The organism is Bradyrhizobium iriomotense, assembly GCF_030160715.1.
Lineage (GTDB): Bacteria > Pseudomonadota > Alphaproteobacteria > Rhizobiales > Xanthobacteraceae > Bradyrhizobium > Bradyrhizobium iriomotense.
On record NZ_BSOW01000004.1, the window covers coordinates 223,666 to 414,507 of the forward strand.

General features: G+C 64.2%; 179 protein-coding genes, 5 tRNA genes and 4 pseudogenes (1 of these 188 only partly in view). 127 read left to right on the top strand and 61 right to left on the bottom strand.

What is annotated here, in order from left to right; translation table 11 throughout:
* Positions 1–128, top strand: partial view of a hypothetical protein gene (locus QQL28_RS07675; protein ID WP_284262979.1) — the 3' portion only. The gene continues 139 nt to the left of window position 1, outside the view; the window shows 128 of its 267 coding nt (coding positions 140–267); its start codon lies off the left edge, out of view; the stop codon is at positions 126–128.
* Positions 129–203: 75 nt separating this feature from the next.
* Here QQL28_RS07675 and QQL28_RS07680 read toward each other — a convergent pair whose 3' ends face one another.
* A complete protein-coding gene (locus QQL28_RS07680) occupies positions 204–1,451 on the bottom strand; it encodes an O-linked N-acetylglucosamine transferase, SPINDLY family protein (protein ID WP_284262980.1) in 1,248 nt (415 codons plus the stop codon).
* A 177-nt stretch (positions 1,452–1,628) separates the two neighbouring features.
* Positions 1,629–2,213 (bottom strand): annotated as a pseudogene (locus QQL28_RS46095) (tetratricopeptide repeat protein); the annotation flags it as partial.
* A gap of 302 nt (positions 2,214–2,515) precedes the next feature.
* Here QQL28_RS46095 and QQL28_RS07690 point away from each other — a divergent pair.
* From QQL28_RS07690 to QQL28_RS07705, 4 genes and pseudogenes are all read left to right on the top strand, one after another.
* Positions 2,516–2,609 (top strand) — tRNA-Ser (locus QQL28_RS07690).
* A 642-nt stretch (positions 2,610–3,251) separates the two neighbouring features.
* Positions 3,252–4,754, top strand: coding sequence for a porin (locus tag QQL28_RS07695; protein ID WP_284262986.1), 1,503 nt, complete (start codon positions 3,252–3,254; stop codon positions 4,752–4,754).
* Between the two features lie 179 nt (positions 4,755–4,933).
* A pseudogene (locus tag QQL28_RS07700) lies at positions 4,934–5,296 on the top strand (O-linked N-acetylglucosamine transferase family protein); the annotation flags it as partial.
* Entirely contained in the window at positions 5,281–5,598 is a 318-nt protein-coding gene (locus tag QQL28_RS07705) for a DUF3551 domain-containing protein (protein ID WP_284262988.1), read from the top strand. The pseudogene QQL28_RS07700 and the gene QQL28_RS07705, both read left to right, overlap by 16 nt.
* 29 nt (positions 5,599–5,627) lie before the next feature.
* Here the strand turns inward: QQL28_RS07705 and QQL28_RS07710 are convergent, their stop codons facing one another.
* Positions 5,628–8,012: a transglycosylase SLT domain-containing protein gene (locus tag QQL28_RS07710; RefSeq protein WP_284263558.1), complete on the bottom strand. Its 2,385-nt coding sequence runs from the start codon at positions 8,010–8,012 to the stop codon at positions 5,628–5,630.
* Between the two features lie 281 nt (positions 8,013–8,293).
* Between QQL28_RS07710 and dapA the strand changes: the two genes are divergently transcribed.
* From dapA to QQL28_RS07730, 4 genes are all read left to right on the top strand, one after another.
* Complete coding sequence (gene dapA, locus QQL28_RS07715) at positions 8,294–9,184, top strand: 4-hydroxy-tetrahydrodipicolinate synthase (RefSeq protein WP_284262991.1); 891 nt, start codon at positions 8,294–8,296, stop codon at positions 9,182–9,184.
* A 55-nt stretch (positions 9,185–9,239) separates the two neighbouring features.
* The gene (gene mscL / locus QQL28_RS07720; RefSeq protein ID WP_284263561.1) at positions 9,240–9,656 is read left to right on the top strand and encodes a large conductance mechanosensitive channel protein MscL; all 417 of its coding nucleotides are present in this window, start codon (positions 9,240–9,242) and stop codon (positions 9,654–9,656) included.
* A 74-nt stretch (positions 9,657–9,730) separates the two neighbouring features.
* Positions 9,731–10,204 (top strand): SsrA-binding protein SmpB, encoded by a 474-nt coding sequence (gene smpB / locus QQL28_RS07725; RefSeq protein ID WP_284262992.1) that lies wholly within the window; start codon positions 9,731–9,733, stop codon positions 10,202–10,204.
* Between the two features lie 4 nt (positions 10,205–10,208).
* Complete coding sequence (locus QQL28_RS07730; protein WP_284262995.1) at positions 10,209–10,790, top strand: peroxiredoxin; 582 nt, start codon at positions 10,209–10,211, stop codon at positions 10,788–10,790.
* Here the strand turns inward: QQL28_RS07730 and QQL28_RS07735 are convergent.
* Together QQL28_RS07735 and QQL28_RS07740 are read right to left on the bottom strand one after the other, a co-directional pair.
* Positions 10,787–11,461 carry a uracil-DNA glycosylase gene (locus QQL28_RS07735; protein ID WP_284262997.1) on the bottom strand — a complete coding sequence of 225 codons (675 nt, stop codon included), beginning with the start codon at positions 11,459–11,461 and terminating at the stop codon, positions 10,787–10,789. The two genes, QQL28_RS07730 and QQL28_RS07735, sit on opposite strands and share 4 nt — an antisense overlap.
* A complete protein-coding gene (locus QQL28_RS07740; protein WP_284262999.1) occupies positions 11,442–12,086 on the bottom strand; it encodes a LabA-like NYN domain-containing protein in 645 nt (214 codons plus the stop codon). Before QQL28_RS07740 ends, QQL28_RS07735 begins: the two co-directional genes overlap by 20 nt.
* Before the next feature lie 326 nt (positions 12,087–12,412).
* Between QQL28_RS07740 and rpoZ the strand changes: the two genes are divergently transcribed.
* From rpoZ to parC, 11 genes are all read left to right on the top strand, one after another.
* Positions 12,413–12,805 carry a DNA-directed RNA polymerase subunit omega gene (gene rpoZ, locus QQL28_RS07745; RefSeq protein WP_027522935.1) on the top strand — a complete coding sequence of 131 codons (393 nt, stop codon included), beginning with the start codon at positions 12,413–12,415 and terminating at the stop codon, positions 12,803–12,805.
* Positions 12,806–13,017: 212 nt separating this feature from the next.
* The gene (locus tag QQL28_RS07750; protein ID WP_284263015.1) at positions 13,018–15,309 is read left to right on the top strand and encodes a RelA/SpoT family protein; all 2,292 of its coding nucleotides are present in this window, start codon (positions 13,018–13,020) and stop codon (positions 15,307–15,309) included.
* A gap of 176 nt (positions 15,310–15,485) precedes the next feature.
* Positions 15,486–16,238: a pyridoxine 5'-phosphate synthase gene (locus QQL28_RS07755; RefSeq protein WP_284263017.1), complete on the top strand. Its 753-nt coding sequence runs from the start codon at positions 15,486–15,488 to the stop codon at positions 16,236–16,238.
* Positions 16,235–16,654 carry a holo-ACP synthase gene (gene acpS, locus QQL28_RS07760; RefSeq protein ID WP_284263019.1) on the top strand — a complete coding sequence of 140 codons (420 nt, stop codon included), beginning with the start codon at positions 16,235–16,237 and terminating at the stop codon, positions 16,652–16,654. The genes QQL28_RS07755 and acpS overlap by 4 nt, the downstream gene beginning before the upstream one ends.
* 252 nt (positions 16,655–16,906) lie before the next feature.
* On the top strand, positions 16,907–17,668 hold the full coding sequence (gene lepB / locus QQL28_RS07765; protein WP_284263022.1) for a signal peptidase I: 762 nt from the start codon (positions 16,907–16,909) through the stop codon (positions 17,666–17,668).
* The gene (gene rnc, locus QQL28_RS07770; protein ID WP_284263024.1) at positions 17,665–18,480 is read left to right on the top strand and encodes a ribonuclease III; all 816 of its coding nucleotides are present in this window, start codon (positions 17,665–17,667) and stop codon (positions 18,478–18,480) included. The genes lepB and rnc overlap by 4 nt, the downstream gene beginning before the upstream one ends.
* Complete coding sequence (gene era / locus QQL28_RS07775; protein ID WP_284263027.1) at positions 18,470–19,396, top strand: GTPase Era; 927 nt, start codon at positions 18,470–18,472, stop codon at positions 19,394–19,396. The genes rnc and era overlap by 11 nt, the downstream gene beginning before the upstream one ends.
* Positions 19,397–19,418: 22 nt before the next feature.
* Positions 19,419–19,799 (top strand): hypothetical protein, encoded by a 381-nt coding sequence (locus QQL28_RS07780; RefSeq protein WP_284263029.1) that lies wholly within the window; start codon positions 19,419–19,421, stop codon positions 19,797–19,799.
* A 137-nt stretch (positions 19,800–19,936) separates the two neighbouring features.
* On the top strand, positions 19,937–20,686 hold the full coding sequence (recO, locus tag QQL28_RS07785; protein ID WP_284263031.1) for a DNA repair protein RecO: 750 nt from the start codon (positions 19,937–19,939) through the stop codon (positions 20,684–20,686).
* 81 nt (positions 20,687–20,767) lie between these two features.
* Entirely contained in the window at positions 20,768–21,043 is a 276-nt protein-coding gene (locus tag QQL28_RS07790) for a hypothetical protein (RefSeq protein ID WP_284263033.1), read from the top strand.
* A gap of 207 nt (positions 21,044–21,250) precedes the next feature.
* Positions 21,251–23,509 (top strand): DNA topoisomerase IV subunit A, encoded by a 2,259-nt coding sequence (gene parC, locus QQL28_RS07795; RefSeq protein ID WP_284263035.1) that lies wholly within the window; start codon positions 21,251–21,253, stop codon positions 23,507–23,509.
* A 197-nt stretch (positions 23,510–23,706) separates the two neighbouring features.
* On the opposite strand, the gene QQL28_RS07800 is transcribed toward parC, so the two are convergent.
* Positions 23,707–24,516: a hypothetical protein gene (locus QQL28_RS07800; RefSeq protein ID WP_284263042.1), complete on the bottom strand. Its 810-nt coding sequence runs from the start codon at positions 24,514–24,516 to the stop codon at positions 23,707–23,709.
* 247 nt (positions 24,517–24,763) lie between these two features.
* Here QQL28_RS07800 and QQL28_RS07805 point away from each other — a divergent pair, with 247 nt between their 5' ends.
* Positions 24,764–25,189 carry a hypothetical protein gene (locus QQL28_RS07805; protein WP_284263563.1) on the top strand — a complete coding sequence of 142 codons (426 nt, stop codon included), beginning with the start codon at positions 24,764–24,766 and terminating at the stop codon, positions 25,187–25,189.
* Positions 25,190–25,221: 32 nt separating this feature from the next.
* Here the strand turns inward: QQL28_RS07805 and chrA are convergent, their stop codons facing one another.
* The 4 genes from chrA to QQL28_RS07825 form a co-directional block, all read right to left on the bottom strand.
* A complete protein-coding gene (gene chrA, locus QQL28_RS07810) occupies positions 25,222–26,607 on the bottom strand; it encodes a chromate efflux transporter (RefSeq protein ID WP_284263044.1) in 1,386 nt (461 codons plus the stop codon).
* Positions 26,607–27,425, bottom strand: a complete 819-nt coding sequence (locus tag QQL28_RS07815; protein WP_284263046.1) for a chromate resistance protein ChrB domain-containing protein — start codon at positions 27,423–27,425, stop codon at positions 26,607–26,609. The genes chrA and QQL28_RS07815 overlap by 1 nt, the downstream gene beginning before the upstream one ends.
* Positions 27,426–27,565: 140 nt before the next feature.
* Positions 27,566–28,735 (bottom strand): serine hydrolase domain-containing protein, encoded by a 1,170-nt coding sequence (locus QQL28_RS07820; protein WP_284263048.1) that lies wholly within the window; start codon positions 28,733–28,735, stop codon positions 27,566–27,568.
* A gap of 199 nt (positions 28,736–28,934) precedes the next feature.
* Positions 28,935–29,933 carry a helix-turn-helix domain-containing protein gene (locus QQL28_RS07825; protein ID WP_284263050.1) on the bottom strand — a complete coding sequence of 333 codons (999 nt, stop codon included), beginning with the start codon at positions 29,931–29,933 and terminating at the stop codon, positions 28,935–28,937.
* Positions 29,934–30,487: 554 nt separating this feature from the next.
* Here QQL28_RS07825 and dmeF point away from each other — a divergent pair.
* From dmeF to QQL28_RS07855, 6 genes and pseudogenes are all read left to right on the top strand, one after another.
* Positions 30,488–31,450, top strand: coding sequence for a CDF family Co(II)/Ni(II) efflux transporter DmeF (dmeF, locus tag QQL28_RS07830; protein WP_284263061.1), 963 nt, complete (start codon positions 30,488–30,490; stop codon positions 31,448–31,450).
* Positions 31,451–31,783: 333 nt separating this feature from the next.
* Positions 31,784–33,580 carry an adenylate/guanylate cyclase domain-containing protein gene (locus tag QQL28_RS07835; protein ID WP_284263064.1) on the top strand — a complete coding sequence of 599 codons (1,797 nt, stop codon included), beginning with the start codon at positions 31,784–31,786 and terminating at the stop codon, positions 33,578–33,580.
* Between the two features lie 40 nt (positions 33,581–33,620).
* Positions 33,621–34,784, top strand: coding sequence for a phosphatase PAP2 family protein (locus tag QQL28_RS07840; RefSeq protein ID WP_284263066.1), 1,164 nt, complete (start codon positions 33,621–33,623; stop codon positions 34,782–34,784).
* A 39-nt stretch (positions 34,785–34,823) separates the two neighbouring features.
* Complete coding sequence (locus QQL28_RS07845) at positions 34,824–36,848, top strand: S8/S53 family peptidase (protein ID WP_284263068.1); 2,025 nt, start codon at positions 34,824–34,826, stop codon at positions 36,846–36,848.
* Positions 36,849–36,989: 141 nt separating this feature from the next.
* Positions 36,990–37,820 carry an N-acyl homoserine lactonase family protein gene (locus QQL28_RS07850; RefSeq protein ID WP_284263070.1) on the top strand — a complete coding sequence of 277 codons (831 nt, stop codon included), beginning with the start codon at positions 36,990–36,992 and terminating at the stop codon, positions 37,818–37,820.
* A gap of 114 nt (positions 37,821–37,934) precedes the next feature.
* A pseudogene (locus tag QQL28_RS07855) lies at positions 37,935–38,812 on the top strand (DMT family transporter).
* Positions 38,813–38,841: 29 nt separating this feature from the next.
* Here the strand turns inward: QQL28_RS07855 and QQL28_RS07860 are convergent.
* Positions 38,842–39,033 carry a hypothetical protein gene (locus tag QQL28_RS07860; protein WP_284263072.1) on the bottom strand — a complete coding sequence of 64 codons (192 nt, stop codon included), beginning with the start codon at positions 39,031–39,033 and terminating at the stop codon, positions 38,842–38,844.
* A gap of 41 nt (positions 39,034–39,074) precedes the next feature.
* Positions 39,075–40,232 carry an MFS transporter gene (locus tag QQL28_RS07865; RefSeq protein WP_284263566.1) on the bottom strand — a complete coding sequence of 386 codons (1,158 nt, stop codon included), beginning with the start codon at positions 40,230–40,232 and terminating at the stop codon, positions 39,075–39,077.
* A gap of 170 nt (positions 40,233–40,402) precedes the next feature.
* Here QQL28_RS07865 and QQL28_RS07870 point away from each other — a divergent pair, with 170 nt between their 5' ends.
* Positions 40,403–41,662, top strand: coding sequence for an adenylate/guanylate cyclase domain-containing protein (locus QQL28_RS07870; RefSeq protein WP_284263074.1), 1,260 nt, complete (start codon positions 40,403–40,405; stop codon positions 41,660–41,662).
* Between the two features lie 248 nt (positions 41,663–41,910).
* On the opposite strand, the gene QQL28_RS07875 is transcribed toward QQL28_RS07870, so the two are convergent.
* Positions 41,911–43,152, bottom strand: a complete 1,242-nt coding sequence (locus QQL28_RS07875) for an MFS transporter (RefSeq protein WP_284263076.1) — start codon at positions 43,150–43,152, stop codon at positions 41,911–41,913.
* A 166-nt stretch (positions 43,153–43,318) separates the two neighbouring features.
* Between QQL28_RS07875 and QQL28_RS07880 the strand changes: the two genes are divergently transcribed.
* The gene (locus QQL28_RS07880) at positions 43,319–44,671 is read left to right on the top strand and encodes an Nramp family divalent metal transporter (protein WP_284263078.1); all 1,353 of its coding nucleotides are present in this window, start codon (positions 43,319–43,321) and stop codon (positions 44,669–44,671) included.
* A 116-nt stretch (positions 44,672–44,787) separates the two neighbouring features.
* On the opposite strand, the gene QQL28_RS07885 is transcribed toward QQL28_RS07880, so the two are convergent.
* The 3 genes from QQL28_RS07885 to hemB all read right to left on the bottom strand — a co-directional run bounded on the left by QQL28_RS07885 (position 44,788) and on the right by hemB (position 47,410).
* Positions 44,788–45,564, bottom strand: a complete 777-nt coding sequence (locus QQL28_RS07885) for an arginyltransferase (protein ID WP_284263080.1) — start codon at positions 45,562–45,564, stop codon at positions 44,788–44,790.
* A 93-nt stretch (positions 45,565–45,657) separates the two neighbouring features.
* The gene (locus QQL28_RS07890; protein WP_284263082.1) at positions 45,658–46,215 is read right to left on the bottom strand and encodes an RDD family protein; all 558 of its coding nucleotides are present in this window, start codon (positions 46,213–46,215) and stop codon (positions 45,658–45,660) included.
* A 139-nt stretch (positions 46,216–46,354) separates the two neighbouring features.
* Positions 46,355–47,410, bottom strand: a complete 1,056-nt coding sequence (gene hemB, locus QQL28_RS07895) for a porphobilinogen synthase (protein ID WP_284263084.1) — start codon at positions 47,408–47,410, stop codon at positions 46,355–46,357.
* Between the two features lie 233 nt (positions 47,411–47,643).
* Here hemB and QQL28_RS07900 point away from each other — a divergent pair, with 233 nt between their 5' ends.
* The 12 genes from QQL28_RS07900 to QQL28_RS07955 all read left to right on the top strand — a co-directional run bounded on the left by QQL28_RS07900 (position 47,644) and on the right by QQL28_RS07955 (position 58,300).
* Positions 47,644–48,129, top strand: coding sequence for a DUF6163 family protein (locus tag QQL28_RS07900; RefSeq protein ID WP_284263087.1), 486 nt, complete (start codon positions 47,644–47,646; stop codon positions 48,127–48,129).
* Between the two features lie 499 nt (positions 48,130–48,628).
* Positions 48,629–49,147, top strand: coding sequence for a transcriptional regulator LdtR (gene ldtR / locus QQL28_RS07905; RefSeq protein ID WP_027522899.1), 519 nt, complete (start codon positions 48,629–48,631; stop codon positions 49,145–49,147).
* Positions 49,148–49,348: 201 nt separating this feature from the next.
* A complete protein-coding gene (locus QQL28_RS07910) occupies positions 49,349–49,585 on the top strand; it encodes a hypothetical protein (protein ID WP_284263091.1) in 237 nt (78 codons plus the stop codon).
* Positions 49,586–49,622: 37 nt separating this feature from the next.
* Positions 49,623–49,844, top strand: coding sequence for a hypothetical protein (locus tag QQL28_RS07915; RefSeq protein ID WP_254095674.1), 222 nt, complete (start codon positions 49,623–49,625; stop codon positions 49,842–49,844).
* A gap of 310 nt (positions 49,845–50,154) precedes the next feature.
* Entirely contained in the window at positions 50,155–51,453 is a 1,299-nt protein-coding gene (glyA, locus tag QQL28_RS07920) for a serine hydroxymethyltransferase (RefSeq protein ID WP_284263098.1), read from the top strand.
* A 17-nt stretch (positions 51,454–51,470) separates the two neighbouring features.
* Complete coding sequence (nrdR, locus tag QQL28_RS07925; RefSeq protein ID WP_283035759.1) at positions 51,471–51,953, top strand: transcriptional regulator NrdR; 483 nt, start codon at positions 51,471–51,473, stop codon at positions 51,951–51,953.
* Complete coding sequence (gene ribD / locus QQL28_RS07930) at positions 51,950–53,107, top strand: bifunctional diaminohydroxyphosphoribosylaminopyrimidine deaminase/5-amino-6-(5-phosphoribosylamino)uracil reductase RibD (protein WP_284263101.1); 1,158 nt, start codon at positions 51,950–51,952, stop codon at positions 53,105–53,107. Before nrdR ends, ribD begins: the two co-directional genes overlap by 4 nt.
* Positions 53,108–53,716, top strand: coding sequence for a riboflavin synthase (locus QQL28_RS07935; protein ID WP_284263103.1), 609 nt, complete (start codon positions 53,108–53,110; stop codon positions 53,714–53,716).
* Positions 53,717–53,830: 114 nt separating this feature from the next.
* Complete coding sequence (gene ribH, locus QQL28_RS07940; RefSeq protein WP_284263105.1) at positions 53,831–54,322, top strand: 6,7-dimethyl-8-ribityllumazine synthase; 492 nt, start codon at positions 53,831–53,833, stop codon at positions 54,320–54,322.
* Positions 54,323–54,326: 4 nt separating this feature from the next.
* The gene (gene nusB, locus QQL28_RS07945) at positions 54,327–54,821 is read left to right on the top strand and encodes a transcription antitermination factor NusB (protein ID WP_284263106.1); all 495 of its coding nucleotides are present in this window, start codon (positions 54,327–54,329) and stop codon (positions 54,819–54,821) included.
* Positions 54,822–54,963: 142 nt separating this feature from the next.
* Positions 54,964–55,962 carry a thiamine-phosphate kinase gene (gene thiL, locus QQL28_RS07950; protein WP_284263108.1) on the top strand — a complete coding sequence of 333 codons (999 nt, stop codon included), beginning with the start codon at positions 54,964–54,966 and terminating at the stop codon, positions 55,960–55,962.
* Positions 55,963–56,179: 217 nt separating this feature from the next.
* Positions 56,180–58,300, top strand: a complete 2,121-nt coding sequence (locus tag QQL28_RS07955; RefSeq protein ID WP_284263110.1) for a sodium-translocating pyrophosphatase — start codon at positions 56,180–56,182, stop codon at positions 58,298–58,300.
* A 185-nt stretch (positions 58,301–58,485) separates the two neighbouring features.
* Here the strand turns inward: QQL28_RS07955 and QQL28_RS07960 are convergent, their stop codons facing one another.
* Both QQL28_RS07960 and QQL28_RS07965 read right to left on the bottom strand, forming a co-directional pair.
* On the bottom strand, positions 58,486–59,487 hold the full coding sequence (locus QQL28_RS07960; RefSeq protein WP_284263112.1) for a Bug family tripartite tricarboxylate transporter substrate binding protein: 1,002 nt from the start codon (positions 59,485–59,487) through the stop codon (positions 58,486–58,488).
* A gap of 94 nt (positions 59,488–59,581) precedes the next feature.
* On the bottom strand, positions 59,582–60,058 hold the full coding sequence (locus tag QQL28_RS07965) for an outer membrane protein assembly factor BamE (protein WP_284263114.1): 477 nt from the start codon (positions 60,056–60,058) through the stop codon (positions 59,582–59,584).
* 98 nt (positions 60,059–60,156) lie between these two features.
* Between QQL28_RS07965 and QQL28_RS07970 the strand changes: the two genes are divergently transcribed.
* From QQL28_RS07970 to QQL28_RS08000, 7 genes are all read left to right on the top strand, one after another.
* Positions 60,157–60,708, top strand: coding sequence for a ubiquinol-cytochrome C chaperone family protein (locus tag QQL28_RS07970; RefSeq protein ID WP_284263116.1), 552 nt, complete (start codon positions 60,157–60,159; stop codon positions 60,706–60,708).
* Positions 60,705–61,280, top strand: a complete 576-nt coding sequence (locus QQL28_RS07975) for a YceD family protein (protein ID WP_284263117.1) — start codon at positions 60,705–60,707, stop codon at positions 61,278–61,280. The genes QQL28_RS07970 and QQL28_RS07975 overlap by 4 nt, the downstream gene beginning before the upstream one ends.
* Positions 61,281–61,589: 309 nt before the next feature.
* The gene (gene plsX / locus QQL28_RS07980; protein WP_284263119.1) at positions 61,590–62,651 is read left to right on the top strand and encodes a phosphate acyltransferase PlsX; all 1,062 of its coding nucleotides are present in this window, start codon (positions 61,590–61,592) and stop codon (positions 62,649–62,651) included.
* Positions 62,648–63,625: a beta-ketoacyl-ACP synthase III gene (locus tag QQL28_RS07985; RefSeq protein ID WP_284263122.1), complete on the top strand. Its 978-nt coding sequence runs from the start codon at positions 62,648–62,650 to the stop codon at positions 63,623–63,625. Before plsX ends, QQL28_RS07985 begins: the two co-directional genes overlap by 4 nt.
* Before the next feature lie 135 nt (positions 63,626–63,760).
* Entirely contained in the window at positions 63,761–64,102 is a 342-nt protein-coding gene (locus QQL28_RS07990; protein ID WP_254095658.1) for an integration host factor subunit alpha, read from the top strand.
* A gap of 24 nt (positions 64,103–64,126) precedes the next feature.
* A complete protein-coding gene (locus tag QQL28_RS07995; protein ID WP_284263126.1) occupies positions 64,127–64,696 on the top strand; it encodes a MerR family transcriptional regulator in 570 nt (189 codons plus the stop codon).
* 94 nt (positions 64,697–64,790) lie between these two features.
* Positions 64,791–64,868 (top strand) — tRNA-Pro (locus QQL28_RS08000).
* A gap of 269 nt (positions 64,869–65,137) precedes the next feature.
* Here QQL28_RS08000 and QQL28_RS08005 read toward each other — a convergent pair.
* Positions 65,138–65,380 carry a hypothetical protein gene (locus QQL28_RS08005; protein WP_284263128.1) on the bottom strand — a complete coding sequence of 81 codons (243 nt, stop codon included), beginning with the start codon at positions 65,378–65,380 and terminating at the stop codon, positions 65,138–65,140.
* Positions 65,381–65,920: 540 nt separating this feature from the next.
* Positions 65,921–66,025, bottom strand: a pseudogene (locus QQL28_RS46100) (DUF3833 family protein); the annotation flags it as partial.
* Positions 66,026–67,091: 1,066 nt separating this feature from the next.
* Here QQL28_RS46100 and QQL28_RS08010 point away from each other — a divergent pair.
* On the top strand, positions 67,092–68,633 hold the full coding sequence (locus tag QQL28_RS08010; protein ID WP_284263130.1) for a glycoside hydrolase family 17 protein: 1,542 nt from the start codon (positions 67,092–67,094) through the stop codon (positions 68,631–68,633).
* 156 nt (positions 68,634–68,789) lie between these two features.
* Here the strand turns inward: QQL28_RS08010 and QQL28_RS08015 are convergent, their stop codons facing one another.
* On the bottom strand, positions 68,790–69,029 hold the full coding sequence (locus QQL28_RS08015) for a hypothetical protein (protein WP_284263131.1): 240 nt from the start codon (positions 69,027–69,029) through the stop codon (positions 68,790–68,792).
* 330 nt (positions 69,030–69,359) lie between these two features.
* On the opposite strand from QQL28_RS08015, the gene QQL28_RS08020 reads away from it, so the two are divergent.
* From QQL28_RS08020 to QQL28_RS08030, 3 genes are all read left to right on the top strand, one after another.
* Positions 69,360–70,268 carry a dihydrodipicolinate synthase family protein gene (locus QQL28_RS08020; RefSeq protein ID WP_284263134.1) on the top strand — a complete coding sequence of 303 codons (909 nt, stop codon included), beginning with the start codon at positions 69,360–69,362 and terminating at the stop codon, positions 70,266–70,268.
* Between the two features lie 154 nt (positions 70,269–70,422).
* Positions 70,423–71,394 carry an SDR family NAD(P)-dependent oxidoreductase gene (locus QQL28_RS08025; protein WP_284263138.1) on the top strand — a complete coding sequence of 324 codons (972 nt, stop codon included), beginning with the start codon at positions 70,423–70,425 and terminating at the stop codon, positions 71,392–71,394.
* A gap of 484 nt (positions 71,395–71,878) precedes the next feature.
* Positions 71,879–72,988 (top strand): alpha/beta hydrolase family protein, encoded by a 1,110-nt coding sequence (locus QQL28_RS08030; RefSeq protein ID WP_284263139.1) that lies wholly within the window; start codon positions 71,879–71,881, stop codon positions 72,986–72,988.
* Between the two features lie 6 nt (positions 72,989–72,994).
* Here QQL28_RS08030 and QQL28_RS08035 read toward each other — a convergent pair whose 3' ends face one another.
* Positions 72,995–73,501 (bottom strand): MarR family winged helix-turn-helix transcriptional regulator, encoded by a 507-nt coding sequence (locus tag QQL28_RS08035; protein WP_284263140.1) that lies wholly within the window; start codon positions 73,499–73,501, stop codon positions 72,995–72,997.
* Between the two features lie 407 nt (positions 73,502–73,908).
* Here QQL28_RS08035 and QQL28_RS08040 point away from each other — a divergent pair, with 407 nt between their 5' ends.
* Positions 73,909–75,390 (top strand): porin, encoded by a 1,482-nt coding sequence (locus tag QQL28_RS08040; protein ID WP_284263142.1) that lies wholly within the window; start codon positions 73,909–73,911, stop codon positions 75,388–75,390.
* Between the two features lie 306 nt (positions 75,391–75,696).
* On the opposite strand, the gene QQL28_RS08045 is transcribed toward QQL28_RS08040, so the two are convergent.
* The 3 genes from QQL28_RS08045 to QQL28_RS08055 all read right to left on the bottom strand — a co-directional run bounded on the left by QQL28_RS08045 (position 75,697) and on the right by QQL28_RS08055 (position 77,590).
* Entirely contained in the window at positions 75,697–76,179 is a 483-nt protein-coding gene (locus QQL28_RS08045) for a GcrA family cell cycle regulator (protein ID WP_284263144.1), read from the bottom strand.
* Between the two features lie 71 nt (positions 76,180–76,250).
* Positions 76,251–76,448, bottom strand: a complete 198-nt coding sequence (locus tag QQL28_RS08050; protein WP_007603456.1) for a hypothetical protein — start codon at positions 76,446–76,448, stop codon at positions 76,251–76,253.
* 200 nt (positions 76,449–76,648) lie between these two features.
* On the bottom strand, positions 76,649–77,590 hold the full coding sequence (locus tag QQL28_RS08055; protein WP_284263255.1) for an acetamidase/formamidase family protein: 942 nt from the start codon (positions 77,588–77,590) through the stop codon (positions 76,649–76,651).
* A gap of 183 nt (positions 77,591–77,773) precedes the next feature.
* Between QQL28_RS08055 and QQL28_RS08060 the strand changes: the two genes are divergently transcribed.
* The 4 genes from QQL28_RS08060 (at position 77,774) to QQL28_RS08075 (ending at position 81,871) form a co-directional block, all read left to right on the top strand.
* Entirely contained in the window at positions 77,774–78,541 is a 768-nt protein-coding gene (locus QQL28_RS08060) for a YdcF family protein (protein ID WP_284263257.1), read from the top strand.
* A gap of 51 nt (positions 78,542–78,592) precedes the next feature.
* Positions 78,593–79,375, top strand: a complete 783-nt coding sequence (locus tag QQL28_RS08065; protein ID WP_284263259.1) for a DUF169 domain-containing protein — start codon at positions 78,593–78,595, stop codon at positions 79,373–79,375.
* 109 nt (positions 79,376–79,484) lie between these two features.
* Entirely contained in the window at positions 79,485–80,666 is a 1,182-nt protein-coding gene (locus tag QQL28_RS08070; protein ID WP_284263261.1) for a saccharopine dehydrogenase family protein, read from the top strand.
* A gap of 29 nt (positions 80,667–80,695) precedes the next feature.
* Positions 80,696–81,871, top strand: a complete 1,176-nt coding sequence (locus QQL28_RS08075) for a saccharopine dehydrogenase family protein (protein WP_284263263.1) — start codon at positions 80,696–80,698, stop codon at positions 81,869–81,871.
* 139 nt (positions 81,872–82,010) lie between these two features.
* Here the strand turns inward: QQL28_RS08075 and QQL28_RS08080 are convergent, their stop codons facing one another.
* Positions 82,011–83,207 carry an FAD-dependent monooxygenase gene (locus QQL28_RS08080; protein WP_284263265.1) on the bottom strand — a complete coding sequence of 399 codons (1,197 nt, stop codon included), beginning with the start codon at positions 83,205–83,207 and terminating at the stop codon, positions 82,011–82,013.
* A gap of 147 nt (positions 83,208–83,354) precedes the next feature.
* Here QQL28_RS08080 and QQL28_RS08085 point away from each other — a divergent pair, with 147 nt between their 5' ends.
* Positions 83,355–83,825 (top strand): MarR family winged helix-turn-helix transcriptional regulator, encoded by a 471-nt coding sequence (locus tag QQL28_RS08085; protein WP_284263284.1) that lies wholly within the window; start codon positions 83,355–83,357, stop codon positions 83,823–83,825.
* Here the strand turns inward: QQL28_RS08085 and QQL28_RS08090 are convergent.
* The 3 genes from QQL28_RS08090 to QQL28_RS08100 all read right to left on the bottom strand — a co-directional run bounded on the left by QQL28_RS08090 (position 83,800) and on the right by QQL28_RS08100 (position 88,034).
* The gene (locus QQL28_RS08090; RefSeq protein WP_284263286.1) at positions 83,800–85,062 is read right to left on the bottom strand and encodes an O-antigen ligase family protein; all 1,263 of its coding nucleotides are present in this window, start codon (positions 85,060–85,062) and stop codon (positions 83,800–83,802) included. The two genes, QQL28_RS08085 and QQL28_RS08090, sit on opposite strands and share 26 nt — an antisense overlap.
* Before the next feature lie 167 nt (positions 85,063–85,229).
* The gene (locus QQL28_RS08095) at positions 85,230–86,777 is read right to left on the bottom strand and encodes an undecaprenyl-phosphate glucose phosphotransferase (RefSeq protein WP_284263288.1); all 1,548 of its coding nucleotides are present in this window, start codon (positions 86,775–86,777) and stop codon (positions 85,230–85,232) included.
* 123 nt (positions 86,778–86,900) lie between these two features.
* Positions 86,901–88,034 carry a glycosyltransferase family 4 protein gene (locus tag QQL28_RS08100; protein ID WP_284263290.1) on the bottom strand — a complete coding sequence of 378 codons (1,134 nt, stop codon included), beginning with the start codon at positions 88,032–88,034 and terminating at the stop codon, positions 86,901–86,903.
* Between the two features lie 210 nt (positions 88,035–88,244).
* Between QQL28_RS08100 and QQL28_RS08105 the strand changes: the two genes are divergently transcribed.
* Positions 88,245–90,455 carry a GumC family protein gene (locus QQL28_RS08105; protein ID WP_284263293.1) on the top strand — a complete coding sequence of 737 codons (2,211 nt, stop codon included), beginning with the start codon at positions 88,245–88,247 and terminating at the stop codon, positions 90,453–90,455.
* Here the strand turns inward: QQL28_RS08105 and QQL28_RS08110 are convergent.
* Together QQL28_RS08110 and QQL28_RS08115 are read right to left on the bottom strand one after the other, a co-directional pair.
* Entirely contained in the window at positions 90,452–90,892 is a 441-nt protein-coding gene (locus QQL28_RS08110; protein WP_284263295.1) for a hypothetical protein, read from the bottom strand. The genes QQL28_RS08105 and QQL28_RS08110 overlap by 4 nt on opposite strands.
* Before the next feature lie 1,169 nt (positions 90,893–92,061).
* Positions 92,062–93,243 (bottom strand): GNAT family N-acetyltransferase, encoded by a 1,182-nt coding sequence (locus tag QQL28_RS08115; RefSeq protein ID WP_284263297.1) that lies wholly within the window; start codon positions 93,241–93,243, stop codon positions 92,062–92,064.
* Positions 93,244–93,376: 133 nt separating this feature from the next.
* Between QQL28_RS08115 and QQL28_RS08120 the strand changes: the two genes are divergently transcribed.
* The gene (locus QQL28_RS08120) at positions 93,377–94,426 is read left to right on the top strand and encodes a polysaccharide deacetylase family protein (RefSeq protein ID WP_284263299.1); all 1,050 of its coding nucleotides are present in this window, start codon (positions 93,377–93,379) and stop codon (positions 94,424–94,426) included.
* 5 nt (positions 94,427–94,431) lie between these two features.
* Here QQL28_RS08120 and QQL28_RS08125 read toward each other — a convergent pair whose 3' ends face one another.
* Positions 94,432–94,641 carry a DUF2842 domain-containing protein gene (locus QQL28_RS08125; protein WP_284263301.1) on the bottom strand — a complete coding sequence of 70 codons (210 nt, stop codon included), beginning with the start codon at positions 94,639–94,641 and terminating at the stop codon, positions 94,432–94,434.
* Positions 94,642–94,736: 95 nt separating this feature from the next.
* Here QQL28_RS08125 and QQL28_RS08130 point away from each other — a divergent pair, with 95 nt between their 5' ends.
* Positions 94,737–95,819, top strand: a complete 1,083-nt coding sequence (locus QQL28_RS08130; protein ID WP_284263303.1) for a COX15/CtaA family protein — start codon at positions 94,737–94,739, stop codon at positions 95,817–95,819.
* On the opposite strand, the gene QQL28_RS08135 is transcribed toward QQL28_RS08130, so the two are convergent.
* The 4 genes from QQL28_RS08135 to QQL28_RS08150 all read right to left on the bottom strand — a co-directional run bounded on the left by QQL28_RS08135 (position 95,820) and on the right by QQL28_RS08150 (position 99,359).
* A complete protein-coding gene (locus QQL28_RS08135; protein ID WP_284263305.1) occupies positions 95,820–96,215 on the bottom strand; it encodes a hypothetical protein in 396 nt (131 codons plus the stop codon).
* Between the two features lie 171 nt (positions 96,216–96,386).
* Positions 96,387–97,667: an O-acetylhomoserine aminocarboxypropyltransferase gene (locus QQL28_RS08140; RefSeq protein WP_284263307.1), complete on the bottom strand. Its 1,281-nt coding sequence runs from the start codon at positions 97,665–97,667 to the stop codon at positions 96,387–96,389.
* A gap of 152 nt (positions 97,668–97,819) precedes the next feature.
* Positions 97,820–98,404: a CoA-binding protein gene (locus QQL28_RS08145; protein WP_284263309.1), complete on the bottom strand. Its 585-nt coding sequence runs from the start codon at positions 98,402–98,404 to the stop codon at positions 97,820–97,822.
* Between the two features lie 130 nt (positions 98,405–98,534).
* Complete coding sequence (locus QQL28_RS08150) at positions 98,535–99,359, bottom strand: enoyl-CoA hydratase (protein ID WP_284263311.1); 825 nt, start codon at positions 99,357–99,359, stop codon at positions 98,535–98,537.
* A gap of 84 nt (positions 99,360–99,443) precedes the next feature.
* Between QQL28_RS08150 and QQL28_RS08155 the strand changes: the two genes are divergently transcribed.
* The 6 genes from QQL28_RS08155 to QQL28_RS08180 all read left to right on the top strand — a co-directional run bounded on the left by QQL28_RS08155 (position 99,444) and on the right by QQL28_RS08180 (position 103,110).
* Positions 99,444–99,872 carry a PaaI family thioesterase gene (locus QQL28_RS08155; protein ID WP_284263313.1) on the top strand — a complete coding sequence of 143 codons (429 nt, stop codon included), beginning with the start codon at positions 99,444–99,446 and terminating at the stop codon, positions 99,870–99,872.
* Between the two features lie 158 nt (positions 99,873–100,030).
* On the top strand, positions 100,031–100,495 hold the full coding sequence (gene rplM, locus QQL28_RS08160) for a 50S ribosomal protein L13 (RefSeq protein ID WP_284263315.1): 465 nt from the start codon (positions 100,031–100,033) through the stop codon (positions 100,493–100,495).
* A gap of 1 nt (position 100,496) precedes the next feature.
* Positions 100,497–100,973 (top strand): 30S ribosomal protein S9, encoded by a 477-nt coding sequence (gene rpsI, locus QQL28_RS08165; protein ID WP_284263317.1) that lies wholly within the window; start codon positions 100,497–100,499, stop codon positions 100,971–100,973.
* Between the two features lie 227 nt (positions 100,974–101,200).
* A complete protein-coding gene (locus tag QQL28_RS08170) occupies positions 101,201–102,415 on the top strand; it encodes a GGDEF domain-containing protein (protein WP_284263319.1) in 1,215 nt (404 codons plus the stop codon).
* 59 nt (positions 102,416–102,474) lie between these two features.
* Complete coding sequence (locus QQL28_RS08175) at positions 102,475–102,711, top strand: hypothetical protein (protein ID WP_284263321.1); 237 nt, start codon at positions 102,475–102,477, stop codon at positions 102,709–102,711.
* Between the two features lie 99 nt (positions 102,712–102,810).
* Positions 102,811–103,110, top strand: a complete 300-nt coding sequence (locus QQL28_RS08180) for an antibiotic biosynthesis monooxygenase family protein (protein ID WP_027522849.1) — start codon at positions 102,811–102,813, stop codon at positions 103,108–103,110.
* 6 nt (positions 103,111–103,116) lie between these two features.
* On the opposite strand, the gene QQL28_RS08185 is transcribed toward QQL28_RS08180, so the two are convergent.
* The gene (locus QQL28_RS08185; RefSeq protein ID WP_284263325.1) at positions 103,117–104,247 is read right to left on the bottom strand and encodes an AI-2E family transporter; all 1,131 of its coding nucleotides are present in this window, start codon (positions 104,245–104,247) and stop codon (positions 103,117–103,119) included.
* A gap of 300 nt (positions 104,248–104,547) precedes the next feature.
* On the opposite strand from QQL28_RS08185, the gene QQL28_RS08190 reads away from it, so the two are divergent.
* Entirely contained in the window at positions 104,548–105,321 is a 774-nt protein-coding gene (locus tag QQL28_RS08190) for a gamma-glutamyl-gamma-aminobutyrate hydrolase family protein (protein ID WP_284263327.1), read from the top strand.
* Between the two features lie 153 nt (positions 105,322–105,474).
* Here the strand turns inward: QQL28_RS08190 and glnA are convergent, their stop codons facing one another.
* Both glnA and QQL28_RS08200 read right to left on the bottom strand, forming a co-directional pair.
* Positions 105,475–106,884: a type I glutamate--ammonia ligase gene (gene glnA, locus QQL28_RS08195; protein ID WP_284263329.1), complete on the bottom strand. Its 1,410-nt coding sequence runs from the start codon at positions 106,882–106,884 to the stop codon at positions 105,475–105,477.
* A gap of 152 nt (positions 106,885–107,036) precedes the next feature.
* Entirely contained in the window at positions 107,037–107,375 is a 339-nt protein-coding gene (locus QQL28_RS08200) for a P-II family nitrogen regulator (protein ID WP_007603495.1), read from the bottom strand.
* Positions 107,376–107,754: 379 nt separating this feature from the next.
* Between QQL28_RS08200 and QQL28_RS08205 the strand changes: the two genes are divergently transcribed.
* A complete protein-coding gene (locus QQL28_RS08205; protein WP_284263331.1) occupies positions 107,755–109,254 on the top strand; it encodes an NAD(P)H-hydrate dehydratase in 1,500 nt (499 codons plus the stop codon).
* 4 nt (positions 109,255–109,258) lie between these two features.
* Here the strand turns inward: QQL28_RS08205 and QQL28_RS08210 are convergent, their stop codons facing one another.
* Entirely contained in the window at positions 109,259–110,560 is a 1,302-nt protein-coding gene (locus QQL28_RS08210; protein WP_284263333.1) for a multicopper oxidase family protein, read from the bottom strand.
* A 155-nt stretch (positions 110,561–110,715) separates the two neighbouring features.
* Between QQL28_RS08210 and QQL28_RS08215 the strand changes: the two genes are divergently transcribed.
* From QQL28_RS08215 to QQL28_RS08255, 9 genes are all read left to right on the top strand, one after another.
* Positions 110,716–110,800: transfer RNA gene (locus QQL28_RS08215), tRNA-Leu, on the top strand.
* 177 nt (positions 110,801–110,977) lie between these two features.
* Positions 110,978–112,339, top strand: coding sequence for a trigger factor (gene tig, locus QQL28_RS08220; protein ID WP_284263334.1), 1,362 nt, complete (start codon positions 110,978–110,980; stop codon positions 112,337–112,339).
* A gap of 268 nt (positions 112,340–112,607) precedes the next feature.
* A complete protein-coding gene (locus QQL28_RS08225; RefSeq protein ID WP_284263337.1) occupies positions 112,608–113,243 on the top strand; it encodes an ATP-dependent Clp protease proteolytic subunit in 636 nt (211 codons plus the stop codon).
* Positions 113,244–113,253: 10 nt separating this feature from the next.
* Positions 113,254–113,442 carry a hypothetical protein gene (locus tag QQL28_RS08230; RefSeq protein WP_284263339.1) on the top strand — a complete coding sequence of 63 codons (189 nt, stop codon included), beginning with the start codon at positions 113,254–113,256 and terminating at the stop codon, positions 113,440–113,442.
* 248 nt (positions 113,443–113,690) lie between these two features.
* Positions 113,691–114,962: an ATP-dependent Clp protease ATP-binding subunit ClpX gene (clpX, locus tag QQL28_RS08235; RefSeq protein WP_254095610.1), complete on the top strand. Its 1,272-nt coding sequence runs from the start codon at positions 113,691–113,693 to the stop codon at positions 114,960–114,962.
* Between the two features lie 320 nt (positions 114,963–115,282).
* Entirely contained in the window at positions 115,283–117,706 is a 2,424-nt protein-coding gene (lon, locus tag QQL28_RS08240; RefSeq protein WP_284263343.1) for an endopeptidase La, read from the top strand.
* A gap of 58 nt (positions 117,707–117,764) precedes the next feature.
* The gene (locus QQL28_RS08245; RefSeq protein ID WP_284263345.1) at positions 117,765–118,169 is read left to right on the top strand and encodes a GFA family protein; all 405 of its coding nucleotides are present in this window, start codon (positions 117,765–117,767) and stop codon (positions 118,167–118,169) included.
* A 49-nt stretch (positions 118,170–118,218) separates the two neighbouring features.
* A tRNA-Val gene (locus QQL28_RS08250) sits at positions 118,219–118,295 on the top strand.
* Between the two features lie 634 nt (positions 118,296–118,929).
* A complete protein-coding gene (locus QQL28_RS08255) occupies positions 118,930–119,790 on the top strand; it encodes a class I SAM-dependent methyltransferase (RefSeq protein WP_284263347.1) in 861 nt (286 codons plus the stop codon).
* Positions 119,791–119,795: 5 nt separating this feature from the next.
* Here QQL28_RS08255 and QQL28_RS08260 read toward each other — a convergent pair whose 3' ends face one another.
* The 11 genes from QQL28_RS08260 to QQL28_RS08310 all read right to left on the bottom strand — a co-directional run bounded on the left by QQL28_RS08260 (position 119,796) and on the right by QQL28_RS08310 (position 133,209).
* The gene (locus QQL28_RS08260) at positions 119,796–120,794 is read right to left on the bottom strand and encodes a cation diffusion facilitator family transporter (RefSeq protein WP_284263349.1); all 999 of its coding nucleotides are present in this window, start codon (positions 120,792–120,794) and stop codon (positions 119,796–119,798) included.
* 2 nt (positions 120,795–120,796) lie between these two features.
* Positions 120,797–124,012 carry an efflux RND transporter permease subunit gene (locus tag QQL28_RS08265; RefSeq protein ID WP_284263351.1) on the bottom strand — a complete coding sequence of 1,072 codons (3,216 nt, stop codon included), beginning with the start codon at positions 124,010–124,012 and terminating at the stop codon, positions 120,797–120,799.
* Positions 124,005–124,979 (bottom strand): divalent metal ion exporter adaptor subunit IhpB, encoded by a 975-nt coding sequence (gene ihpB, locus QQL28_RS08270; RefSeq protein ID WP_284263353.1) that lies wholly within the window; start codon positions 124,977–124,979, stop codon positions 124,005–124,007. The genes QQL28_RS08265 and ihpB overlap by 8 nt, the downstream gene beginning before the upstream one ends.
* Positions 124,976–126,250, bottom strand: coding sequence for a divalent metal ion exporter subunit IhpA (ihpA, locus tag QQL28_RS08275; RefSeq protein WP_284263355.1), 1,275 nt, complete (start codon positions 126,248–126,250; stop codon positions 124,976–124,978). The genes ihpB and ihpA overlap by 4 nt, the downstream gene beginning before the upstream one ends.
* Before the next feature lie 55 nt (positions 126,251–126,305).
* Positions 126,306–126,734: a hypothetical protein gene (locus QQL28_RS08280; RefSeq protein WP_348522482.1), complete on the bottom strand. Its 429-nt coding sequence runs from the start codon at positions 126,732–126,734 to the stop codon at positions 126,306–126,308.
* 61 nt (positions 126,735–126,795) lie between these two features.
* On the bottom strand, positions 126,796–127,167 hold the full coding sequence (locus QQL28_RS08285) for a hypothetical protein (RefSeq protein WP_284263357.1): 372 nt from the start codon (positions 127,165–127,167) through the stop codon (positions 126,796–126,798).
* 160 nt (positions 127,168–127,327) lie between these two features.
* The gene (locus tag QQL28_RS08290; protein WP_284263360.1) at positions 127,328–130,489 is read right to left on the bottom strand and encodes an efflux RND transporter permease subunit; all 3,162 of its coding nucleotides are present in this window, start codon (positions 130,487–130,489) and stop codon (positions 127,328–127,330) included.
* Complete coding sequence (locus tag QQL28_RS08295; protein ID WP_284263362.1) at positions 130,486–131,922, bottom strand: efflux RND transporter periplasmic adaptor subunit; 1,437 nt, start codon at positions 131,920–131,922, stop codon at positions 130,486–130,488. The genes QQL28_RS08290 and QQL28_RS08295 overlap by 4 nt, the downstream gene beginning before the upstream one ends.
* Positions 131,919–132,326 carry a FixH family protein gene (locus QQL28_RS08300; protein ID WP_284263364.1) on the bottom strand — a complete coding sequence of 136 codons (408 nt, stop codon included), beginning with the start codon at positions 132,324–132,326 and terminating at the stop codon, positions 131,919–131,921. The genes QQL28_RS08295 and QQL28_RS08300 overlap by 4 nt, the downstream gene beginning before the upstream one ends.
* 96 nt (positions 132,327–132,422) lie before the next feature.
* Complete coding sequence (locus tag QQL28_RS08305) at positions 132,423–132,800, bottom strand: hypothetical protein (RefSeq protein ID WP_284263366.1); 378 nt, start codon at positions 132,798–132,800, stop codon at positions 132,423–132,425.
* A 220-nt stretch (positions 132,801–133,020) separates the two neighbouring features.
* A complete protein-coding gene (locus QQL28_RS08310) occupies positions 133,021–133,209 on the bottom strand; it encodes a hypothetical protein (protein ID WP_284263368.1) in 189 nt (62 codons plus the stop codon).
* Between the two features lie 364 nt (positions 133,210–133,573).
* Here QQL28_RS08310 and QQL28_RS08315 point away from each other — a divergent pair, with 364 nt between their 5' ends.
* The gene (locus QQL28_RS08315; RefSeq protein ID WP_284263370.1) at positions 133,574–134,467 is read left to right on the top strand and encodes a hypothetical protein; all 894 of its coding nucleotides are present in this window, start codon (positions 133,574–133,576) and stop codon (positions 134,465–134,467) included.
* Between the two features lie 53 nt (positions 134,468–134,520).
* Here QQL28_RS08315 and pepT read toward each other — a convergent pair whose 3' ends face one another.
* Positions 134,521–135,768, bottom strand: coding sequence for a peptidase T (pepT, locus tag QQL28_RS08320; RefSeq protein ID WP_284263372.1), 1,248 nt, complete (start codon positions 135,766–135,768; stop codon positions 134,521–134,523).
* Positions 135,769–136,102: 334 nt separating this feature from the next.
* On the opposite strand from pepT, the gene QQL28_RS08325 reads away from it, so the two are divergent.
* Positions 136,103–136,179: transfer RNA gene (locus QQL28_RS08325), tRNA-Asp, on the top strand.
* Between the two features lie 100 nt (positions 136,180–136,279).
* Here QQL28_RS08325 and QQL28_RS08330 read toward each other — a convergent pair.
* The 3 genes from QQL28_RS08330 to QQL28_RS08340 all read right to left on the bottom strand — a co-directional run bounded on the left by QQL28_RS08330 (position 136,280) and on the right by QQL28_RS08340 (position 139,151).
* Entirely contained in the window at positions 136,280–136,483 is a 204-nt protein-coding gene (locus QQL28_RS08330) for a hypothetical protein (RefSeq protein WP_284263374.1), read from the bottom strand.
* Between the two features lie 133 nt (positions 136,484–136,616).
* Positions 136,617–137,912, bottom strand: a complete 1,296-nt coding sequence (locus QQL28_RS08335) for a spinster family MFS transporter (RefSeq protein WP_284263376.1) — start codon at positions 137,910–137,912, stop codon at positions 136,617–136,619.
* A gap of 48 nt (positions 137,913–137,960) precedes the next feature.
* Positions 137,961–139,151, bottom strand: a complete 1,191-nt coding sequence (locus QQL28_RS08340; RefSeq protein ID WP_284263381.1) for an aromatic ring-hydroxylating dioxygenase subunit alpha — start codon at positions 139,149–139,151, stop codon at positions 137,961–137,963.
* A gap of 175 nt (positions 139,152–139,326) precedes the next feature.
* Here QQL28_RS08340 and QQL28_RS08345 point away from each other — a divergent pair, with 175 nt between their 5' ends.
* The 26 genes from QQL28_RS08345 to mtnK all read left to right on the top strand — a co-directional run bounded on the left by QQL28_RS08345 (position 139,327) and on the right by mtnK (position 164,504).
* Complete coding sequence (locus QQL28_RS08345) at positions 139,327–139,842, top strand: MarR family winged helix-turn-helix transcriptional regulator (RefSeq protein WP_284263395.1); 516 nt, start codon at positions 139,327–139,329, stop codon at positions 139,840–139,842.
* A 209-nt stretch (positions 139,843–140,051) separates the two neighbouring features.
* On the top strand, positions 140,052–142,325 hold the full coding sequence (locus QQL28_RS08350; protein WP_284263599.1) for a TonB-dependent siderophore receptor: 2,274 nt from the start codon (positions 140,052–140,054) through the stop codon (positions 142,323–142,325).
* A 22-nt stretch (positions 142,326–142,347) separates the two neighbouring features.
* On the top strand, positions 142,348–143,484 hold the full coding sequence (locus tag QQL28_RS08355) for a PepSY-associated TM helix domain-containing protein (RefSeq protein ID WP_284263397.1): 1,137 nt from the start codon (positions 142,348–142,350) through the stop codon (positions 143,482–143,484).
* Positions 143,481–143,690, top strand: coding sequence for a hypothetical protein (locus QQL28_RS08360; protein ID WP_284263400.1), 210 nt, complete (start codon positions 143,481–143,483; stop codon positions 143,688–143,690). The genes QQL28_RS08355 and QQL28_RS08360 overlap by 4 nt, the downstream gene beginning before the upstream one ends.
* A gap of 264 nt (positions 143,691–143,954) precedes the next feature.
* The gene (locus QQL28_RS08365) at positions 143,955–144,320 is read left to right on the top strand and encodes an NADH-quinone oxidoreductase subunit A (protein WP_008136158.1); all 366 of its coding nucleotides are present in this window, start codon (positions 143,955–143,957) and stop codon (positions 144,318–144,320) included.
* The gene (locus QQL28_RS08370) at positions 144,317–144,901 is read left to right on the top strand and encodes a NuoB/complex I 20 kDa subunit family protein (RefSeq protein WP_284263602.1); all 585 of its coding nucleotides are present in this window, start codon (positions 144,317–144,319) and stop codon (positions 144,899–144,901) included. Before QQL28_RS08365 ends, QQL28_RS08370 begins: the two co-directional genes overlap by 4 nt.
* Positions 144,902–144,912: 11 nt before the next feature.
* Entirely contained in the window at positions 144,913–145,524 is a 612-nt protein-coding gene (locus QQL28_RS08375) for an NADH-quinone oxidoreductase subunit C (RefSeq protein WP_284263449.1), read from the top strand.
* Positions 145,525–145,526: 2 nt separating this feature from the next.
* Positions 145,527–146,723 (top strand): NADH-quinone oxidoreductase subunit D, encoded by a 1,197-nt coding sequence (locus QQL28_RS08380; protein WP_284263450.1) that lies wholly within the window; start codon positions 145,527–145,529, stop codon positions 146,721–146,723.
* Complete coding sequence (locus QQL28_RS08385) at positions 146,723–147,685, top strand: FkbM family methyltransferase (protein WP_284263451.1); 963 nt, start codon at positions 146,723–146,725, stop codon at positions 147,683–147,685. The genes QQL28_RS08380 and QQL28_RS08385 overlap by 1 nt, the downstream gene beginning before the upstream one ends.
* A 12-nt stretch (positions 147,686–147,697) precedes the next feature.
* The gene (gene nuoE, locus QQL28_RS08390; protein WP_284263452.1) at positions 147,698–148,309 is read left to right on the top strand and encodes an NADH-quinone oxidoreductase subunit NuoE; all 612 of its coding nucleotides are present in this window, start codon (positions 147,698–147,700) and stop codon (positions 148,307–148,309) included.
* Positions 148,309–148,515 carry a hypothetical protein gene (locus QQL28_RS08395; RefSeq protein ID WP_284263453.1) on the top strand — a complete coding sequence of 69 codons (207 nt, stop codon included), beginning with the start codon at positions 148,309–148,311 and terminating at the stop codon, positions 148,513–148,515. The genes nuoE and QQL28_RS08395 overlap by 1 nt, the downstream gene beginning before the upstream one ends.
* 15 nt (positions 148,516–148,530) lie before the next feature.
* A complete protein-coding gene (nuoF, locus tag QQL28_RS08400) occupies positions 148,531–149,856 on the top strand; it encodes an NADH-quinone oxidoreductase subunit NuoF (RefSeq protein ID WP_284263454.1) in 1,326 nt (441 codons plus the stop codon).
* Between the two features lie 5 nt (positions 149,857–149,861).
* Complete coding sequence (gene nuoG / locus QQL28_RS08405; protein ID WP_284263455.1) at positions 149,862–151,937, top strand: NADH-quinone oxidoreductase subunit NuoG; 2,076 nt, start codon at positions 149,862–149,864, stop codon at positions 151,935–151,937.
* A 10-nt stretch (positions 151,938–151,947) separates the two neighbouring features.
* Positions 151,948–153,015: an NADH-quinone oxidoreductase subunit NuoH gene (gene nuoH, locus QQL28_RS08410; RefSeq protein WP_284263456.1), complete on the top strand. Its 1,068-nt coding sequence runs from the start codon at positions 151,948–151,950 to the stop codon at positions 153,013–153,015.
* 14 nt (positions 153,016–153,029) lie between these two features.
* A complete protein-coding gene (gene nuoI, locus QQL28_RS08415) occupies positions 153,030–153,518 on the top strand; it encodes an NADH-quinone oxidoreductase subunit NuoI (protein WP_026232873.1) in 489 nt (162 codons plus the stop codon).
* A 9-nt stretch (positions 153,519–153,527) separates the two neighbouring features.
* Positions 153,528–154,166 (top strand): NADH-quinone oxidoreductase subunit J, encoded by a 639-nt coding sequence (locus QQL28_RS08420; RefSeq protein ID WP_284263457.1) that lies wholly within the window; start codon positions 153,528–153,530, stop codon positions 154,164–154,166.
* Positions 154,163–154,471 carry an NADH-quinone oxidoreductase subunit NuoK gene (nuoK, locus tag QQL28_RS08425; RefSeq protein ID WP_284263458.1) on the top strand — a complete coding sequence of 103 codons (309 nt, stop codon included), beginning with the start codon at positions 154,163–154,165 and terminating at the stop codon, positions 154,469–154,471. The genes QQL28_RS08420 and nuoK overlap by 4 nt, the downstream gene beginning before the upstream one ends.
* Positions 154,472–154,478: 7 nt before the next feature.
* On the top strand, positions 154,479–156,566 hold the full coding sequence (gene nuoL / locus QQL28_RS08430; protein WP_284263459.1) for an NADH-quinone oxidoreductase subunit L: 2,088 nt from the start codon (positions 154,479–154,481) through the stop codon (positions 156,564–156,566).
* Complete coding sequence (locus QQL28_RS08435) at positions 156,567–158,075, top strand: NADH-quinone oxidoreductase subunit M (RefSeq protein WP_284263460.1); 1,509 nt, start codon at positions 156,567–156,569, stop codon at positions 158,073–158,075. It begins immediately after the preceding gene.
* A gap of 22 nt (positions 158,076–158,097) precedes the next feature.
* Complete coding sequence (nuoN, locus tag QQL28_RS08440) at positions 158,098–159,534, top strand: NADH-quinone oxidoreductase subunit NuoN (protein ID WP_284263462.1); 1,437 nt, start codon at positions 158,098–158,100, stop codon at positions 159,532–159,534.
* Positions 159,535–159,536: 2 nt separating this feature from the next.
* Entirely contained in the window at positions 159,537–160,343 is an 807-nt protein-coding gene (locus QQL28_RS08445; RefSeq protein ID WP_284263463.1) for a biotin--[acetyl-CoA-carboxylase] ligase, read from the top strand.
* On the top strand, positions 160,343–162,013 hold the full coding sequence (locus QQL28_RS08450; protein WP_284263464.1) for a ribonuclease J: 1,671 nt from the start codon (positions 160,343–160,345) through the stop codon (positions 162,011–162,013). The genes QQL28_RS08445 and QQL28_RS08450 overlap by 1 nt, the downstream gene beginning before the upstream one ends.
* A 101-nt stretch (positions 162,014–162,114) precedes the next feature.
* Positions 162,115–162,519 (top strand): methylmalonyl-CoA epimerase, encoded by a 405-nt coding sequence (gene mce, locus QQL28_RS08455; protein ID WP_284263465.1) that lies wholly within the window; start codon positions 162,115–162,117, stop codon positions 162,517–162,519.
* Between the two features lie 9 nt (positions 162,520–162,528).
* Positions 162,529–162,804 (top strand): DUF1467 family protein, encoded by a 276-nt coding sequence (locus QQL28_RS08460; RefSeq protein ID WP_284263467.1) that lies wholly within the window; start codon positions 162,529–162,531, stop codon positions 162,802–162,804.
* A 30-nt stretch (positions 162,805–162,834) separates the two neighbouring features.
* On the top strand, positions 162,835–163,182 hold the full coding sequence (locus QQL28_RS08465; RefSeq protein WP_284263468.1) for a hypothetical protein: 348 nt from the start codon (positions 162,835–162,837) through the stop codon (positions 163,180–163,182).
* A 32-nt stretch (positions 163,183–163,214) separates the two neighbouring features.
* On the top strand, positions 163,215–164,504 hold the full coding sequence (gene mtnK, locus QQL28_RS08470) for an S-methyl-5-thioribose kinase (RefSeq protein WP_284263469.1): 1,290 nt from the start codon (positions 163,215–163,217) through the stop codon (positions 164,502–164,504).
* A 99-nt stretch (positions 164,505–164,603) separates the two neighbouring features.
* Here mtnK and QQL28_RS08475 read toward each other — a convergent pair whose 3' ends face one another.
* Positions 164,604–165,488, bottom strand: coding sequence for a hypothetical protein (locus QQL28_RS08475; RefSeq protein WP_284263470.1), 885 nt, complete (start codon positions 165,486–165,488; stop codon positions 164,604–164,606).
* 297 nt (positions 165,489–165,785) lie between these two features.
* Between QQL28_RS08475 and QQL28_RS08480 the strand changes: the two genes are divergently transcribed.
* The 5 genes from QQL28_RS08480 to QQL28_RS08500 all read left to right on the top strand — a co-directional run bounded on the left by QQL28_RS08480 (position 165,786) and on the right by QQL28_RS08500 (position 171,185).
* Positions 165,786–167,375 carry an ABC transporter substrate-binding protein gene (locus tag QQL28_RS08480; protein ID WP_284263473.1) on the top strand — a complete coding sequence of 530 codons (1,590 nt, stop codon included), beginning with the start codon at positions 165,786–165,788 and terminating at the stop codon, positions 167,373–167,375.
* Between the two features lie 61 nt (positions 167,376–167,436).
* Positions 167,437–168,360, top strand: coding sequence for an ABC transporter permease (locus QQL28_RS08485; RefSeq protein WP_284263475.1), 924 nt, complete (start codon positions 167,437–167,439; stop codon positions 168,358–168,360).
* Positions 168,357–169,178 carry an ABC transporter permease gene (locus QQL28_RS08490; protein WP_284263477.1) on the top strand — a complete coding sequence of 274 codons (822 nt, stop codon included), beginning with the start codon at positions 168,357–168,359 and terminating at the stop codon, positions 169,176–169,178. The genes QQL28_RS08485 and QQL28_RS08490 overlap by 4 nt, the downstream gene beginning before the upstream one ends.
* Positions 169,175–170,155: an ABC transporter ATP-binding protein gene (locus QQL28_RS08495; RefSeq protein ID WP_284263480.1), complete on the top strand. Its 981-nt coding sequence runs from the start codon at positions 169,175–169,177 to the stop codon at positions 170,153–170,155. The genes QQL28_RS08490 and QQL28_RS08495 overlap by 4 nt, the downstream gene beginning before the upstream one ends.
* Positions 170,148–171,185: an ABC transporter ATP-binding protein gene (locus QQL28_RS08500; protein WP_284263482.1), complete on the top strand. Its 1,038-nt coding sequence runs from the start codon at positions 170,148–170,150 to the stop codon at positions 171,183–171,185. The genes QQL28_RS08495 and QQL28_RS08500 overlap by 8 nt, the downstream gene beginning before the upstream one ends.
* 49 nt (positions 171,186–171,234) lie before the next feature.
* On the opposite strand, the gene QQL28_RS08505 is transcribed toward QQL28_RS08500, so the two are convergent.
* Positions 171,235–171,873, bottom strand: a complete 639-nt coding sequence (locus QQL28_RS08505; RefSeq protein ID WP_284263485.1) for a LysR family transcriptional regulator — start codon at positions 171,871–171,873, stop codon at positions 171,235–171,237.
* A gap of 137 nt (positions 171,874–172,010) precedes the next feature.
* Between QQL28_RS08505 and QQL28_RS08510 the strand changes: the two genes are divergently transcribed.
* Positions 172,011–172,712 (top strand): L-2-amino-thiazoline-4-carboxylic acid hydrolase, encoded by a 702-nt coding sequence (locus tag QQL28_RS08510; RefSeq protein WP_284263487.1) that lies wholly within the window; start codon positions 172,011–172,013, stop codon positions 172,710–172,712.
* 75 nt (positions 172,713–172,787) lie between these two features.
* Here QQL28_RS08510 and QQL28_RS08515 read toward each other — a convergent pair whose 3' ends face one another.
* The 4 genes from QQL28_RS08515 to QQL28_RS08530 all read right to left on the bottom strand — a co-directional run bounded on the left by QQL28_RS08515 (position 172,788) and on the right by QQL28_RS08530 (position 176,906).
* The gene (locus QQL28_RS08515) at positions 172,788–173,816 is read right to left on the bottom strand and encodes an ABC transporter permease (protein ID WP_284263489.1); all 1,029 of its coding nucleotides are present in this window, start codon (positions 173,814–173,816) and stop codon (positions 172,788–172,790) included.
* 12 nt (positions 173,817–173,828) lie between these two features.
* The gene (locus tag QQL28_RS08520) at positions 173,829–175,331 is read right to left on the bottom strand and encodes a sugar ABC transporter ATP-binding protein (RefSeq protein WP_284263492.1); all 1,503 of its coding nucleotides are present in this window, start codon (positions 175,329–175,331) and stop codon (positions 173,829–173,831) included.
* 7 nt (positions 175,332–175,338) lie between these two features.
* A complete protein-coding gene (locus QQL28_RS08525; RefSeq protein WP_284263494.1) occupies positions 175,339–176,361 on the bottom strand; it encodes a sugar ABC transporter substrate-binding protein in 1,023 nt (340 codons plus the stop codon).
* 140 nt (positions 176,362–176,501) lie between these two features.
* On the bottom strand, positions 176,502–176,906 hold the full coding sequence (locus QQL28_RS08530; RefSeq protein ID WP_284263496.1) for a globin: 405 nt from the start codon (positions 176,904–176,906) through the stop codon (positions 176,502–176,504).
* Here QQL28_RS08530 and QQL28_RS08535 point away from each other — a divergent pair.
* The 15 genes from QQL28_RS08535 (at position 176,885) to QQL28_RS08605 (ending at position 190,591) form a co-directional block, all read left to right on the top strand.
* Entirely contained in the window at positions 176,885–177,172 is a 288-nt protein-coding gene (locus tag QQL28_RS08535) for a hypothetical protein (RefSeq protein ID WP_284263498.1), read from the top strand. The two genes, QQL28_RS08530 and QQL28_RS08535, sit on opposite strands and share 22 nt — an antisense overlap.
* Before the next feature lie 217 nt (positions 177,173–177,389).
* Positions 177,390–177,764, top strand: a complete 375-nt coding sequence (locus QQL28_RS08540; RefSeq protein WP_284263501.1) for a DUF2946 family protein — start codon at positions 177,390–177,392, stop codon at positions 177,762–177,764.
* Between the two features lie 55 nt (positions 177,765–177,819).
* On the top strand, positions 177,820–178,821 hold the full coding sequence (locus tag QQL28_RS08545) for a hypothetical protein (RefSeq protein ID WP_284263503.1): 1,002 nt from the start codon (positions 177,820–177,822) through the stop codon (positions 178,819–178,821).
* 39 nt (positions 178,822–178,860) lie between these two features.
* Entirely contained in the window at positions 178,861–179,193 is a 333-nt protein-coding gene (locus QQL28_RS08550) for a copper resistance CopC family protein (RefSeq protein WP_284263505.1), read from the top strand.
* 14 nt (positions 179,194–179,207) lie between these two features.
* Positions 179,208–180,140, top strand: a complete 933-nt coding sequence (copD, locus tag QQL28_RS08555) for a copper homeostasis membrane protein CopD (RefSeq protein ID WP_284263507.1) — start codon at positions 179,208–179,210, stop codon at positions 180,138–180,140.
* 90 nt (positions 180,141–180,230) lie between these two features.
* Positions 180,231–180,605, top strand: coding sequence for a DUF2946 family protein (locus tag QQL28_RS08560; protein ID WP_284263509.1), 375 nt, complete (start codon positions 180,231–180,233; stop codon positions 180,603–180,605).
* 85 nt (positions 180,606–180,690) lie between these two features.
* On the top strand, positions 180,691–183,150 hold the full coding sequence (locus tag QQL28_RS08565) for a TonB-dependent receptor (RefSeq protein WP_284263511.1): 2,460 nt from the start codon (positions 180,691–180,693) through the stop codon (positions 183,148–183,150).
* A 40-nt stretch (positions 183,151–183,190) separates the two neighbouring features.
* Complete coding sequence (locus QQL28_RS08570; RefSeq protein ID WP_284263513.1) at positions 183,191–183,724, top strand: copper chaperone PCu(A)C; 534 nt, start codon at positions 183,191–183,193, stop codon at positions 183,722–183,724.
* A complete protein-coding gene (locus QQL28_RS08575; protein WP_284263515.1) occupies positions 183,724–184,167 on the top strand; it encodes a hypothetical protein in 444 nt (147 codons plus the stop codon). Before QQL28_RS08570 ends, QQL28_RS08575 begins: the two co-directional genes overlap by 1 nt.
* Before the next feature lie 18 nt (positions 184,168–184,185).
* Positions 184,186–184,962, top strand: a complete 777-nt coding sequence (locus tag QQL28_RS08580; RefSeq protein WP_284263518.1) for a DJ-1/PfpI family protein — start codon at positions 184,186–184,188, stop codon at positions 184,960–184,962.
* Positions 184,963–184,978: 16 nt separating this feature from the next.
* A complete protein-coding gene (locus QQL28_RS08585; RefSeq protein WP_284263520.1) occupies positions 184,979–185,497 on the top strand; it encodes a YcnI family copper-binding membrane protein in 519 nt (172 codons plus the stop codon).
* Positions 185,497–187,059: a copper resistance CopC/CopD family protein gene (locus QQL28_RS08590; protein ID WP_284263522.1), complete on the top strand. Its 1,563-nt coding sequence runs from the start codon at positions 185,497–185,499 to the stop codon at positions 187,057–187,059. The genes QQL28_RS08585 and QQL28_RS08590 overlap by 1 nt, the downstream gene beginning before the upstream one ends.
* A 151-nt stretch (positions 187,060–187,210) precedes the next feature.
* Positions 187,211–188,530 (top strand): proline--tRNA ligase, encoded by a 1,320-nt coding sequence (gene proS, locus QQL28_RS08595; RefSeq protein WP_284263527.1) that lies wholly within the window; start codon positions 187,211–187,213, stop codon positions 188,528–188,530.
* 74 nt (positions 188,531–188,604) lie between these two features.
* Positions 188,605–189,885 carry a lipoprotein-releasing ABC transporter permease subunit gene (locus QQL28_RS08600; RefSeq protein WP_027523839.1) on the top strand — a complete coding sequence of 427 codons (1,281 nt, stop codon included), beginning with the start codon at positions 188,605–188,607 and terminating at the stop codon, positions 189,883–189,885.
* Positions 189,886–189,889: 4 nt separating this feature from the next.
* Positions 189,890–190,591, top strand: a complete 702-nt coding sequence (locus tag QQL28_RS08605; RefSeq protein WP_431309582.1) for an ABC transporter ATP-binding protein — start codon at positions 189,890–189,892, stop codon at positions 190,589–190,591.
* Positions 190,592–190,842: the final 251 nt, after the last annotated feature.

Consider the following 190,842-nt stretch of genomic DNA (forward strand, 5'->3'; position numbering starts at 1 on the left):
TCAACCTCGCGGCGTTGAAGGGCCGCAAGGATGCGATTTGCCATCGCCAGGAAGTCGCGGCGCAGATGTCGGATGCCGAGATCGCGGCCGCGCAGCGTGAGGCGCGGGCCTGGGTCACCATGCACTGACCGGTTCACTCCGCCGTAGGAAAACGAGCTTTGGCCGATCGGTGCGATCGGTCCGAGGCGACCTCGTGATGAGATTTAGACGGCAAACGAGGCCGGCGCTTCGCCGGCGCAATGCCGGCGCCACATTTCATCGAGGGCCTTTTCGACGTGTCGCGTCATGCCGACAGTATCGAAGAGAGGCCAGGTGGACCGATGCGTCGCCAGCTTGCTCTTGAGGGCGGTTCGAAGCTCGGAATCGTGCGCGATCCGAAGCGCCAAACTCTCATATTCGTCCAGCGATCGCGTCACTAGCTCAGGAAGGCCGACAGCATTCAGGAGGCTGGCTGCAACGCGTCCCGCAAAGGCGGTGCCGAGGCAGGTCAGGACCGGCAAGCCAGCCCAAAGAGCGTCGCTGGCCGTGGTGTGGGCGTTGTAAGGCAGTGTGTCCAGAAACAGATCGGCGAGCTGGTGGCGCGCCAAGTGTTCGTCGGTAGGGACGTGTGGGGCGAACACGATCCTCTCGGCGGCGATGCCGCGTGCGACGGCTTCACGCTTCAGGTTCTCCCTGGCGACCGGGTCCCCATCAAGCAGCCAAAGGACGCTGCCGGCGGTCTTGGTCAGCAGCCTCATCCAGGCATCGAACAGCGGGGGCGTGATCTTGGACGTTCTGTTGAACGCGCAGTAGACGAATGCATCGTCCGCCAGTCCGACGTCGCTCCGGGTCGGACCATTTGGCAGGGGCGGTCGCCTCCCGTCGGTCGCCTGATAGCTGTCGGGGAGATAGATCACCTTCTCGGCGTAGTACTTCTGCTCTCCTTCGGGGATGACGATCCGGTCGGCCATGACGTAGTCGATATATGACGCGCCCATCGTGCCGGGAAAGCCGAGATAGTTGACCTGGATGGGAGCCGCCCGGCGCGCAAGGATTTTCGGCCGCGCAAAGGCGGTGAAGCCTCCCAGATCGACGAGGACCTGGATATCGAGCTGGCGTATCAGCTTGACCACATCCTCGTCGGTGAGATGGCTGACGTCTTCAAAGCGTTCGAACGCTGCCTTCAGGCGGTCGCGCATCTCGCTGCGGTCATCCGGTCCATAGGAGATGGCGCTGACGTCGAAGCGCGCGCGGTCGTGCTCCTCGAAAAGTCCGGCCGTCAAATGCGCGGTGGCGTGACGGCGAAAATCGGCAGACAGGTACGCAACCCGCAGCCGGGAAGCCGGTGACGGCGTTCCGGGGATCGCCGCAGCTCGTTCCGGGGCGACCTCGGCGACATACGTCCTCGCACAGGTCAATTGGTGTGCGGGCGACGACGACGCATGAAAGAAGGTCAAGGGGTCGACGGCCACGCCGGATTCGACAGCCTCGTCCAGGGCGGCCTGTTCAACTTCGAAACTGCGCCAGTCGGCACGCTGCCGCCTGGAACCAACGAGCTTGCTCAACGCGAACGGGAAGGCCTTGTTCAAAGCGACCGTTCTTTCGAGCGCTCCGATTGCCTCGTCGTGTCGACCCATTTGGGTCAGGACTTCAGACAAGACGAAATGGTGTTGTGGATTCGACGGTGCAAGTTCGACGGCACGTTGGTAGCTGTCATGCGCGTCGTCGAGCTGACCGAGCTGGTGAAACGCACTGCCTCGGTTTGCGAACGCTGCGCTCGACGGTGCGATCGCAATCGCGCGATCAAATTCCGCGATGGCGCCATGAAACTCCTTCCGAGCCATCAGGATCGCTCCGCGATTGAGATGCGCATCGGCGAAGTTCGGCGACAGGGTAATCGCTTTCGCAAGCCAACCGAGCGCATCGTCCGTCTTGTTCAATGCGCGCAGCACGTTGGCATAGTTGAAAAGAACTTCGGGATTGCCGGGATCGACGCGGGCGGCCTTCTTGAGCAATGGCTCGGCGTCCGCGAAATTGCCGCGCTCGGCGTGCAACAGCCCCAGCATGTGGAGTGCGACTGGATGCGTCCTGCTTCCCCTCAGGATGGTTGTGTAGGCCCGTTCCGCATCCGACCGATTGCCCGCACGGTGCGCCGCGATTGCCTGGTCCAGTATAGCCGACGGATGGAGTGAGGAGGGGGCCGAAGCTCCCTTGTTGCGGCTTTGCTGCGACATGTGATTGGGTTTCTCGACCCCGATGACGGGTCTGTGCTTTGGCGAAAAGGTGCAAAAACTCTAGTCGCCTTTGCTGGAGAGAACAACGGCCGCGCCTCTCGCGCGTAAGGCACGAAACTATCGCGCTCGTGCCGAGATTTTGCGTGCGACAAAATTGACGCCGGCCAACTGACGCGATGGCGATCCGCTGTGCGGCCGTGACGACGGCCGGCCGGCGCTCCGCTTTCATGTGCAAAGAAACCCGCTAGCCTCAATTCTGCCGCTTGCGGCTCGCCGCGGGGTCGGGCATACCCGGCAAAGCCGGAGACGTGGCCGAGTGGCTGAAGGCGGCGGTTTGCTAAACCGTTATAGGCTTGTAAAGGCCTATCGAGGGTTCGAATCCCTCCGTCTCCGCCAGCTGTGAAGTCCGGCGCGCCGCTTCCAATCCCCGCACAATATAGAGTCCAGACGAGTTCGGCCTGCGGCAGTTCGCCCGTCGCGGGAAATAGACTCTGTCCTTGGCGGGACGGGCGATCGGCGTCGCGTTCGCGAAAGCCGGTGCGCCCTGTGGTCGAACGACGCGGTGACGAGATCACCGGCATCGTTTCCGAGTCGCTTGCCGATTCTTCGATTCGAGCGCGCCGCAAGGACGTCACAGCGAGCGAGCGCTCCCCGCCGCCTCAAGGCGCGAACTTGGGCAGCATTCGGAACCGCTTCGAAAAAGAATATGGAAAACAAATACTTACAGACACGCCGCGATCACATCTGCGTGCTATTTGTGCAACACCCGTTGGAAAACACGCTTTCTAGGGCCGGTTCGGAGCGTTCTTTTGTTGTGTGTGCAAGGACGTTCGGTAATTGTGACCGGGCGACGGAGGGGGGCATCCCGAGGTCGTCCCGTTTTAGGTGGTTCGCTTAAGTCCCTCGCGTTCATGCGGGTGTGTCCGAAGGCGCGAAGCGACTAAGCGGTGAGTTAGAGGGACAAGGGAACCAACCTTAGGGTGTCATCACCCAGCGGATCCGGAACCTTCCCTATAGAGCAAAACTTGGAGGTTTAACATGAAGTTGGTTAAGAGCCTTTTGCTCGGTTCAGCGGCGGGTCTGATCGCCGTTGGCGGAGCGCAGGCAGCCGATCTCCCCGTAAAGGCCAAGGCGGTCGAATACGTGAAGATCTGCTCCCTGTACGGTGCCGGATTCTACTACATGCCGGGCACTGACACCTGTATCAAGTTCGGCGGCTACGTTCGCGCCGACGCCTGGGTCAATGGCGGCGACTACGGTTTCCGGCAAGGCGTGAACCAGGGTTCGAACAACCGTCTGACCAACTACTGGGGCAGCCGCGCCCGTATGGATCTCACGATCGATACCCGCACGGCGACCGAGTATGGCGTGGTTCGCACCTACGCCGATATGGTCTTCACCTGGGATACGACCTCGGTCACCGGCAGCAGCCCGTCGCTGTTCTCGACCGGTTCGGCCTCGCTCGGCCTCTACCATGCGTTCATCCAGTTCGCTGGCTTCACCTTCGGCCGCACGGTCTCGATCTTCGACGCTCCGTGGCAGAGCTATCCGGCTGGCGGTCCCGATACGCTGCCCGGCGGTTCCAACCACGTCACCGGTGTGAACCAGGTCGCTTATACGGCTGATTTCGGTCAGGGCATCACCGCTTCGGTGGCGTTGCAGGATGAAACGACGTCGGCAGGTGGCGAGTCGAACCTCTTTAACACCACATTTGGCGCGGGGACGCCTGCTGCTATTATTACTGCTTTCGGCAATGGGTTCACGACTGGCGCCTACGGTGTCAACGATTGGGGTGGAACGCGCGTTCCCGATCTCGTCGGTGCGATCCGCGTCGACCAGGCCTGGGGTCTGGCCCAGTTGTCGGTTGTTGGACATAACATGCACCCTGGCTACTATGGCACCACGGAAGTCACCGGCCATCCGGGTGACAAGTGGGGCTGGGCGGTTCAGGGTTCGTTGTCGATCAAGAACATCCCGACCGGACCTGGCGACTCGATCAACTTGCAGGCCGTCTACACGGATGGCGCGACTCGCTACAACTTCCAGAGCTTGTTCCCGCAGACCTTCTTCATGTACGGCGGTAGTAGCATTGCTTACCAGAGCATCGGTATCGCCGCTCTTGCTGACGGCGTCTTCGGTCTCGGTACCGGCATCGATACCGTCAAGACCTGGGGCTTCCGTGGCGGCTATACCCACAACTGGAACCCGAACTGGGCGAGCGCCATCTATGGTGGCTACGGCGCAGCGCAGTACGGCAATACGGGCAAGTCGCTGATTTGCGGCAACTTCGTCGCCGCGTTCGGTACCACTGCGACCTGCAACCCTGACTTCAACTTCGGTGTGATCGGTGTCAACACCGTGTGGACCCCGGTCAAGAACCTGGCGTTCACGGCGGACCTGAGCTGGTCGCATCTGGACCAGAAGTACTCGGGCACGATTGCGCTCCCGGCCTTTGCTGCAACCGCCAAGCCGGCAGCTGTGTACGAGCTGAAGGACCAGAACTCGCTGGCCCTGCTCCTCCGCGCTCAGCGTAACTTCTGATATCGTCCGTCTAACGACGGATGTAACAGGATCCCCGGCGGGAAACCGCCGGGGATTTTGCTTTTTGGTCGCTACACGCTCCGGCCGGTCGAACGGAGGCTGAAGTGTTGGTCGTTAGCTCGAGCCGCGACGACCTGTATGGGCTCATATGCAGGTGCTGAGGGAATGCCTACAAGCTTAATCCAGCGACATTTCAGAGCTGGATTCGTATTCTGAAGAAAGTCGAGGGATCTGTTCTCTGGCTCTCTGCTGCCAATGAGGTCGCACAAAACAATTTGAGACGAGAGGCCGAAGCGAGCGGTGTTGACCCCAAACGTCTGGTCTTTGCGACGCGCGTCGCTTCGACGGCCGATCATCTGGCGAGACGCCGGCCGGAAGGTCTTTTCCTCGACGCGCTGCGCTACAACGACAACGCGCACACCACCGCAAGGAACCCACGTGGGTTTTTCTTTGCGCTCGTGGCGGCGTATATTGTGTCAAAAGAGCCGGCTCTTTCCCATCGAGAGCGGCACTGGAGTCTCCGAACATGTACAGCAGTTTGACAATTCGAACCAAAGCGATGGTTGGTGCGCTCGCTGCGGCGACCGTCGCTGGCGCCGCGATCATGGCTTCTGCGCCGGCGTTGGCTCAGCGCTACGACCCTCGTTATCCCGTCTGCCTCCAGAAATGGGAGTGGGGTGGCAGCAGCACCATGTACTGCAATTATCCGTCCTGGGAGGCCTGCAAGGCGTCTGCGGCGGGATTGTCGGCCATGTGCATGACCAACCCCTACTGGTCCGAGCCGATGACAACGGGCGCTGTCCGCGCTCCCGCCGGCAGGCCGGCTGCAACCAGGATGTGGTGACGGTCGAAGTCGACCGTAACGCCGAGCGACTATTCCACGCTGCCGGCTGAGCCCCGGCGCAGGTCGGCATCGATTTGCAGCCGCGTGCCGCCGCCAAAGCGCGCACGATAGACTTGCAGGTTCTCCATGATGCGCTGCACGTAGTTGCGCGTTTCGGAGAACGGGATCAGCTCGACCCAGTCCACCGCGTCGATCTTGGATTCGCGCGGATCGCCGTAGCGGTCGACCCATTTCTTCACGCTGCCGCGGCCGGCGTTGTAGGCGGCGAAGGTCATGATGTAGGAGCCGCGGTAGTCCTCGAGCAGGCCGCCGAGCTCGGCTGCGCCGAGCGTGGCGTTGTAGACCGAATCGTTCTTCAGCCGTGACAGGTCGTAGGTCGCGCCGTGCCGCTTGCAGACGTAGCGCGCAGCGTCCGGCGTCACCTGCATCAGCCCGTAGGCCTGCGCCGGCGACACCACCGCCGGATTGAACGCGCTTTCCTGCCGCGCGATCGCGTAGACGATGCTGCGCTCGACCTCGGGCCCGATCTGGGTGAATTGCGGGATGCCGTTGACCGGATAGGCGTAGAAGTCGAAGGGCAGCCCGCGGTTGAGCGCGGCCTTGCCGACCAGCAGCATGCCGCGGGCATCGCTGTAGCGCTGGGTCAGCTCGCCGAGGCCGGCAAGCGCCTCGGGATCGCCGTTCTCGCCCATGTCGGCCAGCATCGGGATCGCGATATCGCGCTCGTCGAGCTCGTAGAGCAGTTGCGCGGCGCGCACGATCTCCAGCCGCTCGGCGCCGCGGCCGCGCGGCGCGCTGTTGAGCTCGATCTGCGGCAGGCCGAGCTTTGCCCGCGCAAGCTGGCCATAGTAGCTCGTCGACTGCTCGGCCGCGCGTGCAAAGGCGTTGCGCGCTTCCTGCTGGCGGCCCATGGCTTCCGCCGCGCGGCCCTGCCAATAGCCGGCGCGCGCCAGCGTGGTCGGGTTGACGCTGCCGACGCCAATGCGGGCAAAGTGCTGCGCGGCGGCCGCGGGATCATTGAGGAAGCGCAGCGCGATCCAGCCCGCGGTGAATTCCTGCTCGGTCTTGTAGATGTCGCGCGAGGGCAGGGCCGCGTCGCGCGCGATCAGATAGGCGCTTCGGAATTCCTCGGTGTCGATCATCTTGCGCGAGATCAGGCGCCGCTCGATCCACCATTCGTCGAGATTGTAGAGCCGGTTCGGATCCTTCGGCGCCGACAGCATCAGTTGCGCGGCTTCCGCGAACTTCTCCTCGCGGCGCAGGAGCTGGATCTTGCTGAAGATGAAGCCGGGATCGCCGTGCAGTTCATGCGGCACGGCTTCGAGCAAGGCGCGCGTGTTCGGCGCCTTCTTGTAGGAGGCGATGCGCGCCTTGGCGAGCGCCACGTAGCCGGCGCCGAGCCGCTTGGCGGCGCGCAGCGCGGCCTCGTGCTCGCTGCCGTAGAGCAGCGTGTCCATCCGCGCCTTCTGGTCGCCCGGCGTGAGCAGCGCGCCGAACTGGTCGAGCGCGTTGTTCTCAGTCTCCTCCGACATCGGGTCGCTGCGCCAGGCTTCGCGCACGAGCCGCTCGGCGTTGGCGCGATCGCCGCGCGCCAGCATCGCCCTGGCGAGCGAGAAGCGGCCCTTGGCGGAGACCGGGGATTCGTTCTCGAACCACGACCAGGCGACCTGGTCCTCGCGCCGGTCGTCCCAGATCGCGGCTTCGAGGCGGCGGCGCAGGAAGGTTTGCGACGGCCAGCTCGGATTGGCGCTGATGAAGGCGCGGTAGCGTTCCACGCTTGCGCCATTGTCGTCGCTGCGCAGGATGATCCATTCCGCTAGCTTTCGTGCGACGGGATCGGAAATCGAATCCGCGTAACTGGTGGCGTCGCCCGGCTTCCGCTTGCGCACGAGCTCGATGACGTTCTCCAGCGTGTCCTTATCGGCTTGCGACGTCGACGAGGTCGCAGCAACTGCGGCCGGCGTGACCGGCTTGCGCGGTGCAGCGTGCTGGCGTGTCGCAGGCGCCAGCACTGGCGTTGCGACCGGTCTGGCGGAGGCGGGGGCCGAGGCGGACGGTCTGACGGTGGCCGTCACGGCCGGTGCAGCCTGGGGAGGCGACGCGTTGGCGGCCGGTCGTGATTTTGGAGTGGCGGCCGCAGCTGCGGGTTTCGGCTTGTCCTTCGCGGCATCTTTGGCGGCAGGTTTTTTCGCAGCGTCCTTAGTGGAGGCGGGAGCAGCTGCCTTGCTGGTGCTCTTGGCTGCTTCTTTGCCTGCTTCCTTGGCCGATCCTTTGACAGCTCCCTTCGCCGCGTCTTTAGCGGATTGCTTGGTGGCTGATTTGGCGGCTGGCTTTGCGGTTCCGTTCGCAGTGTCCTCGGTCGTCGTCTCGTTGGACTTGGCCAAGGCGACGCAGCCGATCGACAGGCCGGCCATCAGGCACGCGGCCAGACCGACAAATCGCCATGCGGCACGCGGAAAGGAGGTCACGGCGGTTCGTCGCCCCGAATCAGTCAAATGGCTCAAGACCTAGCTGTATTTGATTGAATATGCGGACAAAATACCAACAGCTGCTTACCGCGGCCGTGTTTGGACCATCACCGCGGCAAAATCGCGGCCTAAACGGTGCGTCACCTTGGACCGGGCCTTTTACCGGCCCGTTAGACCCGATATGAAAGAGGCCTGTTTTCAGGCCAGCACGCGTACGGAGGAAGCCCATGGCAGCGAAGACGAAGTTCCGGGGGTCGTTTACCGCGTTGGTCACGCCGTTCAAGAACGGCTCGCTGGACGAGGGCGCGTTCCGCTCGCTGGTCAACTGGCAGATCGCCGAGGGCACCCACGGCCTGGTTCCGGTCGGCACCACCGGCGAGAGCCCGACGCTCAGCCACGACGAGCACAAGAAGGTCGTCGAATGGTGCATCCAGGAGGCCAAGGGGCGGGTGCCCGTGATCGCCGGCGCCGGCTCCAACTCCACCAAAGAAGCCGTCGAGCTCGCCCGGCACGCCGAGAAGGCGGGCGCCAATGCCGTGCTGGTGGTGACGCCCTACTACAACAAGCCGACCCAGGAAGGGCTCTACCAGCACTTCAAGGCGATCAACGATGCGATTGGAATTCCGATCATTATCTACAACATCCCGCCGCGCTCGGTGATCGACATGTCGGTCGACACGATGAAGCGGCTGTGGGATTTGAAGAACATCGCGGGCGTCAAGGACGCCACCGCCAGTATGGTGCGGGTCTCGCAGCAGCGCGCCGCGATGGGCGAGGATTTCAACCAGCTCTCGGGCGAGGATGCGACCGTGCTCGGCTATATGGCGCATGGCGGCCATGGCTGCATCTCGGTGACCTCCAACGTCGCGCCACGCCTGTGCTCGGAATTCCACACCGCCTGGCAGAAGGGCGACCACGCAACCGCCTTAAAGTTGCACGACAAGTTGATGCCGCTGCACAACAATCTCTTCATCGAGAGCAATCCGGCGCCGATCAAATATGCGCTGTCCCTGCTCGGGAAGCTGGACGAGACGCTGCGGCTGCCGATGGTGCCGGTGTCCGAGCCGACCCGCGTCGCGGTACGCAGCGCCATGGTCCATGCGGGCCTGATCAACTGACGTCAACATCCGGGGGGATTGGTTCATGAGCAAGGTCGAGGAAAAGGGCATGCAGATGCTCAAGGAGTTCCGCGAGTTTGCCATGAAGGGCAATGTCGTGGACCTCGCGGTCGGCGTCATCATCGGCGCGGCCTTTGGCGCCATCGTCAATTCGCTGGTCGGCGACGTGATCATGCCGATGATCGGCGCGGCCACCGGCGGGCTCGACTTCTCCAACTACTTCACCCCGTTGTCGAGCAAGGTCACCGCCACCAATTTGGCTGATGCGAAAAAGCAGGGTGCCGTCTTGGCTTGGGGCAGCTTCCTCACGCTGACGATCAACTTCATCATCGTTGCCTTCGTGCTGTTCCTGGTGATCCGTGCGATGAACACCTTGAAGCGCAAGGAGGAAGCGGCGCCTGCCGCTCCGCCGAAGCCTTCAGCCGAGGTTGAGCTGCTGACCGAGATCCGCGATCTTCTCAAGAAGTCTTGACGCGCGCGCCTCATCCAAACTGTTAGCGTGCGCGCGCATCCTGCTCAGGTTTTTCTGCCAGGTTTTTTACTACGATGGCCGACAAGAACGAACGCCCCATCAAGGTCGTGGCGGAAAATCGCAAGGCGCGCTTCAACTATGCGATCGAGGACACGGTCGAGGCCGGCATTGCGCTGACCGGCACTGAGGTCAAGTCGATCCGTAGCGGCAAGAGCACGATTGCCGAATCCTACGCGGATTCGAAGAACGGCGAGATCTGGCTGATCAACGCCACCATTCCCGAATATCTCCAGGGCAATCGCTTCAACCACGAGCCCAAAAGGCCGCGAAAGCTGCTCCTCCACCGCAGGCAGATCAACAAGCTCATCGGCGCGGTAGATCGCGAAGGCATGACGCTGATCCCGCTCAAGCTTTACTTCAACGAGCGCGGTCGCGCGAAGCTTCAGCTCGCGATCGCCAAGGGCAAGAAGCTGCACGACAAGCGCGAGTCCGAGAAGAAGCGCGACTGGGGCCGGGAGAAGGGCCGGCTGATGCGGGCGAGGGGATGAGGCGATGAACCAGAGAAACCTGCTCGAGGTCGACTGGAGCAAGATCCCGGCGCCGATAGACGACGGCGGCGCGGCGCATCTGAAGGGCATGACGATCCCGCCGGTCAGCCTGCGCGCGACCGACGATACGTCAGTGACGCTGTCGGCGCTCCGCGGCCGCATCGTGGTGTTCGGCTATCCGCGCACCGGTGAGCCGGGCAAGATCGCGCTGGTCGACGACTGGGACATGATCCCCGGCGCGCGCGGCTGCACGCCGCAGACCTGTGCGTTCCGCGATCTCTTTGCCGAGCTGAAGGCGGCGGGCACGTCCCACGTGTTCGGGCTCTCGACCCAGAGCAACGACTACCAGACCGAAATGGCCTCGCGGCTGCATCTGCCGTTCCCGGTGCTGTCGGACGAGAAGCTCGAGCTGACCCGCGCGCTCAACCTGCCGACGATGGAGGTTGTCGGGCTGACGCTGATCAAGCGGCTTGCGCTGATCATCGACGACGCGAAGATCACGCACGTTTTCTATCCGGTGTTTCCGCCAGATCGGAATGCAGGCGACGTGCTGGACTGGCTGAAGGCCAATCCGGTCAAGCTCTAATCGAGGTCGGCCTTCACCTTCGCGAACACGCCGCGGAACATGTCAGGCGTGAGCACGCCGGTGTTCGTGTTGTAGCGGGAGCAGTGATAGCTGTCGTAAAGCTTGAACGCGCTCGCCTGGTGCACCGCGCCGTGACCGAACGGCGCCTGCGCGCCCTTCAGGCCCAGCGGCTTGAGCACGGTATCGTGCGCAATCCGTCCCAGCGCGACGATGGCGCGCAAGTTCGGCATCGTCTCGAGGTTCGCGGCGAGGAAGCGGCGGCAGGTGTTGATCTCTGCCGGCAACGGCTTGTTCTGCGGCGGCACGCAATGCACCGCATTGGCGATCCGGCAGTCGACCAGCTTCAGGCCGTCATCGGGCCGTGCCTGATAGGTCCCCTTGGCAAAACCGTACTCGATCAGCGTTGCGTAGAGCAGGTCGCCGGCATAGTCGCCCGTGAACGGGCGACCCGTGCGGTTGGCGCCCTGCATCCCCGGTGCGAGACCGACGATCAGCAGTCGCGCCTTGACGTCGCCGAAGGGCGCAACCGGCGCGTTGTGCCAGGACGGCTCACGCGTCCGGTTCGCCTCGCGAAAGGTGACCAGACGCGGACAGAGCGGGCAGTCACGGTCGGGTACGACGGTGGGGGCCTGGCGGCTTGACCGGGCCGCTTCACTCGTCGAAGTCGTCATCGCCCCTCGGCGCCATCGTGGTCGCGCGCTGGAGGAATTGCGGGGCGTGATGACGTGCTTCGCGGTCGCCACGCTCGCGTGGAGCCGGGCGTTCGGACGGGTCGCGGCCCAGCTTGGACTGGAGCTCGACGAGGTCGGTGAAGACGTCGGCCTGGCGGCGCAGCTCGTCTGCGATCATCGGCGGCTGGCTGGCGATGGTGGAGATGACGGTGACGCGCACGCCGCGGCGCTGCACGGCCTCGACCAGAGAGCGGAAATCGCCGTCACCGGAGAACAGCACCATCTGGTCGATGTGCTCGGCGAGCTCCATGGCGTCCACCGCGAGCTCGATATCCATGTTGCCCTTGACCTTGCGGCGGCCGCTGGCGTCGATGAATTCTTTCGTCGCCTTGGTGACGACGGTGTAGCCGTTGTAGTCGAGCCAGTCGATCAGCGGACGTATCGAGGAGTATTCCTGATCCTCGATGATGGCGGTGTAGTAGAACGCCCGCAGCAGTGTCCCGCGGCTCTGAAATTCCTTCAGCAGGCGCTTGTAATCGATATCGAAACCCAGCGTTTTTGCCGTCGCGTACAGATTGGCCCCGTCGATGAAGAGCGCGATCTTGTTGGTCGGAGAAAGTGACATTCAGTTGCTCGCGTAGTGTTCGTGTTCAATCGTTTATTGTTGGCGCGACGGCAGCAATCCGCGCAGATCAAGAGGCTGCCAAAACCCGTCGAAACAGTAAATCCGGAGAAGTCGGGGCAAACCAAGGTATAGTTATGGCGGTCGGCCCGTCCGGCGCCGCCCTCCTTGGCGACCCGGGAAACGCCGATTCTAACCCCAATTTGGGGTTATCAGAGGCGTTTGGCGAGGCCAAATCACAAAATGATCTTGCGAAACCGTCCCGGCCTCTATAACTAGCGCGCATCATCCACATGTTTTGACACACCCAAGAGCGGAGCGACAGTCCAATGGCTCGCGTCACCGTAGAAGATTGCATCGACAAGGTCGATAACCGGTTTGACCTCGTCCTGCTGGCCGCCCACCGCGCCCGCATGATTTCGTCCGGTTCACAACTAACGGTTGACCGGGATAACGACAAGAACCCTGTTGTCTCTTTGCGCGAAATTGCCGACCAGACCATCTCGCCGGAGGATCTGCGCGAGGAGCTGGTCCACTCCCTCCAGAAATTCGTCGAGGTGGACGAGCCTGAGCCCGATACCGTGCCTTTGATCGGTTCCGCTGGCGCCAGCGTCGATGCCGACGATACCGAGGTTGCTGTCGAACGCATGACGGAAGAGGAGCTCCTGAAGGGCCTCGAGGGCCTTGCGCCGCCGGAGGAGCAGCCCGAGGAGGACGAGTAATCGTCCCGGCGCCGCGCCGACGAAATTTTGATTTCATCAAAGGCCCGAACCCGCGTTCGGGCCTTTGCTTTTGTTGACCTTTTCGTGGTTACCATAGCATCGCGCGAAGTGCTTGCGAGAGCTTGTTTCCGATTATGTCGGACGCGCGCGAGATCGGCGTTAAGATATGTATACAACGGGCCCTCCGCTGGTCCGTTTGAAGGCAGGAAGGCATGGTGTATCGGCGTCGCAGATTTACGCAGATGGAGGCAGCGACCGATTCGGTCGCCGTAGCCCCGACTGCGCCGACAGCGGCGCGGCCCGCGAAGCCGCGGGCGCGGATGATGCGGCAGTATGACCTCGTCGAGCGCGTCAGGTCCTATAACCCGAACACCAACGAAGACCTGCTGAACCGCGCCTACGTCTACGCGATGAAGGCGCACGGTTCGCAGACCCGCGCCTCGGGAGATCCGTACTTCTCTCACCCACTCGAAGTGGCGGCGATCCTTACCGACCTGAAGCTCGACGACGCCACCATCGTCGCGGCGCTGCTGCACGATACGATCGAGGACACCGAGGCAACGCGCGCCGAGATCGACCAGATCTTCGGCTCCGAGATCGGCGCGCTGGTCGAGGGCCTGACCAAGCTGAAGCGGCTGGAGCTGGTGTCGCGCGAGGCCAAGCAGGCCGAGAACCTGCGCAAGCTCCTGCTGGCGATCGCCGACGACGTTCGCGTCCTGCTGGTCAAGCTCGCCGACCGCCTGCACAACATGCGCACGCTGGAATTCGTGCCGCCGGCATCGCGGCGCCGGATCGCCGAGGAAACGCTCGACATCTACGCGCCGCTCGCGGGCCGCATGGGTATGCAGGAGATGCGTGAGGAGCTGGAGGACCTGTCCTTCCGCACGCTCGATCCAGAAGCCTACAACGTGGTGATGCAGCGGCTCGATGCACTGGCCGAGCGCAACCGCAATTTGATCGGTGAGATCGAGGCTCAGCTCTCCAACAATCTGCGCCACAGGGGCCTTGGCGCGCGGGTCTACGGTCGCCGCAAGAAGCCGTTTTCGATCTGGACCAAGATGGAGCGCAAGTCGGTCGGCTTCGAGCAATTGTCCGACATCTTCGGCTTCCGCGTCGTGGTGAACGACGTCCAGGCCTGCTACCGCGCGCTCGGTATCGTCCACACCACCTGGCCGGTCGTGCCCGGCCGCTTCAAGGACTACATCTCGACGCCCAAGCAGAACGATTATCGTTCGATCCACACGACGGTCATCGGCCCCGGCAACCAGCGCGTCGAGCTCCAGATCCGCACCGAGGAGATGGACCAGATCGCCGAGCGCGGCATCGCCGCGCACGTCTTCTACAAGGAGGATGCCGGCTCGCCGACCGAATTCCTGAAGCGCGAGTCCAACGCCTTTGCCTGGCTGCGTCACACCGTCGGCATCCTGTCCGAGAGCGCCAACCCCGAGGAATTCCTCGAGCACACCAAGCTCGAATTGTTCCACGACCAGGTGTTCTGCTTCACCCCGAAGGGCAAGCTGATCGCGTTGCCGCGCCATGCCAACGTGATCGACTTCGCCTATGCCGTTCACACCGACGTCGGCAACAGCGCGGTCGGCTGCAAGATCAACGGCAAGTTCGCGCCGCTGTCCTCGGAGCTTCAGAACGGCGACGAGGTCGAGGTGCTGACCTCGGAGGCGCAATCGGCGCCGCCGTCGGCCTGGGAATCGCTTGCCGTCACCGGCAAGGCGCGCGCGGCGATCCGGCGCGCCACCCGCACCGCGGTGCGCGACCAGTATGCTGGCCTCGGCCGGCGTATCGTCGAGCGCCTGTTCGAGCGTGCCAAGATCGACTACGCCGACGACAAGCTGAAGGGCGCGCTGCCGCGCCTTGCCCGCTCCTCGATCGAGGACGTGATGGCGGCGGTCGGCCGCGGCGAGATCAAGGCCTCCGACGTCGCGCGGGCCATGTATCCCGACTACAAGGAAGAGCGGGTCGGGCGCTACGCCAAGAAGGGGCTGGCCGCCAAGCTCAAGGAGACCGTGGTGCCAGGGACGACGCCACGTCCCCCGGCTGCGATCCCGATCCGCGGCATCAATTCCGACCTGCCGGTGAAGTTCGCGCCGAACGGCGGGGCCGTGCCCGGCGACCGCATCGTCGGCATCGTCACCCCGGGCGAGGGCATCACCATCTATCCGATCCAGGCGTCGGCCCTGAAGGATTTCGAGGAGGAGCCGGAGCGCTGGCTCGACGTGCGCTGGGACATCGAGGACACCACGCCGCAGCGCTTCCCGGCCCGTATCAAGGTCGAGAACGTCAACGAGCCCGGCGCGCTCGCACAGATCGCGACCGTGATCGCCGAGCACGACGGCAATATCGACAATATCAGCATGCAGCGCCGCTCGCCGGACTTCACCGAGACGACCATCGATCTCGAGGTCTATGACCTGAAGCACCTGAGCGCGATCATAGCCCAGTTGCGCGCGAAGGCGGTCGTCGCCCGCGTCGAACGTGTTAATGGATGAAGCTCGTCGTTGCCGGGCTTGCCGTCTACGCGTAAAGCTTCGCCGGCCCGATACTGAAGGCCCGGCGAAGACCTCGCGGAGCCGGGACCCGGCAACCCATCTCCTCGAAGAGGATGGATGCGCGGGTCAAGCCCGCGCCTGACGAGCTGAGTAATGTCACCTTTGTGAGTCTTGCTATGCCCGTTCCTCCGCTTCGCCTCGGCGTCAATGTCGACCATGTCGCGACCCTGCGTAACGCGCGCGGCGGCCGCAATCCCGATCCGGTGCGCGCTGCTTTGCTGGCGATCGAGGCCGGCGCCGACGGCATCACCGCACATTTGCGCGAAGACCGCCGGCATATCCGCGACGAGGACATGGCACGGCTGAAGGCGGAAATCTCCAAGCCTCTGAACTTCGAGATGGCGGCGACCGACGACATGTTGCGCATCTCGCTCGCCACCAGGCCGCATGCGGTGTGCCTGGTGCCGGAGCGCCGCCAGGAGGTGACGACCGAAGGCGGGCTCGATGTGGTCGGACAGCACAATGCGCTCGCGCCTTTCATCGCGCGGCTGAACGACGCCAACATCCGCGTGTCGCTGTTCATCGCCGCCGACCCCGCGCAGATCGAGATGGCGGCGCGGCTGCGCGCGCCGGTGATCGAGATCCACACCGGAGGGTGGTGCGACGCCGTGGTCGACGGGCACACCGACAAGGCCGAGGCCGAATGGCAGCGCATCGTGGCCGGCGCCAGGCTGGCGCGCGCCGCGGGCCTCGAGGTCCATGCCGGTCACGGGCTCGATTATGTGACGGCGGAGAAGATCTCGGCGCTGCCCGAGATCGTCGAGCTGAACATCGGCTATTACATGATGGGCGAGGCGCTGTTCGTCGGCCTTGCCGAAACGGTGCGCAGCATGCGCGCCGCAATGGACCGCGGCCGGAGCAAGGCATGATCATTGGCATCGGCTCCGACCTGATCGACATCACCCGCGTCGCCAATGTGATCGAGCGCCATGGCGAACGCTTCCTCGACCGCATCTTCACCGAGGCCGAGCGCGCCAAGGCGGAGCGCCGCGCCAAGAACGAGAAGATGGTGGTCGCGACCTATGCCAAACGGTTCGCCGCCAAGGAGGCCTGCTCCAAGGCGCTCGGGACCGGCATCCGGAGCGGCGTCTGGTGGCGCGACATGGGGGTGGTCAACCTGCCCGGGGGGCGGCCGACCATGCAATTGACCGGCGGGGCGCTGGCCCGGCTGAAGGCGCTGACGCCGGAGGGCTTCGAGGCGCGGATCGACCTTTCGATCACCGACGACTGGCCGCTCGCCCAGGCCTTCGTCATCATTTCCGCCATACCGCTGGCGAAACCTTGATCTGCCAGCCCTGAAATTAAAATAATATAACAAATTCAATATCTTATATATTGTTGATGCGACCCTTCATTGCGTGGTTGGCGACAACCGTCTAAAAGTTCGCCGGCGCAATGTCAGCCCGGGGCGAATTCAGCTTTACGCCGGAATTCGCCCTCACTATCAGAATCAGGACAATCTCCTTACGCCGCAAAGCGACGGGGCTATGCGCGGGAACGGGCGTTCCGTGACCGCGGGACCGGAATTGGGAAAGCAATGAGCGTGACTTCAGGAACCAAATCTGAGAGCGGCGTCGGCGAAACCGTCCGGGTCGTCATCCACGCTCTCCTGATCGCGCTGGTGATCCGCACCTTCCTGTTCCAGCCGTTCAACATTCCCTCCGGCTCGATGAAGGCGACGCTGCTGGTCGGCGACTACCTGTTCGTGTCGAAATATTCCTACGGCTATAGCCATTACTCGATCCCGTTCTCGCCGCCGCTGTTCTCGGGACGCGTCTTCGGCTCGGACCCGAACCGCGGCGACATCGTCGTGTTCCGCCTGCCGAAGGACGACACCACCGACTACATCAAGCGCGTGATAGGGCTGCCCGGCGACCGCGTCCAGATGAGGGAGGGGCTGCTCTACATCAACGACGTGCCGGTGCAGCGCGAACGCTTGAGCGACTTCGTCGGCGAAGACCCCTGCGGCTCGTCGGACGCCACCGCGCGGGTGAAGCGCTGGAAGGAGACGCTGCCGAACGGCGTCACCTATGAGACGCTCGATTGCGTCGACAACGGCTTCTACGATAACACCAACGTCTACACGGTGCCGGCCGGCCATTTCTTCATGATGGGCGACAACCGTGACAATTCGACCGACAGCCGCGTGCAGTCGGCGGTGGGCTACGTGCCGCAGGAGAACCTGATCGGCCGTGCCCAGATGATCTTCTTCTCCATCGCCGAAGGCGAGCACGCCTGGATGTTCTGGCGTTGGCCCTGGGCGGTGCGCTGGAACCGAATGTTCAAAATCGTCCGATGAAAGACGAAGCCAAGGACATCGCAATTCAACCGATCGAGGCCGCTGCGAGCCCTGACGCCGAAGCTGCTCCCAAAGCTCCTGCAAAGAAGAAGCGGGCGAGGAGCGGCAAGGCCAAGGGCGCGAATGCGGCGCTCGAGGCGCGCATCGGGCACAATTTTGCCGATCCGAACCTGCTGATCCAGGCGATCACGCACGTGTCCGCGCTCAAGTCGGGACGCAAGCGCGGCGACAGCTACCAGCGGCTTGAATTTCTGGGCGACCACGTGCTCGGGCTCGTCGTCTCCGACATGCTCTATCACGCCTTTCCGAGTGCGGATGAAGGCGAGCTGTCCAAGCGTCTCGCCGAGCTCGTGCGCAAGGAGAGCTGCGCCGACGTTGCGAAGTTGCTGGGCCTCGTCGAGGACATCAAGCTCGGCAGCGTCGGTCCCGCCGCGGACGCGCGGCTGCGCAAGTCCGTGCTCGGCGACATCTGCGAAGCCGTGATCGGAGCCATCTATCTCGACGGCGGGCATGCGGCCGCGGCCGAGTTCGTCAAGCGCAACTGGACCGAGCGCATGCACAAGCCCCGGCGGCCGCTGCGCGACCCCAAGACCGTGCTCCAGGAATGGGCGCAGGGGAAGGGCTTGCCGACGCCGGTCTATCGCGAGGTCGAGCGCACCGGGCCGCATCACGATCCGCAGTTCCGCGTCGCCGTGGATCTGCCGGGGCTGGCATCGGCGGAAGGCATCGGCGGCAGCAAGCGCGCGGCGGAGAAGGTCGCGGCCTCCGTCATGATCGAACGCGAAGGCGTTGGCGGTGGCAATGACGGCTGAAACAAGCGGCGAGGCGCCCGCCGCCACACGCTGCGGCTTCGTGGCGCTGATCGGCGCCCCCAATGTCGGCAAGTCGACCCTGGTCAATGCGCTGGTCGGCGCCAAGGTCACGATCGTCTCGCGCAAGGTGCAGACGACGCGGGCGCTGATCCGCGGCATCGTCATCGAGGACAATGCGCAAATAATTCTGGTCGATACGCCCGGCATCTTCTCGCCGAAGCGGCGGCTCGATCGGGCCATGGTGTCGACCGCCTGGAGCGGCGCGCATGACGCCGATCTGGTCTGCGTGCTGCTCGATGCCAAGGCCGGCCTGGACGAGGAGGCCGAGGCGATCCTCGCCAAGGCCGCGAGCGTCAAGCACGAGAAGATCCTGGTCATCAACAAGGTCGACCTGGTCCAGCGCGAGAAGCTGCTTGCGCTGGCGCAGGCGGCAAACGAGCGCATGGCGTTCGCGAAGACCTTCATGATCGCGGCGATCTCGGGCGACGGAGTCGACGACATCCGCACGACGCTCGCCGAGATGGTGCCGCCGGGTCCGTTCCTCTATCCCGAGGACCAGATGTCGGATGCGCCGATGCGGCAGTTAGCTGCCGAGATCACGCGCGAAAAGATCTATCAGAAGCTGCACCAGGAATTGCCCTACCAATCCACGGTCGAAACGGACAAATGGGAGGAGCGCAAGGACAATTCGGTGCGCATCGAGCAGACGATCTTCGTCGAGCGCGAGAGCCAGCGCAAGATCGTGCTCGGCAAGAGCGGCGCCACCATCAAGTCGATCGGCGCGGAATCGCGCAAAGAGCTCATCGACATTCTCGGCGTGCCCGTGCATCTCTTCCTGTTCGTGAAGGTGCGCGAGAACTGGGGCGACGATCCCGACCGCTATCGGGAAATGGGCCTGGAATTCCCCAAAGAATGAACAAGAAGAAGATGGGTTGGTGATGAGCGTGCCCCGCAACGTCCTGCGCTTCGAAGTGCTGCTCTACGCATCGCTGATGCTGGATGCGCTGTCGGTTGCGTTCCAGGACCGCACGCCGAACCCCGACATGACGGACCAGATGATCACGACGGCGACGCTGATCGCCGGTGGGATGATCCTGCTGCTGGTCTATTTCGTCTGGCTGGCGGCGCAAAAGCGCAAGAACTGGCCGCGCTGGGTGCTGGGGGCGGCGCTCGTGCTGTCGGTGATCTCGCTTGCGCAGATCATCGGCGAGAAGGGCGTCGAGCTCGACAGCGGCATAGAGATCGTGTCATGCGTGCTGACGACGATCGGCTTGTATTTCTCCTTCACCGGCGACGCGCAGGGCTGGTTCAACGCGTGAACCTAGTCCGTCATTCCGGGGCGGCTCGTAGAGCCGAACCCGTAATCTCGAGATTCCGGGTTCGATGCTTCGCATCGCCCCGGAATGACCAGGAGAGAGCGCTGCGCTACTGAACGGAATCCGCTAAACTCTATCCCATGGAATGGACCGATGACGGCATCGTGCTGGGGGTACGGCGGCATGGCGAGACGAGCGCCATCGTCGAGCTCCTGACACGCGCGCGCGGGCGGCATCTCGGGCTCGTCCGCGGCGGCGCCAGTTCGCGGCTGCGGCCGCTGCTCCAGCCCGGCAACAGCGTGCGCGCGGTGTGGCGGGCGCGGCTGGACGAGCATCTCGGCACCTATGCGATCGAAGGCCTGCGGTTGCGGGCTGCGGGGCTGCTTGCGTCCTCGCACGGCGTCTATGGCGTGACGCATCTGGCCTCGCTGGCGCGGCTGTTGCCCGAGCGCGATCCACATGAGGAGATCTTTGCACAACTCGAGCACGCGCTCGATGACTTCGACGACATCGGCGGGGCCGCCGTGCACATCATCCATTTCGAGCTCGCGATGCTCGCCGAGCTCGGCTTCGGCCTCGCGCTGGAGAATTGCGCGGTGACCGGCGAGACCACGGATCTGATCTACGTTTCGCCGAAATCCGGCGGCGCGGTGTCGCGCTCCGCCGGCGAGCCATGGCGCGACCGGCTGTTGCGCCTGCCGCCATTCCTGCGTCATGGCGAAGCCGCGAGCGAGCTCACGGACCAGGACCTCCAGGATGGCTTTCGGCTCACCGGCCTGTTCCTGCTCCGCCACGTGCTGGAGCCGCGCGGGCAGGGCCATTCGGACGCAAGAAGCGGCTTCCTCAATGCGTTGACGCGGCAGCAGGCGAGGGCAATCGCCTCACCATGAGCGCATTGCGGCTCTGCATTGCCGCGCGGAACCAAATCAGATTAACTGGGTTGGCCGGGTTGGTTCCACCGGGGACGTCAGATGATCAAAGGTTTCGTGGTATCCGCCGCGCTGCTCGCGCTGGCGCCGGACGCAATGGCCGCTGAGCCGCAGCCAGGCCTGTTTCGCCGTGCTTCCTGCACGGTCGTGCGGTACTATGTTGCGAAATATTCGGCGGCCGCGGCAGAGACATGGGCCAGGTCCCACGGTGCGACCGATGCGGAAATCGAGACTGCGCGCCGCTGTCTGGCCAATGCGCCGACGCAGGCGAAGACCCCGCAAACCGCCCCCGTGACCGCGGGCTGGGCGGGGCAGTAGCAGTCGCCGCGGTGACGACGTAAAGGCCATCCAGCCCGAACCCTGAATCAGTCAGCCGCGATTTGCTGGCGCCAAGCGGCGCGCAGCGGGCGGGAGCCGGTCCGAATCGGCCCGTAAATCCTTTTTTCTGTGAGGAGGTTAGCCCGCCGAATCGCGCATCTTGATTCGCGGCTTGCCCGATTCAGCGTCTCGGTTTAACGCCTCCCCATGGGAAAACGACAGGTACCGCCGGAAGAGCCGGCTGAAATCCACGAGGTGCCGCTGCGCGATGCGCTCGAAGAGCGCTATCTCGCCTACGCGCTCTCCACCATCATGCACCGTGCGCTGCCGGATGCGCGCGACGGTCTGAAGCCGGTGCACCGGCGCATCCTCTATGGCATGCGCTTGCTCCGGCTCGACCCCGGCACGGCCTTCAAGAAATCGGCCAAGATCGTCGGCGACGTGATGGGCTCGTTCCATCCGCATGGCGACCAGGCGATCTATGACGCCATGGTGCGTCTCGCGCAGGATTTCTCCTCGCGCTATCCGCTGGTCGACGGCCAGGGCAATTTCGGCAATATCGACGGCGATAACCCCGCCGCCTACCGCTACACCGAAGCGCGCATGACCGACGTCGCGCGGCTTCTGCTCGACGGCATCGACGAGGACGGCGTCGAATTCCGCGCCAATTATGACGGCCAGTCCAAGGAGCCGGTTGTTCTGCCCGGCGGCTTCCCGAACCTGCTTGCCAACGGCGCGCAAGGCATCGCGGTCGGCATGGCGACCTCGATCCCGCCGCACAATGCGGCCGAGCTTTGCGATGCGGCCCTGCATCTGATCGAGAAGCCCGACGCGAAATCCAAGTCGCTCCTGAAATGGGTGAAGGGCCCGGACTTCCCGACCGGCGGCATCATCGTCGATTCCAAGCAGGCGATCGCTGAAGCCTACACCACCGGACGCGGCTCCTTCCGTGTCCGCGCCAGGTGGCAGCAGGAGGAGGGCGCACGCGGCACCTGGGTCGTCGTCGTCACCGAGATCCCCTTCCTGGTGCAGAAGTCGCGCCTGATCGAGAAGATCGCCGAGCTTCAGGACCAGAAGAAGCTGCCGCTGGTCGGCGACATCAGGGACGAGTCGGCCGAAGACGTCCGCATCGTGATCGAGCCGAAGTCGAAGAACGTCGATCCCGCGCTGATGATGGAATCGCTGTTCCGGCTGACCGAGCTCGAAAACAAGATTCCGCTGAACCTCAACGTGCTGATCAAGGGCCGCATCCCGAAGGTGGTGGGGCTCGCGGAGTGCTTGCGCGAATGGCTCGACCATCTGCGCGACGTCCTGATCCGCCGCCACAATTACCGCAAGGCGCAGATCGAGCACCGGCTGGAGGTCCTCGGCGGCTTCCTGATCGCCTATCTGAACATCGACAAGGTGATCAAGATCATCCGCACCGAGGATGAGCCGAAGCCCGCCTTGATGAAGGAGTTCAAGCTCACCGAGGTGCAGGCGGAAGCCATCCTCAACATGCGCCTGCGCAGCTTGCGCAAGCTCGAGGAAATGGAGATCCGCACCGAGGACAAGAACCTCCGCGCCGAGCTCAAGGGCATCAACGCGGTGCTCGCCTCCGAAGCCGAGCAGTGGAAGAAGGTCGGCGAGCAGGTCGGCAAGGTCCGCGACATGTTCGGACCCAAGACCCCGCTCGGCAAGCGCCGCACCACCTTTGCGGACGCGCCCGAGCACGACCTCGCCGCGATCGAGGAAGCCTTCGTCGAGCGCGAGCCGGTCACGGTCGTCGTCTCCGACAAGGGCTGGATCCGCACCATGAAGGGCCATGTCGAGGATTTGTCGGGGCTTGCTTTCAAGCAGGACGACAAGCTCGGCTTTGCCTTCTTCGCCGAGACGACCTCAAAACTCCTGCTGTTCGCCACCAACGGCAAGTTCTATTCGCTGGATGTTGCAAAACTGCCGGGCGGCCGCGGTCACGGCGAGCCGATCCGCCTGTTCATCGACCTCGAGCAGGAGGCCGCACCCGTCGCGCTGTTCGTCAACAAGGGCGGTCGCAAATTCCTGGTCGCCAGCCACGAAGGCCAGGCCTTCGTCGTCAACGAGGACGATTGCGTCGGCACCACCAAGAAGGGCAAGCAGGTCCTCAACGTCGAGATGCCGAACGAGGCGCGCGCGATCACGGAAGTGCTCGGCGACACCGTCGCGGTCATCGGCGAGAACCGCAAGATGCTGATCTTCCCGCTCGACCAGGTGCCGGAGATGGCCCGCGGCCGCGGCGTGCGACTTCAGAAATACAAGGACGGCGGCCTGTCCGACGTCGCGGTGTTCGACGCCAAGGCGGGCCTGACCTGGAAGGACTCCGCCGGCCGCGAGTTCAGCGCGACCATGAAGGAGCTCGCCGAGTGGCAGGGCACCCGCGCCGACGCCGGCCGCCTGCCGCCGAAGGGTTTTCCGAAGTCGAACAAGTTCGGGCGGGTGATCGGGTAAGGGGCGCGCGAACGTCTCCACGGCGTCATTGCGAGCGCAGCGAAGCAATCCAGGGTCTTTCCGCGGAGGGATTCTGGATTGCTTCGCTGCGCTCGCAATGACGGAGGGACGGCGGCAGCGCTGTCCCACATCTTGTTTCGGAACAGTGACGCTGTTTCTCGGGTCACGACCGTCGGCTACGATCGACGTAGACGCCACTAACCGCCGGCGAACACCTTCCATCCGCTGAGCTGCGACTGTCGCAGGCTCTTCGTCTCGTCATCGAGTTCGGACGAGCGCTTGGCCGCCGCCGTCATGGCCGTCGCCGCGCGATTATAGGCGTCAGCCGTGGATTGAAATGGAAACACGAACTGGCCGTTCGCGACCGTGTAGATTCCGAACTCGCGGGCCAGAAGTGCCACGCATTTTGCGTAGGCGCTGTAGTAGTCCGCCCGCGAGGCGAGCGCCTTGGAGGTGAGGGCGGTCCATGCCGCGTGCTGCTCGTCGATCATCGCCATGAAGCCGGCGAGCCGGTCATCCCCGACGCCTAGGGATCGGGCGTCGTTCTCCACCTGGTCACGCGTGGTCTTGATCAGCGCGGCGTAACGGGACGCCAGGCCCGTTGCATTGCTTTCCGCGGTCTTGAGATCGCGGCGCAGTACGTCGAGGTCACTGCGGCTGGACGCGCCGAGATCGCCGAGATTCGGCAGCGGTTTCGGCTCGACCTCGCTGAGCAGCTTTCGGGTGGCGGCATCGATGTCCATCGCGTCCCTGTTTGCGAGCGCGAGCAGCTTGAGCTGCTTGTTGGAAGGGTGCAGCTTGATGACCTGATCGAGCTGGTCGGGATCGCTCACGTCGCGCAACGCGGTGCGGGTCTCCTCGGCGGCAACGACGCCCTGAAGCTTCGACAGATCGCCGGCGTAATACATCGCGCCGAAGCACACGGTCAGAAGGAGGGACAAGATCACGAGAACGACGACCGGTCGTCGTCGACGCTGCCTGGCTTTCTGATCCGAAATCGATTCCACGGCGCCGATTCCCCCAACGAACCCATTCTACCGCTTTTCACCGCGGCGGAGGAGTCCGGGGCGAGAGGCCGGCAGAGCGCATCAGCGGAACTTGCATTGTCGAATGGTTGGCTTGCGATGCCCGGTGGAGGTCGGTGGAAGCTGAGTGCACCCAACCAAAGCCCAATGGTGCCGGTGACACGTCGAGGCCGATACTGCGTTGCCGGAAAGCCCTTGCCCGGCACAGGAAAGAGGGGGTGTTCGGATGATGCCAGACAACGTCGCCCTGTTCGCTGCGATCATCCTGCTGCTTCCGATGTTTTATCTGCTGCTGGCCGCGCCGGCCTTTCTGCTGGTGAAGCTGGACGTCCGCCCCGTCGCCTTGCTGCTCCGCGCCATGTTCAACGGCTATTTCCTGACATTGGCCGTTGCCGGTGCCGTGGGGACAATTGCCGTTGCCGTGGAGGGCCGCGCGGTCCTGGCCATGGGCATCGGCCTGATCACGGCGTTCGCGGTCTCTTCGCGCCGCTGGTTCCTTCGGCGGATGGACGCGCAGATCAGTGACCAGGATCCCGGCGACGCCGATTCCGCGCGCCGGCTCCGGCGGCTGCATTGGGGTGGCATGCTGGGCAATGCGATCCAGCTTGCCGTCGTCGTGGCCTGCATTCCCTATATCGCCATCGCGCCGACGTGATCGTTGGCCAAAGGGCTCGCGAGGCGTGATGTTTAGATCATCCCCACCATCCGCAGCGCCACGCCCGCCGCGCATGATCCCGCGAGCACCGTCAGCATCCCGAGCTTGAAGCGGAAGATCGCGGTTGCGGCCGCGATCGAGAGCACGAGCGCGGCGAGATCGACACTTGAGAGCACTGGCATGTCGAAGGACAGCGGAAATGCGTGCACCGGAACGGTCTCGCGGAACAGCGTGTGCAGCGCGAACCAGATCGAGAGGTTGAGGATCACGCCGACAACGGCCGCGGTGATCGCGCTGAGCGCGCCGGCGAGGCCCTTGTTGCCGCGCAGAAGCTCGACATAGGGGGCACCCAGGAAGATCCAGAGGAAGCAGGGCGTGAAGGTCACCCAGGTCGCGAGCAGGCCGCCGAGTGTGCCGGCGAGCATTGGCGACATCCCGCCCGGATCACGAAAGGCGGCCATGAAGCCCACGAATTGCAGCACCATGATGAGGGGGCCGGGCGTGGTCTCGGCCATGCCGAGGCCGTCCAGCATCTCGCGCGCGCTGAGCCAGTGGTAATGTTCCACCGCCTGCTGGGCGACATAGGCGAGCACCGCATAGGCGCCGCCGAAGGTGACCAGCGCCATCTTGGAGAAGAACAGCGCGATCTGGCTGAACACGTTGACTTCTCCGAAGGCCGTGAGCAGAGCGATCACAGGGACGAGCCAGAGCGCGAGCCACAGTGTGCCGACGCGGATCGCGCGCGCGGCGTTGGGGCGAACATGATCGGGCACGGCTTCGCCGAGCATGCTATCGATCGCGGCATTGCTGTTGCCGCCGCCATGTCCGCCGCCGGCGAATTCCGGACGGCCGCTTCTTGCGCCGACATATCCGATCACGCCGGCGGCGATGATGATGATCGGGAAGGGGACGGCGAAGAAAAAGATCGCGACGAAGGCTGCGGCCGCAATCGCGATCATGATGCGGTTCTTCAGCGCGCGCTTGCCGACGCGCACCACGGCCTCGACGACGATGGCGAGCACGGCGGCCTTCAGGCCGAAGAACAGCGCCTCGACAAAGCTGACATTGCCGAAGGCCGCATAGATGTAGCTCAGGCCCATGATGGCGATGATGCCGGGCAGGATGAACAGCCCGCCCGCCATCAGCCCGCCGGCCGTCCGATGCATCAGCCAGCCGATATAGGTCGCAAGCTGCTGCGCCTCCGGTCCGGGCAGCAGCATGCAGTAATTCAGCGCATGCAGGAAACGGCCCTCGGAGATCCAGTTCTTCTCCTCGACCAGGATGCGATGCATCACCGCGATCTGGCCGGCCGGGCCGCCGAAGCTCAAGCAGGCGACCCGGAGCCAGACGCGAAAGGCTTCGTTGAAGCTGATGCCGTGACCGGCATCAGCTCCTGCTTGGACATTGCGGGTATCCATCACGCCTTCACTTTGTTGGTCGGCCAGTTGTGGGTTTCAGCGGTGGCGTCGCGGCACCAGCGGTAGAAGGCGTCATAGAGCAGCATGCCGGCCTCGAGCTGCGCGAGGTCGTCATCATACATTCGCGACAGGCCGAGCGAGGCCGCGAGCAGGCCCGGGGCCTCCGGCGCGAGATCGGGCCGCGCGGTGTCGGCGCCGCGCACCAGGGTGGCGAGCCGCTGCAAGGGCGGCGTCGAGATGCCGAACTCCTCGACCATGACGTCGAAGGTGCAGAGCGGTCCGCGGTGGCTCCAGAACACGTTCTCGATGTCGAAGGGCGCGGCATTGAAGCGTTCGCCGACGCCGACGACTTCGGACGGCGCGACATACAGGAACACCGCATTGGGATCGACGAAGCGGCGGATCAGCCATGGGCAGGCGATGCGATCGACCTTCGGCCGTGCCCGCGTCACCCAGACGGTACGGCCCCTGGCATCCCGCTTCGGCAGCTTGCTGGTCTCGACAAGCGGCAGCTTGGCCGCCTTCCAGCCCTCGAAACCGCCTTCCAGCGTTTCGGCCTGCACGCCGAGCTGCCGCAGCCAGGCTGCCGTACCCTGCGCGAGCTTTTCGCCGCGCAGGCAGGAGACGATGGCGGAGCGGCCAACGAAGTCGCCGCCCCAATCCGGAACCTTGTCGTGGCTGAGCTTGATGGAGCCGGGGATCAGCCGCCGGTCGGCGGCAAAGTCCTCGTCGGTGCGAACGTCGATCAGGGCAGGGGCATTCGCCGTGCCGATCAGTCGCGCCAGCTTGTCGGAAGATATCGTCGTGAAAGAAGACATGATGCGTCCTCGTGAAAAACGAACGGGACGCGATGCTTGGGCGTGTCGCCTCGTGGGGAGATCGCTCAAATCCCCATGCGGGATATTACAGCGAAACTGCGCCGGCATGTCAATCGCGGACCGGCGCCCGCGCTTCCGGTTCAGGCCGGAGGCGAAATCCCCCGCAAGACATCCCTGAAAACGCCGTACTGCAGTTGGAACGCTTGCGGGCTGTAGTCATAGTAGTATCCCGCATTCACCATGACGACGAGATCGAGCTCCGGGACGATGCGCATCGCCTGGCCGCCTCGACCGAGCGCACCAATCCAGGTGACTTCACGCCCGTTGAGCCGGGAGCGGCCGAGCCACCACAAATATCCATAGGATCGACTGTCCGTGGCCTTGATCTTAGGTGTCGTCGAGGTCTCGATCCATGCCTTCGAAACGATCTGGCGGCCGTTCCAGCGACCGCCTGCGAGGACCATCTGGCCGAATTTTGCCATATCGCGCGGTCGCAGGCGCAATCCTCCTCCGGCGTCGGTATCTCCCCTGTAGCGATTCCACTCCACACGCGTGATGCCCAGAGGCTCGAACAAGGTCTCGCGCGCAAATTCGTCGAGGGGACGCCCGGTCGCCTTGCGGATGATGGCCGAGACGAGCGCGAGCGCGCCGGTGTTGTAGAAGAACTCCTGTCCCGCCGGGGCAGTCACCGAAAGGCCGAGGACGTAACGACACTGATCCGACGCCATGTGCATGCGCGACTCGTCGTTGTCGTCGTCTCCAGTGGCCGGAGTCGCCTCCACCCACTTCAGACCCATCGACATGGTGAGCGCGTGCACCAGCTGAATGCGGTCCTTCTCGGGGGAACGCAAGTCTGACAACTCGGGGAAGAAGCTGAAGATCGGTTCGTTGACGCTGCGTATCAGCCCCCGATCGATCGCGATCCCGACTGCGAGTGACGCGACGCTCTTTGAAACCGATTTCAAGTCATGGAGCGTATCGGCATCAAAGGTGACGTTCTCCACCCGGCGGCCAAAGATGCGGCCGGGAACATCGTCGGCCCCCGTGAAGTACCGCTCGAACACCAGTCTGCCACCGCGGACGACCAGCACCGAATGGATGTTGGCACCGCTTGCCGCGAGCCGATCGGCCATCCCACACAGAGCATTGCGGTCGATGAGCTTGTCCTCGCCACCGGCGCTGACGGGCCAGCCATCGTCTCGCGCGACCGGAACACCGCGGCCGTCGGGCGGGTCCGCGTACACCGGCAACCCGGTGAGCGGTGACAGCGCAGCTCCTCCGAGAAGTGAAATAAACCGGCGCCGTCTCATTTGCTCCTCCCAAGCGCCGGGTCATCGGATGGCGCCGGTCCTGCAAGCGACCGCAGCAGGACGAGCGCGGACGATAGTTCCATCAAGCGCGTTGGCCGGTATCCTGCCATTCATCTGGTCTCCGCCTGCGCGAAAGTGCGCAATCGCCTCTCTTATCCATCGGAGACCGCGCTCTGGCTCGCCCAATTCCGGGATTCGGCTAGCCGATTTTTCGATCAGCCTGGTCGGATCGCGACAGATCAGCCGGCGGGGCGCCACGCGCCTTCCGCCGGTACTCGGTCGGCGTCATGCCGGTATCGGCCTTGAAGGCGCGATTGAACGGGCCGAGCGACCGGAAGCCGGCATCCATCGCGATCGTCAGCACGGGCACGTCGTGCTGGCTCGGGTCAGACAGCGCTGTCTTCACATCCTTGAGCCGGTATTGGTTGATGAACGCGTTGAAGTTTCGATATCCCAGGCCTTCATTGATCGCGCGCCGCAGCTGCTCTTCCGGAACCGTGAGCCGGGACGCCAGCGCGCCGATCGTCAGCCGCTCTTGCCGGAAGATGCACTCCTCCGTCATCAACTGCTCGAGACGCCTCAGCAACGAGGGGGCGATGGTCTGCAGCGCGGTCTTCGGCTCTGCGGCGGGCGGGGCGTCGGCTCTGCTCTGCGGAAGCACAGCTGCCGCAGGACCGGTTGGCGCAACCTGTAGCAGGCTCCAAGCCGTCAGGACCGCGAGCACGCATAGCCCGGCGGCCCTGAACGTGTCGATCGCGGCCGGTGCGAGGGCAAGCCGGCCGAGACCAGAGCTGTAGATCGCATCGATCGAGATGAAGAGCACGGCGCCGAGCATGACCGCGACGCGCAGCCGCCGCCTGCCCATGACCAGGTCGCCACGCCACGTCGCCATTGTCTGGGCGGCGGCGAGCACGGCCAGCCCGAGCGACGCAAGTTGCACCATTGTGTCGGCGACCGGCCCCAACCTTGACCATGTGGCGCCGCCATAGGCGCTCACCATCTCACCCGCGACGAGCAGGGCCCACAGTGCCGCATGGCGACCGCGCAGAATGAAATCATCGTCAAAGATGACCCTTGCCCACAGCCAGAACACGGCAGGGCTGCCGGCGGCCAGCGCCAGTATGGGGGCGCGCCAAAAAGCTCCGGCCGGTTCGAATCCCGGCACCCAGTTGACGGCAGATGCGGCCGCGCCGAGCATGAGGGCCGCGCCCAACGGCCCACTCCTGGTCTGGCGCCGGTCGCGCCAGCTCAGGCCTGCAAGCAGCAAAAACAATCCGCATGCCGCTCCGTGGGCGCCAAGCTCGAAAGCCGAGAGAGACATGCGTTCACGCCGCGGCGGTCGGCAGGATAGCCATGACAAGGCCCTCATCATCCGCGTACCGGGGTGGCGACGCGGGACGCCGATGCCAATTACGACAGCGGCGTGCGGGCGTCAAAGCAGTGCGGCCGATCACTTTCCGCCTGGTGGCGTTTGCGCCAATATCTGCGCGAGTCGACGAGCCTTCGTCCCCACGCGCTCCGATGATGGCATATTGCAGGTGATTTGCCCGACGTGTCAAATGATTTCGTAAAATCCGTAGAGCGTCGCGCCGGAGTCATCGACTCCTTTGCATGGGGTTGTTTTTCAAATTTTGTCGTGCGTCATGGAAAGTCGGGCTCCCAAGATGGTCCAGTAGCATCGTCGAATTGGAAAGTTCGGGCGCTCGGGCCTATATTTGGGGCGACTGGATTCCGTTTCCGGAGCTCTATCCGATGCATTCACATTCCATCGAGCAATGGACGCACGAGCATGCGTTCCTCGGCGACAGGCATGACGAGAACGAACGGCGCACCTGGTTCGTGGTGGCACTGACGCTCATCATGATGGTCGGCGAGATCGTCGCCGGCTCGCTGTTCGGCTCGATGGCGCTGCTCGCCGACGGCTGGCACATGGGAACCCATGCGGCAGCGCTCGGAATCGCGGCGTTTGCCTATCGCTTCGCGCGTCAGCACCTTGGCAATGCGCATTTCACTTTCGGCACCGGCAAGTTCGGCGATCTCGCCGCCTTTTCCAGCGCGATCATTTTGGGTCTGATCGCGGTCCAGATCGCCTATGAGAGTGTGTTGCGGCTGATCTCGCCGGTGCCGATCGTCTATGGCGAGGCGATCGCGGTCGCTGTGCTCGGCCTCTGCGTCAATCTCGTCAGCGCCTGGCTGCTGCGCGACAGCCATGACCATCACCATCACGGCCATGATCATGGCCACGGGCATGCGCATGACGACGATCACGACCATGATCATCACCACCACCATCACGACAACAATCTCCGCGCCGCCTACATTCATGTCATGGCGGACGCAGCGACCTCGCTGCTGGCGATCGGCGCGCTCGTCGTCGCCATGTATTCGGGATGGGTGTGGGCCGATCCGGCCGTCGGCCTGATCGGCAGCGTGGTGATCGCGAGCTGGGCGTTCGGCCTGATCAAGGCCTCGGGTGCGGTGCTGCTCGACGTGCGCGCCGACGAGAAGCTGGAAAGGGTCATCCGCGCCCGTATGGAGGTGGGCGAGGACCGCGTCACCGACCTGCATCTCTGGCAGGTCGGCCCCGGCCACCGCGCCGTGCTGGTCTCGCTCGTCTCCGACAAGCCGAAGCAGCCGGCCGTCTACAAGAAACGGCTCGCGGGCTTGAAGGGGCTCAGCCACGTCACGGTCGAAGTCGAGACCTGCCCGCATTAAGCAGGCGGTCTGGGGCCGGGTGGTTTCGCTCGTCGCGTGAAGATGATGCCAATGCTGCCATTGGTTGCAAGCCATCCGGTCCGCGACCAGCTGACGCATATTTTCCCAATCGTGATCTGCTTCATACCGCGGTGCTCACCTGCGCACTATTGGTGTCGGGGTGCGCTCGATGAACTCCACCTTCCAATCCGTCGGTGCTCGTTGATCGAGCGGGAGAGCGGGTTGGCTTGAGGGGAAACCCCGAGAGGCTATCCACTGGAAGCCCGGGCAAAGGCGCGATCGGGCTTCGGAGAGACAATCATGGGCCTCGTGCAACATGATGCAGTTGTCCTCTTGATCGATCTCGTGGAGTCGGTACGGCTCATGCGCGAGCACGAGGCCTCTGCCGTGCGTCGATGGGCCGACTTTGTCCGTATCGCTACCGAACAGATCCTGCCGCGCTATGGTGGCATCTTTGTCAAAAGCCTCGGCGATGGCCTGATGGCCCGTTTCGAGACGGTGCCGGACGCCGTGCATGGCGCAGCCGAGATGCATCGGACGATCGCGGCCCTGAACGAGGGCATGCCGGAGGATCAGCACTTCCAGCTTCGCGCGGGCATCAACGCCTCCACCGCCTGGAGCGACGGGATCGACATCTATGGCAGTGGCATCAATCTCGCGGCCCGGCTCGCGACCCTCGCAGGCCCCGGTGAAACCATCGCCAGTGCGGCCGCGCATGAGCAACTGGCGGCGGCCCTGGCAAGCCTTGCAAATCCGGGCGAGACCGTCGGCAGCGCGGCGGCACGCGACGAACTTACGCACGGGGTGGATGCAATCTGCGAAGATTTGGGCGAATGTATCCTCAAGCACTTCGACAAGCCGGTCCGGGCCTACCGTGTCGGTCCGGCAAGTCCGCACCCGAGCCTCACGGCTCGGCGGGATTATGGCACGCCCATGGAACCGACGATTGCGGTCATTCCCTTTGTTGCGCGAAACAACGCGCCGGAGCATCTCGACGTTGGGAATCTGTTCGCAGACAGCGTGATCTGGCGGCTATCGCGATCGCCGAATCTGAAGGTGATCTCGCGTCTGTCCACGAACGTGTTCCGCGGCCGGGTGAGCGACGTTGCGGAAGTGTCGGCGCATCTCGGAGCCACCTACATCCTCAGCGGCAGCTACGTGGTCGATGCGGGCCGGATCCTCGTGACGGCGGAGCTGTCGGCTGCGCGCACCAACCAGGTCGTCTGGACGGATCGCTTGAACGGCACCATCGGCGACCTGCTGCAGCCGGAGAGCGATCTGGCCCACCGTATCGCCGCGGCAGTCCATCTGTCGGTGTTCGACGCCGAGGTCGAGCATATCCTGACCCAGCCGCTGCCCACGCTCGAGAGCTATTCGCTGCTGCTCGGGAGCATCAGGCTGATGCACCGTTCGAACAAGGAGGAATTTCTCCAGACCCGCAAGGTGCTGGACGAACTTATCAATCGGCACGCGCGGATTGCAGCGCCGCGCGCCTGGCTCGCAAACTGGTATATCCTGCGCGTGACGCGAGGCTGGTCCGAGGATCGTAAGCGCGAGGCCGCCGAGGCGTTGAGCGCCACCCACGCAGCGCTCGATCGCGATCCGTCGGATGCGTTGGCGCTCGCGACCGAGGGCTTCGTTTACTGCCACCTGTTGAAAGACCTCGACACGGCGCGCAAGCGCTGCGAACAGGCCGTCGAGGCCAATCCCAGCCACGCGCTGGGCTGGCTCTATCGCGGCGTCGTCAACGCGTTCAAGGGTGAGGGGTCTGCAGCCGTTGACGCGACGCGGCGCGCCATGGAGCTCTCTCCGCTCGATCCACAGCGCTACTATTTCGAATCCCTCGGCGCAACGGCACAGCTCTCGGCGCACCAATATGCGGAAGCGGAAAAGCTTGCGCGCTCGTCCCTTTCTCTCAATCGCATGCATCCGTCCACCTGGCGGGTGCTGACGATTGCCCTTGTCTCGCAGAACCGAATGGACGAAGCGCGCGCGGCGTTGAGCAGGATGCGCCAGCTAGAGCCGAAGCTGACGGTTGAGAAATACGCCGCCCGCATTCCGAATGCGCATTTCGAGACGGGCCGGCAGTGGGCGCGCTGCCTGGAAATGGCAGGTTTACCGACGGGCTAAAACTCGATCCGAGGCTGACTTACTCACAAGGAGGCAGGCTATGGCTCAACTTGGCGGAGCGGGAGGAGCAGGAGGGGCGGGCGGCGCCGGCGGTGCCGGAGGAGCGGGCGGTGCCGGGGGCGCGGGAGGGGCGGGCGGGGCCGGTGGAGCCGGCGGCGCGCTACTCGGGACGCTCGGCGATGTCTGGGCCAATCCCGTCATGGTGGACGCACTCATCCACGCTCGCGAAGGGATAAGCCGCCCCGAATTCAGTTGGTACGAGCCGCCATTGCCGCCCATCGACAACACGGCGCAGTTGGAGCGCTGGGAACCGTGGGTTCGTGCCTACATCGCAGTCGGCGAGCTTCTACAGGGGATCAGCTTTGTTCCAACGGTGCCGGGGCCCGGCGGTAGCCCTGGATTCCAGGTTTTGACCTCCGGGTCCTTGATTGCAGAAATCCAACAGCCTGCGCCGGCAACTTTCGAGCAACAGATTCCCCTGGTTCTCAGTTGGGCGGAGCTGCGCAACGAACGCGCGACCGAAATCATGGCGCAGATTGATCCCCAGTATGCGTTCTGGTCCTCGATCGTCTATCTGCACCCCGATCGGACCAGGCGCACACTCGAACTTATCAACATCGTGCTGCAGCTCTGCGTGTACGTGGAAATGCGCTTCAAACATGCCCTCGGCTGCTGGCGTCCGGTCGAATACAACGCGCAAGTGCAGCCGATGCTCACGACACCCGGCCACGGCACGTTCCCGATGGGACACGCGACGCAGTGCTACGCGGTGGCCTATGTGCTCAAGGCGCTGCTGAACCTCAATGCGGTGGATGGCGCGGGACACGCGAAATACCCGACGGTGACCGAGCAGCTTGACCGTCAGGCCGCGCGCATCTCCACCAATCGCGTCATTGCCGGCCTCCATTTCCCCGTCGACGGCATGGCGGGTCGGATGTTGGGTACCGCTCTCGGAGAATACTTTGTCGCCTGCTGCACCGGAGCTCAGCTATTGGCGGCGCGGACATTCAACGCGGCCTCCGGCATCGACCTGTATGCGACGAAGGACTTCAACCCATTCAGCGCGGAGCAGGATCTCGATTCCAACGCCAGCCTATTCTATTCGCGGGCGGCAAATCCGACGCACGTGACGCTATCGCCAATCATGGCGGCGTTGTGGGGCAAGGCGCTCGATGAGTGGACGTCGGTCCACAAATTCCCTTAGGCGAAGCATCGTCGCAAAACCCGAAGCGGAGAACATCCGATGATGGCCGAAAGCGACCAATACCCGAAATGCTTCGGTCCGTACCTCCGGTACGCGATCTCGACGGACTTTAGGAATTTCGAAGAGTTCGATGCGCAGTTCAAGCTGTTCTTCCTCGTGGAATTCCACGAGCCACCTGAGCCGGATCGATTTCTGCGCGCAATGAATCAGCACGAGAAGGTCGTCGACCTCGGCCCTTCCGACGATACACGGTATGCGACGATGCTTGCCACCCCGTTGGCGTTGACGGGTTACCAGCTGCGCATCTGGGACGAATTCGTATCCAGGGTTGAACTGTCGCTTCCGTTGAAGCCGACGGAGGAATTGAAGTTCGAACGGAGGATCATCGATTCTCGCTCGAACGGCAACGATCCGGCGGGGAAGCTGCTGATTGGCGTCCTCGACGATGGCTGCCCGTTCGCCGCGGCGCAATTCCTGCAAAACGTGCCAGGCGGTGGCTTGCGCACACGGGTGCGCGCCATATGGGACCAGAACACCGGCCGGCAGCCGATCAATGTGAAGGATGGAAATGGGCTGCCTTGCGTGCTCGGGCAGACGCTGAGCGATCTTACATACGGTCTCGAGTTCCGGCGCGTTTCCCATTTGCCCGGCACGCCCGGCCGGCTCATGGGGCTTAACGAGTGGATCGATTTGCATTTGACCCCTCAGGGCGGCATCGATGAGGACGGCTGTTATGCTGGCGCCGGTTTTCCCGGTCTTGCTCATGAGGCGTCGCATGGAGCGCATGTGATGGACGTGGTCGCGGGCCGGCTCCCGCCTTCCTCTCGTACCGGTCCGCCGAGCGATCGGCGCGATCCACCCAGCTGGAAAGCGAATACCGACCCGGCCAGCGCAACGGACGTGGTGTTCGTCCAGTTCTCCGAAGCCTGCATTCGCGACGCGACCGGCGTGTGGCTCAAATCGTATGTTTACGACGCCATCCTGTACATCCTGTCGCATGCCGATCAGCACAACACCGATCACGTGGTGATCAATCTGAGCTACGGGCCGACCACGGGACCGCATGATGGCCTCTCCGATCTGGAACCGCTGCTGACGACGTTCGTCAAGAAATACGATGGCATCGCGAACAAGCCCAAGCTCGATATCGTCCTGGCCGCAGGCAATTCCTATTTGAGCGAGGGACACGTCCGCTTTCACAGACATCGCGACCAGCCTGATTCCATCGAATGGACGTGGCGCCTTCCTCCCGACAACACCACCCTGTGCTTTGCCGAGATATGGGTAAAGAGAGCCTATGCCGGCATCATCGACGTCACTCTGATATCGCCAAGCGGCGTTCGGTACATACCGACCGCACCCGTCACTCCGCCGCCAAATCCTCTACCCCCGGCCGGAGTGGACCTCTCAATCCCATGGGGCATCGATGATACGATGTGGCAGCTCCACGTCGAACCGACCGTCGCGACGGCTGGGGTCGTGGCCGAACATGGCGACTGGACAATCCAGCTTGCAAATGTCCCCGAACACGTGACGGTTCACGCCTATGTGGCGCGCACGGATCCGAATATGAACGTCCACTCGGGCGCCAGGCGCTCGTTTTTCGTCGATGCCGAATGGGAGAAGAGTCGTGCGGCAGAGGCCAACTGCAGGTATGTTGATGGGAAGTTCGACAAGCATGGATCGCTGATCCGTCGCCATGGCACCCTCAACGGCATTGCCACTGCGAAGGACGACGGCGTGCATGTTGCGGGTGGTTATATTCTCTCCAATGAGCGCAAGTCGTCCTATTCCTCGGCAGGCCGTGCACGCCCGGGTCCGCTGAAGCGCCGCATCGGGCCGGATTACCTCCTGCCTTGCGACGACTCTTGTGCCCTGAGCGGGGTGCTCGCCGGGGGCAACAGGAGCGGCACCGTATTTCGTCTGATCGGCACCAGTGCGGCCGCGCCGCAACTCGCGCGGCATATCGTCAATGCGGCGGCCGGGTCGCCATTCCCGGCCCCGCATGTCCCGGTGTACCCGCCCGACGAAGAGCGCGGCCTCGGCAATCTCGATCCGCCATAACGCGGACGACGTTGCCTTGCGATCTGGTGCGGCCACCCAAGAGAAGCCAGTCAAAGTTGCATCCCGGCTGAAACTGCTGCTGGACTTTTCCGCACCGGTCGGGGTTGGATTCCGGTCGATCACCGGATGGAAGGAACAACAATGACACGTTCGATCAAACTCGTGCTCGCCGCCGTGGCGCTCGTCCTGTCCGCCCATGCAGCACCGGCCCAGTCGGAAAAGTCCGGTGTCGAACGGCTTTACATCCTCAATTGCGGCGAGGGCGCCACCAGCGACGTGTCGCGCTGGACGCCGGGCATGAACGAGGGCAAGCCGATGGACTTCGTCGATAGCTGCTATCTGATCAAGCACAGTCAGGGCTGGTTCCTCTGGGACACCGGTGTCCCGGATGCGGTTGCATCGATGCCCAATGGCCTCGTTCCCTCCGACCCGAAGGCGACGGTCTGGCGCCGGCCGAAGACGCTCGTCGCGCAACTCGACCAGCTCGGCCTCAAGCCCGATGACATCAAATGGATGGCGGTGTCACACACGCATCCCGACCACACCGGCAATGTCGAGTTGTTTCCGCAGGCCGTCCTTCATGTCCAGAAGGCTGAATATGAATGGCCCGGTCCCAACAACGAGCCGCGCTTCAAGCCGTCGCATCCCGTCGTGCTGCTGTCCGGCGACAAGGACGTGTTCGGCGACGGCAGCCTGACCATTCTCTCGACGCCGGGCCATACCCCGGGCCACCAATCGCTGCTGGTGAAACTGCCGAAAACCGGCGCGGTCGTGCTGTCCGGTGATGCCGTGCACTTCAAAAGCAACTGGGACAATCGCGTAGTGCCCGGCATGAACGTCAGCAAGGACCAGACGCTTGCCTCGATGCAGAAGATCGCCGACGTGCTTGCGAAGGAGAAAGGCCAGCTTTGGATCAACCACGACAAGGCGCAGCGCGACAGCCTGAAGATGGCGCCGGAGTCTTACGACTGAGGTCGTCGGAGTTCCCCAGCCACGCCGGCTCATCAGTGCGGGATGCTGCCACGATGCTGTCAGTAGGGCGGTGCTAAGGCACACCAAGGATAGCTTCGCGACAGGAGGCTGGCTTTGGGAGAATGGGCGGGCGTTGCGATTGCGCTTCTGTCCAGCAGCATCGGCGGCACTGCGGCGGCGATCACGCGCTACCTCGTGAGTGGCGCCGATCCGATTTTGCTGGCTATCCTGCGCTGGGGAATTGGGTTCGCCTGCCTGCTGCCGGTTGCGCTGTGGCTCGGCGTGCGATGGCCGTCGCGGCGAGACCTGCCGGCCGTGCTGCTTCTCGGCCTCAGCTTCTTCGGCCTGTTCTTCATCCTGTACAATATCGCGATCGGCTACACGACCGCGGCGCGGGCGAGCCTCGCGCTTGCGACACTGCCGCTTCACACCATGGTGGTCGGCGCGCTCCTCGGCGTCGAGCGCCTGACGGTGCGCAAGGCGCTCGGCGTCGGGGTTGCCGTGCTTGGCGTCGTGGCCGCGCTCGCGACGGGCCTGGCGCAAAGTCCGCCCGGAGCCTGGCGCGGCGAGCTGATCATGACCGCGGCCGTATTCTGCATGGCCTTCTACAACGTATGGTCCCGCCCGCTGATGCAGCGCTCGAGCGCGCTCGGCTTCCTGACGGTCGGGATGGGGGCAGGGGCCATCGCGCTGGTGCTCGTTGGCCTTGTGCGCGGCAGCTTCGCTGCGCTCGATCACTTCACGACCGCGCAATGGATCGCAGGCATCTATCTCGGTATCGGCGGCGGAGCAGTCGCTTTCATTCTCTGGGTCAGGGCGCTTGCGCTGGCCACGCCGACGCGTGTCGCCAACACGATGACGGTCAACCCGATCGCCGCGGCCGCGCTTGCGGCGCTCCTGATCGGCGAGCCGATCACGCCCAATCTTCTGATTGGCCTCGTGGCGGTGTTTGCCGGCACTGGATCGCGACCGGTGAGGCCAAGGCGAACTGACAAGCCCGCCCTGATCAGCTCCTTGCTGATCAGTTCCTTGGCGCCGTCACGGGCGGCGGTCCGCCCTCCAGCGCCTTCTTCGGCTTCAGCGAGCCCGCGTAGAACGACAGCAGGAACACCAGCACGACCGCGGCGAGATAGACGCCATAGGCCTGTGGCGGTGTGGTCGCCCATCGCGCGAGACTCTTGAATGTGCCAGATCGGTCGGTGTCGTCGGTCATGCCTTGCTTTTGCGCGAAACGGGCGGCGAAGGGAAGGGGCCTCAAGAAGGCCGGCGCTCGGGGTGGACCAGGAACAGCGCCGCGAGCGCGCTGAAGCTCAGCGCCGAGGACACGATCAGGACCTTGGCTCCCATAACGTCGATCAAAAGGCCGAAGGCGAGCGGAGCAACGGCTTGCGCCATCCGCGCCGGTGCGCCGATGATGCCGAGCCGGTAGCCGTAATTCTTCGGCCCGAAGATTGCGAGCGGCAGCGTTCCGCGCGCGATGGTCAGAACGCCGTTGCCCGAGCCGTGGAGAAGCGCAAAGGCGCTTGCCCCGGCAGCACCGAAGATCGCTACGACGACCGCCCCGATCGGGTGAGTGATGCAGGCAAGCCGCGTCGACCACAGCGGATGAAAGCGGCTCAGAAAGCTCGCCTCGAGAACCCGCGCGCCGACCTGCGCCGGCCCGATCAGGGCGCCCGCGGCAATCGCCTCCACGGGCGTCGCGCCGGTGGCTTCAAGGATACGCGGGAAGTGCACCGCCATCGCCCCGGTGACCGTCCAGGCCGCGGCGAAGATGAACGCCAGAAGGATCATGGTGCGGTCGAGCGGGATATGTGGCTTGACGGCCGTCGTCGCCGCCTCCTTGCCGCCCTTCACCTTCGGCATCATCAGGAGGTTGAGCGGCAGGCCGATCAGGATGTGGGCGGCGGCCCAGGCAAAGCAAGTGTCGCGCCATCCGATATGCGAAAGCCCCCAGGCCGTCAGCGGCCAGCCGACGGTCGAGGCAAATCCCGCCATCAGCGTGATGCCGGTGATCGAGCGGCGCGCCTCGGTGCCGTAGATGCGCCCGAGCGCGGCGAAGGCAGCGTCATAGAGTCCGAGCGCCATGCCGACGCCGAGCACGAGCCAGGCGATCGCCATCACCGGGACAGAGGTGGAGAAGCCGAGCAGCACAAGGCCGCCAGCAATCGTCAGATTCGAGGCCGAGAGCACCTGCCGTCCGCCGACGAGATCGATCTGCCGCCCGATGCGCGGGCCGAGCATGGCCGAGATCACCAGCGAGGCGGAGAAGGCGCCAAAGATCCAGTTGGAGGAGACGCCGAGATCGCGCCCGATCGGATCGGCGAGGATCGCCGGGAGATAATAGCTCGAAGCCCAGGCCAGCGTCTGTGTGGTGCCGAGCGCCAGAATGATCGGAAGCTGTCGCTGGCTCATGTCCTCGCGTTTCTGGTCTTCGCCGGCATCGGAAACATCGATTGGCTTTTGCATCCCCGGCGCGGGCGGCGTCAACATCGCCCACGGCATATTCGGTCTGCGGCGTGCGGGATGCTGCGCGCAACCAGGTTCGCCTTTCGTCCGTCATGAAGGTGCGGCTATAATGGCCTATGGAATTGACCCCCCGCCTCGCGCTGATCAATTGGCTCACCGTCCAGGGGCTCACCGGACTGCCCGAGATCGAGATGCTCCGCGGCTTCTGCGAACGCTGCCGCGCCGAGGGGATCGAGCTGTCGCGCGGGCTCGTCGTCATCGACACGCTGCACCCGATGTATGAGGGGCGCGCCTTCCGCTGGAGCGACGTGCCGTCCAATGAGAGGGACGTCATCGAGTACGGCTCGACGGCGGAGGGCGATCCGGCCAAGAACTGGCGTCGCTCGGTGTTCTACCATCTGCTCGAGCACGGCGAAGACGAGATGCTGATCGATCTCGCGGACGTCACCTCGCTCGATTTCTCCCAGATCGGCGAGCTCGCGGAAAAAGGCCACCGACATTTCCTCGCCTTCGTGCATCGCTTCGGCGAGACCGGCGCGCTGGGCCAGATGGACTGCCTCTATTCCTACTGGACGACGCGGCGGCCCGAGGGCTTTGCCGAGAGCGAGCTTTCAGCGCTGCGCGATCTCGTGCCGGTGCTGGGGCTCACGATCAAATCCGCCCAGCAGGTCGATATCGTGCGGACGCTCGGGCGCGTCTATCTCGGCCGCGATGCCTCCGAGCAGGTGCTGCGCGGGCGCATCTCGCGCGGCGTCACCGAGCGCATCAACGCCGTGCTCTGGTATTCGGACTTGCGCGGCTCGACCGGGATCAGCGAGAGCATCGGGCCCGACGAGATCATTCCGTTCCTCAACGACTACGCGCAGGCCGTGATCGATGCGATCCACGACGCCGGCGGCGACGTGCTGAAGCTGATCGGCGACGGCGTGCTCGCGATGTTCACCGGCGAGGACATGGCGGCGGCGCGCCGCGCGGCGCTGCGTGCCGAGCATCTTTTCCGCAAGAACATCGTAGTGCTGAATGCGAAGCGGGCCGCCGACGGCCGCCCGACCACCTCGGCCTATATCGGGCTGCATGTCGGCGAGGTCTTCTATGGCAATATCGGCAGCGAGGACCGGCTCGATTTCACGGTGGTCGGCCCGACAGTGAACGAGGTCAGCCGCATCGCCTCGATGAGCCGCTCGGTCGATCGCGAGCTGCTCGCGTCGGCCGAGTTTTACGCGGGGCTCGATGCGGCTGGCCGCCGCTATCTCGTCTCGACCGGCCGCTATGCGCTGCGCGGCATCGGCCGCGCGCAGGATCTCTATACGCTCGATCCGGACATCGATACGAACGAGCCGGTAACGGGCAGCTACGAGCGGTATCTGGCGGGTTAGCCCCGCTGCTTTCTGAACGGCATTGCGAGGAGCCACCCGGTCCCGCCTTCGGCGGGCCGGATGACAGGCTCCGCCACGAAGCAATCCAGACTGTCGCCGTGGGTGCAGCCTGGATTGCTTCGCTTCGCTCGCAATGACGAGGTGACGCTAAAGCGCGATGAGATTGGGATGAATCGTCATCGCGCTTTAGGTTGTTGTTTGAGTATGGTCTTTTCGGAAAACCGCTTCGCACTTTTCCGGATCATGCTCTAGCAGCGTACCGCTGCCGAGTCCCCAACCATCTCCGGCTGCCGGTCCAGCGCCACCGCAGGCGAGAGCCAGATCACCAGTGCCTGCACCGCGAAGATCGTGGCTGCGAGATAGAGGCACGCTTCCGCACTATAGAAGCCGCCGACGATCGCGCCGAGCGCCGAGCCGAGCGGGCGTGCGCCGTAGCTCATGATGTTGATGGCGGACACGCGGCCGAGCAGGCGCGGCGGCGTCACCGATTGACGCAGCGTCGTGGTCGAGATCACCCAGAGGATCGGGCCGACGCCGAGCAGGAAGAAGCTCAGGCCTGCGAGCCACGCCGCAGGCGCCAGCACCGTGAGTGCCATCACGAGGGCTGCAACGAACCCGGTCACCGGTCCAAGTCCGACCACGGTGCCGAAGGCGAAGCGCCGCATCACCCGCGTCGCGACCAACGCGCCGATCACCATGCCGACGCCGTACATCGCGAGCACCACGCCGACGCCTGCCGCGGACAGGCCGAGATGGCGCACCGCATAGGGCACGAACACCGCAAGCTGGAGGAACCAACCCGTGTTGAAGATGAACTGGGTGACGAACACCGGCCGCAGCAGCGGGTGATGGAAGACGAAGGCTGCGCCCTCGCGGATTTCCTGGAGCGGGTTCCGTCGCGGCACAGGTGTGCGCGCAGGCTCGTAGAGGCCGGCGAGCAGGACGACAGCGATCGCCGAAAGCGCGGCGGCGAATCCGAAGGCGGGGCTCGCCCCAAACCAGCCGACCAGTGTGCCGCCAAGCGCAGGGCCGGAGGCAAAGGCGATGGTGCGGGCGAGCTCGATCCGTGCGTTCGCAGCGGGCAAGGCGTCCGCCTGCACCAGCGAGGGCACCAGCGCAGGCGCCGTCACGCTGTAGACGACTGTGCCGCAGACCGCGGCAAAGCCCAGCGCGGCGAGTAGCGGCAGGTTGAGCGCGCCGAGCGCGATGAGGAGCACGATGGCCGCAAGCGCCGCGGCCCGCAGCGCCTCGGCACCGGCCATCAGCGCGCGCCGCGAGATGCGGTCTGCGAGCAGGCCGGCCGGAATCGCGAACAGCACGAATGGCAGGGTGAGGGCGGTCTGGAGCAGGCCGGTCTCGCCTTCGGCGACGCCCAGCGTCAGCACCGCGACGATGGGGGCGGCGGCGAGCGCGATCTGTTCCGCCGATTGCGCTGCGAGATTGGACCAGGCGAGCCGGTTGAACGTGTCCGGGAGAGGCGTCGTTGACATCGGTCATTCCCTGAATGTCGATCTGGAGGGCCAGTATTCGCCCCGAAGGGCCGCCAAACCCACCCGCTTCCTGACAAAGCGGGTTGCGGGCCTCCCGGGAACCATGCGGCTAGATGCAGTTGCAAATGAGTTGCAATAAGAGCCGAGTTCGGTATTCTCCCTGCCCATGGATGCCCGATCACCCGATTTGACCCCTGATGCAGCCGGCTGGCGCACTGACGCGCCCGCCAACAAGAGCCTGGCCGAGGTGAACGGCACGATCGCGATCCCCGCGGCTGCGGCGTGGTGGCGCCGGCTGCTCGCCTTTGTCGGTCCCGGCTATCTCGTCTCGGTCGGCTACATGGATCCCGGCAACTGGGCGACCGACCTCGCTGGCGGGTCGAAGTTCGGCTACACGCTGCTCTCGGTAATCCTGCTTTCGAACCTGATGGCGATCTTGCTCCAGTCGCTCGCAGCAAGACTCGGCATCGTCGCCGATCGCGACCTCGCGCAGGCCTGCCGCGCGACCTACTCGCCGGCGGTGAACTTGCTTTTGTGGCTGGCCTGCGAGGCCGCGATCATCGCCTGCGATCTCGCCGAGGTCATCGGCACTGCGATCGCGCTAAAACTGCTGTTCGGCATTCCCCTGATCGGCGGCGCGCTGATCGCTGCACTCGATGCCTTCCTGCTGCTGCTCCTGATGAACCGCGGCTTCCGCTTCCTGGAAGCCTTCGTCATCGCGTTGCTTGTCGTGATCGCGGTCTGCTTCGCGATTCAGATCGCAGCGGCGGCGCCGCCGGTCGCGGAGGTGATCCGCGGATTTGCGCCGCGGACGGAGATCTTCACCAATCCCGAGATGCTCTACATCGCGATCGGCATCATCGGTGCTACCGTGATGCCGCATAATCTCTACCTGCACTCCTCGATCGTGCAGACCCGCGCCTATGAGCGGACCGACGAAGGCCGGCGCGAGGCGATCACATGGGCGACGACGGACTCGACCATCGCCCTGATGCTGGCGCTGTTCATCAACGCCGCGATCCTCGTCGTTGCCGCTGCGACCTTCCACAAAAGTGGCCATGCCGACGTCGCCGAGATTGGCCAGGCCTTCGAGCTGCTGTCGCCGCTGCTTGGACTTGGCATTGCCTCGACGCTGTTCGCTGTGGCGCTGCTCGCCTCGGGCCTCAACTCCACGGTGACGGCAACGCTCGCTGGCCAGATCGTGATGGAGGGCTTTCTCGACCTGCGCCTGCCGAGCTGGGCACGCCGCCTGCTCACGCGCGGCATCGCCATCATTCCCGTGATCATCGTCACCGCGATCTATGGCGAGCGCGGCACGGCGGATTTGCTGGTGTTCAGCCAGGTCGTGCTGTCCATGCAGCTTCCCTTCGCGGTCATTCCGCTGGTCCGCTTCGTCTCCGACCGACGCAAGATGGGCAAGTTCGCGATTTCCCGCGGCGTCGCCGCGACCGCCTGGATCGTCGCCGGCGTCATCGTGATTTTGAACGTGAAGTTGTTGTTCGACACGATTTTTGGGTGACGTGCCCAAACCTTCGCTGTCGTTGCCCGGCTTGACCGGGCAACCCAGTACGCCGCGGCGGTAATAGATCTCGCTGTTTCTGGATGCCCCGCTTTCGCGGGGCATGACGGGCAGTTTCAATCCTGCGGCTCTGACGCCGTGTCGCCCTGTGCGTCGATGCGCAGCCATCCGGAAGGTGCGAGGCGCTGTTGCGGCAGGAAGCGCGCTTTGTAGTCCATCTTCTTGGAGCCCTCGATCCAGTAGCCGAGATAGACGTAGGGCAGGCCCTGGCGCCGGGCGCGGGCAATGTGGTCGAGGATCATGAAGGTTCCGAGCGACCGGCCGACCTGGCTCGGCTCGAAGAAGGAATAGACCATCGACAGACCGTCGCTGAGCACGTCGGTCAGCGCCACCGCGAGCAACTCCTCGCCGCGGCCGGTGATGCCGCTGTCGGGACCGCGCTTGCGGTACTCGATGATGCGGGTTTCGACATGGCTGTCCTCGACCATCATGGCGTAGTCGAGCACGGTCATGTCGGCCATGCCGCCATGGCGGTGGCGGGCGTCGAGATAGCCGCGGAACACCGAATACTGCTCGGAGGTGGGCACCGCGCTGCGCTGCTCGCCGATGACGTCGGCGTTGCGTGCCATCACCTTGCGGAAGTTGCGGGACGGGCGGAACTCATTGGCGACGACCCGGACCGAGACACAGGCCCGGCACTGGTCGCAGGCGGGCCGATAGGCGATCGACTGGCTGCGGCGGAAGCCGCCATGGGTCAGGAGATCGTTGAGGTCGCCGGCGCGGTCCCCCACAAGGTGTGTAAACACCTTGCGCTCATGCCGACCCGGAAGATACGGGCAGGGCGAGGGCGCCGTGAGGTAAAATTGGGGGGTGTCGCGCGAGTGCTGGGTCAAGGGACGTCGTGGGCCTCCGAACTGAGTATCAGCATCGCGCTACGGAGGCCCATGGTCAATCGGTCAGCTCACAAGGTGGTTTAAAGAGGCGCTCTAGTAGGTCCTGGCTGTGTGCGGCACGGGATAGCGGACCGAGTTGTTGATGACGATTGTTCCCAGCACGATGTCGTGCAACAGGCGCCGGCGACCGTTGAACAAGCCGACCAAGACTACGAACGGCGTCAGGAACGACATCGACACCCAGAACAGCACCGCGTGCATGGCGCCGAGCACGAAATAGCCGGGAGCCCCGTACCAGGTGCGCAACTCCAGATCCATCACCCGCATGCCGATTGTCGCGGAATGCGGGCCGCCGATGCAGGCGCCGTAATAGACCACGGCCCAGATCACCGAGGCCGGCCAGGCGAGCCAGAACAGCGCCCAGCCGAGGCCGAGCGTGACCACGCCGAACACGGCGATGAAGATGTAGCCGAGGATCACCGGGACAGAGATCACGATGAGGTCGATCAGGAAGGCGAACACCCGCCGGGTCGAGACGCCGCGGAACAACTCCGGCTGGAGGTAGGGATCATAGGCATGCGGCGGAACCCCGCCATCATTGCGCCAGGGACCCGAGTTGGGGCCTGAATTGCCCGAGTCCGAATACGACATGGTCCGTCCTCCCGATCGGAAACTCCCGTGGCAGCACATGGGATCAGGCCCTCCCCGTGCCAAGGGCGCGGGGATTAACAAGCGGAAATATTCCGGCGATTCGGGGGCGGTGGGACGAGGGAGCGCGTCCTATTGCTGCTTACTGCGCCCTGATCTTCTCCGCCGCCTTCGGCGCAAAGTACGTCAGGACACCGTCGGCGCCGGCGCGCTTGAACGCCAAAAGGCTTTCCATCATCGCGCGCTCGCCGTCGAGCCAGCCGTTGCCGGCGGCCGCCGCGATCATCGCGTATTCGCCGGAGACCTGGTAGGCAAAGGTCGGCATCGCAAAAGTGTCCTTCACCCGTCGCACGACGTCGAGATAGGGCATGCCGGGCTTCACCATCACCATGTCGGCTCCCTCGGCGATATCGAGCTCGACTTCGCGCAGCGCCTCGTCGGTGTTGGCGCTGTCCATCTGATAGGTGCGCTTGTCGCCCGTCAGCGTCTTGGCCGAGCCGATGGCGTCGCGGAACGGGCCGTAGAAGGCGGAGGCGTATTTCGCCGCATAAGCCATGATCTGCACGTCGAGGAGACCGGCATGGTCGAGCCCCTCGCGGATCGCACCGACGCGGCCGTCCATCATGTCGGAGGGCGCGATGATGTCGCAGCCGGCTTCTGCCTGCACCAGCGCCTGGCGCACGAGCACGGCGACCGTCTCGTCGTTCAGGATCCTGCCGTCGGCGATCAGGCCGTCATGGCCATGGCTGGTGAAGGGATCGAGCGCGACGTCGCAGAGGATGCCGATGTCAGGGAATTCCTTCTTGATCGCGCGCACGGCCTGGCAGACGAGGTTGTCCGGATTGGTCGCTTCCGAGCCGTGCTCGTCACGCAGCGACGGCTCGGTGTAGGGAAACAGCGCGAGGCAGGGGATGGTCAGCTTCATCGCGCGCTCCGCCTCACGCACCGCCTGGTCGACGCTGAGCCGCTCGACGCCCGGCATCGAGCTGATAGCCTCGCGCTTGTTGCTGCCGTCGATCAGGAACAGCGGCCAGATCAGGTCGTCCGTGGTGAGCACGTTCTCGCGCACCAGGCGCCGCGCCCATTCCGCCTTGCGGTTGCGGCGCGGTCGAACGGTCAGATCCAGGGCAGGGGCTGCGCTCGCGTTTCCGCGCGCCACCTCGCGCAATTCGATCGGACGTCCGTACTTGATCGCCATCGTAGGTATCTCCAGCGCGATGATGAGTCATCGCGCTTACTTGTTGTTTGAGCATGATCTTTTCGGAAAACCGCTGCACACTTTGCGCTAACGCGGCCCTTCGGGTCCGGATCATGCAGGAATAGAACTATTCTTATACCAGCTCGCATGGTTCCCGTCACCGCGGCTTGACCTTCCGCAAGCCGGTACCACACCGATTGATTTTGCCGGGCGAAGCGGCCAGAAGGGGAGCCATGTCCGAGATCTCAACCCGCGATGCCGCCCGCGACGGCGCCAGGGACAACGCCAGAGACAGCGCCATGTCGGTGGCCGCGCTGTCGTCCGAGCGGCCCGAGTCCGACGAGAACGTCTGGACGCGGCGGCTCGTGCTGTTCCTGCGCGTGATGGCGCTGCTCTCGATCCTGAAGGGCCTCTATCACTGGGCGCAGGTGACGGGCTTCGTCGGCGGCGAGGATGATGCGTTCGAGAACCAGTCGATGGCCTGGCAGGCTGCAACCGTCTACTTCGCCGTGATCGAGCTCGTCGCCGCCGTCGGCCTGTGGCTCGCCACACCCTGGGGCGCGGTCGTATGGCTGACGACGGTGGTGTCGATGGCGGTGATCGAATTGATGTTCCCCGGCATCTATGGCGGCAGCCTCGTCGTGGTCGCGGCCGAAGCCTTGATGCTCGCCGCCTATCTCGCGCTCGCCTGGATGGCCGCGCGCGAGCGCCCGCCATAGCGATGGTCTCCGTGGCCCCGACGCAGCGCAGCGCGAAAGCGTTGCGCTGCTGAGCCGGGGCCTATTCTTTCCACGACTTTCTCGCTGGACGTTTGGATCCCGGCTCTGCAGTGCGTCACTTCGTGCCGCACTGCGTCCGGGACACGAGAGCGCTGTTCGTGGTTGATCATTGGTTGCCTACAATTTGCGGCAAGTTTTCGCGGATTCCGTGTGATCCGCCACAGCTGTTACGCTCCCGTTTCGAAACAGGGCAGGGCTGTTCTGGAATGCGACAAGGTGTGCGCACGGAGGGTGAACAGGACCTTGCCACCGTCAACAGAGGGTTGCGAAAAGTCCTTGCCGCACAGGCTTAATCCGCGATTCACTGTCTTAAATTCATGATCTCTTTATTCTCTTATTTAAGCTGATCTTCAAACGCCTCCCCTTAAGTTGCGGCTATCAGGCGGGACAAAAGTTTCGTCGAATAAGTGTCGACAAAAACGACAACAGGGGAAGTGTCATGATGAAAGCCGTCGCAACCGCGGCAGATACCGCGGAGCGCGTCGCCGGCCAGCAGGGCTCGGTGCAGTCGCTCTATCTGGAAGCTTTGACTCTTGTTGAGCGGCTGCATCGCCGCCTGCTCGACGTCATCAAGGATGAGTTCGATCGTCGCGGCCGCGCCGACATCAACTCGGTGCAGGCGCTGCTGCTCTACAACATCGGCGACAAGGAGCTGACCGCGGGCGAGTTGCGCACGCGCGGCTACTATCTCGGCTCCAACGTCTCCTACAATTTGAAGAAGCTCGTCGAGCTCGGCTTCCTCGATCATCAGCGCTCGCGCGTTGATCGTCGCTCGGTGCGCATCCGCCTGACCCCGCAGGGCCAGGAAGTTCGCCGCATCGTCGACGCGCTCTACCAGAAGCACGTCAAGACGGTCGAGCAGGTCGGCGGCATCTCGGGCGAGGAGTTCTCTACGCTCAACAAGTCGCTGCATCGCCTCGAGCGGTTCTGGACCGATCAGATCCTGTATCGGCTCTGATTTCTTTCGAAGGGACCAAGGCCAAGCCGGCCCTAAACAAGACCGGCGCGCCTCCCGGACGTGCTTAAACTTCCCCAATCGCGCCGGCCCGGCTTTGCCCGGACCGGCGCGTTTTGTGTTTTTGCATCTGCGAAAAAAGCTGCGCCTTTGCGGAACCAGCCGCCGGTTCGCGGCTTATCTCCTTCGGATCGGAGGCGTGCGATGCTGGTCGAGCGCGGACTACAGACGATGAACGTGGAGATCGTGAGCGAGGCCTATGCCATCGCCGCGAATTATCTGCGTCGCGCCGGCGCGCTTCCCGATACGCTCGTCACCGATGAGCGGCTGCTGAAGATCATCGTGCAGCTGTTCCAGCATGGCGAATTCAACAAGATCAGGCTCGCCAACAAGGCGATCGCCAAATTCGAGGCGGCCTTCGAGGCCGACGCGTTTGCCTGACAGCATTCCCCGAAATTCAGATCAAGCAGAGGATGCCATGGAAGCCGCGATCGACCGCATCATGCAGACCTATGACCTCTTGGCGAACCGCACCGCTGCGGCGAGCGAGGAGGCGAGGGCCAAGGTGACGAACTACCTCAATACGCTGGTTGAGGCGGGCGAGAAGGACACGCATCGGTTGACGGTCTGCGGCCTCACCTATCTGCGTCAGCTCGACGGCAGCATCGACCCGGTGAAGGCGGGTTATACGGGGCTGTAGGGGCAGGGGCGGCCAAGTCCACCCCCGCGGGGCCGGGGAATCGGCCGCCCGCGGGTCGGGGAGCCCCGTGGTCGGGCGTGATGACGGCATCCGTTGTCGATTGGGGAGCGCCGCGGCGCGAGCAGCCTCGTACGGCCCCAGGGCCTCCAAATCCCCGCGATCCCCACCATATCTGGCATAATTGTCGCCCCGGACCCGCAAATGCTTGGCCGGCGAGGGCCGATGTGGTAGATCGCGCGTGCTTCCAACCGCCAAACAAGACCGACCGTAGCCCGCCAAAAAAGGCTGCGGCGGTGGAGATATTCGCAAGATGACTTCCGCCAAAAGCGCCTCCGCGCCCGATTCGTTTTTTACGGCCTCCGTTGAGCAGGCCGATCCGGAAATCGCCGCCGCCATCAAGGGCGAGCTCGGCCGTCAGCGCCATGAGATCGAGCTGATCGCCTCGGAGAACATCGTCAGCCGGGCCGTGCTGGAAGCGCAGGGTTCGGTGATGACCAACAAATATGCGGAAGGTTACCCAGGCGCGCGGTACTATGGCGGTTGCGAATGGGTTGACGTTGCCGAGAACCTCGCGATCGATCGCGCCAAGCGTCTCTTCGGCGCCAACTTCGCCAACGTGCAGCCGAATTCCGGCAGCCAGATGAACCAGGCCGTGTTCCTGGCGCTGATGCAGCCCGGCGACACTTTCATGGGCCTCGACCTCGCCGCTGGCGGCCATCTCACGCACGGCTCGCCCGTCAACATGAGCGGCAAATGGTTCAAGGCCGCGCACTACACGGTGCGGCGCGAGGACCAGATCATCGATATGGACGCGGTGGCCAAGCAGGCCGAGCAGGTGAAGCCGAAGCTGATCATCGCCGGCGGCTCCGCCTATTCGCGCGCTTGGGACTTCAAGCGCTTCCGCGAGATCGCCGACAGCGTCGGTGCCTATCTGCTGGTCGACATGGCGCATTTCGCCGGCCTCGTCGCCGGTGGCGTGCATGCCTCGCCGGTGCCCCATGCGCACGTCACCACCACCACGACCCACAAGTCGCTGCGCGGTCCGCGCGGTGGCCTGATCCTGTGGAATGACGAGACGCTGACCAAGAAGCTCAACTCGGCGATCTTCCCGGGCCTCCAGGGCGGTCCGCTGATGCATGTGATTGCGGCGAAGGCGGTCGCCTTCGGCGAGGCGCTGCGGCCGGACTTCAAGGTCTACGCGAAAAACATCGTCGAGAATGCCAAGGCGCTGGCCGAGACTCTGAAGAGCCACGGCTTCGACATCGTCTCCGGCGGCACCGACAACCATCTGATGCTGGTTGACCTCAGGCCGAAGGGCCTGAAGGGTAACGCCTCGGAGAAGGCGCTGGTCCGTGCGGCCATTACCTGCAACAAGAACGGCATTCCCTTCGACCCCGAGACGCCGTTCGTCACCTCGGGCCTGCGTCTCGGCACGCCGGCGGCGACCACCCGCGGCTTCGGCGTCGCCGAGTTCAAGCAGGTCGGCGGCATGATCGCTGAAGTCCTGAACGCGATCGCGCAGTCCTCCGACGGCAAGGCGCCGCTGGTGGAAGCCGCGATCAAGGAACGGGTCAAGGCGCTCACCGATCGCTTCCCGATCTACCAGTAAGGCCGGATAACAAGCGGATGCGCTGTCCAAACTGCAATAGTCTCGATACGCAGGTTAAGGACTCGCGTCCGACCGAGGACTCGTCCGTGATCCGCAGGCGGCGCATCTGCGTCGCCTGCAATTTCCGCTTCACCACCTTCGAGCGCGTGCAGCTGCGCGAGCTCACCGTGATCAAGCGCAACGGCCGCCGCGTGCCGTTCGACCGCGACAAGCTGATGCGCTCGGTGCAGATCTCCTTGCGCAAGCGGCCGGTCGAGCCCGAGCGGGTGGAGAAGATGGTCTCTGCCATCGTGCGCGAGCTCGAGACGTCAGGCGAAGCCGAGATCTCCTCGGAGGTGATCGGCGAGACGGTGATGGAGCATCTGCGCACGCTCGACGACGTCGCCTATGTGCGCTTCGCCTCCGTCTACCGCAATTTCCGCGAGGCCAAGGATTTTGCCGACGTGCTCGGCGAGCTCTCCGGTGAGGAGGAAGCGCGGCTCGCCGCGATACGCAAATGATCTTCCGCATTCTGGAGGATCAGCTCGCGCAGAAGGCGCAAAAGGAAAAAGAATCCAGGGACGCTGATCGCCGCTTCATGCAGCTTGCGTTGGCGCTTGGTCGGCGCGGGCAGGGGCGTACCTGGCCGAACCCCGCCGTCGGTGCGGTCATCGTCAAGGACGGTGTGATCGTCGGGCGCGGCTGGACGCAGCCGGGAGGCAGACCGCATGCCGAGCCGGAGGCGCTGCGGCGCGCGGGCGAGGCGGCCCGCGGCGCGACGCTCTACGTCACGCTCGAACCCTGCTCGCATTTCGGCAAGTCGCCGCCTTGCGCGGACGCCGTGATCGCGGCCGGCATCAAGCGCGTGGTGGCGGCGATCGAGGATCCCAATCCGGAGGTCGCAGGACAAGGCCACGCGCGTGTGCGCGCCGCCGGCATCACCGTCGATGTGGGGCTCTGTGCTGCGGAAGCGGCCTACGACCATGCCGGCCATTTCCGCCGCATCCGTGACAAGCGCCCGCAGGTGATCCTGAAGCTCGCGGTCTCGCCCGACGACAAGATTGGCGCAGCCGGCGGCAAGCCGGTCGCGATCACGGGGGAGGCCGCGCGCAACCGCGTGCACCTGCTGCGTGCGCAGAGCGATGCCATCCTGGTCGGCATCGGCACGGTGCTTGCGGACGATCCGCGTCTGACCTGCCGCCTGCCGGGCATGGAGGAGCGTTCTCCCGCGCGCATCGTGCTCGACCGGAATTTGCGCATTCCGGCGTCGAGCCAGCTCGTCCATTCCGCACGCGAGACGGCACTGTGGGTGATCGGCTCGGAGCTGGCAGAAGCCGCCGCAGCCACGCGGTTGGGTGCGGCCGGTGCCCAGGTCATGCGCATGCCGCCGGGCAGCACGCCGGGGCTCGATCTTCCTGCGGTGCTGCACGCGCTGGCCGAGCTGGGCATCACGCGGCTGATGGTCGAGGGCGGCAGCCACGTGGCCTCGTCCTTCGCCGCGGCCGATCTGGTGGATGAAATTTGGCTGTTCCGCGGGACGGAAGCCATCGGCGCCGGCGGCGTCGATGCGCTCGATGCATTGCCCCTGTCGAAAATCACGCAGTCGGCCGCCTTCAGGGTTCATGCTAGCGAAACATTCGACAGGGATACTCTCACCATCTACGAGCGCGCTTAAATGTTCACCGGCATTGTCACTGATATCGGCGAGATCGTCAGCCTGACGCCGACGGCGCAGGGCCAGTTGCATCGCTTGCGCATCGCCTGCCGCTATGATCGTGCGACCATCGCCGATGGCGCCTCGATCGCCTGCAACGGCGTCTGCCTGACGGTGGTGGCTTCCGGCGTCGAAGGCGGCAAGACCTGGTTCGACGTCGACGCCGCGGCCGAGACGCTGGCGCTGACGACGGCCAAGCACTGGAAGGTGGGCACCAAGCTCAACCTCGAGCGCGCGCTGAAGATCGGCGACGAGCTCGGCGGCCATATCGTCGCAGGTCACGCCGACGGGATTGCGACCCTCGTCAGTCGCGAGGACCTGCCCGACATGGCGCGGTTCGAGCTCAAGACCACGCGGGAGCTCGCGCGCTTCATCGCGACCAAGGGCTCGATCACGCTGGACGGCGTGTCCCTGACCATCAATACGGTCAGGGACGTGACCTTTTCCGTCCTGATCATTCCGCACACCCTCAGCGTCACAACCATCGGTGCCTGGCGCGCCGGGGACGAGGTCAATATCGAGGTCGACCTGATGGCCCGCTATGCGGCGCGGCTGACCGAAATGAAGTAGCGGCAAGCAAAAGATCGTCATGCGCGGGCTTGACCCGCGCATCCATCCTCTTAAGAGGAGGCATGATCCGATGGATTGCCGGGTCAAGCCCGGCAACGACAGAGTAGGTGTTAAATGGCAGACGCGCGGCGCGCACCCCTGAAGGACCAGACCGACATTTCCGGCGCGCGTGCGCTGATTGTCGAAGCGCGCTTCTATGACGACCTCCAGGATGCGCTTTTGGAAGGCGCGGTCGCCGAGTTGAAGGCGGCCGGCCTCACCCATGACGTGATCACGGTTCCCGGAGCGCTGGAAATCCCCGCAGCCGTGGCCATCGCGGTCGATGCTGCCGCGAGCAACGGGAAGCCCTATGACGCCGTGATTGCGCTCGGCTGCGTGATCCGCGGCGACACCATCCACTTCGAAATCGTCTCGCAGGAATCCTCGCGCGCGCTGATGGATCTTGCCGTGGCGCGCAAGCTGCCGCTCGGCAATGGCATCCTCACCGTCAACACCGAGGAACAGGCCTGGGCGCGGGCGCGCGCCAGCGAGCTCAACAAGGGCGGCGATGCCGCGCGCGCGGCGCTTGCCATGCTGCGCATCAAGCGCCGCCTGGCGCGGACCTAAGGCCATGGCGGACACCAGCAAAAAACAGCCGGGCGGCGTGGAGAAGAAAGCGAACCGGCGCGGTGCCGCGCGGCTCGCGGCCGTGCAGGCGCTCTACCAGATGGACATTGCGGGCGCTGGGATCAACGACATCTTCGCCGAGTTCGAGAGCCATTGGCTCGGCAACGAGGTCGAAGGCGATAAGTATCTGCCGGCGGAAGCTGCCTTCTTTCGCGACGTCGTCTCGGGCGTCGTGCGCGACCAGAAGAAGCTCGATCCGCTGATCGACGAGGCGCTGTCGAAGGGCTGGCCTCTGAAGCGCATCGAGGCGATCCTGCGCGCCGTGCTGCGGGCAGGGGCCTATGAATTGGAACATCGCAAGGACGTGCCGGGCCGCGTTGTGGTCTCCGAATATGTCGACGTTGCCAACGCCTTCGTCGATCGCGAGGAGACCGGCATGGTCAACGCGGTGCTCGACCAGATCGGCCGCCACTTTCGCGGCGACGAGTTCGGGCGGTAGGAGTTACACATTCCGCTGTCATCACCCGCGAAAGCGGGTGATCCAGTACGCCGCGGCAGCGGTACTTGATATCAGGCGTCTCGGCGTACTGGATCGCCCGGTCAAGCCGGGCGATGACGCCGGTGGTCGGGGCTGAACATCGATGGCGAACCCGCAACATCCCTCCGGCGAAGACTCCCTCATCGCGCGCTATTTCAAGCCGCTGGCGACTGACCCCGGTGCGTTCGGGCTCGTCGATGATGCCGCCATCCTGAAATCTTCGGGCGAGGACATCGTCGTCACCACGGACGCCGTGGTCGAAGGCGTGCATTATCTTGCGGACGATCCGCCCGACACCATCGCCCGCAAGGCGCTGCGGGTGAACCTGTCCGACCTTGCGGCCAAGGGCGCGACGCCTGCGGGCTTCGTGCTGACGCTGGCGCTGCGCACCAAGGACGATGGCTGGCTGAAGCCATTCGCCGATGCGCTGGGCGAGGACGCCAGGAGCTTCGCGTGCCCGCTGCTCGGCGGGGACACGGTCTCCACGCCAGGACCGCAGATGATCTCGATCACCGCCTTCGGCCGCGTGCAGTCGGGGCGCATGGTCGGCCGCACCGGTGCCATGGCCGGCGACCGCATCATCGTGACAGGCACGATTGGCGATGCCGCACTCGGCCTCGACGTGCTCAAGGGCGGCGCTGCCGCGAAGGCGCTGGCGTCCGATCCGGCCGCGCGGGATATCCTGGTCGCACGCTACCGCATCCCGCAGCCCCGCAATGTGCTGGCGCAGGCCGTGCGCGACTATGCGAGCGCTGCGATGGATGTCTCCGACGGGCTTGCCGGCGACCTCGCCAAGCTCTGCGCAGCCTCAGGCGTGTCAGCCACGATCGATACGGTCAGCGTACCGCTGTCGGCGCCGACCGCCGGTCTCGTTGCGCGCGGCGCCGTCGGGATCGAGGCGCTGCTGTCCGGTGGCGATGACTATGAGCTTTTGTGCACTCTTCCCGAAGCGCGCTGCGCCGACCTGATTGCGGCCGGGCGGGCGGCAGGCGTGGCCGTGACCGCCATCGGAACGATAGTGCCGGGAAATGAGGCGCCGCGCTTCCTGGATGGCGCGGGCGGGGAACTGGTCCTCAAGCGGCTGTCCTACAGCCACTTCTAGGAATTTCCGCGAAACGGGTGGCTTCGATCTAAATACCTGCCGAGATCGACGATTTTCGCGCCTCCGGCGTTGCACGGGCATGGCGATTTTGGCAAGGTCCCCGGCCATCGGGGCTGCTCCTTTTTGGGGAGGCGCGGTCCCGCTTTAAGGCGCCACTCCGTCACAACGGGAAAAAATCGGCGCTGGGGGTACATCAAGGATCTGAGGCAAAATTCACATGACAGCATTATGGTTGATAGTGCTCTGCGGAGTGCTCTCTATCGTCTACGCGATCTGGGCGACGTCTTCGGTGTTGGGTGCGGATGCGGGGTCGCCGCGCATGCAGGAAATCGCCGGAGCGGTCCGCGAAGGCGCGCAGGCCTACCTGCGACGCCAGTACACGACGATCGGCATCGTCGGCATCGTCATCTTCCTGCTGCTTGCCTATTTCCTGGGTATCTATGTCGCCGTCGGCTTTGCCATCGGCGCCATCCTGTCGGGGGCGGCCGGCTTCATCGGCATGAACGTCTCGGTCCGCGCCAATGTGCGCACCGCCCAGGCCGCGACGACGTCGCTTGCCGGCGGTCTCGAGCTCGCCTTCAAGGCGGGTGCCATCACCGGCCTTCTTGTGGCGGGCCTCGCGCTCCTCGGCGTGACGCTCTATTTCGGCTTCCTGACCTACTCGCTGAAGCTTGCGCCTGACAGCCGCACCGTGGTCGACGCCATGGTGGCGCTCGGCTTCGGCGCCTCGCTGATCTCGATCTTCGCCCGTCTGGGCGGCGGCATCTTCACCAAGGGTGCGGACGTCGGCGGCGACCTCGTCGGCAAGGTCGAGGCCGGCATCCCCGAGGACGATCCGCGCAACCCGGCGACGATCGCCGACAACGTCGGCGACAACGTCGGCGACTGCGCCGGCATGGCGGCCGACCTGTTCGAGACCTATGCGGTGACCGCGGTCGCCACCATGGTTTTGGCGGCGATCTTCTTCGCCAAGACGCCGATCCTCGCCAGCATGATGACGCTGCCGCTCGCGATCGGCGGCATCTGCATCATCACCTCGATCATCGGCACCTTCTTCGTGAAGCTCGGGCCGAGCCAGTCGATCATGGGCGCACTCTACAAGGGCCTGATCGCAACCGGCGTCCTGTCGCTGATCGGCATCGCCGGCGTGATCTACTACCTGATCGGCTTCGGCAAGCTCGACGGCGTCGACTACACCGGCATGGCGCTGTTCGAATGCGGCGTGGTCGGCCTGATCGTCACCGCGCTGATCATCTGGATCACCGAGTACTACACCGGCACCGACTATCGTCCGGTGAAGTCGATCGCCCAGGCGTCGGTGACCGGCCACGGCACCAACGTGATCCAGGGCCTCGCGGTCTCGATGGAAGCGACCGCGCTGCCCGCGATCGTCATCATCGCCGGCATCCTCGTCACCTACAGCCTTGCCGGCCTGTTCGGCATCGCGATCGCGACCGCGACCATGCTGGCGCTCGCCGGCATGGTCGTCGCGCTCGACGCCTTCGGCCCGGTGACCGACAACGCCGGCGGCATCGCCGAGATGGCGGGTCTGCCCAAGGAGGTGCGCAAGTCGACCGACGCGCTCGACGCGGTCGGCAACACGACCAAGGCGGTGACCAAGGGCTACGCGATCGGCTCCGCCGGTCTCGGCGCGCTGGTGCTGTTCGCGGCCTACAACCAGGACCTCAAGTTCTTCGTTGCGGACTCCGCGCACCACACCTACTTCGCCGGCGTCAATCCGGACTTCTCGCTCAACAATCCGTACGTGGTGGTCGGCCTGCTGTTCGGCGGCCTGCTGCCGTATCTGTTCGGCGCGATGGGCATGACCGCGGTCGGCCGTGCGGCCGGCGCGATCGTGGAAGAGGTGCGGCGTCAGTTCCGCGAGAAGCCGGGCATCATGCAGGGTACCGACAAGCCGGACTACGGCAAGGCGGTCGACCTGCTGACCAAGGCGGCGATCAAGGAGATGATCATCCCCTCGCTGCTGCCGGTGCTGTCGCCGATCGTCGTCTACTTCGTGATCTATGCGATCTCGGGCGGCGGCGCGGCCGGCAAGTCGGCGGCGTTCTCGGCCGTCGGCGCCATGCTGCTCGGCGTGATCGTGACGGGCCTGTTCGTCGCGATCTCGATGACCTCGGGCGGCGGTGCCTGGGACAACGCCAAGAAGTACATCGAGGACGGCCATTTTGGCGGCAAGGGCTCCGACGCCCACAAGTCCGCCGTGACCGGCGACACCGTCGGCGATCCCTACAAGGATACGGCGGGCCCCGCGGTCAACCCGATGATCAAGATCACCAACATCGTGGCGCTCTTGCTGCTGGCGATCCTCGCGCACTGAGCGGCGAGCACATCTCGAGACAAAACCCCGCGGCGCGCGCCGCGGGGTTTTTGTTTGGTGGGCCAGGGACCTCTCACCACGTCATTGCGAGCGAAGCGAAGCAATCCAGAGTCTTTCCGCGGAGACGGTCTGGATTGCTTCGCTTCGCTCGCAATGACGGTGGTGGTTAGCGCTCGGCTCGATCCCTACTGCACGTCCATCTGCAGCCCTTCCTTCTGGATGATGCTGGCGAATTTCTTCGTCTCGGCGTCCACGAAGGCGGAGAACTGCTCTGGCGTGCCGTAGTCGGCGCGGGCGCCCATGGCGGCAATGTTCTTCTTGATATCGTCGCGCTCCAGCATCGCCTTGACCTGAAGGTTCAGTGCCTCGAGCACCGCTGCGGGCACGTTCTTCGGCAGGAACACGCCGAACCAGGACGACACGTCGAAATTGGCAAGCTCCGGCGCGCTCTCGCGCATGGTCGGAAGGTTGGGCGCGAGCTCGCTGCGCTCCGGCGTGGTGACACAGAGCCCGTTGAGCGTGCCGTTCTGCACCTGAGGCAGGCTCGGATAGAGGTTGTCGAACAGGATCTGGATGTCGCCGGCGAGCGCCGCCTGGAGCGCGGGGCCGGCGCCGCGGAACGGGATGTGCGTCATCTTCAGCCCGGTGAGCTGGAGAAACCAGGCGCCGGTGAGGTGAGGGCTCTGGCCGACGCCGGAGGAGGCGTAGCTGAACTTGTCCGGATTGGCCTTGAGGAAGGCGATCAGCTCCGGGATCGACTTGATGCCGCTCTTCGGATGCGCCGAGACGATGTTCGGGATCCGGATCATGTTGGAGACAGTCTGAAGCTGGTCGGCCTTGTAGCTGAGGTTCTTGAAGATGCTGTAGGCGATCGCGTTGGGGCCGGGATTGCCGATGAGGATGGTGTGGCCATCCGCCTTGGCGCGCACGGCTTCCGCGGTGCCGATGGTGCCGCCGCCGCCCGAGCGGTTCTCCACGACCGCCGACTGGCCCCAGGCGGCTTGCAGATGCGCCGCGAGCAGCCGTCCCATGACGTCGGTCGAGCCGCCGGCGGCTGCCGGCACGATGATGCGGATGTTCTCGGTGGGCTTCCAGCCCGCCAGGCTCGTGCGCGGCAGGATCGCCGCGGTCGACAGGGCTGCCGCGCCGGTCAGCAAGCGCCGGCGGGAAAACGATGTCCTGGTCACGAATCCACTCCCTGCCTCTTGTTTTGCAGGGAGCGTAGGGAACGCGGCGCACTACCGCAAGCAGCGCGGAGCGGCACGACGCCGCAGCGTGACCTCAGTTGAAGCTGAGCAGCTTGAACAGCGGCGTGAGGTAGTTGAGCTCCTGACCCGATGTCGGCGTGGTGCGGCTGACGAAGTCGAAGATCTTGCCGTCCTGCAAGCCGTAATTGGCAAGCCGGCGCACGCGCCGGTTCTTGTCGAAGTAGATCGCGATCACGCGCTGGTCGACCACGCTCTGGTTCATGAAGGCGACCGGGCGCTGCGAGCGCTGAGAGATGTAGTAGAACACCTCGCCGTCGAGCGTTGCGACGGTGGAGGGAGTGCCCATCACGATCAGGACCTGATCCTGGCTCGCGCCGAGCGGAATCTGCTCGAGTGCACCGGGCGGCAGGATGTAGCCCTTCTGGAACTGCTCGCCGGTGCAGGCGGCAAGGGCGATGCTGACGAGTGCGGCAGCGGCGACGGCGCGCCAGCGCGTGTAATGGCCGCGCGCCTTGGCTCCGCGGTGGCTGGTCTGGTTCGAATTGGTCATTCTCGGAACTATCCCGTCCCCTTGCGTCGCGCGAGGCGCTGAAGTACCGGGCAGACGCGGCGCGCGCAACCCGTGCGCGCTCGCTTGCGGAACCCACAATGCTCTGGCCGTTCAAACACTTCAGGAAACCCCGGCTAGCCCCGCGCGGCACCATTGAGACCATCTATGGCATGATCGTGACGCAGGCGCGAGAACCCATGTTTTACCGGAACTTGGCCGTCCCGGACACGGTTAACGGCCGATTCGACCTGCTACTTCTGCATTTGTGGCTTCTCCTGCGCCGGCTGCGGGCGGCTTCCGACGGCACCGAGCTGTCCCAGGCGCTGTTCGACCGCTTCTGCGAGGACATGGACGACAATCTGCGGGAGATGGGTATCGGGGATCAGACCGTCCCCAAGCGGATGCGGTCCTTTGGAGAGGCCTTTTATGGCCGGGCCCGGGCCTACGACCAGGCCATGGACGAGGGCGGCGAGGCGCTGGCATCGGCGATCTCCAAGAATATCTTGAATGGGACGGGCAACGCGCAGGCGGAGCGGCTTGCGGCCTATGCCAGGGCCACGGAAGCTGATCTCGCCCGTACCGACCAGGGCGCGCTGCTGCGCGGTTCATTTGCGTTTCCATCGCCGCCAGGGGAGCATGTGGCGCCATGAGCAGACTCAATGCCGGACCCGAGAACGATCCATGGCGCGTGCCTGTGATCGCGGCGCAGATCCCGGACACCGGCCTGCATCGCCAGATCGAGGCATCGAGCCGCGAGCGCGAGGCCATCGCCGAGGTCGCGGGTGTTCGCGAGGTCCTCTCCGCCCAGGCCTCTTTCGACGTGTCTCCGAAGAGCGGCGGCCGGGTGCACGTCACCGGCCACGTCCGGGCACGGATCGGCCAGACCTGCGTGGTGACGCTCGACCCGATCGAGAGCGAGATCGACGAGGAGATCGACCTGATGTTCGCCCCCGAAGCCGAGGCGCGGCGCCTCGCCGACCTCATCGAGGAGGGGCAGGATAGCGACGACACGGAGGCTGCCCCCGAACCGCCGGAGGCGATCATTGCCGGCGTCATCGACCTCGGCCGGCTGGCGACGGAGGCCCTGTTTCTGGGCATCGACCCCTATCCGCGAAAGCCGGGGGCAGTATTCGAGGCGCAGGTGACCGCCCCCGATCCCGAGGATCACCCCTTTGCCGCGCTGAAGGAGGCCCTTCTTCAGGACAAGCCCAAGCGCAAATGAAGGCAAATAACGGTGCATTGCGGGCGGGCTCGCTTTGCGATGCGCATGAATGATTTGCCTCGTCAGGTTGAAGGATTGCTTCATCGAGTTGATTTCATGATGTTTTTCTCGCTGGGACGGGCCCAATCCGTGATCGCCCGGGATGTAAAAGGCTGGGGTCAAGAGGTTGTTTCGACGCGGGGAAACGCTATTGTCGCGGCCCGGTCCGGGTGCGGCGTGGTGCTTGGCCGATCGCTATTGATGATGGCGAACCCACTACGCGGCCCCGCTAGTTTTTAGACCGCACGAGACGAGGTTTCCGGGACGTTCATGCCAAGCAAGGTTCGAATCGCGCTTGACGCCATGGGAGGCGATGTCGGCGCGCCCGTCGTCATTCCTGGCGCGGCCATCTCGCTTGCCCGGCATCGCGATACGGAATTCCTCCTCGTCGGCGACCGCGCCAAGATCGAGCCCGAGCTGGACAAGCATCCGGCGCTGAAGGCGGCCTCCAGGGTCATCCACACCGACGTTGCCGTCAGCATGGAGGACAAGCCGAGCCAGGCGCTGCGGCGCGGCCGCAAGACCTCCTCGATGTGGCTCGCGATCGACGCCGTGAAGAAAGGCGAGGCCGATGTCGCAGTCTCCGCCGGCAACACCGGCGCGCTGATGGCGATGTCGCGCTTCCACCTGCGCACGCTGCCGGGCATCGACCGCCCAGCCATTGCCGGGATGTGGCCGACCAAGCGCGGCGATTCAGTCGTGCTCGACCTCGGCGCCACCATCGGCGGCGATGCGCACCATCTGGTGTCGCTCGCAGTCATGGGCGCAGCGATGGCAAGCGTCTTGTTCAACAAGCCGCGCCCCACGGTCGGCCTGCTCAACATTGGGACCGAGGAGATCAAGGGCCACGAGGAGATCCGCGAGGCCGGCGAAACGCTGCGCGCGATGAACCTGCCGCAGCTCGACTATCTCGGCTTCGTCGAGGGCGACGGCATCGGCAAGGGTCTCGCCGACGTGATCGTGACCGAGGGTTTCAGCGGTAACATCGCGCTCAAGGCCGCTGAGGGAACCGCACGACAGATGGCGGAATTGCTCCGTAACGAGATGCAGCGGAGCTGGATGTCCAAGCTCGGCTACCTCTTCGCGCGCAACGCCTTCCAGGCCCTGCGTGACAAGATGGACCCCAACAAGTCCAACGGCGGCGTGTTCCTCGGATTGAACGGGGTCGTGGTCAAGAGCCATGGCGGAATCAGCGCCGAAGGCTTTGCCTATGCGATCGAGGTTGGCTATGAGATGGTGCATTACGATCTCCTCACCAAGATCAATCAGATGCTCAACCGCGACGGTGGCGCGCTGACTTCAGTGCCGACCGCGCAGGAGGCTGTTTCGTGACTCAAATTCGATCGGTCGTGCTCGGCTGCGGCTCCTATCTGCCGGAGCGGGTTGTGACCAATGCCGAGTTGGCGGCCCGCATCGACACATCGGACGAGTGGATCGTGCAACGCACGGGCATTCGCGAGCGCCACATCGCTGATGACGACGAGTTCACCTCGCACCTTGCGATCAAGGCGGCGCGCGCGGCGCTCGCGCATGCCCGGCTGGATCCGCAGGCGATCGATCTGATCGTGCTCGCGACCTCGACGCCCGACAACACGTTTCCGGCGACCGCAGTCGCTGTTCAGCACGGGCTCGGCATCAACCATGGCGCGGCGTTCGACCTGCAGGCGGTCTGCTCCGGCTTCGTGTTCGCGCTCGCCACTGCCGACAACTTCCTGCGCACGGGCGCCTACAAGCGCGCGCTGGTGATCGGCGCGGAAACCTTCTCGCGCATCCTCGACTGGAACGACCGCGGCACCTGCGTGCTGTTCGGCGACGGCGCCGGCGCCATCGTGCTGGAGGCGCAGACGCAACCGGGCAAGACCTCCGACAGCGGCGTGCTGACCACGCATCTGCGTTCGGACGGCCGACACAAGGCCAAGCTGTTCGTCGATGGCGGTCCCAGTTCGACCAGAACGGTCGGCCACCTGCGCATGGAAGGCAAGGAGGTGTTCAAGCACGCGGTCGGCATGATCACCGACGTGATCGTCGATGCCTTCAACGCCACCGGCATCACCGCCGAGGACATCAACTGGTTCATCCCGCACCAGGCCAACAAGCGAATCATCGATGCGTCCGCCCACAAGCTGCATATTGCGCCGCAGAAGGTGGTGCTGACCGTCGACAAGCACGGCAACACCTCGGCAGCCTCGATTCCGCTGGCGCTGTCGGTCGCTGTGAAGGACGGTCGGGTGAAGAAGGGCGACCTGCTGCTGCTCGAAGCGATGGGGGGCGGCTTCACCTGGGGTTCCGCACTCGTCCGCTGGTAGTGGAGCGCGATCTATAAAATTTTGCCGACATTACGGGCCATTTTGCCGGCTCAAGCGCCGCTGAGCGGGTTGACCGTCGTCTCGTAACCTCATAATTTTAGACGACAATTGTTCGCCGTGATGTGGGGCAGGGCGATGACCGAGACTAGTAAAACCGTAACGCGTGTCGATCTCTGCGAAGCCGTCTACCAAAAGGTCGGCCTGTCGCGGACGGAATCGTCTGCCTTTGTGGAACTCGTGTTGAAGGAGATCACCGATTGCCTCGAGCGGGGCGAGACGGTGAAACTGTCCTCGTTCGGCTCCTTCATGGTGCGTAAGAAGGGCCAGCGTATCGGCCGCAATCCGAAGACCGGTACCGAAGTGCCGATCTCGCCGCGCCGGGTGATGGTGTTCAAGCCGTCCGCCATCCTGAAGCAGCGGATCAACTCGCAACACAAGGCCAATGGCGACGGCAGCAAGACTCAAGCCGAGGCGTAATCGCCTCCGATAAGGAGCCGGCATTTGGACAAGGCGCCGGATGCGTTCCGCACCATCAGCGAAGTAGCGCAGGACTTGGACATCCCGCAGCACGTCCTGCGGTTCTGGGAGACCCGCTTCTCCCAGATCAAGCCGATGAAGCGCAGCGGCGGCCGCCGCTACTACCGCCCCGACGACGTCGACCTGCTCAAGGGTATCCGCCGGCTGCTCTACGGCGAGGGCTATACCATCCGCGGCGTGCAGCGGATCCTGAAAGAACACGGCATCAAGTCGGTCCAGGGGCTCGCCGATTCGTCGGCCGCGGTCTCGTTCGGTGCGATCGAGGACGCGATCGGGCAGAGCCTGATGGAGACCGAGGAGGAACAAGAGGTCCGCGGCGTCGACACCGACGACGACGATTACCAGGGCGAGGAGGAGGAAGGCATCGACTTCCGCTTCGCCGAGATCGACGACGAGGAGGTCCTCACCACCTTCCGCAAGGGCCCGAGCGAGCGGGCCGGCCCGAATCCGGCCGACCGGGAACGGCTGGAGCGGGCGCTCCAGGACCTCGTCGCCTGCCGCGAGCTGCTCGACGAGGCGCTCAAGGCCGGTTGAGCAGGCCCGTTCTCCGATTTGATAGAGATGTTCCCGGTGTGCGGGCGGTCACCGCCTTGCGCAAAGCCCTGATCCTAGCTATGGGAACGGCATTCGGAGCGTGGCGCAGCCCGGTTAGCGCACTAGTCTGGGAGACTAGGGGTCGGAGGTTCAAATCCTCTCGCTCCGACCAAAATTCAGCAATTATTTCAAGGTCGTTTTCGGGCGGTCAGTTGCCAACGGACCGCCCGTTGGCATTCGCCTGCCAAATCCGTTCCGCGGGCGGCCTGCCGGAAAGGCCCGGTTGCTCTCCAGAGCACCACAAGACGACGTTCGGCCGAGGCTTCCGTGACCGGACAACAAAATATGGAAAACAACCCCATGCAAAGGAGCCAGTGATGGCTGCACTTTGTCTGGATCACGGTCTTGCCTGGGGCGAGCCGCGGCCGACGTTTGGATGGCTTACTTTTTCATCGCCATGCAGGGACCATGCTGGCGGGCCGAGCCGCTACCGGACATCGCGCCCGCTGCGTTCATGTTGCTCCCGCCTGTGACTTTTCTGGCTTTGCCCGGGCCGCACTCGACGTACACCACCTGTCCCGCTCCCAATTGTCCGGCGGGCGGTTCGGTCTTCATCACGATTTGCGCGGAAGCAAGTTGTGCGGAAAAGGCCAATACGGTCGTCGTAGCAAGCAACGTCTTCATTGATACCCCCAAAAGGAAACAACGAGAGCATACCTTCCGGGGCACAACCCACAAGTGGCGCCTTGCCAAAACATCCAGTTCAACCTTCTGGGTCCGTGCAGCACGCAAGAGCGCTTTCCGAAGCTACACCGGCGCCTGACGGTGAAGCGTAGAGTCGGTCAGCGCGACCACAAGAGCTCAAATGCAGCATGCAGGAGGAGCAAGGAAACTGGGGCGTTGCTCGATCGCAGGCCGGGGCAACTTGGCGGTGATCCCGTCCGTTGACATCTTCATCATGAATTGCAGGATTGCCGCGTTTCCAACCTGCACGATTTTCCAGGGAAGTCTCATGCGTTCTTGCCGCTGTCCTCGCGACTATCACGTCCAGCCCCGTATGGGGTTTCAACTCTGTCTGTGGCTTCGGCTCTCGGGCTGCATATCGTGATTTTGGCATTCGGTTTGGTCGGCGCAATTCCAGCCGCGGTGTGTTCATGGCTGTCGAATGAACACAAAGGAGCAGTAAATGCGTGAGGGTATGCGCGAGCCTGCGCCGAAGCGTTGGAGCTTCCGATAGGTGACGTGCCTCGTCGCGAACGGGATGCCCGCTCGCCCGGCGCTACCCCGCACGATGCAAGCTCGCTCATCGATCGCACAGAACCAATCGTCGATCGTTCGGGAAGAAACAGCGATCGCCATAGGAAAGCCCATTCGGAAAGCGTCTCACGCAACCAAGTCGCTTTCACCGACGAGGTTCCTGATCAACGCGGAAACAGGCTCGGTTCGGTGCGCTCGACTATCCGCAGCACGCCCTTGCAGGCCGGACATTCATACGATCGAATTTCGTACCGGGCGGCGGCCGGTTCGCTTCCGATGAATGTGCGCGGCTGGTCGCACGTGGTGCAACGTGGCCCTTCGAAGGATCGATTGCGGTTCATTGCAGAACCCAAATCGCAGCGTCAGGAAAGGAAAAAGGGCCGCCCGCAATATACCGGGCGGCCACCGAGTCCAATATCAAGCGGCTGATCTCAGCCCCGGTGCAAGGACTGTAGTCTCGACGCGAGCCTCCAAACGGTTCGGTATCCGACATTTCGAGTTGGAACAGAGTGCGAGTTGCATCTTAGCCACACCATGTCTGTATCAGAGGCTCGTGTTCGGCGTTTCCTGAAGCAATGCCGCCGTACAACAACTGGTTTTGGCCAGGTTTGAGGATCTCTGATCCCGTGCGTTTCCCAGAGGGGTCGCTAAAGCGCGATGAGATCAGGATGAATCGTCATCGCGCTTTAGGTTGTTGTTTGCGCATGATCTTTTCGGAAAACCGCTTCACACTTTTCCGGATCATGCTTTAGTTGCGCTGAGACGAACGCAGGTCCATTGAGAATTGTCGCAACCGCGGTCTGCAGGATCTACCCGCGGAGCAACACTCGCGAAGAGATGTCTCTGCCAAGAACTGCGATCAAGCGCTGGTCGCTGAGTGTCACAAGGGACAAGATGCGACTCCACTCGCCCTGCGGTAGCCTTAAGGCGATCGTCGGAGGTGACTCACCTCTTGCGGCACGGACGATCTAGCGGCACCTTTCACAGGTCAAGTACGTCCGGCAGGCGATGACTTCTTGTTGTTGCCGGGGCAAGGCAGCACACCGGTTGATCGACGATCGCTACCTTGGAGGACTGAACTATTTCGCCTCGCACGCCTCTGGCACTTCTCGCCATATCCCTGGGTGCGATCGCCGCGGTGTGGTGGTGGCTGGCCATACCGATCGACTTGGCGCGCGCGCCAATCGATCCGAATGCCAAACTGCAATGCATATCCTACGCGCCTTTCCGCAACAACCAAACGTCGGAGTCGCCGACACCCGTGCCGCGGGACCAGATCGCGGAAGATCTCGCTCAGCTTGCCAAAATAACCAACTGTATCCGTACCTATGCGACTGATCTTGGTCTCGATCAGATCCCCGAACTTGCGTCCGAGGTGGGGCTGAAAGTCATTCAGGGGATTTGGCTCAGTAAGGACCGGCAGAAGAACGCGACGCAGATATCCACCGGCATACGCCTCGCCCAGCAATATCCGCAAACCATCGCCGCACTCGTGGTCGGCAACGAGGTTCTGTTGCACCGAGAAATGACGGCTTCCGATCTCGCCGCACTCATCCGCTCGGTCAAGGTGCAGGTGCCCGTCCCCGTCACCTATTCCGACGTCTGGGAGTACTGGCTGCGCTATCGGGAACTTCATGATGCCGTCGATTTCGTCACTGTTCATATCCTGCCATATTGGGAGAATGTCCCTATCCCGGCGAAAAATGCCGCTGCTCACGTTGACGCCGTCCGAAAGCAGGTGGCGTCGGCATTTCCGGGCAAGGAAATCCTGATCGGAGAAACGGGTTGGCCGAGTGAGGGGCGGATGCGCGAGTCGGCGCTACCGTCGCGCACCAATCAGGCCCGGGTGATCTCGGAGATCCTCGATCTTGCCCAGCGCGAGAATTTCCGCGTCAACCTGTTCGAGGCCTATGATGAATTGTGGAAGCATGAGTTCGAGGGCACGGTCGGCGGATCTTGGGGCCTCTTCGACTCCGTGCGGCGCACGCTGAAATATCCGCCCGGCATCCCCGTCAGCAATTTTCCGCTCTGGAAGCTGCAAATGAGCAGCGGAATGGCGCTGGCGATCCTGGTATTCGGCGCCGCATGGCTGACCTTGCGCCGCAAGCCCCGGCAGCCCCGGTTCGTCTCATGGTGCGCGGTCGGGATATCGGCAACCACCGCCGGAATCCTGTTTGGGGTGGCCGTCCAAAAGATGTTCCATGAAAGTTACGGAGCGGGTAGCTGGCTTCTGTGGGGCACACTTCTGCTGGCGGCAACTGCTTCGCCGGTGTTCGGCGCCAACGCCCTGATGTTGGGGCGCGCGCCACCCACATTTCTGGAATTGCTGGGTCCGAACGACTACCGTACCCCATCGGTGCTGGCGATCATGCACGGATTGGTCTTGATCGTAACCATCGTGATCGGCACGGAGACCGCGCTCGGCTTTGTGTTCGACCCGCGCGAAAAGGATTTTCCTTTTGCGGCTCTCACCATGGCGGCGGTTCCTTTTGTCGCTGTGACGCTGCTCAACCGCCCCAAGAGCGGAATCCGCCCCATGGCGGAATCGATATTTGCCGGCGTTTTTTTTGTGGCAGCCGTCTATACGGCGCTTAGCGAAGGGCCGGACAATTGGCAGTCGCTGTGGACTTGTGCTGCTTATATTCTGCTTGCGGTTACGCTGTGGCGGGCGCGCGCTTGAGAAAACCTGGCAGGCCACTTCCGTTTTGGTCAAAATGCGACTGAGACCAAGGGGCGGAGGCTCAATTCCTCTCGCTCCGACCATTTTCGCGACGCTTAGCAAGAGGTCGGCCGAAGCCGGTCCTCCGGGCGTTTCCTCCCGTTGCAGGGTTGGGCCTTAGGCGTGGCCCTTGATTTCGTAGTGACCCGGCACGCACTTGTAGCGTTCGACGCGCCAGTTGACGTGATAGATCGGGTGTTCGCCCATCCATTTTGCGAGCTCGGCCTGTGCGCCGACTGCACACTGCATGAGCGAGATTTCTGGCGTCATGTTGCTGTCGGTGACGATTTCCTCGACGCAACTGCCCGAAGCTGTTGCGCCAAGCCGACAGAGCACGGCCACGACCGTAATAAACATGCATTTCACCTCTTTGGTTGTTACTCGCCACGAGGAGATGCAAGTGGAATGCCACGCCGTGTGTCGATCGCGACACGATGGCTTGAGGAATCACCCCAGCTTTCACCCCATTTGACGATTCGGATTGTAAAAAAATTCCCCTCAATCCGAAGCCGGGCAAATACGGGGAACCGGCCGCCGGGACGAATAGAGGCCATGAGCGAATAAGGGGGCTGCGTCCCGGCCGCATCGCTTCCCACCGCGACGTCAACCGCTAGGCTGTGGCATCGCGCGGATACTCGCCGAGAGAGCGGGGCCGCCATCGGGAAGCAGGAAACGCGAGGGCCGCAGATGAAGGTACGTCCGACCGGCGTGATACCGCCGATGACCACGCCATTCCAAGAGAACGGCGAGATCGACTATCAGCTCGTTGCGCCGCAGGTCGAATGGATGATCGCCGCCGGCGCGCATGGCGTTGCAGCCGGCGGCTCGACCGGCGAAGGGCATACGCTCGATCACGAGGAGTATCGCGACCTCGTGGCGGCGACCGTTGAAGCGGTGAAGGGCCGCATTCCCGTAATCGCCGGCATCATCGTGGACTCCACGCGCGATGCGATCCGCCGCGGCAAGCTCGTGCGCGACATGAATGTCGCGGCGCTCCAGGTCACGCCGGTGCATTATCTGTTCAAGCCGGACGACGAGGCGATGGTCGCGCATTTCCGCGCCATGGCTGATGAGACTGGCATGCCGATCATCATCTACAACGTCGTGCCGTGGTCGTATCTCTCGCCGGCGCTGCTCACGCGCATCATGACCGAGGTGCCGCTGGTGGTCGGCGTCAAGCAGAGCGCCGGCGATTTAAAGCTGTTCGCGGACCTCATGATGATGGCGCCGGACAAGCTGATCTACAGCGCCGTCGACGCGCTGATGTATCCGTCCTACACGCTCGGCGCCCATGGCTCGATCGCGGCGATCCTGACCGCGGCCCCGCATGGCTCGGTCGAGCTGTGGAATGCGGTGAAGGCCGGCGACCATCCGCGCGCGCTCGAGCTGCACAAGAAGCTGCTGACGCTGTGGAATGCGGTCATCGCCGACAATCTGCCGGCCTGCACGCGCTACGCGCAGACGCTTCAGGGCCTGCCGAAGACCTGGCCGCGCGCGCCGATGCCGGAGGCTTCGCCCGCGCAGCAGGCCGCGATCCGCAAGGCGCTCGATGGGCTGGGCGTGTTGCACGGACGGCATTTTCAGGCGGCGGAATAGTTCGTCCGCCGCAATAATTCGTCGTCGTTACGCAGTGCGGCCTGCTTTACCGCAGGCGCGGCGCTGCTACACTTTGCGGCGGGCCCGTGCATTGCCCGTGAAGGCCAACAAGACCAACAAACAGACCAATAACAAGGGGAGGGGCTAAAATCCCATGAAGGATTTTTCCGGTAGGATCGCCGTCATCACCGGCGGGGGAACGGGGATGGGGCGCGAGCTCGCGCGCCAGCTCGTCGCCGAGGGCTGCAATGTCGCGATGTGCGACGTCTCGGAAGCCGCGATGGCGGAGACCAGGCGGCTCTGCGAGGTCGAGAAGCTGCCGCAGGGCCTGCGCGTCACCACCCACGTCGCCGACGTCGCGATCGAGGATCACCTCAAGCGGTTTCGCGACGAGCTCGCCGAGCAGCAGAAGACGGACAGGATCCATCTGCTGTTCAACAATGCCGGTATCGGCGGCGGTGGCAGCCTGTTCACCAACACGCGCGAGCAATGGGAGCGCACCTTCAACATCTGCTGGGGCGGCGTCTATCTCGGCGTGCGCACCTTCCTGCCGATGCTGGTTGCGGCCGACGAGGCGCACATCATCAACACCGCGAGCGTCAACGGTTTCTGGGCCTCGATCGGCATGGGGCACGCGCACACCGCCTACAGCTCGGCGAAGTTCGCGGTGAAGGGCTTTACCGAGGCGCTGATCAACGATCTCCGCCTGCACGCGCCGCACGTCAAATGCTCGGTCGTGATGCCCGGTCATATCGGCACCTCGATCGTCTCCAACTCGCGCAAGGTGCAGAGCGGCGACGGCTCCGAGCGCCTCAATGCCGACGAGGTCGTGCTGACCCGCAAGCGCATGGTCGCGGCTGGCGTGCCGGATGCTGACAAGATGTCGGACGAGGATATCCAGGCCGCCTTCGCCGAGCGCGCCCGCAGCTTTCGCGAGGACGCGCCGACGACTGCCGCGCAGGCCGCGAGGATCATCCTGGACGGCGTCAAGGCCGAGAGGTGGCGCATCCTGGTCGGCGAGGACGCCTTGCGCCTCGATCAGCGCGTGCGCGCGACGCCGGAAGAGGCCTATGAGCGCGCCTTCTACGAGAGCTTTGCCCAGGAGGTCGGCTGGCGGCTGGGGTGAGGTGAGGGGGTATCACGCACTCGACGAAGCCGTGGCATCGTTGTGGGCGCATTGTGTATCCGCGTTGCAGCTGTCATGCCCGGCTTGACCGGGGCTCCAGTACGCCGCGGCTTCTCCGTATCATTCGCCGCCTCTGGAATACTGGATCGCCCGGTCGAGGCCGGGCGGTGACAGCGAATGCTTGGGATCAGTGTGCCCCGATCTCGTCGGCGCGTCGTAAGATCGTGTGAAGCGTATCCGGAGTTGCGCGCGCACTGAGGCGATGATCCCGGATTGCGCTTCTGCGAATCGCAGAAATTCGGGGCGACGGTCGCGATAGCGAAGCGACGGAGTGTCACCCACGCAATATCACGCGCTCATTCAAGCGATCTTGATCGCCGGGCGTGCCATTGCGGCGCCGTTTCGGCCGCCGGTAGCTTGGTAGCAGGATCAAAATAAGTTATTCAGTCAATTGTTGAAGATAGCAAATGAAGCCTCGTCTCGCATGATCCCCGCCTGCCTTCCCGACGATTGGGCTTTCTGGCCGGAGCGGGAAGACCTGTCCGCCGAATTCATGCGATTGCTCGCGGCCGCCCAGGAAGGCGGGGCGACGATCGCCGAATGCCTCTTGATCGCGCGACGGATCAGGCGCGGCGACGAGCTATCCTGGCACCGCGAATGGCTGGCGCTTGCGCAGACCAATCGCGAGCGCGGCGACGCGGCGTTCGCCGGCGGCCATATCGCCACCGCCCAGCGCAACTGGCTTCGCGCCATCAGCTATTACAATGCCGCAGCACTTCCGCTCGATGCTACGGATGCGCGGCGCACCGACGCGGTTTTGGCGATGCAGGGCTGTGCGCGCAGCTTCCTCAAGGTGCGCAGTCCCGCAGGCGAGGTCGTCACGCTGCCGTGGCTGAACGGTCATTCGCTCCAGGGCTACTTCGTGCCGGCGCGATCGACGGGCCGGCCGGCGGCAACTGTGGTCTGCATCGGCGAACCCGGGCATCGCAAGGAGGAATTCCTGATCAAGCTCGCGCCATTTGCGCGCGAGCGGGGCCTGTCGATGCTGGCGATCGATCTCTTGGGCGAGCGCAGCGACGATGGCCTCGACGGGATCCTGCGCCGGCGCGATCTCGAGACGTCGATCACCGCGATCATGGACTATCTGTCGTCGCGCGCCGACGTCGATTCTGGTCGCGTCGCCATCCTCGCGGACGGCTGGGGCTCCTCGTTCGTGGCCCGCGCCATCGTGCACGAGCCGCGGCTCGCGGCGGCGGTGTGTGACGGCGGGCTGTGGGATCTGCACGAGCGTGCCTTCCTCGCCAACCGCGTCATGCAGCACGATGCCAGTCTCGTCCCGGGACCCGAGGCCACGCTGATCGCCCGTGACATCGATTGTCCGGTGCTGATCACGCTCGGTGATGACGGCTGGCTGAAGCCGGACCGCGCCCGGCAGATGGTGCAGCAGGTGCGCTCCGCTCGGCCGGACGTGACGCTTCGGGTGTTCACTGCCGAGGAGACCGCTGCGGCGCAGTCGCATGCCGACAACCCGAGCCTTGCCAACGAGTACATCTTCGACTGGCTGGCGTCGCGGCTCGGTGCGCTGCCGGCGTAAGGAGTTTCAGAGATCTAGCGCGACCCGTATGCAGGCCTTTTCGAGGCGGTTCTTGAGGGTGGCGAGCTTCTCGGTGAACGCGGTCAGCTCGTCCTGGTCGAACTCCTCGAACACGTATTCCCGGATCGCCTTGTACTGCTCGGCGAGGCTCGCGAGGTGCTTCTGCGTCTTGTCGGTGAGCGACAGCCGGACCACCCGCGCGTCGGTCGGCGAGGGCTTGCGGCGCAACAGGCCCTTCTTCTCCAAGAGCTTCGACTGGGTCGTGATGAAGGACGGATCGACGTGGAGCAGCTTGGACACCACGTTGACGGGGACGCCGTCGTCCTTGTCGAGGTCGGAGATCGCCATCAGGATCATCCATTGCGGACCGGAGATGCCAAGCGTGCGGGCCCAGACCTGGCGCAGCTCCTCGAGATAGTTGTTGATCGAGGAGATCTCCCACGTGAAGCACTTGATGATGTCCAGATGTCCGACGGCGCGATGACGCGCTCCGTCCTTCCTCGTCGCGGACACGGTTTCCCTCCTCGGTCTGATTCTTGTCACCGACGCCATGGTCCGCCCATTGTTGACGCAAGTCTGCCCTGACGCAAGTGCAGAGCAAGGTAATTATATCACCCATATTACACAGATGACCTGGTCAATCTTTACGGGGCCGCGCTCAGTGTTGCGCCCGGGTCACAGCAGCGGCACTATTATATAGCTGATCTAATAAACTATTTTGATTAGCGAAGTTGCGCATGCATATTCGTCCCCGACGGTTCAGGGGATTCCTCGGCCGTCCCGTTGCAGGTGGTTCGCTCAGGTTGCCCGCGCGAAGGCGCGCGCGTCCAAAGGCGTGAAGCGGCTGAGCGGTTTTCAACGGCGGGGATCGGGGGGCTGATGGCCCACCTCGCCATGATTGAGCAACTTGGAGGTTGAATATGAAATTGGTGAAGAGCCTCTTGCTCGGCTCTGCGGCGGGTCTGATCGCCGTGGGCGGAGCACAGGCGGCCGATCTTCCCGTAAAGGCCAAGGCGGTCGAATACGTGAAGATCTGCTCGCTCTACGGTGCCGGCTTCTACTACATGCCGGGCACTGACACCTGCATCAAGTTCGGTGGTTATCTGCGTGCCGACACTACGGTCGGTGCAGGCGACTATTCGTTCCAGGCAGGCGCGAACCAGGGTTCGAACAACCGTCTGACCAACTACTGGTTCAGCCGCGCTCGTATGGACTTCACCGTCGATACGCGCACTGCGACCGAGTACGGCGTGGTTCGCACCTACGCGGATATGGTGTTCACCTGGACGTCTAACGCAGTCACCGGCAGCAACCCGTCGGCGCAAGGGGCCTCGGACGGTTCCGCCTCGCTCGGCCTCTACCATGCATTCATCCAGTTCGCCGGCTTCACCTTCGGCCGTACGGTCTCGATCTTCGACGCTCCGTGGCAGAGCTATCCGGCGGGTGGTCCCGACCACATTCCGGGCGGCAGCAACAACGTGAACGGCATCAACCAGGTTGCCTATACGGCTGACTTCGGCCAGGGCATCACCGGTTCGGTGGCGTTGCAGGACATGACGACGGCGACAAACGGCCAGTCGAATCTCTGGAACGTGTCGTCGGGTACCGCCGCTCAGTTCGTGACGGGCGTCTACGGTGCCAACGATTGGGGTGGCACGCGTTCTCCCGACATCGTCGGTGCGATCCGCGTCGACCAGGCCTGGGGTCTGGCCCAGATCTCGGTTGCCGCGCATGACATCCATTCCGCTTACTACGGCGCGACCGAGGTGACCGGTCACCCTGGCGACAAGTGGGGCTGGGCTGTTCAGGGTGCGTTGACGATCAAGAACATCCCGACCGGGCCTGGCGACAGCATCAACCTGCAGGCCGTCTACACGGATGGTGCAAGCCGCTACAACTTCCAGAGCCTGTTCCCGCAGAGCTTCTTCATGTTCAGCGGCAGCGGCACCGGCGCGTATCAGAGCACCGGCTTCGCCGGCATTGCTGACGGCGTTTTCGGCACCGGTACTGGCATCGACACCGTCAAGACCTGGGGCTTCCGCGGCGGCTATACCCACAACTGGAGCCCGAACTGGGCGAGCGCCATCTACGGTGGCTATGCTCAGCTGAAGTACGGCGATACGGGCAAGGCCCTGATCTGCACGAACTTCGCTGCGATCGCAGTGGCCGGTTCGACCTGTAACCCGGACTTCAACTTCGCGGTTATCGGTGTGAACACCGTGTGGACCCCGGTCAAGAACCTGGCGTTCACTGCGGATGTGAACTGGACCCATCTGGACCAGAAGTATTCGGGTGCCATCGTGAGCCCGGGCATTGCGGCCGCTGCCAAGCCGGCAGCCGTGTATGAGCTGAAGGACCAGAACTCGGTGAGCGCGCTCTTCCGCGCTCAGCGTAACTTCTAAGATCCGGTCTGTTGGCCTGACAGAGCCCCCGGCGGGAGACCGCCGGGGGCTTTTTCTTGGTCGTTTTTCTTGCTGGTTTTTTCAGCTGCTGGTCTTCGCAAATGAGGCCTTTGGCAAAAGAAACGAAGACGAGCCATGCGATTCATTCGCCCTGATATTTATTTACTTACCTGATTTACTCAGCTATGTTCCGACCCAGCCGAAAGGTTAAACCGACGGCTGTTGAACGAACGGTTCCTGGCTTGATGCTAGGCCTCCAGAACCTCCGGCAGTGCCCTGCCGGAGGTTTTTGGTTTGCACCCTTCGTCAGCCGCGCACGAGGCGCGCGCGCCCGTTCGGCCTGTAGGCGAGGCGCGCGTGGCCCGTGCAATAGGACTGGCCGTCGGGCGAGGCGTTGCCGCAGAAGCAGAAATCGTCCGCGCCCGGTGTCGAGATCGGCCAGCGGCAGCGGTTCTCTGACAATTCGAGCAGCGAGCAGCGGTTGGTCTCGTCGATCGGCGCGTGCGCGAGCGGCGTTTCGGCCTCGTCATAGATCGCGTCGAGCATTTCATATTGCAGCCTGCGAAGGGTCCTCAGGGCGCGCGCGGTGCTCTTATCCACGCTCCGCTCTTCCCGCTTCGGGCCGCGGGTCAGATTGAGGCGGCTGAGCTTGCCGATGACGGCGTTGCGGCTGACGCCGATATCGGCGGCGATCTCGCGGCAGGACAGGCCGGCGTGAAAATGGCTTTTCAAAAGTTCGATGCGCTCGTTGGTCCAGGTCGCAGCGGAAGTCGGTGAAGTAGCAGGCATGTTGTGACGGTCCCAGGTTCTAAAATCGACCACGCCGTCCGAAGCCTTCCGCTTTGCGTGTTCCTTAGGCCTCACGTCCTGCCATTGTCGCGAATCGACAAAAGTCCGTCCTTGATGGCCAGACGGATGCCTTCCTCGATCAATGTCCGCGCGACGCCGGGAACGCTGGTGCCGTGGGTGCCCTGTCTCACCAGTTTTTCGAGATACGTGATGGTCGAGAGCGCCAAGGTTACGGGAATGCGGTCAGTCTCGGCTTTTTCGGTGGCCATGACGCAAACGCTAGCCTCTTACTCGGGTACATAAAAGTAACGATAAAGACTCTATTTAGGTTTGGTCGTAGGAGTCAAATCCGGATCAGGCCGGTGCTTCAGGCCTTTGGAATCACTAGTAAATTTGGCGCACGGCGGCGCGCCGCGCGGCTTTCGCCGGCGACAGAGGTCGGGCTACGAGAGAGGAAAGGCGACGTGCGCTAGCCGTGCACGAGCGATTTCTCGATCATGCAATGGATGCCTTTTGAGCCGTTGACGGTCTGCGTCACCCGCAGATCCGCAGCCAGGCTGCACAGCGTGTAGGCGTCCTCGCGCGAGAGGTTTCGCTTCTCGCCCAGGAGCGTGATCATGTCGCGCAGCGCGCGTACCACGCATTGGTCGAGGTCCGGGTCCATCGCCATGGTCATGTAGTGCGAGGCCGTCTCCGCGCGCGGGTAGGCGAGCTTCATGTCCTTGCGCAGCGTCAGGCGGAAGCGGCCTTGCAGCGCGGTCTCGATCGCGGTGACGCAGACCTCGCCGTCGCCCTGCACGCCATGGCCGTCGCCGCAGGAGAACAGCGCGCCCGGCACGAACACCGGCAGATAGAGCGTGGCGCCCGCACCGAGCTCCTTGTTGTCGAGATTGCCGCCCATCGCGCGCGGGATCAGCGAGGAGATGCGGCCCCAGGCGGGCGGCGGCGCGACGCCCATCACGCCGAAGAACGGCTTGAGCGGCAGGTCGAGGCCCCAGGGCATGCGGCCGACCATCCGCGTCAGATCGAGCGGGATGTTGAGGATGCGCGTCTCGTGGAAATCGTCGGGCAGGGTGCCCGAGAGCGGCTTGATCAGATTCCAGCCCCAATCCTGCCGCGGCGTGACGTCGAGGATATGGACCTCGAGCACGTCGCCGGGCTCGGCGCCGTTCACGGCGATCGGGCCGGTGAGAATGTGGCCGGGCAGCATGCGCTCGGACTTCGCATGAACCTCGAACAGCTCCGGCGGAATATGAAACTGCTTGCGATCGGGCACAACGTCCGGCCCGCCGCTGATGGTGTCGACCGTCACCTCGTCGCCGCTCTCGATGGCAAGGACCGGCTTCAGCTTCGCCTCGAAGAAGCCCCAATGGCAGGTTTCGGGGCTGGATTGCAGGTGGTGATGGGTCATGGGTCAGGTCCAGTCTTTTTCATTCGTTTTCATCGGGACGCGGGCTTGACCCGGCAATCCATCCTCTTTCAAGAAGATTTCTGAAGATGGATCGGGCCGTCAAGGTCCGCGCATCGATAGGCTCGATGGTCCCAAAGCGAGGCTCCCCTGTTATTCGTCCTGTCCAAGACGCTCGGCGTCGCGTTGCTGCCGATCAACTTCCTGGTCGAGCTCGGCATTCTTTCGCTCATTCTGATGGCGACGCGCTTTGCGCGGGCCGGCCGCAGGCTTGCGGTCGCCGTGCTGGTCATCCTGTCGCTGGTGGCGTTTTCTCCGTTGGGCAAGCTCCTGCTGTATCCGCTGGAATCGCGCTTCCCGCAGTGGGATGCCTCGCGCGGTGCGCCCGACGGCATCATCGTGCTCGGCGGCTCCGTCGACCCTGACCTGTCGGCGGCGCATCATACGGCTGTCGTCGCTCATGCGGCCGACCGCATGCTGGCGCCAGCCGCCCTCGCACGGCGCTACCCGAATGCCCGCATCGTCTTCACCGGTGGCACCGCCAATTTGATCTCCACCGATGCCAAGGAGGCCGACTACGCGGCGCCGATCCTGGAGAATCTTGGCATCGCCAAGGAGCGTCTGATCGTGGAGCGCGACTCGCGCAACACCTATGAGAACGCGATCTTCACCAAGCAGCTGGTCGCGCCGAAGCCGGGCGAGCGCTGGCTGCTGGTGACATCGGCATACCACATGCCGCGCTCGATGGGGATCTTCCGCAAGGCCGGGTTCGACGTCGAGGCCTATCCCGTGGACTTTCGGATGGGCGGCCGCGAGGACCTCTTCATCTTCACCAATATGGGCACCGACGGGCTCGTCCGAACCGACCTCGCTATGCGCGAATGGATCGGGCTTCTCGCCTACCGTCTGATGGGCCGCACCGGCGAGTTGCTTCCCGGGCCGGCCAGGGACTAGAACGGACGACAAGAGCGCGGCGCAGGATCGCCGCGCTCCCGGGAGGACGTCATGCAGCAAGACAGCGCTGAGCCGATTGATCTCGCCGGCATCGTGGCCGACCTCAACACCCTGCTGCGGCTGAAGACGACAGTGATCGGCATGAAGCTGTTTGCGCGCGTTGCGGACATGGAGGCGATTCCGAAGATCCGGCGGCCGAGCGCCGTTCACACCACCGACCAGATCGTCAGCATGGCCTCGCGGCTCGGCTGGACCGTCGGCATCACCGCCGACGATCTCGTAGGCAACCAATGCCGCGCGGTGATCGGGCTGGCGCCGCAGGATGAGAAATGGCTTGCGGGCGAGAGCTATGTCGGCGTGTGGCATGGCACGGCCGAGGACGCGCGCAAGCGCCAGGAGGCGCTCGACGTAGTGCCGTTCGGACAATACCAGGCGCTTGCGGTGAGCCCGCTCGTGAGCGGCCGGCTCGATCCGCCCGACATCTGTCTCGTCTACGCGACGCCGGGGCAGATGATCATCCTGATCAACGGGCTGCAATATACCGGCTACAAGAAGTTCGAATGGGGCGTGGTCGGCGAGACCGCCTGCGCGGATTCCTGGGGGCGGGCGCTGAAAACCGGCGAGCCCAGCCTGTCCTTGCCATGCTATGCCGAACGGCGCTATGGCGGCGTGCCGGACGAGGAGATGCTGATGGCGCTGAGCCCGGCGCATCTCGCCAAGGCGATCACGGGCATGAAGGCGCTGGCGAAAAACGGCCTGCGTTATCCGATCCCGCCCTATGGAATTCAAAGCGACGTCCGTGCCGGCATGGGCGTGAGTTACGGAAAGAAGTAGACGTCGTCATTGCGAGGAGTGAAGCGACGAAGCAATCCAGGAAGTCGCCTGGTCAAGATCTGGATTGCTTCGCTTCGCTCGCAATGACGGCTCAAATTGAGGACGCACTATGAGTTCATCGCCGAAATTCGACATCGTCGTCTATGGCGCGACCGGTTTCACCGGCCAGCTCGTCGCCGAATATCTGGCCGCGCATTACAAGGACGACAAGGCGCTGAAATGGGCGATGGCTGGCCGCAGCCTCGACAAGCTGAAATCCGTGCGCGATGCGATTGGCGCGCCCAGTGACACGCCGCTGATCGTCGCGGATGCCTCTGATCCGGCCTCGCTGAAGGCGATGGTCGAAGAGACCAAGATCGTGATCACCACCGTCGGTCCGTATCAGCTCTATGGCGGCGACCTGCTCGCGGCCTGCGTCGCCTCCGGCACCGACTATATCGATCTCTGCGGCGAGCCGGTGTGGATGCGGCAGATGATCGACAAGCACGAGGCCGCCGCGAAGGCGAGCGGCGCGCGTATCGTATTCTCCTGCGGATTCGATTCCGTGCCGTTCGAGTTAGGGGCGTTCTTCGTGCAGGAGGAAGCCAAGCGCGTGTTTGGCGAGCCCGCCGCGCGCGTGAAGGGCCGCGTGCGCGCCATGCGCGGCACGCTCTCCGGCGGCACCGCGGCGAGCGCCAAGGCGACCTTCGATGCGGTCGCCAAGGACATGAGCCTCGTCGCGATCCTGAACGATCCGTTCGCACTGACGCCTGGATTCACCGGCCCGAAGCAGCCGAAGGGCAACCGTCCGGCCTATGAGGAGGATCTGCAATCCTGGGCGGCGCCGTTCATGATGGCGCTGATCAACACGCGCAACGTCCATCGCTCCAACATGCTGATGGGTTTTCCGTTCGGACAGGACTTCGTCTACGACGAGATGGTCCTGACCGGTGCCGGCGAGAAGGGCGAGGCCAACGCCAAACTCGTGGTGGCCGCGAACACGGAGAAGACCGGCCCCAACGCGCCGAAGCCGGGCGAGGGACCCTCGAAGGAGGAACGCGAGAACGGCCTCTTCAATCTGCTCTATGTTGCGATCGCGCCCGACGGCCGCCAGGTCCGCGCCGGCGTCACCGGCGACCGCGATCCCGGCTACGGCTCGACCTCCAAGATGATCTCCGAATGCGCGATCTGCCTGTTGCGCGACACGCCTGATGTTGCGGGCGGCTTCTGGACCCCGGGCGCAGCGATGCAGCATAAGCTGATCAAACGGCTCGAGGCGCACGCGGGGCTGACGTTCAGGGTGGAGAGCTAAGCTCGAGGCCGTTGCAGGAAACCCTATCAGTGTCGTCGAAGTTCGACATCGTCGTCTACGGCGCAACCGGATACACCGGGCAGCTCGTCGCCGAGTACATCGCCGCGCAATACGCGGGCGACAGCACGCTAACATGGGCGATGGCCGGGCGAAACAGGGACAAGCTCGCGTCGGTTCGCGACGCGATCGGCGCACCCGGCGAGACACCGCTCATCGTTGCCGATGCGTCCGAGCCTGGGTCGTTGCGCGCGATGGTCGACCAAGCCAAGCTGGTGATCACCACCGTCGGTCCTTACCAGCTCTACGGCTCTGATCTGCTCGCCGCCTGCGTCGACACGGGCACCGACTATATGGACCTCTGCGGCGAGCCGATCTGGCTGAAGCAGATGATCGACAGGCACGAGGCGCAGGCCAAATCGAATGGCGCGCGCATCATGGTCTCCTGCGGTTTCGACTCGGTGCCGTTCGAGCTCGGTGCGTTCTTCGTACAGGAGCAAGCCAGGCGCGCGTTCGGCGCGCCGGCGCCGCGCGTCAAGGGCCGCGTCCGCGATATCAGTTGGAAGTTCTCCGGCGGTACCTCGGCGAGCGCGAGGATCACCTTCGAGGCAGTTGCGCAGGATCTCAGCCTGGTCTCGATCCTCAAAAATCCCTTTGCATTCACGCCCGGCTTTGAAGGTCCGAAACAGCCGCGCGGCAACAAGCCCGTCTTCGAGGAGGACCTACAATCCTGGGCCGCGCCATTTGCGATGGCAACTCTCAACACCCGCAACGTCCATCGTTCCAACATGCTGATGGGCTTTCCGTATGGCAGGGACTTCGTCTACGACGAGATGGTGCTGACGGGCGCGGGCGAGGAAGGGCAGGCCAACGCGAAGCGCGTGATGGTTGCAAACAGCGAAAAGACCGGCCCCGAAGCTCTCAAGCCCGGTGAGGGCCCGTCAAAGGAAGAGCGCGGCAACGGTCATTACGATCTGCTCTATGTTGCGATCGCCCCTGACGGTCGTCAGATCCGCGCCGCCATCGAGGGCGATCTCGATCCCGGCTACGCATCGACTGCGAAGATCATCTCCGAATGCGCGATCTGCCTGTTGCGCGACACGCCTGATGTTGCGGGCGGCTTCTGGACCCCGGGCGCAGCGATGCAGCATAAGCTGATCAAACGGCTCGAGGCGCACGCGGGGCTGACGTTCAGGGTGGAATCGTAGGCGAGGTACGTGCCCCAATCACGTTGTCATCGCCCGGCTCCGACCGGGCGATCCAGTATTCCAGAGACAGTGGTGATTGAGCCGAGAGGCTGCGGCGTACTGGATGCCCCGCTTTCGCGGGACATGACAGTGTTCCTCGTTACGCCGCCCGCGCATCATACGCGTACATGAAATCCATCCCCTTCGAGCTCAGCGGCAGCAGCCATTTCAACATCTGATCGCGGATGAAGGCGCCGGTGGCCGAGAATTCGCGCTTGCTGTTGCCGTTGCGGCGGGCAATCGCGACGATCTTTTCCGCGCGGGGGCGGCGCTCGGCCTCGAAATTCTGGAAGGTCGCGCTGAGCTCCTGGCCCTCCGCCATCAGCCGTCCGAGGCGAAGTGCGTCTTCCAGCGCGAGCGAGGCACCCTGGCCGGCATGCGGGCTCGTGGCATGCGCGGCATCCCCGATCAGCAGCGAGCGCTTGCGCGACCAGGTCGGTAGGGTCGAGACATCGAGCGTATCGGTGACCACGATGTTCTCCGCCGCCTCGATGATCGCGGGGATCGGATCGTGCCAGCCGCGGTGGAAGTCGCGCAGATGCTGCTTGAGCGTCGCCTGATCCTGAGCGCGGAACATCGCCGCGTCCATGCCGTGGGCGGGCTGCGTGCTCCACCACATCACGCCGTCATCGGCATCGGAGCTGCAAAGGCCGTAGCCGAAGAAGCCGCTCTGGCCGAACGTGGTCTCGACGCGCTGGCCGATCGCACGGCCGGCAAGCACGGTGCGCGGCACGAAGCCGCCGAAGCCGATCAGGCCGGTGTTGAATGGTTTTGGCCCGTCCGGCACGACCTGCCGGCGCGCCACCGAATGCACGCCGTCGGCGCCGATCAGGAAGTCGCCTTCCGCAGTGGTGCCGTCGGCGAAATAGGCGATGATCGGCTGGTCGCCGCGGTCCTCGATCTTGATCAGGCGCTTCTCGAAATAGAGCGAGACGCAGGAGCACCAGGCCTTGTCGATGAGGATCTCGTTCAGTGTCGCGCGGCAGATATTCACCGCGGGCTGGCCGAAGCGCCGCTCCATGTCGCGGTTGATCGAGCCGAGCTTCTGGCCGCCCTGCGAATAGAAATCAAAGGAGTCCGCGATCGAGCCGCGGCCGATCACCTCGCGCGCGAGCCCGAGCTCGTCCATCACCTGCATGCCGTTCGGCGCGATCTGCAGGCCGCCGCCGATCCCCTTGGAATAGGGCCAGGCCTCGAAGATCTGCGCTTCGATGCCGGCGCGGCGGAGCAGAATTCCGGCGACGGGCCCGGCGATGCCGGCTCCGATGATGAGGGCCTTGCGGGGACGTATCGACATGGCTTGCTCCTGGGGACGCTGCGGTGCTAGTAGAAATCACGGCCACTAATTATCTTAGTGGCTAAGATATATATTTGCTAAGATATGGGGTCGGCCTTGTCAAGAGGGAAAGCGCGCGCAGGCTTGGTGCAGGAGCTTGAGGAGGCGATGCGCCGATCGTCGGCGCAGGGCGTGCTGTACGGTCAGGCCGTTGCGAACGTTGCCGGAATTTCCGGTTCCGACCTCGAATGCATGGACTTCCTGAATCTGGAGGGCCGCGCGACCGCGGGCCGCCTCGCCGAGGTCACGGGGCTCACGACCGGCGCCATCACGGGTGTGGTCGACCGGCTCGAGAAAGCGGGCTATGTGCGCCGCGAGCGGGATGACGCCGACCGCCGCAAGGTGTTCATCACCGTCGTGCCGGAGACGACGGCCGAAATCGGCAAGCTCTACGTGCCGATGCAGCAGGCGATGCACAAGGTCTGGAGCCGCTATTCCGACGAGGAGCTGCGGCTGCTGCTGCGCTTCGCCACGGACGGCTACAAGGGCGTGCTGGAAGCGACCGAGGCGTTGAAGGACCTCCTCGACACACCGCCCGAGAAGCGCGCCGATCTCAAGACGCCGAAGCCTCGTCGCTGATCGGGTGCGCGGCCTTGTAGGCCTGTGCGGCCGCGATCATGCCCCACATCGCCCCCAGCATCATCCAGAAGTGCCGCCAGTGATCGGTGTCGATCACAAAGCTCTCGCCGACGGTGCCGACGAAGGCGGAGAAGATCGCAAGATAGGCGCGCTGCCAGGGCACGCGGACGAAGACGTGGCGAAAGCCTGTGATCACGGTGGTGAACACCAGCGCGGGATAGCAGATGCCGGAGAGCCAGCCCCCCGACATGAAGGCGTTGAGGTAGGAGTTGTGGGTATCCTCCGGGAAGTAGCGGTGGAATTGCAAGGGGCCTATGCCGAACGGCAGGTCGAGCGCCATCTCCGCGCCGAGGATGTGCCGGCCGAAGCGGCCGAAGCGGCCTTCGTCGTAGCTCTGGTCGAAGCTAGCGCGCTGCTTGAACATCTCGGCGATGGAGTCGAATGAGAGCAGGATCGCGATCAGCGCCAGCCCCAGCGCGGCCGCAACCAGCGCCATGATGATGATGCGCGAGCGCTGCGCGCTGCTCGAGCTGGTCAGCACCATCAGCGCCAGCATGAAGCCGGAGGTCAGGATCAGCCCGCCCCAGGCGGCGCGCGAGAACGCGAGCAGGATCGCGAGCGCCATGATGGCGAAGGCGATCGCGTTGCGGAATGCCTTGGCCAGCTTGTCCGAGACCACGCTTTGCAATGAGAACAGCGCCGGCAGGATCAGGAACGCGCCGAGCACGTTCGGGTCCTTGAACGTGCCGCGCGCGCGCTCATAGAGCGTCAGGAGGTCGTGGCCGCCGGGAACGAGATTGAAATAGCCGGCGACTGCCGAGAGCGATGCGATCATCGCGCCGACCACGAGGCCGCGGCGCAGCATGTCGAGACGCGCCGCCGTATCCTCCGCTGTGACCATTGCGAAGAACACCACCGTCGCCGCCATGTACCAGGAGGTCGCGATCCAGCTTGCCACCTCGGACTGGCCCAGCAGCGGAATGGCGCTGACGGTGTAGCCGATATTGAGCAGGATCAGCAGCAGCACGAGCGGCATGAACACGAGGCGGAGCCGCAGGCCGGTGGCGAAGAAGGTGACGGTCGCAAGCAGCGTCACGATCTCGTAGGGGCTGGGCTCGATGAAAACGACCGCGCCGGAGGCGCCGACCAGCCACACCATCGCGCGCTGCAAGGCCAGTACGCCGGGCGCAGCCGGTGGGGCTACGTTGATTCCTCCGGCTGTCGCCGCATACGCCATCACACGCTCACACGCTTACGCAACTGGTACACACAAACTTCCGCCGTCATGCCCCGCGAAAGCGGGGCATCCAGTAACCCGCGCTGTCAGCGGCAGCTCGGCTGCCGGTGTTTACTGGATCGCCCGGTCAAGCCGGGCGATGACAGCGTGGTTTTGGTACGACGAACTCAATACGCGTTCTCGTTCTTGGTCAGCAGCGAGATCGGCGTCTTCAGGAGGATGTAGAGGTCGAACAGCACCGACCAGTTCTCGATGTAGTAGAGGTCGAACTCGACGCGCTTCTGGATCTTTTCTTCGTTGTCGATCTCGCCGCGCCAGCCGTTGATCTGGGCCCAGCCGGTGATACCCGGCTTGACGCGGTGGCGGGCGAAATAGCCGTCGACGGCCTCGTCGAACAGCCGGCTCTGGAGCTTGCCCTGGACGGCGTGCGGACGCGGGCCGACGAGGGAGAGATTGCCGGAGAACACCACATTGAAGAGCTGCGGGAGCTCGTCGAGGCTAGTCTTGCGGATGAAGCGGCCGACGCGCGTGACGCGCGGATCGTTTTTGGTGACGACCTTCGAGGCTGTCAGGTCAGCCTGATGGTGATACATCGAGCGGAATTTGTAGACGTCGATGCGCTCGTTGTTGAAGCCGAAGCGTTTTTGGCGGAACAGCACCGGGCCGGGACTGTCGAGCTTCACCGCCAACGCCACCAGCGCCATCACGGGAAGGGCCGCGAGCAGCGCAAGGCCGCCGACGATGCGGTCGAACAGCCATTTCATCACCAGGTCCCAGTCGGTGATCGGCGCCTCGAACACGTCGAGAGTGGGCACCTCGCCCAGATAGGAATAGGAGCGGGGACGGAAACGCAGCTTGTTGGTGTGCGCGGAGAGGCGGATGTCGACGGGTAGCACCCAGAGCTTCTTCAGCATCTCGAGGATGCGCGTCTCCGCCGAGATCGGCAGCGCGAACAGCACGAGATCGACGCGGGTGCGGCGGGCGAACTCGACGATGTCGTCGACCTTGCCGAGCTTTTGCGCGCCCGCGCAGGTGTCGAGCGCGCGACTGTCGTTGCGGTCGTCGAACACGCCGAGCACGTGGATGTCGGAGTCCTCCTGCGCCTTCAGCGCCTCGACCAGCTCTTCGCCGTTGCGGTCGGAGCCGACGATGATGGTGCGGCGGTCGAGCCGGCCCTCGCGCGCCCAGGTGCGAACGAGCGTTCGCAGCGCCAGGCGCTCGGCGACGAGCGCGGCAAGGCCGAGGAAGAAGAAGGCGGCGAGCCACAGCCGCGAGACTTCGCTGCCGAGCCTTGCGAAGAAGGAAATGCCGATGAACAGCAGGAACACGAACGACCAGGACGAGATCATCCGCGTCATCTGGCGGAGCTGACCGCGGAAGAGCTGCACCTGATACATGTCGGCGGCCTGGAAGCAGATCACGGCTGCGGCCGCGACGGCAGAGATCGCGGCGAGATATTCCCAGTGGAAGCCGGTCTGCGGCGCGACGTAGCCCAAATAAAGCACGGTGCCGACGAGGCTGAGCAGAACGAAATCGGCGAGGCGCACGAAGCCGGCGATCACGATCGGCGAATAGGCGCGGGCGACCTTCTGGTTGACGAGAGCAAGTGCTGCCGGCGAGAGCCGGCGCCGGCGTTCGACAAAGGGCTTGTCAACGGGTGCGGCCGCGGCACTGGTCGCGGCGTCGAGCATCGAGCGTGCGTTGAGCGGTTCCACGGTCGTCCACGTCCATTCCTGAAACCCACTGGACGCGCGTATAGGCGCGCGAAGCGCGGGAGTCCCCCTCGCTCCCGCTTATCGGACAAATCGGAAGAAATTCTAAAGCTGCCTCAAGGACGGTTAATGATTGGCAAACGCGTCGCGGTAGCCGGCCAGCACGCCGTCGACCATCGCCTGCTGGGAGAAGTGCGCCGAGATCCGCTCGCGCAGCCTCGCCGCGCGCTGGGCGGTCGCTTGCGGATCGTCCAGCGCGGCCGCAATGGCCTCCGCCATGGCCTCGGAATTGCTCGGGACGAAGAGGGCGGAACTCTCGGCGTCGAAGATCTCGGGGATGCCACCGACCTTCGCGGCGATCATGGGGATGCCGGCAGCGCCGGCTTCGATCACGACATAGGGCATGGAATCACCGCGCGAGGGAACGACCAGCAGCCGCCCCTTGGAGAAGCCATAGCGCGCCTTGACGTGGCCGATGAAGCGGATCGAACCGGCGAGGCCAAGCTTCTCGACCTGCGCCTTCAGCGCTGCCATCTCCTCGCCGTCGCCGCCGAGTGTCAGTGTGACATTGCGGCCCTGGGCGCGAAGGCGCGCCACCGCGTCGACGAGGAGGTCGGCACCCTTGATGTGCCGGAACTCGCCGACATAAGCGAGATCGGTCGCATCGTCGGCGGTGACAACCGGCTCGAATTCCTCCGGCGTCACGCCGTTGAAGACGCAGCGCACCACGCCCTTGGGCGTGCCGACGATGCGCTGATAGGTGTCGCGGGCAAAGGCGCTTTCGAACAGGAACAGGTCGGTGCTGGTCGTCAGCGTCCGTTCAAGTCGCGCGTAGAACTCACCCTTGAAGGTGTGCAGGGGATAGTGCAGCGAGCCGCCGTGCGGGGTGTAGATGCGGATGGTTTCGTCTGAGCGCCGCCGCATGCGGACGAAGGCGCCGGCCTTGGCGCCGTGGCCGTGCATGACGTCGGGCTTGAGCTTGGCGATCAGACGCCTCATGCGAAGCCAAACGAGGAAATCGTCTGGTGACGGTTCGCGGCGGATCGCCAGCCGATGGACCCCGAGCTTCAGGCGCGGCGCGATCTCGGCCAGCGCGTTCGCTGCGCGCTCGCCGCCGGTAAGATCGTCGGCGAGTATCCCGACGTGATGCCCGCGATCGACCTGGCCATTGGCGAGGTCGAGGATGTGGCGGAAGATGCCACCGACCGGAGCACGCACGGCGTGCAGGATGCGAAGCGGCTGGTCGACAGAGGGGGGCATGATCTGAACCGGCGCTCGCAGGCGATGACGCAGCAATCCACTGAAGTATCGATTCCGATTAAGGGGCCTCATGGTTAACAAATGGTGTTCGCGCGCGATCGCGTGTTCGCGCCATGCACGCGTATGGCGCGATTAACTCAGCGGCAACCTTAATGGAGTGTAATTGCCGCGGTTGAGGTGGGTAGCGGCGTTGCCCTGCGGGAGTATGCGATGCGTTTGGCGTTCTGGCGTGCCGGCAAGGACAAGGTGATCGAGCGGGCCTTGCACAGGCCCGAGCCGAAGGTCACTGTCGCGCGGCAGGCGCAAGCCGAATCCGGCGACATCGATCTGCATGCGCTTGGCGCTGCACTCAAGCGCAGGCGCAGCTTCATCATCGTGCCGACGGTGCTGGCACTGGTGCTCGCGCTCGCCGGCGTCAATCTGGTGACGCCGCGCTACAAGTCCGAAGCCCGCATCCTGATCGACGGGCGCGAGAACGTCTTCCTGCGTCCGACCAGCGATCGCAGCACCGAGGAGCGGCAGGCGCTCGACGCCGAGGCCGTCACCAGCCAGGTGCAGCTCGTGCTGTCGCGCGATCTCGCGCGCGAGATCATCAAGAAGAACAAGCTCGCGGAGCTGCCCGAATTCGACCCGGTCCTGCGCGGTATCTCGCCGCTGAAATCGCTGGCGGCATTGTTCGGAATCGGCCGCGACCCATTCTCGATGACGCCGGAAGAGCGGGTGCTGGATGCCTATTACGACCGCCTGACGGCTTATGCGGTCGACAAGTCGCGCGTGATCGTCGTCGAATTCCAGTCGGCCGATCCCGAGCTCGCCGCGCGTGTCGCCAATTCGATCGCTGACGGCTATCTCGTGCTGCAACAGAATGCGCGCCAGGAGCAGGCCAAGTCGGCCAGCGCGTGGCTGTCGGGCGAGATCGAGAACCTGCGCAAGAAGGTTTCTGAAGCCGAGGCCAAGGCCGAGGACTTTCGCTCCAAATCGTCGCTGTTCGTCGGCACCAACAACACCACGCTGTCGAACCAGCAGATGGGCGAGCTCAACACCCAACTCAACAATGCGCGCGCGATGAAGGCCGATGCCGAGGCCAGGGCGCGGCTGATTCGCGAGATGCTCCAGAGCGGCAAGCCGATCGAGGCATCGGAGGTGCTGAATTCCGAGTTGATGCGCCGGCTGTCCGAGCAGCGGGTGACGCTGCGGGCGCAGCTCGCCGAGCAATCCTCGACGCTGCTCGGCAATCATCCGCGCATCAAGGAATTGAAGGCGCAGATCGGCGATCTCGACACGCAGATCCGTGACGAGGCGGGCAAGATCTCGCGCTCGCTGGAGAATGACGCGCGGATCGCCGGCAGCCGCGTCGACAGCCTCACCGTCAGCCTCGAGCAGCTCAAGAAGCAGGCGACCTCGACCAACGGCCAGGACGTGCAGCTTCGCGCGCTCGAGCGCGAGGCCAAGGCGCAGCGCGACCTGCTCGAGACGTATCTCGCCAAATATCGCGAGGCCAACACCCGCGAGACCATCGACACGGCGCCGGCCGAAGGGCGCGTCATCTCGCGCGCCATCGTCTCGAACACGATCGTCTATCCGAAAAAGCTGCCGATCGTGCTCATCGCCACGCTGGCGACACTGCTGCTCAGCACCGGCGTCGTCGTCACCGGCGAGCTCCTGCGCATGACCGCGCCGCGCGCAATCGCCGCATTCACGCCGGCCGCGGCCGCCTCGCGCGTTGCTGCCCGCAGTGAACCGGTTATCGAACCCGAGCCCGTGGTGAGCGAGTCGGCACCGCTCCAGCCGGAGATGGCCTTCGACGCGGACATCACCGAGTTCGCCGAGATCGAGCAGCTGGCCGACAGCCTGCGGCGCGACGGCGCCGCCGCGCGCAAGGTGACGGTGCTCGGCACCGCCGCTGGCGAGGGCATCACGCTGACCGCATTGACGCTGGCGCGCCATCTGGCACGCGACGAACGCGTCGTGGTCGTCGACCTCGCCGCATCGTCGCCGACGATTTCGGCCATCTCGGCCGATCCGGCCGCACCGGGCCTTGCCGAATTGATGCAGGGCGAGGCCTCGTTCGCGCAGATCATCACCAAGGACAAGCTCTCGCGGCTGCAACTGGTCTTGGCAGGTCGGCCGGGCTTCGACCGCAGCCTGCTGCAATCGCCGCGCGTGACGCTGGCGATCGATGCCTTGCTCCGCGTCTATGACCACGTGCTGCTCGACGCCGGGACCGCCTCCGACCTGCCTGCGGAACTGCTGACGACGAACGCCCGCGCCGTCGTGGTGCCGGATGCCGGCATGCCCACTGAGGCCCGCACCTCGATGTGCGAGCAGCTCAAGGCAGTCGGCTTCAGCGAAGTGACGATGCTCAAGAAGCCGGTGCAGCCGTCGGACGCCGTGGAAACGCCGCGCGTGGTGGCGGCCTAGGCGCGCGATGTGCAGGTGCGGTACATCGCCAGTAGGCGCTTTCCGCGCAGAAAGATGGTCCGGGGCGTTAAGCCCCCGCGATGCGCGATCCAGCGCTGCACCGGCGCGGGGTACATCAAATACATCATCCGGGTTGCGTCCGGGTTCGTGACAGGCCTTCCGCGAGGACCAAAATCCCATGCGGCGTGGAACGCAAGCTCTGCCTGAGACGTCACGCAGATCCTGTCGGAGGGCACAGTCGCCAGGACGATCGTGCAGGCAGACGCGCAGAAACCATCGATGATGACATTCTGCCCCGAAGCGCGCAGCCGTTCATATTTGTGTATGTACTTCCCGATTAATCCGCCGCGATCGTTTGTGATCCGCACGGCGGCATCGCTGGCGCGCGATCCGGTTACCAAGAGCGCAGCGACGACCAGCCCGGTCCAGCATTTCATGCCATCGCCCCGATAGGTTGGACACCCCCACACTATGCCCAATCTCAATTCTCCTGGACGGGCCGCATCCAGGCTTGATCTAGATCAACGGCGACGAGCCGTCGGACGCACTACGAACAAAGCCAAATGATCACCAGGGCCAATGGCAGGCCCACACCCAAGGCGCCGCCGATCATCAACGCAAAAGCCGAAAGCAGGTTGGCTTCGGGCTGCATCTCACGCCCGTGCATCTCGTTTCCTCCATCGAGCCCCCAACGGGTCTTTGCCCGCCGCCCAAAAAGGATGAACGATCCCCGGCGAGAGGCTGGACGCTTATGGTTAAGAAAAGATTAACGCCGCCCCGCAATGCACAACGCCGCACTAGCGGAGTATGCTCGCTAGGCGGCGCTGTCGATTGCACTGGGTGCTGAAATCCCCAGCCAACCCCAGCCGAGCAATGACTGTGCCAGTCACAGGCGCATCAGTTTGGGACACCGTGGAGACGGGCCCGACCGATCGTGGTGCCGTGAGGAACGTCGCAGCTTAGTGCCTACCGCGTCGAGCGACCGCCAATGTCCCGGCAATTCCACCGGGCCGTCGAGGGCATGGAACTGTGGATCGCAAACGGCGATCGCTTCTCACCAACAAACATTCACGGGGACTGCGCGCCACTCCCAGCCTGTCCAGACCCGGCGCCATCTCGTACAGCCATCCCATCCGGCATAGCTCCAACCCGGTGCACCCCAGCCCCAGCCGGGTCCCCAAGCTGCCGCACCGGCGAGCCCAAGGCCCAGGCCTAGGCCTACAGCCGGTCCACGCCAACCCCAACCGCCGCCGCGCCAACCGCCGCCCCATCCGCCGCCGTGCCATCCTCCCCCTGCAAATCCGCCGTGAAACCCGCGCTGTGCGGAAGCAGCGCTCGGCGCGAGGGCGAGGACCGCAGCAATACCGAGCGCGAAAAGGGCCTTCTTGACCATGGAAACCTCCCGTGGGTTGAGGAGTTGCGGGAAGTAAACGCCCAGTAATCTGGTTTTGTTGCAGTCCCGGGTGGAACAGCAGCGAGAACTCTCGCTTGGCTGCCACCCGATCCTTCTTTGTCCTCGCCGCGCATCACGATCCTGAGCGCCTCCCACAAGGGGAGGAGGGAGGGCAGCGTGCAAAATGGAGAACGAGATCGGGAAGCGTCTGCTCTACCCGAATGCCCGGCGCAGTCTCCGCGCGAGGTCGAACAGCATCTGGTTCTGCTTCACCAGGCGCTTGCCGTGGCTCAGCGATGACATCGCCATCGCCGCGAGCTTGCCGCGCGAGGTCAGCGGGACAAAGCTGTCAAAGATCTCTTCGTCGCTCTTGCAGAACAGGCGCTTGTAGTCGTCCGAGCCGATTCCGAGATCGAGTGCGTCATAGCCGGCTTCCGCGTAGCGATCGATAATGTTGCGCATCAGGATCAGGCCGGGGCTGTAGCGCGCGTGCTCGGACATCGTGTAGGTGTTGAACATCATCGAGAAGCGGCGGCCGTCGGCGACGCCGGCGAAGATCGCGATCACCTCCTCGTCGCATTCCAGCGCATGGATGTCGATGACGCGGCCGTCGCCGCGCGGCGCCAGGCAGGCCGCGCGGATGAACGCCTCGACGCCGGGCTCGGCGAACACGTTCGGCAGCTTCTGCTCGGCCATCCGCACCGGCTTGACGCGGAAGAACCAGTCGAGCAGGCGCGTGATGTCGTTATCGGTGGTGGCGAGGTGATAGCGGTAGCCGGCGAGCGCCTGAAGCTTCTTTTCCTTGCTCTTCAGACGGCGGCGGAAGGAGTTGCTGATGCGCGACGCCGGCAGGCCGTCCGGCGGCATCGCGAGCAGTGGGCAGCCGTTGATGGAATTTTGGCGCGGAAGAACCGCGAACGGGTTTTGCTGGTCGCGCCAGCGCGTCGGCTGCTGTGACAGCGCGAGCACGTCGACGCGCCCGCGCAGGGCCGCGAGCAGCGCGTCAAGATCGGCAGCGTCGGCGTGGACGGCGAAGTCGGCGTCCCACAAGCCCATGTTGAAGGTCGTGTGCTTGCCGCCCATGAAGCAGGCGACGGTGACGCCATGGCTCTGCCGCGTGCACAGCGGCAGCACGACGAGAGGCCGGCGCTCGGCATCGCGGGCGATGACGATGAAGGGCGCCGCGCCTTCGTGCTCGCCGACGAGGCGCTGCCAGGGGCCGAGCAGGTCGAAACGCTGATAGGGTGTTGCGAGGTGGCATGTCTTCTCCAGCGCGCGCCAGACCGGTTCGGCCATGGCGAGATCGCTGATGATTTCGACATCAGTGATACGGCTCGCTTTCGACCGCGCTGGCGCTTCTGCCGTCCGGCTTTGTATCGCCGCAGCCATGGTCATTCGCAAAACCTGTCGAGAAAACGGAAAATAAGCGTAGTTCGGCCCGTGGCCGACCTTTGCAAAGAAATGTCAACAAAGGGTAAGGACAATGGAAAGGGGAACCGGCCGCTTGCCGGTTCGCAAAGGGTGGCTCTTGGCTTCCGACGATCGATGGATGGAACGGCTGCGGCTGGAACTCGCCTGGTTCACCGGCCAGCACCGACTGCGCGGACGGCGCGCAGGCGCCGGTGCGATCCTGCGCTTTCAGCGCGTCAGGCCGCGCGGGCGCGCGCCGTTCCAGCCGCTGCTTGCGAACGAGATCACGCCAAAATTCCTCGACCGCGTGCTTCGTGCGCTGAAGCGCTGGAAATTCGACATCGTCAGCATGGATGAGGTCTGCCGGCGCGCGGTGACGCTGCCCGAGCGGCGGCGCTTCGTGGCACTGACCTTCGACGGTGCGTACAAGGATCTCGCCACATTCGCCTATCCGGTGCTCTCGCACCACGGCGTGCCCTTCACGGTCTACGTGCCGACCGCCTTTCCCGATGGCGTCGGTGAAGCCTGGTGGCTCGCGCTCGAACAGGTGATCGTGCGCGAGAGCCGCATCAGCCTGATGATGGGCGAGAAGGAGCAGCGCTTCGACGTCACCGAGCGCGCGCAGAAGCAGGAGCTGTTCACGCTGATCGAGGAGTGGCTCAGAACCTTGTCGCCGGCGGAGCTGTCGGCTGCGATCAACGATCTCTGCAAGCGCCATCGCGTCGATCTCGGCGCCGTCTCGCGCGAGGCGTCGATGGATTGGTCGGATCTTTCGAAACTTGCGGCCGATCCGCTGGTGACGATCGGCAATGCGACGGTGAACTATGCCGCGCTCGCCACCATGAAGGATACGGCTGCCGCGCGCGAGATGGCGATGGGCAAGGCGGTGGCGGAGTCCGCGTTCCACCGCGAAATCGGACACTTTGCCTATCCGTTCGGCGATCGCATCTCGTTCCGCCGCAGCCACGTGGTGATGGCGGAGGAGGCGGGCTTTGCCAGCGCGGTGTCGACCATTCCCGGCATCGTCGACACCGAGGGGCGGACCAATCTGCGCGCGCTGCCGCGGATTTCCTGGGACGGCCGCCGCCGCTCGCTGCGGGTGCTGCGCGTGCTCGTCTCGGGCGCCACGTTTCCGCCGGTGAAGCCGACGGGCAGCATGCATTACTAGATTTGTCAGGCGGGATCGGGCCGCTGCATCCAGCTCACGACCGGCATCGCCGGCAGCACCCAGCCCATGCCGACCACAACGTAATAGATCGCCTGCCGCCATCCGGATTCCGCGATCCACGGCAACTGCGCCAGCGCCATGCCGAAGAGCGCCCACGTCGCCGCCAGCACCAGGAGCGCGATGGTACCGAGGAACTTGCGGGTGCGGATCTTCATGGCGGAAAATTGCGGCTTTCGCGTAACTTGCGCTGCGGGAGCGGGGGACTATAAGGGGCGCGCAGCCTGGTTCAAGCATTGGTTTTCCGGCCGAAATGACCGCGATATCAGCTCCATCCGACCCGCATCGCGCCGTGCGCTGGTGGCTCGTCTCCGTGGCCGCGCTGATCGCGCTGATGGTGCTGGTCGGCGGCGCGACGCGGCTGACGGAGTCCGGGCTCTCGATCGTCGAATGGAAGCCGGTCACCGGCAGCGTGCCGCCGCTCTCCGAGACGCGGTGGACCGAGGCCTTCGAGGCCTACAAGAAGATCCCGCAATATCGCGAGCTCAATGCCGGCATGAGCCTGTCGGACTTCAAGACCATCTTCTGGTGGGAATGGAGCCACCGGCTGCTCGGCCGCTTCATCGGTGCCGCCTATTTGTTGCCGCTCCTGTTCTTCCTTTGGCGCGGGGGTCTTTCGGGCGAATTGAAACGGCGGCTTTGGCTGCTGTTCGGCCTCGGCGCACTGCAAGGCGCGGTTGGCTGGTGGATGGTGGCCTCTGGCCTCTCCGAACGGGTCGAAGTGTCGCAGTATCGGCTCGCGACGCATCTGGTTCTGGCGCTGCTGATCTTCGCCGGCATCGTCTGGACCTTGCGACGGCTCGGCGCACGGCAGGAGATCATTGTCTCCGCGCGACTGAAGTTCACCAGCGCGGTGCTCGTCGTCGTCACCTTCGTGCAGCTTTATCTCGGTGCGCTGGTGGCGGGCTTGCGGGCAGGGCGCGTCTACAACACCTGGCCGGAGATCGACGGCGCGTTCATCCCGTCGGCGGAGCGGCTGTGGTTCGAGACGCCGTGGTGGCGTAACCTGTTCGACAATGTGCTGACCGTGCAGTTCGAGCACCGCATGATGGCCTACACGCTGTTCGCGCTCGCCGCGCTGCACGCGTTCGATGCCGTGCGCTTGCGTGCAGGCACTGCCGCAAGCGGCGCCGTGTGGCTGTTTGCGGCGGTGAGCTTGCAGGCCGTGCTCGGCATCCTGACACTGCTGAACCAGGTGCCGATCGGCCTTGCGCTCGCACATCAGGCGGTTGCGATCCTCGTGCTGACGCTGGCGGTGGTGCAGGCCGAGCGGCTTTCGGCGCGAAAGCCTGCGGAGACCTATTCGCGCGTTATCCCCCTGAGCCAGGCCGGCTGATCAGCAATAACCGTAGACGCCGCAGGCGTAGGGCAGCCGCCACCAATAGCCGACCTGGGGACCGCCGTAATACGCGCCCTGATAGTCGTAATCCCAGGGGCGGCCGTAATAGCCCGGCAGCGTGTTGGAGCCCGGCAGGAGCGGCGTGCCCGGCAGATTGCGGATGTAGCTGCCGACGCCATAGGCCGGCGAGATGAGCGCATCCGGATCGGTCTCGACCCAAACCTTCGGCGGCTCCGGCGGCGCGATCGTGGTGCGGTATTTGTAATGCGGCCGCGGCAGGCCCGGCGGCAATTGCTCGACGCGTCGCTTCTTCTGCACGGCGACCTGATCGGCCGCGAGCGCGCTCGTGACCATCAGCATCACGGCCAGAGGGGACACAATCCAGCGCAGCATGGTCGGCTCCGAATCAATCTGGGCGGCCCAGTATGTCAGCCGAGACAGCAGAGAGCGTTAACGCCGGTCACGTCATTCCGGGGCGGCTCGAAGAGCCGAACCCGGAATCCAGACGTTATGACGCGAGATTCCGGGTTCGCGCTTGCGCGCGCCCCGGAATGACAGCGAAAATCAGGCGCCCAGCGCCTGCTCGAGATCCGCGATCAGGTCTTCCTTGTCCTCGATACCGATCGACAGGCGGACCACGTCGGGACCTGCGCCCGACCTCACCTTGGCGGCATCGTCGAGCTGGCTGTGCGTGGTCGAGGCCGGGTGGATCACCAGCGAGCGGGTGTCGCCGACATTGGCAAGGTGCGAGAACAGCGTGAGCTTCGAGACCAGGCTGACGCCGGCGTCATAGCCGCCCTTCAGGCTGAAGGTGAACACCGCACCCGCGCCCTTCGGCGAATATTTGCGCGCGAGCTGGTTGTACTTGTCGCTGGCAAGCCCCGCATAGCTCACCGACGCCACGGCGGAATGGCCGGACAGGAACTCGGCGATCGCCTTGGCATTGTCGCAGTGCTTCTGCATCCGCAGCGGCAGCGTCTCGATGCCGGTGAGGATGAGGAACGCATTGAATGGCGACAGCGCGGGGCCGAGGTCGCGCAGGCCGAGCACGCGGCAGGCGATGGCGAAGGCGAAATTGCCGAAGGTCTCGTGCAGCTTGATGCCGTGATATTCGGGGCGCGGCTCCGAGAGCATCGGATATTTGCCGTCCTTCGACCAGTCGAAGGTGCCGGCATCGACGATGACGCCGCCGATCGAGTTGCCGTGGCCGCCCAAAAATTTCGTCAGCGAGTGCACCACAATGTCGGCGCCGTGGTCGATCGGCTTGATCAGATAGGGTGTCGCCAGCGTGTTGTCGACGATCAGCGGCACCCCAGCCTTGCGCGCCACCGTGGAGATCGCCTCGATGTCGGTGATGCTGCCGCCGGGATTGGCGATGGACTCGACGAAGATCGCCTTGGTGCGCGGCGTCACCGCGCGCTCGAAGCTCGCGATGTCATCGGGATCGGCCCACACCACGTTCCAGCCAAAGCTCTTGAACGATTGGCTGAACTGGTTGATCGAGCCGCCATAGAGCTTTCGCGCGGCGACGAACTCGTCGCCGGGCTGGAGCAATTGCTGCATCACCACGACCTGCGCGGCATGGCCGGAGGCGACCGCAAGCGCGGCGGTGCCGCCTTCGAGCGCAGCGACACGCTCCTCCAGCACCGCATTCGTGGGATTGCCGATGCGGGTATAGATGTTGCCGAACGACTGGAGGCCGAACAGCGAGGCCGCGTGGTCGGCGTCGTTGAAGACGAAAGAGGTCGTTTGATAAATCGGCGTCGCGCGCGCACCGGTCGTCGGATCGGGCTGTGCACCGGCATGCACGGCAAGGGTCGAAAATCCCGGAAGGCGATCGCTCATTCGTGGCGTCCTGTTCTTGGGGCAGCTGAAAAACGCGCGGCATGCTGATCGCGGCGGCGGCCGTCGTCAAGGCACTGGCGCACGCCAAGCTTTATTCGAAACGGCCTTGCTTCGCTTTGTCGCGTTCGCGAAACGAATCTTTCGCAGCTGCGTCAGCTCTGCTCGGTCTTGTTCTTCGCCGCGCGATCGGCCGCCGCCGTGTGACCGCCGCCGACGCTCGTGCGATTGAGCGACAATTGCATGCCTTGTGTCGGCGCGGGCGGACGCTTGGAGCTGAGCGTGCGCGAATTGACGCCCATCCAGGAAATTTCCGAGGACAGTCGGCCATATTCGATCTTGGGGCAGCGGTTCATCACGACCTTGATGCCGGCGGCCTCGGCCTTCTCCGCAGCCGCATCGTCGCGCGCGCCAAGCTGCATCCAGATCACCTTCGGCAGCGGATCGAGCGCCAGGGCCTCCTCCACCACGGGCATGATGTGGCTGGAGTTGCGGAAGATGTCGATCATGTCGACGGGACGACCGATGTCGGCAAGCGAGGCGACGAAGGGTTTTCCGATGAGCTCCTTGCCGACATGGCCGGGATTGACGGGGATCATGTCGTAGCCGCGCTGCGCCAGATATTTGAACGCAAAGTAGCTCGGCCGCACATTGACCGGCGAGGCGCCGACCATCGCGATCGACTTCACACTGTTGAGGATGCCGCGGATGTAATTATCGGGATAGGCGTCGTGGTTCATCTTGGTCTTTTCTTTCGACCCTCATGGTGAGGAGCGCGGAACGCGCGTCTCGAATCATGAGGCCAATGGCCGGGCCTTCATCCTTCGAGACGCCGCCTTCCGCGGCTCCTCAGGATGAGGAGTTAGCTGTTTACTTATCTTCCCATGTCGGGTCGCGTTTCTCGATGAAGGCCTTGATGCCTTCCTCGGCGTCGCGCGCCATCATGTTCTCGGTCATCACCTCCGCCGCATAGCGATAGGCATCCGCAAGGCTCATCTCGGCCTGGCGGTAGAACGCCTCCTTGCCGAGCTTCACGGTGTAGGCGGATTTCAGCGCGACCTGTTCCGCGAGCGCAATCGCGGCATCGCGCTCGGTGCCGGCTGGGACCACGCGGTTGACGAGGCCGATCTCGCGGGCGCGTGCGGCGGGGATCGGCTCGCCGGTGAGCAGCATCTCCATCGCCTGCTTGCGCGGCACGTTGCGCGACAGCGCCACCATCGGCGTCGAGCAGAACAGGCCGATGTCGACGCCGGGCGTGGCGAAGCTTGCGGCGTCCGATGCGATCGCAAGATCGCAGCTTGCGACGAGCTGGCAGCCGGCGGCCGTCGCGACTCCCTGGACGGCGGTAACCACGGGCTTGGGCAGACGCACGATCGCCTGCATCATTGCGCTACAGGCGTTCATCATCTCGGCGAAGTAGGCGCGGCCGCGATCGGGGTCGCTGCGGCGCGCCGTCAGTTCCTTCAGGTCGTGGCCGGCGGAAAAGGCCGGGCCGTTGGCGGCGATGACGGCGGCGCGGATGCGCTTGTCCTCGGCAATCGCGTTGAAGCTCGCATGCAGCTGGCCGATCATCGCCTCCGACAGGCTGTTGCGCGCGGCAGGGCGGTTCAGCGTCAGCACGGCGACGCTGCCGACGATCTCCCGCAGCAGGATCGGCGGTTCCGGGGAGGGAGTGCGGGCGGGCTGGACGGACATTGAAGATTCCGCTTGGGATATTGCAGTTGGATGACGCAGATAACTTAATGTAACAGGCAGCATGAAGCGAGGGTGAGGGGTCGCATGGCGTTAGCGAAAATGAGCGTGGCTGAGGTCGAAGGGTTTCTTCGCGACGAATTTCCCCAAGCCTTCAGCGGCGACGACATTACGATCGAGAGCGCCGATGGTCAGACCGCGCTGCTTCGCCAGCGCTACAGCGAAAGGATGCTGCGGCCGGGTGGAACCGTGTCGGGGCCGACACTGATGGCGCTGGCCGATTTCGCCATGTACGTGGTGCTGCTGTCCGCGATCGGGCCGATCGGGCTCGCCGTCACCACCAATCTCAACATCAATTTCCTGCGCAAGGGCCAGCCCGGGCAGGACGTGCTGGCGGAGGCCCGGCTTCTGAAGCTCGGCAAGCGTCTGGCGGTCGGGGAGGTCAACCTGCTTTCGGGCACCTCGCCCGACCCGATCGCTCATGTCACATCCACCTATTCCATTCCAAATGTTTGACCTTTTCGTAGGTAATATAGCACCATATTTTTAAGATATTGATTTTGCTTCTCTTATTTCTCTCGCTGGGCATTGACCGGCGCGCGTCACTTCTCTAGAAACCGCGCAGTCCGGCGCGTCGCTCGCGCCGTCATCTCCCCGTCCACGGAAATCCAGATATGAAAACCTTTTCGGCAAAGCCCGCCGAGGTGACGAAGAAGTGGGTGCTGATCGACGCCAAGGGTCTGGTCGTCGGTCGTCTCGCCACCATCGTCGCCATGCGGCTGCGCGGCAAGCACCTCCCGACCTACACCCCGCACGTCGATTGCGGCGACAACGTCATCATCATCAACGCGGCGCATGCGGTCCTGACCGGTCGCAAGCGCGAGCAGAAGACCTACTACAAGCACACCGGCTATGTCGGCCACGTCAAGGAGCGCACCGCGCGCCAGATCCTCGAGGGCCGTCATCCCGAGCGCGTGCTCGAGAAGGCCGTCGAGCGCATGATCCCTCGTGGTCCGCTCGGTCGCGTCCAGATGGGCAACCTCCGCGTCTATGGCGGCGCCGATCATCCGCACGAGGCGCAGAGCCCCGAGAAGATCGACATCGCCAAGTTGAACCGCAAGAACACGAGGGCCGCATAACATGGCCGAATCCATCCAGTCGCTCGACCAGCTCTCGCAGCTCAAGACGGCCGCGCCCGACGCGCCCAAGCACGAGAAGAAGGTCGACAAGTTCAATCGCGCCTATGCCACCGGCAAGCGCAAGGACGCGGTCGCCCGCGTCTGGATCAAGCCGGGTGCCGGCAAGGTCATGGTCAACTCGCGTGATGTCGAGATCTACTTCGCTCGTCCCGTGCTGCGCATGATGATCCAGCAGCCGCTGGTCGCTGCCCAGCGCGCCGGTCAGTACGACGTGATCTGCACCGTCGCCGGCGGCGGTCTCTCCGGCCAGGCCGGCGCGGTGCGCCACGGCATCTCGAAGGCGCTGACGCATTTCGAGCCGGAGCTGCGCGGCGTGCTCAAGAAGGGCGGCTTCCTGACCCGCGACTCCCGCGTCGTCGAGCGCAAGAAGTACGGCAAGGCGAAGGCCCGCCGGTCCTTCCAGTTCTCCAAGCGCTAATCGCTTCGGTAAAATTCGCTGCGAAAGCAGCTTCAATGAAATGCAAAAGGGCGCTGATTTCAGCGCCCTTTTTGTTGTTCGTTTGTACGCAAATTGACTCGGTGTTTTTCCGAAAACTTGGCGTCCCATGAAAACCTGATTGGAACCCGGGGGAACCTAGCTTCGCAAACTGGAAGGGCGCGCGATCGGGCTGATCGCGTAATGGCTTGGTTTCAAAGGGGGCTGACATGATGTCGCTCGATAGCATCACGCTATACCTGGTTGCCACGATGGTAGCCGCACTGCTCGGCGCCATGATGGTGTTCTTCGGCAGTCAAGAGAAAAGTCCCGCGCTGAAATGGTGGGGCACCGCCTATCTCCTCGGCGCGGCTTCCGTCGCGCTATGGACGGCGGCCGGCGACAAGCTCGGCGCGCAGCTTTATCTCGCGCTGAATGCCGTCGGCTTCGTCGCCTGCGGCATGGTGTGGAACGCCGCGCGCGTCTTCCACGGCCGCAAGCCGAACTGGCCGGGACTCCTGTTCGGAGCGCTCGGCTGGGCCGCCGCGGTGACGCTGCTCGATCCGGCCGCCGCAACACTGCGCATGTTGATCGGCGCCGGCATCGTCTCGGTCTACGCCGCGCTGACCGCGGGCGAGCTCTGGTCGGAGCGGCGCAAGAGCCTGCAACGAAGCTGGCCGGTCTTCGCCGTGCCGATCATGCACGGTTGCGTGCTGATGATGCCGGTCCTGATCGGCAGTTTCCTGCGGCCGAACGATCCGCACTTCTCCACGAGCATCTGGGTCACGGTGTTCGCGGTCGAGCTCATCCTCTACGCCGTCGGCACCGTGTTCGTGATCTTCATGCTGGTGTCCGAGCGCACGGTGACCGCGCACAAGACCGCGGCATCGATGGACCCGCTGACCGGCATGTTCAACCGGCGCGGCTTTGCGGAAGCCTGCTCGCGCGTCATCGAGCGCGAGGCCAAGGCGGGGCGGCCGGTCACCGTCATGATCTTCGACATCGACCACTTCAAGTCGATCAACGACCGTTTCGGCCACCCCGCGGGCGACGAGATGCTCAAGCTGTTCTCGACCGTCGTGACAACCAATCTGCGCATCTCCGACCTGTCGGGTCGGATCGGCGGCGAGGAATTCGCGGCGCTGCTGCCGTGCTCGCTGGAAGAGGGCGTGCTGGTCGCCGAGCGCGTGCGCGAGGCGTTCGAGACCTCCGGCATCGTCGTCGACGAAGGCCCGGTGGACACCACCGTCAGCATCGGCGTTGCCGGCGGTCCGGCCGGCACCGAGCTCGAGGTGCTGCTGGCTGCTGCAGACACCGCGCTCTACCAGGCCAAGCGCGGCGGCCGCAATCGCGTCGAGGCCGCAGAAGAGCTGCCGCTGTCGCTGGAGAACTGGCGCCGCCAGACAGCGGCGCGGCTCCCGGTGCCGCGGCCTGCGACGGCGTAGCTTGCGAGAGAGTCCGGCGGTAAGGCGCTGTTTACCATTCGACCCCTACCATCGTGGTCATGGAGTCGATCCGTCAACAGACCTCGCAAGCCGCTCTGGTGTCGCTCGAAGCGGCCGCGGCATCGGCGCGCGGCGGCTTCGCCTGCGTCTTCTCGACATCGGACGAATATGAGACGGCGCTGATCACCGAGCGCCGTGCCCAGGGCCGCTACGCGCAGAACCGTGGTCTCTGGCCGCTCATCCTCTTTACGGCCTGCGTGGCGACGGTGGCGGGGACGGTGTTGTTGCTCGGCTGAGAGAGGCAGGTTTCTTGACCGACCAGGGCGCCGGATCGGCGCCTTTTTCTTTTTGGCGGGCTGCGCTAGATACGCCTGTCAACAAGAAGGGTGGAAACAATGATCACCGAGATCGCGCAAATCGACGTCAAGCCGGGGACCGAGAAGGATTTCGAGGCGGCGGTGGCCAAGGCCAAGGCTGCGTTCGGCCGCTCCAAGGGCTTTCACGGCTTCGAGCTGCACAAATCGATCGAGAAGCCGCAGCGCTACCGGTTGATGGTGAAGTGGGAGACGCTGGAGAACCACACCGTCGACTTCCGCGGCTCGGAGAACTTTGCCGAATGGCGCGGCCTCGTCGGTCAGTATTTTGCCGCACCGCCCGAGGTCGAGCACACCAATACGGTGGTGACGACGGCCTGAGCAGTTTCACGCCGCCGCGACCGGCGCCTCGTAGCTCTTGAAATGATCGAGCAAAACCTTGGCGATGGCGACCAGCGGGAGCGCCAGCGCCAGGCCCCAGATGCCGAAGACGACGCCGAGCAGAATCTGGAACGCGAACAGCGTGGCGGGCGGAATGTCGAGCGCCTGCCGCTGGAGGATCGGCGTCAGCACATAGCTCTCCATCGCATGGACGCCGAGAAACAGGATCAGCGCGGATAGCGCAGCGACCCAGCCTGACGCGATGCTTGCGAGCACCACGATCACGCCGGCGATGATGGCGCCGACCGTCGGGATGAAGGCGAGCAGGCCCGCCTGAATCCCCAGGATGAACGAGCCGGGGATGCCGATGATGGCAAGGCCGATCCAGGTCACGACGCCGACCGCGAGCATGACGATGATCTGCGCGATCAGCCAGCGCTCCAGCGTCTCGCTGATGCGGTCGATGATGACTGTGGCACGCGCGCGATGCCTGGCCGGAGCCATGAACAGGAGCCCGTCGTGATAGACGCCGGGCTGCGCCGCAAAGGCGAGGCCTAAGAACAGCACGATGAAGAAGTTGCCGACGGCGCTGATCGTGCCGAGCAGCAGCTTGAGGGTCTGGCTCACGATCGCGCCGCCGCTGGAGGCCAGCGCACCGGCGCCGGGAAGGCCGGCATGCGGGCTGGGCGTGCTCGGCGCGGCTTCCGAGCCGGACGGCGCCGCATTCGTGGAGGAGGCGGTGCCGATGTCGAAGAAGCTGGTGTCGATGCCGTGGCTCTCGAGGAAGGCTTTGACGGTCACGAGTTGCGACTTGATGGTGTTGCTGAGCGCCGAGGCCTGCTCGGCGAGGGTCGCACCGCCAAGATAGGCAACGCCCGCGAGCATCACCGCGAGCACGACGCAGACGATTGCAAGCCGCAACGGATGCGGCAGGCCGACATGGCGCCCGAGCGTGTTGGTCAGCGCGTTGAGTCCGACGCCGAGCAGCATGCCCGTGAAGATCAAGAGCACGGTCGCGGCGAAATACCAGGTGAAGACCAGCAGCGCTGCAAACAGCACGATACCGATACCGCCGACCGCGATAGCCCAGGCCAGATCGCTGCGGGTCGGGGATCGTTCGTTGGCGGAGACTGTCACATTATGTCCTTCGCGGATTGGTCGACATTCCCAGGGTTGGTCCTGCGGACCGTCCCGGAATGACGGAATATGCGCGGGCTGGACCACTCTTTCGCGAAAATGCAGCTGGGATCAAGCCGAGCGAAGCGCGCCGGCTTGACGCTGTCGAGGCGGTGCCTCGTTCAGGGCCCGCCCTGGCGGCCGGACCGGGCCATTAACCGCGAAAATAGCAGGGCGGCTCCGCGGCCGCGCCGGTTGATATTCCTCCATCCGACGGGCATGTTTGGAGAATCTTCTTCGGCGGGGAGGTCGGAACGGGAGATGAAAAAGCCGGTCGTCGGCGTGATCGGGAATGCCCATCGCGTCGAAAATCGATTTCAGGTCCAGATGGTCGGCGAGCGAAACCTGCGCGCCGTGGCCGAGGTCTCCGGCGGCTTGCCGCTGATGTTTGCGGGCTCGCCCGACATCACCGATATCGGTGCGCTGCTCGATTGCGTCGATGGTATCGTGCTCACCGGCGCCCGCGCCAACGTCCACCCCACGCGCTTCAACGTCGATCCCTGCCAGAAGCACGAGCCCTATGATATCCATCGTGACGAGGTCGCGCTGGCGCTCTCGGTCGCCTGCGTCGCCCGCGGTATCCCGCTGTTCGGCATCTGCCGCGGCCTCCAGGAGATGAACGTCGCCTTCGGCGGCTCGCTGCACCCCGAGATCCGCGAATTGCCTGGCCGCATGAACCACCGCATGCCGCGGCTCGAGAACGGCGAGATCCATCCTGATCCCACCGTCGTGTTCGCCGACCGCCACGAGGTCGATCTTACCCCGGGCGGCGCCTTCGCCAGAATTCTCGGCTGCGAGAAGATCAAGGTCAACTCGCTGCACGGCCAGGGCATTCTGGAGCCTGGGAAGCGCGTGCTGATCGAAGGCATCGCCGAGGACGGCACCATCGAGGCGATCCGCATCGCGGAAGCCTCGACCTTTGCCCTCGGCGTGCAATGGCACGCCGAATACGACCCGCAGCGCAATCCGATCAACCGCAAGATATTCCAGGCGTTCGGCGAAGCGCTCGTGGCGCGGCAGCGCGCGACGGCGTAGCCGGCCGCCACATCGTCATTGCAATGACGGGAGGAGAGGCGCGAGCGTCGATCGCCAACTCGCGTCACATCACCCGGTACGAACTACGGCAACGGCACAAAACGAAAGGCGCCCCGAACGGAGCGCCTTTTGCTTGTCGTATTCCGGACCCGCTTAGCCCGAATAATACATCTCGAACTCGACCGGGTGCGGGGTCATTTCGAAGCGCTCGACTTCGGTCATCTTCAGTTCGATGTAGCTGTCGATGAAGTCGTCGTCGAACACGCCGCCGGCCTTCAGGAAGGCGCGGTCCTTGTCGAGGTTTTCCAGCGCCTCGCGAAGCGAGCCGCACACCGTCGGGATCTGCTTCAGCTCTTCCTTCGGAAGGTCATAGAGATCCTTGTCCATTGCCGGGCCCGGATCGAGCTTGTTCTTCACGCCGTCGAGGCCGGCCATCAGCATCGCGGCGAAGCCGAGATAGGGGTTGGCGAGCGGATCGGGGAAGCGCACCTCGACGCGCTTGGCCTTGGGCGAAGCGGTGTAGGGGATGCGGCAGGAGGCCGAGCGGTTGCGCGCGGAGTAGGCGAGCAGCACCGGCGCTTCATAGCCCGGGACCAGACGCTTGTAGGAGTTGGTCGTCGGGTTGGTGAAGGCGTTGATGGCCTTGGCGTGCTTGATGACGCCTGCGATGTAGGACAGGCAGGTCTCCGACAGGTCGGAATACTTGTTGCCCGCGAACACCGGCTTGCCGTCCTTCCAGATCGACTGGTGCACGTGCATGCCCGAGCCGTTGTCGCCGAACACCGGCTTCGGCATGAAGGTGGCGGTCTTGCCGTAGATGTGGGCGACCTGGTGGATGCAGTATTTGTAGATCTGCAGATGGTCGGCCATCAGCGTCAGCGTGTCGAACTTCATGCCGAGCTCGTGCTGGGCGGAAGCAACCTCGTGGTGATGCTTCTCGACCTTGACGCCCATCTTGGCCATGGCGCCCAGCATCTCCGAGCGCATGTCCTGCACGGAGTCCTGTGGCGGCACCGGGAAGTAACCCATCTTGGTGCGGATGCGGTGGCCGAGATTGCCGCCTTCATATTCGGTGTCGGAGTTGGTCGGGAACTCCGAGGAGTCGAGCCGGAATCCGGTGTTGTAGGGGGTGGCCGAATAGCGCACGTCGTCGAACACGAAGAACTCGGCCTCGGGACCGACAAACACGGTGTCGCCGACGCCCATCGACTTGACCATCGCCTCGGCCTTCTTGGCGATGCCGCGCGGGTCGCGGTTGTAGGGCTCGCCGGTGGTCGGCTCGAGCACGTCGCAGACCAGGATCATGGTGGTCTCGGCGAAGAACGGGTCGATCGTCGCCGTGACCGGGTCGGGCATCAGGCACATGTCGGACTCGTTGATCGCCTTCCAGCCGGCGATCGAGGAACCGTCGAACATCAGCCCTTCAGCGAATGAATCCTCCTCGATCATGCCGGCATCGAAGGTCACGTGCTGCCACTTGCCGCGCGGATCGGTGAAGCGCAGGTCGACGTACTTGACGTCGTTGTCCTTGATCGATTTCAGGACGTCTTTGGCGGTCTTCATGCATACCCCTTTTGGCTCTGCGGGTCGGTTTCCAGATGAGCAAAATTATTCTCGCCTTGAGGCGAGTTCGCGCGCGTGTACAAACGAAATCAGGCCGCCGAAGCAGCCTTCTTTCTAGTTAGAGTGTCGCAAAATGCGGGATAGCACCCGGCTCAGATAGCGTCCAGCCCGGATTCGCCGGTCCGGATGCGGATGGCTTCTTCGATGTTGGAGACGAAGATCTTGCCGTCGCCGATGCGCCCGGTCTGTGCCGCGCGGCGGATCGCGTCGATCGCGCGCTCGACCAGGTCGTCGCCGATCACGATTTCGATTTTGACCTTGGGCAGGAAGTCCACGATGTATTCTGCGCCGCGGTAAAGTTCGGCATGGCCCTTCTGGCGTCCGAAGCCCTTGGCCTCGGTGACGGTAATGCCTTGCAGTCCGACTTCCTGGAGCGCCTCTTTCACCTCGTCGAGCTTGAACGGCTTGATGATGGCTTCGATTTTCTTCACTGCGCGCCTCCCGGCCTTTCGATCAAATAGCAACGTCTTCGTCAGGATGCGCTTTGTTTTCGCGCGGAGTTGTCCTCGCTGTCCCAAGCTGCCTGACCAGCCTGGGCGGCGGCCGGTCACACCCTGATGAATGCCAGTGAGCACGACGAACCGAAGCGGCTTCCTCGAAAGCAGGGTCTATGCCAAGTTGCAAATGCCCTGATTTTTGGAGCGTTATCAGCCTTTTAACGAGCATCTCGGATAGGTGGGACCAACTAGCCCAAAATAGCGAAGACTACGAAATAGGCAAACGGTTCAATCTGTGTGCAGTTTGCGGGTTTCGGCCGGGGATCGGCACGGAAACTGCCTGTTGAAAAGGCGTTTGTACCAGGGAAGTGGCATGGAAGTTCTGACCAACGCTGAAATGCAGCGGGCCGACCAGCTCACCATCGCGGCCGGCACACCCGGTTTCAAGCTGATGCTGAGCGCCGGCCAAGCGGTCGCCGAAGCCGCGAGCGCGCTGGTGGAGGAGGGGCCGATCCTGGTGGTCGCCGGTCCCGGCAACAATGGCGGTGACGGCTTTGTCGCAGCCGCCGAGCTCGCCGCCCAGGGGCGCGAGGTCTCTGTCATCCTGATGTGCGAGCGCGACCAGCTCCAGGGCGATGCGGCCTCCGCCGCGCGCGGCTGGAAGCATCCGCTCTTGCCGTTCAATCCGCAGGCGATCGGCAGGCCCGCGCTGATCATCGATGCGCTGTTCGGCGCCGGCCTCAGCCGTCCGCTCGAAGGCGAGGCGCGCGAGATGATCGAGGCGATCAATGCCAATGGCGCGCCGGTGCTGGCCGTCGACCTGCCGAGCGGCATCAACGGCACCAGCGCGAGCGTGATGGGCGTTGCGGTGAACGCCACCGAAACCGTCACCTTCTTCCGCAAGAAGCCCGCGCATCTTCTTCTTCCCGGCCGGATCCATTGCGGCCGCGTCCGCGTCGCCGACATCGGCATCGGCAACGAGGTGCTCGACGAGATCAGGCCGCAGCTCTTCGAGAACGATCCGGACTTTTGGGGTGCTGCGTTTCCCGTGCCGCGCGTCGACGGCCACAAATACGCGCGAGGCCATGTGCTCGCGGTATCCGGTGATGCCGCGGCAACCGGCGCCGCTCGTCTCGCCGCGCGCGGCGCACTGCGCGCCGGTGCAGGACTTGTAACGCTGGCCAGCCCGCGCGATGCGCTCGCGATCAATGCGGGCGCGTTGACGGCGGTGATGGTCCGCCCGGTCGACACCGCGATCGAGTTCGGCGAGCTCCTCTCCGACAAGCGCTACAACACCTGCATCATTGGTCCGGGCACCGGCACCGGGACGCGCACCTGCGACTTCGTCCACACCGCGCTCACAGCCCAGCGCCATCTCGTGCTCGATGCGGATGCGCTGACGAGCTTTGCCGCCAACCCCGAACGGCTCTTTGAATCGATCAAGTCGTCGCACGACACCGAGGTCGTGCTGACGCCGCATGAGGGCGAGTTTCCGCGCCTGTTCTCCGACCTCAGCAACAAGCATCCTGGCCGCTCAAAGCTCGAGCGCGTCCGTGCCGCTGCCGAGCGCTGCGGCGCTGTGGTGCTGCTGAAGGGGCCGGACACCACCATCGCCGCGCCGGATGGCCGCGCCACCATCGCCGCCAACGCGCCGCCCTGGCTCGCCACGGCCGGCGCCGGCGACGTGCTCGCCGGCATCATCGCCGGACTCCTGGCGCAGGGCGTGCCGGCCTTCGAGGCCGCGAGCATCGGCGTGTGGATGCATGGTGAGGCGGCGAGCGAAGCCGGGCCAGGGCTGATCTCGGAAGACCTGACCGAGACGCTGCCGGCGGTGCACCGGCGGATCTACGATGCGCTGGGAGTGGAGTACTGAGCGCTCACTCTACTGTGTATGAGCGCACCAGCCGCGGTGCGGCCCAGTCGGTCACAACGGACTCGATCAGCCACCGTCCGGGAGAGGTCGCCGCGAACGCGACGCGCTGGGTCTGGCCGGGCTCGATCGCGAGCGTGTCGAGCCTGTAGGGCTTCCAGCCGTCGTCGAGCCGGTCGAGCAGGCGGAAGTGGTGACCGTGCAGGTGAAAGACGGTGGCGACGGGGGCGGGGTTCTTGAGTGCCAGCACCACGGTGCGGCCGGCCTTGGCGCGGAAGGCGGGGGCGGAGGAGGCGGACAAACTTGCGGGCCGTGTCCAACCGGCGTCGGGTGCGCCGAGCGCGACATCGAACCGCAGGGCGCCCTTGAGATCGAGCTGGTCGGGCAAATCATTCGAAGGGAGCGGTTGTGGCGCCAGCAGCGGCGCGCGCCGCTCCAGTCTGCCGGAGATCGCGAGGCTCCCGATCTGGCGCGCCTCCTTGCCATCATGCAGCAGGAACGCGGCCGATGTGGCCGCGTCCACGAAAGCGTCGGCACGCGCGCCGGGGGCCAGCACCAGGGCACCGTTGCGAGCCGGGAACGGCTCGGCCGGCTGTCCGTCCAGGGCCATCACGCGGACGTCGTGGCTTTCCAATTTGATCGCCAGAACAGTCCGTTGGGAGCCATTGATAAAGCGTAGCCGCAGCCGCTCGTTGGCCGCGGCTGAGAGTTCGAATGAAGTCCGCCCGTTGAGAGTATAGAGCGGTGATGTGTCCTTCGGGTCGCGGCCGGGGGGAAGCGCGGTCCCATCAGGCCGGAGGCGCCATTCCTCGATCAACAGGACCTCGTCACGGTCGACCGCGATGCGGTTTGTCTCGTCGGCGACGATCGGAAGCGGGCGCGCGGGCTGCTTCAGGCTGTCCTCGAAGAGACGAAAGTCGGTCAGCAGGGTGCCCGCGTGAGGTATTGAAATGATTGATGTTTCTGTCGTGCCCGGAGGCACGGCAGCTCGGCCCAGCAGCGGTTCGGCAGCCGCCGCGCCGTCGAGGCCGTACCAGACCGGCGCAAGCGGCACAGGCAGGTCGTTGCGAAATGTCACTTCGCAGCGGTCGCCGCGCTTGAGACGGGCGTTACCGGCAGCACTTGGCGCCACCAGCTCCCAGATCGGTGTCGCCGGCTGACCCTGCCTCAGAGCCAGGGTCGCCGGCCTCGCCTGGAGGGTGAGCCGGGCGGTCGCCGGCGGAGCTGCGCCACCGGCGATCACCCCCGCCGAGGCCGCCAGGCCGGCCAAAACCTCACGCCGGGTTGGGGCAAAAAATCGCTTCGTCATAAGGGCGATGCGGACCACGCCGCGCTGGATAAGTCCAGCCACAGCGCCTATCTGGAGAGGGCGTCGACACGGCCATTTTTTTGCTGCGAACAGGCGGGCACATGCTATAAGCCCGGCCGCCCGCGGCATCGCGGCCGGTCTTGATGCAAATTCACGCGGGCGTGGCGGAACTGGTAGACGCGCTGGATTTAGGTTCCAGTGACGAAAGTTGTGGGGGTTCGAGTCCCTCCGCCCGCACCAAGCGCTTTCAGCGTTTGCACGGATTACAAGGACCTCGTTCCTCATGGACGTTTTGTCCCGAGGAGCCCGGTCCGATGAACCACCGGCGCAAAGGCGTTTTGCCTGCGCGCCGGATCGATTGATGACAAATGCCGCGGCGGCAAGCGCCGTGACAAAGCGAGAAGAAGATTGGACGCCATGCAGGTCACAGAGACCCTCTCGGAAGGATTGAAGCACGAATTCAAGATCAGCGTTCCCGCGTCTGATCTCGATGCCAAGGCCGACGCCAAGATCGTCGACCTCAAGGACAAGGTGCGCCTCAACGGCTTCCGTCCCGGCAAGGTGCCGGTCGCGCATCTCAAGAAGGTCTATGGCCGTTCGGTGATGGCCGAGACCATCGACCAGACCATCCGCGACACCAACACGCAGCTCTTCTCGGAGCGCGGTTTCCGTCTCGCGACCGAGCCGAAGATCACGATGCCGACCGAGCAGAAAGAGGTCGAGGAATTGCTCTCCGGCAAGTCCGACCTGACCTACACGGTCGCGATCGAAGTGGTGCCGCCGATCCAGCTCGCCGACTTCAAGAGCTTCCAGGTCGAGAAGCCGGTCGCCGACGTGACCGACGTCGAGGTCGACGAGGCCATCAAGCGCATCGCCGACAACAACCGCAGCTACAGCGACAAGGGTGAGGGCGCCAAGGCGGCCTCCGGCGATCGCGTCACGGTGAGCTTCAAGGGCACCATCAACGGCGAAGCCTTCGAGGGGGGCACCGGCGAGGGAATCCAGGTCGTGATCGGCTCCAACACCTTCATCCCCGGCTTCGAGGAGCAGCTGATCGGCATCGGCTCGGGTGAGACCCGCACGGTGAAGGCGTCGTTCCCGAAGAATTATATGAGCGAGAAGCTCGCCGGCCAGGACGCCGAGTTCGAGACCACCGCGACGCTGATCGAGGCGCCGCAGGACGCCAAGATCGATGACGAGTTCGCCAAGTCGCTCGGCCTTGAATCGCTGGACAAGCTGAAGGAAGCCGCGCGCGAGCGGCTCGTCGCCGAGTTCGCCACCGCGACGCGCCAGCGCGTCAAGCGCGCGCTGCTCGATCGTCTCGACGAGACGCACCGCTTCGATGCACCGCCCTCGCTCGTCGACGAGGAATTCAATCTGATGTGGAACTCGGTCAAGGCCGAGATGGACTCCGCCGGCAAGACTTTTGCCGATGAGGACACCACCGAGGACAAGGCGAGGGACGAGTATCACAAGATCGCCGACCGCCGCGTGCGGCTCGGTCTCGTGCTGTCGGAGATCGGCGAGAAGAACAAGATCACCGTGACCGACGATGAGGTGGGTCGCGCGGTGATCGAGCGGGCGCGCCAGGTGCCGGGCCGCGAGAAGGAAGTCTGGGACTATTACCGCAACAATGCCAACGCGCTGGCCCAGCTTCGTGCACCGATCTATGAGGACAAGGTGGTCGACTTCATCCTCGAGCTCGCCAACGTGACCGAGAAGAAGGTCTCGCGCGAGGAGCTCTACAAGGATGACGAGGCGGACAAGACCGCCGCGTAAGGCTTCGCAAGAAAGCCTTCTGTTAAGGGTGATCGGCGGAAGCGGGCGCGCTAGCCAGTTGGCCGGCTGGGCCTGTTTCCGCGAATCAGCTTCAACTCGTTTGTCGGATTAAGCCTTAATTCGCTCCGGGCTTGTGTGGAGCGAATTGGGCTATATCTGTCGCTACCTACCCAAGTCCTGCATCACGGGACGTCCATCCGCGCTCGGCAATTCCAGCCAAGACTGTCTTGCCGCGAGGATGTCCGCCTCCGAAAAACCTAGGTGACTCATGCGCGATCCGGTTGAAACCTACATGAACCTCGTGCCCATGGTGGTCGAGCAGACCAACCGTGGCGAGCGCGCCTACGACATCTTCTCGCGCCTGTTGAAAGAGCGCATCATCTTCGTCACCGGACCGGTCGAGGACGGCATGTCGACGCTGATCGTCGCGCAGCTCCTGTTCCTCGAAGCCGAGAATCCGAAGAAGGAAATCTCGATGTACATCAACTCGCCGGGCGGCGTGGTGACGTCGGGCCTTGCGATCTACGACACCATGCAGTTCATCCGCCCGCCGGTCTCCACGCTTTGCACGGGACAGGCGGCCTCGATGGGCTCGCTCCTGCTCGCCGCCGGCGAGAAGGACGTGCGCTTCTCGCTGCCGAACGCGCGCATCATGGTGCATCAGCCTTCCGGCGGCTTCCAGGGCCAGGCCACCGACATCATGCTGCACGCGCAGGAAATCCTGAACCTGAAGAAGCGGCTCAACGAGATCTACGTCAAGCACACCGGTCAGACCTACAAGTCGATCGAGGACGCGCTTGAGCGCGACAAGTTCCTCACGGCGAACGACGCCAAGGAATTTGGCCTCGTCGACAAGGTGATCGACAAGCGCGCCGAGGACCCGATGCCGCCGAAAGCCCCGTAGCACTACCGATATGGTAACGGCGATCCCTGGAATTACTTGGGATCGTCAGGGCGGCCTTCACGTTAACGGCGCGTTGGCGCGGCGCAACAAACCGTTTTGCGCCCTGCGGCAGGCGGAAAGTTCCGCTTTCGTGCTTGTTTTCGTGGTAATCCAGCAACGCCCGGGTGATTTCGATCAGTTCTCCCGTGCCAAGACGTGAAATCACGGTATTGTCACGGGTAGCCCGCGCCCCCCGATTAGCGAATTCTTGATAGTCGGGTGACAGCATGGTTGGCTACGATTGATCGGCTATGATCGCGGGAGAAATCGAGTGACCGTGATTCGCACGGGATGTAACGCGTAGGGTCTTTTTTGGTACGGAATTTGCTCTATTTGAACTCTAAGACGGCTGTTGTGCCGGACTGGAGCGATCGAGCGGACGGGATCGAACCGCGGACGGAGACATGAATGAGTAAGGTCGGCACGAGCGACTCCAAGAACACGCTGTATTGCTCGTTCTGCGGCAAGAGCCAGCACGAAGTCCGCAAACTGATCGCGGGTCCCACGGTCTTCATTTGCGACGAGTGCGTCGAGCTCTGCATGGACATCATCCGTGAGGAGAACAAGTCCTCGCTGGTGAAGTCGCGCGACGGAATTCCGACGCCGAAGGAAATCTGCAAGGTGCTGGACGACTACGTGATCGGCCAGAGCCATGCGAAGAAGGTTCTCTCGGTCGCGGTGCACAATCACTACAAGCGCCTCAACCACCAGACCAAGCACAACGACGTCGAGCTCGCGAAGTCGAACATTCTGCTGATCGGTCCGACCGGCTCGGGCAAGACGCTGCTCGCGCAGACGCTCGCCCGCATCCTGGACGTGCCCTTCACGATGGCCGACGCGACGACGCTGACCGAGGCCGGCTATGTCGGTGAGGACGTCGAGAACATCATCCTGAAGCTGCTTCAGGCCGCCGACTACAATGTCGAGCGCGCGCAGCGCGGCATCGTCTACATCGACGAGATCGACAAGATCAGCCGCAAGTCCGACAATCCGTCGATCACCCGCGACGTGTCGGGCGAGGGAGTGCAGCAGGCGCTGTTGAAGATCATGGAAGGCACGGTGGCTTCGGTCCCGCCGCAGGGCGGCCGCAAGCATCCGCAGCAGGAATTCCTGCAAGTGGACACCACCAACATCCTGTTCATCTGCGGCGGCGCCTTCTCGGGTCTCGAGAAGATCATCTCGGCGCGCGGCCGGTCGACCTCGATCGGCTTCGGTGCCTCTGTGATGGCACCGGAAGACCGCCGCACCGGCGAGATTTTCCGCCACGTCGAGCCTGAGGATCTCCTGAAGTATGGCCTCATCCCTGAGTTCGTCGGCCGTCTGCCCGTCGTGGCGACGCTCGAGGACCTCGACGAGACCTCACTGAAGAAGATCCTGACCGACCCGAAGAACGCACTGGTCAAGCAGTACCAGCGCCTGTTCGAGATGGAGAACATCGAGCTGACCTTCGCCGACGAGGCGCTTGGCGCGGTCGCCCGCAAGGCGATCGAGCGCAAGACCGGTGCGCGCGGATTGCGCTCGATCCTCGAGGCGATCCTGCTCGAGACCATGTTCGACCTGCCGGGCCTGGAAGGTGTGGAAGAGGTCGTGATCTCCCGCGAGGTCGTGGAAGGCACGGCGCGTCCGCTCTACATCTACGCCGATCGCTCCGATCGTGCGGTCGAGAATGCCAGCGCCTGAACGGCGCTGGTCTGAGCCTTCGAATCTCTCGAATTGACGGCTGCGGAATGTGTCTCCGCAGCCGGTGTTGCGTCGCTCGTCCTGCGTGCGTAAGCGCTGAATGGCGCGCATTTTTCAATGACTTGACACCCCCCGGGTCGATAGCCACCTAATGCAAACGGCGAGCAGGAATTCTCTTTCAAGATTCGCCTCATTTCGATCCGGCCAAGCCGGTCCGAGTTCAAGGACCAACCGGTTTTGCGGATCACCTCGGCACCTTGTGGCGGTTGCGCTAGGCACAGCGGGCTGCGTGCAAGGGGGCAAAGCAAAAGGAAAAGGCCATGACTAGTCCCAAACCCCGGCCAACCATCATTCACGGCGAAGCGCACGCTTATCCCGTGCTCCCCTTGCGCGACATCGTCGTTTTCCCGCACATGATCGTGCCGCTCTTCGTTGGCCGCGAGAAGTCGATCCGCGCGCTCGAAGAAGTGATGAAGAACGACGCGCTGATCATGCTCGCGACGCAGAAGAACGCGTCCGACGATGATCCGGCGCCCGATGCAATTTACGAGACCGGTACGCTCGCCAGCGTGTTGCAGCTCCTGAAGCTTCCCGACGGCACCGTGAAGGTGCTGGTTGAAGGGCTCGAGCGCGCGCGCGTGGAGAAGTACACCGATCGCGCCGACTACTACGAGGCCACTGCGGTCGCGCTCGCCGACACCGACGCGAAGTCGGTCGAGGCCGAAGCGCTGGCGCGCTCGGTCGTGTCCGACTTCGAGAGCTATGTGAAGCTCAACAAGAAGATCTCGGCCGAGGTCGTCGGCGTCGTGCAGGCGATCACCGACTTCGCCAAGCTCGCCGACACCGTTGCCTCGCATCTCGCGGTCAAGATCGCCGATCGGCAAGGCATCCTTGAGACGCTGTCCGTCACCTCGCGCCTGGAGAAGGTGCTGGGCCTGATGGAGAGCGAGATCTCGGTGCTGCAGGTCGAGAAGCGCATCCGCTCGCGCGTCAAGCGCCAGATGGAGAAGACTCAGCGCGAGTACTATCTCAACGAGCAGATGAAGGCGATCCAGAAGGAGCTCGGCGACGACGATGGTCGCGACGAGCTCGCTGATCTCGAAGAGAAGATCTCGAAGACCAAGCTGTCCAAGGAAGCGCGCGAGAAGGCGCAGCACGAGCTGAAGAAGCTGCGCCAGATGTCGCCGATGTCCGCGGAAGCGACCGTCGTGCGCAACTATCTCGATTGGCTGCTGTCGATCCCGTGGAACAAGAAGTCCAAGGTGAAGAAGGACCTGGAAGCCGCGCAGGCGGTTCTGGATGCCGATCACTACGGGCTCGAGAAGGTCAAGGACCGCATCGTCGAGTATCTTGCGGTGCAGTCGCGCGCCAACAAGCTGACCGGGCCGATCCTGTGCCTCGTCGGGCCTCCCGGCGTCGGCAAGACCTCGCTCGGCAAATCGATCGCGAAGGCGACGGGGCGCGAATTCGTGCGCGTCTCGCTCGGCGGCGTGCGCGACGAAGCCGAGATCCGCGGTCACCGCCGCACCTATATCGGCTCGATGCCCGGCAAGATCATCCAGTCGATGCGCAAGGCGAAGTCGTCCAACCCGCTGTTCCTCTTGGACGAGATCGACAAGATGGGCGCCGATTTCCGCGGCGATCCGTCCTCGGCGCTGCTTGAGGTCCTGGACCCCGAGCAGAACTCGACCTTCAACGACCACTATCTCGAGGTCGACTACGATCTCTCCAACGTGATGTTCATCACGACCGCGAATACGCTCAATATTCCCGGACCGCTGATGGACCGCATGGAGATCATCCGGATCGCGGGCTACACCGAGAACGAGAAGGTCGAGATCGCGCGCAAGCACCTGATCCCGAACGCGGTGTCCAAGCACGGCCTGGACTCCAAGGAGTTCTCGATCGACGACGACGCGCTGCTGCTTCTGATCCGCCGCTACACCCGCGAAGCGGGCGTGCGCAACCTGGAGCGTGAGCTCTCGACACTCGCCCGCAAGGCGGTGAAGGAGCTGATGATCTCCAAGAAGAAGTCGGTCAAGGTCACCGAGAAGACTCTGGAAGAGTTTCTGGGTGTGCCGAAGTACCGCTTCGGCGAGATCGAGAGCGAGCCGCAGGTCGGCATCGTCACCGGCCTTGCCTGGACCGACGTCGGCGGCGAGCTGCTGACGATCGAAGGCGTCATGATGCCCGGCAAGGGCAAGATGACGGTCACGGGCAACCTGCGCGATGTCATGAAGGAGTCGATCTCGGCGGCGGCGTCCTACGTCCGCTCGCGTGCGATCAACTACGGCGTCGAGCCGCCGATGTTCGACAGGCGCGACATCCACGTGCACGTGCCGGAGGGCGCTACCCCGAAGGACGGCCCGTCCGCGGGCGTGGCGATGGCCACCGCGATCATCTCGGTCATGACCGGCATTCCGGTCCGCCACGATGTCGCGATGACCGGCGAGATCACACTGCGCGGCCGCGTGCTGCCGATCGGCGGTCTGAAGGAGAAGCTCCTGGCTGCCGCCCGCGGCGGCATCAAGACGGTGCTGATCCCCGAGGACAACGCCAAGGATCTCACGGAGATTTCCGATGCGATCAAGGGCGGCATGGACATCGTCCCGGTCTCGCGGCTCGACGACGTCGTCGCCCGCGCGCTGGTGAAGAAGCCGGTGCCGATCGTCTGGGAAGAGGACACCAAGGTGACGGTGAAGCCGGACGGCGACGAAGCCGCCGGCGGCCTGACCGCTCACTGAGCCATCAAAGATGCTAAAACGGCGCCCTCGGGCGCCGTTTTTATTTTGGGAGCGCGACATGCGGATCGACGGACAATGCCATTGCGGCCGGGTCAGCTACGCGGCCGAGATCGACCCGGACGCTGTCTCGGTGTGCCACTGCACCGATTGCCAGGCGCTGACCGGGTCCCCCTTCCGGGTGACCGCGATCTGCTCCGGCCAAACCATCCGCCTGACCGGCGGAAAGCCCAAGGTCTACGGCAAGCGCGGCGACAATGGCCGGATGCGCTTCCAGCACTTTTGCGGCGACTGCGGTTCGCCGCTGTTCACCAGCGGCGAGGGCACGGAGGCCGACGATTGGGGCATCCGCTGGGGCAGCATCCGCCAGCGCGAGGCCCTGCGGCCCAACCGGCAGATCTGGTGCCAGTCGGCGGCGTTGTGGATCGATGCGGTGCCGGGGCTGCCCGGCCGGCCACGGGATTGACGTTCGGCACTTGCTCCGACGGGGCCCACGGGGCTAAAGAGGCGGCGAGGGGCGGTTAGCTCAGCTGGTTAGAGCATCTCGTTTACACCGAGAGGGTCCGCGGTTCGAATCCGTGACCGCCCACCAGCCTTCACTCGCTTCGCGAGTTTCGGCTGGGCAAGCCAGCTCAGACATCCAAGCCAGGTCAAACATCATTGGCGCGAAGCGAGCGAAGGCTGCCGCGCCGGAGCCCAACTGGCGAAGGTGGGCCTTTCGCAACACAGCCGATGCCTAGAAATGGCCTGCTGCGGGTCCAAAATTGCCTTGGTTCGGTCATTGTTTCGGTCGCAGCCCAACCCACCGTTCCGGTTCCCGTAGTTAGCGTGGAGTATCGCCGTGATGAGTGATCTTCGCACGAAGTTGGAACGGTACGAGTCCAAAGCCGCCCACTGTACGAAAGCAGCTCAGGAAGCGAGGGACGCAGCCGGAAGGGCTTTTTATGAGGAGCTCGCTCGCTACTATGAGGAGCTGGCAGCGGACTTTCGCCGCGTCCTTGCGAAGCGAACTGGAGCCTCGCTGGCAGCCGAATGACTTTTGGCGCACTGGCTTGGCGCCACGCGGCAATTAAGTCCTCTCACCGTCCGTCAACCTTTGACGCCGTGCAGCTCGGCGAGAACGGAAGCACGTCTCGCCGACAGGCGGACAGAGCAGGTGGCCGCAGTTGACGGCGTCTTTGGCTTTCGGCATCGAGGTCTTTCGACCGAGCTGCCAGAGGGCCCCCATGGAACAGCCAAGCGGACACGAAGAGAACGCCGACCAGATCGCCTATTGGAATGGGCCCGGCGGCCAGAAATGGGCCGATCGTCACGCTGCACAGGAGATCTTGCTCGGGCCGGTCGCGGACGTCCTGATCCGGCATGCGAAGCCGAAGCCGGGTGAACGCGTGCTGGACGTCGGCTGCGGCTCCGGCGCGACCACCGTTGCGTTCGCAAAAGCGGTGGCGCCGAATGGCTTGGCGCTCGGGCTCGACGTGTCCGACCCGATGCTGTCGCAGGCGCGTGCACTTTCGCCAAAGAACCTACCGCTGGATTTCGTGCTGGCGGATGCGACGGTCTATCCGTTCGAGCCCCAAAGCTTCGATCTGCTCGCCTCGCGCTTTGGTGTCATGTTCTTTGCCGATCCGATCGCGTCGTTCACCAACCTGCGCCGCGCGCTGAAACCTTCGGGGCGGCTGGCCTTCATCTGCTGGCGCGAGCCGCGCGAAAATCCCTGGATGATGACGCCGCTGATGGGGGTCTACAAGCACGTGCCCAAGATGCCGCCGGTCGGGCCGGAGGATCCTGGTCCGTTCGCGTTTGCATCAGAAGAGCGCGTGATGCGTATCCTGAAGGGCGCCGGTTTCGCGGACGTGGCGATGGAGCCGCATGACCTTGCGATGGATATTGCGATCGGTGGCGGTCTGGATGCGGCCGTCGACGGCTCTCTTCAAATCGGTCCCGCCAGCCGCGCACTGCAGGGCCATCCGCCAGAGACTTACGAGGCGGCCAAAGGCTCGATCCGCGAGGCGCTGGCGCCGTTCGTCAAGGGGCAGTCAGTGACGCTGCCGGGCGCGATCTGGATCGTGACGGCGAAGGCAGCGTAGGCTCATCACACCACGTTGTCGGGTGCCAGCGCGCAGCCGTTGTCCTGGCCGGTCTCGATCTGGATCGTCGTGTGGCCGATCCGGTGGGAGGTTCTCAGGAGCTGCGCGGTTTCCATCAGGAAGGCGTCGCCGGGGTGGCCGTCCAGCATCACGAGGTGACACGTCAGCGCCGTCTCCGTGGTGCTGATCGGCCAGACGTGCAGGTCGTGGATATCGGAGACACCGGGCCGCTGCATCAGAAAGCCTTTGATGGCGTCGAGGTCGGTGCCGCGCGGCGCGGCGGCCATCGACATGTCGATGGAGCTGCGGAGCAGGCCCGTCGTGCTCCAGAGGATGACCGCGCAGATCAAAAGGCTCGCCAGCGGATCGAGCCAAAGCCAGCCAGTCCAGATGATCAGCGCTGCCGAGACGACCACGCCGAGCGAGACCGCGGCATCGCCGGCCATGTGCAGGAATGCGCCCTGGATGTTGATGTCGTCCTTGCGTCCGCTGGCGAACAGCATCGCGGTCGCGCCGTTGATGAGGATGCCGATGCCGGCGACGATCATCACCGTGACGCCGGCGATTGGCTCGGGCTCGCGCAGCCGCAGGATCGCCTCCCAGCCGATCGCGCCGGTTGCAACCAGGAGGAACACGGCGTTCGCCAATGCGGCCAAAATGGTCGAGGCGCGGAAGCCGTAGGTGAAGCGGCCCGTGGGCGCGCGCCTGGCCGCAACCGATGCACCCCAGGCCATGATGAGGCCGAGCACGTCGCTGAGATTGTGGCTGGCGTCGGCGAGCAGGGCGGTTGAATTGGCGATGTAGCCGTAAACGCCTTGCGCGATGACAAGCGCGGTGTTGAGCGAAATGCCGATCGCAAACGCCCGGCCGAAGCTTGCGGGCGCGTGGACATGCGCGCCGTGGCCAAGTCCGTGGCCATGACCGTGGTCATGTCCGTGATCGTGCCCGGCATGGTCGTGGTGGTCATGGTGATGATGGCCGGCATGGTGGTCGTGCTTGTCCACGTCTACCGCTCCCCGGAATCGGCGTGCGCCAAATCAGCGCCCATTGTAGGCGTTTCGCGAGCGCCGTCACGACGGAACAGCACGTAGAGCGCCGGCAGGACCAGCAGCGTCAGCACGGTCGAGGAGATGATGCCGCCGATCACGACGGTCGCGAGCGGCCGCTGCACCTCGGCGCCGGCGCCGGTCGCAAGCGCCATCGGCACGAAGCCGAGGGACGCGACCAGCGCCGTCATCAGCACCGGGCGCAGACGCGTCAAGGCGCCTTCGCGGACGGCCTCGACGAGGGGCTTGCCCTCGCTCCGCAGCCGCTCGATGAAGGCGATGATGACGAGGCCGTTGAGCACGGCGACGCCGGACAGCGCGATGAAGCCGACGCCGGCGCTGATCGACAGCGGAATGCCGCGCAGCAGCAGCGCCGCGATGCCGCCCGTGAGCGCCAGCGGCACGCCGCTGAACACCAGCAGCGCATCGGCCGCCGACCCCATGCTCATGAACAGCAGGAGGAACACCAAGAGCAGCGCCACCGGCACGACGACGGTCAGCCTCTTGGTCGCCGAGACGAGCTGCTCGAACTGGCCGCCCCAGCCGATCCAGTAGCCGGGCGGCAGCTTGACCTTCTGCGCAACGGCATCCTGTGCCTCGGCGACGAACGAGCCGAGGTCGCGCTCGCGGACGTTGGCGGTGACGACGATCCGCCGCTTGCCGTTCTCGCGGCTGATCTGGTTGGGACCCGGTGTCGCCTCGACGGTGGCGACCGATGACAGCGGCACGTAGCGCATCTGCGTCAGCGCAGAGGTGGAGAACGCGGTGCGGACCGGCGCCGCTTCCTCGCTCGGCGGCAGGGGGATCGGAATCGCGCGGATCGCGTCGAGATTGCCGCGCAGGCGCTCCGGCAGCCGCACCACGATGTCGAAGCGCCGGTCGCCCTCGAACAGCTTGCCGGCGGATTTGCCGCCGACGGCGATCTCGACGATGCCCTGCACCTCGCTGGCGCTGAGGCCGTAACGGGACAGGGCGTGGCGGTCCAATTTGACGGTCAGGATCGGCAGGCCCGAAACCTGCTCGGTCTTGACGTCGGTTGCACCGCGGATGGTCCGGATCGCTGCCTCGACCTGCTTGGCCGCACCCTGGAGAATGTCGAGATCGTCGCCAAAAATCTTGATGCCGACGTCGCTGCGCACGCCGGAGATCAGCTCGTTGACGCGCAACTGAATCGGCTGCGAGATCTCGTAGTTGCTGCCGGGGATATCGTCGGCGGCCTTGTCGATCGCCTCGATCACCTCCGATTTCGGCTTGACGGGGTCCGGCCATTCGGCGCGCGGTTTCAACATGATGTAGCCGTCGGTCTGCGCCGGCGACATCGGATCGGTGGCGATCTCGGCGGTGCCGATGCGGGTGAAGAACTCCTTCACCTCCGGAATCTGCCGGATGCGCTTTTCCAGCGCCTTCTGAAGGTCCAGCGACTGGGTCAGGCTTGTGCCGGGGATGCGGATCGCGGCCAGCGCGACGTCGCCCTCGTCGAGGCTCGGGATGAACTCGCCGCCCATCCGCGAGGCCGCAACGCCGCTCGCGATCACGATGGCGACGGCAGCACAGGCGACGACACCGCGGTTGTCGATGGCGAGACGGAGCAGGGGAACGTAGATGCGTTTGGCACCGCGCATGAACAGGTTTTCCGTCTCCGACACCTTGCCGGTGACGAAGATCGCGATCGCTGCCGGCACGAAGGTGATGGAGAACAGCACGGCCGCACCGAGCGCCATCAGGACGGTGAGGGCCATCGGCGTGAACATCTTGCCTTCGACGCCGGTGAGCGTCAGCACCGGCAGATAGACCACGGCGATGATCAGCGTTCCGAACAGGCTCGGCTTGATGACCTCGCTCGAGCCGCGCAGGATGGTGCGCAGGCGCTCCCGCGTCGTGAGCAGGCCGCCTTTCTCGCGTTGTGCCTCGGCGAGCATCCGCAGGCAGTTTTCGACGATGATCACCGCGCCGTCGACGATGATGCCGAAATCGATCGCGCCGAGGCTCATCAGATTGGCGCTGACCTTCGTCCCGACCATACCGGTGACCGTCAGCGACATCGAGAGCGGGATCACGCAGGCGGTGACGAGGGCGGCGCGGATGTTGCCGAGGATCAGGAAAAGGACGGCGACGACAAGGGCTGCGCCTTCGAGCAGATTGTTCTGGACGGTGCGGATCGTGGCCTCGACCAGATGGGTCCGGTCGTAGACCGTGCGGGTCACCACGCCGTCAGGCAGCGATTTTGCGATCTCCTCGAGCCTGGCCGCGACGCGGCGCGCGACCGTGCGGCTGTTCTCGCCGATCAGCAGCATGGCGGTGCCGAGCACGGTCTCCTCGCCATCGAGCGTTGCCGCGCCGGTGCGCAGGTCGCGTCCCTCGATCACCTCGGCGACGTCCCTGACCCTGACCGGATTGCCGCCGCGTGCGCCGATCACGATGTCCTGGATTTCGCTGACGCTGCCGACCTGGCCGGGCGAGCGCACCAGATATTGCTCGCCGTTGCGCTCGATATAGCCGGCGCCGACATTGGCGTTGTTGGCGGCGAGCGCCGTCATCACGTCGCGGAAGCCGAGCCGATAGGCCATCAGCTTTCCGGGGTCGGGCAGCACGTGGAATTGTCGTTCGAAGCCGCCGATGGTGTTGATCTCGATCACACCGGGGACATTTCGAAGCTGCGGCTTGATGATCCAGTCCTGCACGGTGCGCAGGTCGGTCGGGGAAAAATCCTTGCCACTTTGTGTCCTGGCGTCTGGCTTCGCTTCGACGGTGTACATGAAGATCTCGCCGAGTCCGGTCGAGACCGGCCCCATGGCGACCTCGACGCCGGCGGGAAGCTGATCCTTCACCTGCTGGATGCGCTCGCCGACGAGCTGGCGCGCGAAATAGATGTCGGTGCCGTCCTTGAAGACCACGGTAACCTGGCTCAGGCCATAGCGCGACAGCGACCGCGTGTAGTCGAGCTTCGGCAAGCCGCCCATCGCGGTCTCGACCGGGAAGGTTATCTGCTGCTCGGTTTCGAGCGGCGAGTAGCCGGGCGCACGCGTATTGATCTGCACCTGCACGTTGGTGATGTCGGGGACCGCGTCGATCGGCAGGTGCTGGAAGTCCCACGTGCCATAGGCGACGGCGCCGATCGCGAGCAGCAGGACGAGCCAGCGCTGACGGATCGAGAAGGCGATGATGCGCTCAATCATGATCGGCGTCTCCCTTGCCCATCTCCGCCTTCACGACGAAGCTGTTTTCGGCAACGTAGCGCTCGCCGGCCGCTAGCCCGGCCTTGATCTCGACATGGCGCGGGTCGGACTCGCCGAGTTCGACCGGGCGGGCCTCGATCTTGTCGTTGTCCTCGCGGACGAAGACGATGGTCCGGTTCTCCAGCGTCTGGATGGCGCTGGTCCGGACCGCCACCGCGACGTTGCGCGCGGCGAGGATCAGCCGTGCGGTGACGAACAGGCCGGGCCGCAGGCGTCCTTCGGGGTTCGGCAGCACGACGCGCGCCAGCGCGGTCTGGGTCTCGCTGACGCCGACGGGGGCGAGATAGGAGATCGCACCCTTGATCTCGCCGCGGCCGTCGTCGGGATCGATCAGCACCTCGTCGCCAAGGTGCACGCGCTTGAGATCCTGGCGATAGATCGAGAGGTCGACCCAGATGGTGGAGAGATCGGCGACGACGAAGGCCGGCTTCTGCTCGGAGGCATATTCGCCGAGCGAGATCTGCCGGTCGATGATCGTGCCGCCGATCGGCGCCTTGAGGTCATAGGCCGTCAGGCTCTGGTTGCTCTCGATCGACGCCAGCAGGTCGTCCTTGGCGACGGTGTCGCCGATCCGCTTGCGGATCGATTTGGCGATGCCGGGGAAGCGCGGCGTCACCTGCACCACGGCCTCCTGGTTGGCGCGCAGCACGCCGTTGAAGGAGAGCGTGTCGGTCAGCGTTGCGCTTGCGGCTTCCGCGAGCGTGACGCCGGCGGCGGCGAGCTTGACGTCGGAGATCCTGATGCGGTCGGCACCATGCTCGTCCTGCTCGACGTGCTCGTTCGCCGGCTTCTTCTCGTGCGCTTGCTCCGTCGTCATTTCGACCTTGGCGGGCGCGAGCATGGCGTAGCCATAGGCGCCCAGCACGGCGGTGATGAGGGCCACGAGGATGGTGGAGGATGTCTTCATCTTGCGCTCTCCCGGGCGAGCGTGAAGGGATTGCCGACGAGGCCTTCGATGGTCGCGACCGCGGCATGGAAGTTCTGCTGTGCTTCCTGTTCGCGCAGCCGCGCTTGCGTGACGCTCGCCTGCGCATCGAGCACTTCGAGCAGCGTGAAGCGGCCCTGGCCGTAGCCCTGCGAGATCGCCTCGGCGGCCTCCTGGGCCTTGGGAATCGCGGTCTCGCGCAATATCGCGAGTTCGCGCAGCGATCCTTGCAGCGAGTCGTAGGCGCGGCCAGCAATCACGATCAGCGCGTTGCGGTTGGCTTCGCGCTCCGCCTTGGTCTTGGCGAGACTTTCCTGCGCCGAGAGGATGTTGCCCTGGTTCTGGTCGAATACCGGGATCGGCACCGACACGGTCAGGCGCACCGCGTCGTCGCTGGTCTCGTTGAAATGACGCCAGCCGGCGGCGATCCGCACGTCCGGATATGGCTTCAGGCGCGCCAGCAGCAGCTCGGCATTGCGCTGGGCGTAGACGGCGGTCCAGCGCACCAGTTGCGGATTGGCGTCGATGGCGGCAACCACCGACTGGAACGCGGGCGGACGCCCCATGGTGTCAAGCCGTCCGGAGACCTCGGAGAATTTCGGCGTCGGATCGCCCATCAGCACGGAGAGCTCGCGCCTAGCGCTTGCGAGCGTTGCCTTGAAGCGCTCGCGGTCGGCCTTGACCAGCGCTGACGCAACCTCGGCGCGGCCGGTCTCTGCCGGCGAGGAGGCGCCGGCCTCGACGCGGCGGCGGAGCAGGGGCGTCAGGCGGTCGATCGCGGCGACCTGCTCGTCGAGGATCTGGATACGGCGCTGGGCGCCGAGCACGCTGAGGAAGGCGATCGCCGTCTCCGACAGCACCTCGAGCCGGATCGCCTTGCGCTGGATCGCGGCGACTTCGGCACCGGCGCTGCCCGCGGCGATGCGCGCCTCGCGCTTGCCGAACAGCTCGAACGCCTGGCTGATCTGGAGCGTGGTCTCGGCCAACTTCGTGCCACGGTAGATGCCGGAGCCGAAGGAGTTGTCCTGCTCGTAGGAAAGCTCCGGATTGAGCAGCGCGCCCGCCTGGATGCGCTGGCCCGTGGCGATGCCGACGTCGCGCTCGGCGGCCGTCAGCCGCGGGCTCGCGGCCAGCGCGCGCGTCAGCGCGCTGCGCATGGTCAAGGTCTGGGCCTGCGCGGACTGCGCAAGCAGCCCACTGATGAGAATCGCCGTCGCGCACGCCAAGCGCGCGGCAGTTCGCCTGCAAAACATGGAAACGACCTGTGAAGGAAAGGGCATGGGCGCATGCGGCGCCCGGCTGATCCGTTCAGGCCAGATGTTTGGGGGGCGGGGAGTCCGTGTCGGGCTCGATGCCCGCAAACGCCGGCTCGCGATGCGCGCTCGGCGCCGACACAAGCGTGATCGATGTCTCCGATTGCGCCGGCTGAGCGACCGTCACCGAGAAGCAGCCATGGCAATGATGGCCTGCGAAGGCCTTGTGGTCGGCGTGGCCGGCAGCCCCATCGAGCACGGAAGCGATCTCCGCCTTGCCCGAGGGGTTGGTCACATCGAGATCGTGCGCGCTGTGCAGCAGGCCCGACAGCAGGTAGATGGTTGCGACGAGCACGGCCAGCAGCCCGCGCAAATGGCGCGGGCGAAACATCCCGAATGGCCGGCGGATCGCGGACACGACGTTACTCTCGTTGAGTTCCGGCCTGCCTAGCACGGCGACGGGAAGAGTGTCGATGTGCAACATTGTTACGCCTGTGGAACAACCGTCGCAGAAAAAGGACTTTCGGACCTGGCGCCCGGAGCCCTCAATCGTCGTTGCGGCCGTAGTAGCTCTTGATCAGCCGGTACTGGCCGCCCCTTGTGACGTACTCCTGATGCAGGCAGCCGGCACTGCTGCAGAACCCTCCGCCGTTGCCGCACTGCAGATGCTCGAAATGCAGCCTGATGATGTGTGAGTTGTCCAGATAGGTCGCGAAATAATGGGCGGCGCGCGCCGAATTTCCACACATGTGGTTCACGGCGTTGCGGACTTCGAGCGGCAAATGATCGATGTGTTCGCGATTCCAGGGATCGTCGTGCCCGACCTGACTGCCGCGACCAAGTGCGGTCGGCGCCCCGATCAACACCAGGACAACTCCAACCACAACTGCCGGGAATGGGATGCGCAAGGTCGACATGCCAGCCTCCACTCTCACGGATGACTCGCAACGCTCACGAAGCAGAAGCTATCACACCACCCGGCCAACATCCTGTTCAAGGCGACCCAATCGCGCTCGTGTGATCTTTCGCTGCTTCGCGGAAGAGGTCGGCTGCTCACATACGATCATGCCACCTGCGTTATTCGGCTGCCTCAGGCCGATCGAGCGCCGGCGTCGCAGAATCGTCTTTGTTCGTGAGCCTAAACCCCTTCACCAGCCCGAAGATCGCGGGGATCACGATCAGCGTCAGCAGTGTCGACGAGATCATGCCGCCGATCATGGGGACTGCGATGCGCTGCATGATCTCGGAGCCCGTGCCAGTGCTCCACATGATCGGCAAGAGACCAGCCATGATCGCGACCACCGTCATCATCTTCGGGCGGACGCGCTCCACGGCGCCTTCCATGATCGCGTCGTAGAGATCCTCGCGTGTCAGCGCGCGTCCTTCGGCGGCGCGGCGCGCCTTGATCTCCGCCAGCGCCTGGTTGAGGTAGATCAGCATCACCACACCGGTTTCGGCAGCTACACCTGCGAGCGCGATGAAGCCGACGGCAACCGCGACCGAGAGGTTGAAGCCGAGCCACCACATCAGCCAGAGCCCGCCGACGAGCGCGAACGGCAGCGAGAGCATGACGATCATGGTCTCCGTTACCGAGCGGAAGTTGAGGTAGAGCAGCAGGAAGATGATCAGGAGCGTCACCGGCACCACGATCTTCAACCGTGCGGCCGCCCGTTCCAGATATTCGTACTGCCCGCTCCAGACGACATAATAGCCCGGCGGAAACGCGATGCTCGCCTGCACCGAGCGTTGCGCATCGGCGACGTAGCCGCCGAGGTCGCGGTCGCGGATATCGACATAGATGTAGGTCGCCAATTGCCCGTTCTCGGTCCGGATCGAGCTCGGCCCGCGCGCTGGCGCGACATCGGCGACTTCGCCGAGCGGCACGGCCCCGCCGGTCGGCATCGGCACCAGAATGTCGCTTGCGATCGCCTTCGGATTGTCGCGGAGATCGCGGGGGTAGCGCATGTTGACCGTGAAGCGCTGCCGGCCTTCGACTGTCGTCGTCACGGCCTGGCCGCCGAGCGCGGTGGCGATCGTGTCCTGCACGTCCTGCACCATGATGCCATAGCGCGACAGCGCTTCGCGGTTCGGCGCGATCTCGAGGTAGTAGCCGCCAAGGCTGCGCTCGGCATAGGCCGACGACGTGCCGGGCACGGTCTTGAGCACCTGCTCGATCTGCCTCGCAAGCTTGTCGATCCCGGCGAGATCGGTGCCGATAACCTTGACGCCGACAGGAGTGCGGATGCCGGTCGAGAGCATGTCGATGCGCGCCTTGATCGGCATGGTCCAGGCGTTGGAGACACCAGGAAACTGCAGCGCCTTGTCCATCTCCGCGACCAGGCTGTCCACGGTCACGCCCGCGCGCCATTGCTCCTTCGGCCTGAGATTGATCACAGTCTCGAACATTTCCGAGGGCGCAGGATCCGTCGCAGTCGCCGCCCGTCCGGCCTTGCCGTAGACCGAACCGACCTCCGGGAATGAGCGGATGATCCGGTTCTGCGTCTGCATCAGCTCGGCCGCCTTGGTTACGGAGATGCCGGGTAGCGTAGTCGGCATGTACAACAGCGTGCCCTCGTTGAGGTTTGGCATGAACTCGGTGCCGAGCTGGCGCGCCGGCCAGACCGAGATAGCGAGCACACCGAGCGCCAGCACGATCACCAGCGTCTTGGCGTGCAACACGCCCTTGATCACGGGGCGATAGATCCAGATCAGGAAGCTGTTGATCGGATTTCTGTGCTCCGGGATGATTTTGCCACGCACGAAGATCACCATCAGCGCCGGCACCAAGGTGACCGACAGGAGTGCTGAGGCCGCCATCGCAAAGGTCTTGGTGAAGGCTAGCGGGCTGAACAGCCGTCCCTCCTGCTGCTCCAGCGTGAAGATCGGCATGAACGACACGGTGATGATCAGCAGGCTGAAGAACAGCGCAGGCCCGACTTCCGATGCGGCCTCGATCAGGATCGCGATACGCGGCTTCCCCGGTTCGGCGCGCTCGAGATGCTTGTGCGCGTTCTCGATCATGACGATCGCGGCATCGATCATGGCGCCGATCGCGATCGCTATGCCGCCGAGGCTCATGATGTTGGAGCCGATACCGAGCAGCTTCATCGCGCCGAATGCCATGAGTACGCCGACCGGCAGCATCAGGATGGCAACCAGAGCACTGCGGACATGCAGCAGGAACACGATGCAGACCAGCGCAACGACAATGCTCTCCTCGACCAGCGTGTGCCTGAGGGTGTCGATGGCGGCGTAGATCAGGTTCGAGCGGTCGTAGACCGGCACGATCTCGACCGACTTCGGCAGGCTGGTCGCGATCTCCTTGAACCGCTTCTTGACGTTCTCGATGACATCGAGCGCGTTCATGCCGAACCGCTGCAGGATGATGCCGCTGGCGACTTCCCCCTCGCCATTGAGCTCGGTGATGCCGCGCCGCTCGTCCGGTCCGAGCTCGACCCGGGCAACATCCCGCAACAGCACGGGCGTGCCCTTGTCGGACTTGAGCACGATGTTGCCGAGGTCGTTGATGCCCTTGAGGTAGCCCTTGCCCCGGATGACGTATTCGAACTCCGAGAGCTCGACCGTGCGTCCGCCGACGTCAGCATTGCTGGCGCGGATCGCATCGCGAACCTTCTGCATGGGAATGCCGAGGTCGCGCATCCGCTGCGGATCGAGGATCACGTTGTATTGCTTGACGAAGCCGCCGACGCTCGCCACCTCGGCGACGCCTTCGGCCTTGGCGAGTGCGAATTTCAGGTTCCAGTCCTGGATGGTGCGCGTGTCGGCAAGATTTAGCTCCTTCGACATCACCGCGTATTGGTAAACCCAGCCGACGCCGGTCGCGTCCGGGCCAATGGTTGGCGTCACTCCCGCCGGCAATCTCGATGCCGCAGAATTCAGGAATTCGAGCACGCGCGAGCGCGCCCAGTAGATGTCGGTGCCGTCCTCGAAGATGACGTAGACGAAGGAGACGCCGAAGAAGGAGAAGCCGCGCACCACCTTCGATTTCGGCACCGTCAGCATCGCAGTCGTCAGGGGATAGGTGACCTGGTCCTCGATCACCTGCGGCGCCTGGCCGGGATATTCGGTATAGACGATCACCTGGGTGTCGGAGAGATCGGGAATGGCGTCCAGCGGCAGGTGGATCAGCGCGTAGAGTCCGGCGGCGGCGGCAAAGCCGGTGCCGAACAGCACCAGCAGCAGGTTGCGGGCCGACCAGGCGATGACACGGGCGATCATGGCTTGGCTCCCATGGGCTTGTCGCCGGAGAGATCGGCGCCCTGCGAACGGCCAGCTTCGGCAAACCCCTTCAGTGCCGCTTTCAGATTGCTCTCGGCGTCGATCAGGAAGTTGGCCGAGGTCACGACCGCTTCACCTTCGGCGAGGCCTTCCGCGATCTCGACGTAACCGCCGCCCCGACGGCCGAGCTTGACGTCGCGCGGTTCGAAACGCCCCTGGCCCTTGTCGATCAGGACCGCCTGGCGCGTGCCACTGTCGAGCACGGCGCTTTCGGGAACAACGAGCACCGGACTTGGCGTCCCGGTCTCGATCTCGGCATCGACGTACATCTCGGGCCGCAGCGCTTCATCGGGATTGGGCACTTCGACGCGGATGCGCGCTGTGCGGGTTTGGGCGTTCAGGTGCGGATAGATCAGCGCCACGGCGCCGGCGAAGCTCTGGCCGGCCAGGGCGCGTGGCCGGACCATTACTTTCGTTCCGATGGCGACCTGCGCCAGATCGCGTTCGGCGACGTCGATGAGAACCCAGACCAGGCGGTGATCGGCGATCCTGAACAGAACGTCGCCGGGTCCCGCCCGCATTCCGTTCACCGCGTTTCGCTCGAGGATTTCGCCATCCTGCGGGGCGAGCCAGGGAATCGAGAGCGAGATGTCGCGTGTGCGTTCGAGGTCCTTGATGGCCTGCTCGGGCGCCGCGAGATTCTCCAGCCTTCGACGTGCGCCCTTCAATTCCTTTCCGGTGGCGCCGGCGTTGATTGCGGACAGATATTCGGCAGCAGCGCTGGAAAGCGCCGGGCTGTATACGTTCATCAGCGGCTGCCCCTTGTGGACGTGCTCACCGGTCGTGACGTTGGCAACGCTCTCCACGAAGCCCTCGAAGCGGAGAGCGACGACCGAGATGCGGCGCTCGTCCTCCTGGACAGTCCCGGGCGCGCGGATCACCGACCTGATGGGCTGCCGCACGACCGGTTCGGACTTCGCGCCGGTGCGCTGGATCTTGCCCGGCGAAAGCTTGACGCTCCCGTCGTCGCTGTCGTCGCCGTCGTAGACGGGGATGTAGTCCATCCCCATCGAGTCCTTCTTTGGCACCGGCGAGGTGTCCGGCAGGCCCATCGGGTTGCGGTAGTATTTGATCTTGCGATCGGCTCTGGTCTCGGCCGTCGCCGCGGGCTGCTCGGGCTCGTCGAAGCTTACGTCCGCGCTCGCAGGCACGGCACGATAGTCGCGGCCGTCCCCGGTCTTCTTGGGTATGAGCGAATAGAGCGGCTTGCCGTCCGGGTCCTGATAGTAAATCGGGGCAGCCGTATCCGCCGCGTTTGCCGCGGATGCGATGGGGCCGTCGTTCGGCTGCTGTCTCAGCAGCCCCGCGAACAGCGCGACACCTGCCGCTGCGAGAACCGCAGCGGCAGTGCCGATGAGGCGGCGACGGGTCATTTCTCGGCCGTGACGACGAGCTTGTTCTCGACCGTGCCGGTTTCGCCCTGCACCTTGGCGCCGAGCGAAAGCTGCCAGCGGCCGGCCATGCCGAATGTCGCCTTGAACCGGTAGGTCCCGGGCTCGGTGCCCGGCATCGCGGTGACCTTGGTGGCCATTTCCTGCATGCCGTCGGGAGCCATGTCGAGCCGAGTGGCAAAGATCACCGCATCGGGCACCGGCTTGCCGGTGGTCTTGTCGACTAGGCGCACGGTGACGATGCGATCGGCGCCGGCCTTGACCGTCGGCTGAACGAGCTGGAACTCGTAGTTCTTGATTTCAGCATGGGCAGGCAAGGCTGTGCCCGCGAACGCGACACCGATCAGCGCGGCCATGGCGGCGCGCGCAACGTTGGAAGTCCTCATTGATGTGGTCCTCGATAGGTCTGATTGCCGCCAACGCGGCATGCAACGGCGCGCGCCGCTTCCGACGCGCGAGACGATCAGGCGCTTACGCGCCCATCAGACGTCGGCTCGAGGGGGATGGTCGGGAGGCTTGGCGCCGAGCCCGTCGATCAGGAGATCATCGATCGGAGCGAATGCGCTGTGTCGCGCGTGGCGCTCGATCGGAGAAACTGCTCCGGACGGCGCGGGGAGGGAGACGTTGAGCAGGCACAGCGCCACGAACGGACAGGATCCACAGTCCTTGCTCTCGGTCTCGCCCGGACAGCAGGGCATGTCCTCCGCCTGCGTGTCGCCGGACATCGCCTGCATGTCGTGGCCCGAGGCCGGCGCAGCCAACACTGGTGCCGCCAGCGGCGCGAGCAGAAGCCCGGCCGCGACCAGCAGCGTCACCACGACGTTGGCGAACCGTTTCAGGTGCATAACCATTTGTCGCATGGTGCCGCCGAACCTGCAAACCCACCGGCTTCACGATTTTGCCAGCGACTTGGCACACCGGCGGGACGCGGCGGATGGCTCTGGTCCGGGTCCAGATGCGATGATGGCACAATGCCCCTGATTTGCCCGACATGTCAAATGAATTCGGAAAATTAAAAACGCGCGCCGGCGGCCGTCGACTCCTTTGCATGGGGTTGTTTTCGATATTTTGATTGTACGGTCACGGAACCTCGGAAACGGCGGAGGCATCGCCGCCTTCAACCGTCACCGCGACGCGGCGGCTCGCTTCCATCGCCCGCTCCAGCCATTTGATGGCTTCATCGATCCATTGATCATGGTGCTCGGGATCGGCGAGCGCCTTTTCCCGGAATGCGTTCGCCTGGTTCAGGCACGCCGTTCTGCGGTCCACGCGGCTCTCCCGCTCCTGGAGGTGTCCGCCCCGACCGCATCTTTGATGATTCCGAGATTGGCGTCGTTAACATAAGACAGCCAATACCGCGCAAAGCGGAAGGCCCCAGCTCCCGGCGGTGACCGGGGCTGGGGCCTTGTGCTCACAATCTATGTTCCCTTGGACTTGTGCGGATAACCCACATCTCGATGGTTCGTTCCCCGCCTAGGGAAGCTCCCGTTAGGAACATTCCTTGTGCCTCTTCATTAGCGCCGCGGAGCATTTGAGGAGGATGGGCTTATGGACGGATTGATTTATCTCATCGGCTTGATTGTCGTGATCATGGCGATCCTGTCGTTCTTCGGCCTGCGCTGAGAGAGCTGCGATGACTATCGAAGCTCTCGTGCAGGAAGAGGTCATGGAAGGTGGCGTGCCCGCCGCCGAAGGCCGCTGGGCCATCCAGTGGAGTTCGGTGCTGGCGGGTGCGTTCGCTGCCGGTGCACTGTCGTTCATCCTGGTCAGCTTTGGCGTCGCCATCGGCCTCGGCGTTAGCTCGACGTCGCCGACATGGCGCGATGCGTCATCGGCGCTGGCGCTGCTGTCGGGATTTTATCTGATCCTCCAGGCGATCGTCAGCTTCGGCTTTGGCGGCTACATCGCCGGGCGGATCGCACGGCCAGCGGCTGCGCTCGTGACGATCGAGGATGACGGCGAGCGACGGGACGGGTTGCACGGACTGATGTCATGGGCTCTCGCCGTGCTGATCGGTGCGGCACTGCTCACGGTCCTCGGCGCGGCCGCGATCGAGCGCTCGCCGATGCGCAGCTCGGCCAGCAATGCAACTGCCGCTGAGCCGCTGTTGAGCTATGAGCTCGACAAGCTGTTCCGCGCGCCACGCCGGCCGCCGAACACCGACATGAGGGAAGCCCGCGCCGAAGCTGGCCGCATCCTCATGACGTCATCGAGCCACAGCGGCGTCAGCAGCGATGATCGCAGCTATCTCGTGCAACAGACGGCCGCATTCACGGGACTGGCGCCGGCGGATTCCGAGCGCCGCGTCGACGCCGCGATCGCGGGGTCGCAGACGGCGATCAACCACGTGCGGCGCAGCTCGATCATCGTCGCATTCTCGGTCGCGGCGGCGACCCTGATCGGAGCCGTCGTCGCGTGGGCGGCGGCAGTCGCGGGCGGACGACACCGCGACGGTGAACCCTTGCCGCAATGGATGGCGAGTTCGAACCGCTTCCATCGCGGACGCCGCCCAATACCGGTGCCGTAGCTTCATGATCGTGGCTGGGACGAACCCAGCCACGACCTTGGCCTTCGGGAATCCTACGCCTTCTCCTCCCAGATCATCGCGAGATGCACGATGGTCTGGACGGCCTTTTCCATGTCCTGCCGGCTCACCCATTCCAGCCGCGAGTGGAAGGCGTGCTCGCCGGCGAAGATGTTGGGGCAGGGCAGGCCCATGAAGGAGAGGCGCGAGCCGTCGGTGCCGCCGCGGATCGCGGTGCGCATCGGGCGGAGCCCGGCGCGGCGGATCGCCTCGATGGCGTATTCGAGGATGTGCGGGTGGCGGTCGATCACCTGCTTCATGTTGCGGTACTGCTCGCGCACCTCGAACTTGTAGGTCGAGCGCGGATAGTCCCTCATCACGTCCTTGACGATGCCCTCGAGCAGCGTCTCCTTCTCCTTCAGGCCTTCCTCGGTGAAGTCGCGGACGATGAAGGACACCGTCGCCTGCTCCAGCGCGCCTGAGATGCCGATCGGATGCAGAAAGCCCTGCTTGCCCGAGGTGGTCTCGGGCGAGCAGCCTTCCTTGGGCAGCCGCTCGACGATGGCGGCTGCGATCTTGATCGCGTGTTCCATCTTGCCCTTGGCATAGCCTGGATGGGCAGAGACGCCCTGGATGGTGATGGCGGCGCCGTCAGCCGAGAACGTCTCGTCCTCGACGCTGCCGGCGCTCTCGCCGTCCATGGTGTAGCCGAAATCGGCGCCAAGTTTCTTCAGATCCACATTGTCGACGCCGCGGCCGATCTCTTCATCGGGCGTGAACAGGATCTTGATGGTGCCGTGCTTCACATCGGGATTGTTGATGAAGAAATGCGCGGCATCCATGATCTCGGCGACGCCGGCCTTGTTGTCGGCCCCCAGCAGCGTGGTGCCGTCGGTGGTGACGATGTCGTTGCCGATCTGGTTCTTCAGTGCCGGATGCTCGGCGAAGCGGATCACCTGGGTGGGATCGGTTGGCAGGGTGATGTCGCCGCCGCGATAGTTCTTCACGACCTGCGGCTTGACGTCCTTGCCCGAGCAGTCGGGCGAGGTGTCCATGTGCGAGCAGAAGCAGATCACCGGCACCTTCTTGTCGGTGTTGGACGGGATCGTCGCGTAGACATAGCCGTAGTCGTCGAGATGGGCATCTTCCACGCCCATGGCCTTGAGCTCGGTGACGAGCACGCGGCCGAGATCCTTCTGCTTCTCGGTCGAGGGCGATGTGGGGGATTCGGGGTCGGACTGGGTGTCGATCGTGACGTAGCGCAGGAAGCGCTCGGTCACGGTGTGGGTAAAGGTGAGGGACATTTCTTCTCGTAACCGCCGGGATCGGGTGAAGCCGGCGGTATACCAGAAAAGCGTCATTCCGGGGGCCGCGTGTCGCCGCGCCAGGAGGCCTTTTCAGGCTTAACGAAGCCTAAGCCTGAAAAGGCCTTCGGCCAGTTCCCTGAACGGACGGACGGCGGCTTCCGGCGCCGGAATCCGGAGCCTTCGGGCGCCGGGCGATTCGGGATCCGACGGGGCGGCATTTCGGTGAAGTCTCGCAGAAACACCCGATGTTTACGGGCCGAGCGCAACGTCCTTGACTTCACCAGACCGCACCTTTAAGTCCCCCCTCGTTCCGCATGGCTTTGCCCAGCACGCGGGAGTAGCTCAGTTGGTTAGAGCGCCGGCCTGTCACGCCGGAGGTCGCGGGTTCGAGCCCCGTCTCTCGCGCCATTGAATCAATGGCTTAGCCCAAAACTCTCTCAAATCGTCGCAAACGTAAAAGCCGCCCGAAGGCGGCTTGGGTGTCCGTTTGAAATGGGCCGTTTCGGCCTTAGCGGATTTCCGACGTGTTCGAGCTGGTCACGACCACCGGCTTGCCGGCCTTCATGACATGGGTCGATTGGGCGGTCTGGCTGAGGTCGACGCTGGTCCGCGCCGCGATCCCGAAGGCAGCCACTGCGATACCGGCCACCAGCGCCACCACCACGATCTTCAGGTGCGTCGCACGATCAGCAGAGTGAATGGAGTGGTTCATCAGAGCCTCCCGACGGGCTTTCCCGCCCGTCTGTTGGCCCTCCTTCTAAGGACGATCTGTTTCCGGATGGTTTCGCGCCTTCCGCAAAATGGTTTCATCTGCCGGGTGGCTCGGTTCCGCCCGGAAGGCGGTTTCAGGCGGCCGCCCGGCCGATATCGGTCCGGATCGTGCGGGCAGCCCAGACGAAGAGCAGCGCGCCCACGGTGGTCGTGACCGCCGCCGACAGCAGGGAATAGCGGACGGCGTCGGCGCCGAACCCGGCCCTGAGCGCGTCGTTGATCATGCCGACGACGAGCGGGCCGAGCCCCTGGCCGAAGCAGGTGGCGGTCAGCGCGATGAGTGCGGAGGCCAGCGCCCGCATGCTGGGCTTGGCCACGGTCTGCGCGATCGCAAAGCTCGGTCCGAGATGGAAGCCGACCAGGAACGATGTCAGCGCCAGCATCGCCACCATGGTCGCGAAATCCTGCGTCAACATGCACAGCGCGAACACGGGGCCGGCGAGCCCGGAGGTGATCGCGGGCGCCCACAGCTTCCAGCGATCGTCGCGCCGGCTCACCTGCGCCACCACGAAGCCGCCGAGCAGGGTACCTGCCATGCCGGCGAGCCCCTTGAAGGTGCCGGCATAGGTGCCGATCTCAGCGCTCGACAAATGGTGCACGCGCGCCAGGAAGGGCGGGATCCACGCCGCGGTTGCGTAGTTCGTATAGGTCGTGAGGCAGAAGCCGATCAGCACGATGATGAAGCTCTGCTGGGAAGCGAGGAAGCGCAGCGTCGGCCCGAGCGGCTCGGGCGTGAAAGTCTCCTGCATGGCGCCGCGCTTCGGCTCGGAGATCGTCAGCCACAAGACGGCGGCGAGCAGGATGCCGGGCAGGCCCGCGACGTAGAAGGCCATCCGCCAGCCATAGTGCTGGTTGACATAGCCGCCGACGAAATAGCCGAGGAACACGCCGAGATAGGTGCCGATGGCGTAGATGCCGAGCGCGCGTGGCCGCTCGTTCTTGGCAAAGAGATCGGCGACGATCGATTGCGAGGCCGGCGAGCCCGCGGATTCGCCGATGCCGACCCCGATTCTGGCAACCGCCAGCGAGGTCACGCTCGTGGCCATGCCGCACAGCGCCGTCATCGCGCTCCAGAACGCGAAGGCGAGCGCGACGATGTTGCGCCGGTTCAGCCGGTCGGCCATGCGCGCGATGGGAATGCCGAGCAGCGAATAGAACAGCGCGAAGCCGAAGCCGGCCAACAGGCCCATCATGGTGTCGCTGAGCTGAAACTCCTTCTTGATCGGCTCGATCAGGACGTTGAAGATGGTGCGATCGAGGAAGTTCAGCGCGTAGATGATGGTGAGCAGCCCGAGCACGTAATAGCGCCGTGCGGACGGCTTTGCAGCTGCGGCCGCCTGCGCCGGCACGTCTGACGTCACATCGACCATCGCTCCCCCCAGTATGACTTTATTATCGTTGTCGTTGGTGCGGGTCTCTCACGCGTCGCGGATGTAATTCCCCGCTTCGAATGTGACCGGCGGCGCGCTCGGATCGAAAGAGACGCCGATCGGGTCGCGGCCTGCGGCGAGCGCCTCGAGTTGATCGGTCAGCATGCGCCGGATCATCAGGATGCCGCGGTCGCTCTGGCCAAAATGCTCCTCGGAGTGGATGGTGACCGGGCCCTGGCCGACCTGGGCTTCGTAGTCGCCGGGAAACTGCTGGTGCTCGGCCTCGCTCATGTCCCACCAGAATTTTCCGTTGAACTTCGAGCGCATGCGGCCGATATCGCCGGCATTCTTCACCCGTCCAGCAACATAGATGCGGAACGAGGTGTCGTCGATCGGAAGCACCCAGCCGAGCGACTCGACGCGGGCGAACTGCGCGACGCGCGGGTTCGGCACCACGCGCAGCGCCGGCAGCGCCGCCTCGCTGACGCGGTAAAACACCTTGCCGTCGTCCTGCCTGCGTTCCGAACGCACGAGGACCCCGCGCGGCGATTTCTCGAACTTCACCTCCGGCATCGAGGCCATCATGTTGGTGAATTGCGGGCCGCTGAACGAGCCGTGCAGCACCGGCACGTGGTAGGGATCGACCACGTTCTCGAAATGCTGGAGCCAGTTGCAGGGGATGATGGCTGGTCCCCCGCCGCCGATCGAGGAATCATCGGCCTCGACGAGTTCACCCTCGTCCATGTTCTCGAGGCATTCGTAAGCCGGCAGGACCGGGCGCTTCTCGGCCGGGCCCATATAGGCGAAGATCAGCCCGTAGCGTTCCTCGACCGGATACCAGGGCTGGCGCACCTTGTCCTTGAACTTCCCGCCATCGGGCTCGCAGGGCTGCTCGAGGCAGTGGCCTTGCGTGTCGAACTTCCAGCCGTGATAGCAGCAGCGGATGCCGTCCTCCTCGATCTTGCCGTAGTAGAGCGTGGTGCCGCGGTGGCAACAGCGCGCGTGCAACAGGCCCGGGCGGCCATGCTTGTCGCGAAACAGGACGAGGTCCTCGCCGAGCGCGCGGACTTTCCTGGGCGTGTCGGTGGCGTCGCTGGTGAGGCCGACGGGGTGCCAGTAGCGGCGAAGCAGCTCGCCCATCGGCGTGCCGCGCGCGACCGAGGTCAGCTCGGTGCGCGTGCTTGCTTCCCGCATCGCATAGGCCGTGCCGAGAGCGCGATCCCGCTGGGTGACGGTCATGCTGTTCCTCCCGCCTGCGGCTCGTCGGCCGTCAGGTCGTGTTCTGGTCCGTTGAGCCAGTCAACGATAGGTAGATGACAATGTCAACGATCTTGCGAATGCTTCTAACAATCATCTTAAACCGGCTGTGCTTGCGCCCCTTGGCAGGCCGTCGGTTTGTTGGCAGAGGTGGCGCATGAGCCATAAGCCGAGCAGAGGCGGGCGCACGTCGCCCGACGTTGAGGACGATGCACCGCCGGCGCCGATCACCGTGATGCTGTCGTCGCGGCTGATGGTGCTCGCCAATCTGCTCAAGCGCGGCGCCATCTTGCGCTACAAGCGCGTCGTCGGGCTGAACTCGGTGGAGTTCGGTCTCGTCGCCTCGCTCGGCCGGCGTCCGCCGATGAGCGTGGCACGGCTCGCCGAAGCCGTCGGTCAGGACAAGGGGCAGATCAGCCGCGCGCTCGCGGGCCTGTCGTCACGCAAGCTGATCGCGAAAACGCCCAATCCGCACGACAGTCGCGAGGTGCTGATCTCGCTGACCAAGGCGGGGCTCGCCGCACACGACGCGATCGTTGCCAGCGCACAGGAGCGCAATCGGCGCCTGCTGCAACAGTTGAGCAAGGACCAGCTCGACGCGCTGCTGGCGCAGATCGATCGCCTGACCGCAGCCGCCGAAGAGATGCTCGAGGCAGAAAAGGATCCGGACTGATCCTCGCGCGGATTTTCCAGGCGTTCATTTTGGAGAGTTCATTTTTGGAAACGTTCTTGGAAGCTCTCTAAGAGCCCTTCTAAGAGGCATTCAATTAGGTCTTCCGCACGCGCTCGCTTAAGCGTCGCCGCAACGCATGTCGTCATTCGCACAGACGGCATGGAACAACAAACGTTGCAGGTTGGGGTGGTGCGTTGAACTGTCTTGGAATACTGCGGTCGGCGGGACTTGCGACCGTGTCTGCTTTGGTGCTGTTGCCGCAAGTTTCGGTCGCTCAATCCTCGGGATCCTCGTTGCAGAGCGGCGCGCAAGCCTTGCCGCCGGTCGCCGTTGCTTCACCTGAGCCCCGCCGCCGCGCGCCGGCCGCGGCGCCGCGTCGAACGTCGCGGGCGGCGCAGAGTGCGAGCGAGAGAAGGCCGCAGCCTGAGCGCAATGTCGGATTCGTCGAGACGCCGCGCGGGCCGGTCCATGGCTATGTCGCCAACCGCAGCTCGTCCGGCACCAAGACCAACACGCCGATCATGGAGACGCCGCAATCGGTGTCGGTCATCGGCGCCGAGCAGATCCGCGACCAGAAGCCGAACAAGCTGGACGAGGTGCTGCGCTATTCGGCGGGCGTGCGTGCCGGAACCTTCGGTGTCGACACCCGCAACGACTGGTGGCTGATCCGCGGCTTCAAATCCGACGACGTCGGCCTGTTCCTCGACGGCATGCAGCTCTTCTACACGTCCTATGCAAGCTGGAAGCTGCAAACGCCAAACATGGAGCGCGTCGAGGTGCTGCGCGGCCCGTCCGCGGTGCTCTATGGCGGCTCGAGCCCGAGCGGCATCGTCAACGTCATCAGCAAGATGCCGCCGGCCGAGCCGATCCGCTACATCGAGACCGGCGTCAACAATTTCGGCAATGCCTATGTCGGCTTCGATGTCGGTGGTCCCGTCGCGACGGGACCTGAAAACGGCAAGCTGTTCTACCGCGTCGTCGGGCAGGTGCAGAACGGCGGCACGCAGGTCGACTTCACGCCCGACAACAATTACTTCATCGCACCGTCGGTCACCTGGAAACCGGATGCCGACACGACGTTCACAGTCCTGGCGTCGGCATCGAAGCAGGATACCCGCGGCATCAACTTCCTGCCCTATCAGGGCACGGTGACCAACGCGCCGTTCGGCAAGATCCCGACCAGCTTCTTCGCCGGCGATCCCAACGTCGACAAGTTCACGCGCGAGCAGGAGATGCTCGGCTACCAGTTCGAGCGCAATCTCACCGACGATCTGACGTTCCGGCAGAATGCGCGGTTTGCGCATGTGGACGTGACCTATCGCGGTTACGTCGGCAGCGGCTACACCAGCGCGGCGACTGGCGATCTCTTCCGTTACAATTGGTATGCAAAGGATACGGCAAATCAAGCCAATCTCGACAATCAGCTGGAGTATCGCTTCAACACCGGGCCGGTGAAGCACACGATGCTGTTCGGCGTCGACCTGAAGGGTTACCAGATCGACGACTATCAGGCGTTCAACTTCTTCGGCGTGCCGTCGATCAACGTCTTGAATCCGGCATATGGTGTCGGCGACATTCCAATCACTGGCGCGCCGTTCCGCAACTTCCAGATCACGCAGAAGCAGGCCGGCACCTACGTCCAGGACCAGATGAAGCTCGGCAACTTCACGCTTGTGCTGAGTGGCCGCAACGATTGGGTCGAGACGTCGCAGGTCGCCCGCGACACCGGCGCAAATATCTCGCAACGCGAAGACAGCAAGTTCAGCGGGCGCGCGGGGCTGATCTATAATTTCGACAACGGAATTGCGCCCTACGTCTCCTACGCGACGAGCTACAATCCGATCATCGGCCTCAATGCGTCGAACCAGCTATTCCTGCCGGAGACCGGCCAGCAGGCTGAAATCGGCGTAAAGGTCGCGCCCAGGGGGTTTGACGGCTATTTCACCGCGTCGCTGTTCGACCTGAAGCGGCAGAATGTGCCGACGACAGCGGTAACCGCCGATGCATCCGGGAATTTTCTGCAGAACCAGACCGGCGAGGTGACCTCGCGCGGCATCGAGTTCGAAGCGGTGGCCAACGCCACGAGGGAGCTCAAGCTGATCGGCGCCTTCACCGCCTACCACCTCTTCACCAGCAAGGACCTCGATCAGTCCCTGATCGGCAAGACCCCGACCAACACGCCAGAACTCCTGGTCTCAGGCTGGGCCGACTACACGTTCAAGGAGGGGCCGCTGGCGGGCTTCGGCTTCGGCGGGGGCGTGCGCTATGTCGGCTCGTCCTGGGCCGACACCGCCAATACGCTCGAGGTTCCCGCCGTCGTGCTCGGCGATCTCGCGCTGCATTACGAATGGCAGAATTGGCGCACCGCGTTGAACGTGATCAACGTGACCGACAAGATCTATGTCGCGAGTTGCGCGTCGGCCACGTCCTGCTTCTACGGCGATCGCCGGCGCGTCACGGCCAGCGTGTCGTACAAATGGTGAGGGCAGGCGAGGGGATCGCGTCGTGAAGGCGCGCACCGTCAGGCTCTGGTCCGTGGTCCACACCTGGACCAGCCTGATCTCGACCGTGTTCCTGCTGCTGCTCTGCCTGACCGGGCTGCCGCTGATCTTTCATCACGAGATCGACGAGCTTCTGGGCTATGCCCCCCAGCCCGAAGCTCACGCGGGCGCGGCGCGTGCGACGATCCAGGCGGTCGCCGACGCCGCGCTCGCGGCCGATCCGGGCCGGGTACTGACATATATCTCCTGGGACAAGGACGAGCCCGGTATCGTCATGGCGTTCACGAACAACACGCCGGACGGCTTGGCGGACAGTACCACCGTGCGGGCGTTCGACGCCGTCTCGGCCAGGCTGCTTGGGCCGATCGGCGTCGGGCCGATGCTGATCGTCCTGAAGCTGCATACGGACATGTTCGCAGGCCAGGCCGGAAAGCTGTTTCTCGGGGCGATGGGGCTGCTATTCGCGGTCGCCATCATCTCGGGCGTAGTGCTGTACTGGCCGTTCACCCGCCGCCTGCGCTTTGCGACCATCCGGGACCGCGCGTCCCGCCGTGTGGTCTGGCTCGACTGGCACAACCTGATCGGCGTCGTGACCGTGGCGTGGGCTCTGGTGGTCGGCTTGACCGGCGTCGTCAATACCTGGGCCGAGCTGATGCTCGACCAGTGGAAGGCGACCGAGCTCGCCAGCATGGTCGCGCCCTATGCCGGCAAGCCGCCGCCGGTCCATCTGGCCTCGCTCGATGATGTCGTCGCCCGCGCGAAGGCGGCCGCACCCGGTATGGACATTGCCTTCATTGCCTTTCCGGGCACGGCATTCTCATCATCGCATCATTTCGCGGCGTTCATGCGCGGCGATACGCCCCTGACATCCAGGCTATTGCGTCCGGTCCTGCTGGACGGGGAGACCGCAGAGGTCGCTGACACCCGCGGGCTGCCGGTCTACCTCCAGGCGCTCTTGATCTCGCAGCCGCTGCATTTCGGCGATTATGGCGGAATGCCGTTGAAGGTGATCTGGGCTGCGCTCGACGTGCTCACGATGATCGTGATCGGCAGCGGTCTCTACCTCTGGGTGGCGCGGCGGCGGAAGCGGAGGCCGGTCCCTGCCGACGCATTCGCGAAACGAGCCCCAGTCCCGTCATGATGCATGGCTCGCCCCTGCGCTCGCGCCCGTGGATACGGGTCTTCGGCGCGCCAATTCTGATCGCTGTGGCGACCTCGATCGGGCTCCTCGCGGCGCTGCTGTGGGGTGAGATCGGCAAATATGTCGCCTGGGTGACGGTCGGTTGTCCCGTGCCCGTCATTTCCTGGGCCTGGCTGCGTCGCGACAGGACAGCAAAGCCGTCCTAGACACCCCGAGATGCATGTGGACATGCTCCGCGCGGAGCGTCCACCGATGACGGGGAGACCGACAGGGATACCCTTGCTGGGGCGGCCGTTCTGCTCCATACCAGCCGCGGGGCGATTCCGGGATTTCCACTGTTCTGGGGGCGGCAAAGGGCCTAAAAACAGCGTGTCTTGCACCCTTTGGTGCACTGCGCTAAGGCTCAGAACAATTCCAAATCGGGACGAATCCGTGGGCCACCCGAGGCTTGCGGGAAAAAGGGCTCGCCAATGAGCGGCATTCTGCAGAACTATCTTCCACTTGTCGTCTTTATAGGGGTAGCGGGCCTGATTGGCCTCGTGCTGCTGATCGCCCCCTTCATCGTGGCCTTCCAGCAGCCGGATCCGGAAAAGCTGTCGGCGTATGAATGCGGTTTCAACGCCTTCGACGACGCCCGGATGAAGTTCGACGTCCGCTTCTACCTGGTCGCCATCCTCTTCATCATCTTCGACCTCGAGGTGGCGTTCCTGTTCCCCTGGGCAGTAGCGTTCGGCAAGCTTGGTGCGACGGGCTTCTGGTCCATGGTGGTGTTCCTCGCCGTGCTGACGGTGGGGTTTGCCTATGAATGGAAGAAAGGGGCACTGGAATGGGATTGAACCCTGCAACATCGTCCGCCGGTCCGGTTCTCGCGCCGGCCCCGAAGGGCATTCTGGATCCGTCGACCGGCAAGCCGGTCGGGGCCAATGATCCGTTCTTCCTCGAGGTCAATCACGAGCTCTCCGACAAGGGCTTCTTCGTCGCTGCCACCGACGACCTCATCACCTGGGCGCGCACGGGCTCGTTGATGTGGATGACCTTCGGTCTCGCCTGCTGCGCGGTCGAGATGATGCAGGTCTCGATGCCGCGCTACGACGTCGAGCGCTTCGGCTTTGCGCCGCGTGCCTCGCCGCGCCAGTCCGACGTGATGATCGTCGCAGGTACCTTGACCAACAAGATGGCCCCGGCGCTACGCAAGGTCTACGACCAGATGCCCGAGCCGCGCTACGTCATCTCCATGGGCTCCTGCGCCAATGGCGGCGGCTACTATCACTATTCCTACTCGGTCGTGCGCGGCTGCGACCGCATCGTGCCGATCGACATCTACGTGCCGGGCTGCCCGCCCACGGCGGAGGCGCTGCTCTACGGCGTGCTGCTGCTTCAGAAGAAGATCCGGCGCACCGGCACCATCGAACGCTAAGGTTTTACGTCATGGACGACGGCAAGCTCGACGCCCTTGGGCAAACGATCGGTAGCGCGCTTCCGGGCGCCGCCACCGGTCACACGGTGGCCTTCAACCAGCTCACGGTGGACGTCGAGGCCGCCAGGATCGTCGAGGTGGTCAAGTACCTCCGCGACGACCCGAATTGTCGCTTCATCAACTTCACCGATGTGACCGCGGTGGATCATCCCTCGCGCGAGAAGCGTTTCGACGTCGTCTATCATTTGATGTCGCCGACCCTGAACACGCGAATCCGGCTCAAGGCTCAGGCCGACGAGGCCACCCAGGTGCCATCGCTGATCGAGGTGTTTCCCGGCGCCGACTGGTTCGAGCGCGAGACCTACGACCTCTATGGCGTGATCTTCGTCGGCCATCCCGACATGCGCCGCATCCTCACCGATTATGGTTTCGAGGGGCATCCGCTGCGCAAGGATTTCCCGCTCACCGGCTTCGTCGAGGTCCGCTACGACGACCAGGAGAAGCGGGTGGTGTACGAGCCGGTCCGGCTCAACCAGGAATTCCGTAAGTTTGATTTCTTGTCGCCGTGGGAAGGTGCGGATTACCCCCTCCCGGGAGATGAGAAAGCAGGACCGAAGGCCTGATCATGAACGAGCAAGCTGAAAACCTTCGCAACTTTACGATCAATTTCGGGCCGCAGCATCCGGCGGCGCACGGCGTGTTGCGCCTCGTGCTGGAGCTCGACGGTGAAATCGTCGCCCGCGTCGACCCGCATATCGGCCTGCTGCATCGCGGTACCGAAAAGCTGATCGAGCAGAAGACGTACTTGCAGGCGATTCCTTACTTCGACCGCCTGGACTACGTCGCGCCGATGAACCAGGAGCACGCTTTCTGCCTTGCGGCCGAAAAGCTGCTCGGCATCGAGGTGCCGCGCCGCGGCCAGTTGATCCGCGTGCTCTATTGCGAGATCGGCCGCATCCTCTCGCATCTTCTCAATGTCACCACGCAAGCGATGGACGTCGGCGCGCTGACCCCGCCGCTGTGGGGTTTTGAGGAGCGCGAGAAGCTGATGGTGTTCTACGAGCGCGCCTCGGGCAGCCGTATGCACGCAGCCTTCTTCCGCGTCGGCGGCGTGCACCAGGATCTGCCGCCCAAGCTGATCAACGACATCGAGGCCTGGTGCGATCCGTTCCTGAAAGTGGTCGACGACCTCGACCGCCTGCTCACCGCCAACCGCATCTTCAAGCAGCGCAACGTCGACATCGGTGTGGTGCCGCTGAAGGAAGCCTGGGAGTGGGGCTTTTCGGGCGTGATGGTGCGCGGCTCGGGCGCAGCCTGGGATCTGCGCAAGGCGCAGCCCTATGAATGCTACGCCGAGATGGAATTCGACATTCCGATCGGCAAGAACGGCGACTGCTACGACCGTTACCTGATCCGCATGGAAGAGATGCGCCAGTCGGTGCGCATCATGAAGCAGTGCATCGAGAAGCTGAAGGCGCCGGACGGGCAGGGCCCGGTCGTCGTCGAGGATAACAAGGTGGCTCCGCCGCGCCGTGGCGAGATGAAGCGTTCGATGGAGGCGCTCATCCATCACTTCAAGCTCTACACCGAGGGCGTCCACGTGCCGGCCGGCGAGGTCTACGCCGCGGTCGAGGCGCCGAAGGGCGAGTTCGGCGTCTATCTCGTCTCCGACGGCACCAACAAGCCCTACAAATGCAAGATCCGCGCGCCGGGCTTTGCCCATCTGCAGGCCATGGACCACATCTGCAAGGGCCATCTGCTCGCCGACGTCTCGGCCATTCTCGGCTCGCTGGACATCGTGTTCGGAGAGGTCGATCGGTGATGGCGCAAGCGCCAATCCAGTTTGACCGCGCCTCGGGAGCCCTTGAAGGGGCCAACCTGTGGGAGCGGACGGCTGCCTTGGCGCTGGTGACGGGATCGAAGATCTCGTCGCACTTCTCGCACATGGGCTACATCGCCTGCGCGAACCTGCTGCGGAAAACGCTGCCCGAGCGCAACATCGCGATCAAGCTCAACCCGGACGCCGTGTTCGAATTCCCTTACGGCGACGGCTATTGGAGCAAGCTGCTCAACCGCTCGTACAACTACGAGGACGAGCTGGAGCTGTTGTTCGCTGACTCCGTCGACGTCGACTACACGCTGCTCGATTGCGGCGCGAACTACGGCTACTGGTCTGTGCTGGTGTCGAGCAAGCCGTTCGGCGCGCACAGGGCGATCGCGATCGAGCCGTCGGGCCAGAACTACCCCAAGCTTGCGAACAATGCGCGCATCAACGGCAATCGTTTCGAGACCATGAAATGCGCGATCGGTGCCGCGCGGGGTAAAGCGCGGCTCTCCGGCACCAAACACGAGGCTTTCAGCATCGCCGGCGGGCCGTCGGCGGGCGGTGAGGACGTGCCGGTCATCGCGCTCGACAATCTGATCGATGACGGCAAGGTCGAAGCGAGCGGCAAATATCTGATCAAGCTCGACGTCGAAGGCGTGGAGATCGAGGCCATCAAGGGCGGCAAGCGGCTGCTTGAATGCGACAGCGTGATCATGTGCGAGGAGCACGGCAGCGACCGTTCGCACGCGGTGTCGCGCTACATCCTCGAACAGACCCCGCTGAAGCTGATCGTCTATGATCCCAGCACCAATCGCATGGAGACGGTGACCGAGCTCTCGATCCTCGATCGCATCAAGGTCTCCACCCACGTCGGCTACAACGTTTTCGGCACCGCGAGCGCATTCTGGCAGGACAGGATCGATGCCCTGAATGCGAAGGCTGCGCGCCGTATCCAGTGAGAGATTGAAGAGATGTCCGTTCGCCGCCTAGCGCCCAAGGAAGTCCAGCCCGCGAGCTTTGCGTTCACGGAGGAGAACCTCGCGTTCGCGAAGCAGCAGGTCGCCAAATATCCGGCGGGGCGTCAGGCCTCGGCTGTGATCGCCATCCTGTGGCGCGCGCAGGAGCAGAACGATGGCTGGGTGTCGGAAGCCGCGATCCGCGTCATCGCCGACATGCTCGACATGCCCTACATCCGCGTTCTCGAAGTCGCGACCTTCTACACGATGTTCCAGCTCGCCCCCGTCGGCAAGAAGGCCCACGTCCAGGTCTGCGGCACCACGCCGTGCCGGCTGCGCGGCGCCGAAGACCTGATCCACGTCTGCGAGAGCCGGATCCATCACGAGCCCTTCCACCTCTCCAAGGACGGCAATTTCAGCTGGGAAGAGGTCGAGTGCCTGGGCGCCTGCGTGAATGCGCCGATGGTACTGATCGGCAAGGATACCTACGAGGATTTGACCAAGGACAGCTTCGGCAAGGTGCTCGATGGCTTTGCCTCGGGTAATCCGCCCAAGCCTGGCCCGCAGAACGGCCGCCAGTTCTCGGCCCCCATCACCGGACCGACCACGCTGAAGGAGATCACCTGATGCGTGATCTCGTGTCACCCGCAGCGGAGAGGAGCGGCGCCGTGAAGAAGTGGGGCTTCATCGCCATGCATGCCGCCGTCGCGGCCGTCTTCATCTTTCTGCTGCAGCGCTTCACCCTGAGCGCGTCGCTGGAAACCAGTCTGCTCTGGGCGCTGACCTTTGGCGTCTGCGCCGCCGGGCTTGCCTACAAGCAAGCCAACCGTTGATCGGAAAGCACTGAAATGCTCGAGGACAAGGACCGCATCTTCAAGAACCTCTACGGCCTCCACGATTGGGGGCTCGAGGGCGCGCGGCGCCGCGGCGCCTGGGATGGCACCAAGGCCATCATCGACAAGGGCCGCGACTGGATCATCAACGAGATGAAGGCGTCGGGCCTGCGCGGCCGCGGCGGCGCCGGCTTCCCGACCGGCCTGAAATGGTCCTTCATGCCGAAGGAATCGACCGACGGCCGCCCGAGCTATCTCGTCGTCAACGCCGACGAGTCCGAGCCCGGCACCTGCAAGGACCGCGAGATCATGCGCCATGATCCGCATCTCCTGATCGAGGGCTGCCTGATCGCGAGTTTCGCGATGAATGCGCATGCCTGCTACATCTATGTCCGCGGCGAGTTCATCCGCGAGCGCGAACACCTCCAGGCCGCAATCGACCAGGCCTACGAGGCCAAGCTGATCGGCAAGGACAACGTCAACGGCTGGCCGTTCGACCTCTACGTCGCCCACGGCGCCGGCGCCTATATCTGCGGCGAGGAGACTGCGCTCCTCGAAAGCCTCGAAGGCAAGAAGGGCCAGCCGCGCCTGAAGCCGCCGTTCCCGGCGAATGTCGGCCTGTTCGGCTGCCCGACCACCGTCAACAACGTCGAGTCGATCGCGGTTGCGCCTGATATCCTGCGGCGCGGTGCGGCGTGGTTCGCCGGTATCGGCCGTCCGAACAATGTCGGCACCAAGCTGTTCTGCATCTCCGGCCATGTCGAGCGGCCCTGCAACGTCGAAGAGGCCATGGGCATCCCGTTCCGTGAGCTGATCGAGAAGCATTGCGGCGGCATCCGTGGCGGCTGGGACAATCTGAAGGCCGTGATCCCCGGCGGCTCGTCGGTGCGCATGGTGCCGGCCGAGCAGATCATCGACACGCCGATGGACTTCGACAGCCTGAGCAAGCTGCGCTCGGGTCTCGGCACCGCGGCCGTGATCGTGATGGACAAGTCGACCGACCTGATCCGCGCGATCGCCCGCATCTCCTATTTCTACAAGCATGAAAGCTGCGGCCAGTGCACGCCGTGCCGCGAGGGCACGGGCTGGATGTGGCGCGTCTTGACCCGCATGGCCGAGGGCCGCGCCCACAAGCGCGAGATCGACATGCTGCTCGAGGTCACCAAGCAGGTCGAAGGACACACGATCTGCGCGCTCGGTGACGCAGCCGCCTGGCCGATCCAGGGCCTGATCGCGCATTTTCGTCATGAGATCGAAGCGCGCATCGACCAGTATTCGCACAAGGCCGACATCGACGATGCCGGCGTCCGCGATCCCGTGAACATGGTCGCGGCGGAGTAGGAAGAATGACAAAGCTCATCATCGACGGCAAAGAGATCGATGTCCCGCCGGAGTACACGCTGCTCCAGGCGTGCGAGGCGGCGGGCGCCGAGATTCCGCGCTTCTGCTATCACGAGCGGCTGTCGATCGCCGGCAATTGCCGGATGTGCCTCGTCGAGGTGAAGGGCGGCCCGAAGCCGGTCGCGAGCTGTGCCTGGGGCGTCCGCGACTGCCGTCCGGGTCCCAAGGGCGAGCCGCCGGAAATCTCCACGCGTTCGCCGATGGTGAAGAAGGCGCGCGAAGGCGTGATGGAGTTCCTTCTCATCAACCATCCGCTGGACTGCCCGATCTGCGACCAGGGTGGCGAGTGCGACCTCCAGGACCAGGCGATGGGCTATGGTGTCGACACCAGCCGCTTCGCCGAGAACAAGCGCGCCGTCGAGGACAAGTATCTCGGTGCGCTGGTCAAGACCTCGATGAACCGCTGCATCCAGTGTACGCGCTGCGTCCGCTTCTCGGCGGAAGTCGCCGGGGCCCCCGAGATGGGCGCCACGGGTCGCGGTGAGGACATGGAGATCACGACCTATCTCGAGCACGCGCTGACATCAGAGCTTCAGGGCAATCTCGTCGACATCTGTCCGGTTGGCGCGCTGACCTCGAAGCCGTACGCCTTCGCCGCGCGGCCGTGGGAGCTCGGCAAGACCCAGTCGGTCGATGTCATGGACGGCGTCGGCTCGGCGATCCGCGTCGATACGCGTGGCCGCGAGGTGATGCGCATCCTGCCGCGCGTCAACGAGGCCGTGAACGAGGAGTGGATCTCCGACAAGACCCGTCACGTCGTCGACGGCCTGCGCACCCAGCGGCTCGACCGGCCCTATATCCGCGAGGCCGGCAAGCTGCGCCCGGCTTCGTGGTCCGAAGCCTTCGCCGCGATCGCCGCCAAGGCGGGCCGCAGCGACGGCAAGCGCATCGGCGCAATTGCCGGCGATCTCGCCGGCGTCGAGGAAATGTTCGCGCTGAAGGATCTGCTCGCCAAGTTCGGCTCGGCCAATCTGGCGGTGCAGGGCGGCGACGCGTTCGATCCCGCGCTCGGCCGCGGAGGCTACACCTTCAATCCGACGCTCGTCGGCATCGAGCAGGCCGATGCGCTGCTGATCATCGGCGCCAATCCGCGCAAGGAAGCGGCCGTGTTCAACGCCCGCATCCGCAAGCGCTGGCGCGCGGGCGGCTTCAAGATCGGCGTGATCGGTGCCAAGGCCGATCTGACCTACCACTACGACCATCTCGGCGCGGGCGCAGAGACGCTCGCCGATCTCGCCGCCGGCAAGCACTCCTTCGCTGACGTCCTGAAGAACGCCAAGCATCCGATCATTCTGGTCGGCGCCGGCGCGACCTCGCGCCACGACGGCGCGGCCATTCTCGCGCAGGCAGCCAAGCTGGCGCTTGATATCGGCGCGGTGAAGGACGGCTGGAACGGCTTTGGTGTGCTCCAGGAGACCGCCTCGCGCGTCGGCGCGCTCGACATCGGCTTTGCGGCCGGCAAGGGCGGGCTGAACGCTGCGCAGATGACCACGTTCGGCACGCTGGACCTGCTGTTCCTGCTCGGGGCCGACGAGATCAAGGCGCCGGACGGCACCTTCGTCGTCTATATCGGCACCCATGGCGACCGTGGCGCGCACCGCGCCGACGTGATTCTGCCGGCGGCGGCCTACACCGAGAAGTCCGCGATCTACGTCAACACGGAAGGGCGCGTGCAGATGACGGGCCGCGCCGCATTCCCGCCGGGCGAGGCCCGCGAGGACTGGGCGATCGTCCGTGCGCTGTCGGAAGCGCTCGGCAAGAAGCTCGGCTACGACTCGCTCCCCGCGCTGCGCCAGGCGATCTTCAAGGCGGTGCCCCATCTGATCCGTCTGGACCAGATCGAGGCGGGCACGGCCGACCAGATCAAGGCGCTCGCGGGCAAGGGCGGGGCGCCGGAGAAGGCGCCGTTCAAGGCCCTGATCGAGGACTTCTACCTGACCAACCCAATCGCGCGTGCGTCTGCCGTGATGGCGGAATGCTCGCGGCTTGCCTCCGGGCAGATGCTGACGGCAGCGGAGTAAGCGTGATCTGATGGAATTCTTCCAAAGCGCATTCTGGACCGGCTTCCTCTGGCCGCTGATCATCATGGTCGCGGAGAGCGTCCTGCTGCTCGTCGTGCTGCTGGTCGCGATCGCCTACATCCTGCTCGCCGACCGCAAGATCTGGGCGGCGGTGCAGATCCGCCGTGGCCCGAACGTGGTCGGTCCCTGGGGCCTGTTCCAATCCTTCGCCGACCTCCTGAAGTTCGTGCTGAAGGAGCCGATCATTCCGGCCGGTGCCAACAAGGGTGTCTTCCTGCTGGCGCCGCTGGTCTCCTGCGTGCTCGCGCTCGCGGCCTGGGCGGTGATCCCGACCAATCTCGGCTGGGTGATCTCCGACATCAATGTCGGCATCCTCTACATCTTCGCGATCTCGTCGCTGTCGATCTACGGCATCATCATGGCCGGCTGGTCGTCGAACTCCAAATATCCGTTCCTGGCCGCGCTGCGCTCGGCGGCGCAGATGGTGTCCTACGAGGTCTCGATCGGCTTCGTCATCATCACCGTTCTGCTCTGCGCCGGCACGCTGAACCTCTCGGCCGTGGTCGAGGCGCAGAAGCTGCACGGCTTTGCGAGCCTGATCGGCCTGCCGCAGCTCACCATCCTGAACTGGTATGTGTGGCCGCTGTTCCCGATGTTCGTGGTATTCTACGTCTCGGCGCTGGCGGAAACCAACCGTCCGCCGTTCGACCTCGTCGAGGCCGAGTCCGAGCTCGTCGCCGGCTTCATGGTCGAGTACGGCTCGACGCCGTATCTCTTGTTCATGCTCGGCGAGTATGTCGCGATCGTCACGATGTGCGCGATGGCGACGATCCTGTTCCTGGGGGGCTGGCTGCCGCCGGTCGATCTGCCGCCCTTCAACTGGGTGCCGGGGATCATCTGGTTCTCGCTCAAACTGTTCTTCATGTTCTTCCTGTTCGCGATGGCGAAGGCGATCGTGCCGCGCTACCGCTACGATCAACTGATGCGTCTCGGCTGGAAGGTGTTCCTGCCGCTGTCGCTGGCGATGGTGATCGTGGTGGCCGGTGTGCTGCATTTCGCCGGCATCGCGCCGAAGTGAGGTCCGCCATGGGTATCAACATCAACGCCACCGCGCGCTCGCTGCTGCTGTCGGAGTTCGTCTCGGCGTTCTTCCTCGCCATGCGCTACTTCTTCCAGCCGAAGCCGACGCTGAACTATCCCTTCGAGAAGGGCCCGATCTCGCCGCGCTTCCGCGGCGAGCACGCGCTGCGCCGCTATCCGAACGGCGAAGAGCGCTGCATCGCCTGCAAGCTGTGCGAGGCGGTCTGCCCGGCGCAGGCCATCACCATCGAGGCCGGTCCGCGCCGCAACGACGGCACCCGCCGCACCGTGCGCTACGACATCGACATGGTGAAGTGCATCTATTGCGGCCTCTGCCAGGAGGCCTGCCCGGTCGACGCCATCGTCGAAGGCCCGAATTTCGAGTTCGCGACCGAGACCCGCGAGGAACTGTTCTATGACAAGGCCAAGCTGCTCGCCAATGGCGATCGCTGGGAACGCGAGATCGCGAAAGCGATCGAGCTCGACGCGCCGTACCGGTGAGGTGAGCGCATGATCCTTCCCGCGCTGTTCTTCTATCTGTTCGCCGGCGTCTGCGTGGCCTCGGCGGTGATGGTGATTGTCTCGCGCAATCCCGTGCACTCCGTGCTGTACCTGATCCTGGCCTTCGTCAACGCGTCCGGCCTGTTCGTGCTGATGGGCGCCGAGTTCCTGGCGATGATGCTGATCGTCGTCTATGTCGGCGCGGTCGCGGTGCTGTTCCTGTTCGTGATCATGATGCTTGACGTCGACTTCGTCGAGCTGCGCGAGGGCTTCATCGAATACCTGCCGGTCGGCCTCGTGATCGGCGGCATCTTCCTGTTCGAGCTGCTCTTGACCGTCGGCTTCTGGGTTATCAATCCCGGAGTCACCAAGACGATCACGGCGGCGATCCCCACCAACGTCTCCAATACCGAGGCGCTCGGGCTCGTGCTCTACACGAAGTACATCCATTACTTCCAGCTCGCCGGCATGGTGCTGCTGGTCGCAATGATCGGCGCCATCGTGCTGACGCTGCGCCACAAGGCGAGCGTCAAGCGGCAGGACATCAACGTTCAGAATGCGCGCACGCCCGACATGGCGATGGCACTGCGCAAGGTGGCGTCGGGGCAGGGGCTCCAGGATGCCGATGCGGCGGAGTGGGTGAAATGACGATCGGGCTCGGACACTATCTTGCCGTCGGAGCGATCCTGTTCACGCTCGGGATCCTCGGCATCTTCCTGAACCGCAAGAACATCATCGTCATCCTGATGTCGATCGAGCTGATCCTGCTCGCGGTCAACACCAACCTGGTGGCGTTCTCGACCTTCCTCGGCGACATCGTCGGCCAGGTCTTCGCGCTCCTGGTGCTGACGGTCGCGGCTGCCGAAGCCGCGATCGGTCTCGCCATCCTGGTGGTCTATTTCCGCAACCGCGGCTCGATCGCGGTTGAGGACGTCAATCTGATGAAGGGTTAACCCAGCTATGGTTCAGGCAATTGTCTTTCTGCCTCTGCTGGGCGCCATTCTCGCCGGCCTGATCGCCATTTTCGGCGCGCATGCCCGCAACCCCAGTGGCGATACGGTCGAGCATCACGACGACGCGCATGGCGATGCCCACGGTCATGCCTCAGCGGCTCACGATGACCACGCCCACGACGATCACGGCCAAGATGACCACGGCCACGACCACCACGTCTCCGAGCCTCCGGCGGCGGGCTCGCGCGCGGCCGAGCTGATCACGACCGGGCTGCTGTTCGTCTCGGCGGCCCTGTCCTGGTTCACGCTGGTCGACGTCGGCTTCATGCACCACGACGCGCGGATTCCGATTCTGCCGTGGATCCTCTCCGGCGACCTCCAGGTCTACTGGGCGCTGCGGGTCGACACGCTGACCGCGGTGATGCTGGTGGTGGTCAACACCGTGTCCTCGCTCGTGCACCTCTATTCCATCGGCTACATGGACGAGGACCCGTACCGGCCGCGCTTCTTCGGCTATCTCTCGCTGTTCACCTTCGCCATGCTGATGCTGGTGACGGCCGACAACCTCGTGCAGCTGTTCTTCGGCTGGGAGGGCGTGGGCCTCGCCAGCTACCTGCTGATCGGCTTCTGGTACCAGAAGCCGTCGGCGAACGCGGCCGCCATCAAGGCCTTCGTCGTCAACCGCGTCGGCGACTTCGGCTTTGCGCTCGGCATCTTTGCGGTCTTCGCGCTGGTCGGCTCGACCGATTTCGAGACGATCTTCCATGCGGCTCCCGGCCTCACCGGCAAGACCATCAACTTCTTCGGCTGGCACGTCGACGCCCTGACGTTCGCCTGCGTCCTGCTGTTCATGGGCGCGATGGGCAAGTCGGCGCAGTTCCTGCTGCACACCTGGTTGCCGGACGCGATGGAAGGCCCGACCCCGGTGTCGGCACTGATCCACGCCGCGACCATGGTGACGGCGGGCGTGTTCATGGTCGCGCGTCTGTCGCCGCTGTTCGAGCTCGCGCCCAACGCGCAGGCCGTCGTGATGTTCTTCGGCGCGACCACGGCGTTCTTTGCCGCAACCGTCGGCCTCGTGCAGAACGACATCAAGCGCATCGTCGCCTACTCGACCTGTTCCCAGCTCGGCTACATGTTCGTGGCGATGGGGGCGGGGGCCTATTCGGTCGGCATGTTCCACCTGTTCACGCACGCCTTCTTCAAGGCGCTGCTGTTCTTGGGCTCCGGCTCGGTGATCTACGCGATGCACCACGAGCAGGACATCCGCAACATGGGCGGCCTGTGGCGCAAAATCCCCTACACTTATGCGGTGATGGTGGTCGGCACGCTCGCGCTGACCGGCTTCCCGCTCACCGCCGGCTACTTCTCCAAGGACGCGATCATCGAGTCCGCCTACGCCTCGCACAACCCGTTCGCGGTGTACGGCTTCCTGATGACGGTCGTCGCCGCCGGCCTGACCTCGTTCTATTCCTGGCGCCTGATCTTCAAGACCTTCCACGGCGAGCCGCACGATGAGCACCACTATGAGGCGGCGCATGAGAGCCCCCTCTGGATGCTGATCCCGATCGGCATCCTCGCGGCCGGCTCTATCCTGGCAGGCTTCCCGTTCAAGGAATTGTTCGCCGGTCACGGCATCGAGGAGTTCTTCCGCGAGTCCGTGAAGATGAATCCGCACATCATCGAGGAGATGCACCACATCCCCGAGACCATCGCCTTCCTGCCGACGGTGATGATGGTGGTGGGCTTCCTGATCTCGTACCTGTTCTACATTCGCCGGCCATATCTGCCGGTCGAGCTCGCGAACACCCAGCCGATGCTGTACCAGTTCCTGCTCAACAAGTGGTACTTCGACGAGCTCTATGACGTCATCTTCGTCCGTCCGGCGAAGTGGATCGGCTACCAGCTCTGGAAGAAGGGCGACGGCTTCGTCATCGACGGCTTCGGTCCGGACGGCGTTTCCGCGTCCGTCCTGCGCATCACCCGCAACGTCGTGAAGATCCAGACCGGCTATCTCTATCACTATGCATTCGCCATGCTGATCGGCGTCGCCGGCCTGATCACCTGGTTCATGTTCGGCTTTGGAGGCCAGTAAATGACAACCTGGCCCATCCTTTCCGTCACCACCTTCCTTCCGGTCGTAGGGGCGCTGCTCGTCTACGTCGTTCGCGGCGACGACGAGGCGGCGCGGCGCAATGCGCGCTGGATCGCGCTCTGGACCACGCTGATCACCTTTGCGGTGTCGCTGATCCTGGTCGCGCGCTTCGATCCGTCGGTGGCCGATTTCCAGTTCGTCGAGAAGGCCAACTGGATGGCCGCCGGCATCACCTACCACATGGGTGTGGACGGCATCTCGCTGCCCTTCGTGATCCTGACCACCGCCCTGATGCCGTTCTGCATCGTCGCGAGTTGGAACGCGATCCAGAACCGGGTGCGCGAGTACATGATGGCGTTCCTGATCCTGGAAACGCTGATGGTCGGCACCTTCTCGGCGCTCGATCTCGTGCTGTTCTATTTGTTCTTCGAGGGCGGCCTGATCCCGATGTTCCTGATCATCGGTGTCTGGGGCGGCCCGCGCCGGGTCTACGCGTCGTTCAAGTTCTTCCTCTACACGCTGCTCGGCTCGGTCCTGATGCTGCTCGCCATCATGGCGCTGTACTGGAACGGCAACACCACCGACATCCCGACCCTGATGCACACCGCCGTGCCGCGGTCGTTGCAGACCTGGGCGTGGCTGGCCTTCTTCGCCTCTTTCGCGGTGAAGATGCCGATGTGGCCGGTGCACACCTGGCTGCCCGACGCGCACGTCGAGGCACCGACCGCGGGCTCGGTGATCCTGGCCGCGATCCTCCTGAAGATGGGCGGCTACGGCTTCCTGCGCTTCTCGCTGCCGATGTTCCCGCTCGCGTCGCATGACTTCGCGCCGCTGATCTTCACGCTCTCGACCATCGCCATCATCTACACCTCGCTGGTGGCGATGATGCAGGAGGACATGAAGAAGCTGATCGCGTACTCGTCGGTCGCGCATATGGGCTTCGTCACCATGGGCATCTTCGCCGGTACCATGCAGGGCGTCGCCGGCGGCGTGTTCCAGATGATCTCGCACGGCATCGTCTCCGGCGCGCTGTTCCTTTGCGTCGGCATCGTCTACGACCGCATGCACACCCGCGAGATCGCGGCCTATGGCGGCCTCGTCAACCGGATGCCGCTCTACGCGCTGACCTTCATGGTCTTCACGATGGCCAATGTCGGTCTTCCCGGCACCAGCGGCTTCGTCGGCGAGTTCATGACGCTGCTCGGCACCTTCAAGGTCTCGATCCCGACCGCGTTCTTCGCCACGACGGGCGTGATCCTGTCGGCCTGCTATGCGCTCTGGCTCTACCGCAAGGTCGTGTTCGGTGCGCTGGTGAAGCCGTCGCTGATGACCATCAAGGACCTCACTTTCCGGGAGTGCCTGACGCTGTTCCCGCTGATCGCGCTGACGATCCTGTTCGGCGTCTATCCGAAGCCGGTGCTCGACATGTCGGCCGCCTCGGTCCAGCAACTCGTCAACAATTACAACACCGCCGTGACGGCCGTGAAGGCCGCCGCACTGCTCCAGTGAGCGGGCAGGTCAGGATATCGCCATGAGCTTTGAGACTGCAGGATATCAACTGGCGCCGGTCGTGCCCGAGCTCGTGCTCGCGGTCGGCAGCATGGCGCTCCTGATGCTGGGTGCGTATCGCGGACAGGGGACCACGAAGGCGATCACGACGCTCGCCGTCCTGCTCCTGGTCGCAGCCGGCGTGCTGGAGCTTCTGCTGCCCGCGGGCAAGCAGGTAACCTTCGGCGGCAGCTTCATCGTCGACGACTTCGCGCGTTTCATGAAGATCCTGGCGCTGATCGGCTCGGCGGTGACGCTGATGCTGTCGACGGAGTTTCTGTCCGATCCGTCGCGCCGCATCTTCGAATATTCGATCCTCGTCCTGCTCTCCACCCTCGGCATGATGGTGCTGATCTCGGCCGGCGACCTGATCTCGCTCTACCTCGGCCTCGAGCTGATGTCGCTCGCGCTCTATGTCGTGGCGACCAGCAACCGCGACAATGCGAAGTCCAATGAGGCGGGTCTGAAGTATTTCGTGCTGGGTGCGCTGTCCTCGGGCATGCTGCTGTACGGCGCCTCGCTGATCTACGGTTTCACCGGCACGGTCAGCTTCGCCGGCATCGCGGCATCCGCGACGACCGCCAGCGTCGGTCTGGTCTTTGGTCTCGTCTTCCTGCTCGCCGGCCTCTGCTTCAAGGTCTCGGCGGTGCCGTTCCACATGTGGACGCCCGACGTCTATGAGGGCGCGCCGACGCCGGTGACCGCCTTCTTCGCCTCGGCGCCGAAGGTCGCGGCACTCGCGGTCTTCACTCGCGCGACGCTGACCGCCTTCCCCGGCATCGTCACGCAGTGGCAGCAGATCCTGGTGTTCGTCTCCATCGCCTCGATGGCGCTCGGCTCCTTCGCCGCGATCGGCCAGACCAACATCAAGCGCCTGATGGCCTATTCCTCGATCGGTCATATGGGCTTTGCGCTGGTCGGCCTTGCCTCCGGCACGGTCGAGGGCGCGCAAGGCGTCCTGACGTACATCCTGATCTACGTCGCGATGACGCTCGGCTCCTTCGCGGTCATCCTTGCGATGAAGCGCAACGGCCAGGCCGTCGAGCAGATCAGCGATTTCGCCGGCCTCTCGCGCACCAACCCGCTGCTCGCCTTCTTCTTCGCGATGCTGCTGTTCTCGCTGGCCGGCATTCCGCCGCTCGCGGGCTTCTTCGCCAAGTGGTACGTCTTCGTTGCAGCGATCAAGGCCAATTTGTTCACGCTCGCGGTCCTGGGCGTGCTGTCGAGCGTGGTGGGCGCCTACTACTACCTCACCATCGTCAAGACGATGTATTTCGACGAGCCTGCCGGGCAGGTCGATCCGGTGCGCGTCGAGGTGCGGGCCGTGCTGGCGGTGGCGGGCCTGTTCAACATCCTGTTTGCGCTGTTTGCGGGACCCGTCGTGAGTGCCGCCAGCGCAGCGGCAAAGTCGCTGTTCTAGGGATGGGCTTCGCGCTCGGTCATCGCGCTCTCGACGCGGGCTACCGCCTCGCAGCCTTCGAGCAGATCGGCTCGACCAATACCGAAGCATTGGAGCGCGCCCGCCAAGGCGAGCGCGGCCCGATCTGGTTCGTGACCTCGGAGCAGACGGCGGGGCGTGGCCGCCGCCAGCGCGCCTGGATCGCGCCGCGCGGCAACCTCGCCTGTAGCATCCTCGAGGTGATGGCCGTCGCGCCGGCCGTTGCCGCCACGCTCGGCTTTGCGGCGGGGCTGGCCGAGGAGGCGGCGCTGGAGCGGGTCAGCGTCGAGGCCGCGCTTCGCCTGGGCCCAGACCGGCCGCGATATGCCCTGAAATGGCCGAACGACGTGCTTGCCGGCGGCAGGAAGCTCGTCGGCATCGGCCTCGAAGCCGAGGCCATCGGCGACCGCCTTGCGGTCGTGGTCGGCATCGGTACCAACGTCGTCGCGGCCCCCGAGGGCACGCCGACGCCCGCGGTGTCGCTGGCCGCCCTCGGGGTCCATATCAGTGCGGAAGAGCTATTCGCCGCGCTGTCCGACGCCTGGGTTGAATTCCGGGGCATCTGGGACGAAGGCCGCGGCTTTGCGGAGATCCGCCGCCTCTGGCTGGAGCGTGCCGCCGGCCTCGGCGAGAAGGTCGCGATCCAGACCGGGAGCGCGACGCTCGAGGGCATCTTCGACACCATCGACGACAGCGGCTGCCTGATCGTCCGCACCGCCGACGGCCGGCGGGTGCCGGTGGCTGCCGGAGAGGTCTTCTTCGGCGCGGCCGCCTCGGTGGGAGCTGCGTGATGGCAAGGCCCGACGAACTGGTGTTTGCCCCGCTCGGCGGTGTCGGCGAGATTGGCATGAACCTGTCGATCTACGGCCTCGGCAACCGCCATCAGCGTGCCTGGCTCGCGATCGATCTCGGCGTCTCCTTCGGCGACGAGGAGCATCTACCGGGCATCGACCTGATCATGCCCGACATCAGCTTCCTGGAGAAGGAGCGCAAGAACCTGATGGGCCTCGTGCTCACGCACGCCCATGAGGATCATTTCGGCGCGATCATCGATCTCTGGCCGAAGCTGCAATGCCCGATCTATGCGACGCAGTTCAGCGCGGCGCTGTTCGAGGCCAAATGCGCGGCCGAGCGCAATCCGCCAAGGATCCCGGTGACGGTGATCCCCTCCGGCGGCCGCGTCGACATCGGCCCGTTCAACGTCGAGTTCATCCCGGTCGCGCATTCGATTCCGGAATCCCATGCGCTTGCGATCCACACCGAGGCCGGCACGGTGCTGCACACCGGCGACTGGAAGATCGACCCGACCCCGATCATCGGCCGTCCCACCGACGAGCGGCGGCTGCGCCAGCTGGGCGAGGAGGGCGTGCTCGCCCTGATCGGCGATTCCACCAACGCGGTGCGCGAGGGCCGCTCGCCCTCGGAAGCCGAGGTCGCCAGGACCATCATCGAGCTCGTCAAGGAGGCCAAGGGCCGCGTCGCGGTGACGACCTTTGCCTCCAACGTCGCGCGCATCAAGGCGGTGGCGGACGCGGCGCGCGCCGCCGATCGCGAAGTCGTGGTGGTCGGCCGCGCCATGGAGCGCGTGGTGCAGGTCGCGCGCGAGACCGGCTATCTCGACGGTGTGCAGAACTTCCGCTCGCCGGAAGTTTACGGCCATCTGCCGCAGGAAAAGGTGCTGGCGCTCTGCACCGGCAGCCAGGGCGAGCCCCGCGCGGCGCTGGCGCGCATCGCCAATGACGATCATCCGGAGATCACCCTGAACCGGGGCGACAGCGTGATCTTCTCCTCGCGCACCATCCCGGGCAACGAGAAGGCCGTCGGCTCGATCATCAACAATCTGGTCCTACAGGGCGTCGAGGTCATCACCGACCGCACGCATTTGGTCCACGTCTCCGGCCATCCGCGCCGGGACGAGCTACGCGACATGATCGCCTGGACGAAGCCGCAGCTTCTGATCCCCGTGCACGGCGAGCCCCTGCATCTGCACGAGCACGCCCGGCTCGCGCGCGCCGCCGGCGTGCCCCGTGTCCTGGTGTGCCGGAATGGCGATCTGGTGAAGCTCGGCCCAGGCGATCCCGGCATCGTCGGCGAGGTGCCCTCGGGTCGGCTCTACAAGGACGGCACGATCCTGGAGGACTCCAAGTCGCGCGCGGTGGTCGAGCGGCGGCGGATGGCGTTCTCCGGTTGTGCTTTCGTCGCCATCGCCATGACAGCGCAGGGCGAACTGGTCGATGAACCCGAGGTCGATCTCGTCGGCATCCCCGAGAAGAACAAGGCGGGCGAGACATTCGACGACTTGGTCTTCGATGCCGTGGTTTCGACCATCGAAGGCCTGCCGCGGGCGCGGCGCCGCGATCCCGATGCGCTGGGCGAATCGGTGCGCCGCGCCGTGCGCGCCGTGATCAACGAACATTGGGGCAAAAAGCCCCCGTGTCTGGTACATGTACTGACAGTCTAAAGCGTGATGAGAAGGATGATCTCCGCGCAAACGCGTTCCGCGTTTGTCGCGAGGGAAAACCGCTTCGCACTTTTCCGGATCATGCTTTGAGGGAGAGAACCATGCTGGGCCGGCTCAACCATGTGGCGATCGCAACCAAGGATGCCGTCAAGGCTGCGAAAATCTACGGCGCCGCGTTCGGTGCGCAGATCTCGGAGGCCGTGGCGCTGCCCGAGCACGGTGTGACCACCGTGTTCGTGACGCTCCCCAATACCAAGATCGAGTTCATCGAGCCCTATGGCGAAGGCTCGCCGATCGCTAAGTTCCTGGAGCGCAATGCCGACGGCGGCATCCACCACGTCTGCTACGAGGTCGCCGACATCATCACCTCGCGCGACGTGCTGGTGAAGGAGGGCGCGCGAGTGCTGGGCGACGGCGTGCCGAAGATCGGCGCGCACGGCAAGCCGGTGCTGTTCCTGCATCCGAAGGACTTTTCCGGCGCGCTGGTCGAGATCGAACAGGCGTGAGAGCAGGCCATGGCCTACCAGATCTCCACCGCACTCGCGATCTACTTCGTGCTCTGGTGGGTCACGCTGTTCGTGACCCTGCCGTTCGGCGTGCGCAGCCAGCATGAGGACGGCGTCGGGGCACCCGGCACCGATCCCGGCGCGCCGATCCTCACTGGAATGCGCAACAAGCTGATCTGGACCACGCTGCTCTCGGCAATCGTTTTTGCGATCGGCATGACCGCCTATCATGCCGGCTATCTCTCGATCGAACGCTTGTCGAAATTAATGGGAATGCCGTTCTAGATTTTTCGAAACGGCGCTTTGGGGGAATGAATGACATTTCAGCGGATCGTCATTGCGCTTTTGGTATTGATCGTCGCAGGGCTCGCCGCCATCGGCTATTTCGAGTGGAAGATGGCGGTGCAGGTCCGCACCATGAAGGCGTTCGTCGAGGGCTATGTCTTCAACGAGGCGGTGATGGCCTGCGAGCGGGCGCAGAGCTCGACGCCGTTCAAATGGAACGGTGGAAAGAGCACCGCGATCGCCGGCCTGAACTCGATCAAAACAGACAAATATACGGTCATTGCCAGCTACACGCTGGTGGCGGACGGCGTCTATTGCGACTACGATCCGATCAAAAGAAAGGCCGACATCGGCTCGAGCTTCCTGGAGCGCGACTGACGATCCGGCCAAGACCATGGGCAGGACTCCTCATGACGCAGGGGCAGGCGGAGAGCTATCGGATTTTGCATGAGGCGGATCTGCGGGACTATCTCGCGGGCCGTCCGAAGCTGGTGGCGGCACTGGGCGGTGGGCCGGACGAGTGGTCGATCACGGAAGTCGGTGACGGCAACCTCAATCTCGTCTTCATCGTGAAGGGAGCGCTGGGCGGCGTCGCCGTGAAGCAGGCGCTGCCCTATGTCCGCCTGGTCGGGGAAAGCTGGCCGCTGCCGCTGTCCCGCGCGCATTACGAATATTTGGCGCTGACACGGCAGGCGCAACTCGCGCCCGGGCTCGTGCCGACGGTGCTGCATCACAACGACGCGCTCGCGCTTACGGTGATGGAACTGCTCGAGCCCCACATCATCATGCGCAAGGGGCTGATCGCCGGCACGCAATATTCGCGCTTCGTCGACGACATCACCACCTTCATGGCGCGGACACTATTTTTCACGTCCGATCTCGCGCTCACCGCCGCGGAGAAGAAGGAAGGCATTGCGGCCTTTGCCGGCAACCACGCGCTCTGCAAGATCACCGAGGACCTGATCTTCACCGATCCCTATCGCGTGGCCGAGCAGAACCGCTGGACCGCGCCTTACCTCGACGCGACGGCCGCAGGTTTGCGCGATGACATGGAGCTGCATGTCGCGATCTCCCGGCTGAAGCTGAAGTTCATGGCGAGCCCGGAGGCGCTGATCCACGGCGATCTCCACACCGGCTCCATCATGGTGACGGACAGCCAGACGCAGGTGATCGATCCCGAATTCGCGTTCTACGGCCCGATGGGCTTTGACGTCGGTGCCGTCATCGCCAACCTGCTGATGGCCTATTTCGCATCCAGCGGCCACGAGCGCTCGCCGGACGAGCGGCGCGCGTTCGAGGGCTGGGTGCTCGAGACGGTCGAGCAGGTGTGGACCGAGTTTGCGCGAAAATTCCTCGAGCTGTGGCGGAAGGACGCGGCAGGCGATGCCTATCCGGTCTCGCTCTTCCCCGGCGAGAAAGGCGCCGCGCGGCTGGAGGCCGAACGGCAGGCCTACATGCAGCGGCTGCTTGGCGACACCGTCGGTTTCGCGGCGGCAAAGACCATCCGCCGCATCTTCGGTCTCGCCCACAACATCGACTTCGAGCTGATTGAGGACCCGCACAAGCGGGCGGTCAGCGAGGCTCGCGCTGTGCGGCTCGCTCGTGCGATGATGGTGGAGACGGGAGCATTTCCTGCTATCGCAGATGTCACCAGCGCCGCTCGAAAACTGCGCGACTGGACGCCGGAATTGTCAAACTGAGGACGTCGCGAGCGTGCTGCGTCACTGCGAGCCAACGGGTCCGCGCGAAGCACGGCCCCGTTGGCTCGCAATGACGGGGTGAGGGACCGTCGGGCGACGTCAGTACAGGTGCATCGGCAGCAGGACGCCGTCCGTGCCGACCAGCAGACCCCATGTCTCGTTGGCTGCGACCTCGAACTCCCGGTTCTGCGCCGCGCCTCCAGCCACCTTGAGGGTGACCTTGTATTTGCCCGGCGGCAGATCGATCTTCTGACTGTCCGGCAATTTGCCCGGCTCGTCGTCGGAGTCGGCCAATTTGCCTCCGGCGCCGGCTGCGAGCTTGATGGTTTGCTCGTTGATGGTGATGTCCGCATCGTCATCCGTCTTGTTGCCGAGCATCAGCCTTGCCTGTCCCGGCGTCGGCAGCATGCCGGCATTGACGACACCGGGCTTGCGCAGTGACAGCTCAGCGATCGTCTTGTCGTCCTGACGCGAGAGCCGGAGCAGCGCTGGCCCCTCGGCCGTCGTGAATGCGATCACGGCCCGGTCCGGCCCCACGACTGCACCGTCATTCTCCGTCCAGCCGCGCTTGCCGAGCTCGCCGCGATAGAAGCCGACAACGGCTGCGAGATCGCGCGGCGTCTCGGCGTAGACCGACCTGATCAGCGGTGAGTTCTTCGCCGTCGTCAGGGCCCAACCGTCAGGCAGTGGCAGGCCGGTGTCCTGGGAAAGTTTTGCCTCGAAACCCGCACCCGCACGCCGTGCCATGACCGCAACGGGGATGCAGAGCAGCCGCTCGGCGAAACTGTCAGGAGCGCAATGGCTCCGGACCGCCCACCACGTCTGGTCGACATAGTCGTTCGAACCGGAGGTGCGACTCCAGCCGAACTGGATGGTGTCTGCCGCGCTCTCCTGGCCGAGGCTTGCCGCGACCGGCCGCGCCAGCACGGCCGTCGCGACGATCAGACCGCCGACGATCAAAACACCTAGCGTTCGGCTTTTCATCTTTCGGATTCTCATCTTGGCGAAATCGCTGGGCGGAAGGCCCTTGTCCTGATCTTGGTCGCATCGATCGCGCAAGACGTTCATCGCCCGTAGATCGTTGTTTCCGCTCTCGATTCTCAGCTGGTTTACGACGTCGCCGCAAAACGCGCCCTCGTCCTGAAGGGCCTGCCAAAGCGGGCGTCTCGAAGGACGGGCTGCAAGGAACTGCGCCATCAAGACGAAAAGAGGAGCTTGCGCTCGACAGGCTGCGAATGGTCAACTCGCTGGCCGGGGTACGCCTGCATTGTCGGAGGGACCATGATGTTCAGGATAGTGGCGATCGTCGCTGGCTTGGGACTGGCGCTCGCGGCCTCGGCGGAGGCCCAGACCCCGCGCAAGGGCGGAACCATCCGCATGACGGCGCCTTACGGCTCGAGTTTCACTAGCCTGGACATTCATACGACACAGCGCGCCCAGGACGAGATATACGCGAAGGGTCTGCACCGGTCGCTCTACATCTGGGATTCCGCCGAGGGCAAGCCGGTTCCGGAACTTGCCAAGGAGGTCATCGTCTCGGGTGGCGGTCTCGTTCACACCTTCAAGCTGCGCGACGACGCCTATTTCCACAATGGCCGCAAGATGACGGCCGACGACGTCATCTGGTCCTACAACCGCATCATGGACGGCAGCAAGGCCTATCCCGGCGCGCGCTATGTCCGCGTGATCGAGGGCGCGGCCGCGGTGGAGAAGGGCCAGGCCAAGGAAATCTCCGGCCTGAAGAAGATCGACGACTTCACCGTTGAGATGAAGCTGACCGAGAAAGTCGATCCGGGTTTCTACTTCTTCACCGCGCTGACGTCGATCTATCCCGCCGACGAGGCCGCCAAGGAGGGCTTTATCCAGAAGCCGATCGGTCTTGGGCCATTCAGATTCGTCGAGCACGTGCCGGGATCGCGCATCGTTCTGGAGCGGTGGGACCGGTTCTACAAGCCTGGCAAGCCCTACGCTGACAAGCTCATCGTGTCGGTCATGGGCGAGGCCGCTGCACGCGATGTCGCCTTCCGCAACAAGGAGATCGACACCTCGGTGCTCGGGCCCGCGCAGTATGTTGCCTATCAGGCCGATCCCGACCTCAAGGGCACCATCGTCGAAGTCGCCGAGGTCTTCACGCGATACATGGGCATGAATCCCGCATTCAAGCCGTTCGCCGACAAGCGCGTCCGGCAGGCGATCAACTACGCGATCGATACCGACCTGATCATCAACAAGCTGGTCAAGGGCAAGGCCTATCGCGCCACCAGCTGGCTGCCGCTGACTTCTCCTCTCTACGACAAGACCATGAAGCCCTACGCCTTCGACCCTGCGAAGGCCAAGCAGCTGCTCGCTGACGCGGGCTATCCGACAGGCTTCGAATTTGAATGGACCACCAGCCAGAATGAAAGCTGGGGCTTGCCGATCGTCACGGCCGTCATCCCGATGCTGGACAAGGTGGGCATCAAGGCGAAGGTCAAGCAGGTCGAGGCCGCGGTGCTGTCGGAGGTGGTTCGCAGCGGCGACTACCAGGCCTTTATCTATTCCCAGCAGACCGGCCCGGATCCTCAGGCCGCCCTCAAATGCTTCCACTCGTCGACGCCGCAATCGGCCTGCAACTACATGAACTTCAGGAATGCCGACTTCGACAAGATGATCGATGAGGCCGGGCAGACCGACGATTCCGCAAAGCGCGGCCAGCTGCTGCAAAAGGCCAATGCGCTGCTCTATGAAGAGGCGCCGGTCTGGTTCTTCAACTACAACAAGGCGGTCATGGCGGTGCAGCCGTGGCTCAAGGGGGTTCAGTTGAACGCGACGGAGCTGACCCATCAGAACGTCGAAGACCTCTGGGTCGACGAGACCTCGCCCGCGAAGTGACACGCGCTCTCGCGCTCCCTCCATCGCAGCAAACGGTGGAGGGAGGGAAGAAAAAAGGCCGATGCTCTCCTTCCTGATCCGTCGCCTCCTGCAAACGATTCCGACCGTGCTCGCCGTCGTTCTGCTGGTCTTCGTGCTGTTCAGTGTCGTTCCCGGCAGCATCGTCTCGACCATGAGCGACGACGCTGATCCCCAGGTCGAGCTGCGCCTGAAGAAGCAGCTCGGCCTTGACGATCCCGTCTATGTGCGCTTTGGCAACTACATCGCCCAGCTTGCAACCGGTGACTTCGGGACGTCGTTCCGGACGCGCGAGCCTGTCACGACCATGATCGCCAAGCGGGCCTGGCCGACGCTGCAATTGATTCTCACGGCCATGGCGTTTTCGGTCGTGCTCGGCGTGCCGCTCGGCTTCGTCGCGGCATTGCGGCCGGGCGGTCTCATCGATAGCGCCGCGATGGTCCTGGCGGTGTCGGGGCTTTCCATCGCCAAATTCTGGCTCGGACTGGTGCTGATGTATCTGTTTGCGTTGAAGCTCGGCTGGCTGCCGAGTTTCGGCTACGGAGATGGCGGCCTGAAATATCTGCTGCTGCCGGCCGTGACACTCGGCGTCTCGCCGATGGCGCTATTTGCCCGGACAACGCGCGCTGCGGTCCTCGAGATCATGACGGCCGATTTCGTCCGCACCGCGCGCTCCAAGGGCATGAGCGAGACCAGGGTGGTGAAGTGGCATGTGATGCGCAATGCGCTCGTCATCATTCTCACCACCGTGGGCCTCCAGTTCGGCGGGCTGATGGGGCAGGCGGTCGTCGTCGAAAAACTGTTTTCCTGGCCCGGCATCGGCTCGCTGCTGGTCGACAGTGTCTTGCAGCGCGACATTCCGGCCGTCCAAGGCTCCATTCTCGTGGTGGTTCTGGCCTTTCTCGCGATCAACTTGCTGGTCGACGTGCTCTACGGCGTGATCGATCCGAGGATCAGATACGCATGAAGCTCCGCGCCAATCTCGTCATCGGTGGGGCGTTGTTCGTGCTTGCGATCTTCGTCGGACTGCTCGCGCCCTGGCTGGCGCACACCGATCCCGTCATGGACGCCAATTTGATGAACGCCGAAGAGCCTCCGAGCTGGACTTGGTGGTTCGGCACTGACGGGCAGGGCCGCGACATCTATTCCCGCGTCCTGTACGGCGCGCGCGTGTCGCTGACGGTCGGCATCGTCTCGCAGCTCATCAACAGCGTCATCGGCGTGGGACTTGGCCTGAGCGCCGGCTATTGGGGCGGCTGGTGGGACGATGTCGTCAACGCCCTGACCAATCTCATGCTCGCGATCCCCTCGCTGATCTTCGCGCTTGCCATCATGGCGGTGCTTGGCCCCGGCCTTACGAGCCTGCTCATCGCACTCGGGTTGACCAATTGGTCCTTCACGTGCCGGATCGCACGTGCCTCCGCGCTGTCGCTCAAGAGCCAGGGCTATGTGCAGGCCGCAACCGTGCTTGGTTACGGCGATCTGCGCATCATGATCACGCAGCTGCTGCCGAACATGCTCGGACCCATCATCGTCATCGGCACGCTTGGAATGGGCAGCGCGGTGTTGTCCGAAGCCGCATTGTCGTTCCTCGGCCTCGGCGTCCGCCCGCCCTATCCAAGCTGGGGCAGCATGTTGTCGGAAGCCCGCGACCAGATCACGACGGCGCCGTGGCTCTCGGTTTTTCCCGGCCTGGCCATCTTCCTGACGGTGCTCGGCCTCAACCTGCTCGGCGATGGCCTGCGCGACATTCTCGATCCACAATCGCGGAGCCGGCGCACATGACGGGCCCGCCGCTGATCGAGGTCGAGGATTTGCGCATCGATCTCGACGATGGAACGCGGCGCGTTGCGGCGGCCGAGGGCATTTCATTCCGTATCGATCGTGGCGAGACGTTCGGGCTTGTCGGCGAATCCGGTTGCGGCAAGAGCATTACGGCACTCGCTCTGATCGGCCTGCTGCGGCAGCCGTTGTCGATCGGTGGCGGCGTCATCCGCTTCGAGGGGCAGGAGATCCAGCATCTTTCAGCCGCCAGGCAACGGGAGCTGCGCGGCAATCGCATCGCGATGATCTTCCAGGAGCCGATGACGGCGCTGAACCCGGTCTCGCCCGTGGGCCGGCAGATTGCCGAGATGTTCGTGCTGCATAAGGGAAAAAGCTGGCGGGAAGCCAACCAGCTGGCGGTCGAGGCACTGGCGAGTGTCCGCGTCCCCGCGCCAGAGCGGCGCGTCAAGGATTACCCGCACCAGCTATCCGGCGGCATGCGCCAGCGCGTCATGATCGCCATCGCACTTGCATGCGGTCCGGATCTTCTGATCGCCGACGAGCCGACAACAGCGCTCGACGTGACCGTGCAGGCCGAAATCATCGAGCTGATGCGGAATCTATGCGCCGAGAGGGGAACGGCGATCCTGATGATCAGCCACGATCTCGGCCTGGTCGCCAATGTCTGCCGCCGCGTCGCCGTCATGTATGCTGGCCGCATTGTCGAGGAGCGCGGCTCGGCCGATATTTTTCGCGCACCTTCGCACCCCTATACGCAGGGCCTGGTCGCCTCGCTGCCGCGGTTGGGCAGCCGCGCAGCGCTTGGCCGCACCAGGCTCAAGGAGATTGCGGGCGTCGTCCCGGCCATTACGAATTTCCCGGATGGCTGCCGGTTCAATCCGCGCTGCGCGCAGGCGACCGATATTTGCCGGGTAGTCGCGCCGCCGACGGACTCCCTGGAGGCCGGCGGTTTCGTCAGGTGTTACCACCATGCATGAACCGCGGGGCAGGCCGGACGACGATCTCATTCTCAGTGTCGAGGATCTTGCGGTTCATTTTCCGCTGGGCGGCGGCTTGCTGGGCCGCGGCCGGCGGCTGCTCCGCGCCGTCGATGGTGTCGATCTCAAGCTGAAGCGAGGCGAATGCCTCGGCCTCGTCGGCGAGTCCGGCTCCGGCAAGTCGACGGTGGCGCTTTCGATCCTTGGCCTGCTGACGCCGACACGCGGCCGCATTGTATTGGACGGGCAGGTCGTGACGAGCAGGCAATCCGGGGATCGAAAGTCGCTGGCCCGCATCGTCCAAATGGTGTTTCAGGATCCCTACGCCTCGCTCAATCCACGCCAGACCGTTCGCCGCACGCTTGAAGATCCCCTGCGTGTGCATGGCGTGACCGCAACAAGCGAGATCGAGGGACGCGTTGCGACGATGCTGCGGCATGTGGGCCTGCGCCCCGAACAGGCCGACCGCTACCCGCACGAGTTCTCCGGTGGCCAGCGCCAGCGCATCGGCATTGCGCGTGCCCTGATCCTCAATCCCAAAATCGTCATCTGCGACGAGCCCGTATCGGCGCTTGATGTCTCGATCCGCGCCCAGATCATCAATCTGCTGCTGGAATTGAAAGACACGCTCGGTCTCTCCTACATCATGATCAGCCACGACCTCGGCGTCGTCGAGCACATGAGCGACAGGGTCGCAGTCATGTATCTCGGCCGCATTGTGGAGAATGGCGATTGGCGCGAAATCTTCGAACGGCCGGCGCACCCGTATACGCAAGCCCTGATCTCAGCAATCCCCGATCCGCTGCACCATGCACCGTTAGCTACGACAGGGGGCGACCTTCCCAATCCGCTCAATCCACCGGACGGATGTGCGTTCAGCCCGCGCTGTCGCTACGCCGAAGCCGTGTGTCGTCGCGAGCCTGGGCCGTCGCTGGAAGCGCGGGACGATGGACACGCGGTAAGGTGTTGGCGAAGTGACGAGATTGCGGGGCAGGCGGCTTTGGCGTCGGCCGAGGGCCAACGTCCTTAAACTGGACAGTGCGTCTGTTGCGGGCTTTAGACGGCGAGCTCTTGCTGCTTCAGACGCGTCTCAACTCCCGCTGATGCCGACCAGATGAGGGGCGGCGGTTTGCGAGCGGGTTCTCGGCTGGGAGGGCGCGCAGCCATTCGCGGAAGCAGACGATCTCGGGGCAGTCCGCAGTGCCTTCAGGCGCAATCAGCCAATCACCGAGGCCCGATCCCTCATTGACCCGGTCGCAGCGATAGCCCGGATGGTGGCCAAGACCGCGGGCGATCAGCAGGTCGACCTTGCCCTCGACCAGCTCGTGCAAGCCGGCCGGCTGCAGCACTCGCAAACCGATGTCCGCATGCGCGCTGCGAAACTCCGCCAATTCGAGGCGGCGCAGGTCGAGGTTGCCATGGACCCCCAATTGCAGCAGCACCGCACCGGCCGGTTTCAATTGCGAGGTCGCCTCCGCAATGTGGCGAAAACCGTCGGATATCCCGGGCAGATAGGCCTGACCCGCCGTGGTCAGGATGAGCTGCTTATGCAGCCGCTCGAACAGGCGTACGCCGAGGCGTGCCTCCAGCGCTTTCACCTGCTGCCCCACGGCGGCAGGCGTCACGTGCAGCTCGTGCGCGGCCAGCTTGAAGCTGAGATGCCGGGCGGCGGCCTCAAAGGCGCGGAGCGCGTTGAGTGGTGGAAGGGTGTAGGTCATCGCGCTTCAGTTTGACACCGATAGGCCGCGGCCTTGCAATAGATTTTCTTGCGCTGAACCGCAGCAACAATGCTTTGCGCCGCGGCGATGTCACCGGATACGGTCGGTCCGTAACGAGCGAATTGATCAGGTGTCCAATGGCTGAGATGCATCCCTTCTACCAGACGCATCGGGGCGCAATGGGGGCCGCGATGCGCGAGCGACTCGACCTTGCCGAAGCGTTGCTCCGCGAGCGCGCGTATCTCTCCGATATCGACGGGGTCAGGCGGGAGGTGATGGACGAATTCGAGATCGTGCTTACCCAGATGCCCTATGTCGGTGGCGCGGCAAGCCGCATGAGCGATTTCTTCATGCGCCTGACGGGCTTCATGGCCATCAGCCGGGTGCTACGGCGGCACGGCGTGCCGGTGCCCGTGATCGGCGAGATCGAGCGGGAAATCTACAAGGCGCAATTGCTGACCGTGCCGGAAGCGGAGCGTCTGGCCTCGGGACGTCAGTTCATGTCGGCGGAGAACCAGGCTTTGCTACGCGAGCAGGCGGCAAAAAGCGTTACAAAAGTCCATCAGGAAGAGTTTCCGGACGACTTCGTCTACGATTTCGTCGAGCCGGGTCCGCAGGACAGCTTTGAATTCGGCATCAACTACAAGGCTTGCGGCTTCTGCAAACTCGCGGCGCGCCATGGAGACAAGGACATCCTGCCGAACATCTGCGGGCTCGATTTCGACGCCTATGCGACGCGAGGCATCCGCTTGGAACGGACACAAACGCTGGCGGGCGGCGCGAGCCACTGCAATTTCCGCTTCTCGCGGCTCCCATCGAATGCCAAGGCCGAGAGTTAATCCGCGTTCCTATACCCCTGGATTGCTTCGCCGCGCTCGCAATAACGGGGTGGGCACCGGCCTTTCGAGAGTTGCCTACTCCGCCGCCTTCTCCCTGAGCCGCTGCGCATAGACGTTGATGATCAGGGCCGCCAGCAGGATCAGGCCGCGGATCAGGATCTTCAGGAAGCTGTCGATGTTGACGTGGTCGAGGCCGTTATTCAGGACACCGAGAACGAAGAGCCCGACGATGGTGTTGCCGATGCCGCCGCGGCCGCCGAACAGGCTGGTGCCGCCGACCACGACCGCGGCGATTGAGTCGAGCAGATAGGTGTCGAACTCATTCTGCTGCGCGCTGCCGAAATGGGCGACGCCGAGCATGCCGCCGATCCCCGAGCACACCGCCGAGATCACCATGACGACGCCGAGGATCAGCTTGACGTTGAGGCCGGAATATTCGGCCGCCTCGCGGTTGCCGCCGACCATGTAGACGTAGCGCCCAAAGCGCGTGTAGGTCAGCACCAGGTGGCCTGCGAGCAGCATCACGGCGGCGACGATGACGATCCAGGGAATGCCGCCGATCGAGCCCGAGCCGAGCGTTGTGATCAGGTCGGGCACCTTGTAGGCGATCTGGCCGCGCACCAGCAGCGCGGAGATGCCGGCCGCGATCTGCATCATGGCCAGCGTCATGATAAAGGAGGGGATACCGATCACGGTCAGCCCCAGCGCGTTGACGAGCCCGAGAGCCGCGCAGAGCAGCAGCGCGAGCAGGATCGCGACGGCGCCGGGGAGCGGGACGTTGGCGATGTTGACGTAGGATTCCTGCACCGTGAAATAGGCGACCGCAATGCCCGTGACGTTGGCGATGCTGGCGATCGAGAGATCGATCTCGGCACAGAGGATCACGAAGGTGAGGCCGACGGCGATCACGCCGGTCACCGAGACCTGGGTGAGGATGTTGCCCAGATTGTCCAGCGTGGCGAAGGAGGGGCTTGCGAAGGCGAAGAACAGGCTGAGGAAGATCAGCGTCAAGAACGGCGCGATGTTGCGCATCTGCGATCGCAGGAAGGAGCCGACGCCGCGAGGCCGCCGGGCCGCTCCCGATACTGCTTCACTGCTCGCCATTGTGCTTCTCCGTCACGCCGCCTCCAGAAGGCGGTCTTTGCTGACCGGCTCGTTCTTGAATTCGCGCACCACCGCGCCGCGCTTGAGCACGAGGATGCGGTCGGCCAGCGACAGCACCGTCTCCGGCTCCGTCGACAGCACGATGATGGCAAGGCCTTTGGCGCGGAGGTCGCGCACGATGTTGATGACGTCGTTCTTGGCGCCGACATCCATGCCGCGGGTCGGCTCGCACAGCACGAGCAGGCGCGGCGGATAGGTCAGCCATTTGGCCAGCGCCACCTTCTGCTGGTTGCCGCCGGAGAGCATGCCGAGGTCGAGGCCGACCACCGGCGGCCTGATCTGCAACTGCTCGACCTGGCGCTTGGCGATGTCTCGCTCCTGCGCCGGTTTGAGCAGCATAGCCGAAATGCGATCCAGAATGCTGATCGAGATGTTCTTGTAGACCGGCTCCTGGTGGAACAGCATGGCGCGCCGGCTCTCGGGCACCAGCGCCACGCCTGCGCGCCGCGCGGCCGCGGTCGAGGCAAAGGATTTTGGCGCGCCGTCGACGACCAGCGTGCCGCTGTCCGGCTTCAGCTTGCCGAACAGGATGCGCGACAGCTCCTGCTGCCCGCAGCCCATGAAGCCGTAGATGCCCAGCACCTCGCCGGAACGCGCCTCGAACGAGACGTCCTGGAGGCTGCGCGCGAGCGAAAGCTGATCGACCTTCAGCACGACCGGCCCGCCGTCGGAGCGCGGCAGCATGAGGTCGTCGGTGTAGCTGTGCTCGAGCGCCTCGCCGCCGCGGCCGATCATCGCTTCGATCAGGGCGCCCTTGGTGGTCGCGCTGGCCGCGGTCTCGGCGACCTTCCGCCCGTTGCGGAACACGGTCACCGTGTCGGACACGCGCAAAATGTCCTCGATGAAATGCGAGATGAAGACGATGCCGGTGCCCTCGTCGCGCAATCGGCGGAGCGTCGCAAAGAGGCGCTCGACCTCGGGCGGAGAAAGGGCGGAGGTCGGCTCGTCCAGGATGACGATGCGCGCACCGGAGAACAGCACGCGGGCGATCTCGATGAGCTGCTGGAGGCCGATCGGGAGGTCGCCGAGCCGTGTCATAGGGTCGACGTCGATGCCGAAGCGGGCGAGTTGCTCGCCGGCCTCGCGCGCCATGCGCCGCCATTGCACGAGCCCAAGCCGGCTGGTCGGCTGGTTGCCGAGGAAGACGTTCTCGGCGACCGAGAGGTCCGGCGCAACGCTGAGCTCCTGATGCACCATGGCGATGCCGGCCGCATGCGCGTCGCGGGCCGAGCGGAACCGAGTCTCCTTCCCGTCGACCAGGAAGCGTCCCGAGTATTCCGGGTGCACGCCGGCGATAATCTTCATCAGCGTGCTTTTTCCGGCGCCGTTCTCACCGACGAGACCATGGATCTCGCCAGCGTACAGCGCGAAATCGACACCACGAAGCGCTTCGACGCCGCCAAAGCTCTTCGTGATGCCCTGTAGTTCCAGGATCGGCGAACGGCCTTCGGGCATGGAGGAATCAGATCAGGAAGTGATCTTCCATCCACTGCATGCCGGCGGCATTCGCCTTGGTCACGACCGGGCCGTCCGTCACCACGCTCTTCGGAATGCCCTGGCCGCTCTTCTCCCCGCCGACCACCGCGGCAACACCCGCGATGATGGCGCCGCCATGGATGCGGCAGGAGGGATTGCGCACGGTCGCGAACATGCGTCCTTCGCTCACCGCCTGGATCGCAGGCGGCATGGCATCGACGCCACCGATCAGGATGTTGGTGCGGTTGCGCGCCTTCATGATGTTGTAGGCCGCGAGCGCCATATCGTCATTGTGGAAGAAGGCCGCATCGATCTGCGGATATTTGGTCAAATAGGTCTCCCACAGGCGCGCGGTCTTGGAGACGTCCCAATCGGCCGGCTGGGTGTCGAGCACCTCGATGTTGGGGAATTGCTTGACGACCGAGTTAAAGCCCTTGGCACGGCCTTGTGCGCCGGTATGGCCGAGCGCGCCCTGCGTCATGATGATCTTGCCCTTGCCGCCCATCGCGTTGCAGAGCGCCTGCGTGACGGACGCGCCCATGAACTCGTTGTCGGGGGCGAGGAAGGAATGCACGTTGATCTGATCGAGCGGCGCGATCAGCGTGTCCATGTCGATGACGGGCGTGCCGCCATCGATCATCTTCTGCACGGGCTGGGTGAGGGTGCCGATGCCGAAGGCCTGGATCGCCACGAAGTCCCACTTCTGCGAGGCCATGTTGTCGATGGCGGCGCGCTGCTTCACCGCGTCGAGCTGGCCGTCGAACCAGGTCACGTCGACGTTGAACAGCTTGCCCCAGAACTCCGCCGCCTGCTTGCCCTGCGCACACCAGGTGGCCTGGAGGCCTGCATTGGAGAATGCCGCCTTCAACGGCTTCTCCGAACGTCCCATCTCGGCTGCAAGTGCAGGGTTGATCCCCATGCCGCCGAGGATGGCCGCCGCGGCGCCGGCGGTCGTTGCCGCCTGAAGAAGATCGCGCCTGGTTGTCGAGAAATCTTTCGTCTCGGACATCGCTCGCTCCCATGATTTTATCGTTGGCAGCGTCATTGTTTGCGCTACCAAGGCGGGCAGTGTCTCACAATCGATGAGTTCACGCTACCCACTCTGCAATCGCGACAGCGACGCTGCGCCTTGGTGCAACGCAAAGAGAGTTAGGCCGGGATGCCGGCGAAAGCAGCGATCTCGGAGAGCAGTTGCTTCCAGGCTTCATCCGTATCAGGAGACCATTCGTCGCCCAGCAGCTCACGCAGCACATCACGGATCACGCGAAAGAACTCGATGAACAACTCTTGTGGTGTGCCGTAGGCATCGTGCGAGGACAATTCGCACTGGATCATGCGGAAATGTCCGCGGCGCTCACCGGCGAAATCGAGGACCGCCTCGATCGTGAGTGCGAGCATCGACCCCTGGACCAGGTCGTGGCCGTCTTTGCGAAACATCGCCTGCGCTTCGGGATGCTCGGCAAACAGCCGCTGATAGACGAGCGGCGTCAGATCGTCGCAACGCGTCGCCGCAAGCTCGAAGCTTCTCTCGATTGGATTGGCTGAAGCGTCCACCCGCGTTGGGCGCCGGCACAAAAAAAGAGAGCGGGGCCCTAGCCCCGCTCAAAAATTGTGTCGACCCTATTATCCCCGATATCTGCGATTTGATCTTGATTGACGGGGCGACGCTGCGTTTTGCGCGCCAGGGGCTCCTCCCGAGACTTGGACCACCAGACTTCGACCTCGCGGCCAGCCTGAGCAAAGAGATGCTAGATCAACTTTTCTCACTTGTCATCATTTTCGGCAACGATTGTTCAAAATTCGAGCAGCTGACGAAATGATCGGACTTTTTGCCATCCTAAGTATATGACAAATATAAGAAATATGTGGATATGAGGTCGCCCCGCATCTGCCTCAAATGCCGGATCGTCACCCCGCGGACGGGCGCGGCGAACACAGTTTTCGAGAAATTTGTGATCGCGCAAGCAGACCGGCGAAGTGACCTCGACTCGGGCTCGGCGCGGTGTTTAGTTGCCGGGTGAACGAATGGTTCGGCCAATGCGCGCGCGGCTGCAAAAGTTCCTGCCTTTGGTCCTGCTCGCTCTCGCGATGCAGGTGCTGGCGCCGATTGCCGCCTGCTGGGCCGCGGGTCTTGCGGTCGTCGATCCGCTTCAGAATGCGGTGATCTGCCACAGCACCGATGCATCGGGCGCGGGTGCTGCCGGCCAAACCGATGTGCCGGCGACGCATGCCGGAAGCTGTTCGATCTGCTGCCTGGCGCAGGCCAATGCCTCGCTTGATTCGCCGCAGGCCACGTTCGCGAATCCGTTCCGGCTCGCCGAGCCCGTGCTCTGGCATGAGCAGGCGGCAGCCGCGGTCACATCGCACCGCGGATCCAACGCCCGCGCACGAGCACCTCCGCAGTTGACTTGAGCCTGGCGGCCAACCGGCCGCCGAATTCGCATGTCAGCTTCGCGGAGGTTCTCAAATGTCCATCTGTCATATGCGTGCGGGCCTTCTGGGGCTCGCCCTCGCGCTCGTCCCTCATCCGGGAAGCGTTGCCCACGAGTTCGTTGGCAATCGCTTCTTTCCGGCAACGCTGGGCATCGATGATCCCGGCGTCAACGATGAGCTGTCGATTCCCACGGTCGATAGCTTCAAGACTGGCGACGTTCCGCCCGTCCGGCAGCGCGACATCTCCGGCGAGTTCTCCAAACGCATCACCGAGGATTTTGCGGTGTCGTTCGGCTCGACCTACACCTTTCTCAATCCGACGGACCCGACCGTCCCCGGCGCCAACGGATTTCAGAACCTGGAGACCACGTTCAAGTACCGGGTCTTCAAGGATCCCGCGCATGAATTCGTGATGTCGGTCGGCCTCAACGTCGAATGGGGTGGCTCCGGCGCGCAAAATGTCGGTGCCGATCCCTTCAACACGTACACGCCGATGCTCTGGTTCGGCAAAGGCTTCGGCGACCTACCGGACACGTTCTCCTGGCTTCGTCCTGTCGCCGTCACCGGCCAGGTCGGCTACGCGATTCCTGCGAGGAATTTCACGACCACGTTCGGGATCGATCCCGACTCCGGCGCCTTAGGTGCCGATACCGAATTTCATCCGCGCGTGCTGAATTGGGGTGCAACGATCCAGTACAGCATGCCCTACCTGAAATCCGCCGTCGTGGATCTTGGCCTACCGGAGTTCGTCAATCACCTGATCCCGCTGGTCGAAGCCAATCTGCAAACACCGATTGCGAACACGCTCACCTCGGGCACGACGACGACAGGCACCATCAACCCCGGCGTGATCTGGGTCGGCAGCAAGTTTCAGGTGGGCGTTGAGGCGCTGATTCCGATCAATCGGCAAAGCGGGACGCATGTCGGCGTGATCGGACAGTTGCACTTCTATCTCGACGACATTGATCCCCGCGGCATCGGCAAGCCGCTTTTCGGTGGCCCGGTCCAATCCGCCAACCCCTTCGCAAGGAATTGACCGATGCGACGCTCATCCCTCGGGTCAACGATACTGTTCATGGTCCTCTTGCTGACTTCGCTGGCGCCTGGCAAAGCAAGCGCCCATGCCGAGCTCGACCACGCCGAGCCACGCGTCGGCAACAAGGTGGCAAGCCCCCCGCGCGAGGTGACGCTCTGGTTCACCCAGAAACTGGAGGGCGCGTTCAGCTCGATAAGCGTCACGGGTCCCTCCGGTCAGCGCGTCGACGCCGGCAAGGCGCGCGTCAGCGGCAACCAGATGTCGATCCCGCTGAAGTCGGGAGGGGCAGGCACGTACCACGTGAACTGGCACGTGCTGTCCGTGGACACCCACACGACGGATGGCAGCTTCACCTTCCAGGTCGGTCCATGAAGGCCTGACTGCGGATGGACTGGTCAGCAGCCGAAGCGCCGTTGGTCGCAACGCGCGCCGTGCACTTCGCGGCAACCGCGATCATGGTCGGAGACGTCATGTTTCGGACCGTCGTCGCTGCGCCGGTCGCGCGTTCGAAACGGGCCGCGGCCGTGTCGTTCGAGGCTCCCACCTTGTGGGTCTCGTGGCTCGGTCTTGGCATGTCGGTGGTCTCCGGAGCGATCTGGCTATTGCTTCAGGCCGCCTCGATGAGCGGGATGCCGCTCGATGCGGCAATGTCCGCGGATGTGTTGTCGACGGTGATCAACGAAACGCAGTTCGGGCAGGTGACGACGCTTCGAGCAGGCCTTGCGATCTGTCTGGCGGCTTCCCTCGTCTATGATCGCATGGCAATCGCGCGATGGGGTGGATTTGCGGCTGCGCTCGCATTTGCCGCAAGCCTTGCCTGGAGCGGCCATGCCGGCTCGACCACTGGCGTGGCAGGCTATCTGCATCTGGCCGCGGATGCGCTGCATCTGGCGGCCACCGCGGCCTGGATCGGCGGCTTGGCGTCATTAATCCTGTTCGTGGCTGCGGCCCGCCGAAGCAAGGCGATTTCGCTCGCCCGCGACGTCGTGGGCCGATTTTCGATCATGGGCATGGTCAGCGTGGCAACGCTGCTGTTCACAGGATTCATCAATGCCGCCGTCCTGGTAGGCTCAGTTCACGCGCTGGTCGTCACTGCGTATGGACGGCTGCTGCTGCTCAAGCTTGGCCTGTTCACGCTCATGCTGGTGCTCGCCCTGGTCAACCGGCTGGTGCTGACGCCGCGGCTTGTCTCGGCCGAGTGCGGCGCGCTGCGCTGGCTTACACGCAACAGCAGCGTCGAGCTCGCTCTCGGCCTTGCCATTTTGACCATTGTCGGGATGCTTGGCACGATGCATCCCGCGATACACTTGGTGAACTGAATGGTTGTTCTGCGTCAATCTGGTGAAAAAAGCGATCTCGACTCCATGGCGGATCGTGTCTAGTTAGTAAGCGAACGGATGGTTCGGCGGATGCGGGCGCGGCTGCAAAAATACTTACCCCTGGTCCTGATCGCATTGGCGATGCAGGTGCTGGCGCCGATCGCCGCCTGCTGGGCAGCCGGCGTTGTGGTCGCCGATCCGCTTCAAAACGCCGTCATCTGCCACGCGAATGGCGGTTCGGGCGCAGGCATCGACGACCGGACCAGTCCGCCCGGCTCACATGCCGGCGCTTGCTCGCTCTGCTGCCTGGCACAGGCGAGCGCGTCTCTCGATGCGCCGCAGACCGTCTTCGCAACACCTGTCCGACCTTCCGAATGCGTGGCATGGCGCGACGCAGCAGATCGTGTCGCCGAGCCCCACCGCGGCTCGAACACGCAGGCGCGCGCACCACCTCAATTTTCCTGACGACCCCCCGTGATCGCGGCGGCGCGTCCGCCGGCGATCGTTGCTGTCGAATAGCCGGAGAGAAAGCCGGCGTCAGGAAATTTCAATGTTACTTCGTCATGCCCGTTGCGGCGTGAGCGTCGTTGCCGTTCAGGCCGCGCTGCTCACGTCGTTGAGCGGAGCCGCCGCCCAGAGCGGCGAAAGCGCATTGCCGCCGGTGACGGTCGATGCGCCAATTGCGGCACCACTTAAGCCGCGCAAGCCGGCCGTCACGGCAGTGCGAAACCGGAGCGCGAAACCTGTAAGCTCTGTGGAAGGGCCTCCTGCGGCCGTTGCCACCGGCGGGCAGGGCGCCGGCACCGCTCGTGCCTCGCTGGAAACCCCGCCGGCTGTGGCGCGCTATCAACTTCCCCAGCGTTCCTTCAGCATCACCGCCAAGGAGATCGACGAGACGATCAACCTCAGGGATCCCGAGGACGCCGTCAAATACATGCCGAGCCTGTTCGTGCGGAAACGGCACGACGGCGATAACCAGGCAGTGCTGGCGACGCGAAGCTGGGGCCTGAATTCCAGCGCGCGCACGCTGATCTATTACGACGATCTCCTGATCTCGGCGCTGATCGGCAACAACAACTCGGGAGCCTCGCCGAAGTGGAATCTGATCGTGCCGGAAGCGATCGGCCGGGTCGACTATCTCAACGGTCCGTTCGCCGCGGCCTACCCCGGCAACTCGATCGGCGGCGTATTGCTGATCACCTCGAAGATGCCGGACAAGCCGTTTGCGACGGCCAAGGAAACGGTCTCGGTGATGCCCTGGAGCCAGTACGGCACCAGCAGCACTTATGTCACCAGCCAGACCAGTGCGGCCGCGGGCAACCGCGACGGTGCACTGTCGTGGCTCATCAGCGCCAACTATCGTGACAGCTATCAGCAGCCGCTGAGTTACGTGACGAATGGCTCGGTCCCGGCCAAGACGACGGGCACCTTCATCGCACCGAGCCGGACCGGCGGGGTGGCGGATGTCGTTGGCGCCGGCGCGGTGGCGCACTCGCAGCAGACGTCGGGGAATATCAGGCTCGCCTACGACGTGACCCCGCTGGTGCAGGCGACCTATTCGTTCGCAGTCTGGAACAATCACCAGACCTCGGAGCCGCAGACCTATCTGAGATCGACCGTGACGGGCCAGCCGACATTTGCAGGTCTCTCGGGATTTGCTCCCAACAAGTACACCTGGGACGAGCTCCATGTGAGCAACGCCGTCTCGCTTCGGAGCGATACCAAGGGCGTCTTTGATTTTGATCTTTCGGCATCAAGCTACAATTACCTTCAGGATATTCTTCTCAATCCGTACACCGTCGTGGCCTCGCCCGGGCTCGGCTATTCGCTGAACGGCAAGGTGACGCGGATGGATGGCACCAACTGGCAGAATGCAGATGCCAAGGGCATCTGGCGTCCCGACGGGATCGACGGTCCGCATGAGGTCAGCTTCGGCGTTCACGGCGACCGCTACAGGCTCGAGAACCCCGTCTATGCCTCCACGGTTTGGTACACGGCTCCTTCGACGGGGAACGGGCTGCTCTACTCAACGGGCATCGGCGAGACGCGAACCGAGGCGCTCTGGGTACAGGACGCCTGGAAGATCATTCCGAACGTCAAGCTGACGCTCGGTGGACGGTTGGAGAGCTGGCAGGCGCTCGATGGTCTCAACGTCAACACGACGGCGACAGGCGCCGGCGCCATCACGTCGGTGACGAGGACGCAACAGCCCTCTCTCTCGTCGACCAATTTCTCGCCAAAGCTCTCGCTGTCGTATGATCCCAACAAGGATTGGAATATCACGGCGAATTTCGGCGAGGCGTATCGTTACCCGACGGTGACGGAACTCTATCAGAATATTTCCGTCAGCAACGTCACCTACCTTGCCAATCCTCGGCTCGCGCCCGAGCAGGATTTCACCGGCGAGCTCAATCTCGAACGACGTTGGCAGGACGGCCGGGCCAGGCTCACGGTTTTCGGCGAACGCACGAACAACGCGCTGATCTCGCAGACCACCACCGTGACGGACGTGGCCGGAAACCAGTCGTTCCAGACGGCGGTCAGCAATGTCGCCGCCATTCGCATGCGAGGCGTCGAACTGTCGGCCGACAAGGACAATGTCCTGATCAGCGGCCTACAGCTCTTTGGCAGTGTGACCTATGTCGATTCCAGGATCATCTCGGACCCGAGCTGGACGGGAGCGACCACCGTCGTCGGCAAACGCGTGCCGTATGTTCCGGACTGGCGCGCGAAAGTCGGCGTCAGCTATCGTCCGAACGAGAGCTGGGTCTACACCGTTGCGGCGCGCTACACCGGCAAGCAGTATGCAACCCTCGACAATACCGACGTCGTTCCCCACGTGTACCAGGCGTTCGATCCGTTCTTCGTCGTCGACATGAAAATCCACTACAACGCGACGAAGAATTTCTCGTTCGATTTCGGCATCGATAATCTCTTCAACTACCAGTACTTCCTGTTCCATCCGTTCCCGGGACGAACCTTCGTTCTTGCCGGCAAGTACACTTTCTGACGGGTGGGATGGACGCAACGATGAAAAGAAAGGTAGCCACATGAACAAGCTCTCACGCATCCTCGCGCTCGCCGCGCTCTCGGCCCTGGCGTTCGCCGCGCCCTGCCGCGCCGACGACGTCAAAGCCGGCGATCTCGTCATCACGCAGGCCTGGAGCCGTGCCACGCCCGGCGGCGCAAAGGTCGCCGGCGGCTATCTGACGATCGAGAACAAGGGGAGCGCGGCCGACAAGCTGATCAGCGTCTCGGCCGAGATCGCCGGCAAGATCGAGGTTCACGAGATGGCGATGGACAACGGCGTGATGAAGATGCGCCCGCTCGACAAGGGCCTCGCGATCGAGCCGGGCAAGACCGTCAAGCTCGCGCCGGGCGGCTATCACCTGATGATGCAGGAGCTGAAGGGGCCGCTCAAGCAGGGCGACAAGGTCCCGGTCACGCTTCAGTTCGAGAAGGCCGGCAAGGTGGCCGTGACCCTCGACGTCCAGGCCGTCGGCGCGCAGGCACCCGGCGATGCCGGTCATTCCGGTCACATGGACATGAAAAAAATGCCGGATCACTCGGGAATGAAGATGTGATGAGTAGGGTCTTAATTCCCATGACGGTGCGTCGATCCATCACGAACCTCGCGCTCGGCGTTGTCGCCGCGGTCGTCCTGATATCGATTGCCGCGGCGCCGACGGCCGCCGCGACATATGACGAGAGCTTCTTCACCCATCTGCACACCGAGAAGGCGATGGCCAACGTGACGATCTCACCCGGACGAGCTGGACCAGTCGTCATCACGGTCCAGTTGGAAACGACGGACGAGGCGCCGCTCGCCGCCATGGGCGTCTCGGTCAGGTTGACGAATCCGCAAGCGGGCAGCGCGCCGATCGAAGCCACGGCCGAACATACCAGCGACGACCAGTGGCGCGCCACGCTATCGGTGCCCTCCGGCGGGCGCTGGAACATGGGATTGAACATACGCCTCTCGGAAGCGGACGAAGTCGATTTGGTCTCGCCAATCTTGATTAACTGAACGCATTGGAGAAGGCGTATGGATCGAAGAGAGTTCAACACGAGCCTGGCGGCGGCGTCCTTGCTCAACCTGATTGCGCCGGCCGCCCTTGCGCAGCCGGCGCCGTCTGCCCGCCTGCGAGTCGGGTTGTTGATCCATTCCGACATGATCCTGCTCGATCTGGCCGGCCCGCTCACGGCGTTCAACATGATGCAGGTGGAGGTTCATCTGCTCGCGAAGACGGAGCAACCGGTCGTCACCGATGTCCGGCTGCCGGTCGCGCCAACGGCGACATTCGACAAGGCGCCGAGGAGTTTCGATGTCTTGTTCGTGCCGGGCGGGCTGAAGGGGACCATTGCGGCGATGCAGGATACCCAGACCGTCGAATTCATCAGGGAGCAGGGCAACGCTGCGCGCCTCGTCACGAGCGTTTGCACCGGCTCCCTGCTGCTCGGTGCCGCTGGCCTCCTCAAAGGCTATCAGGCAACCTCGCACTGGTACGTCCGCGACTACCTTGCGCACATGGGCGCCGTGGTGCGGACCGATCGTGTCGTCGAAGACCGCAACCGCATGACCGCTGGTGGCGTCACGGCAGGCATCGACTTCGCGCTGACCATCGCGGCGCGGCTTTCAGGCGAGGAGACCGCAAAGCGAATTCAGCTCCTTCTCGAATACGATCCTAAGCCGCCGTTCAACTGTGGCTCGCCCGAGCAGGCCGGGCCCGCGCTGGTCGGCGACGTGCAAAAGCGTCGGCAGGAACTGATTTCGGAAGCGGAGCGCGTCTCGCGAGCTGCTGGCGTCGCAATAAAACTCTGAGAACACGAGGCATCGTATGTCGAAGGCAACCTATCTGATCATCTCCGCCGGGCTCATTTCCACGGCCGCAAGCGCACACGTCTCGCTGGAAACCAAGCAGGCCATCGCCGGCGGGTCCTACAAGGCCGTGTTCGCCGTGCCGCATGGCTGCGCCGGCTCGCCGACGGTGAAGATCCGCGTGCAGATTCCTGAAGGTGTCATCGCCGTGAAGCCGATGCCGAAGGCCGGCTGGAGCGTCGACGTCGTCGAGGGCAAGTACACGGGCGAGTACGATTACCACGGCAACAAGGTCTCGTCCGGTGCCAAGGAGGTGGTGTGGTCGGGCGGCAAGCTTCCGGATCACAACTATGATGAGTTCGTGATCAGCACGTTTCTCACCGACAGCCTGAAGCCGAACACGACGCTGTATTTCCCGGTCGTGCAGGAATGCGAAAAGGGCGTCAGCCGCTGGATCGAGATCCCCGCGGAGGGCGCTGCCCGTTCGCACGAGGGCAAATCGCCAGCGCCCGGCGTGAAGCTGCTGCCAAAGCCCTGATGCGCGTCCTCGCCGCGCTCGCGACGCTGCTGCTCTGCATCGGCTTTGCGACCGGTGCGTGGGCGCATGCGGCGTTGGTCTCGGTCGAGCCGGCAAATGGCAGCATCGTTGCGAGCGCGCCGAAGAGCGTCGAGCTGCGCTTCAACGAGGTGGTGACGCCCGGGGCGATCCGGCTGATCGACGGGACGGGAAAGGTGCGCGATGAGGCGCGCGTCAGCGCCTCCGGCGAGACCATTTCGATCGCGGTGCCGCAGGATCTGCCGCAAGGTACGGTGGTCGTCAGCTATCGCGTGATCTCGCAGGACGGCCATCCCGTCGCGGGATCGGTCATCTTCTCGATCGGCGTGCCGTCAGCGACGCAAGTCCCCACGGTTGCTGATGGCGGCGTGAACGCGCTGATCTGGCTCATGCGGATAGGGCTCTATCTCGGGCTCTTCGCGGGTGTCGGTGGCGTGTTCTTTGCGATCTGGATCGCGCGGTCGACCAACGGAATGCTCCTTCCGCGTGGCGCGCTTCTCATGGGCGTACTGGGTGCGATCGCCTCGCTTCCCCTGTTGGGGCTCGATCTCCTTGGTCTGCCGCTCACCGCATTCCTGACATCAGCGCCCTGGACCATTGCATCTCGGACCAGTGCCGGCACCGCGCTTCTGATCGCGATCGCCGCCATGCTGGTTGCCGGAATCGCGCTGCGCGGCGGGCAGGGCGCACGCGTTCTCTCGGCCATCGCGCTCGCCGGCGTCGGCCTGTCGCTCGCCAGCAGCGGCCACGCGGCGACTACACCGCCGCAGGCGCTGACCCGGCCGGCGATCTTTCTCCACGGCCTCGGCATCGCATTCTGGATCGGCGCGCTGGCGCCGCTGGTCGTTCTGATGTCGAGACCGACCGCCGCCATGTTGCCGATCCTGAACCGGTTCTCGCGCGTTGCCGTGCCGGTCGTCGCCATCCTGGCGCTGACGGGTCTGACGTTGGCTATCATTCAGCTCGAGAGCTTTGCTGCCCTGGTCGAGACCAAATACGGCGTCATCCTCTCGATCAAGCTCGCACTCGTCGCCGTGCTGCTGGCGCTGGCCGCATTCAACCGCTTGCGCCTGACGCCGGCGCTGGCCAAGAACCTCAAGACAGCGCCCGCGCTCAAGCGCTCGATCCTGGCCGAATGCGTGCTTGCGCTTGCCGTCTTCGCCGTCGTCGCCGGCTGGCGCTTCACGCCGCCGCCGCGCGCTATCGTCCCGGAGGCGCCGCTGGCGATCCATATCCATGGTGAGAAGGCGATGTTCCAGGTCCTGGTGTCGCCCGGCAAGGCCGGTACCGACGACTTCGTGCTCCAGCTCATGACAGGCGAGGCGACGCCTCTGCAAGCCAAAGAGGCGACGCTGACCCTCAGCCTGCCGGAGCGCGGCATCGAGCCTATCGAATACGACGCCGAGCTCGGCCCTGACGGCTACTGGCACGTGCGCAAGGTCGAGCTGCCATTCGCCGGCCGCTGGCATGTGCGCATCGATGCGCTGGTGACCGATTTCGAGAAGGTCACGCTGGAGGACGATATCGAGGTCGCGCCGCGATAGGCAGGTTCCAACGGCCTCAACCGGCGTCTAAAGGAAACAGAAAAATGACAGGAATTCCGTCGCGTTAGCGCGTTTTCCTCATTCCCGGCCTTGTGTTTTCGCTCCCAATCCGGTTTCACTGCAACCCCTCACTGATTCTTCGAGTGTATCCATGCGGTTGTCCCGGTTCTTTCTGCCCATCCTGAAAGAAAATCCGAAAGAGGCGGAGATCGTCTCGCATCGCCTGATGCTGCGCGCAGGCATGATCAGGCAGGAGGCGGCGGGCATCTATGCCTGGCTGCCGCTCGGCTTTCGCGTGCTGAAGAAGATCGAGCAGATCGTGCGCGAGGAGCAGGATCGCTCCGGCGCGATCGAGGTGCTGATGCCGACCCTGCAGCTCGCCGATCTCTGGCGCGAGAGCGGTCGCTACGATGCCTATGGTCCGGAGATGCTGCGCATCGCCGACCGCCACAAGCGCGAGCTCCTGTACGGGCCGACCAACGAGGAAATGATCACCGAGATCTTCCGCGCCTACGTCAAGTCCTACAAGAACCTGCCGCTCAATCTCTATCATATTCAATGGAAATTCCGCGACGAGCAGCGTCCGCGTTTCGGCGTGATGCGCGGCCGCGAATTCCTGATGAAGGATGCCTATTCCTTCGATCTGAACGAGGCGGCCGCGCGCGTCGCCTACAACAAGATGTTCGTCGCCTATTTGCGCACCTTCGCTCGCATGGGGCTGAAGGCGATCCCGATGCGCGCCGAGACCGGCCCGATCGGCGGCGATCTCAGCCACGAGTTCATCGTTTTGGCCGAGACCGGTGAGTCCGGGGTCTTCATCAATCGCGACGTGCTCGATCTGCCGGTGCCGGGCGAGGACGTCGACTATGAGAGCGATCTCACGCCGATCATCAAGCAGTGGACCTCGGTCTATGCCGCGACCGAAGACGTGCACGATGCTGCGCGCTTCGAGCAGGAGGTGCCCGAAGACAAGCGGCTCAACACCCGCGGCATCGAGGTCGGCCAGATCTTCTACTTCGGCACCAAATATTCCGAGCCGATGAAGGCGACGGTGGCGGGCCCGGACGGCGTCGACGTGCCGATCCATGGCGGCTCCTACGGCGTCGGCGTCTCGCGCCTGGCCGGCGCCATCATCGAGGCCTGCCATGACGAGGCCGGCATCAAGTGGCCGGAGGCCGTAGCGCCGTTCCGCGCCGTCGTGCTCAATCTCAAGCAGGGCGATGCCGCCGTCGATGCAGCCTGCGAAAAGCTCTATGCCGAGCTCCAGGCCAAGGGCGTCGACGTGCTTTATGACGACACCGACCAGCGCGCCGGCGCCAAGTTTGCCGCCGCCGACCTGATCGGCATCCCCTGGCAAATCATGATCGGGCCGAAGGGCCTCGCCGACGGCAAGGTCGAGATCAAGCGGCGCGCCGACGGCTCGCGCGAGACCATGTCGCCGGCCGACGCGGTTGCTCGCCTGACCGCCTGAATATTATCCACCGCGCCATTTGCGGGGCAGGCAATCCGGCCACAATTGACCCCGAATCATGGGATTATCGAGCGATGGATGAGACCATGACCGAGCCAGTGCAAACCGCGCCCTTCGCGCCGTTCGAATGGATGTTGTCGGCGCGCTACCTGCGGGCGCGCCGCAAGGAAGGATTCATCTCGGTCATCGCCGGATTCTCCTTCCTCGGCATCATGCTTGGCGTCGCCACGCTGATCATCGTCATGGCCGTCATGAACGGCTTCCGGAAAGAACTGCTCGACAAGATCCTCGGCCTCAACGGCCACATCCTGGTGCAGCCGCTGGAATCGCCGTTGACCGACTGGAAGGACGTCGCCGAGCGCATCAGCCAGGTCGACGGCGTGCGGCTCGCCGCGCCCGTGGTCGACGGCCAGGCGCTGGCGTCCTCGCCGTTCAACGCCTCGGGCGTGCTGGTGCGCGGCATCCGCGCCGACGACCTGAACAACCTCACCTCGATCGCCAAGAACATCAAGCAGGGCTCGATCGAGAATTTCGACGAAGGGCAGGGCGTGGCGATCGGGCGGCGGCTCGCCGACCAATTGTCGCTGCATGCCGGCGACAGCGTCACGCTGGTCGCGCCGAAGGGCGCGGTCACGCCGATGGGCACGACGCCGCGGATCAAGCCGTACAAGATCGTCGCGGTGTTCGAGATCGGCATGTCCGAATATGACGCCGGCTTCGTCTTCATGCCGCTTCCGGAGGCGCAGGCCTATTTCAACCGCAACAACGACGTCACCGCGATCGAGGTGTTCACCACCAATCCCGATCGCATCGACGCGTTTCGCAAGTCGGTGACGGAGGCCGCCGGCCGGCCGGTGTTCCTGGTCGACTGGCGGCAGCGCAACTCGACCTTCTTCAACGCGCTTCAGGTCGAGCGCAACGTGATGTTCCTGATCCTCACCATGATCGTGCTCGTGGCCGCGCTCAATATCGTGTCCGGCCTGATCATGCTGGTGAAGGACAAGGGCAGCGACATTGCCATCCTGCGCACGATGGGTGCCTCGCAGGGGTCGATCATGCGCATCTTCCTGATCACGGGCGCCTCGATCGGCGTGGTCGGCACGCTCGTCGGCTTCTTCGTCGGCCTCGTCATCTGCCTCAATATCGAATCGATCCGGCAGTTTCTGTCATGGCTCACCAGCACGGAATTGTTCTCGCCGGAGCTCTATTTCCTGTCCCGCCTGCCTGCCGAGATCGACGTCGGCGAGACCACCGCGGTGGTCATCATGGCGCTGACGCTGTCGTTCCTTGCGACGCTCTACCCGTCCTGGCGCGCCGCGCGTCTCGATCCCGTCGAAGCGCTCCGGTACGAGTGAGGGGCTGATGGAGCAGGGGGCGGAAGATGTGCCGGTCATTTATCTCCACGAGATAAAGCGGCAGTACGTGCAGGGTGAGAACGTGCTCACCATCCTGGACGGCGCCAAGCTCGCGCTTTGGCCCGGACAGTCGGTGGCGCTGGTGGCGCCATCAGGCTCCGGCAAGTCGACGCTGCTGCACATCGCAGGGCTTCTCGAGGCGCCCGACTCCGGCGAGGTCTATGTCGGGGGCTCCCCGACCTCGCAACTGCCAGACATCGAGCGCACGCAGCTTCGCCGTACCGAGATCGGCTTCGTCTACCAGTCGCACCGGCTGCTGCCGGAGTTCTCGGCACTGGAGAACGTCATGCTGCCGCAGATGATCCGCGGCCTGAAGCGGTCAGAGAGCGTCAAGCGCGCCAAGGATATCCTCGGCTATCTCGGGCTCGGCGACCGCATCACCCACCGCCCGGCCGAGCTGTCGGGCGGTGAGCAGCAGCGCGTCGCGATCGCCCGCGCGGTCGCCAACGCGCCGCGGGTGCTGTTTGCGGACGAGCCGACCGGCAACCTCGATCCCGGCACCGCCGAGCACGTGTTCCAGGCCCTGATGCAGCTCGTCAAGGCGACGCAAGTCTCGATGCTGATCGCGACCCACAACATGGAGCTCGCCGGCCGTATGGACCGGCGGGTCTCGCTGTCCAACGGCCAGGTGGTCGAGCTGGACTAAAATCTGAAAAACAACCCCATGCAAAGGAGTCGGCGCGCTGGCGGTGTGGCGACTTCGTATTTTACGAAATTGGCTTGACGCGTCGGGCAAATCACCGGTATTATGCCATCCTCGTAGCACGTGGGATCGGCAGAGCGCGGTTGGTCAAATCGATCTAGAGCATGTTGTTTTTTCCCGGAATCGGGATTCCCAGAGGAGACAATTTCTGATTCAAACTCCATGCTGGGGAACGGGGGCCAGCATGGATGACG

Coding starts and splice junctions, on each gene's coding strand:
- QQL28_RS08205 (WP_284263331.1), top strand. CDS start 107,755: ATGGAAGTTCTGACCAACGCTGAAATGCAGCGGGCCGACCAGCTCACC.
- QQL28_RS08055 (WP_284263255.1), bottom strand. CDS start 77,590: ATGACCCATCACCACCTGCAATCCAGCCCCGAAACCTGCCATTGGGGC.
- QQL28_RS08565 (WP_284263511.1), top strand. CDS start 180,691: ATGTTACTTCGTCATGCCCGTTGCGGCGTGAGCGTCGTTGCCGTTCAG.
- QQL28_RS08575 (WP_284263515.1), top strand. CDS start 183,724: ATGAGTAGGGTCTTAATTCCCATGACGGTGCGTCGATCCATCACGAAC.
- QQL28_RS07955 (WP_284263110.1), top strand. CDS start 56,180: ATGACAGCATTATGGTTGATAGTGCTCTGCGGAGTGCTCTCTATCGTC.
- QQL28_RS08085 (WP_284263284.1), top strand. CDS start 83,355: ATGCGCCGATCGTCGGCGCAGGGCGTGCTGTACGGTCAGGCCGTTGCG.
- QQL28_RS07880 (WP_284263078.1), top strand. CDS start 43,319: ATGGATGCCCGATCACCCGATTTGACCCCTGATGCAGCCGGCTGGCGC.
- QQL28_RS08520 (WP_284263492.1), bottom strand. CDS start 175,331: ATGCCCGAAGGCCGTTCGCCGATCCTGGAACTACAGGGCATCACGAAG.
- QQL28_RS08140 (WP_284263307.1), bottom strand. CDS start 97,667: ATGAGCGATCGCCTTCCGGGATTTTCGACCCTTGCCGTGCATGCCGGT.
- QQL28_RS08330 (WP_284263374.1), bottom strand. CDS start 136,483: ATGAACCACTCCATTCACTCTGCTGATCGTGCGACGCACCTGAAGATC.
- nuoE (WP_284263452.1), top strand. CDS start 147,698: ATGTCCGTTCGCCGCCTAGCGCCCAAGGAAGTCCAGCCCGCGAGCTTT.
- glyA (WP_284263098.1), top strand. CDS start 50,155: ATGACTTCCGCCAAAAGCGCCTCCGCGCCCGATTCGTTTTTTACGGCC.
- QQL28_RS07870 (WP_284263074.1), top strand. CDS start 40,403: ATGGAATTGACCCCCCGCCTCGCGCTGATCAATTGGCTCACCGTCCAG.
- mtnK (WP_284263469.1), top strand. CDS start 163,215: ATGACGCAGGGGCAGGCGGAGAGCTATCGGATTTTGCATGAGGCGGAT.
- QQL28_RS08395 (WP_284263453.1), top strand. CDS start 148,309: ATGCGTGATCTCGTGTCACCCGCAGCGGAGAGGAGCGGCGCCGTGAAG.
- QQL28_RS08145 (WP_284263309.1), bottom strand. CDS start 98,404: ATGAACCACGACGCCTATCCCGATAATTACATCCGCGGCATCCTCAAC.
- rpsI (WP_284263317.1), top strand. CDS start 100,497: ATGGCCGAATCCATCCAGTCGCTCGACCAGCTCTCGCAGCTCAAGACG.
- QQL28_RS08485 (WP_284263475.1), top strand. CDS start 167,437: ATGCTCTCCTTCCTGATCCGTCGCCTCCTGCAAACGATTCCGACCGTG.
- QQL28_RS07865 (WP_284263566.1), bottom strand. CDS start 40,232: ATGAGCCAGCGACAGCTTCCGATCATTCTGGCGCTCGGCACCACACAG.
- dapA (WP_284262991.1), top strand. CDS start 8,294: ATGGCAGCGAAGACGAAGTTCCGGGGGTCGTTTACCGCGTTGGTCACG.
- QQL28_RS08080 (WP_284263265.1), bottom strand. CDS start 83,207: ATGTCGATACGTCCCCGCAAGGCCCTCATCATCGGAGCCGGCATCGCC.
- QQL28_RS08360 (WP_284263400.1), top strand. CDS start 143,481: ATGATGCATGGCTCGCCCCTGCGCTCGCGCCCGTGGATACGGGTCTTC.
- hemB (WP_284263084.1), bottom strand. CDS start 47,410: ATGGCGATCAAGTACGGACGTCCGATCGAATTGCGCGAGGTGGCGCGC.
- QQL28_RS08245 (WP_284263345.1), top strand. CDS start 117,765: ATGCGGATCGACGGACAATGCCATTGCGGCCGGGTCAGCTACGCGGCC.
- thiL (WP_284263108.1), top strand. CDS start 54,964: ATGGCGAACCCGCAACATCCCTCCGGCGAAGACTCCCTCATCGCGCGC.
- QQL28_RS08180 (WP_027522849.1), top strand. CDS start 102,811: ATGATCACCGAGATCGCGCAAATCGACGTCAAGCCGGGGACCGAGAAG.
- QQL28_RS07990 (WP_254095658.1), top strand. CDS start 63,761: ATGACCGAGACTAGTAAAACCGTAACGCGTGTCGATCTCTGCGAAGCC.
- QQL28_RS08570 (WP_284263513.1), top strand. CDS start 183,191: ATGAACAAGCTCTCACGCATCCTCGCGCTCGCCGCGCTCTCGGCCCTG.
- plsX (WP_284263119.1), top strand. CDS start 61,590: ATGCCAAGCAAGGTTCGAATCGCGCTTGACGCCATGGGAGGCGATGTC.
- QQL28_RS08365 (WP_008136158.1), top strand. CDS start 143,955: ATGAGCGGCATTCTGCAGAACTATCTTCCACTTGTCGTCTTTATAGGG.
- QQL28_RS08210 (WP_284263333.1), bottom strand. CDS start 110,560: ATGACGAAGCGATTTTTTGCCCCAACCCGGCGTGAGGTTTTGGCCGGC.
- QQL28_RS07730 (WP_284262995.1), top strand. CDS start 10,209: ATGAACCAGAGAAACCTGCTCGAGGTCGACTGGAGCAAGATCCCGGCG.
- QQL28_RS07755 (WP_284263017.1), top strand. CDS start 15,486: ATGCCCGTTCCTCCGCTTCGCCTCGGCGTCAATGTCGACCATGTCGCG.
- QQL28_RS08190 (WP_284263327.1), top strand. CDS start 104,548: ATGAAAAAGCCGGTCGTCGGCGTGATCGGGAATGCCCATCGCGTCGAA.
- QQL28_RS08065 (WP_284263259.1), top strand. CDS start 78,593: ATGCAGCAAGACAGCGCTGAGCCGATTGATCTCGCCGGCATCGTGGCC.
- QQL28_RS08305 (WP_284263366.1), bottom strand. CDS start 132,800: ATGCGACAAATGGTTATGCACCTGAAACGGTTCGCCAACGTCGTGGTG.
- QQL28_RS08050 (WP_007603456.1), bottom strand. CDS start 76,448: ATGGCCACCGAAAAAGCCGAGACTGACCGCATTCCCGTAACCTTGGCG.
- QQL28_RS08335 (WP_284263376.1), bottom strand. CDS start 137,912: ATGGTCGATGTGACGTCAGACGTGCCGGCGCAGGCGGCCGCAGCTGCA.
- ihpA (WP_284263355.1), bottom strand. CDS start 126,250: ATGTTTTGCAGGCGAACTGCCGCGCGCTTGGCGTGCGCGACGGCGATT.
- QQL28_RS08295 (WP_284263362.1), bottom strand. CDS start 131,922: ATGACCCGTCGCCGCCTCATCGGCACTGCCGCTGCGGTTCTCGCAGCG.
- QQL28_RS08300 (WP_284263364.1), bottom strand. CDS start 132,326: ATGAGGACTTCCAACGTTGCGCGCGCCGCCATGGCCGCGCTGATCGGT.
- rplM (WP_284263315.1), top strand. CDS start 100,031: ATGAAAACCTTTTCGGCAAAGCCCGCCGAGGTGACGAAGAAGTGGGTG.
- nusB (WP_284263106.1), top strand. CDS start 54,327: ATGGCGGACACCAGCAAAAAACAGCCGGGCGGCGTGGAGAAGAAAGCG.
- ribH (WP_284263105.1), top strand. CDS start 53,831: ATGGCAGACGCGCGGCGCGCACCCCTGAAGGACCAGACCGACATTTCC.
- QQL28_RS07820 (WP_284263048.1), bottom strand. CDS start 28,735: ATGAGACGGCGCCGGTTTATTTCACTTCTCGGAGGAGCTGCGCTGTCA.
- QQL28_RS07780 (WP_284263029.1), top strand. CDS start 19,419: ATGAGCGTGCCCCGCAACGTCCTGCGCTTCGAAGTGCTGCTCTACGCA.
- QQL28_RS07935 (WP_284263103.1), top strand. CDS start 53,108: ATGTTCACCGGCATTGTCACTGATATCGGCGAGATCGTCAGCCTGACG.
- nuoH (WP_284263456.1), top strand. CDS start 151,948: ATGGAATTCTTCCAAAGCGCATTCTGGACCGGCTTCCTCTGGCCGCTG.
- dmeF (WP_284263061.1), top strand. CDS start 30,488: ATGCATTCACATTCCATCGAGCAATGGACGCACGAGCATGCGTTCCTC.
- QQL28_RS08115 (WP_284263297.1), bottom strand. CDS start 93,243: ATGACCATGGCTGCGGCGATACAAAGCCGGACGGCAGAAGCGCCAGCG.
- QQL28_RS08285 (WP_284263357.1), bottom strand. CDS start 127,167: ATGTCGACCTTGCGCATCCCATTCCCGGCAGTTGTGGTTGGAGTTGTC.
- ihpB (WP_284263353.1), bottom strand. CDS start 124,979: ATGAAGACATCCTCCACCATCCTCGTGGCCCTCATCACCGCCGTGCTG.
- QQL28_RS07710 (WP_284263558.1), bottom strand. CDS start 8,012: ATGGCCGGCCTGTCGATCGGCTGCGTCGCCTTGGCCAAGTCCAACGAG.
- nuoF (WP_284263454.1), top strand. CDS start 148,531: ATGCTCGAGGACAAGGACCGCATCTTCAAGAACCTCTACGGCCTCCAC.
- QQL28_RS08590 (WP_284263522.1), top strand. CDS start 185,497: ATGCGCGTCCTCGCCGCGCTCGCGACGCTGCTGCTCTGCATCGGCTTT.
- QQL28_RS08225 (WP_284263337.1), top strand. CDS start 112,608: ATGCGCGATCCGGTTGAAACCTACATGAACCTCGTGCCCATGGTGGTC.
- QQL28_RS08550 (WP_284263505.1), top strand. CDS start 178,861: ATGGTCCTCTTGCTGACTTCGCTGGCGCCTGGCAAAGCAAGCGCCCAT.
- QQL28_RS08135 (WP_284263305.1), bottom strand. CDS start 96,215: ATGCTGCGCTGGATTGTGTCCCCTCTGGCCGTGATGCTGATGGTCACG.
- mscL (WP_284263561.1), top strand. CDS start 9,240: ATGCTCAAGGAGTTCCGCGAGTTTGCCATGAAGGGCAATGTCGTGGAC.
- QQL28_RS08290 (WP_284263360.1), bottom strand. CDS start 130,489: ATGATCGCCCGTGTCATCGCCTGGTCGGCCCGCAACCTGCTGCTGGTG.
- QQL28_RS07815 (WP_284263046.1), bottom strand. CDS start 27,425: ATGTCTTCTTTCACGACGATATCTTCCGACAAGCTGGCGCGACTGATC.
- QQL28_RS08040 (WP_284263142.1), top strand. CDS start 73,909: ATGAAATTGGTGAAGAGCCTCTTGCTCGGCTCTGCGGCGGGTCTGATC.
- QQL28_RS07740 (WP_284262999.1), bottom strand. CDS start 12,086: ATGTCACTTTCTCCGACCAACAAGATCGCGCTCTTCATCGACGGGGCC.
- QQL28_RS07735 (WP_284262997.1), bottom strand. CDS start 11,461: ATGACGACTTCGACGAGTGAAGCGGCCCGGTCAAGCCGCCAGGCCCCC.
- rpoZ (WP_027522935.1), top strand. CDS start 12,413: ATGGCTCGCGTCACCGTAGAAGATTGCATCGACAAGGTCGATAACCGG.
- QQL28_RS07750 (WP_284263015.1), top strand. CDS start 13,018: ATGGTGTATCGGCGTCGCAGATTTACGCAGATGGAGGCAGCGACCGAT.
- QQL28_RS07975 (WP_284263117.1), top strand. CDS start 60,705: ATGAGCAGACTCAATGCCGGACCCGAGAACGATCCATGGCGCGTGCCT.
- tig (WP_284263334.1), top strand. CDS start 110,978: ATGCAGGTCACAGAGACCCTCTCGGAAGGATTGAAGCACGAATTCAAG.
- QQL28_RS08560 (WP_284263509.1), top strand. CDS start 180,231: ATGCGGGCGCGGCTGCAAAAATACTTACCCCTGGTCCTGATCGCATTG.
- QQL28_RS08545 (WP_284263503.1), top strand. CDS start 177,820: ATGTCCATCTGTCATATGCGTGCGGGCCTTCTGGGGCTCGCCCTCGCG.
- QQL28_RS07805 (WP_284263563.1), top strand. CDS start 24,764: ATGCCAGACAACGTCGCCCTGTTCGCTGCGATCATCCTGCTGCTTCCG.
- nuoK (WP_284263458.1), top strand. CDS start 154,163: ATGACGATCGGGCTCGGACACTATCTTGCCGTCGGAGCGATCCTGTTC.
- acpS (WP_284263019.1), top strand. CDS start 16,235: ATGATCATTGGCATCGGCTCCGACCTGATCGACATCACCCGCGTCGCC.
- QQL28_RS07965 (WP_284263114.1), bottom strand. CDS start 60,058: ATGACCAATTCGAACCAGACCAGCCACCGCGGAGCCAAGGCGCGCGGC.
- mce (WP_284263465.1), top strand. CDS start 162,115: ATGCTGGGCCGGCTCAACCATGTGGCGATCGCAACCAAGGATGCCGTC.
- QQL28_RS07860 (WP_284263072.1), bottom strand. CDS start 39,033: ATGACCGACGACACCGACCGATCTGGCACATTCAAGAGTCTCGCGCGA.
- QQL28_RS08090 (WP_284263286.1), bottom strand. CDS start 85,062: ATGGCGTATGCGGCGACAGCCGGAGGAATCAACGTAGCCCCACCGGCT.
- QQL28_RS07840 (WP_284263066.1), top strand. CDS start 33,621: ATGGCTCAACTTGGCGGAGCGGGAGGAGCAGGAGGGGCGGGCGGCGCC.
- copD (WP_284263507.1), top strand. CDS start 179,208: ATGGACTGGTCAGCAGCCGAAGCGCCGTTGGTCGCAACGCGCGCCGTG.
- QQL28_RS07825 (WP_284263050.1), bottom strand. CDS start 29,933: ATGCTCGGCGCGGCCGCATCTGCCGTCAACTGGGTGCCGGGATTCGAA.
- QQL28_RS08515 (WP_284263489.1), bottom strand. CDS start 173,816: ATGGCGAGCAGTGAAGCAGTATCGGGAGCGGCCCGGCGGCCTCGCGGC.
- QQL28_RS07915 (WP_254095674.1), top strand. CDS start 49,623: ATGGAAGCCGCGATCGACCGCATCATGCAGACCTATGACCTCTTGGCG.
- QQL28_RS08015 (WP_284263131.1), bottom strand. CDS start 69,029: ATGTTTATTACGGTCGTGGCCGTGCTCTGTCGGCTTGGCGCAACAGCT.
- QQL28_RS08045 (WP_284263144.1), bottom strand. CDS start 76,179: ATGCCTGCTACTTCACCGACTTCCGCTGCGACCTGGACCAACGAGCGC.
- QQL28_RS07845 (WP_284263068.1), top strand. CDS start 34,824: ATGATGGCCGAAAGCGACCAATACCCGAAATGCTTCGGTCCGTACCTC.
- QQL28_RS08490 (WP_284263477.1), top strand. CDS start 168,357: ATGAAGCTCCGCGCCAATCTCGTCATCGGTGGGGCGTTGTTCGTGCTT.
- QQL28_RS08125 (WP_284263301.1), bottom strand. CDS start 94,641: ATGAAGATCCGCACCCGCAAGTTCCTCGGTACCATCGCGCTCCTGGTG.
- QQL28_RS08155 (WP_284263313.1), top strand. CDS start 99,444: ATGGCGTTAGCGAAAATGAGCGTGGCTGAGGTCGAAGGGTTTCTTCGC.
- QQL28_RS08025 (WP_284263138.1), top strand. CDS start 70,423: ATGAAGGATTTTTCCGGTAGGATCGCCGTCATCACCGGCGGGGGAACG.
- QQL28_RS07695 (WP_284262986.1), top strand. CDS start 3,252: ATGAAGTTGGTTAAGAGCCTTTTGCTCGGTTCAGCGGCGGGTCTGATC.
- QQL28_RS07970 (WP_284263116.1), top strand. CDS start 60,157: ATGCTCTGGCCGTTCAAACACTTCAGGAAACCCCGGCTAGCCCCGCGC.
- lon (WP_284263343.1), top strand. CDS start 115,283: ATGACTAGTCCCAAACCCCGGCCAACCATCATTCACGGCGAAGCGCAC.
- glnA (WP_284263329.1), bottom strand. CDS start 106,884: ATGAAGACCGCCAAAGACGTCCTGAAATCGATCAAGGACAACGACGTC.
- QQL28_RS07900 (WP_284263087.1), top strand. CDS start 47,644: ATGTCCGAGATCTCAACCCGCGATGCCGCCCGCGACGGCGCCAGGGAC.
- QQL28_RS08030 (WP_284263139.1), top strand. CDS start 71,879: ATGATCCCCGCCTGCCTTCCCGACGATTGGGCTTTCTGGCCGGAGCGG.
- QQL28_RS08315 (WP_284263370.1), top strand. CDS start 133,574: ATGACTATCGAAGCTCTCGTGCAGGAAGAGGTCATGGAAGGTGGCGTG.
- QQL28_RS08230 (WP_284263339.1), top strand. CDS start 113,254: ATGGTAACGGCGATCCCTGGAATTACTTGGGATCGTCAGGGCGGCCTT.
- parC (WP_284263035.1), top strand. CDS start 21,251: ATGGGAAAACGACAGGTACCGCCGGAAGAGCCGGCTGAAATCCACGAG.
- QQL28_RS08525 (WP_284263494.1), bottom strand. CDS start 176,361: ATGTCCGAGACGAAAGATTTCTCGACAACCAGGCGCGATCTTCTTCAG.
- chrA (WP_284263044.1), bottom strand. CDS start 26,607: ATGGATACCCGCAATGTCCAAGCAGGAGCTGATGCCGGTCACGGCATC.
- smpB (WP_284262992.1), top strand. CDS start 9,731: ATGGCCGACAAGAACGAACGCCCCATCAAGGTCGTGGCGGAAAATCGC.
- rnc (WP_284263024.1), top strand. CDS start 17,665: ATGAAAGACGAAGCCAAGGACATCGCAATTCAACCGATCGAGGCCGCT.
- QQL28_RS08345 (WP_284263395.1), top strand. CDS start 139,327: ATGAGCCATAAGCCGAGCAGAGGCGGGCGCACGTCGCCCGACGTTGAG.
- QQL28_RS08500 (WP_284263482.1), top strand. CDS start 170,148: ATGCATGAACCGCGGGGCAGGCCGGACGACGATCTCATTCTCAGTGTC.
- QQL28_RS08105 (WP_284263293.1), top strand. CDS start 88,245: ATGCGTTTGGCGTTCTGGCGTGCCGGCAAGGACAAGGTGATCGAGCGG.
- QQL28_RS08540 (WP_284263501.1), top strand. CDS start 177,390: ATGCGCGCGCGGCTGCAAAAGTTCCTGCCTTTGGTCCTGCTCGCTCTC.
- clpX (WP_254095610.1), top strand. CDS start 113,691: ATGAGTAAGGTCGGCACGAGCGACTCCAAGAACACGCTGTATTGCTCG.
- QQL28_RS08580 (WP_284263518.1), top strand. CDS start 184,186: ATGGATCGAAGAGAGTTCAACACGAGCCTGGCGGCGGCGTCCTTGCTC.
- QQL28_RS08255 (WP_284263347.1), top strand. CDS start 118,930: ATGGAACAGCCAAGCGGACACGAAGAGAACGCCGACCAGATCGCCTAT.
- QQL28_RS08505 (WP_284263485.1), bottom strand. CDS start 171,873: ATGACCTACACCCTTCCACCACTCAACGCGCTCCGCGCCTTTGAGGCC.
- lepB (WP_284263022.1), top strand. CDS start 16,907: ATGAGCGTGACTTCAGGAACCAAATCTGAGAGCGGCGTCGGCGAAACC.
- QQL28_RS08460 (WP_284263467.1), top strand. CDS start 162,529: ATGGCCTACCAGATCTCCACCGCACTCGCGATCTACTTCGTGCTCTGG.
- QQL28_RS08600 (WP_027523839.1), top strand. CDS start 188,605: ATGGATGAGACCATGACCGAGCCAGTGCAAACCGCGCCCTTCGCGCCG.
- nuoL (WP_284263459.1), top strand. CDS start 154,479: ATGGTTCAGGCAATTGTCTTTCTGCCTCTGCTGGGCGCCATTCTCGCC.
- QQL28_RS08380 (WP_284263450.1), top strand. CDS start 145,527: ATGAACGAGCAAGCTGAAAACCTTCGCAACTTTACGATCAATTTCGGG.
- QQL28_RS08070 (WP_284263261.1), top strand. CDS start 79,485: ATGAGTTCATCGCCGAAATTCGACATCGTCGTCTATGGCGCGACCGGT.
- QQL28_RS08005 (WP_284263128.1), bottom strand. CDS start 65,380: ATGAAGACGTTGCTTGCTACGACGACCGTATTGGCCTTTTCCGCACAA.
- QQL28_RS08445 (WP_284263463.1), top strand. CDS start 159,537: ATGGGCTTCGCGCTCGGTCATCGCGCTCTCGACGCGGGCTACCGCCTC.
- QQL28_RS08480 (WP_284263473.1), top strand. CDS start 165,786: ATGATGTTCAGGATAGTGGCGATCGTCGCTGGCTTGGGACTGGCGCTC.
- QQL28_RS08130 (WP_284263303.1), top strand. CDS start 94,737: ATGACCGCGATATCAGCTCCATCCGACCCGCATCGCGCCGTGCGCTGG.
- QQL28_RS08110 (WP_284263295.1), bottom strand. CDS start 90,892: ATGAAATGCTGGACCGGGCTGGTCGTCGCTGCGCTCTTGGTAACCGGA.
- QQL28_RS08465 (WP_284263468.1), top strand. CDS start 162,835: ATGACATTTCAGCGGATCGTCATTGCGCTTTTGGTATTGATCGTCGCA.
- QQL28_RS08450 (WP_284263464.1), top strand. CDS start 160,343: ATGGCAAGGCCCGACGAACTGGTGTTTGCCCCGCTCGGCGGTGTCGGC.
- QQL28_RS08340 (WP_284263381.1), bottom strand. CDS start 139,151: ATGACCGTCACCCAGCGGGATCGCGCTCTCGGCACGGCCTATGCGATG.
- proS (WP_284263527.1), top strand. CDS start 187,211: ATGCGGTTGTCCCGGTTCTTTCTGCCCATCCTGAAAGAAAATCCGAAA.
- QQL28_RS07850 (WP_284263070.1), top strand. CDS start 36,990: ATGACACGTTCGATCAAACTCGTGCTCGCCGCCGTGGCGCTCGTCCTG.
- QQL28_RS08475 (WP_284263470.1), bottom strand. CDS start 165,488: ATGAAAAGCCGAACGCTAGGTGTTTTGATCGTCGGCGGTCTGATCGTC.
- QQL28_RS08585 (WP_284263520.1), top strand. CDS start 184,979: ATGTCGAAGGCAACCTATCTGATCATCTCCGCCGGGCTCATTTCCACG.
- QQL28_RS08510 (WP_284263487.1), top strand. CDS start 172,011: ATGGCTGAGATGCATCCCTTCTACCAGACGCATCGGGGCGCAATGGGG.
- QQL28_RS07790 (WP_284263033.1), top strand. CDS start 20,768: ATGATCAAAGGTTTCGTGGTATCCGCCGCGCTGCTCGCGCTGGCGCCG.
- nrdR (WP_283035759.1), top strand. CDS start 51,471: ATGCGCTGTCCAAACTGCAATAGTCTCGATACGCAGGTTAAGGACTCG.
- QQL28_RS07890 (WP_284263082.1), bottom strand. CDS start 46,215: ATGTCGTATTCGGACTCGGGCAATTCAGGCCCCAACTCGGGTCCCTGG.
- QQL28_RS07705 (WP_284262988.1), top strand. CDS start 5,281: ATGTACAGCAGTTTGACAATTCGAACCAAAGCGATGGTTGGTGCGCTC.
- QQL28_RS08100 (WP_284263290.1), bottom strand. CDS start 88,034: ATGCCCCCCTCTGTCGACCAGCCGCTTCGCATCCTGCACGCCGTGCGT.
- QQL28_RS08265 (WP_284263351.1), bottom strand. CDS start 124,012: ATGATTGAGCGCATCATCGCCTTCTCGATCCGTCAGCGCTGGCTCGTC.
- QQL28_RS08150 (WP_284263311.1), bottom strand. CDS start 99,359: ATGTCCGTCCAGCCCGCCCGCACTCCCTCCCCGGAACCGCCGATCCTG.
- QQL28_RS08280 (WP_348522482.1), bottom strand. CDS start 126,734: ATGTTGCACATCGACACTCTTCCCGTCGCCGTGCTAGGCAGGCCGGAA.
- QQL28_RS08175 (WP_284263321.1), top strand. CDS start 102,475: ATGGAGTCGATCCGTCAACAGACCTCGCAAGCCGCTCTGGTGTCGCTC.
- QQL28_RS07910 (WP_284263091.1), top strand. CDS start 49,349: ATGCTGGTCGAGCGCGGACTACAGACGATGAACGTGGAGATCGTGAGC.
- QQL28_RS08495 (WP_284263480.1), top strand. CDS start 169,175: ATGACGGGCCCGCCGCTGATCGAGGTCGAGGATTTGCGCATCGATCTC.
- pepT (WP_284263372.1), bottom strand. CDS start 135,768: ATGTCCCTCACCTTTACCCACACCGTGACCGAGCGCTTCCTGCGCTAC.
- QQL28_RS08385 (WP_284263451.1), top strand. CDS start 146,723: ATGGCGCAAGCGCCAATCCAGTTTGACCGCGCCTCGGGAGCCCTTGAA.
- recO (WP_284263031.1), top strand. CDS start 19,937: ATGGAATGGACCGATGACGGCATCGTGCTGGGGGTACGGCGGCATGGC.
- QQL28_RS08170 (WP_284263319.1), top strand. CDS start 101,201: ATGATGTCGCTCGATAGCATCACGCTATACCTGGTTGCCACGATGGTA.
- QQL28_RS08435 (WP_284263460.1), top strand. CDS start 156,567: ATGACAACCTGGCCCATCCTTTCCGTCACCACCTTCCTTCCGGTCGTA.
- QQL28_RS08375 (WP_284263449.1), top strand. CDS start 144,913: ATGGACGACGGCAAGCTCGACGCCCTTGGGCAAACGATCGGTAGCGCG.
- era (WP_284263027.1), top strand. CDS start 18,470: ATGACGGCTGAAACAAGCGGCGAGGCGCCCGCCGCCACACGCTGCGGC.
- ldtR (WP_027522899.1), top strand. CDS start 48,629: ATGATGAAAGCCGTCGCAACCGCGGCAGATACCGCGGAGCGCGTCGCC.
- QQL28_RS08020 (WP_284263134.1), top strand. CDS start 69,360: ATGAAGGTACGTCCGACCGGCGTGATACCGCCGATGACCACGCCATTC.
- nuoN (WP_284263462.1), top strand. CDS start 158,098: ATGAGCTTTGAGACTGCAGGATATCAACTGGCGCCGGTCGTGCCCGAG.
- QQL28_RS08420 (WP_284263457.1), top strand. CDS start 153,528: ATGATCCTTCCCGCGCTGTTCTTCTATCTGTTCGCCGGCGTCTGCGTG.
- ribD (WP_284263101.1), top strand. CDS start 51,950: ATGATCTTCCGCATTCTGGAGGATCAGCTCGCGCAGAAGGCGCAAAAG.
- nuoG (WP_284263455.1), top strand. CDS start 149,862: ATGACAAAGCTCATCATCGACGGCAAAGAGATCGATGTCCCGCCGGAG.
- QQL28_RS07875 (WP_284263076.1), bottom strand. CDS start 43,152: ATGTCAACGACGCCTCTCCCGGACACGTTCAACCGGCTCGCCTGGTCC.